At 74.8% G+C, this 227508-nt stretch carries 196 protein-coding genes, 2 pseudogenes and 1 riboswitch (1 of these 199 only partly in view); of the genes and pseudogenes, 98 read left to right on the forward strand and 100 right to left on the reverse strand.

The annotated features are described in order from the left end of the window. Positions 1-197, reverse strand: a pseudogene (locus tag ACWDRR_RS08810) (hypothetical protein); the annotation flags it as partial. Between ACWDRR_RS08810 and ACWDRR_RS08815 the strand changes: the two are divergent. From ACWDRR_RS08815 to ACWDRR_RS08830, 4 genes are all read left to right on the forward strand, one after another. Beyond that, a complete protein-coding gene (locus tag ACWDRR_RS08815) occupies positions 190-510 on the forward strand; it encodes a hypothetical protein (RefSeq protein WP_449771469.1) in 321 nt (106 codons plus the stop codon). The pseudogene ACWDRR_RS08810 and the gene ACWDRR_RS08815 overlap by 8 nt on opposite strands. Positions 511-599: 89 nt before the next feature. Further along, complete coding sequence (locus tag ACWDRR_RS08820; protein ID WP_449771470.1) at positions 600-1445, forward strand: hypothetical protein; 846 nt, start codon at positions 600-602, stop codon at positions 1443-1445. 140 nt (positions 1446-1585) lie between these two features. Next, positions 1586-1837 carry a hypothetical protein gene (locus tag ACWDRR_RS08825; protein ID WP_449771471.1) on the forward strand — a complete coding sequence of 84 codons (252 nt, stop codon included), beginning with the start codon at positions 1586-1588 and terminating at the stop codon, positions 1835-1837. A gap of 93 nt (positions 1838-1930) precedes the next feature. Next, positions 1931-3157: a PP2C family protein-serine/threonine phosphatase gene (locus ACWDRR_RS08830; protein WP_449771472.1), complete on the forward strand. Its 1227-nt coding sequence runs from the start codon at positions 1931-1933 to the stop codon at positions 3155-3157. A gap of 28 nt (positions 3158-3185) precedes the next feature. On the opposite strand, the gene ACWDRR_RS08835 is transcribed toward ACWDRR_RS08830, so the two are convergent. From ACWDRR_RS08835 to nirB, 3 genes are all read right to left on the reverse strand, one after another. Further along, entirely contained in the window at positions 3186-4565 is a 1380-nt protein-coding gene (locus ACWDRR_RS08835) for a nitrate/nitrite transporter (protein ID WP_449771473.1), read from the reverse strand. 94 nt (positions 4566-4659) lie between these two features. Further along, on the reverse strand, positions 4660-5037 hold the full coding sequence (nirD, locus tag ACWDRR_RS08840; protein WP_449771474.1) for a nitrite reductase small subunit NirD: 378 nt from the start codon (positions 5035-5037) through the stop codon (positions 4660-4662). Continuing rightward, positions 5034-7631 (reverse strand): nitrite reductase large subunit NirB, encoded by a 2598-nt coding sequence (gene nirB, locus ACWDRR_RS08845; RefSeq protein ID WP_449771475.1) that lies wholly within the window; start codon positions 7629-7631, stop codon positions 5034-5036. The genes nirD and nirB overlap by 4 nt, the downstream gene beginning before the upstream one ends. A gap of 561 nt (positions 7632-8192) precedes the next feature. Here nirB and ACWDRR_RS08850 point away from each other — a divergent pair. Continuing rightward, complete coding sequence (locus ACWDRR_RS08850) at positions 8193-9320, forward strand: uroporphyrinogen-III synthase (RefSeq protein ID WP_449771476.1); 1128 nt, start codon at positions 8193-8195, stop codon at positions 9318-9320. Continuing rightward, positions 9317-10102: a sirohydrochlorin chelatase gene (locus tag ACWDRR_RS08855; protein WP_449771477.1), complete on the forward strand. Its 786-nt coding sequence runs from the start codon at positions 9317-9319 to the stop codon at positions 10100-10102. Before ACWDRR_RS08850 ends, ACWDRR_RS08855 begins: the two co-directional genes overlap by 4 nt. A gap of 78 nt (positions 10103-10180) precedes the next feature. On the opposite strand, the gene ACWDRR_RS08860 is transcribed toward ACWDRR_RS08855, so the two are convergent. After that, positions 10181-11146 (reverse strand): AraC family transcriptional regulator, encoded by a 966-nt coding sequence (locus ACWDRR_RS08860; protein WP_449771478.1) that lies wholly within the window; start codon positions 11144-11146, stop codon positions 10181-10183. 96 nt (positions 11147-11242) lie between these two features. On the opposite strand from ACWDRR_RS08860, the gene ACWDRR_RS08865 reads away from it, so the two are divergent. Then, positions 11243-11965, forward strand: a complete 723-nt coding sequence (locus tag ACWDRR_RS08865) for an SDR family oxidoreductase (protein ID WP_449771479.1) — start codon at positions 11243-11245, stop codon at positions 11963-11965. Between the two features lie 396 nt (positions 11966-12361). On the opposite strand, the gene ACWDRR_RS08870 is transcribed toward ACWDRR_RS08865, so the two are convergent. The 3 genes from ACWDRR_RS08870 to gcl form a co-directional block, all read right to left on the reverse strand. Then, positions 12362-12850, reverse strand: a complete 489-nt coding sequence (locus ACWDRR_RS08870) for a glutathione peroxidase (protein WP_449771480.1) — start codon at positions 12848-12850, stop codon at positions 12362-12364. 69 nt (positions 12851-12919) lie between these two features. Next, positions 12920-13426 carry a pyridoxamine 5'-phosphate oxidase gene (locus ACWDRR_RS08875; RefSeq protein ID WP_449771481.1) on the reverse strand — a complete coding sequence of 169 codons (507 nt, stop codon included), beginning with the start codon at positions 13424-13426 and terminating at the stop codon, positions 12920-12922. 205 nt (positions 13427-13631) lie between these two features. Continuing rightward, on the reverse strand, positions 13632-15410 hold the full coding sequence (gene gcl / locus ACWDRR_RS08880; RefSeq protein WP_449771678.1) for a glyoxylate carboligase: 1779 nt from the start codon (positions 15408-15410) through the stop codon (positions 13632-13634). Between the two features lie 1032 nt (positions 15411-16442). Between gcl and ACWDRR_RS08885 the strand changes: the two genes are divergently transcribed. Both ACWDRR_RS08885 and ACWDRR_RS08890 read left to right on the forward strand, forming a co-directional pair. Continuing rightward, on the forward strand, positions 16443-18110 hold the full coding sequence (locus ACWDRR_RS08885; protein ID WP_449771482.1) for a SulP family inorganic anion transporter: 1668 nt from the start codon (positions 16443-16445) through the stop codon (positions 18108-18110). A 169-nt stretch (positions 18111-18279) separates the two neighbouring features. Further along, entirely contained in the window at positions 18280-18576 is a 297-nt protein-coding gene (locus ACWDRR_RS08890) for an MTH1187 family thiamine-binding protein (protein WP_449771483.1), read from the forward strand. 67 nt (positions 18577-18643) lie between these two features. Here the strand turns inward: ACWDRR_RS08890 and ACWDRR_RS08895 are convergent, their stop codons facing one another. Further along, positions 18644-19123 (reverse strand): DoxX family protein, encoded by a 480-nt coding sequence (locus ACWDRR_RS08895; RefSeq protein WP_449771484.1) that lies wholly within the window; start codon positions 19121-19123, stop codon positions 18644-18646. Positions 19124-19368: 245 nt separating this feature from the next. Between ACWDRR_RS08895 and ACWDRR_RS08900 the strand changes: the two genes are divergently transcribed. The 3 genes from ACWDRR_RS08900 to ACWDRR_RS08910 all read left to right on the forward strand — a co-directional run bounded on the left by ACWDRR_RS08900 (position 19369) and on the right by ACWDRR_RS08910 (position 22378). After that, on the forward strand, positions 19369-19959 hold the full coding sequence (locus ACWDRR_RS08900) for a TetR/AcrR family transcriptional regulator (protein ID WP_449771485.1): 591 nt from the start codon (positions 19369-19371) through the stop codon (positions 19957-19959). Positions 19960-20267: 308 nt separating this feature from the next. After that, positions 20268-21620, forward strand: a complete 1353-nt coding sequence (locus tag ACWDRR_RS08905) for an MFS transporter (RefSeq protein WP_449771486.1) — start codon at positions 20268-20270, stop codon at positions 21618-21620. Further along, the gene (locus tag ACWDRR_RS08910) at positions 21617-22378 is read left to right on the forward strand and encodes an SDR family NAD(P)-dependent oxidoreductase (RefSeq protein ID WP_449771487.1); all 762 of its coding nucleotides are present in this window, start codon (positions 21617-21619) and stop codon (positions 22376-22378) included. The genes ACWDRR_RS08905 and ACWDRR_RS08910 overlap by 4 nt, the downstream gene beginning before the upstream one ends. A gap of 165 nt (positions 22379-22543) precedes the next feature. Here the strand turns inward: ACWDRR_RS08910 and ACWDRR_RS08915 are convergent, their stop codons facing one another. The 3 genes from ACWDRR_RS08915 to ACWDRR_RS08925 form a co-directional block, all read right to left on the reverse strand. Then, on the reverse strand, positions 22544-22771 hold the full coding sequence (locus ACWDRR_RS08915; protein ID WP_449771488.1) for a hypothetical protein: 228 nt from the start codon (positions 22769-22771) through the stop codon (positions 22544-22546). Further along, positions 22768-23679: a hypothetical protein gene (locus tag ACWDRR_RS08920; protein WP_449771489.1), complete on the reverse strand. Its 912-nt coding sequence runs from the start codon at positions 23677-23679 to the stop codon at positions 22768-22770. Before ACWDRR_RS08920 ends, ACWDRR_RS08915 begins: the two co-directional genes overlap by 4 nt. Positions 23680-23874: 195 nt before the next feature. Next, complete coding sequence (locus ACWDRR_RS08925; protein WP_387893923.1) at positions 23875-24144, reverse strand: helix-turn-helix domain-containing protein; 270 nt, start codon at positions 24142-24144, stop codon at positions 23875-23877. A 78-nt stretch (positions 24145-24222) separates the two neighbouring features. On the opposite strand from ACWDRR_RS08925, the gene map reads away from it, so the two are divergent. Further along, on the forward strand, positions 24223-24990 hold the full coding sequence (gene map, locus ACWDRR_RS08930) for a type I methionyl aminopeptidase (protein WP_449771490.1): 768 nt from the start codon (positions 24223-24225) through the stop codon (positions 24988-24990). A gap of 30 nt (positions 24991-25020) precedes the next feature. Here map and ACWDRR_RS08935 read toward each other — a convergent pair whose 3' ends face one another. Next, positions 25021-26019: a hypothetical protein gene (locus tag ACWDRR_RS08935; protein WP_449771491.1), complete on the reverse strand. Its 999-nt coding sequence runs from the start codon at positions 26017-26019 to the stop codon at positions 25021-25023. Next, the gene (locus ACWDRR_RS08940; protein WP_449771492.1) at positions 26016-27023 is read right to left on the reverse strand and encodes an SPFH domain-containing protein; all 1008 of its coding nucleotides are present in this window, start codon (positions 27021-27023) and stop codon (positions 26016-26018) included. The genes ACWDRR_RS08935 and ACWDRR_RS08940 overlap by 4 nt, the downstream gene beginning before the upstream one ends. A 130-nt stretch (positions 27024-27153) precedes the next feature. Here ACWDRR_RS08940 and ACWDRR_RS08945 point away from each other — a divergent pair, with 130 nt between their 5' ends. Next, positions 27154-28251 carry a hypothetical protein gene (locus ACWDRR_RS08945; RefSeq protein WP_449771679.1) on the forward strand — a complete coding sequence of 366 codons (1098 nt, stop codon included), beginning with the start codon at positions 27154-27156 and terminating at the stop codon, positions 28249-28251. Positions 28252-28458: 207 nt separating this feature from the next. Beyond that, positions 28459-30840, forward strand: coding sequence for a transglycosylase domain-containing protein (locus tag ACWDRR_RS08950; RefSeq protein ID WP_449771493.1), 2382 nt, complete (start codon positions 28459-28461; stop codon positions 30838-30840). 73 nt (positions 30841-30913) lie between these two features. Here the strand turns inward: ACWDRR_RS08950 and ACWDRR_RS08955 are convergent, their stop codons facing one another. Beyond that, the gene (locus tag ACWDRR_RS08955) at positions 30914-32182 is read right to left on the reverse strand and encodes a glycerophosphodiester phosphodiesterase (RefSeq protein ID WP_449771494.1); all 1269 of its coding nucleotides are present in this window, start codon (positions 32180-32182) and stop codon (positions 30914-30916) included. 321 nt (positions 32183-32503) lie between these two features. Continuing rightward, entirely contained in the window at positions 32504-32773 is a 270-nt protein-coding gene (locus tag ACWDRR_RS08960; RefSeq protein ID WP_449771495.1) for a hypothetical protein, read from the reverse strand. Positions 32774-32943: 170 nt separating this feature from the next. Between ACWDRR_RS08960 and ACWDRR_RS08965 the strand changes: the two genes are divergently transcribed. Further along, entirely contained in the window at positions 32944-33240 is a 297-nt protein-coding gene (locus ACWDRR_RS08965) for a hypothetical protein (protein WP_449771496.1), read from the forward strand. 92 nt (positions 33241-33332) lie between these two features. Here the strand turns inward: ACWDRR_RS08965 and ACWDRR_RS08970 are convergent, their stop codons facing one another. Next, positions 33333-33686: a VOC family protein gene (locus ACWDRR_RS08970; protein WP_449771497.1), complete on the reverse strand. Its 354-nt coding sequence runs from the start codon at positions 33684-33686 to the stop codon at positions 33333-33335. 105 nt (positions 33687-33791) lie between these two features. Continuing rightward, positions 33792-34340: an RBBP9/YdeN family alpha/beta hydrolase gene (locus tag ACWDRR_RS08975; RefSeq protein WP_449771498.1), complete on the reverse strand. Its 549-nt coding sequence runs from the start codon at positions 34338-34340 to the stop codon at positions 33792-33794. A gap of 257 nt (positions 34341-34597) precedes the next feature. Here ACWDRR_RS08975 and ACWDRR_RS08980 point away from each other — a divergent pair, with 257 nt between their 5' ends. The 3 genes from ACWDRR_RS08980 to ACWDRR_RS08990 all read left to right on the forward strand — a co-directional run bounded on the left by ACWDRR_RS08980 (position 34598) and on the right by ACWDRR_RS08990 (position 37468). Further along, positions 34598-35164 carry a DJ-1/PfpI family protein gene (locus ACWDRR_RS08980; RefSeq protein ID WP_449771499.1) on the forward strand — a complete coding sequence of 189 codons (567 nt, stop codon included), beginning with the start codon at positions 34598-34600 and terminating at the stop codon, positions 35162-35164. A gap of 236 nt (positions 35165-35400) precedes the next feature. After that, positions 35401-36798, forward strand: coding sequence for a serine hydrolase domain-containing protein (locus ACWDRR_RS08985; RefSeq protein ID WP_449771500.1), 1398 nt, complete (start codon positions 35401-35403; stop codon positions 36796-36798). Positions 36799-36907: 109 nt separating this feature from the next. After that, complete coding sequence (locus ACWDRR_RS08990; RefSeq protein WP_449771501.1) at positions 36908-37468, forward strand: gamma carbonic anhydrase family protein; 561 nt, start codon at positions 36908-36910, stop codon at positions 37466-37468. A gap of 118 nt (positions 37469-37586) precedes the next feature. Here ACWDRR_RS08990 and ACWDRR_RS08995 read toward each other — a convergent pair whose 3' ends face one another. Further along, complete coding sequence (locus ACWDRR_RS08995) at positions 37587-37994, reverse strand: hypothetical protein (RefSeq protein WP_360643474.1); 408 nt, start codon at positions 37992-37994, stop codon at positions 37587-37589. A gap of 274 nt (positions 37995-38268) precedes the next feature. On the opposite strand from ACWDRR_RS08995, the gene ACWDRR_RS09000 reads away from it, so the two are divergent. Continuing rightward, positions 38269-39231, forward strand: a complete 963-nt coding sequence (locus ACWDRR_RS09000) for a hypothetical protein (protein WP_449771502.1) — start codon at positions 38269-38271, stop codon at positions 39229-39231. 50 nt (positions 39232-39281) lie between these two features. Here ACWDRR_RS09000 and ACWDRR_RS09005 read toward each other — a convergent pair whose 3' ends face one another. Further along, on the reverse strand, positions 39282-40553 hold the full coding sequence (locus ACWDRR_RS09005; protein WP_449771503.1) for an MFS transporter: 1272 nt from the start codon (positions 40551-40553) through the stop codon (positions 39282-39284). 296 nt (positions 40554-40849) lie between these two features. On the opposite strand from ACWDRR_RS09005, the gene ACWDRR_RS09010 reads away from it, so the two are divergent. From ACWDRR_RS09010 to ACWDRR_RS09025, 4 genes are all read left to right on the forward strand, one after another. Next, positions 40850-41086 (forward strand): DUF2277 domain-containing protein, encoded by a 237-nt coding sequence (locus tag ACWDRR_RS09010; RefSeq protein ID WP_449771504.1) that lies wholly within the window; start codon positions 40850-40852, stop codon positions 41084-41086. A gap of 103 nt (positions 41087-41189) precedes the next feature. Next, positions 41190-41426 carry a DUF6296 family protein gene (locus ACWDRR_RS09015; RefSeq protein ID WP_387894354.1) on the forward strand — a complete coding sequence of 79 codons (237 nt, stop codon included), beginning with the start codon at positions 41190-41192 and terminating at the stop codon, positions 41424-41426. A gap of 106 nt (positions 41427-41532) precedes the next feature. Further along, positions 41533-41817 (forward strand): DUF427 domain-containing protein, encoded by a 285-nt coding sequence (locus ACWDRR_RS09020; RefSeq protein WP_449771505.1) that lies wholly within the window; start codon positions 41533-41535, stop codon positions 41815-41817. Between the two features lie 36 nt (positions 41818-41853). Beyond that, positions 41854-42735, forward strand: a complete 882-nt coding sequence (locus ACWDRR_RS09025; RefSeq protein WP_449771506.1) for a hypothetical protein — start codon at positions 41854-41856, stop codon at positions 42733-42735. A gap of 167 nt (positions 42736-42902) precedes the next feature. Here the strand turns inward: ACWDRR_RS09025 and ACWDRR_RS09030 are convergent, their stop codons facing one another. The 6 genes from ACWDRR_RS09030 to ACWDRR_RS09055 form a co-directional block, all read right to left on the reverse strand. Next, positions 42903-43211: a hypothetical protein gene (locus tag ACWDRR_RS09030; RefSeq protein ID WP_449771680.1), complete on the reverse strand. Its 309-nt coding sequence runs from the start codon at positions 43209-43211 to the stop codon at positions 42903-42905. Between the two features lie 154 nt (positions 43212-43365). Beyond that, entirely contained in the window at positions 43366-43527 is a 162-nt protein-coding gene (locus ACWDRR_RS09035; protein WP_449771507.1) for a hypothetical protein, read from the reverse strand. Positions 43528-43791: 264 nt separating this feature from the next. Further along, positions 43792-45015 carry a cytochrome P450 gene (locus ACWDRR_RS09040; RefSeq protein ID WP_449771508.1) on the reverse strand — a complete coding sequence of 408 codons (1224 nt, stop codon included), beginning with the start codon at positions 45013-45015 and terminating at the stop codon, positions 43792-43794. A 96-nt stretch (positions 45016-45111) separates the two neighbouring features. After that, positions 45112-45351, reverse strand: a complete 240-nt coding sequence (locus tag ACWDRR_RS09045; RefSeq protein ID WP_449771509.1) for a ferredoxin — start codon at positions 45349-45351, stop codon at positions 45112-45114. 181 nt (positions 45352-45532) lie between these two features. Next, positions 45533-47092 (reverse strand): ATP-dependent DNA ligase, encoded by a 1560-nt coding sequence (locus ACWDRR_RS09050; RefSeq protein WP_449771510.1) that lies wholly within the window; start codon positions 47090-47092, stop codon positions 45533-45535. Between the two features lie 184 nt (positions 47093-47276). After that, complete coding sequence (locus ACWDRR_RS09055) at positions 47277-48500, reverse strand: GNAT family N-acetyltransferase (RefSeq protein WP_449771511.1); 1224 nt, start codon at positions 48498-48500, stop codon at positions 47277-47279. A 304-nt stretch (positions 48501-48804) separates the two neighbouring features. Between ACWDRR_RS09055 and ACWDRR_RS09060 the strand changes: the two genes are divergently transcribed. The 3 genes from ACWDRR_RS09060 to ACWDRR_RS09070 all read left to right on the forward strand — a co-directional run bounded on the left by ACWDRR_RS09060 (position 48805) and on the right by ACWDRR_RS09070 (position 52112). Beyond that, positions 48805-49290, forward strand: a complete 486-nt coding sequence (locus ACWDRR_RS09060) for an N-acetyltransferase family protein (protein WP_449771512.1) — start codon at positions 48805-48807, stop codon at positions 49288-49290. Between the two features lie 118 nt (positions 49291-49408). After that, positions 49409-50395, forward strand: a complete 987-nt coding sequence (locus tag ACWDRR_RS09065; protein ID WP_449771513.1) for a CAP domain-containing protein — start codon at positions 49409-49411, stop codon at positions 50393-50395. A 121-nt stretch (positions 50396-50516) separates the two neighbouring features. Beyond that, a complete protein-coding gene (locus tag ACWDRR_RS09070; protein WP_449771514.1) occupies positions 50517-52112 on the forward strand; it encodes a sigma-70 family RNA polymerase sigma factor in 1596 nt (531 codons plus the stop codon). 76 nt (positions 52113-52188) lie between these two features. Here ACWDRR_RS09070 and ACWDRR_RS09075 read toward each other — a convergent pair whose 3' ends face one another. Next, entirely contained in the window at positions 52189-52440 is a 252-nt protein-coding gene (locus ACWDRR_RS09075; RefSeq protein WP_449771515.1) for a hypothetical protein, read from the reverse strand. A gap of 388 nt (positions 52441-52828) precedes the next feature. Between ACWDRR_RS09075 and ACWDRR_RS09080 the strand changes: the two genes are divergently transcribed. Continuing rightward, complete coding sequence (locus ACWDRR_RS09080) at positions 52829-53929, forward strand: baeRF3 domain-containing protein (protein ID WP_449771516.1); 1101 nt, start codon at positions 52829-52831, stop codon at positions 53927-53929. Between the two features lie 136 nt (positions 53930-54065). Here the strand turns inward: ACWDRR_RS09080 and ACWDRR_RS09085 are convergent, their stop codons facing one another. From ACWDRR_RS09085 to ACWDRR_RS09105, 5 genes are all read right to left on the reverse strand, one after another. Next, positions 54066-54293: a hypothetical protein gene (locus ACWDRR_RS09085; protein WP_449771517.1), complete on the reverse strand. Its 228-nt coding sequence runs from the start codon at positions 54291-54293 to the stop codon at positions 54066-54068. Between the two features lie 39 nt (positions 54294-54332). Continuing rightward, a complete protein-coding gene (locus ACWDRR_RS09090) occupies positions 54333-55226 on the reverse strand; it encodes a hypothetical protein (protein WP_449771518.1) in 894 nt (297 codons plus the stop codon). Continuing rightward, entirely contained in the window at positions 55213-55734 is a 522-nt protein-coding gene (locus tag ACWDRR_RS09095) for a SigE family RNA polymerase sigma factor (RefSeq protein ID WP_449771519.1), read from the reverse strand. Before ACWDRR_RS09095 ends, ACWDRR_RS09090 begins: the two co-directional genes overlap by 14 nt. Before the next feature lie 527 nt (positions 55735-56261). Next, positions 56262-57782, reverse strand: coding sequence for a M1 family metallopeptidase (locus ACWDRR_RS09100; protein ID WP_449771681.1), 1521 nt, complete (start codon positions 57780-57782; stop codon positions 56262-56264). A 439-nt stretch (positions 57783-58221) separates the two neighbouring features. Next, entirely contained in the window at positions 58222-58761 is a 540-nt protein-coding gene (locus ACWDRR_RS09105) for a GNAT family N-acetyltransferase (protein WP_449771520.1), read from the reverse strand. 136 nt (positions 58762-58897) lie between these two features. On the opposite strand from ACWDRR_RS09105, the gene ACWDRR_RS09110 reads away from it, so the two are divergent. The 5 genes from ACWDRR_RS09110 (at position 58898) to ACWDRR_RS09130 (ending at position 62929) form a co-directional block, all read left to right on the forward strand. Further along, positions 58898-59614, forward strand: coding sequence for an ArsR/SmtB family transcription factor (locus ACWDRR_RS09110; RefSeq protein ID WP_449771521.1), 717 nt, complete (start codon positions 58898-58900; stop codon positions 59612-59614). Continuing rightward, positions 59611-60348: an SRPBCC family protein gene (locus ACWDRR_RS09115; RefSeq protein ID WP_449771522.1), complete on the forward strand. Its 738-nt coding sequence runs from the start codon at positions 59611-59613 to the stop codon at positions 60346-60348. The genes ACWDRR_RS09110 and ACWDRR_RS09115 overlap by 4 nt, the downstream gene beginning before the upstream one ends. Positions 60349-60428: 80 nt before the next feature. After that, on the forward strand, positions 60429-61001 hold the full coding sequence (locus ACWDRR_RS09120; protein ID WP_449771523.1) for a dihydrofolate reductase family protein: 573 nt from the start codon (positions 60429-60431) through the stop codon (positions 60999-61001). A 172-nt stretch (positions 61002-61173) separates the two neighbouring features. Then, the gene (locus ACWDRR_RS09125; protein WP_449771524.1) at positions 61174-62136 is read left to right on the forward strand and encodes a polysaccharide deacetylase family protein; all 963 of its coding nucleotides are present in this window, start codon (positions 61174-61176) and stop codon (positions 62134-62136) included. A gap of 193 nt (positions 62137-62329) precedes the next feature. Next, a complete protein-coding gene (locus tag ACWDRR_RS09130) occupies positions 62330-62929 on the forward strand; it encodes a GNAT family N-acetyltransferase (protein WP_449771525.1) in 600 nt (199 codons plus the stop codon). Positions 62930-63139: 210 nt separating this feature from the next. Here ACWDRR_RS09130 and ACWDRR_RS09135 read toward each other — a convergent pair whose 3' ends face one another. After that, positions 63140-63577 (reverse strand): YchJ family protein, encoded by a 438-nt coding sequence (locus ACWDRR_RS09135; RefSeq protein WP_449771682.1) that lies wholly within the window; start codon positions 63575-63577, stop codon positions 63140-63142. Positions 63578-64148: 571 nt separating this feature from the next. Between ACWDRR_RS09135 and ACWDRR_RS09140 the strand changes: the two genes are divergently transcribed. Both ACWDRR_RS09140 and ACWDRR_RS09145 read left to right on the forward strand, forming a co-directional pair. Beyond that, the gene (locus ACWDRR_RS09140; protein WP_449771526.1) at positions 64149-69071 is read left to right on the forward strand and encodes an amino acid adenylation domain-containing protein; all 4923 of its coding nucleotides are present in this window, start codon (positions 64149-64151) and stop codon (positions 69069-69071) included. Further along, positions 69068-74674, forward strand: a complete 5607-nt coding sequence (locus ACWDRR_RS09145) for a non-ribosomal peptide synthetase/MFS transporter (protein WP_449771527.1) — start codon at positions 69068-69070, stop codon at positions 74672-74674. Before ACWDRR_RS09140 ends, ACWDRR_RS09145 begins: the two co-directional genes overlap by 4 nt. A 79-nt stretch (positions 74675-74753) precedes the next feature. Here ACWDRR_RS09145 and ACWDRR_RS09150 read toward each other — a convergent pair whose 3' ends face one another. Then, positions 74754-75410: an NADPH-dependent F420 reductase gene (locus ACWDRR_RS09150; protein WP_449771528.1), complete on the reverse strand. Its 657-nt coding sequence runs from the start codon at positions 75408-75410 to the stop codon at positions 74754-74756. Between the two features lie 177 nt (positions 75411-75587). Between ACWDRR_RS09150 and ACWDRR_RS09155 the strand changes: the two genes are divergently transcribed. Beyond that, positions 75588-77177, forward strand: a complete 1590-nt coding sequence (locus ACWDRR_RS09155) for an outer membrane protein assembly factor BamB family protein (protein WP_449771529.1) — start codon at positions 75588-75590, stop codon at positions 77175-77177. A 3-nt stretch (positions 77178-77180) separates the two neighbouring features. On the opposite strand, the gene ACWDRR_RS09160 is transcribed toward ACWDRR_RS09155, so the two are convergent. The 9 genes from ACWDRR_RS09160 to ACWDRR_RS09200 form a co-directional block, all read right to left on the reverse strand. Continuing rightward, positions 77181-77513 carry a hypothetical protein gene (locus ACWDRR_RS09160; protein WP_449771530.1) on the reverse strand — a complete coding sequence of 111 codons (333 nt, stop codon included), beginning with the start codon at positions 77511-77513 and terminating at the stop codon, positions 77181-77183. A gap of 112 nt (positions 77514-77625) precedes the next feature. Further along, positions 77626-78945 carry an aldehyde dehydrogenase family protein gene (locus ACWDRR_RS09165; protein WP_449771531.1) on the reverse strand — a complete coding sequence of 440 codons (1320 nt, stop codon included), beginning with the start codon at positions 78943-78945 and terminating at the stop codon, positions 77626-77628. A gap of 25 nt (positions 78946-78970) precedes the next feature. Then, on the reverse strand, positions 78971-80707 hold the full coding sequence (locus ACWDRR_RS09170) for an asparagine synthetase B family protein (protein WP_449771532.1): 1737 nt from the start codon (positions 80705-80707) through the stop codon (positions 78971-78973). Between the two features lie 83 nt (positions 80708-80790). Beyond that, the gene (locus ACWDRR_RS09175) at positions 80791-81378 is read right to left on the reverse strand and encodes a hypothetical protein (protein WP_449771533.1); all 588 of its coding nucleotides are present in this window, start codon (positions 81376-81378) and stop codon (positions 80791-80793) included. Between the two features lie 55 nt (positions 81379-81433). Then, complete coding sequence (locus tag ACWDRR_RS09180; protein WP_449771534.1) at positions 81434-82318, reverse strand: hypothetical protein; 885 nt, start codon at positions 82316-82318, stop codon at positions 81434-81436. Continuing rightward, positions 82315-83460, reverse strand: coding sequence for a hypothetical protein (locus tag ACWDRR_RS09185; protein ID WP_449771535.1), 1146 nt, complete (start codon positions 83458-83460; stop codon positions 82315-82317). Before ACWDRR_RS09185 ends, ACWDRR_RS09180 begins: the two co-directional genes overlap by 4 nt. After that, on the reverse strand, positions 83457-84125 hold the full coding sequence (locus tag ACWDRR_RS09190; protein WP_449771536.1) for a cupin domain-containing protein: 669 nt from the start codon (positions 84123-84125) through the stop codon (positions 83457-83459). Before ACWDRR_RS09190 ends, ACWDRR_RS09185 begins: the two co-directional genes overlap by 4 nt. A 165-nt stretch (positions 84126-84290) precedes the next feature. After that, positions 84291-85376, reverse strand: coding sequence for a polyprenyl synthetase family protein (locus ACWDRR_RS09195; protein ID WP_449771537.1), 1086 nt, complete (start codon positions 85374-85376; stop codon positions 84291-84293). Further along, positions 85373-85792, reverse strand: coding sequence for a hypothetical protein (locus tag ACWDRR_RS09200; RefSeq protein WP_449771538.1), 420 nt, complete (start codon positions 85790-85792; stop codon positions 85373-85375). The genes ACWDRR_RS09195 and ACWDRR_RS09200 overlap by 4 nt, the downstream gene beginning before the upstream one ends. 435 nt (positions 85793-86227) lie before the next feature. Between ACWDRR_RS09200 and ACWDRR_RS09205 the strand changes: the two genes are divergently transcribed. After that, positions 86228-86632 carry a hypothetical protein gene (locus ACWDRR_RS09205; protein WP_449771539.1) on the forward strand — a complete coding sequence of 135 codons (405 nt, stop codon included), beginning with the start codon at positions 86228-86230 and terminating at the stop codon, positions 86630-86632. Between the two features lie 102 nt (positions 86633-86734). Here the strand turns inward: ACWDRR_RS09205 and qcrB are convergent, their stop codons facing one another. Further along, on the reverse strand, positions 86735-88387 hold the full coding sequence (gene qcrB / locus ACWDRR_RS09210; protein ID WP_449771540.1) for a cytochrome bc1 complex cytochrome b subunit: 1653 nt from the start codon (positions 88385-88387) through the stop codon (positions 86735-86737). A gap of 374 nt (positions 88388-88761) precedes the next feature. Here qcrB and ACWDRR_RS09215 point away from each other — a divergent pair, with 374 nt between their 5' ends. After that, positions 88762-89163, forward strand: a complete 402-nt coding sequence (locus ACWDRR_RS09215; RefSeq protein ID WP_449771541.1) for a hypothetical protein — start codon at positions 88762-88764, stop codon at positions 89161-89163. Between the two features lie 47 nt (positions 89164-89210). Here ACWDRR_RS09215 and ACWDRR_RS09220 read toward each other — a convergent pair whose 3' ends face one another. Then, entirely contained in the window at positions 89211-90122 is a 912-nt protein-coding gene (locus ACWDRR_RS09220; protein WP_449771542.1) for a LysR family transcriptional regulator, read from the reverse strand. Positions 90123-90193: 71 nt separating this feature from the next. On the opposite strand from ACWDRR_RS09220, the gene ACWDRR_RS09225 reads away from it, so the two are divergent. Then, entirely contained in the window at positions 90194-90976 is a 783-nt protein-coding gene (locus ACWDRR_RS09225) for an NAD(P)-dependent oxidoreductase (RefSeq protein WP_449771543.1), read from the forward strand. A gap of 82 nt (positions 90977-91058) precedes the next feature. On the opposite strand, the gene ACWDRR_RS09230 is transcribed toward ACWDRR_RS09225, so the two are convergent. Continuing rightward, entirely contained in the window at positions 91059-91439 is a 381-nt protein-coding gene (locus tag ACWDRR_RS09230; RefSeq protein WP_449771544.1) for an MBL fold metallo-hydrolase, read from the reverse strand. 23 nt (positions 91440-91462) lie between these two features. Here ACWDRR_RS09230 and ACWDRR_RS09235 point away from each other — a divergent pair. The 7 genes and pseudogenes from ACWDRR_RS09235 to ACWDRR_RS09265 form a co-directional block, all read left to right on the forward strand. Next, positions 91463-91831: pseudogene (locus ACWDRR_RS09235) on the forward strand (helix-turn-helix transcriptional regulator); the annotation flags it as partial. A 369-nt stretch (positions 91832-92200) separates the two neighbouring features. Next, positions 92201-93295, forward strand: coding sequence for a sugar ABC transporter substrate-binding protein (locus ACWDRR_RS09240; RefSeq protein ID WP_449771545.1), 1095 nt, complete (start codon positions 92201-92203; stop codon positions 93293-93295). 109 nt (positions 93296-93404) lie between these two features. Next, entirely contained in the window at positions 93405-94193 is a 789-nt protein-coding gene (locus ACWDRR_RS09245; RefSeq protein ID WP_449771546.1) for an ATP-binding cassette domain-containing protein, read from the forward strand. Next, positions 94190-95452 carry a sugar ABC transporter permease gene (locus ACWDRR_RS09250; RefSeq protein ID WP_449771547.1) on the forward strand — a complete coding sequence of 421 codons (1263 nt, stop codon included), beginning with the start codon at positions 94190-94192 and terminating at the stop codon, positions 95450-95452. The genes ACWDRR_RS09245 and ACWDRR_RS09250 overlap by 4 nt, the downstream gene beginning before the upstream one ends. Before the next feature lie 179 nt (positions 95453-95631). After that, entirely contained in the window at positions 95632-95868 is a 237-nt protein-coding gene (locus ACWDRR_RS09255; RefSeq protein ID WP_449771548.1) for a hypothetical protein, read from the forward strand. 178 nt (positions 95869-96046) lie between these two features. Next, positions 96047-97483, forward strand: a complete 1437-nt coding sequence (locus ACWDRR_RS09260; protein ID WP_449771549.1) for a pyridoxal-phosphate dependent enzyme — start codon at positions 96047-96049, stop codon at positions 97481-97483. A gap of 200 nt (positions 97484-97683) precedes the next feature. After that, entirely contained in the window at positions 97684-98196 is a 513-nt protein-coding gene (locus tag ACWDRR_RS09265; RefSeq protein ID WP_449771550.1) for an isochorismatase family protein, read from the forward strand. A gap of 40 nt (positions 98197-98236) precedes the next feature. Here the strand turns inward: ACWDRR_RS09265 and murQ are convergent, their stop codons facing one another. The 3 genes from murQ to ACWDRR_RS09280 all read right to left on the reverse strand — a co-directional run bounded on the left by murQ (position 98237) and on the right by ACWDRR_RS09280 (position 101771). Beyond that, positions 98237-99259, reverse strand: coding sequence for an N-acetylmuramic acid 6-phosphate etherase (gene murQ / locus ACWDRR_RS09270; RefSeq protein ID WP_449771551.1), 1023 nt, complete (start codon positions 99257-99259; stop codon positions 98237-98239). An 89-nt stretch (positions 99260-99348) separates the two neighbouring features. Further along, positions 99349-100029, reverse strand: coding sequence for a DUF6445 family protein (locus ACWDRR_RS09275; protein ID WP_449771552.1), 681 nt, complete (start codon positions 100027-100029; stop codon positions 99349-99351). Positions 100030-100157: 128 nt separating this feature from the next. After that, entirely contained in the window at positions 100158-101771 is a 1614-nt protein-coding gene (locus tag ACWDRR_RS09280; protein WP_449771553.1) for an extracellular catalytic domain type 1 short-chain-length polyhydroxyalkanoate depolymerase, read from the reverse strand. A 186-nt stretch (positions 101772-101957) separates the two neighbouring features. On the opposite strand from ACWDRR_RS09280, the gene ACWDRR_RS09285 reads away from it, so the two are divergent. Beyond that, on the forward strand, positions 101958-102500 hold the full coding sequence (locus ACWDRR_RS09285; RefSeq protein WP_449771554.1) for a PaaI family thioesterase: 543 nt from the start codon (positions 101958-101960) through the stop codon (positions 102498-102500). 63 nt (positions 102501-102563) lie between these two features. Here ACWDRR_RS09285 and ACWDRR_RS09290 read toward each other — a convergent pair whose 3' ends face one another. Both ACWDRR_RS09290 and ACWDRR_RS09295 read right to left on the reverse strand, forming a co-directional pair. After that, complete coding sequence (locus tag ACWDRR_RS09290; protein ID WP_449771555.1) at positions 102564-103565, reverse strand: YdcF family protein; 1002 nt, start codon at positions 103563-103565, stop codon at positions 102564-102566. A gap of 86 nt (positions 103566-103651) precedes the next feature. Next, positions 103652-104950, reverse strand: a complete 1299-nt coding sequence (locus ACWDRR_RS09295; protein ID WP_449771556.1) for an MFS transporter — start codon at positions 104948-104950, stop codon at positions 103652-103654. Between the two features lie 77 nt (positions 104951-105027). On the opposite strand from ACWDRR_RS09295, the gene ACWDRR_RS09300 reads away from it, so the two are divergent. Then, entirely contained in the window at positions 105028-105657 is a 630-nt protein-coding gene (locus ACWDRR_RS09300; RefSeq protein WP_449771557.1) for a MarR family winged helix-turn-helix transcriptional regulator, read from the forward strand. 174 nt (positions 105658-105831) lie between these two features. Beyond that, entirely contained in the window at positions 105832-106515 is a 684-nt protein-coding gene (locus ACWDRR_RS09305; protein WP_449771558.1) for a hypothetical protein, read from the forward strand. A 56-nt stretch (positions 106516-106571) separates the two neighbouring features. Here ACWDRR_RS09305 and pip read toward each other — a convergent pair whose 3' ends face one another. From pip to ACWDRR_RS09320, 3 genes are all read right to left on the reverse strand, one after another. Continuing rightward, positions 106572-107540: a prolyl aminopeptidase gene (gene pip / locus ACWDRR_RS09310; RefSeq protein WP_449771559.1), complete on the reverse strand. Its 969-nt coding sequence runs from the start codon at positions 107538-107540 to the stop codon at positions 106572-106574. Between the two features lie 221 nt (positions 107541-107761). Continuing rightward, entirely contained in the window at positions 107762-108583 is an 822-nt protein-coding gene (locus ACWDRR_RS09315; protein WP_449771560.1) for a lysophospholipid acyltransferase family protein, read from the reverse strand. Next, a complete protein-coding gene (locus tag ACWDRR_RS09320) occupies positions 108580-109563 on the reverse strand; it encodes a GNAT family N-acyltransferase (RefSeq protein WP_449771561.1) in 984 nt (327 codons plus the stop codon). The genes ACWDRR_RS09315 and ACWDRR_RS09320 overlap by 4 nt, the downstream gene beginning before the upstream one ends. Positions 109564-109790: 227 nt before the next feature. On the opposite strand from ACWDRR_RS09320, the gene ACWDRR_RS09325 reads away from it, so the two are divergent. Then, entirely contained in the window at positions 109791-110378 is a 588-nt protein-coding gene (locus ACWDRR_RS09325; protein ID WP_449771562.1) for a hypothetical protein, read from the forward strand. Positions 110379-110382: 4 nt separating this feature from the next. On the opposite strand, the gene ACWDRR_RS09330 is transcribed toward ACWDRR_RS09325, so the two are convergent. Next, entirely contained in the window at positions 110383-111762 is a 1380-nt protein-coding gene (locus tag ACWDRR_RS09330; RefSeq protein WP_449771563.1) for a serine hydrolase domain-containing protein, read from the reverse strand. Between the two features lie 389 nt (positions 111763-112151). Between ACWDRR_RS09330 and ACWDRR_RS09335 the strand changes: the two genes are divergently transcribed. Together ACWDRR_RS09335 and ACWDRR_RS09340 are read left to right on the forward strand one after the other, a co-directional pair. Continuing rightward, the gene (locus tag ACWDRR_RS09335; RefSeq protein WP_449771564.1) at positions 112152-113423 is read left to right on the forward strand and encodes a lipase family protein; all 1272 of its coding nucleotides are present in this window, start codon (positions 112152-112154) and stop codon (positions 113421-113423) included. A gap of 317 nt (positions 113424-113740) precedes the next feature. Then, positions 113741-115414 carry a carbohydrate binding domain-containing protein gene (locus ACWDRR_RS09340; protein ID WP_449771565.1) on the forward strand — a complete coding sequence of 558 codons (1674 nt, stop codon included), beginning with the start codon at positions 113741-113743 and terminating at the stop codon, positions 115412-115414. A gap of 138 nt (positions 115415-115552) precedes the next feature. Here the strand turns inward: ACWDRR_RS09340 and ACWDRR_RS09345 are convergent, their stop codons facing one another. The 7 genes from ACWDRR_RS09345 to ACWDRR_RS09375 all read right to left on the reverse strand — a co-directional run bounded on the left by ACWDRR_RS09345 (position 115553) and on the right by ACWDRR_RS09375 (position 126598). Beyond that, positions 115553-116260, reverse strand: a complete 708-nt coding sequence (locus ACWDRR_RS09345; protein ID WP_449771566.1) for an HNH endonuclease — start codon at positions 116258-116260, stop codon at positions 115553-115555. 73 nt (positions 116261-116333) lie between these two features. Beyond that, positions 116334-117665, reverse strand: coding sequence for a M1 family metallopeptidase (locus ACWDRR_RS09350; RefSeq protein WP_449771567.1), 1332 nt, complete (start codon positions 117663-117665; stop codon positions 116334-116336). A gap of 80 nt (positions 117666-117745) precedes the next feature. Next, a complete protein-coding gene (locus tag ACWDRR_RS09355) occupies positions 117746-121627 on the reverse strand; it encodes a Pls/PosA family non-ribosomal peptide synthetase (RefSeq protein WP_449771568.1) in 3882 nt (1293 codons plus the stop codon). A 544-nt stretch (positions 121628-122171) separates the two neighbouring features. Beyond that, a complete protein-coding gene (locus tag ACWDRR_RS09360) occupies positions 122172-122453 on the reverse strand; it encodes a hypothetical protein (protein WP_449771569.1) in 282 nt (93 codons plus the stop codon). Between the two features lie 334 nt (positions 122454-122787). After that, the gene (locus ACWDRR_RS09365) at positions 122788-124977 is read right to left on the reverse strand and encodes a lanthionine synthetase LanC family protein (RefSeq protein WP_449771570.1); all 2190 of its coding nucleotides are present in this window, start codon (positions 124975-124977) and stop codon (positions 122788-122790) included. After that, positions 124974-126095 carry a phosphotransferase gene (locus ACWDRR_RS09370; protein ID WP_449771571.1) on the reverse strand — a complete coding sequence of 374 codons (1122 nt, stop codon included), beginning with the start codon at positions 126093-126095 and terminating at the stop codon, positions 124974-124976. Before ACWDRR_RS09370 ends, ACWDRR_RS09365 begins: the two co-directional genes overlap by 4 nt. Positions 126096-126109: 14 nt before the next feature. Further along, positions 126110-126598 (reverse strand): hypothetical protein, encoded by a 489-nt coding sequence (locus ACWDRR_RS09375; RefSeq protein WP_449771572.1) that lies wholly within the window; start codon positions 126596-126598, stop codon positions 126110-126112. A gap of 388 nt (positions 126599-126986) precedes the next feature. Between ACWDRR_RS09375 and ACWDRR_RS09380 the strand changes: the two genes are divergently transcribed. From ACWDRR_RS09380 to ACWDRR_RS09430, 11 genes are all read left to right on the forward strand, one after another. Then, on the forward strand, positions 126987-128108 hold the full coding sequence (locus ACWDRR_RS09380) for a TIGR03364 family FAD-dependent oxidoreductase (RefSeq protein WP_449771573.1): 1122 nt from the start codon (positions 126987-126989) through the stop codon (positions 128106-128108). A gap of 50 nt (positions 128109-128158) precedes the next feature. Then, a complete protein-coding gene (locus tag ACWDRR_RS09385) occupies positions 128159-128812 on the forward strand; it encodes a phosphonatase-like hydrolase (protein ID WP_449771683.1) in 654 nt (217 codons plus the stop codon). Continuing rightward, positions 128809-129975, forward strand: a complete 1167-nt coding sequence (locus ACWDRR_RS09390) for an ABC transporter ATP-binding protein (protein ID WP_449771574.1) — start codon at positions 128809-128811, stop codon at positions 129973-129975. Before ACWDRR_RS09385 ends, ACWDRR_RS09390 begins: the two co-directional genes overlap by 4 nt. After that, positions 129968-130873, forward strand: a complete 906-nt coding sequence (locus ACWDRR_RS09395; RefSeq protein ID WP_449771575.1) for a 2-aminoethylphosphonate ABC transporter permease subunit — start codon at positions 129968-129970, stop codon at positions 130871-130873. Before ACWDRR_RS09390 ends, ACWDRR_RS09395 begins: the two co-directional genes overlap by 8 nt. Next, positions 130860-131657: an ABC transporter permease gene (locus ACWDRR_RS09400; RefSeq protein ID WP_449771576.1), complete on the forward strand. Its 798-nt coding sequence runs from the start codon at positions 130860-130862 to the stop codon at positions 131655-131657. The genes ACWDRR_RS09395 and ACWDRR_RS09400 overlap by 14 nt, the downstream gene beginning before the upstream one ends. 72 nt (positions 131658-131729) lie before the next feature. Beyond that, on the forward strand, positions 131730-132791 hold the full coding sequence (locus ACWDRR_RS09405; protein WP_449771577.1) for a 2-aminoethylphosphonate ABC transporter substrate-binding protein: 1062 nt from the start codon (positions 131730-131732) through the stop codon (positions 132789-132791). A gap of 220 nt (positions 132792-133011) precedes the next feature. Continuing rightward, complete coding sequence (locus ACWDRR_RS09410) at positions 133012-134706, forward strand: sodium:solute symporter family protein (protein WP_449771578.1); 1695 nt, start codon at positions 133012-133014, stop codon at positions 134704-134706. A gap of 13 nt (positions 134707-134719) precedes the next feature. Beyond that, a complete protein-coding gene (locus ACWDRR_RS09415; RefSeq protein ID WP_449771579.1) occupies positions 134720-135007 on the forward strand; it encodes a hypothetical protein in 288 nt (95 codons plus the stop codon). 265 nt (positions 135008-135272) lie between these two features. Further along, a complete protein-coding gene (locus tag ACWDRR_RS09420; protein WP_449771580.1) occupies positions 135273-135692 on the forward strand; it encodes an XRE family transcriptional regulator in 420 nt (139 codons plus the stop codon). An 81-nt stretch (positions 135693-135773) separates the two neighbouring features. Further along, positions 135774-136385, forward strand: coding sequence for a ParH-like protein (locus ACWDRR_RS09425; protein WP_449771581.1), 612 nt, complete (start codon positions 135774-135776; stop codon positions 136383-136385). A 4-nt stretch (positions 136386-136389) separates the two neighbouring features. Continuing rightward, positions 136390-137607 carry an MAB_1171c family putative transporter gene (locus tag ACWDRR_RS09430; RefSeq protein ID WP_449771582.1) on the forward strand — a complete coding sequence of 406 codons (1218 nt, stop codon included), beginning with the start codon at positions 136390-136392 and terminating at the stop codon, positions 137605-137607. An 89-nt stretch (positions 137608-137696) separates the two neighbouring features. On the opposite strand, the gene ACWDRR_RS09435 is transcribed toward ACWDRR_RS09430, so the two are convergent. The 3 genes from ACWDRR_RS09435 to ACWDRR_RS09445 all read right to left on the reverse strand — a co-directional run bounded on the left by ACWDRR_RS09435 (position 137697) and on the right by ACWDRR_RS09445 (position 142255). Further along, entirely contained in the window at positions 137697-139907 is a 2211-nt protein-coding gene (locus tag ACWDRR_RS09435) for a tetratricopeptide repeat protein (RefSeq protein WP_449771583.1), read from the reverse strand. A 51-nt stretch (positions 139908-139958) separates the two neighbouring features. Further along, on the reverse strand, positions 139959-141164 hold the full coding sequence (locus tag ACWDRR_RS09440) for a hypothetical protein (protein WP_449771584.1): 1206 nt from the start codon (positions 141162-141164) through the stop codon (positions 139959-139961). Between the two features lie 659 nt (positions 141165-141823). After that, entirely contained in the window at positions 141824-142255 is a 432-nt protein-coding gene (locus tag ACWDRR_RS09445) for a (2Fe-2S) ferredoxin domain-containing protein (RefSeq protein ID WP_449771585.1), read from the reverse strand. 32 nt (positions 142256-142287) lie between these two features. Then, positions 142288-142458, reverse strand: a riboswitch (cobalamin riboswitch). Between the two features lie 420 nt (positions 142459-142878). On the opposite strand from ACWDRR_RS09445, the gene ACWDRR_RS09450 reads away from it, so the two are divergent. Next, positions 142879-143154, forward strand: coding sequence for a hypothetical protein (locus tag ACWDRR_RS09450; RefSeq protein ID WP_449771586.1), 276 nt, complete (start codon positions 142879-142881; stop codon positions 143152-143154). Between the two features lie 195 nt (positions 143155-143349). Here ACWDRR_RS09450 and ACWDRR_RS09455 read toward each other — a convergent pair whose 3' ends face one another. Further along, complete coding sequence (locus tag ACWDRR_RS09455) at positions 143350-144060, reverse strand: ABC transporter ATP-binding protein (protein WP_449771587.1); 711 nt, start codon at positions 144058-144060, stop codon at positions 143350-143352. A 354-nt stretch (positions 144061-144414) separates the two neighbouring features. Between ACWDRR_RS09455 and ACWDRR_RS09460 the strand changes: the two genes are divergently transcribed. The 4 genes from ACWDRR_RS09460 (at position 144415) to ACWDRR_RS09475 (ending at position 152464) form a co-directional block, all read left to right on the forward strand. Further along, the gene (locus ACWDRR_RS09460; protein WP_449771588.1) at positions 144415-147723 is read left to right on the forward strand and encodes an FtsX-like permease family protein; all 3309 of its coding nucleotides are present in this window, start codon (positions 144415-144417) and stop codon (positions 147721-147723) included. After that, the gene (locus ACWDRR_RS09465) at positions 147720-150656 is read left to right on the forward strand and encodes a hypothetical protein (protein WP_449771589.1); all 2937 of its coding nucleotides are present in this window, start codon (positions 147720-147722) and stop codon (positions 150654-150656) included. The genes ACWDRR_RS09460 and ACWDRR_RS09465 overlap by 4 nt, the downstream gene beginning before the upstream one ends. Before the next feature lie 160 nt (positions 150657-150816). Continuing rightward, a complete protein-coding gene (locus ACWDRR_RS09470) occupies positions 150817-151806 on the forward strand; it encodes an ABC transporter ATP-binding protein (RefSeq protein WP_449771590.1) in 990 nt (329 codons plus the stop codon). A gap of 82 nt (positions 151807-151888) precedes the next feature. Then, the gene (locus ACWDRR_RS09475) at positions 151889-152464 is read left to right on the forward strand and encodes a helix-turn-helix domain-containing protein (RefSeq protein WP_449771591.1); all 576 of its coding nucleotides are present in this window, start codon (positions 151889-151891) and stop codon (positions 152462-152464) included. Between the two features lie 7 nt (positions 152465-152471). Here the strand turns inward: ACWDRR_RS09475 and ACWDRR_RS09480 are convergent, their stop codons facing one another. The 5 genes from ACWDRR_RS09480 to ACWDRR_RS09500 all read right to left on the reverse strand — a co-directional run bounded on the left by ACWDRR_RS09480 (position 152472) and on the right by ACWDRR_RS09500 (position 157560). Continuing rightward, positions 152472-153359, reverse strand: coding sequence for a dihydrodipicolinate synthase family protein (locus ACWDRR_RS09480; RefSeq protein ID WP_449771592.1), 888 nt, complete (start codon positions 153357-153359; stop codon positions 152472-152474). A 1-nt stretch (position 153360) separates the two neighbouring features. Further along, positions 153361-154179 (reverse strand): aldolase, encoded by an 819-nt coding sequence (locus ACWDRR_RS09485; protein ID WP_449771593.1) that lies wholly within the window; start codon positions 154177-154179, stop codon positions 153361-153363. Between the two features lie 251 nt (positions 154180-154430). Continuing rightward, a complete protein-coding gene (locus tag ACWDRR_RS09490; RefSeq protein ID WP_449771594.1) occupies positions 154431-155516 on the reverse strand; it encodes a TIGR04222 domain-containing membrane protein in 1086 nt (361 codons plus the stop codon). Between the two features lie 97 nt (positions 155517-155613). Beyond that, the gene (locus ACWDRR_RS09495) at positions 155614-155799 is read right to left on the reverse strand and encodes a hypothetical protein (protein WP_449771595.1); all 186 of its coding nucleotides are present in this window, start codon (positions 155797-155799) and stop codon (positions 155614-155616) included. 255 nt (positions 155800-156054) lie between these two features. Then, entirely contained in the window at positions 156055-157560 is a 1506-nt protein-coding gene (locus tag ACWDRR_RS09500; protein WP_449771596.1) for an AMP-binding protein, read from the reverse strand. A 280-nt stretch (positions 157561-157840) separates the two neighbouring features. Here ACWDRR_RS09500 and ACWDRR_RS09505 point away from each other — a divergent pair, with 280 nt between their 5' ends. Both ACWDRR_RS09505 and ACWDRR_RS09510 read left to right on the forward strand, forming a co-directional pair. Continuing rightward, positions 157841-158464, forward strand: a complete 624-nt coding sequence (locus tag ACWDRR_RS09505) for an AAA family ATPase (protein ID WP_449771597.1) — start codon at positions 157841-157843, stop codon at positions 158462-158464. A 157-nt stretch (positions 158465-158621) separates the two neighbouring features. Continuing rightward, entirely contained in the window at positions 158622-159374 is a 753-nt protein-coding gene (locus ACWDRR_RS09510) for a thioesterase II family protein (RefSeq protein WP_449771598.1), read from the forward strand. A gap of 46 nt (positions 159375-159420) precedes the next feature. Here the strand turns inward: ACWDRR_RS09510 and ACWDRR_RS09515 are convergent, their stop codons facing one another. After that, positions 159421-160248, reverse strand: coding sequence for a lipase family protein (locus ACWDRR_RS09515; RefSeq protein WP_449771599.1), 828 nt, complete (start codon positions 160246-160248; stop codon positions 159421-159423). Positions 160249-160598: 350 nt separating this feature from the next. Here ACWDRR_RS09515 and ACWDRR_RS09520 point away from each other — a divergent pair, with 350 nt between their 5' ends. Continuing rightward, the gene (locus ACWDRR_RS09520; protein WP_449771684.1) at positions 160599-162389 is read left to right on the forward strand and encodes a S8 family peptidase; all 1791 of its coding nucleotides are present in this window, start codon (positions 160599-160601) and stop codon (positions 162387-162389) included. 94 nt (positions 162390-162483) lie between these two features. On the opposite strand, the gene ACWDRR_RS09525 is transcribed toward ACWDRR_RS09520, so the two are convergent. After that, positions 162484-163053: a helix-turn-helix domain-containing protein gene (locus ACWDRR_RS09525; RefSeq protein WP_449771600.1), complete on the reverse strand. Its 570-nt coding sequence runs from the start codon at positions 163051-163053 to the stop codon at positions 162484-162486. 150 nt (positions 163054-163203) lie between these two features. Between ACWDRR_RS09525 and ACWDRR_RS09530 the strand changes: the two genes are divergently transcribed. The 4 genes from ACWDRR_RS09530 to ACWDRR_RS09545 all read left to right on the forward strand — a co-directional run bounded on the left by ACWDRR_RS09530 (position 163204) and on the right by ACWDRR_RS09545 (position 166937). Beyond that, positions 163204-163983: an ABC transporter permease gene (locus ACWDRR_RS09530; protein WP_449771601.1), complete on the forward strand. Its 780-nt coding sequence runs from the start codon at positions 163204-163206 to the stop codon at positions 163981-163983. After that, positions 163980-164708, forward strand: coding sequence for an ABC transporter ATP-binding protein (locus tag ACWDRR_RS09535; protein ID WP_449771602.1), 729 nt, complete (start codon positions 163980-163982; stop codon positions 164706-164708). Before ACWDRR_RS09530 ends, ACWDRR_RS09535 begins: the two co-directional genes overlap by 4 nt. Positions 164709-164740: 32 nt before the next feature. Then, the gene (locus tag ACWDRR_RS09540; RefSeq protein ID WP_449771603.1) at positions 164741-165733 is read left to right on the forward strand and encodes an ABC transporter substrate-binding protein; all 993 of its coding nucleotides are present in this window, start codon (positions 164741-164743) and stop codon (positions 165731-165733) included. 88 nt (positions 165734-165821) lie between these two features. Beyond that, complete coding sequence (locus ACWDRR_RS09545; RefSeq protein ID WP_449771604.1) at positions 165822-166937, forward strand: aryl-sulfate sulfotransferase; 1116 nt, start codon at positions 165822-165824, stop codon at positions 166935-166937. A gap of 91 nt (positions 166938-167028) precedes the next feature. On the opposite strand, the gene ACWDRR_RS09550 is transcribed toward ACWDRR_RS09545, so the two are convergent. Further along, complete coding sequence (locus tag ACWDRR_RS09550; protein ID WP_449771605.1) at positions 167029-167991, reverse strand: formylglycine-generating enzyme family protein; 963 nt, start codon at positions 167989-167991, stop codon at positions 167029-167031. Positions 167992-168623: 632 nt separating this feature from the next. Between ACWDRR_RS09550 and ACWDRR_RS09555 the strand changes: the two genes are divergently transcribed. Then, positions 168624-171323, forward strand: coding sequence for an ATP-binding protein (locus tag ACWDRR_RS09555; protein WP_449771606.1), 2700 nt, complete (start codon positions 168624-168626; stop codon positions 171321-171323). On the opposite strand, the gene ACWDRR_RS09560 is transcribed toward ACWDRR_RS09555, so the two are convergent. Continuing rightward, on the reverse strand, positions 171318-172331 hold the full coding sequence (locus ACWDRR_RS09560) for a GNAT family N-acetyltransferase (RefSeq protein WP_449771607.1): 1014 nt from the start codon (positions 172329-172331) through the stop codon (positions 171318-171320). The two genes, ACWDRR_RS09555 and ACWDRR_RS09560, sit on opposite strands and share 6 nt — an antisense overlap. Continuing rightward, complete coding sequence (locus tag ACWDRR_RS09565) at positions 172328-172903, reverse strand: dihydrofolate reductase family protein (RefSeq protein WP_449771608.1); 576 nt, start codon at positions 172901-172903, stop codon at positions 172328-172330. Before ACWDRR_RS09565 ends, ACWDRR_RS09560 begins: the two co-directional genes overlap by 4 nt. A gap of 837 nt (positions 172904-173740) precedes the next feature. Here ACWDRR_RS09565 and ACWDRR_RS09570 point away from each other — a divergent pair. From ACWDRR_RS09570 to ACWDRR_RS09580, 3 genes are all read left to right on the forward strand, one after another. Further along, positions 173741-175090 (forward strand): B12-binding domain-containing radical SAM protein, encoded by a 1350-nt coding sequence (locus tag ACWDRR_RS09570; protein ID WP_449771609.1) that lies wholly within the window; start codon positions 173741-173743, stop codon positions 175088-175090. Continuing rightward, positions 175087-176184 (forward strand): arginase family protein, encoded by a 1098-nt coding sequence (locus tag ACWDRR_RS09575; protein WP_449771610.1) that lies wholly within the window; start codon positions 175087-175089, stop codon positions 176182-176184. Before ACWDRR_RS09570 ends, ACWDRR_RS09575 begins: the two co-directional genes overlap by 4 nt. Before the next feature lie 93 nt (positions 176185-176277). Then, positions 176278-177189, forward strand: a complete 912-nt coding sequence (locus ACWDRR_RS09580; protein WP_449771611.1) for a phosphotransferase family protein — start codon at positions 176278-176280, stop codon at positions 177187-177189. Between the two features lie 118 nt (positions 177190-177307). Here the strand turns inward: ACWDRR_RS09580 and ACWDRR_RS09585 are convergent, their stop codons facing one another. From ACWDRR_RS09585 to ACWDRR_RS09605, 5 genes are all read right to left on the reverse strand, one after another. Beyond that, positions 177308-178540, reverse strand: coding sequence for an MDR family MFS transporter (locus ACWDRR_RS09585; protein ID WP_449771612.1), 1233 nt, complete (start codon positions 178538-178540; stop codon positions 177308-177310). Positions 178541-178872: 332 nt separating this feature from the next. Further along, on the reverse strand, positions 178873-179874 hold the full coding sequence (locus tag ACWDRR_RS09590; RefSeq protein ID WP_449771613.1) for a TolB family protein: 1002 nt from the start codon (positions 179872-179874) through the stop codon (positions 178873-178875). Further along, on the reverse strand, positions 179841-181148 hold the full coding sequence (locus ACWDRR_RS09595) for an MFS transporter (protein ID WP_449771685.1): 1308 nt from the start codon (positions 181146-181148) through the stop codon (positions 179841-179843). The genes ACWDRR_RS09590 and ACWDRR_RS09595 overlap by 34 nt, the downstream gene beginning before the upstream one ends. 2 nt (positions 181149-181150) lie before the next feature. Further along, positions 181151-182440 carry a discoidin domain-containing protein gene (locus ACWDRR_RS09600; protein ID WP_449771614.1) on the reverse strand — a complete coding sequence of 430 codons (1290 nt, stop codon included), beginning with the start codon at positions 182438-182440 and terminating at the stop codon, positions 181151-181153. Positions 182441-182811: 371 nt separating this feature from the next. Beyond that, complete coding sequence (locus ACWDRR_RS09605; protein WP_449771615.1) at positions 182812-183765, reverse strand: helix-turn-helix domain-containing protein; 954 nt, start codon at positions 183763-183765, stop codon at positions 182812-182814. 71 nt (positions 183766-183836) lie between these two features. On the opposite strand from ACWDRR_RS09605, the gene ACWDRR_RS09610 reads away from it, so the two are divergent. Continuing rightward, the gene (locus tag ACWDRR_RS09610) at positions 183837-184484 is read left to right on the forward strand and encodes a DJ-1/PfpI family protein (RefSeq protein WP_449771616.1); all 648 of its coding nucleotides are present in this window, start codon (positions 183837-183839) and stop codon (positions 184482-184484) included. A 54-nt stretch (positions 184485-184538) separates the two neighbouring features. Here ACWDRR_RS09610 and ACWDRR_RS09615 read toward each other — a convergent pair whose 3' ends face one another. Further along, on the reverse strand, positions 184539-185789 hold the full coding sequence (locus ACWDRR_RS09615; protein ID WP_449771617.1) for an alpha/beta hydrolase family protein: 1251 nt from the start codon (positions 185787-185789) through the stop codon (positions 184539-184541). A gap of 578 nt (positions 185790-186367) precedes the next feature. On the opposite strand from ACWDRR_RS09615, the gene ACWDRR_RS09620 reads away from it, so the two are divergent. Together ACWDRR_RS09620 and ACWDRR_RS09625 are read left to right on the forward strand one after the other, a co-directional pair. Further along, positions 186368-187036 carry a DUF4230 domain-containing protein gene (locus tag ACWDRR_RS09620; RefSeq protein ID WP_449771618.1) on the forward strand — a complete coding sequence of 223 codons (669 nt, stop codon included), beginning with the start codon at positions 186368-186370 and terminating at the stop codon, positions 187034-187036. A gap of 633 nt (positions 187037-187669) precedes the next feature. After that, positions 187670-188428, forward strand: a complete 759-nt coding sequence (locus tag ACWDRR_RS09625) for a hypothetical protein (protein ID WP_449771619.1) — start codon at positions 187670-187672, stop codon at positions 188426-188428. A gap of 126 nt (positions 188429-188554) precedes the next feature. On the opposite strand, the gene ACWDRR_RS09630 is transcribed toward ACWDRR_RS09625, so the two are convergent. After that, positions 188555-188773, reverse strand: a complete 219-nt coding sequence (locus ACWDRR_RS09630; RefSeq protein ID WP_449771620.1) for a DUF6480 family protein — start codon at positions 188771-188773, stop codon at positions 188555-188557. Between the two features lie 199 nt (positions 188774-188972). After that, entirely contained in the window at positions 188973-189890 is a 918-nt protein-coding gene (locus ACWDRR_RS09635; protein ID WP_449771621.1) for an oxygenase MpaB family protein, read from the reverse strand. A gap of 161 nt (positions 189891-190051) precedes the next feature. On the opposite strand from ACWDRR_RS09635, the gene ACWDRR_RS09640 reads away from it, so the two are divergent. Both ACWDRR_RS09640 and ACWDRR_RS09645 read left to right on the forward strand, forming a co-directional pair. Next, positions 190052-191074 (forward strand): YihY/virulence factor BrkB family protein, encoded by a 1023-nt coding sequence (locus ACWDRR_RS09640; protein WP_449771622.1) that lies wholly within the window; start codon positions 190052-190054, stop codon positions 191072-191074. 200 nt (positions 191075-191274) lie between these two features. Then, positions 191275-191808, forward strand: coding sequence for a hypothetical protein (locus ACWDRR_RS09645; protein WP_449771623.1), 534 nt, complete (start codon positions 191275-191277; stop codon positions 191806-191808). Between the two features lie 140 nt (positions 191809-191948). Here the strand turns inward: ACWDRR_RS09645 and ACWDRR_RS09650 are convergent, their stop codons facing one another. From ACWDRR_RS09650 to ACWDRR_RS09670, 5 genes are all read right to left on the reverse strand, one after another. Beyond that, positions 191949-194600 carry an ABC transporter permease gene (locus ACWDRR_RS09650; RefSeq protein ID WP_449771624.1) on the reverse strand — a complete coding sequence of 884 codons (2652 nt, stop codon included), beginning with the start codon at positions 194598-194600 and terminating at the stop codon, positions 191949-191951. A gap of 50 nt (positions 194601-194650) precedes the next feature. Beyond that, the gene (locus ACWDRR_RS09655; RefSeq protein WP_449771625.1) at positions 194651-195433 is read right to left on the reverse strand and encodes an ABC transporter ATP-binding protein; all 783 of its coding nucleotides are present in this window, start codon (positions 195431-195433) and stop codon (positions 194651-194653) included. 150 nt (positions 195434-195583) lie between these two features. Further along, positions 195584-196951, reverse strand: coding sequence for a HAMP domain-containing sensor histidine kinase (locus ACWDRR_RS09660; protein WP_449771626.1), 1368 nt, complete (start codon positions 196949-196951; stop codon positions 195584-195586). Positions 196952-196956: 5 nt separating this feature from the next. Continuing rightward, positions 196957-197694, reverse strand: coding sequence for a two-component system response regulator CseB (gene cseB, locus ACWDRR_RS09665; protein ID WP_449771627.1), 738 nt, complete (start codon positions 197692-197694; stop codon positions 196957-196959). A 377-nt stretch (positions 197695-198071) separates the two neighbouring features. Beyond that, complete coding sequence (locus ACWDRR_RS09670; RefSeq protein WP_449771628.1) at positions 198072-198710, reverse strand: TetR/AcrR family transcriptional regulator; 639 nt, start codon at positions 198708-198710, stop codon at positions 198072-198074. 147 nt (positions 198711-198857) lie between these two features. Between ACWDRR_RS09670 and ACWDRR_RS09675 the strand changes: the two genes are divergently transcribed. The 5 genes from ACWDRR_RS09675 (at position 198858) to ACWDRR_RS09695 (ending at position 203250) form a co-directional block, all read left to right on the forward strand. Next, positions 198858-200177: a YncE family protein gene (locus tag ACWDRR_RS09675; protein WP_449771629.1), complete on the forward strand. Its 1320-nt coding sequence runs from the start codon at positions 198858-198860 to the stop codon at positions 200175-200177. A 113-nt stretch (positions 200178-200290) separates the two neighbouring features. Beyond that, a complete protein-coding gene (locus tag ACWDRR_RS09680; protein WP_449771630.1) occupies positions 200291-201268 on the forward strand; it encodes a hypothetical protein in 978 nt (325 codons plus the stop codon). Positions 201269-201536: 268 nt separating this feature from the next. Next, positions 201537-202076, forward strand: coding sequence for a hypothetical protein (locus ACWDRR_RS09685; protein ID WP_449771631.1), 540 nt, complete (start codon positions 201537-201539; stop codon positions 202074-202076). After that, positions 202073-202543, forward strand: a complete 471-nt coding sequence (locus ACWDRR_RS09690) for a tail fiber domain-containing protein (protein WP_449771632.1) — start codon at positions 202073-202075, stop codon at positions 202541-202543. The genes ACWDRR_RS09685 and ACWDRR_RS09690 overlap by 4 nt, the downstream gene beginning before the upstream one ends. Further along, complete coding sequence (locus ACWDRR_RS09695; protein ID WP_449771633.1) at positions 202540-203250, forward strand: 2OG-Fe(II) oxygenase; 711 nt, start codon at positions 202540-202542, stop codon at positions 203248-203250. Before ACWDRR_RS09690 ends, ACWDRR_RS09695 begins: the two co-directional genes overlap by 4 nt. 27 nt (positions 203251-203277) lie before the next feature. Here ACWDRR_RS09695 and ACWDRR_RS09700 read toward each other — a convergent pair whose 3' ends face one another. After that, the gene (locus ACWDRR_RS09700; RefSeq protein ID WP_449771634.1) at positions 203278-203922 is read right to left on the reverse strand and encodes an SRPBCC family protein; all 645 of its coding nucleotides are present in this window, start codon (positions 203920-203922) and stop codon (positions 203278-203280) included. Between the two features lie 294 nt (positions 203923-204216). On the opposite strand from ACWDRR_RS09700, the gene ACWDRR_RS09705 reads away from it, so the two are divergent. Then, positions 204217-204726: a mycothiol transferase gene (locus tag ACWDRR_RS09705; RefSeq protein WP_449771635.1), complete on the forward strand. Its 510-nt coding sequence runs from the start codon at positions 204217-204219 to the stop codon at positions 204724-204726. Here ACWDRR_RS09705 and ACWDRR_RS09710 read toward each other — a convergent pair. Beyond that, positions 204723-207320: an NACHT domain-containing protein gene (locus tag ACWDRR_RS09710; RefSeq protein ID WP_449771636.1), complete on the reverse strand. Its 2598-nt coding sequence runs from the start codon at positions 207318-207320 to the stop codon at positions 204723-204725. The genes ACWDRR_RS09705 and ACWDRR_RS09710 overlap by 4 nt on opposite strands. Positions 207321-207605: 285 nt before the next feature. Between ACWDRR_RS09710 and ACWDRR_RS09715 the strand changes: the two genes are divergently transcribed. Continuing rightward, a complete protein-coding gene (locus ACWDRR_RS09715; protein WP_449771637.1) occupies positions 207606-210317 on the forward strand; it encodes a M4 family metallopeptidase in 2712 nt (903 codons plus the stop codon). Positions 210318-210411: 94 nt separating this feature from the next. On the opposite strand, the gene ACWDRR_RS09720 is transcribed toward ACWDRR_RS09715, so the two are convergent. The 3 genes from ACWDRR_RS09720 to ACWDRR_RS09730 form a co-directional block, all read right to left on the reverse strand. After that, positions 210412-212181 carry a glycoside hydrolase family 3 protein gene (locus tag ACWDRR_RS09720; RefSeq protein ID WP_449771638.1) on the reverse strand — a complete coding sequence of 590 codons (1770 nt, stop codon included), beginning with the start codon at positions 212179-212181 and terminating at the stop codon, positions 210412-210414. Then, a complete protein-coding gene (locus ACWDRR_RS09725; RefSeq protein ID WP_449771639.1) occupies positions 212175-212915 on the reverse strand; it encodes a tyrosine-protein phosphatase in 741 nt (246 codons plus the stop codon). The genes ACWDRR_RS09720 and ACWDRR_RS09725 overlap by 7 nt, the downstream gene beginning before the upstream one ends. A gap of 181 nt (positions 212916-213096) precedes the next feature. Continuing rightward, the gene (locus ACWDRR_RS09730) at positions 213097-213705 is read right to left on the reverse strand and encodes a TetR family transcriptional regulator (RefSeq protein WP_449771640.1); all 609 of its coding nucleotides are present in this window, start codon (positions 213703-213705) and stop codon (positions 213097-213099) included. Positions 213706-213954: 249 nt separating this feature from the next. On the opposite strand from ACWDRR_RS09730, the gene ACWDRR_RS09735 reads away from it, so the two are divergent. The 6 genes from ACWDRR_RS09735 to ACWDRR_RS09760 all read left to right on the forward strand — a co-directional run bounded on the left by ACWDRR_RS09735 (position 213955) and on the right by ACWDRR_RS09760 (position 220875). Beyond that, complete coding sequence (locus ACWDRR_RS09735) at positions 213955-215517, forward strand: ABC transporter substrate-binding protein (RefSeq protein ID WP_449771641.1); 1563 nt, start codon at positions 213955-213957, stop codon at positions 215515-215517. After that, complete coding sequence (locus tag ACWDRR_RS09740; RefSeq protein WP_449771642.1) at positions 215514-216524, forward strand: ABC transporter permease; 1011 nt, start codon at positions 215514-215516, stop codon at positions 216522-216524. Before ACWDRR_RS09735 ends, ACWDRR_RS09740 begins: the two co-directional genes overlap by 4 nt. Beyond that, entirely contained in the window at positions 216511-217395 is an 885-nt protein-coding gene (locus tag ACWDRR_RS09745; protein WP_449771643.1) for an ABC transporter permease, read from the forward strand. Before ACWDRR_RS09740 ends, ACWDRR_RS09745 begins: the two co-directional genes overlap by 14 nt. Next, a complete protein-coding gene (locus tag ACWDRR_RS09750; protein ID WP_449771644.1) occupies positions 217392-218387 on the forward strand; it encodes an ABC transporter ATP-binding protein in 996 nt (331 codons plus the stop codon). Before ACWDRR_RS09745 ends, ACWDRR_RS09750 begins: the two co-directional genes overlap by 4 nt. Further along, on the forward strand, positions 218384-219382 hold the full coding sequence (locus tag ACWDRR_RS09755; protein ID WP_449771645.1) for an ABC transporter ATP-binding protein: 999 nt from the start codon (positions 218384-218386) through the stop codon (positions 219380-219382). Before ACWDRR_RS09750 ends, ACWDRR_RS09755 begins: the two co-directional genes overlap by 4 nt. 245 nt (positions 219383-219627) lie before the next feature. Beyond that, positions 219628-220875, forward strand: a complete 1248-nt coding sequence (locus ACWDRR_RS09760; protein ID WP_449771646.1) for an alpha/beta hydrolase family protein — start codon at positions 219628-219630, stop codon at positions 220873-220875. 85 nt (positions 220876-220960) lie between these two features. On the opposite strand, the gene ACWDRR_RS09765 is transcribed toward ACWDRR_RS09760, so the two are convergent. The 4 genes from ACWDRR_RS09765 to ACWDRR_RS09780 form a co-directional block, all read right to left on the reverse strand. Then, a complete protein-coding gene (locus tag ACWDRR_RS09765) occupies positions 220961-221446 on the reverse strand; it encodes a MarR family transcriptional regulator (RefSeq protein WP_449771647.1) in 486 nt (161 codons plus the stop codon). Positions 221447-221577: 131 nt separating this feature from the next. Further along, positions 221578-222807, reverse strand: a complete 1230-nt coding sequence (locus ACWDRR_RS09770; protein WP_449771648.1) for an MFS transporter — start codon at positions 222805-222807, stop codon at positions 221578-221580. Between the two features lie 129 nt (positions 222808-222936). Then, positions 222937-223410: an SgcJ/EcaC family oxidoreductase gene (locus ACWDRR_RS09775; protein ID WP_449771649.1), complete on the reverse strand. Its 474-nt coding sequence runs from the start codon at positions 223408-223410 to the stop codon at positions 222937-222939. Between the two features lie 2 nt (positions 223411-223412). After that, positions 223413-224111, reverse strand: coding sequence for a hemerythrin domain-containing protein (locus ACWDRR_RS09780; protein ID WP_449771650.1), 699 nt, complete (start codon positions 224109-224111; stop codon positions 223413-223415). A gap of 358 nt (positions 224112-224469) precedes the next feature. Here ACWDRR_RS09780 and ACWDRR_RS09785 point away from each other — a divergent pair, with 358 nt between their 5' ends. Continuing rightward, positions 224470-225381 carry a LysR family transcriptional regulator gene (locus ACWDRR_RS09785; protein WP_449771651.1) on the forward strand — a complete coding sequence of 304 codons (912 nt, stop codon included), beginning with the start codon at positions 224470-224472 and terminating at the stop codon, positions 225379-225381. Between the two features lie 87 nt (positions 225382-225468). Here the strand turns inward: ACWDRR_RS09785 and ACWDRR_RS09790 are convergent, their stop codons facing one another. Then, entirely contained in the window at positions 225469-226857 is a 1389-nt protein-coding gene (locus ACWDRR_RS09790) for a hypothetical protein (RefSeq protein ID WP_449771652.1), read from the reverse strand. A gap of 2 nt (positions 226858-226859) precedes the next feature. Then, positions 226860-227508 carry the 3' portion of a ComEC/Rec2 family competence protein gene (locus ACWDRR_RS09795; RefSeq protein ID WP_449771653.1) on the reverse strand. Its footprint extends 440 nt past the window's final position, so 649 of the gene's 1089 nt are visible here — the last part of the coding sequence; its start codon lies beyond the right edge, outside the window; the stop codon is at positions 226860-226862.

The following is a 227508-nucleotide window of genomic DNA, read 5'->3' on the forward strand; positions in this document are numbered from 1 at the left end:
GTGCCGATCAGGTCGACGTCAGCGGTGAACAGCTCGCGGAGGATCCCCCCGGCGCGGACCGTCTGGTTGCCCGCGACCGTGGGGGCCGCGCCCCCGTCGGCCCCGCCCGCCTCCACCGCCCCCGCACCGACGGGGACGGCCACGTCGACCCCGACCCCGACGGCGACCGTCGCCCCGGCGACCATCGCCGTGACCACGGTGAACCTGGACTCGCTGACCTGCAGCGGCCGGTGGAGCCTGACCGCGACCGTCACCGTGGTCGCCCAGGGCACGGGCACCGGCACCCTGACGCTGAACTGGTTCCACACCTCGGGCAGAGCGGTGGTCACCGTCGCGACCGACACGGTGGTGATCCGTGACGGCCGCGCCACCGTCACCCGGCCGCACGACTTCGGCTCGGCCGACACCTTCCCGACCTGGGGCGTGAGCGTCGGTACGACGCCGGCGGCGGCGAAGCCGGGCAAGACGTCCGCCACGATGGCCGCCTACCTCTGCGACCCGCCCCGCTGACCCGTACCGGTCCCCGGTCCGCCACCTGCCCGGTCCGCCACTTGTCCGGTCCCCGACGACCCTTCCCTGCCGCGTTCTCTGGAGCAGCCATGTCCACGCCCCGCCCCGACTCCGCCCCGGCACCGGGCGCGGCCGCAGACCCGACCGTTCGACTCGCCGCCGGTCCGGAGGGCGCCGACCGGACGCTCCGGCTCGGGCCCGACGCCGAGGCCACCGTCCGGCTCGACGACACCGAGGCCACCGCCCGGCTCGGACCCGACACCGTGGCCACCGCCCGGCTCGGACCCGACACCGTGGCCACCGCCCGGCTCGACGAGACCGTCCGGCTCGACCGCACCGAGGCCGCGAGCGCGACGTTCCTGGACCCCGAGGTCTGGGGCGGCGCACCGGAGCCGGCGGAGACCACCACGCCCGTCGACCCGACGCCGCGCGAACAGCCGCTCGCCCCGGGTGAGTTGCGTCGGTTCGGCCCCGGTGTCCCGCCGCAGGCCGCCGCCGTCTGGCACGGCACCGCCGTGCCGCAGCCGCAGGAGGCGCCCCGCCGCCGCCGGGTGTGGCGGTGGCTGGTGCCGGTGGCCGTGCTGCTGGCCGTGCTGGCCTTCCTGTTCTGGCGCTTCACCACGCCCGCCCTGGCGGTCACCGGCATCGGTGTGACCACCGACCCGGCGGGCCCGGGCTGCGGCGGTACGGCGGTGATCACGGCCGCGGTCGGTACCAACGGCGGCGCCGGCACCATCCGCTACCGCTGGCTGCGCAGCGACGGCACCACCTCCGGCGAGATCACCCAGGAGGTCGGCTCCGGCGCCCACCGGACCGACCTGGTGCTGCGCTGGAGCTTCGAGGGCCAAGGCTCGCTCCAGGCCACCGCCACCCTGGAGATCCTCTCCCCGGCCCCCCGGACCGCGACGGCCTCGTTCCCGTACCACTGCCCCTGAGCTCTCGGGACCGCCGGAGCCGGCCGGGCGCCGAGGCGTCGGCGTCCACCGGTCGTCCGCCGGTCGTCCACCGGTCGCCGTCGGCCCGTCCGGCTCATACGGTCGTGTTCCGGGCGGGATCGTCGGCACAGGAGGCCAGGATGCGGCACTACCGGTGGGTACTGGAGACCCAGGACGACGACGGCCACTGGCTCCGGCGGGACGGCGCCCCGGCGCAGAATCCCGTGGCGTACGACGGGCCGCCCCAGCAGGCGGCCAACCACCTCCGCGACGTGTTCGTGCGCACGCTCTCCTCGCCCGCTCCCGGCCCCCGGGCGGTCAGGATCCGCCTCTGGGAGGGCACCGACGCGGTCGGCGAGCCCCAGGCCGAGACCGAGTGGTCACGCGAGTGAGGCACCCCGCCGGGGCCGGGGCCCGGGCGGCGTCCCCGTCCTGCTCCTATCGTTGAACCGGAAGACTGCGGCGCACGGTGAGGCAGGCGGAGCATGAAGGGCGCGGACATCGACTATGCGGCCGTTTTCCAGGCCTTTCCCGGCATGGTGGCGCTGCTGACCCCCGAACTGGTGTACGCGGAGGTGAACGAGGAGTACCTCCGCGTGTCGGGCCGCCCGCGGGCCGCGTTGATCGGCCGGTACCTCTTCGACGTCTTCCCCGACAACCCGAACGACGCCACGGCGAACGGTGTGCGGAACCTGCGCGCGTCGCTCCTGCGGGTGCTGGACACCGGCGAGCGCGACGCCATGGCGCTGCAGCGCTACGACGTCGAGTCCCCGGAGCGGCCGGGCACCTGGACGGAGCGGTACTGGAGTCCGGTGAACGCTCCGGTGCTCGGGTCCGACGGCCGGGTGGTCCTGCTCGTGCACCGGGTGGAGGAGGTGACCGAGCTCATCACGGCCCGCGGTCGCCCGGGCGGCGGCCGGGCCCGGGTGCTGGAGGCCGAGCTCTACTCGCGGGCCCGCGAGCTGCAGGACGTCAACGAGCGGCTGCGGCAGGCCCACGCCAGGGAGCGCGAGGTGGCTCTCGCCCTTCAGGAGGCGATGCTGCCCGCTCCGCGACCGGTGGGCCACCACCCGGCCGCCGTGCGCTACCGGCCCGCCGTGGGCGCGCTGAACGTGTGCGGCGACTGGTACGACCTGGTCGACCTGCCCGGTGACCGCATCGGGGTGGCCGTCGGCGACGTCGTCGGCCACGGCCTCCGGGCCGCCTGCGTCATGGGCCTGCTCCGCAGCGCGTTGAGCGCGGCCTCGCTGGTCGCCGACGGGCCGGCCCAGGCGCTGGAGGTGCTCGGCCTGTACGCGCGCTCGGTCGACGGCGCCGAGAGCACCACGGCGGTGGAGACCCACATCGACTGGGGCACGCACAGGATCAGCTACAGCAGCGCGGGCCACCCCCCGCCCGCCCTGCTGCACACCGACGGCACCGTCGAGTTCCTGGACCGGGCCACCGACCCCCCGCTCGGTGCCCGCCCCTACCCCGTCCCCCGCCCGGAGGCGACCGTGGCCTTCGGGGAGGGCGACACGCTCGTGCTCTACACCGACGGGCTGGTCGAACGCCGCCGCGAGGACATCGACACCGGCCTCGCCCGCCTCGCCCACTCCCTGGCCCGCCACCGCGGGAGCGCCCCCGAACCCCTCGCCGACGCCCTCCTGCACGACCTGCTGCCGATCGGCGGCGCCACCGACGACACGGCCCTGGTCGTCGTCCGGCTCTGACCGCCGGTCCGGTGGCGCCGGCCGCGGCTCAGATCCCGTGCAGCCGCCGGGCCGAGGGGCGCAGGTACACGGCCCAGGTCACGACGGAGCACACCGCGTACGCCGCGAGGAACGCCAGGTACGCCGCGTCACCGTTCTTGCTGGTCAGGAAGGACTGCCGGAAGGCGGCGTTGACCAGCACCCCGCCGAACGCGCCGATCGCGCCGGCCAGGCCGATCAGTGCGGACGCCCGGCGGCGGGACCCGGTCCAGGCGGTCTCCGGGTCCGCGCCGCCCGCGACCGAGGTGTGCGCCTTCGCCTGGAAGATCGCCGGGATCATCTTGTAGGTCGAGCCGTTGCCGATCCCGCTCAGGACGAACAGGGCCAGGAAGCCGGTCAGGAACAGCGGCAGCGAGTTGGCCCGTGAGGCGGCCAGCACGAGCCCCGCGCCCGCTGCCATCAGGACGAACGCGCCGAGGGTCACCTTCGCGCCGCCCCAGCGGTCCGCCATCCTGCCCCCCACCGGCCGCACCAGCGAGCCGAGCAGCGGGCCGAGGAAGGTCAGGTAGGCGGCCTTCACCGGGGTGTCGAACTGGTGGTGGAACTGGACCTGGAGCACCTGCCCGAAGGCGAAGCCGAAGCCGATGAAGGAACCGAAGGTGCCGATGTAGAGGAGCGACATCACCCAGGCGTGCGGCTCCCGGGCCACCTCGCGCAGCGCGCGTCTGTCGTTGCGCAGGGCCGGCAGGTTGTCCATCCTCAGCGCCGCGCCCAGGGCCGCCAGCACGATCAGCGGCAGGTAGACCAGCGGCACCAGGCGCGGGTGGGCCGCGCCCGCGGTGGCCAGCACCAGCAGGCCGACCAGCTGCACGACCGGGACCCCGAGGTTGCCGCCGCCGGCGTTGACGCCCAGCGCCCAGCCCTTGAGCCGCTGCGGGTAGAACGCGTTGATGTTCGCCATCGACGAGGCGAAGTTGCCGCCGCCGACGCCGGCGACGCAGGCCACCGCGAGCAGCGTCCCGTACGGGACGCCGGGGTGCAGCACGATCCCGGCCAGCACGGTCGGCACGAGCAGCAGCAGGGCGCTGAAGACCGTCCAGTTGCGGCCGCCGAACTTCGCCACGGCGAAGGTGTACGGCAGGCGCAGCACCGCGCCCAGCGCCGTGGGCAGCGCGGTCAGGGTGAACTTGCCGGCCGGGTCGATGTGGTACTCGGGGCCGAGGAAGAGGACCAGGACCGACCACAGGCTCCACACCGAGAAGCCGATGTGTTCGGAGAGGACCGAGAAGACCAGGTTGCGGCGGGCGGTCCGGGCACCGGTCCGGTCCCAGAACTCCCGGTCCTCCGGACGCCAGTCGGTGATGCCGCGCACCCGGCCCGGGTCCACCGCCTCGGCGGTCGTGTCTTCGCTTCCGACGACTGTGCTCATCAGGAGTCACCCGCTCGTTCAGGGGATGGGGAGTTGTGCGAGAGACACTACGAGCGGCGGGTTTCGCGGGACGCCTCCCCGCCGCTCGGGCGTGCTACGGCTCGCGCACGCCCGCCGGCTCGCGCCGTGAGCGGCGCACCGGCCAGACCCGCAGCACCGCGGGCGTGCCGTCGGGGGCGGTCTCCTCGTCCAGGCAGCGGCCGTCGCGCAGGTCGAAGACCTGCTTGTACATGGGCGAGGCCAGCGTGGGCGCACCGCCGCGACTGCCGAGGATGCCGCGGGAGAGCACCTGGGCGCCGCTGAACGGGTCGCGGTTGTCGACCGCGTAGAGCTCGCCGGCGCGGTCCCGGAAGACCGCCACCTGTTCGCCGCGCTCGCTCAGCACGGCGACGCCGCGCCCGGGGCACAGGTCCCGGTACGCGCAGACCCCGGTCCACCCGGTGCCGTCGAAGAGTTCCACCGTGTCGTTCATGCGGTACGTACCTCCAGTCGGGGGCCGGCGATCAGCGCCGGGGCGAGGATGCGCCCGTCCTCGTCGGGGCGGGCGGGGCGGATCTGGCCCCGCTCGGGCACGAAGGTCACGGCCGGGTCGGGCGTGCCGGGGGCGTTGACGAAGGAGGTGAACCGGCGCAGCCGTTCGGGGTCGGCCAGCACGGCGGCCCACTCGTCCTGGTAGGCGCCGACGTGACGGGCCATCCGCGCGTCGAGTTCGGCACAGAGGTCGAGCGAGTCGTCGACGACGACGGCGCGGACGTGGTCCAGGCCGCCCTCGATCCGGTCCAGCCAGACCGAGGTGCGCTCCAGGCGGTCGGCGGTGCGGATGTAGAACATCAGGAAGCGGTCGATGGTCCGGATCAGCGTCTCCCGGTCCAGGTCGGCCGCGAGCAGGTCCGCATGACGCGGGGTCATGCCGCCGTTGCCGCCGACGTAGAGGTTCCACCCGGCCGAGGTGGCGATGATGCCGAAGTCCTTTCCCCGGGCCTCCGCGCACTCGCGCGCGCAGCCGGAGACCGCCGACTTGAGCTTGTGCGGCGAACGCAGCCCCCGGTAGCGCAGCTCCAGCTCGATCGCGAGCCCGACCGAGTCCTGAACGCCGTAGCGGCACCAGGTCTCGCCGACGCAGGACTTCACGGTGCGCAGCGACTTGCCGTAGGCGTGCCCCGACTCGAAGCCCGCGTCCACCAGGCGGCGCCAGATCGGTGGCAGCTGGTCGACGCTGGCGCCGAAGAGGTCGATCCGCTGACCGCCGGTGATCTTCGTGTAGAGCCCGAAGTCCCGGGCGATCTCGCCGATGACGATCAGCCCCTCGGGAGTGATCTCGCCGCCGGGGACGCGCGGTACGACCGAGTAGGAGCCGTTGCGCTGCAGGTTGGCCAGGAAGTGGTCGTTGGTGTCCTGCAGCGAGCCCTGCTCGCCGTCCAGGATGTGGCCGGGATCGAGGCCGGCCAGGATCGAGGCGACGACCGGTTTGCAGACCTCGCAGCCCTCGCCGCTGCCGTGGCCGTCGATCAGCTCGCTGAAGCTGCCGATCCCGGTGACCCGGAGGATCTCGTAGAGCTCGGCCCGGGTGTGCGCGAAGTGCTCGCACAGGCCCTTGTCGACCGGGACGCCGCTCGCTGCCAGCTCCTCGGTGACGATCGTGCCGAGCAGCTTCACGCAACTGCCGCAGCCGGTACCCGCCTTGGTGCACTTCTTGACCTCGGGGACGGTCCCGCAGCCCTGCTCGTGGACGGCGGCGCGCAGCTCGCCCTTGCTGACGTTGTGGCAGGAGCAGACCACGGCCTCGTCGGGCAGCGCGATCGGCCCGGCGGCCGGACCGAGCCCGGCCGGGAGCACCAGCTGCTCGGGCGCCGTCCGCAGCGGCTCGCCGCCGATGGCGAGCGGCCGCAGCAGGCCGTAGGCCTCGGTGTCGCCGACCAGGACGCCGCCGAGCAGCCGCCCGTCACGGCCGACCACCAGCTTCTTGTAGACGCCGGAGCGGCTGTCGCTGTAGAGGACGTCGAGCGAACCCTCGGTGGCGCCGTGCGCGTCGCCGAAGCTGGCGACGTCGACGCCGAGCAGCTTGAGTTTGGTGGAGGTGTCCGCGCCGGTGAACTCCCCGCCCAGGCCCAGCAGCGAGCGGGCGGCCGTCTCGGCCATCGCGTAGCCGGGGGCGACCAGGCCGTAGACCCGGCCGTCGGCGGCCAGCGCGCACTCGCCGATGGCGTAGACGTGCGGGTCGCGGGTGCGGCACCGCTCGTCGACGACGACGCCGCCGCGCTCGCCGACCGGTAGGCCGCTCTCCCGGGCCAGTTGGTCGCGCGGCCGCACGCCGGCCGAGAAGACCACCAGGTCGGCGGGGAGCTCCCGGCCGTCGGAGAGGCCCATCGCCCGCACCCGGTCGTCCGCGCCGGTGAGGATCGCCTGCGTCCCGGCGCCGGTGTGGACGTTGACGCCCAGCTCCTCGATCCTGCGGCGCAGCAGCCGGCCGCCGCCCTCGTCGACCTGAAGGGCCATCAGGCGGGGCGCGAACTCCACGACGTGCGTCTCCAGGCCCAGCGCGGTCAGCGCGCCCGCCGCCTCCAGGCCGAGCAGCCCGCCCCCGACGACCACACCGATCCGGGCGGTCTCGGCGTCCGCGCGGATCGCCTCCAGGTCCTCGATGGTCCGGTAGACGTGGCAGCCCGCCGCGTCGTGGCCGGGGACGGGCGGGACGAACGGGTAGGAGCCGGTGGCCAGGACCAGCGCGTCGTAGGGGAGCACCCGGCCGGAGGCGGTGGTGACGGTCCGCGCGGCGCGGTCGATCGCGACGGCCGGGTCGGCGGGCCGCAGGTCGATCCCGTGCGCGGCCAGGAAGCCGGGCGGAGTGAGCGACAGCTCCTCGGCGGTGGTGCCGGAGAACCACGAGGTCAGGTGGACCCGGTCATAGGCCGGACGCGGCTCCTCGGCGAGCACGGTGACCCGCCACTCGGCCGCGCCCGGCTGCTCGGTCAGCGCCTCCAGGAAGCGCTGACCGACCATGCCGTGACCGACCAGGACCAGGTCCTTCGGTCGGCGGTCCGTCTGGGGGGACGTCATCAGCGTCATCGGCGGGCTCCGTGGGTTCCGTGAGGGGTGAGCGGGTGCATCGGGTGGTCGGGCATCGGGCCGTCGCCCTCCTGGGCGCGGGCCAGGTCGCCTACGCTGACCGGATCGCCGACGGTGGCCGGGTCGCCGGCGAGGATCGCGCCGACCGGGCGGCCCCCGCGCAGGACGGGCGGCGTCCGCGCCGTGCGCGGCGCAGCCCGCGGCCACCCGGTCCGGCGCCTCGTCCCGGCCCGCCGCGACCGTCGCGCACCGGCGGCGTGGCCGGTCGCGCCGCCCGCCCCGGCACCGCGGCGGAGCGGTACGGGCAGCGGATGTCCGTGGCGTCCGTCGGGTCCGTGGCGCCGGTGGCGGCGATGGCGGTGGTCGTCATGCCGACGACGATGACCGCAGGGCGTTACGCCGCCTTGTCACCCGTGTTGCGCGCGCGGTACGCGTCCCTCACACCGCGGCCGGGACGGGGTGGGTTCGCGGACATGTGCCGTAACACCCCACGGCGATTCGCTAACGCCCGCGTGACGGCCGGGCAATCCACCGGTAACCCCCCGGCCCGACTCTGCGTCCATGAGCACCACAGCACCCCCCGCCGTCGCACCGCTGACCGGCTTCACCATCGGCGTCACCGCCGCGCGCCGCCGCGACGAACTCGTCGCGCTGCTGACCCGGCGCGGGGCGCGGGTGGTCCAGGCACCCGCGCTGCGCATCCTCCCGCTGGAGGACGACATCGCGCTGCGCCGCGCCACCGAGCTGTGCCTGACCGCGCCGCTGGACTACGTGGTGGCGACGACCGGCGTCGGCTGGCGCGGCTGGATGAGCGCGGCCGACGGCTGGGGCCGGGGCGGGGAGCTCGCCACCGCCTGCCGCGACGCGGTCGTGCTCACGCGCGGTCCGAAGGCGACCGGCGCGGTCCGCGCCAGCGGCCTCGACGAGACGTGGTCCCCCGCCACCGAGGCCACCGACGAGTTGCTGACCTGGCTGCTGGCCCGGCCGCTCACGGGCCGCCGGATCGCCGTCCAGGAGCACGGCCTGCCACTGGACTCCTTCGCGGCCGCGCTGCGCGAACGCGGCGCGGAGGTGATCCCGGTCCCGGTCTACCGCTGGGCCCCGCCGGAGGACCCGGGCCTGGTCCGCCGCCTGGTCGAGCAGACGGTGCGCCGCGAGGTCCACGCGCTGACCTTCACCAGCGCCCCCGCGATCACCGCCTTCCTGGAGACGGCCGGCGCGGACGGCCTGCACGAGCAGGTGCTGGAGGCGATGCGCGGCGACGTGCTGCCCGTCTGCGTCGGCCCGGTCTGCGCCCGCCCGCTGGTCGACGCCGGCGTCCCGGTGGTCTGGCCGGAGCGCGGCCGCCTGGGCGCGCTGGTCCGCACGCTGACCGAGACGCTCCCCTCCCGCAGCCGCCGGGCCCTCCGGGTCGGTGGCCGGGACCTGGTGCTGCAGGGCAGCGCGCTGCTGGTCGACGGGGCGAGCTACTGGCTCTCGCCGAAGGGCGCGACGCTGCTGCGGGCACTGGCGGAGCGGCCGGGCCGGGTGCTCAGCCGCGCCGAGCTGCTCCGTCGTGCCTGGGCGGACTCGGACCCGGACGAGCACGCGGTCGAGGCCGCGATCGCCCGCCTGCGCGCCTCGCTGGGCCCGCACGGCGACCTGGTCCGCACCGTCCCCAAGCGCGGCTACCGGCTGGTGGAGGTATGACGGGCACCCGGTCGGTGACGCCCGGCCCGCGCACCGCCGCGCCGGGCCGCCCGCCGACTCCGCCGACCCTGCTGGCGGTGGCCCACGGCACGCGCGACCCCGAAGGCGTCGCCGCGACGGCGGCGCTGGTCGCCCGCGTCCGCGCGCTCCGTCCCGAGCTGCGGGTCGAACACTGCTTCCTCGACCTCGCCTCCCCCTCCCTGGCCGAGGCGCTCACCCGCCTGCGCGGCGAGGTGGTCCTCGTGCCGCTGCTCCTCGGAGCCGGCTACCACGTCCGCGTCGACCTGCCCGGGGCGCTCGCGGGCGCGCCCCACCTGCGCGCCCGCGTCGCCCGCGCGCTCGGGCCGGATCCGCTGCTGGCCGACGCGCTCACCGACCGCCTCGCCGAGGCCGGGTGGCGGGACGGCGACGACCCCGTCGTCCTGGCCGCCGCCGGGTCCACCGACCCCACCGCCAACGCGGACGCCGCCGCGATGGCCCGCCTGTTGCGCGAACGCCTGCCCGGGGGCGCCCCGGTCGTCCCCGCCTACCTCTGCGCCGTCGGCCCCACCCCCGCCGAGGCCGTCGCCGCCCTGCGCACCGCCGGTCACACCCGGGTCGCCGTCGCGGAGTACCTGCTGACCCCGGGCTTCTTCGCCCGCCGCGCCGCCCGCTCGGGCGCGTGCGTCACCTCCGCCCCGCTCGGGACCCACGACGCGCTGGCGCACCTGGTGACCGCCCGCTACGACGAGGCACGCCTGACCCCGGGGACACGGTCGGAGCGGCCGGCACCCGTGCGGTGAGCGCCGCGGCAACGCCGGTGTGCCGGGCCGCCGGCGCCCGCCCGAGGCTTCAAGAACCCGGGCGCCCGCCCAGGAGACTCAGACCGGCACCGACAGCGAAGCCGAAGCCGAAGCCGAGGCCGAAGCCGTCCGCCGCTCCCGCCGGTAGGCGCCGGGCGGGGCGCCGAAGTGCCGCTTGAAGGCCTTGGCGAACGCGAACTCCGAGGTGTAGCCGGCGTTCTCGGCCACGGTGCTCAGCGAGTCGACCGTCTCGCGCAGCATCCTCGCGGCGATGGCCATCCGCCACGTCGTCAGGTAGCTGAGCGGCGGCTCGCCGACCACCGCGGTGAACCGCCGGGCGAACGTGGCGCGCGACAGCCCGGCCCGGCTCCCCAGCGATTCGACGGTCCACGGATGCGCCGGATCGTCGTGGATCGCTTTCAGCGCGGGGGCGATCAACGGGTCGTTCAGTGCCGAGGCCCAGCCCTGCGTCTGCTCCCTGGGCAACTCGGCGTACCAGGACCGCAGGATGTAGAGGAGCAGCAGATCGACGAGTGCCGTGACCACCGAGTCCGAACCCGGCTGGGGCCGGTGCATCTCGGCGCAGAGCTGGTCGACCGCCGAGCGCAGCGCCGGATGGCGACCGGGGCCGGCCGGGAAGTGGATGACCTCCGGGAGGTCGCCGAGCAGCGGATGCGGCCGGTCGATGTCGAGGTGGTAGGCCCCGCACACCAGCACGGTGCGAGCGCCGTCGCCCTCGACGGTGAAACGCCCGATCGGCGAGGAGGTGTCGACGCGGTCGGGTTCGAAGGCGACCGGCTCGCTGGTGACGGTGTCGCAGATGGCGTGATCGGTGCCGCGCCGCAGGAACACGACGTCGCCGGGCCCCAGGGCCGTCGGTTCGCCGCCGACCGGCAGGAGGAAGCAGTGCCCTTCGACGACGACGTGGAATCCGGCTCCCGCGATGGGCTGGAAGCGCACACCCCACGGCGCCTGCGCCTCGGTACGGACGACGGACGGACGTCCGGTGCGCAGGGCCGCGAGCGTGTCGCTGAGGATGTCCATGAACTCACCATAGCGTGCTGCGATCGAGACGATCGGACAGTGAATCGAGACTTCAGGCCATTCAGTGTCTCGGTCGTGACGCATAGCGTCGTCGTCATGAACAACACAGAAGACACCCCGCGTGTCATCGTCATAGGTGGTACCTCCGGCGTCGGATTCGCCGTTGCGCGGGCCGCGGCGGCCCAGGGCTCGAACGTGGTCGTCGCCTCCAGCAGCCGGGGCCGGGTCGACCGGGCGGTGAGGAGGCTCGGCGGCCCGGCCGAAGGCATCGTGCTGGACGTCGCCGACGAGGCCGCGCTCGCCGCCTTCTTCGACCGGATCGGCGAGTTCGACCACCTCGTCTACACGGCTGGCGAGCCCCTGCTGCTGAAGCCGCTCGCCGACCTCACCGCCGAGGAGTCCCGGGCGTTCTTCGAGCGCCGCTTCTGGGGCGCCCTGCTCGCCGCGAAGTACGCGACGCCGAAGCTCCGCCCCGGCGGCTCGATCACCTTCACCTCCGGCGCCTTCGCCACCCGGCCCGTCCCCGGAGCCCTGCTCGGCGCGAGCATCACCGCGGCCGTCGAGGGTCTGACCCGAGCGCTGGCCCTGGAACTCGCCCCACTGCGGGTCAACGCGGTCCGCCTCGGCGCGATCCGCACCGAGCTCTGGGACAGCACCGTGCCCGAGCCGGAGGCCTTCCTCCGAGCGCAGGGCGACGGACTTCCCGTGCAGCGCGTCGGCAGCCCCGAGGAGGCTGCGGCGGCCTACCTCTACCTCCTGGGCAACGGCTACGCGACCGGCACGGTGCTCACCCTCGACGGCGGAGCCGCACTGGCCTGACGGCCCGGGCGGAGGAGGACGTGGCCGCGGTCGACGGAGCGGTGGCCGGCCCCGGAGTTCGGTGATCAGCTCCTCGCCGCGGATCAGCCCGGTCAGCGTCTGGTGCGGTCCCGGTGCGGCCCCGGTGCTGGCCGAGGCGGATGTCGGCGCGCGGGCCGGAGGTGTGGGACCGGAACCGTCGGGCCGTGACCCGTCCGTCGGGCGCCTCGACCGGGGGGCCGGGCAGCGGCTCGCGGTGAGCGCCGGGTCGATGGGTCGCGGTCGGCGGGCCCGGCTCGGCCGGGGCGGACCGCGACGGCGACCGGGGGAGGGTTCCGCCGGGACGCTCTCCCGGCGGGCACGGCTGCGCGCGGGCCCGGGCGTCAGCCCCGGGCCCGCGCGCAGTGGCGGGGTGGATCAGGCCGGCAGGACGGCCTCGATCGCGGCGATCACCTCGGCCGACTCGGGCTCGGTGCGGGGGCGGATCCGGGCGGCCACGGTGCCGTCGGGCGAGACGAGGAACTTCTCGAAGTTCCAGGACACGTCCCCGGCCTGGCCCTCGGCGTCGGCGGTCCGGGTCAGCTCGGCGTAGAGCGGGTGCTGGTCGTCGCCGTTGACGTCCGCCTTCTCGAACAGCGGGAAGGAGACGCCGTAGGTGGTGGAGCAGAAGGTCTGGATCTCCTCGGCGCTGCCCGGCTCCTGCCCGGCGAACTGGTTCGACGGGAAGCCCAGCACGGTGAAGCCGCGCGCGGCGTAGCGCTCCTGGAGCCGCTCCAGGCCGGCGTACTGGGGCGTCAGGCCGCACTTGGAGGCGACGTTGACGATCAGCAGCGCCTTGCCCTTGTAGTCGCCCAGCGAGGTGGCCTCGCCGGACAGGGTGCGCAGCGGGATGTCGTACAGGCTCACGGAAGTCCCCTTCGGATGGTCGGGTGTCGGGACAGGACTCGTCACGGAACGGTAGTCGCCCCGCCGGGGTCAACCACGGCCGGGCTCCGGGTGTTCCGTCCCCGTTCGGGTGGACCGGGCGCCGAGGCGGGCGGCGACGGCGGCGAAGTCGGCGCTGTGCCAGCGCTCGGGGCGCATCCGGACGGCGATGTCGGCGGTCAGCTGCTCGGTGGTGGCGGCGAGGTAGGCCCGGGCGGCGTCGGGCGGCAGGTAGTGGTGGGCCAGCGCGGCGCGCTCGGCGGGGTCGATCTCGTCCTCGATCGCCACCACCGGGCCCTCCACGCTCACGTACCGGCAGGGCGGTTCCTCCTGCTGGGCGCAGAGCGCGAACCGGCCGGCGGCGCGGATCAAGCGGGCCTTGGCCGAGTCGCGGCCGGTGAGGACGGTGAGGACGCCGCCGGGCCGGTAGGAGTACCAGATCGGGACGGCCAGCAGGCCCCCGGCGGACTGGGCGCCGTCGCCGCAGACGGCCAGGACGCCGACGTGCGGGCCGGCCAGAAAGGTCTCGCGCTCGGCGACGGTCATGGTGAGGGGCATGCGGTGGCCTCCCGGGGCACGGAGGCGCGCGGGCTGTGGTCGCGCGCCGGCGGTGCACTGTGCGTACCCGCACGGTTGTGCCGCCGAACGCGGTCGCCCTGGACGGACGCGGTCGCGCGTCCGCCGCGAGCCCGGAGGCGACTGCCTCCGGGCTCGCGGCGGACAGCGGTCCGGCGCCCGGTGCGGGGCGACGGGCCGCCGGGGCTCAGAGCGCCAGCGGCTTGATGGCCGTGGGGGCGTGCTCGGGCAGCGTGGCGAGCTCCTCGAACTCGGTCACGTCGCTCATGTCGACGGTCCGGCTCATCGAGATGTTGGTGATGCGCTCCAGGATGGCCTCGACCACGACCGGGACGCTGTGCTCGGTGGCGAGCTTCTTGGCCAGCTCGAAGGCGGCGCCCAGCTCGTTCGGGTCGGTGACCCGGATGGCCTTGACGCCCAGGCCCTCGGCGACCTTGACGTGGTCGACGCCGTAGACGCCGAGCTCCGGGGTGTTGATGTTCTCGAACTCCAGGTTGACCTGGAAGTTGATGTCCAGCCCGATCTGCGCCTGGCGGATCAGGCCGAGGTAGGCGTTGTTCACGAGGACGTGGATGTAGGGGACCTTGTGCTGGGCGGCGACCGCCAGCTCCTCGATCATGAACTGGAAGTCGTAGTCGCCCGAGAGCGCGACGATCGGGGTCTGCGGGTCGGCGACGGCGGCACCGATCGCGGCCGGGATGGTCCAGCCGAGCGGGCCGGCCTGGCCGCAGTTGATCCAGTGGCGCGGCTTGTAGACGTGCAGCATCTGCGCGCCGGCGATCTGGGAGAGGCCGATGGTGGTGACGTAGCGGGTCTCCGGGCCGAAGGCCTTGTTCATCTCCTCGTAGACGCGCTGCGGCTTCATCGGGATGTTGTCGAAGTGGGTGCGGCGCTGCAGGGTGGCCTTGCGCTCCTGGGCGGACGCGGCCCAGGTGGTGAAGTCGGGCAGCCGGCCCTCGGCCTTGAGCTCCTTGGCGACTTGGACGAAGAGCTCCAGCGCGGCCTTGGCGTCGGAGGCGATGCCGTAGTCCGGGGCGAAGATCTTGCCGATCTGGGTGGGCTCGATGTCGACGTGGACGAACGTGCGGCCCTTGGTGTACGCCTCCAGGTTGTAACCGGTGTGGCGGTTGGCCCAGCGGTTGCCGATGCCGAGGACGAAGTCCGACTCCAGGAAGGTCGCGTTCCCGTAGCGGTGCGAGGTCTGGACGCCCACCATGCCGGCGCTCAGTGCGTGGTCGTCGGGGATGGTGCCCCAGCCCATCAGGGTGGAGATGACCGGGACGCCGGTCAGCTCGGCGAACTCGACCAGCAGGTCGGAGGCGTCGGCGTTGATGATGCCGCCGCCGGCGACGATCAGCGGACGCTCGGACTCCAGCAGGAACCGGAGCGCCTTCTCGGCCTGGGCGCGGCTGGCCTGCGGCTTGTAGACCGGCAGCGGCTGGTAGGTCTCGGGGTCGAACTCGATCTCGGTCAGCTGGACGTCGATCGGCAGGTCGATGAGGACCGGGCCCGGGCGGCCGGAGCGCATCAGGTGGAAGGCCTCCTGGAAGACGCCCGGGACCTGCGCGGCCTCCAGCACGGTGGTGGCCTTCTTGGTGACCGGCTTGGCGATCGAGGAGATGTCGACGGCCTGGAAGTCCTCCTTGTGCAGCTTGGAGACCGGGGCCTGGCCGGTGATGCACAGGATCGGGATCGAGTCGGCGATCGCCGAGTAGAGGCCGGTGATCATGTCGGTGCCGGCCGGGCCGGAGGTGCCGATGCAGACACCGATGTTGCCGGCCTTGGCGCGCGTGTAGCCCTCCGCCATGTGGGAGGCGCCCTCGACGTGCCGGGCCAGCGTGTGCCGGATGCCGCCGCCCTCCTTGAGGGCCCGGTAGAAGGGGTTGATCGCTGCGCCCGGCACGCCGAACGCGACCTCAACGCCTTCGAGCTTGAGGATCTCCACTGCCGCGCGGGCGGCTGTCATACGAGGCATCGGGTTTCTCCTGCGTCGGCCCGCAGTGGGTCGGAGGGCTCATCTCCAGAATTCCACCATACGGAAGAACGGTTTCTGTATGCGGAAACAAAGTAAGGCGGGGCCCGTCGGGGCGTCAAGGGGGGTTTCAACAGAATGTGGAAGTGGGGCCTGCGACGGGGAGTGGCGGGAAACCGCAGGTGGCGGGCGCGGGGAGGGTGTCGGCCGGCTGTCGGGCCAGGCTGTCACGGCGGGTGCGGCCGATCCATCGCCCGTTCCTCCAGGCCGGCGGCGTCGGGCGGGCTCCGCGGTCGTCCCTTCCTGCAAAGCGGTCGCCCTCCGTACCGGCCTCGTTCGCATACCAGTGCGCCGGCCGAATGCGCGTACCCGGCCGGAGTCCGGATCCGGCCCGGAAAGCGGGCCCGGTGTGCGGCTCGGGTGAAGGGACGGTGTGCGAGGTTGGCCGCGTCCGGGGCGCTGGGTACCGTCGGTGGCACGCCGGACCCGGCATGGTTGCCATGTTCAACTCGGGCCGCGGCAGGGGGATTTGGGATCGACCGGGAGCGGGGGAGCTCCGGCCGTTGGGTCCCTTCCAGGACCGGTCCGACCGGTCCGCACGCAGTCGATCGAGGAACAGCCCCCCGACCGCACCCGCCCCGCTCCGACACCCGCCGCCGCCACCCGGCCCGCCCGGGCGGCCGCCGTACCGACGCCGTCCGCGCCGTGCGAGCCGCGGACGCCGTCGGGTGCCCCACCGAGGCGCCGCCCGGTCCGCCGGCGCGGCGAGTCACCCACCGCCGTGCCGGGCGGTCCGCCGGCGCGGCTGCCCGTCGCCTGCCAGCCCGCTCGTCGCCCGCCAGCCCGCCGCTACCCGGCCGCCCGGCCGCCCGAGCCCGGTCCGGTCCGGTCCGGCCGACCGGACCGGGCACGGACAACCCCAGCAGCGCGTCCGCCCCGTCGGCGGGTGCGCGGAAGGAACGCACCCATGCGCCGACCCGCCTGCTGTCCCCCCGTCCGCCCCGCCCTCGCCCCGGCGGTGGCCCGATGAGCGCCCTGCCCGGCCGGCGCAAGAGCCCGCCGGGCCGCCCCCGCAAGACCGCCCCGCCGGGCCGGGCCCGCCCGCGCCGCGTGCTGCGCCACCGCGGTCCGGTCGGCGCGCTGCGCGCCGTGCCCTGGCGCTTCGACCTGCCCGCCTCGCTGGTGGTCTTCCTGGTCGCCCTGCCGCTCTGCGTCGGCGTGGCCGTCGCCTCCGGCGTCCCCGCCGAGCTCGGGCTGGTCACCGGGATCGTCGGCGGCCTGGTGGTCGGCGCACTGCCCGGCAGCAGTCTCCAGGTCAGCGGGCCGGCCGCCGGGCTGACCGTCCTGGTCTACGAGGCCGTCCAGGAGTACGGCGCCGGCGCGCTGGGCGTCCTGGTGCTCGCCACCGGCCTGCTCCAGCTGGCCATGGGCGCCCTGCGCCTGGGCCGCTGGTTCCGCGCGATGTCCGCCTCCGTCGTGCACGGCATGCTGGCCGGGATCGGCCTGACCCTGCTCTTCGGCCAGCTCTACGCACTCGCCGACCGCAAGGCGCCCGGGACCGGGCCCGAGAAGATCGCCGGCCTGCCCGCACTGCTGCGCGACGCCGTCACCGGCGCGGCCGCCCCGAGCGCGGTCGCCCTCGGCGTCGCCACCCTGCTGGTGCTCGTCTTCTGGAAGCACCTGCCGGCCCGGGTGGCCCGGGCGGTGCCCGCACCGCTGGCCGCCGTCGGTCTCGCGGCCGCGGTGACCGCCGCCGCCGACCTGCCGGTCGCCCGGATCCGGGTCTCCGGCCTGCTCGACGTGGTCCGGCTGCCCGAGCACGACGCACTCGGTGCGCTGGCCGGCACGGCGGGCGTCGGCACGATCCTCGCCTTCACCCTGATCGCCTCCGCCGAGACGCTGTTCAGCGCCGCCGCCGTGGACCGGATGCACCACGGTCCGCGGACCGACTACGACCGTGAGCTGACCGCCCAGGGCATCGGCAACACGCTCTGCGGGCTGCTCGGGGCGCTCCCGATGACGGCGGTGATCGTCCGCAGCGCGGCCAACGTCCAGGCCGGCGCCCGGACGAAGGCCTCGCGCGTCCTGCACGGGCTCTGGCTGCTGCTGTTCACCGCGCTGCTGCCCGGCGTGCTCGGCCTGGTCCCGCTCACGGCGCTGGCCGCCGTGCTGGTGCACGCGGGTGCCAAGCTCGTCCCGGTCCGGCGGATCGTCGGGCTCTGCCGCGAGCACCGGGGCGAGGCGGCGGTGCTCGCGGTGACGGCGGTGGCGATCATCACCACCGATCTGTTCGAGGGCGTGCTGATCGGGATCGGCCTGGCGGTGGTCAAGTCGGCCTGGCAGACCTCGCACCTGCAGATCGCGGTGGAGGAGCTGTCCGACCCGGGCGGTACGACGTCGGGCCCGGTGATCGGCTCGGAGCCCGGCCCGGTGATCGGCCCGGAGCCCGGCCCGGTGGTCGGCGGGGCGCCGCTGCGGGTCCGGCTGAGCGGCAACGCGACCTTCCTGCGGCTGCCCCGGCTGCTGGACGCCCTGGAGCGGTTGCCGGCGGACCGCCCGGTCGAGCTGGACTGGTCGGGGCTGCGCCATCTGGACCACGCCTGCACGGTGGCCCTCAACACCTGGGCCGACCAGCACCGCGCCCGCAGCTCCGCGCCGCTGGCGGTCGAACCGCCGCTGCCGACGGTGGTCTGAGGGGGCGTCGGGCGCGCAGGGCCGTCCGGGGCGGCGGTGCGTCAGGAGTGACGGCCCGTCCGTCCCGGGCTCGTCCGGGTCGGACGGCTAGCCTGGTCGCGGCGCGGGGTGCTCGACGGACCCGGCGCCGCGACAGCACCGGGCGAGAGGCGAGAGGAGCGGCAGAGCCGTGATCGCAGCGTTTTCGGTCACCCCGCTGGGGGCCGGCGAGGAAGTGGGGGAGGCGGTCGCGGCCGCCGTCCGGGTGGTCCGCGCGAGCGGGCTGCCGAACCGCACGGACGCGATGTTCACCAGCATCGAGGGGGAGTGGGACGAGGTGATGCCGGTGATCCGGGAGGCGATCGAGGCGGTGAAGGCCTACAGCGGGCGGGTCAGCACCGTCATCAAGATCGACGACCGGGCCGGGGTCACGGACGGGCTCACCGCCAAGGTCGCCTCGGTGGAGCGCCACCTGGCCGAGGGCTGAGCGAGCCCGACGGCCCTGCCCGCCGACCCGTACGGGCCGGCGGGCAGGGCTTCGGTCGGTGCGTCGGTCAGCGGGCCGGGGTGGGCTGGGAGTTCTGCCCGGCGGGCTCGGCGCTGTAGGTCCGGCCGCCGTTCCACCGGGGGAGCAGCCGATCCACCGCGAACGGGCCGGAGCCGAGCGCCGCGATCGCGAGGAACGCCCAGCAGAACAGCACCGAGGCCTCGCCGCCGTTCTGCAGCGGCAGCAGGGCGTGCTCCTGGTGGACGGTGAAGTACGCGTAGGCCATCGAGCCGGAGCAGAGCAGCGCGGCGGTGCGGGTGCCGAGGCCGGCCAGCACCAGCACACCGCCGACGAGCTGGATCAGCGCGGCCCACCAGCCGGGCCACTGGCCGACCGGGACGGACCCGCCGCCCTTGGCGCCGCCGAGGACGCCGAAGAGCGAGGCGGCGCCGTGGCAGGCGAAGAGCAGGCCGACGACGACGCGAAAGACCGTCAGGACGAGGGGACGGGCGGCGTCGACCGCCTGTTGGGGAGTGCTAGCCGGCATGGGGACGTCTCCTTGCGGGGAGGGACGGGGGGACGGGCGGCGGTAAGGGTACCCTTATCTGCAATCGGCTGACAACACTCTGTCAAATCGACTGTGTTCGAATTTGTTCACCGTCCGTTGTTCGTATCTCAACGGCCCGTTGCCGCCCGGGCTTTCGCGCGGGCGTGCCCGGTATGCGGTGCTCGGTGCGTCGGGTCCCCGGATCTTTCTTGACCGATCGGTCTGGATATGACTAGGGTTCAGGCATGGCACGGACCAAGGAATTCGATCCCGACACGGCGCTCCAGGCGGCCCTGGAGCTGTTCTGGCGGCGCGGCTACGAGGCCACCTCGATGGCCGAGCTGGTCGAGGAGCTCGGGATCGCCCGTGCCAGCATCTATGCCACCTTCGGCAGCAAGCACGAGCTCTACCTGCGGGCGCTGGAGCGCTACGGCGAGCAGCACAATCCGGTGCTGCTGGCCGAGCTGTCGCAGCCCGGCCCGGTGCTGCCGGCCGTCCGCGGCCTGGTCCGGCGCTTCGCGAGGGAGGCCGGCGAGGACGGTGCGAACGGCCCCAGGCGGGGCTGCTTCGTCACCAACACCGCCGTCGAACTCGCTCCGCACGACCCGGACGCGGCCCGGCGGGTGGCGGCCAGCCTCGGTCACCTGGAGACGGTGCTGACGGCCGCGCTGGTCCGGGCCGAGGCGCAGGGGGAGCTGCCCGAGGGGCGCGACCCCCGGGCGCTGGCGCGGATGCTGCTGGTGCTGATGCAGGGCATGCGCGTGATCGGCAAGGCCGGTGACGGCGCGGTCCGGTTGCGCGACGCCTCCGAGCAGGCGCTCGCCCTGCTGGACTGAGGGCCGCCGGGCGCCGGGCCCGGGGGTGCCGGGCCAAGGGCTGCCGGGCCCGGGGGTGCTGGACCGACGGCTGCTGCTCGGTTGACTGCGTGGTTGCCGCGCTTTGCTGTCCAAATTCTGGATCGAACGGTCAATATAGCGAGGGGGATTCGATGGCACGGGGGGTTCCGACGTCCACACGGACGTCTTCGCGGGTGTCCGAACGGACGCCGTTACGAGTGCCTGCCCGGGCATCCACAGGGGCGTCGTCGTCGCGGACGGCTCCGCCGGCCTGGCCACCGCGGCCGGGGTTCGCCCTGCTCGGCGCCGTGCAGGCGACGCTGATCTTCACCATCATGATCCTCTCCGTCCCCCTGCCCCTGGTGGCCCGGGAGTTCGGCCTCGGCCCGTCCGGCATCCTGCTGCTCAGCGCCGCCTACGGGCTCTCCTTCAGCTCCCTGCTGCTGCTCGGCGGGAGGCTCGCCGACCGCCACGGCGGCCGTCGGATGCTGCGCGCGGGCCTCGTCGTGCTGGCCGTCACCTCGGTCGCCGGCGCCCTCGCCCCCACCTTCCCGATCCTGCTCGTGACGCGCTTCGCCCAGGGCGTCGGTGCCGCCCTCGCCGCCCCGGCGGCGGTCGCGGTGGTGCGGGCGCTCTTCCCCCGATCCGCCGACTACGGGCGGGCGATGGCCACCTGGGGCGGCCTCTCCGTACTCGGCGGCACCGTCGGCAGCCTGCTCTCCGGGGTGGTCACCGCCTGGGTGTCCTGGCGCTGGCTGTTCGCCGTGCCGGTCCTGGTGGCGCTCGCCGGGCTCGCCCTCTCCGGTCGCCGGCTGCCCCCCGCCGGGCCGACCGCCGCCGCGCCCGCCGCGCTCGACCTGCGCGGCGCCGTCCTCGCCACCGCCGGTGTCTGCGCGGTCGGTTACGGTCTGGTCGGGTCCGGGGAGCACGGCTGGAGCGAACCGGTGGTGCTCCTGCCACTCGTCCTCGGCACCGCCCTGCTGCTCGCCTTCGCGGCCGCCGAACGGCGCACCGCCGACCCCCTGCTGCCGCCCGGCTTCCTCGCCGACCGCCGCCGCGTCAGCGCCCTGGCCGCCGTCATGGCGACCGCCGCGGCCACCGCGCTGACCTTCCTGGTGCTCCCGCTCTACCTCCAACAGCTGCGCGGCTGGGGCGTGTTGGCCACCTCGGCGGCCTTCGTGCCGTACGCGGTGGTGCTGCTGGTCGCCGGTCGGCCGGCCGGACCGCTGATCGCCCGGTACGGCCCGGCCGCCGTGACCACCGGTGGGCTGGTCGTGGCCGCCGCGGGCCTGGCGCTGCTGGCCGGCGTCGGCCCCGACACCCCCTACGCCACCGGCCTGCTGCCCGGCCTGCTCCTGCTGCCCGCCGGGGCCGCCCCGGCCTTCGCCGGCTCGGCGGTCCTCGCCACCGGCGGCGTCCGGCCCGAGCGGACCGGTCTCGCGGCAGGCGTCCTGAACACCGCGATGGAGCTCGGCCCCACCGCCGGCGTCGCCGCCCTGATGGCGCTCGCCGCCACCCGCCCGACCGCCGTCGGCGGCTACGCCGCCGCCTTCGCGGCCGCTGCCGCGGGCCTCGCGCTGACCGCCGTGGCGGTCGCCTTCCTGGCCCGCCCCCGAACCGCACGAACCCCGTTCACCCCTACCGAGGAGTACTCCGCATGACCACGCGTTTCGCCGACAAGTCCGTCCTGGTCACCGGCGGCGGCACCGGAATCGGCCGCGCCACAGCCCTCGCGTTCGCCCGTGAGGGGGCCCGCGTCGCGGTGGCCGGCCGCACCGAGAGCTCGCTGGCCGAGACGGTTCGGCTGATCGAGGAGGAGGGCGGCAAGGCCGTCGCCCTCGTGGGCGACGTCGCCGACAGCGCCGACGCCGCCCGGCTGGTCCGGGAGACGGTCGCCCGGCTCGGCGCCCTGGACGTCGCCGTCAACAACGCCGGCATCCTGGGTGCGGTGGCGCCGATCGCGGACCTCACGGAGGAGGATTGGCAGCGGGTCGTCGACACCAACCTGACCGGCACCTGGCTCGCCATGAAGCACGAGATCGCCCACATGCGGACGCAGGGCGGCGGCGCCATCGTCAACATCGCGTCCAACCTGGGCGTCCACATGCGTCTCGCGGGCCTCGGTGCCTACGCCGTCAGCAAGGCGGCCGTCAGCGCCCTCACCCGCAGCGCGGCCCGCGATCACATCGGCGACGGCGTGCGGATCAACTCCGTCAGCCCCGGGCCGGTGGAGACCCCGATGTCCAGCCGCCCCGGCGAGGCGGCCGCCGACAAGGCCGACCGGATGAAGGCCGACGTCCCCGTCGGCCGGGCCGGCGCCGTCGAGGAGATCGCCGCCGCCGTCCTCCACCTCGCCTCCCCCGAGTCCGCCTACACCGTCGGCGCCGACCTCGTCCTCGACGGCGGCATCACGGCCTGAGGGCCCGGTGACGTCCGCAGCGCCGTCCCCGGCGCTGCGGACGGTTGCGTCACCGGGCCTCGTGTGCCGTGAGGTGGCCGGCCGGGGCCCTCGGGGGCCGGACCGCGCGGTGGGAAGTCCATGATGGTCCGGTGGGGCAAGGGAAGCCCGGTCGCCCGGCTGGGGTCACCTGCCGGCCTGCTCGGTGGTACCGATCGCCCTGTCGAGCCGCGGGGGAGCCGCCGAGCCGATCGACTCGGCGAGCACCCTGCCGATCTCCGTGCGCTGGCGCGCGGTGCAGTCGGCCGTCAGCCGCTCCAGGCTGCGCAGGACCAGGACGTCGCGCCAGAGACGGATGCCGGAGACGGTCAGCCCGGACAGGGCGATCCCGGCCAGTGCCAGGCCGGCGGTCATCGGACGTAGTCCTCGCGGGTCTGCGAGGCGAGCTCCCGTGAACTGATCCGGTGGGGCGGGACGGTGCAGGAGCGGCTGCGGCGCAGGACCAGGGTCCGCCCGCCCAGCAGGGCCGTTTCGGAGGAAGGGAAGTATTCCGCGGCGTCTTCCCGGGGCAGGCCGTCGACCACCTCGTGGGCGAGCAACGCCGCGAGGAGCGCTTCGAGGCTGTCGCCGCAGCACCAGGAGATGACCAGGTCGGCTGTTCCATGGGTGTAGCAGTTGGCGATTCCGTGTGGGGCCGCCACCCGGTTCACCAGCGCCGGTCGGCGCAGGACGCGGCTCAACAGCAGGTCACGAGTCGATCGATCGGTGGGAGAGGGCGAGGTGTCCCAGAAACGGGCCCGCTTCAGCTCCGTGTCCTGGAAGGTGAGTGGATACAGCCGCCACAGCGGTGTCTCCCCGTCGAGGTCGTGCGGGAAGCGAAGAGCGGAGCCGTCGGCGGTGGACAGGGTGATTGCCGCGGTGCTCAGCAGACTCGACAGGACGACCTGTCGGCCCCTCAGGGCTGGACGAAGCCCCGGAACGCCGCGCAGACCGTGGTAGTGGTCGTCCCAGCGCGGCAGCAGTTCGCCAAGGATCTCGGTGGCCATGTCGGGTTCGAGCCGGAGCAGCAGCTCGCCCCTGGCGCAGTCGGCCCGCGCCACGCCCAGCAGCGCGCCGTTCAACTGCCGGTCCTGGAAGGCGTTCGCCAGTGTGTGCGTCACCATGGCTTCGAGGCTCCGCTGGCTCGCGCCCGCCGCGTCCGGAACCGGTTCCTTGATGAAGACCCTGCAAGTCCGCGCCAGCCGCAACGACGTGGCCCAGGGCAATGAGGTCTGGCGACGAATCCGCTTGGCCAGACGGGTGTGGTTGTCGGACGAGGACACGCGACTTCCTCTCGTCGAACCGTCCGGCAACGGTTGGAGAGGCAGGTCGGAACGCCCTGCGACGGACACGCGGACAGCACCGCGGGAGACTCTCGGGAGCCCTCTGCCCACCCCGGGCTGCCGGAGGCCGGGTTGTGGGACGTGCAGCCGCATCAACGCCCCTACGGTACACCGTCGTCGAGCGCCTCCGTCCGCCTACGCCGAGAGCGCCTCGCCGTCCTCCGGGAGGGCGCAGGCGGCGGCGAGGGTGTCGAGCGAGAGGTCGAGGGCGTAGGCGAGTGCGGCGACCGTGAAGAAGGCCGGGGTGGGGGCGCGGCCGGTCTCGATCTTGCGGAGGGTCTCCGAGGAGATGCCCGCCACCGCCGCGATCTCGACCATGCTGCGCGTGCCGCGGGCCGCGCGGAGCAGCGCGCCGAAGCGCTCGCCGCGCTCGCGCTCCCAGGGGGTCAGCGGAGTCCTCACCATGTGCCGATCCTAGTCCCGCGCCGACCGTGATAGATATACCGGTATAAGAATTGGTTCGGGGATCGAGGGGATTCAGCCATGGTGGAGCTCAAGTCGGATGCGGCGTTGGCGGCGATGCGGGAGGCCGGGCGGGTGGTGGCCGAGGCGCTGGCCGCGGTGCGGCGGACGGCCGGTGTGGGGGTGAGCCTGCTGGAGCTGGACGAGGTGGCGCGCGGGGTGCTGCGTGCGGCGGGAGCCGTGTCGCCGTTCCTCGGGTACCGGCCGTCGTTCGCGCCGGTGCCGTTCCCGGCGGTGATCTGTGCCTCCGTCAACGACGCGGTGGTGCACGGCATTCCGGACGGCTACCGGCTGCGGGACGGCGACCTGGTGAGCATCGACTGCGGAGCCGTGCTGGACGGCTGGGCGGGCGACGCCGCCGTCAGCTTCACCGTCGGGTCGCCCCGTGCGGAGGACGACGCGCTGATCGACGCCACCCGGCGGGCGCTGGAGGCCGGGATCGCCGCGGCGGTGGTCGGCAACCGGACCGGTGACATCGCGCACGCGATCGCCGCCGTCGCCCGCGGAGCCGGTTGGGGGCTTCCGGAGGGGTTCGGCGGGCACGGCATCGGGCGCCGGATGCACGAGGACCCGCACGTGCCCAACGAGGGCCGCCCGGGCCGGGGTTACCCGCTCAAGCCGGGGCTGGTGCTCGCCATCGAACCGATGCTGACGGCCGGCGGCCGGGACGACTACCTCACCGACGAGGACGGCTGGACCCTGCGGACCACCGACGGCAGCCGTGCCGCGCACTTCGAGCACACCGTGGCGATCACCGAGGACGGGCCGCGCATCCTCACCCTGCTGTAGCGGTCGGCGCGGCGTCGCGGCCGGCACCGCTCAGCCGAGCAGCCGCAGCCGGGTCGCGGCCACGCCGAGCCGGATGCTCTGCCCCCAGGTCAGCTCCAGCGCGTCCGTCTCGATGCCGTCGCCGAAGGCGACCAGCCGGTCCGACTCGACGGTCAGCACCAGCTGTCGGCCGGCGTCGAGCACCCCGTGCACCTGGCTGGTACCGGTCGCGGGGGACGGCCAGGCCTCGCGGACGAACCAGGCGAGCGCGGGCGCGGCTGCCTCGGGCAGGGCCAACGGGCCGCCGCGCTCCAGCCACGCGGAGCGGCACCAGCCGGTGGCGCCGGTGCCCGTGCCGACCAGCACACCGGAGGACGCCTGCGGCTCGGCCGGGCCGGCCTGCGACCGGTCGGAGGCGCCACTCCGGCCGGCCGCACTCCGGCCGGATGCGTGTCCGCCGGCCGCGCTCCCCGCCGGGGCGCCGTCCGGCGCGGCGCCGGCCACCGCCAGCCGGTACCGCGCGGTCTGGTGCCCGGGCTGCCCGACGTACACCTCGTTGAGGGCCAGCAGCCGCTGGGTGTCGTCCGCGACCGCCTCGACCATGGTGCGCTCCTCCAGGTGCCGGGCGCCGCTGCGCGCGACGGCGGCCGGCAGCAGGGCGGCCAGCGCGTCGGCGCGGTGGCGGACCAGCACGCCGGGGTTGCGGCCGGGGTCGGCGTCCACGCCGATCACCGGCTGGCCGTCCAGGTACTTGGCGACGTTGGCGACCAGCCCGTCCTGGCCGACCACGACCACCACGTCCTCGGGTTCGAACAGGAAGCGCGGCAGGTCCGCCCGCTCGACCCGGGTGCGCCGCCACTCCAGCGGTACGGCGGCGGCCGCCCGGGCGAGCGCGTCGGCCTGCCGGCGGTGGCGCTCCTCGACCTCGGCCATCGACCGGCCGCGGGCGGACAGGAAGAACGCGGCCTGGCCGGGGGTGCCGTGGTGGGCCAGGAGTTCCTCGTACTCGGTGCGGCGGTGCACCAGGACGGCCCGGGGCGCGAGGGTCACGGCTCACCCGCGGTGGTGGAGAGCCTGCTGAGCAGCCCGGTGAGCAGGTCCGGGGTGACGGTGACGTTCTCGATCCGGGGCAGGTGCTCGGCCAGCCGCATCAGGGCGAGCGCCCGCAGTACGGCCGGGTCGGCCTGCTGGTGGGCGGTGAGCCAGGCGGCCTCGGCGCCGGCCCGGGCCTCGCCCAGGGCGCGGGCGGCGTCCGCCTCGGCGGTGGCGAGCCTGGTGCGGCGGTCGGCCTCGGCCTCGGCGCGGACCTTGTCGGCGACGGCCTCGTCCTCGGCCTGGAGGCGCCGGTTGGCGCCCTGCTGGGTGAGCAACTGCTTCTCGCGGCGCGCCAGTTCGATCCGGTTGGCGAGTTCGTTCTCGGCGATGCCGCGTTCGTGCTCGACGGCCACGGCGCGCCGCTCGAAGGTGGCCCGGTCGGCCTCCTGCTGGACGAGTTCGCGGGCGGGGGTGCGCAGCGCGCGCTCCACCTCGGGCTCGGGGCGCAGTGCGACCACCCGGACGGCGAGCACGGCGAGCCCGGTCTCGGTGATGCGCGGTTCGTCGGCGAGCCCGGCGGCCATCCGCTCGCGGACGGCGCTGACGCCGTCGGCCAGGGCGGCGGCGAGCGGGGTGCGGGCGAGCAGGCCGAGGGCGTGCTGCTGGGCGGTCTCGGTGAGCAGGGTGGCGAGCTGGTCGAGCGGGGCGGCGCGCCAGGCGCCGCTGTCGGGGTCGATGCCGAAGTCGACCCGGGCGGCGGCGACGGCGGGTTCGGTGATCCGGTAGGTCAGGGTGGCCTGGACGGTGACGTCCTGGAAGTCCGAGGTGCGGGCGTGGAACAGCATGGCCAGCTCGCGGTCGTCGACCGGGACCTCGGAGAGGGCGGCGGTGAGCGGCCGGAACCAGAAGGCCAGGCCGGTGCCGTCGTGGACGACCTCGCCCCGGTTCAGGTGGCGGATGTGGGCGGTCGGGACGGCGCGCAGGTGGCGCAGTCCGAAGCGCTTGGTGATGTCGGCCATGGGTGGTTCCTCTCCCCTTTTCGTCACTGCGACGATATTCCTCCGGCCTTGATCTCGTCAAGATGACGAAAAGGAGGTCCGGCGGCCGGACCGGCGCTCGCACCGGCTGTCGTGGGAGGATCGCCGGGTGCTGAGGATGCGAACGAAGACGCGGCGACGGCGCGGCCGTGGGGCGGCCCGCGCCTCGGCGGCGCTGCTCGCGGCCACCTGTGCGACCGCCGCCGCCCTCGGGACCGTCGCGGTCGGGGCCCCGGCCGCCCGCGCGGCCGACGGCGGCGCCGGGCAGGCGTTCACCATCTCCGACCCGCGCATCACCGAGTCCAGCGGCCTCGCCGCGAGCCCGGCCCACCCCGGCGTCTACTGGACGCACAACGACAGCGACGACGGCCCGTACGTCTACGCGGTCGACTCGCAGGGCCGCACCGTCGCCACCGTCACCCTGCGCGGCATCGAACCGCGCGACGTGGAGGCGATCTCGATCGGCCCGGACGGCCGGGTCTACGTCGGGGACATCGGCGACAACCTCGGCGGCAAGTGGCCCGAGGTCTGGATCTACGCCTTCGCCGAGCCCGCCGAACTGCGCGACCAGACCGTGGACGTGGTGCGCTACCGGGTGCGCTACGAGGACGGCCCGCGCGACGCCGAGGCGCTGATGGTCCACCCGGTCACCGGCCGGGCCTACATCGCCAGCAAGAAGCAGGGCGGCGGCGGCCTCTACCAGGGGCCGGAGAAGCTCTCCACGGCCGGCGTGAACACCTTCCGCCGGATCGGCGACGTGTCCTGGGTGACCGACGGCGCGTTCTCGCCGGACGGCACCCGGCTCGTCCTGCGCGGCTACTTCGGCGCCACCCTGTACCGCTGGCAGGACGGCGCGCCCACCGAGATCGGCCCGCTCTCCACGCCCTTCCAGGGCCAGGGCGAATCGGTCACCTTCACGGCGGACGGCCGGGCGCTGCTCTACGGCAGCGAGGGCAGGAACAGCCCGGTCTGGCGGTCGCCGCTCGACGGCCGCCAACTCCCGGACACCGTCAAGCCGCTGCCCTCCCAGGCACCGTCCTCAAGTGCCGCCGCGCCGCCGTCCGGGGCCGCGGCTCCGGGCGGGTCGGCCGGCTCGTCGTCCTCGCCGCCCTCGTCCGGGGGGCCGTCGGACCGCGCGCTGGGCGTGCTGTTCCTGCTCGCCGTCGTGGGCGCCGTGTTCGGCCTGCGGAAGAAGCGCCGCTCGGGCTGACGGGCGCGTCCGCCCCGGGGGAGGCCGGACGGGCCGGACGGGCCGAACGGGCCGAACGGGCGTGAACGAACGGCCCGTCGGCGGCCGGGCCCCCGCGGGGAGCGGGTGTCCGCCCGGGTCCGATGAGGTGAATCTGTCGCCGATTTGTGACAAAGCTTGGCCAACACCCGCCCCGTGCAGGGTTTTCGTGGACGTAGTGTTCCGCCTATGTCACGGAAGAGCCGCCGTATCTCCTCCCCCGACCCGGGCGACACCTGGGTCCCGCGTTCCCGGCGCCGCGAGGATCCGCTCGCCCTCGCGGGCCATGCGGTGAAGTTCCTCGGCTACAGCACGCTGGCCGGAGTCCTGCTGGCGGGCGTGGCCCTGCCGGCGGCCGGCGCGCTCGGGCTGACCGCCAAGAGCACGGCGGACAGTTTCGACAGCATCCCGGACGACTTCAAGACCCCGCCGCTCAGCCAGGCCTCGCAGATCTTCGACGCCAAGGGCGGGTTGATCGCCAAGGTCTACGAGCGCGACCGCACCGTCATAGCCGCCGACCAGATGTCGCCGCTGATACGCCAGGCCCAGGTGGACATCGAGGACGCGCGCTTCTACGAACACGGCGCCGTCGACCTCAAGGGTGTGCTCCGGGCCGCCACCAAGAACGCCGAGAGCGGCACCACGGTCCAGGGCGCCTCGACGCTGACCCAGCAGTACGTGAAGAACGTCAACGTCGAGAAGGCCGGCGACGACCAGGCCGCCGTCCTGGAGGCCCAGCGCAAGACGCTCGGCCGCAAGATCCAGGAACTCAAGTACGCCATCAAGCTGGAGGAGGACCTGACCAAGGACCAGATCCTCACCAACTACCTGAACATCACCTTCTACGGCCACCAGGCGTACGGCATCCAGGCCGCCTCCCAGCGCTACTTCAGCAAGGACGCCAAGGACCTGACGGTCCCCGAGGCCACGACGCTCGCGGGCCTGGTGCAGAACCCGTCCCAGTACGACCCCAAGCTGCACCCCGTCGCCGCCCAGAAGCGCCGCGACACCGTCATCGACAAGATGGTGGAGAACAAGCACCTCACCGCCGCGCAGGCGCGGGAGGCCAAGGCGACGCCGCTGGGCCTGAAGTACAAGGACCCGCAGAACGGTTGCATCACCGCCAACGCCGGGATGGGCTTCTTCTGCGACTACGTGCGGCACGTGGTCAAGCAGGACCCGGTGTTCGGCAAGAGCGCCGCCGAGCGCAAGAAGCTGTGGGACCAGGGCGGTCTGAACATCTACACCACGCTCGACCCGGACAAGCAGGCCGCCGCCCAGAACGCCGTCACCAAGAGGGTGTACGTGACCGACCCGGTCTCGGCGGCGATCACGATGGTCGAGCCGGGCAGCGGCAAGATCCTGGCGATGGCCCAGACCCGCCCCTACGGCCTGGACCCGAACAAGAACCAGACCGTCGTCAACTACAACGTCGACGCGGCGATGGGCGGCGGCAACGGCTTCCAGCCGGGCTCCAACTTCAAGCCGATCGTGGCCGCCGCGGCCCTGGAGGCGGGCCTGCCGGCCACCCAGATCTACCCGTCGCCGAACCGGATGGACTGGCCGACGATGAAGACCTGCGACGGCACCTGGAAGAACCTCGAGAAGGGCAAGAAGGGCGGCTCGATCCCCAACGAGTCGGAGAAGGAGGCCGGACCGTACGACCTGAAGCAGGCGATGGCGCTCTCGGTCAACACCTACTTCGTCCAGATGGAGCAGGAGATCGGCCTCTGCACGGTCAAGCAGATGGCCAACAAGCTGGGCGTCGCGACCAAGGCCAGCGGCGACCCGCTCCAGGAACTGCCGGCCCTGGGCCTCGGCACCCAGGAGGTGAGCCCGCTGGTGATGGCCAACGTCTACGCGACCTTCGCCGCCGAGGGCACCTACTGCGCGCCGCTCGCGATCAACCGGATCACCACGGTGGACGGCAAGGACGTCCCGGTCGTCCCCGCGAAGTGCGAGCGGGTGATGTCCGAGGACACCGCCGACGTCATCAACACCGTGCTGCTCGGGGTGACCGAGAAGGGCACCGCGCGCGAGCTCGGCCTGGACGGCGACCGGCAGATCGCGGGCAAGACCGGGACCACCGACGAGAAGAAGTCGGCCTGGTTCAGCGGCTACACGGCCGACCTGGCCGCCTCGGTCTGGCTCGGCGGCCCGGCCAAGGGCGTGCCGATGAAGAACATCAGGATCGGCGGCAAGTACTACCCGGAGATCTTCGGAGCCACCGGTCCGGGCCCGATCTGGCAGCTGGCGATGAACCAGGCGCTGAAGGGCGTGCCGGAGGACACCTTCAACACCGTCTACATCCCGGACCCGCCCAAGCGCGACCCGAACCCGAGCGGGAGCCCGAGCGGCTCCGGAACCGCCCCGACCGGCACGGCCCCGACCGTTCCCGCCGTACCCGGCGCAGGACCCGGTGCGGGGTCCGGCGGCCGGACGGCGGACCCAGGCCGGCCGCGCTCGACCCAGCCGACCCAGGCCGACCGGCCGAACCGGCCGGTCGAGCAGTCCCAGCCGGCCGAGCAGGGCGGCGGCGACCGCACGGACGGCCCGCAGGACGACGGCTGACCGGACCGGACGACGACCGTGCCCCGGACCGCCCTACGGTCCGGGGCACGGTCGGGTCACCGGCCGCGAGCGGTCAGTTGACGCCCTTGGCGGCCCAGAAGTCCTGCCGGGCCAGCACGCTGGTGTCGGTCTGGTCGGTGAAGAAGCCGTCCACGCCCAGCTCGTAGAGGTAGCGCGCCCACCCGATGGCGTCGCCGTAGGCGTTCGGGTCGGTGCCGCGGCGGTAGTCCACCGGCAGGAAGGCGTTCTCGTTGCGCACCGTGTACGGGTGCAGCAGCAGGTTGGCGGCGTGCGCGTCGCGCACCAGCGTGGTCGGCGGCTGGAGCTTGCCGCCGGCGTCCACCGGGGCGATCAGCTGGGTGGTCGGGCCGATGCCGTGGGCGAAGGAGGCGATCCAGCGCAGCCCCGCCGGGGTGACCAGGTCCGCCACCGTGCGCCGGTCCCCGGCCAGCACGAAGTCGTACGGCTGGGTGGTCGCGCCGCCGAGCAGCTGGATCCGCGGGTTGTCGACCAGCTTGGCCAGCCGCTGCAGGCTGCTCGGCTCGAAGGACTGCAGGATCGCCCGCCCGCGCCTGCCGGCCAGGCCGGTGCGGCGCAGCTCGTCGGCGAGCCGCTCCTCCAACGGCAGGCCGATCGAGCGGAAGTAGCTCGGGTGCTTGGTCTCCGGGTAGAGCCAGACCTCGCGGCCCAGCTCGCGGCCGCGCTTCTTCGCGAAGTCGGCCAGCTCGCGGAAGGTGAGCACCGGCCAGCGGCCGTCGTACAGGGTGTTGCGCTGGCGCTGCTGCGGCAGGCGCTCCTTGGCGCGCAGGGTGCGCAGCTCGGCGAGCGTGAAGTCCTCGGTGAACCAGCCGGTCTGGGCCACGCCGTCGATGGTCTTGGTGGTCTTCCGGCCCGCGAACTCGGGGTGGTCGGCGACGTCGGTGGTCTCCACGATGTTGTTCTCGTGCCGGATCACCAGGTGGCCGTCCTTGGTGGGGACGAGGTCCGGCTCGATGACGTCCGCGCCGAGCTCCAGGGCCAGCTCGTAGGAGCCGAGGGTCTCCTCGGGGCGGTAGCCGGGCGCGCCGCGGTGGCCGATGACCAGCGGGTGCGGCAGCCGGTCCAGGCCGGTCCCGGTGCGGACCGGGGAGCGGGTGCCGGCCGGGGCCGCGGCGGCCCCGCGCTCCTCGGCGGCGTCCGGCTGGTCGTCGGCCGGGGCCGCGAACGCCTCGCCGCCGGTGGCGGCGAACGCGGCCGCGCCCAGGCCGGCGGCACCGGTCGCGCGCAGGAACCGGCGGCGCGAGGAGGCCGTGCCCTCCGCGGGCTCTGCCGGGCTGCTGCCGTCGAGCGGACGGTTCGTCATGGGTGCTCCTAGCTCGCACTGGTGTCGGGGCGATGGTGGTCGTCGCCCGCAGACTAGGAGCAGTGGCGGCCGGCCGGGTGGCGTTCGGGCGAACTGCGGGAGAAGTTCCGCCGCGCCCGTGCGCCGGTACCCGCGTCCGTGCGCCCGTACCCGCGGCCGCCGTCGGTGCCGGGTGGTGCCGGGTGGTGCGCCCCCGCACCTCCCGGGGTCGGTCGTGGACGGCTGCCACGGCCGGTCCCGGGAGGCGGGCCTGCTGCGCCGAGCGCCCCGGGGGTGCGTTCTGGGCGGCTCGGGGTCCGGGCCCGCGGCCCGGCGGCCGGGTCAGCCCGCCGCCTGGCAGAGTGCGTAGCTCTTCTCCGCGTGCAGCATCGACTCCAGCTCCGGGTAGCCCTGCGTACGGTAGCTGTAGTAGGCCACGGTGTACTCGACGTCGCACCTCTTGGCGTTCAGCTGCTCGTAGGCGGGCTGGTCGACCACCAGCGGCCCGTGGGCCGAGAGGTCGACCGTGGTGGCCTGGGCGGCCCCGGCCCCGCCGGCCAGGGCGGCGGCGGCGAGGAACGCGACGGCGAGCGGTCGGGACAGACGCTTCATCAACTTCTCGTCCTTCCAAGGGATTTCGGTGTGCCCCGATTCTGCTCCGCCGAGTGATCACGGGCCTATCCCAGAACCATGGGGGGAGCCGGCCGCCGCGCGCCCGGGCGGGGGCGGACTGAGTACCGGTACTCATGCGTCCGCCGGGCCGCCCGGCGGAGGATGGGAGCATGCCGCACACCGCCCTCGGCGTCCCCGCCGTGCTCTGGCCCGCCGTTGGGTACCTCGCGCTCTACCTGCTGCTCGCCCTCGCTGCCGCCCGGGAACCGCGGGCCGGGGCCGGCCCGGCCGGCGCCCTCCGGCAGTGGACGGTGGCGCTCTGGACGATGCCGGGCTACTTCCTCGCGATCGCCCTCGGCCCGGTCCGCGACGCCACCGCGGTCCGCTTCCTCTCCGCCACGGCGCTCGGCGCGGCCGGGAACGCGGCCCTGCTCACCCTCGTCGCCCACGCCGTCGGGCTGGGCTGACGACACCGCCCGGGCCGGTCGCGAGCCCCCGGCGGCGTGAGAGGCCCGCCGAAGCGTCCCCGGTACGCCGGGCGCCTACCGCCGGGACGTGGTCAGGCGGGCTGCCACAGCTCGATCCGATGGCCCTCGGGGTCGGTGACCCAGCCGAATCGGCCGACACCCGCCATGTCCTGCGTCTCCTCGGCCACGTCCGCCCCCTTGGCGCGCAGCTGCGCGAGCATCGCCTCCAGATCGCGGACCCGGAAGTTGAGCATGGTCTGCTGGGCGCGGGACCCGAAGTAGTCGGTCCCGGACTCGAACGTCGCGAACACCGTCGGCCCGGCTCCCGGGTGCCAGAGGCCGTTGTCGTCGGCGTCCAGGCCCAGGCAGTCGCGGTACCAGGCGCTCAGGGCCGCCGGGTCGTCGGCCCGCATGAAGTACCCACCGATTCCAAGCACACGTTCCATGCCGCCATCCTGCCAGCCCGGCGATCGGGCGGGCGGGCACCACACCAGTGCCCGCTCCGCCCCGGTCCCGATCGCGGGGGAACGCGGCGCGGCCCCGCCGTCCGGTCAGAGCTCCGCGAGCAGCTCGCGCCCCTCGGGCCAGTCGCCGAGCCCGGAGTCGGCGTTGAGGTGCCCGTGGGCGCCCGGTTCCACGTACCGGGCACCCCACGCCTCGGCGAAGCCGCGGGCGCGCTCCGCGGTGATCCAGGGGTCGTCGGTGCTGGAGACCACCAGGGACGGGAAGGGGAGGCGTTCCCGGGCCACCGGGCGGAAGCCCACGAGCGCGGGGACGTCGGCGTTGTCGATGTCGGCGGGGGCGACCAGCAGCGCGCCCCGGACGGCGGCGGTCCGTCCGGCGGGGGCCGAGGCCGCCCAGCGGGCCACCGCGACGCAGCCGAGGCTGTGGGCCACCAGGACCACCGGCCCGTCGGCCGCCGCCGCGGCGATCGCGGCGTCGAGGACGGCCACCCAGGAGTCCGGGTCCGGGTACTCCCAGTCCTCCTGCCGGACCCGGACGAACGCCGCCGGGTCGGCCTCCTCCCACCGGGTCTGCCAGTGCGCGGGCCCCGAGCTCTGGTAGCCGGGCAGGACGAGGTAGGTGGTGCGGTCCGGCATCGTGCGGACTCCCTTCGGGGGCTGGCCTGGGCACCAGGGAGTCTAGGCGCCGGGTCGGAGGGGGCGCGTGGGCCCCGGAACCGGCGTGCACCGGCTCTGCCCGGCGCGTGCCGACGGTCACACGCCGGGTGTGCGACCGGTGCGCCCTGTTGCGTCGGCGCAGCGCGGTGCGGGAGGTTGTTCCCGGCCCGCGCCGGTCGCCACCGGCCAGGGCCCGCACCATGTCTGACGGTCGATCATGTGGAGGGATGTCGGCGATGACATCGAAGGTCCTGCTCGTCACCGGTGATGCCGCGGAGTCGCTGGAGGTGTTCTACCCCTACCAGCGGCTGCTGGAGGAGGGCTACGAGGTCGACATCGCGGCGCCGACGAAGAAGAAGCTCCAGTTCGTGGTCCACGACTTCGTCGACGGCTACGACACCTACACCGAGAAGCCCGGCTACACCTGGCCCGCCGACCTCGCCCTCGCGGACGTCGATCCGGCCCGGTACGTCGCGCTGGTCATCCCCGGCGGCCGCGCCCCCGAGTACCTGCGGAACAACGCCGACGTGAAGCGGATCGTCCAGCACTTCTTCGAGGCCGACAAGCCGGTGGCGCAGATCTGCCACGGACCGCTGATCACCGCCGCCGCCGGGGTGCTCACCGGCCGCCGCAGCGCCGCCTACCCGGCGCTGGAGCCCGATGTGGCCGCCGCGGGTGCCGAGTACGTCGACGGCGAGGCGGTCGTCGACGGAGTGGTCGTCTCGGCGCGGGCGTGGCCCGACCACCCGGCGTGGATCCGCGCGTTCATCGAGGTCCTGCGGGTCAAGGCGCCGCTGGCCTGAGCCCGCCGCCGCGGGGTGCGTCTCCGACTCCGGTCGGAGGCGCACCCCGGGAACCGTCGGGGTCCTGTTCGACCTCCAGGCGGAGCGACACGCCGGGGGGAGGTCGCACCAGGGGTGGAGCGGGTCCGGACCTGGGGGTGACGCCCGCCCCGGAACGTCCTGTCAGGGTGTCAGGTGACGGGACCGGGGCGGCCGTCGCGGCTGTCCGCCCGTTCGATCGCGGGAGGGGCGACGGCATGACGGGAACGACGAGGGACCAGGCGGGCCGGGCGGAGCGGACGGGCCCGGAGGGCCGGCGGGGGACGGGCCGGCGGGGGCGCGGCCTGGCCGTGAGGGCGGTGGCGGTCGCGCTGGCCGGCGCGGGACTGGTGGGTGCCCTGGCCCCGGTCGCGGGCGCCCGGGGCACGGAGCCCGCGACCACGCTGTCGGCGGCCGGCGACGCCACGGCCGCCGGGGGCACCACCGGGCGGGTCGACCGGTCGGCGCTGGACGCGGCCGTGCGCGGCCTGGTGACCAAGGGCGGCGCCTCGGCCACGCTGGGGCTGGTCGGCGAGCGCGGGCGCACCGTGTGGAAGGGCGCGGCCGGTACCGCCGACCTCGCCACCGGGGCCCCGGCCTCCGCCGACGGCCGGTTCCGGATCGGCAGCGTCACCAAGACCTTCGTCGCGACGGTGGTCCTCCAACTCGTCGCCGAGCACCGGATCGGCCTGGACGACCCGGTGGAGAGCCGCCTGCCGGGCGTGGTGCCGAACGGCGGACAGATCACCGTCCGCCAGCTGCTGAACCACACCAGCGGCCTGTTCAACTACACGGAGGACCCGTCGTTCTCCTTCGAGGAGAACTCCGACACCCTGCAGCGGTGGCTCGACACCGGCCGCTGGCACTCGTACGCACCGCAGGACCTCGTGGACATCGCCACCAAGTACCCGCCGTACTTCGCCCCCGGGCAGGGCTGGCACTACTCCAACACCAACTACGTCGTGGTCGGGATGCTGATCGAGCGGATCACCGGCCGCAGCTGGGCCGACGAGGTGCAGCGCCGGATCATCCGCCCGCTCGGCCTGACCGGTACCTCGATGCCGATCAACTCGCCCTTCGTCCCGGGCCCGCACGCCCACGCCTACTACAAGCTCGCCACCGGCCCGGCGGACGTCACCCTGCTCGACCCGAGCATGGCCGGGGCGGCGGGGGCCGGCATCTCCACCACGGCCGACCTCACCCGCTTCGTCTCCGCCCTGCTCGGCGGCCGGCTGCTCGCCCCGGCCCAACTGGCCGAGATGAAGCGGACCTCCCCGCAGAGCGGGTCCATGGAGTACGGCCTCGGCCTCCAGCGGACGCCGACGGCCTGCGGCGAGTACTGGGGCCACGGTGGCGGGATCCCGGGCTACAACACCCTGATGTACGGCAGGTCGGACGGGCAGCGCCAGTTCGCGGCCTCGCTGAACCCGTACGACCTGTCCGACCTGCCGGCGACCAACGCGGCCTACGAGAGCCTGGTCGCCGCCGGCCTCTGCGACACCCGCCCGCCGGCCGTCGCCGCGCCGCCGGCCGTCGCCGCGCCGCCGGCCGGTGCCGGACCGGCGGCGGTGCCCCCGGCGGCCGGTGCCTTCGCGGCCACCGGTCCGGTCCGCTAGGGCCGGTCGACCCTGACCCTTCTCGCCGGGGGGCACCCGGGGGCCGCGGCAGCGGGGGGTGCCATCATGACCGGCACATGATGGGTGAGTGTCGTCAGGAGGACGAGACATGGCAGAGCCGCTGATCGCCGCAGTCGGGGGCCGGGTGCCCGACGTCGACCCGACGGCCTTCGTCGCGCCCAACGCGGTCGTGGTGGGGGCGGTCACGGTCGGCGCCGGAGCGAGCGTCTGGTACGGCGCGGTGATCCGGGGCGATGCCGAGTCGATCACGGTCGGTGCGGGCAGCAACATCCAGGACAACTGCACCCTCCACGCGGACCCGGGCTTCCCGCTGGTGATCGGCGAGCGGGTCTCGGTCGGCCACAACGCCGTCCTGCACGGGTGCGTGATCGAGGACGACGTCCTGGTCGGGATGAACTCCACGGTGCTGAACGGGGCCCGGATCGGGACCGGTTCGCTGGTCGCGGCCGGCGCCGTCGTACCGCAGGGCATGCGGGTGCCGCCGGCCTCCCTGGTCGCCGGGGTCCCGGCCAAGGTCCGGCGCGAGCTGACCGAGGAGGAGCGGGCCGGGATCACCTTCAACGGCGAGGGCTACCGGCTGCTGGCCGACGGCCACCGGGAGATCGAGCCGGTGGGGCTCCCGACGGCGGGGAGCCCGTCCGACCGGTGATCGGCCCGTGGTCCGCGGCGCCCGGGGACGGGCAGGCCGGGACCGCCGGAGCGCCGAACGGGTGCGCCCCGCCCCTGGGTTCAGGCCCAGGGGCGGGGCGCACCGGATCAGCGGGCCGTCAGCACTCGGGGACGGTCGGGACGTGGAAGTTCCAGTTGCCGTCCGTGTAGGCCCCGTACACGTAGGCCGTCCCGTACCAGTAGCCGTAGCTGCCGGAGTACACGGCCTGCACCCGGTACCAGACGTTGCCCTGGTTGTTGATGTTCTCGCCCCGGATCCAGCACCGCATGTCGACCGCGTCCCCGGACCACGAGAACGAGTTCAGGTCGCCGGTGGTCTTGCTCGCCCACGAGTACGGCTGCGAGTAGACGCCGACCCCGTGGTTGGTCGGGTGGTTGTTGAGGTAGTACCACCCGACGGCGGACGCGCTGCCCGTCGACAGGCCGACCCCGCCCGCCGCCAGTGCCAGCACGGCTGCCGCCGCCGCCCCACGCCGCCCGAGCTTGCCGAGGATGCCCTTGCCCATCGCGATTCTCCTTGTCCGACCGGGTGTCCGATCGAGCTCCACGCCGCCCCGCCGTCCGGGGCGGTGAAGCCAGCTGACCCGACCGGCGGGGCTGTTCGACAGCGTCTGACGGAAACTGACAACAGCTGACACCGGCCCCCTTCCAGGGCGAACACCCGCCCCCGGCCCGGGATTCGTCCGATCACGTACCTCCCCGGTCACGCGCCGCTATGATCCGTACGCGACAAGCGACACCGGTCGCCGAAGGATCTGACATCTGACAACGGGGGGCACCGTGGCGGAGCAGAAGTCGAAACCCGAGGGAGTGTCGCAGGCGCCGACCGCGGCCGAGCACCTCGCCACGGACCTGCGCAGGCTGCGGCTGGAGGCGGGCCAGCCCTCGTTCCGCATCATGGCGAGGACGGCCGGGTCCATCTCCCACACCACGCTGTACGAGGCGGCCTCCGGCTCGCGCCTGCCGTCCTGGCCCACGACCAGGGCCTTCGTCCGGGCCTGCGGCGGTGACGAGGCCGAGTGGCACCGCCGGTGGAACGCCGCGGCCGGCACCGAGCCCCCGGCCCCCGTGCCGGTCCCGGCGCCTTCCCCCGTTCCGGCTCCCCGGCCGGTCGAGCCCCTGCCCGCGCCGGTCCGGGGCCGCAGCCGGCTCCGGACGTACGCGCTGACCCTGCTGGTCGGTGTGGCGCTCGGCATCGGCGCCACGCTCGGCCTGCTGACCGTCCACGCTCCGGCCGCCCACTCCGCCGAGGCGCTCGGCTGCCCGGCCGAGGACGACGCCGCCCGCCCGGCCCCGAGCGCACAGCCGGCGACGGGCCACGCCGGTGCCGACGCCCCGTCCTGGATCTCCCGGACCGCTTCCGACCAGCAGGCGGACGCCAGTACCGAGGCCGTCCTGCCCGTGCTCGCCCCGGTCGCCCAGGGCGACGCCCTGGTCGTCACGATCATGCTCACCAGTACCTGTCCGGGGGCGGTCACGGTCACCGACACCCGGGGCGACCGCTTCCAGATCATCGAGGACGTCACGGACTCGCTGCGGCACCGGGTGCTCATGCTGACCGCCCTCGGTGCCTCCGCGCTGACCACCGCCGACTCGATCCGGGTCACCTATCCGCGCGCCGGCACGCACCACGTCGCCGTGGACGAGTTCCGCGGCGTCTCCGCCGTCCGGTCCGCCGAGGGCGCCTCGGGGGAGGCCGGCGGGACCGCCTTCGTCACCGCTGCCGGGCCCGCTCCCCGCTGACCCGCCGGGGCGAACGCGGTCGGCGGCGGTGACGAGGGGGCACCGCCCGGTCAGCCGTGGGCGCAGACCTCGGTGCCCGGCGCCGGCGTGCCCCCGGCGGGCACGGGCCGGTCCCCGTCGGACCCGGACCCGGACCCGGACGCGGGTGCGGGCACCGAGCCGGGGCCGACCGGAGCCGGCCGTCGCCGGTCGGCGGCCCAGGCGATCACCGCGATCACCGCGCCCGAGGCGGCCAGCCCCGCGCCGACCAGCGTCGGCGACGTCCAGCCGAGCCCGGCGTCCAGGGCCAGGCCGCCGAAGTAGGCGCCCTGGGCGTTGGCCAGGTTGAACGCGCCCTGCACCGTCGCCGAGGCCAGGGTCGGGGCGTTGCGCGCCTTCTGCAGCACCAGGGTCTGCACGGCCGGGACGATCGCGAAGCCGAACAGCCCGATCAGCACCACCGTCACGGCGGCCGACCACTCGGTGCGGGCGGTCACCCCGAAGAGCGCCAGGGTGGCGGCGAGCAGCAGGAAGGCGGCGCAGACGGTCGGGCGCAGCGCGCGGTCGGCGGCGAAGCCGCCCAGCACGTTGCCGATCGTCATGCCGACGCCGAAGAGCGCCAGCACCAGCGTCACCGATCCGGTCGCGTAGCCGGCGACCTCGGTGAGCAGCGGGGTGATGTAGCTGTAGCAGGCGAAGAAGCCGCCGCAGCCGAACACCACCGTGGCCAGGGCCAGCCAGAGCTGCCCGCTGCGGAACGCGCTCACCTCGTGCCGGAGTCCGGACTGCGCGGGGGAGGGCAGCTGGGGCACCAGCCGGGCGATGGCGACGGTGCCCAGGGCGCCGATCGCGACCACCACCAGCATGGTGGCGCGCCAGCCGAGGTGCTGGCCGAGCAGGGTCGCGGCCGGCACCCCGACGATGTTGGCGACGGTCAGGCCGGAGAACATCACGGCGACCGCGCGGGCCCGCCGGTGCGGGGCCACCAGCTCGGCGGCCGCCACCGCTCCGGCGCCGAAGAACGCCCCGTGCGGCAGTCCGGTGATCACCCGGGCCGCGGCCAGCGACCAGAAGTCGGGCGCGATCGCGCAGAGCAGGTTGCCGGTCGCGAACAGGCCTGCCAGCGCGACCAGCACCGCCTTGCGGGGCCGTCCGGCCGCGAGGGCGGTGAGCAGCGGGGCGCCGATCACCACGCCGATGGCGTAGGCGGAGATCAGCCATCCCGCCTGCGGGATGGAGACGTCGAGGTTCTCGGCCACCTGGGGAAGCAGCCCCATGGCGGCGAATTCGGTGGTGCCGATGGCGAACGCGGTGACGGCCAGGGCGACCAGCGCGAGTGGCAAGGGGGGACTCCGGGGTGACGCCCGGGCGGGAGCCGGGCAGGAAGGGGGCCGGCACGGTCATCGGGCCGGTGAAGACGGGGAGGGCGGTGACACGGGGAAGACGGGGAGGGCGTGCGGGGGAGAGCGGGCGGAAACCGGTGGGAGGACCGGTGCGGGAGCGGGACGGGGCGAGGGCCGAGGGCAATTCGTTCGTGCGAAATCCTAATCCGATCGGATGACACCACCGGGTGCTGCCCATGGCGGGCCGGTAACACATGGGGGTCGCCAGCGGCGCTCCCGCGCGCGAGACTGGGGTCATGTGCCGCAGTATCAAGACGCTGAGACCGCCCGTGACGCCCGACGCCTCCGACGAGGACTTCCACGCGGCCGCCCTCCAGTACGTGCGGAAGGTGTCGGGGTTCCGCGCCCCGGCGGCGCACAACCGGGAGGCCTTCGACCGCGCCGTGGAGGCCGTCACCGAGGCCACCGCCCGATTGCTCGACGAGCTGGAGGTCCGCGGCGCGCCCGCCCGGGCGACCGAGCCCGCCGCCTGATCCGGTGACGGGCAGTCGCCGGCCGGTCCGGTCCGGCGCAGACCAGCAGGGACAGCATGGACAACAGGCACGGCTGGGACCAGGTGGGACGAGGAGATCGGCGATGAACCCCGCGAACCGCTACGCACTGACCTTCCCGGGAACCCCCGGCACCCAGGCCCCGCAGGACGTCGTCGTGGTCTCCCGCACCAGCGCGACCGGTCCCGGCGGCCACCCCGTCTACGAGGACGCCAGCGGCATCGTCCGGGCCGAGATCAGCGACTCGGGCGAGGTCCGGATGCTCGCCAGCGGGGGCCACCAGTCCCCGCACTTCCCGGTGCACGCCGAACCGCTGCCGTAGCACCCCGGGCCTCCGCCGCCCGCCCTCGGCCGCCGCCCGCCGCTCCGCCGACGGCGGCTCCCCGGCCGGGTGGTTGTCCCGGCAGCTCGTCGGGCAGGATCGGCGCATGACCACAGCGAGCTGGCAGGGCACGGTCGTCGCGCAGAGCGATGACACCACCGTCGTCGAGGGCAACCACTACTTCCCGGCCGAATCCGTCCGCGCGGAGTACCTCCTCCCGTCCGACACCACCACCGTCTGCGGCTGGAAGGGCACCGCCGAGTACTACACGCTGGACGTCGGCGGGCAGCGCAACCCCGACGCGGCCTGGTACTACCGCGACCCGAAGCCGGAGGCGGAGCACGTCCGCGGCCGGGTGGCCTTCTGGCGCGGGGTCGAGATCACCGAATAGCGCGTACCACCGCGGCCCACCGGGTACCCGCAGGGCATGGCAATCTTCAGGAAGCCGGGGCGCTCCGGACAGCCGGACCCCGCCCCCGAGCAGGTCGCCGAGGAACTGGCCGAACTCGTCGAGGAGCTGGAGCGGCCCGCCCCCGCCGTCGAGGGCGGGCCGGTCCGGCAGGTCGTCGAGTACCGGACGGAGCGCGGCCGGAGCCGGGCCACCGCCCTGCTCGGGTCCGTCTCCCGGCGGCTCGGCAGCGGGGGGAAGGCCGCCGCGAAGGGGGCCGCGTACGGGGGCCGGGCCCTCGCCGACCAGTTGATGCACGCGGCGCCGCGCATCCCGGTACGGGACCTGGCCACCCTGCGCGCCCAGCACCCCGACGCGGCCGACGCCGAGCGGCTGGCCGACCTGCTGGTCACCGGGGCCAGCCGGGCCTCCGGAGCGCTCGGCGCGGGGGTCGGCGCCGCGGCGATGCTGCCCGTGCCGCCGGCGATGGCGGTGGAGATCGCCGCCGAGACCCTCGCCGTGGCCGCCGTCGAGATCAAGCTGATCGCCGAACTGCACGAGGTGTACGGCCTCGCCGCGCAGGGCACGACCACCCAGCGGGCCTCCGCCTACGTCGCCGCGTGGGCCAACCGGCGGGGCATCGACGCGACGCTGCTGGTGAAGCCGGCCGGGTTCGCCGCGATGGCGCTCGGCGCCGAGGTCCGCCAGCAGGTCCGCAAGCGGCTCACCCGCAGTACGCTGCGCCGCCTGCCGTCGCTGATCCCGCTGCTGGTCGGTGCGGGCATCGGCGCCACCGTCAACCGGCGCGACACCCGCAAGCTCGCCCGTGAGGTCCGGGAGGACCTCCGGCGCCGTCGCGCGGCGGACGCCGCGTACTGGTCCGCCGCGGCCCCGCCCCTGCCGGGGGAGGCGGGCCGCTGAGCGGTCCCGGGGAGCGGTCCCGGGCACCCGGCGATCGCCGGGCGCGCCCGTACCCGGCCCTGACCGGCCGGGTGCGCGCCCGGCTCCCGGACGCACAAGGCCGACCGCCCGGTGGATCCGGGCGGTCGGCCCCGCGTGTCCGGGAGCGGAACCCCGAGGTGCAGGGCTCAGATGCCGGGCGCCTGCGGGGCGCCGGCCCCGCGTCCGGTCTTCACGGTGTTGACCATCGCCTGGTGGATCGCCCGCGCCGTGATCTCGTCCGCCGCCGGCACCGGGCTGCCAGCCACGGTGTACCAGTCCAGTGCCCCGGTGTACTGCACGGTCAGCCGGGCCTCGCCGTCCACCCAGGTGGTGTGCACGGTGAGATCGCCGGAGATCGGGCCGACCTCGGCGGTGGTGACTCCGCCCGGTCCGCTGATGATCGACTGGGTGGTCCAGGTGGCCCAGGACGCCCGGGGGTCCCCGGGTCTGTCCATCGCTCGTCCGCCCTGCGCCGCTGCTGCGCTCTGCTGCTCGCTCATGCGCCCATCCTTCCCCGCCGGGCCGCCGCCGACCGGGCAGCGACACCTGCGGTCGCGGAGGCCGCCCGGGCAGCGGGCGGCCTCGTGGGTATCCGTTCGTCGCGGACGGTCAGCTGTGCGCCCCGGGCTCCTCCAGAGGCTCACCCTCCGCCTGCGAGGTGTCCTGCGCGTGCTGGTTCTGCATGGAGGTGATGCCCTCCTCGGGGTCGGCCGCGCGGACGTCCTCCTCCCGATCGACGCTCACCTCGGACCGTGCGCTCATATCGGTCATCGCGGGCTCCGTCTCCTCGGCCGGCCCGGGGTCGTCCGAGGGCGCCACGGCGAGCCGTGGCGCGGGGCGGCCGTCGGACCGGGCTCCTGTCTCGCCCTTCCAGCCTGCCTCGGTGCCCGCCCCGGGGCCAACCGAACCCGAGGGGCCTTGCGCGCCGCGGCGGACCGGGCGGGTGGTGCCCGACGGTGCCTGCGTCACCACTCCTGCCCGGCCTTGCCGGTGCCATGCCTGCGCGGGGGCGTGGATCCGCTCCGGCGGCCGGTCTCACCAGGCGACCGGCAGCGCCTCCAGGCCGTAGATGAACGCGTCGGTGCGGAAGGCCGGCTCGCTGTCCGGCGCCGCGAGCCGCAGCCCGGGCAGCCGCCGGAAGAGCGTGGCCAGGGCGATCTGCAGTTCCGCCCGGGCCAGCGGCTGGCCCAGGCACTGGTGCACGCCGAAGCCGAACGCGAGGTGGCGCCGAGCGTCCCGGTCCAGGTCCAGCTCGTCGGCGGGGAGGTGGCCGGGCGCGGCGAACAGCTCCTCGTCCCGGTTGGCGGTGGAGAGCATCGCGATCACCCCGTCGCCGGCCCGGATCCGGACGCCGCCCAGCTCGACGTCCTCCACCGCCAGCCGCGGCAGACCCATGTGGACGATGGTGAGGTGGCGCAGCAGTTCCTCGACCGCGCCGGGGACGGCCGCCGGGTCGGCCAGCCGCGCGGCCTGCTCGGGGTGGCGCAGCAGCAGGAGGGTGGAGAGCGCGATCATGTTGGCGGTGGTCTCGTGGCCGGCGACCAGCAGCAGCATGCCGGTCGCGGCGATCTCCCGGAGGCTGAGGTCGTCGCGGGCGGCGAGCCGGCCGAGGATGTCGTCGGCGCCGGGGCGGCGCCGCTTCTGCGCGGCGAGGCCGCCGAGGTAGTCGAGCAGCTCGGTCTGGGCCCGTTGCACCTCGCTCTGCGACGACGTGGTGTTGATCAGGAGGCGGCTGAGCTCCTGGAACATCTGCCGGTCCTCGTACGGGACGCCGAGCAGCAGGCAGATCACCAGGGAGGGCACCGGCAGGGCGAAGCCGCTGACCAGGTCGGCGGGGCCGCCGGCCGCGGTCATCCGGTCGAGGGCCTCGTCGACGATCTGCTGGACCTCCGGGCGCATCGCCTCGACCCGCTTGACCAGGAAGTCCCCGGTGACCATGCGGCGCAGCCGGGAGTGCTCGGGGTCGTCGAGGCGCAGGAAGTTGGGGTTCGCGGCGGCGATCGCCCGTCGTCCGGGGGAGAAGGACGGGAACTCGGGGTGCCGGATGTCGGCGCTGAAGCGGCGGTCGGAGAGCACCGAGCGGACTTCGGGGTAGCCGGTCACCAGCCAGCAGGAGGAGCCGTCCAGCAGCTCGGCGCGGGTGACGGAGCCCTCGCGGGCGGCCTCGGTGTAGGCGGGCGGCGGGTTGAACGGGCAGCGGCCGTCGTGCGGGGCGGGCAGCAGCGGGGCGGGGGCGGGGGCGGTGGGCGTGCTGGTCAAGGTGGGGTCTCCTCGCGTGGCGGAGCGGCAGGCGGCTACGGGGGGTGGGCCGGCGGCGCGGGCCGGGTGGGCGCGAGCCCTGGGGCCGGACAGGCCCTAGACGGTCGTGGGGCCCGTCTGCTCCCCGGCTCTGTCCGAGGCGTCCTCGGCGACGGTGATCGCGCCGCCCGGGCAGAGTTCGGAGGCCAGCCGCACATCGGCGTACCGCACCGGCGGCAGGACGGCCACGCGGAGCCTCACCAGCCCGTCGTGGTCGTCCTGTTCGAAGACGTCCGGCGCCGTGCCGACGCACTGGCCGGAGCTGCAGCAACGGTCCTGGTCGATGCTCACCTGCATGTACGGACACCTCTCAGTGGTGTGGCACCGGATCGCCCGGGCCGGTCGCCCCCCGCCGTCCTTGTCAACCTAGCCCTCGCTCTGTCGCACACGAAGGGTGTGTCGCGACACTCGCACAGAATGGCCGATTCCACTCGGAACCCGAACAAAGCTATGGCAAAAGGAGTTTGACCGACCGTCATCACTCCTGAGGGGTCGTTCCGAGGCCCTCCGCCGCGGCGATCTCCCGGACGGCGGCCACGGTGTCCGCCTCGTCCGCGCTCTTGTCGGGCCGGTAGCGGACCACCCGGGCGAACCGGAGGGCCAGCCCGGCGGGATAGCGGGGGCTTCGCTGGACACCGTCGAAGGCGATCTCCACGACGAGTTCCGGCCGTACCCGCACGGTGTACGCGTCGCGTTCGACCTCGCGGGCGAGGAGTTCCGCGGTCTGCCGGGCGAGTGTCTCGTCGGTCAGGCCCTTGAAGGTCTTGCCCAGCATCACCCAGGGCCCGAGGCCGGGTTCGCCCGCCGCCCGGGCGCCGAGATGGAGGTTGCTGAGGAAGCCGCGCCGCCGGCCGCTGCCCCACTCGGCGGCCAGCACCACGAGGTCCAGGGTGTGCCGCGGCTTGACCTTGATCCACCCGGCCCCGCGCCGGCCGGCCGCGTAGCCGGCCGCGGGATCCTTGGCCAGCACGCCCTCGTGCCCCAGCGCCAGGGTGTCCCGGAAGAAGGCCAGCGCCTCCGCGCGGTCCTCCGTCCCGGTGCGCGCCACCCGCAGCGCGGCCGGCGCCGACTCGTCCAGGGCGGCCCAGCGCTCCCGGCCCGGCCGGTCCACCAGGTCCGTGCCGTCGCGGTGCAGCAGGTCGAAGAAGTAGGCGTTGAGCGGTACTTCGGCGCGCAGCCGGGTCGGGTCCTGCCGGGAGGCGGTCCGCGCGGCGGTCTCCTGGAACGGGCGGGGGCGGCCGTCGGGGCCGAGCGCGATCGCCTCGCCGTCCAGCACCGCCGACCGGACCGGCAGGGCCAGTGCCGCCTCGACCACCTCGGGCACCCGGGCGGTGATGTCGTCCAGGCTCCGGGTGAACACCGCCACGTCGCGGCCGTCCCGGTGCACCTGGATCCGGATGCCGTCCAGCTTCCACTCCAGCGCGGCCGGGCCGATCCGGTCGAGTGCCGAGGCGACGTCCGGCGCCGAGGCGGCCAGCATCGGCCGGACGGGGCGGCCGACCTCCAGGCGGAAGGCCGCCAGGGCGGGCACGCCGCCGGTCAGCGCGGCCTCGGCGACCGCGCGGGCCGAGCCCCGGAACATCAGCGCCCGCCGCACCGCCGCCGGCGGGACGGCGGCGGCCGCGGCGACCGCGTCGGCCACCACCGCGTCCAGCGCGCCCTGGCGCAGCTCGCCGACCAGCACCGCCCGCAGGAACGCCTGCTCGACGTCGGTGGCCCGCCCGAACAGCTCGGCCAGCAGCCGCTGCCGCTCGGCCCGGGCCCCCGGGCCGTGCACCTCGGCGATGGCCTCCAGGGCCCGCTCGGCGTCCCGCACGCCCCACGACGGTTCGGCGGCGGCGGGCGGCAGGTCGCGCAGGGCGGCCGGCCCGATGCCGGTCCGCAGCCGGTGGGACTCGCCGGAGAGCAGCGCCACCGCGGCCGGGGCCTCGGCCGGGCCGAGCTCGCGCAGACAGTCCGCCAGCAGCGTGGTCTTGGCCCGGCGGCCGGGCTCGCCCGCCACGGCGCGGGAGGTCAGGGCCAGGTGCCGGAGCAGCATGGGGGCTCCTCGGATGGGCTCGGACGAGCCCGGAAGGGCCGGCGGCCGAAGGCTCGGGGGAGGCTCCAGCATCGGCGACGCGGCCCGCCCGGGACCGCAGGACACGCCCCGGTGGACGGCCGGAGGGCCGGGGCCCGGGTCCGCGCGACGGCGGGCAGGGCGCCCTCGGCTGCTGTGCGCGCGGTCAGAACCAGTGCAGGCAGTGCGCGGGGCGCTCGGCGCGGAAGAGGGCGTCGGCGAGGGCGGCCGCGCCCGGGCGGTGGGCCCGGACGTGTCCGGCCCGGACCAGCGTGCTCGGAGCGGTGCCGCCGAGGTAGACCGAGCCCAGGTCGCTCACGTCCAGGGACAGGTCGGGCTCCCGGTCGGTCGGGACGCAGTCGGCCCGGCCGTCCCGGACGGTCAGCAGGTGGCGGCCGTGCTCGCCGAGGAACGGGTCGTCGACGTCGAGGACCAGCTCGCCGTCCGTGCACCAGCCGCGCGCGGCGAGCGCGCGCGGGACGTCCAGCAGCCGCAGCCAGAGCCAGTCGGTGTCATGGCTCACCTCGCCGGCGCGGAAGTCCGCGAGCTGCCAGCGCAGCGGGTGCTCGGGCGGGACGTGCTTGAACACCACCCGGCCGATCAGGTCGTGGCCGAGCACGAACCGGGCCAGCGCCGTGAAGACGGCGTCGTCGGCGGCGACGGTCTCGTCGACCGTCAGGACGTCGGGCTCGACGCGCGCGTAGCTGGCGTACCCGTCCGGGACGCCGTCCGCGTCACGGTGGACGGCGATGTGGCGCGGCGCCGGAGCGACCGGGGGCTGTCCCGCGCCCGAGGCCCACCAGCGGTGCGGCCGGGACAGCGCGCCGGGCTGTGTGCGGCGGTACCGGTCGTAGACCTCCTCCAGGAGCGCGCCGCACTCGGCACGCCGCAGCACCTCGACCGAGCCGGTCGCCGGGGCGTCGGCCGCGCCGCGCGCCCGGGGGAGGGCGAGCGCGGCCTGGTGACGCGGCACCGTGAGCCGGCGCGTGTACGTCGCCGGTCCGTAGCCGAACCTGCGGTAGATCAGGGCCTCGGAGGCGGTCAGGACGGAGAGGAACTCCCCCCGGGTCCGCAGGTCGGCGAGTTGACGCCGCATCATCGCGGTGAGCACGCCCCGGCGTCGGTGCGAGGGCAGGACGCCGACGCCGGTCACCCCGGCGGCCGGGGCCAGCACCCCACCGGGCAGGGTGAGTTCGAAGGAGTACGCGGCGGCGGTGCCGACGGGCCGCCCGTCCGCCGACACGGCGAGCAGGCCGCGGTCCATCTCCAGTGCCGACCACCAGACCCCTCCGCCGCCCTCGGCCAGGGTTTCCGGGAAGCGCCCGAACGCGGTGTGGAGCGTGTCGACGAAGACGTCGAGGTCCTGGTCGGTGGTGGGACGGATGTCCATCGCTGCCGCTGCCTCCCCTGGAGTGCCGGCGCCACGCCGCGCGGCGCCCGCCACAGTGCAGCGTCGCCACGGCCCGTGGTCAAACGAATTAGGCCCCGGGAACCGGGTGGGCGGACCGGCGGCAGGTGGCTGCGCGAGCGCGTCGGCACCCGGGCGCGGGACTGCGCCGCCGCGTAGTGGAGCGGCCGGCGTTCTTGGCCGGACCGTCCATCCGCCGGGGCCCGACGGGCCGTCATGCTGGCGCGACAGCCGGTGCGGTGCGCGCCGTGCCGGCCGCGCACCCCACCCGACCCCGGAGGCCGAGATGACACCCGAGACCGCCGCCACCGACGCCCGCTGGAGCGTCGGAGCGCCCGAGAGCACCGAGTTCGCCGCCTGGCGCGAGCTGTTCCGGGGGTACTGCGACTTCTACCGGGTGCCGATCCCGGACGCGAAGGCCGACCTGGTCTGGTCCTGGCTCACCGACCCGGCGCACGAGCTGGAGGGCCTGCTGGTCCGCGACGCCGACGGGACGCCGGTCGGCCTGGCGCACTACCGCCCGTTCGTCCGGCCGCTGCACGGCGCGGTCGCCGGCTTCCTGGACGACCTGTTCGTCAGCCCGGCCGTGCGCGGCGGCGGGGCGGTGGACGCGCTGCTGGCCCGGCTGAGGGTGATCGCCGCCGAGCGCGGCTGGAACGCCGTCCGGTGGATCACCGCCGACGACAATCACCGGGCCCGCAGCAAGTACGACCAGGTCGCCACCCGGACGATGTTCGTGACCTACGACATGGCTCCGGACGCCGCCGGCTGAGCGGCCCCCGGGAGGAGGATCGGAAATTCGTTCGTACTTTCTGTTATCGGCGCGCCGCCGGGAGGTCTCCCAGGTGTCGGCACCCGGACCGGCCGACCCGAACAGGAAGTGTGCCCAGGTGAACAGCGAAGACAGGACGACCATCCTCCCCGCCGCCGGGGGCTCCGGTACCTCCGGCGGCGGGCGCGCGGCGCGGCGTGCGGCCGACCGGCACCGGGGCCGCGGCCGTCGTGGCCGCCGCCGAGGGGGCATCGGCCCGGTGCTGGCCGTGGCCGCCGCGGTGGCGGGCACCGGGGTCCTCGCCGCGCTCGGCGGGGCCGGGTACGTCGTCTACGGCGACCGGGACGGGCAGCGGACGGTGGCCCTCGACCCGCAGATCGCGGCGGAGGCCGGGGACCACAACGGGATCCAGATCCCCGGTGCCGGCGGCGTCGACCCGGGGCCGGCGCCCGCGCCCGCCGACAGCCCCTCCGCCGGCGATCCGGCCCACGCCGGCTCCGCCGCCCCGGCGCCCACCGCCTCGGCCTCGGCGGGCCAGAGCCCCTCGACCGGCGCCTCCGCCGCGACCGCGTCCGGCCCGGCCCCGGCGAGCGCGACGACCGCCAAGCCGACCTCCGGTGCCACCGCGAGCGCCTCCCCGAAGGCCTCGACCGGCGCCGCCACCACCCCGGGCCGGACCACCGCGGCCCCGGCGAGCGGTACCGCCGCCGGCGGCACCGCGGCCCAGTACGCCCAGCAGGTCGTGGACCTGGTCAACGCCCAGCGCGCCCAGCACGGCTGCGGACCGCTCACCGCCGACACCCGGCTGGCCACCGCCGCCCAGGGCCACAGCGAGGACATGGCCGCCCGCAACTACTTCGACCACGCCAGCCCCGAGGGCCAGCACGCCGACCACCGGATCGAGGCCACCGGTTACCGCTGGAGCAGCTGGGGCGAGAACATCGCCCGCGGCCAGAAGGACCCGGCCGCCGTGATGGACGCCTGGATGAACAGCCCCGGCCACCGTGCCAACATCCTGAACTGCTCCTTCAAGGAGATCGGCGTCGGTGTGAAGACCGGCTCCGGCGGCCCCTGGTGGACCCAGGTCTTCGCCTCCCCGTCCTGATCGCCGGCCCCCGGTCGAACTCCCGTTTCCGAATCCGCGCAAATTGTTGTTATCTGAGCACTTCCCCGAGGTCTCCGAGGAGGCAACGGCGGACGGATGACGGCAAGACGGAGTGCGGACCATGAACGTTGACGTGCAGAGCAGGACCGGGACGACCCTGGTGCTGGCGGCTCAGGCGGGCGACCGGCAGGCCCAGGAGGCGCTGGTCGCCACCTGGCTGCCGCTGGTCTACAACGTCGCCGGCCGTGCGCTGAACGGCCATGCCGACGTCGACGACGTCGCCCAGGAGACCATGATCCGTGCGCTGGACGGCCTGGACGGGCTGCGCGACCCGGAGTCCTTCCGCTCCTGGCTGGTCGCGATCACCATGAACCAGGTCCGGCGGCGCTTCACCGGCCAGCAGCAGAGCGCCGTCGGCGGCCTCGACGAGGCCTGGGAGCTCGCCGACCCGCGGGCCGACTTCACCGACCTCACCATCCTGCGGCTCGGCCTGTCCGGCCAGCGCCGCGAGGTCGCCGAGGCCACCCGCTGGCTGGACCCGGACGACCGGGAGCTGCTCGCGCTCTGGTGGCTGGAGGCCTGCGGCGAGCTCACCCGGGCCGAACTCGCCGAGGCCCTCGACCTGACGCCGCAGCACACGGCGGTCCGGGTCCAGCGGATGAAGAAGCAGCTGGAGGCGGGCCGGGTGGTGGTCCGGGCGCTCACCGCCTACCCGCGCTGCCCGGAACTGGGCGAGCTGACCGCGGGCTGGGACGGCACCCCGGACTCGGTCTGGCGCAAGCGCATCGCCCGGCACATCCGGGGCTGCGCCGGCTGCGACGGGCTCGGCCGCGACCTCTTCCCCGCCGAGGGCCTGCTGGCCGGTCTGGCGCTGGTGCCGATCCCGCTGGACTCGCCCACCGGGCTGCAGCTCCAGGCCGCGGCCGCCGCGGCCACCCCCGGCACGGGCCCGGCCGGCGGGCCGGCGGGCGGCGCCGGCGGTGCCGGAAGCCCCGGGGCGCCCGGTGGTTCCGGGAGCCGGTTCGGCCCGATCCGGCGCCGGACCGCCGTCGCGGGCGGTACGGCGGCGGTGCTGGCCGTGGCGACCCTCGCCCTGGTCTGGCCGCACCACGCGCAGCCCGAGCAGGCCGCGCCCGAACCGACCACCCCGACCGCGGCGCCCGACACCCTGCCCGCGCCCGCGATACCCGTGCAGTCCGTACCGGAGACCCCCGCCGGCGAGACCCCGGCCGCCCCGCCGGTGACAGCCGCGCCGACGCCGACCCCGACCGAGTCGCCGGTGGCCGTGACCCCGCCGCCCGCACCGGCCACCGCACGCCCGGCCACGCCACCCAGCCTGGAGCGCCAGCTGGTGGACCTCGTCAACGGCGAACGCGCCAAGGTCGGCTGCGCCCCGCTGCGGATCGACCCCAAGCTGCACGCGGCTGCACAGAAGCACACCGACGACATGGTGGCCCGCGCCTTCTTCGACCACGTCAACCCGGACGGCGCCCGCGCGGACGCCCGGCTGTCGGCGGCCGGCTACCGCTGGTCACAGTGGGGCGAGAACCTCGACCGGGGGCCGAGCGCACCGGGCACCGTGGTCTCGCGCTGGATGGACGGCGGGATCCACCAGTCGAACATGCTGGACTGCGGCTTCAAGGACGTCGGCATCGGCGTGGCCACCGGTCCCGCGGGCCTCTACTGGACCCAGGACCTCGGGGCCCCGCTCGGCTGACCGCCGAAGGCCGCCAAGGCCGCCCCGGCCGCGCCGGCGGTTCCGGCCGCCGGGGCGCAGCTGTGGCCGACCGGTGTCAGGAGGGCAGCCCGATCAGGCCGTCCGCCTGGCCGGTCACATGGCCCGTCGCCTCCCCGACCACCCCGCCGGCGTCGCCGACCTGCCCCTGGACGGCATCCGGCGCCGCGTTCAGCGTGCCGCCCTGCTGGAGCGGGCCGGCCAGGTCCCCCTGCCCGCCGATCGTGCCGGCGTGCGCGCTGGGAGCGGTGAGGGAGGCCACGACACCCACGGCGAGCGAGGCGACGGCGAGCATGCTGCGCTTCTTCATGCCCCGCCCAACGACGCTGCGCCACCCGGGTTACGGGTGGGCCGGCGGCTTCACCCCTCCTCGTCCTGCGGGCCCCGGCCGACCCCCTCCCGCGCCTTTGTCGGGCCCCGGTGCACGGCGGTGCCCGACACCGGGGGAGAGCCCGCCGACGGCCGAACCGTCCGTCGCTCGAAGCGTCCTGATGACACCTCAGGTCTCGCGCGGGTCTCCCGATGGGCCCGGTGCACCCGATCCCACCTCGGATACGGACACCTTTTCGGTGGCGGTGGGCATAGGAGGGCGTTTGGATGGGGAGGGGTGGGGAGGCAAATCCGGCAAAGCTGGCAAACCATAAGAGAATCTGATTCTGCCGAGCATGTCGAGGCAACCGCGACAAGAAGGGCATCCGATGCACGCAGCCGAGCTCACGCCTGCCGTCCTCGCCGAACTGCGCCGCCCGCGGCGCTACCCGGCCGTCTCCGTCCTGCTGCCGACCCACCGCAGCGAGCCCGACAACACGCAGGACCCGGTGCGCCTGCGCAACCTGATCGCGGAGGCCAAGAACCGGCTGCACGCGGACGAGGCCGTCTCCCGGGCGGACCGGCTGGACGTGGTGGAGCAGCTGGACCGGGCCCTGCGGGAGGTCGACCTGGTGCACGCCGAGGACGCCCTGGTGATCTTCGCGGCGCCCGGCGAGCACCAGGTCTGGTCGCTGCCGCGTACGGTCGCCGCCCGGGTGGTGTTCTCCGAGACCTTCCTGACCCGCAACCTGGTCTCCTCCTACACCGCCGGGGCGCCGTACTGGGTGCTGACGGTCGCCGCCGACCGGGTCGCGCTGTTCGGCGGGACGGCGTCGCGGCTGGTGGAGCACACCGGGGGCGCCTTCCCGCTGGACCAGGTCGGCCCGGACTGGGACGTCGAGCGCAAGGAGCGGATCGGCGACGTCCCCAGCACCTTCCGCGACGAGGAGACCCGCCGCTTCCTGCGGGACGCGGACACCGCGCTGGCCGCCGTGCTGGAGGCCGACGCGCGCCCGCTGTACGTGCTCGGCGAGGCCGCCGCCCTCGCGCTGCTGGACGAGGTCGGCACCGCCGTGAAGCGGGCCAGCGCCCAGGTGGCGCGCGGCGGCCTCGGCCACGCCTCGGCCGCCGCCGTCGCCGAGGCCGTCCGCCCCACCGTCGCCCGGCAGGAGCAGCAGGCCGTCGCCGAACTGCACGCGCGGCTCGACTCGGCCCAGAGCGTCAAGTCGCTCGCCGCCGGCATCGACGAGGTCTGGCAGAGCGTGAGCGAGGGCCGGGCCGCCCTGGTGGCGGTCGAGGAGGACTACTGGGAGCCGGTGCGGGTGACCGACAGCCACCTGGTGCCCACCGACGCCGGCGGGCCGGACGTGCGCGACGACATGGTCGACGAGATCGTCGAGCGTGCCCTGGACACCGGCGCCAAGGTGCAGTTCGTCCCCGCCGGCGAGCTCGCCGGCCGGGGCCGGATCGCCGCCGTCCTGCGCTACTGACCACCGTCCGCCACGGGCCCGGCCGGCGGTCGCCGGCCGGGCCCGTTCCGTACCGGGCGCCGTCCGAGCGCCCCGGCCGGCGCCCGGTGCGGCGGCACCTCCGTGCGGAGCGCGACGGCCGTCCCCGGCCTCGGGATCACCGCGAGCAGCCCCGCTGCGGGGGCGGGGAGGCGATGTGGCAGGTCCGTCGGGCCCGGTCGCCCTTGCGCGGGCGGCGCCGGGCGCAGGCCGGCCGGGACGGCGGGCGGCACGCCCGGGGGCCCGCCACCGGGGCGGGGGAGGAGGAGAGCGGGCTCGGTGCGGCGGGCGTACGGCCCGCCAGGAGCAGCACCAGGCCGACGAGGAGGCGACGGAACAGGGCCATGGCAGGGACCACCTTCGGGGGAGGAGGGGGCGGGTGCGGTCAGCCGAGCTTGCTGCCGGCGGCGGCGACAGCGGCGACGCCGGTCGTGCGGACCGAGTCGACGACTCGCTGGACCAGCTCCACCGTCCGGGCGGCGGGGCGGTTCAGGCAGGCGGTCAGCTCGACGACCGCCGTCGTGCCGGCCACCGTGACGGTCCGGTGGCCGGTGAGCTGGCGGGTGCCTCCGCGCAGGCTGCAGTCCTTGTCGAGCGCGGTGTCCTCGGCCGCGGCCGTGATCCCGGCCAGCTTCTCGACGTGGGCCGGGTCGTCGATCAGGGTCACGGCGATCAGCACGCCGTCGGCGTTCAGCGCCTCCAGCGGCGCGCAGTCGCTCAGCCAGGGCGGACAGTAGGGGGCGACCGACATCGGCTGGCTGGCCGCGTACCCGGTGCCGTTCGGCAGGATCAGGGTGGACCAGCCGCGCGGCACGTCGAGGATCACCCTGCCGAGCTCCGGGAACAGCACGGCCTGCGCGCCGGCGAAGGAGCTCGGAACGGCGGTCGGTGAGACCGTCGGCGAACTGCTCGGCGAGCTGCCCGCGGTGGCCGGCGGCAGGTGCGGGGGCGGGGTCTCGGGGGAGGGCCCGACCGAGGCCGGCCCGCCGCTCGCGGGGCTCAGGACGGTGCGGGACGGTGCCGGCGCGGTGGCCGGAGCGGCGGCCAGGGCGGCGGCGACCAGGCCCCCGGTCAGCCCGGCCCCGAGGCCGGCCACCCGGCGCCGGCGGCGGGTGCGGTCGGCGCGCTCGCGGATCCGGTCCATCCGGTCGGCGGGTGCGGGGAGGTCCGGGGTGGCGCGCTGCAGCAGCACGCGCAGCTCGTCCTCCACCTCGGCATCGGCCATCCAGGGGCCGTCGCCGTCGCCGCGCCCGGGGCGCTCGAAGTCAGACCAGCTCACGGTGTCCCCCGTCCAGCAGCAGTTCCCGGGTGGGCAGCTTCCCGCGCAGGGACTGCAGCGCCCGGTGCGTCTGGCTCTTGACGGTGCCCGTCGTGCAGCCCAGTGCCTCCGCGGTCTCCTCGACGCTCAGGTCCTCGAAGTACCGCAGCACGACCACCGCGCGCTGGCGCGGCGGGAGGGCCCGGACGGCGGCGGCCACCACGTGGCCGACCACCAGCTCCTCGAACGGGTCCGAGCCCGTCGGGTGCTCCGGCAGTTCGCCGTGCGGCAGCTCCCCGTGCCAACGGCGCCGCCACCAGGAGACGTGCGAGTTCACCAGCACCCGCCGGACGTACGCCTCCGGCCGGTCGATGGAGATCTTCTCCCACCTGGGCCAGACCTTGGCGAGCGCCGTCTGCAGCAGGTCCTCGGCGAGGTGCGGATCGCCGGTCAGCAGCCATGCCATGCGCAGCAGGCGCGGGCTGCGGGTGGCGACGAACTCCTCGAAGTCCGGTGTCGCATCCCTCATCGTGCCGCCCCCGCCATGGTGCTCCCGCCGTTCCTGCCGTCGTCGCCGGCCGTGGCGGCCGTGTCGTGGTTGTCCTTCTCACGGCAGCTGAACGCGATGGGAGCCCGTCCGGGTTGCCTGCCGGGGGCAATCATTTTCCGGCAGCGCGTCGCGGGCGGGAGCGGCGGGGCCGGAGGCCGTCCGGGGCCGGTCGGCGGGGCCGGTCTCCGCGCGGACGTTGGACGGCCCGCGAGCCGGCCGGAACTCGGCCGGGCGGCGGGCGGGCCGTGGGACCACGATGCGCCTGCCGACCCCCGCCGTACAGGGGCGCGCAGCGGGCGCCCGAGCGCACCGGACCGGCGCGCCGGGCGTACGGCGGGGCCGCGGCGACCACACGGCCCCCGGGAGCGCCACCGTCACCACGGGTACCGCGGTCACCGGTGGCGGTGGGGGCCTCGGCGGGGTGCGGTCACCGGTGGCGGTGCGGTCGCCCGTGGTCACTGCGGCGGTGCGTCACCGCGGCGGCGCGTCACCGCGCGGGCGCCGGCTCAGAGCGTCCCGGTGCCGTGCGGTGCGGTGAGCAGGCCGTCCGCGCGGTCGGCCCCGGTGACCGGTGTGACGGTCCAGTCAGGGTGGCCCGGCATGGCCGGGGTCCGGTCGCCGTAGAGCCACTCGGTGAGGAAGCCGGAGAGGTCCTGGCCGGACACCTCCGAGGCGGTGCGGATGTAGTCCGCGGTGGTGGCCGTGCCGTCCCGGTGCTGTTGCAGGAACGTCCGCTCGATCCGGTCGAAGGCGGCCGCGCCGACCCGCTCGCGCAGGGCGAAGAGCACCAGCGCGCCGCCGGTGTACCGCTGGCTGTCGAAGAGGTCGGCGGCGGTCGGCGCGGCGACCGGACCGGAGTCGTGGCGCCACTGGTCGCCCTTGGCGTACACGTCGCGCATCCGGTCGGTGAAGGTGCTGAAACCGCCCGAGTCCGGCCAGCCGCGCTCGTACCGGTACATCAGGCCGTAGAAGTCGGCGTGGCCCTCGTTCAGCCAGAGGTCCGCCCAGGTGCGCGGCGAGACGCTGTCGCCGAACCACGAGTGCACCAGCTCGTGCATCATGTGCGAGCCGATCACGGGCTCGGGCTGGCGCAGGAAGTTCGGCTTGTAGAGCGTGAGGGTCTGCGTCTCCAGGCCGGTGAAGCCGAAGGCGTCGGGGTCGTCGGTGTCGGCGGGCAGCAGACCGTACGTCTCGAACGGGAACGGCCCGAGGTGCTGCTCGGCCCATTCCAGCTGGCCGGGGGTGAGGGCGAGGGCCGGCTCCAGATCGGCGGCGCGCGCGGTCGGGACGACGTCCCGCAGCGGCAGCCCGCCCGGGCCGGTGCGCTCGCGGACCGTGTAGTCGCCGACCGACACCTGCACCAGCTCCGTCGCCATCGGCTCGCGCGAGACGTACCGGCGGGTGGTCTGCCCGCCGTCGCGCCGCTCGGTGGCGGTGAGCCGCCCGTTGGCCACCCCGAGCAGACCGTCCGGCGCGGTGACGGCGATGGTGAAGCGGGCCTTGTCGCTCGGGTGGTCGTTGCACGGGAACACGGTGTGCGCGCTGTCGGGCTGACCGGCCACCGCGAAGCCGTCGGGGGTGGGCACCCAGCCGGTGTGCGGCAGCTTCGCCGCGGGGTCGGCCGAGTAGTCGACCGTCACCTGCACCGAGGCGCCGCGGCGCACCGCACGGGCCGGGACGACGCTCAGCTTCTCGTCGTGCGCCCGGAACGCGGCCGGCCGGCCGTCGACCCGGACGGCGTGCACGTCGAGGCCGAGCGCGTCCAGCTCCAGGGCGGGCAGCGCGGTGAGCGCGCGGGCGGTCAGGACGGCGGTGCCGTCCACGGTGCGGGTGTCGGGGCGGTAGCGGAGGTCGAGGTCGTAGCCGAGCACGTCGTAGCCCGCGTTCCCGAGCCGGGGGAACACCGGGTCGCCGACGCCGGCCGGCACCGGGCCGTCCGTCGGGGCGGCGCCGGCCGGCACGGTGGCGCCGAACACCGCCGTTGCGAGTGCCAGGGCGATGACGAGGCTGGAGCGCGGCCTGGCCAGGGTGATCACCGCTTTTCGTGTCGTGTCCCGGGTGCGGCGCCGGCGCGGGCCGGTGTCGCAGAGCGACCTTTCGAGCACGGATCGTAGCGGATCGGTCGGACGGCCCGGGGTGCCGCGCGACACGCGGCATCCCCCGGACGGCCCACCGTGGTAGCCGAGCGGCTGCGGGCTGTCATAGCGTTCGAAGTGCCCCGCCCCCTGACGGACGGGGCCACGGCCGTCGGAGTACCTGGCCAGGTCCGGCGGCCGTTCTTCATGCTCTCACCCCCGCCCGCGATGCGACTCCCGGGCGGGGGCGGGGGCAGGGACCGGTGCTCGCGGTCGCCGCCGCGGTCCGCCCCCACCGCCCTCACCGGGGCCGCCGCCACAGCCGCCGCCCGACGACCCGCGATCGGCCTCCCCGGCGCCCGCCCGCCTGGCAGGCGCGCCGAAGCCGGTGTCAACTGCCCTCGGTGGCCTGCCCGGTGAGGTCCTTTCCGTACCAGATCTGGGCGTACGGGCCGCTGCTGTACGCCGGTATCTCGCGGTAGCCGTGCCGGGTGTAGAGCGCGCGGGCCTCGACCAGGTCGAGCCGGGTGTCCAGCACGATCCGCTCGGCGCCGAGCGCGCGGGCGGCCTCGTCCACGGCGGCGAGCAGGCGCCCGCCGCCACCGGTCCCGCGCACGGCGGGCCGGACGAAGACCCTGGTCAGCTCGACCGTGCGGTCCTCGATCACCCGGAGGCCGGCGCAGGCCTGCGGTGCGCCGCCGTGGCGGCCGAGCAGGAAGAGGCCGGTCGGCCCGGCGAGGTCGTCGCTCGGGGAGTCGGCCAGGCCGGACTCGATCTCCTCGGGCGTGCCCTCCCGGCCCAGGTGCAGCCGGTAGTACCGGTTGGCGACGTCGATGTAGTAGTCGCGCAGGAGCGCCAGCGCCTCCTCGGAGCCCACGTCGGCCCGGGTGATGCTCCAGAGGTCGGCCGTCCGCGGCGTGCTGATCGTCATGGGCGCAGTATCGGCGCCGCGCCGTGTCCGCCGCGAACGGTTTTCCGAGGTGAGCGCCTCGTCGGGCCGGCCGGCCCGACTCACCGACAAATTCTCTTGTCTTGACAAGAATGTCTGTCGGGTGGACCCTGGAGGGGTGCTGGACGTCGCTGTGATCGAAGAACCCGCCGCGGCCGAGGCCGCCCTGGACCCGATGCGGTCCCGGGTCCTCGCCGCCCTGGCCGAGCCCGGCTCGGCCGCCATGCTGGCCGTCCGCCTGGAGCTGCCCCGGCAGAAGGTCAACTACCACCTGAAGGAGCTGGAGCGGCACGGGCTGGTCGAGCTCGTCGAGGAGCGGCGCAAGGGCAACGTCACCGAGCGGGTGTACCGCGCCACCGCCGCCTCCTACGTGATCTCCCCCAGTGCCCTGGCCGCCGTCAGCCCGGACCCTTCCCGGTCGCCCGACCAGCTCTCCGCCCGCTGGCTGCTGGCGCTGGGGGCCCGGCTGGTGCAGGAGGTCGGGGCGCTGCTGAGCGGCGCCGCCCGGGCCCGGCAGCGGGTCGCGACCTTCGGCATCGACGCCGAGGTGCGCTTCGCCTCCGCGGCCGACCGCGCGGCCTTCGCGGACGAGCTGGCCCGGGCGGTGGCGGCCCTCGTCGGCCGCTACCACGACGAAGCCGCCCCCGGGGGCCGGCGCAACCGCGTGGTCGTCGGGCTCCACCAGATCCCCGAGCCCCCGGCCGGCGCCCCGGCGAGCCCGACCGGCCCGCCGTCGGAGGCCGGGGAGGCGCGCCCGTACGCGCCCGCACCCGTACCCGCACCCGCACCCGTACCCGCACCCGCACCCGAAGCAGGACAGGACGACCGACCATGACGCACCCGTTCGAGATCGAACTGGAGACGACCCTGCCGGCGAGCCCGGAGCAGGTCTGGGAGGCGATCGCGACCGGACCGGGGATCGACTCCTGGTTCATGGGCCGCAACGAGGTGGAGCCGCGCGAGGGCGGCGTCGCCGCCATGACCACCGCGGGCCACCGCGAGGAGGCGGTGATCACCGCCTACGAGCCCGGCAAGCGCTTCGCGAGCCGCACGTCCCCCGGTGAGGACGGCCGGTTCATGGCCTTCGAGTACCTGATCGAGGGACGGGACCGCGGCAGCACCGTGCTCCGCGTCGTCCACAGCGGCCTGCTCGGCGACGACTGGCAGGACGAGTACGACGCCCTGCGCCGCGGCTGGCCCTTCCACCTCCACACGCTCCGCGAGTACCTGGCCCACTTCCCCGGGCGCGCCGGGGTTCCCCTCTTCGCCGTGGCGCTGCCGCGGGGGAGGGCTCCCCGGGAGGCGCGGGCGGCGGTCCTCGGCGCGCTGTCGCTGTCGGCCCCGGTCGCCGTGGGCGCCCGGGCCCACGCGGAGCCGGCCGGCCTGGCGCCGCTCGACGGCGAGGTGGTCTGGGCGGACGACGAGCGCGTCGGCATCCGCACCGCCGACGGGCTCTACACCTTCCACTACGGCTCCGGCGTGCTGCTCCTGTTCCACCACCTCTTCGGGCCGGACCCGGACGGGGCCGAGGCCGCCTGGCAGCAGTGGCTGAACGGCCTCCTGGCCTGACGGTCGCGGGCACGCCCCCGAACCGCTCCGCACCGACCGCAAGCAATCGAAGACCGACACGAGACGGCAAGGAACGACCCATGCGCACTCTGATCAGCACCGCCTTCATCTCGCTCGACGGGGTCGTGGAGGGCCCGGGCGGGGAGCCCGGCTACCGCAACTCCGGGTGGACCTTCAAGGACGTCGAGTTCCTCCCCGAGGCGTACGACATCAAGGGGCGGGAGCAGCAGGAGTCCACCGCGATCCTGCTGGGCCGGGCCAGCTACCAGGCGTTCAGCCCGGTGTGGCCGGACATGGCCGAGTTCGCGCACTACAAGTCCGTGCCGAAGTACGTCGTCTCCACCACCCTCACCGAGGACGAGCTCGTCCCGAACTGGGGCGAGACCACGATCCTGCGCTCCCTCGACGAGGTCGCCGCGCTCAAGGACACCGAGGGCGGCCCGATCATCGTCCACGGCAGCGCCTCCCTGAACCACGCCCTCTCGGACGCCGGTCTGATCGACCGCTACCACCTGCTCGTCTACCCGCTGCTGCTCGGCGCGGGCAAGCGGCTGTTCAGCACCACGGACAAGGACACCCAGAAGCTGAAGCTGGTCGAGCACGCGGTGTACGCCAACGGCCTGCAGTTGAACGTCTTCGACGTCGTCCGCTGACCGGCCCCGGCGGGCCGACCCGGCCGTGCCCGGCGAGGGCCCCGGTGGGCCGGGCGGGTGACGGGGGGATTGACCGACGGGCGTGTCTGGGGAGCAGTGCTCCATGGACACACCATCAGATCATCGTATTAATGGGGGGTTGAGGGGGAGTCACCGGGCCAGGACCGGCCTGGTGGCAGCGGTCTGCCTGTCGGCGGTGGTCGCCGGCTGCGCGGCACCGACCGGGCGGGAGACCCCGTCCTCGCGGGCCGGCAGGAGTGCCGCCCCCGCCCCCGTCGGTGCGGGCGCCACCGCCACCGCCACCGCCTCCGCCTCCGCCGACCGGGGCGTGCCCCGGCCCCCGGCCGTGCCGCTGGCCCTGCCGGGCCTGGCCCGGTCGGAGGAGGAGAGCAGCAGCGAGGCGGTGGCCCGCCGGGAGACGGCCGTCCGCGAGGCGCTGGAGACGGCGCACCGCTGGGGCGTGGAGCGACTGCCCCTGAAGGCGCCCCAGCGGCCGGTGTCCAAGCCGGAGCTGACGCCGGTGCAGGGGGTGAAGCTCCAGGCCGGGCGCCCGCCGGTGGTCTACCGCGTGCCGACCGACGAGAAGATCGTCTTCCTGACCGTCGACGACGGCGCCGAGAAGGACCCGGAGTTCTCCCGGATGGCGGCGGAGCTCGGCATCCCGCTCAGCACCTACGTCGCCGACTACCTCGCGCGCGAGGACTACGGCTACTTCCGCAACCTGGCCGCCCAGGGCGACGCCGTGAACAACCACACCATCAACCACCGCAACCTCAAGGTGCTCGGCTACGACCAGCAGCGGGACGAGATCTGCCGCCAGCAGGACCAGCTGGAGCAGCAGATCGGCACCCGCCCCCGGTTGTTCCGGCCCCCGTACGGCGAGTACAACGACGACACCCTGCGGGCCGCCGGCTCCTGCGGCATCGAGGCGGTGCCGCTCTGGAACGAGGAGGCGTTCCCCGACCACATGGAGTACCGCTACGACGACCAGCGGCTGCACGCGGGCGACATCATCCTCACCCACTTCCGGGGCACCGACCTGTGGCCCGGCACCATGCCCGACCTGCTCCGCAAGGTCGTCAACGACGTCACCGCGCAGGGCTTCGCCCTCGCCCGCCTGGACGACTACCTGTAGCCCGTCGGCCGCGGACGCCGGCCGGCCCCCGCGCCCGTGGGGAGGCCCCTCGCCCCGGCCCCGTGCCGGCGGCGGGCCGGCGCCGCAGGGAGGGTGCGCCCGGCCGTGGTCCGCATGGTGGTCGGCCGGGCGCGCCCGCCTCCCGGGGCCGGTAGCGTCTGCCCGACGCGCAACGATCACTCGGGGGTGGGGCATGGCCTTGGAAGCCACGGAGCTCGTCGGGACGCACGTCAGGCTGGAGCCGCTGGCGCACGGACACCACGACGGCCTGTGCGAGGCGATCCGCGACGGTGAGCTCTGGAACCTCCGGGTGACGCTGGTCCCGCACCCGCGCGATGTGCGGGCGTTCATCGATGACGCGCTCGCCGCTCACGGTGCGGGCGCCCAGCTCGCGTACGCGGTCGTCGACCGGGCCGACGGGCGGATCGCCGGATCGACCCGCTTCCTGGCGGTCAATCTGCCCAACCGCCGGCTGGAGATCGGTTTCACCTTCCTGGGGCGGTCCTGGCAGCGCACCGCCCTCAACACCGAGGCCAAGCTGCTGATGCTCACCCACGCGTTCGAGACCTGGGGCATGAACCGGGTCGAGTTCCTCACCGACGTCCGCAACAGCACCTCGCGGGCCGCGATCGCGCGCCTCGGCGCCGCCCATGAAGGGGTCCTGCGCCAGCACATGGTCATGCGCGACGGCTGGGTCCGTGACTCGGCGCTCTACAGCATCACCGGTTCCGACTGGCCGGCCGCCAAGGAGGCCCTCGCGGGCCGCCTCGCACACCGTCCGCCCGTCGGCTGAGGCCGGTCGGGAGGCCGTCCGACCCGGGCCCCGCCGATCGGCCCGTGACGCCGGGTGGGGCCCCTCGCGCTCGTCGACGTGAGGGGCCCCGGGTGCCAGCGTACGGCGCCGCGGCGGACGGGCCGGTGTCCTGTTCGATTCCTGTCGTTCCCGGGTGCCGCCCGTGCCCGTGTTCCGCACCGGTACCGGGCGCCGGCGGCCCCGGCCCGGTCAGTCCAGCGAGAGGGCGTCCAGGTAGACCCAGGCGCCCTCGTGGCGGACGAAGCGGCTGTGCTCGGTGAGGATCCCCTGCTCGCGGCCCTCGGTGTAGTGGGCGCGGAAGGCGACGGTGCCCTCGGCGTGGAAGCGGCCGCCGTCGGTGGTGGAGAGCACCTCCAGCCGGGTCCAGCGCAGGGTGGGGTCGAGGTCGACCGAGTCCGGCCGGGTGTCGGAGTGCCAGGAGCGGAGCAGGTACGCCTCGTCGTGGGCGGCGAAGGCGCTGTAGCGCGAGCGCATCAGGGCCTCGGCGGTCGGCGCGGCGGCCAGGCCCCGGTGGTAGCGGCCGCAGCAGTCGCCGTAGGCGGCGGGCAGCCCGCAGGGGCACGGCGAGGAGGGCAGCAGGCGGGGCGCGGGGGTGGCGGCGCGGGGCGCGGGGCGGCGTCGGGACATGGCGTCCATTCTCACTCCTTGCCGGGGCGCGGCCGCCCGCGCACCCCGCCGCAGTGGCGGGCCGCCCGAAACCTCCGGAAATCCGACGGTACCGGCGCCGGTGCCGAGCCGGGGCGACCGCGCGGTGGGGAGGCCGGTCCCGCCGGAGGCCGAGGGGTGTGCGAGCCGCGGGGGAGCGAGGCCGACCCGGGGGTTCGAGGGGGCGGGCGGGCCGCGCCGCGGCGGTGGCCGGCAGTGTCGCTGCCCAAGCAAATGACAAGGTCAGGTCAATGAGAGGGGTGTCGAAGCAGGCTCGCCCGCTTCGGAGCTGATGCCCCGTCGGCTGCTGCGACGACCGTATCGACAGCGCGCGCCGATGTCACGGGGCCTCGACAATCCCTAGGAAATCGTCGACGAACCGTCACCCTGTCGTACCGCTCTGTGGTGATGGACAGGTGATCTTTCCGGCATATCGAACGAGTGACGGAATTGTGCTGTTCATCCGCAGACCTTTACCCCACCATCTCCGAGGGCACACCGCCCATTTCCAGCCGACCACAAGTCGGCGCAGGGCCATCCCTCAGGAGAGTTGATGAGTTCGACGGGACTTCCTCCACTGGATCCGACGGCATCGCTGGCCGATCTGGTCGACGCACAGGCCGGGCGGACACCCGGGGCCACGGCGGTGATCGACGGCGACCGCCGGCTGACCTACCGTGAACTGTCCGCCGCCGTCGACGCGGTGGCCGGCCGGCTGGCCGCCGCCGGCGTGCGCGCCGACACCCTGGTGGCGGTCTGCCTCCCGCGCACGGCGGACCTCGTGATCGCGCTGCTGGCGGTCCTGCGCGCGGGCGGCGCCTACGTGCCGCTCGACCCGGCCTACCCGCAGGACCGGCTGGAGCTGGTGATCGGCGACGCGCAGGCGCCCGTCGTCCTCACCGACCGCGCGCACGAGCACCTGCTGGCCGGCGCCGGGGCGACCCTGCTGTACACCGACGCCGAGAGCCCCCGCGCGCCGCTCGCCCCGAGCGGCGGCGCCGACGCCCTCGCCTACGTCCTCTACACCTCCGGCTCCACCGGCCGGCCCAAGGGCGTCGCGGTCACGCAGCGCGGCGTCAACGCGATGCTCCGCTGGGCCGCGCGGACCTACCTCCCGGCCGACGTCGCCGGCGTGCTGTTCGGCACCTCGGTCTGCTTCGACATCTCGGTCTACGAGCTGTTCTTCCCGCTCGCCGTCGGCGGCACCGTCGTGGTCGCCGAGAACGTCCTCGCGCTGCCCGAGCTGCCGGCCCGCGACGAGGTGACCCTGGTCAACACCGTGCCGAGCGCCATGGCGGCGCTGCTGCGCGGTGGCGGCGCTCCCGGCGGCAGGGGCCTGCCGGGCGGCGTCCGCGTGGTCAACCTGGCGGGCGAGGCGCTGCCGCGCCGCCTGGCCGACCAGGTCCACGCGCAGCCGCAGGTCGAGCGGCTGTACAACCTCTACGGGCCGACCGAGGACACCGTCTACTCCACCTGGTCGTTGGTCGACCGGGACGGCGGCGGCGAGCCGCTGATCGGCCGCCCGCTGCCCGGCACCACCGGCCGGGTGCTCGACGAGCGGCGCACCGCCGTGCCGGACGGCGGCATCGGTGAGCTGTACCTCTCCGGCGAGGGCCTCGCCCGCGGCTACCACGGCCGCCCGGACCTCACCGAGGAGCGCTTCGTCACCGTCGACGGCGAGCGCTGCTACCGCACCGGGGACCTGGTGCGCCGCCTGCCGGACGGCGAGCTGGAGTACCACGGCCGCGTCGACCACCAGGTGAAGGTGCGCGGCTTCCGGGTCGAGCTGGGCGAGATCGAGGCGGTGCTCGCCACCCACCCGGCCGTCGAGGCCGCCGCCGCCGTCGTCCAGCACGACGAGGCCGGCGCCTATCTGGCCGCCTTCGTCCAGCCCGGGCCCGGCGTCGCCGAACCGGGCGTGGCCGAGCTGCGCGCCCACTGCGCCGCCGCGCTGCCCGGTTACATGGTGCCGCTGGCCGTCGGCGTGCTGGCCCGGCTGCCGCTGACGCCCAACGGCAAGACCGACCGCAAGGCGCTGCCCCCCGTCGCCCGGAGCCGGGGCGGCCAGGAGCTGTTCGTCGCGCCCCGCACCCCGGTCGAGACCGGGATCGCCGAGCTCTGGCAGCAACTGCTCGGTGTCCCGCAGGTCGGCGTGCACGACGTCTTCCTCGACCTCGGCGGGCACTCGCTGCTCGCCGCCGGGCTGCTCGCCCGGATCGAACGCGCCTACGGCACCCGCGTCCCGCTGGCCGAGTTCTTCGCCGCGCCGACCGTCGCCGCGCTCGCCGTCCGGGTCGCCAACGGGGGCGGCGGCCGCCCGTCGGTGGCCCCGCCCGTGCGGGAGGCCGCGCTCCCCGCCCGCCCCACCGGCTTCCAGCGCGAGCTCTGGCTGCACGAGTCCGTCCAGCCGGGCAGCCCGCTCTACAACGTGCCGCTGCGCATCCGCGCCGTCGGCGCCCTGGACCGCTCCGCCCTCGGCCGGGCCCTGACCGAGGTGGTCCGCCGGCACGAGGTGCTGCGCACCGCGCTCGCCGGCGACGACGGCGACGTGACCGCCGAGATCCGCCCCCCGTACCCCGTCGACGTCCCGCTGCTCGACCTCACCGGCGCCGGCGAGGAGGAGCTCGACGCCGCACTGCGCGCCGAGGCCGCCCGGCCGCTGGACCTCGCCGAGGGCCGGCTGCTGCGCGCCGTCGCCGTGCGCACCGGCGCCGACCGGCACGAGCTGTTGATCACCGTCCACCACGCCGCGATGGACGGCTGGGCCGCCGGGCTGCTGCTGGCCGAACTCGGCCGCGCCTACCAGGACGGCGAACTCGCCGAGCCCGCCCTGCAGTTCTCCGACATCGCGCGCTGGGAGGAGCGGGCCGACGCGGCCGCCCGGGACGGCGCGCTGCGCTGGGGCGAGGGGCTGCTGGGGCTCGACGCCGACCAGCACCTGCCCGGCGACCGCCCGCACCCCAACCCGCACGACATCGCCGGCCGCCGGATCGCCCGCCGGCTCGACGCCGAGCTGGTCCGCTCCGCCGAGCGCTGGGCCGCCCAGGAGGGCGCCAGCCTCTACATGGCCGTCCTGGCCGCGCTCGGCGGTGTCCTGCACCGCTACACCGGCCGCACCGACCTCGCGGTGCTCAGCCCGTTCGCGGTCCGCCCGGTGCCCGAGCTGGAGCAGGTGCTCGGCTCGCTGATCAACACCGTCGCGCTGCGCTTCGACGCGGCCGGCACCGACACCTTCCGCGAACTGGTCGCCCGGGTCCGCCCGGTGGTGCTGGACGCCGCCGAGCACAGCGGCTACCCGTTCCTGGAGCACGCCCGCCGGGTCGGCGGCTCGGCCGGGCTGACCGCCTCGCCGATCGCCCAGGTCCTGCTCGCGGTCCAGAACCACCCGGTGGCGGGCCTCGAACTCCCCGGCCTCAGCCTGCAGTTCGTCGCCGAGGTGTGCAACGGCACGGCCAAGACCGACCTCTCGCTGTTCCTGGAGTTCCCGGCCGAGGGCCCGCTGCTCTCCGCCGAGTACCGCACCTCGCGCTACGACGAGCGGTCCGTCCGGGCCGCACTCGACCACCTGGTGGCGCTGCTCGCCGCCGCCGTCGCCGAACCGGACCGTCCGCTCGGCGAGTTGGCGATGCTCTCGGCCGCCGAGCCGGGCGCCCGGGAGTGGACCGAGGGCGCCGGGGCGCCGGTGCCCGACCTGCGCCTGCACGAGCTGGTCGCCGCCCAGGCCGCCCGCACCCCGGAGGCGGTGGCCGTCTCCGCCGCCGACGGCGTCCTCGACTACGCCGGACTCGACGCCACGGCCGGCCGGTTGGCCCACCTGCTGGCCGAGCACGGGGCCGGCCCCGGCACCCTGGTGGCGGTCGCCGTCCGACGCGGCCGGCTGCTGCCCGCCGCCCTGCTCGGCGTGCTGCGCAGCGGCGCCGCCTACCTGCCGCTCGACGTCGACCAGCCGCTCGCCCGCAACCGGGCGGTGCTCGACGACGCCGGCGTCACCCTGCTGGTCGCCGAGCGGGCCACCGCCGGGGACGGACTGCTCGACGGACGGACCGTCGTCCTGGTCGACGGCCCGCAGGCGGCCGCCGCCCCCCAGGCGCCGGCCGTCGCCGTCGGCCCGGAGGACCGCGCCTACCTGCTGTACACCTCCGGCTCCACCGGCACGCCCAAGGGCGTCGCCGTCCCGCACCGCGCGATCGTCAACTTCCTCACCTCGATGGGCCGCGAACCCGGCCTGACCGCACAGGACGTGATGGCCGCCGTCACCACCGTCACCTTCGACATCGCCGGGCTGGAGCTCTGGCTGCCGCTGGTCACCGGTGCCCGGGTGGAGATCGCCGACCGCGCCACCGCCACCGACGGCCACGCGCTGGCCGACTGGCTGGAGCGGCGCGCGGTCACCCACCTCCAGGCCACCCCCGCCACCTGGCGGATGCTGCTGGAGGCCGACTGGCCGGGTGGACCCGGGCTGACCGCGCTCTGCGGCGGCGAGGCGCTCACCGCCGATCTCGCCGAGGCGCTGCTGAAGCGCACCGGCGCACTCTGGAACCTCTACGGCCCCACCGAGACCACCGTCTGGTCCACCATCCAGCGGGTCACCCCCGAACTCGCCGCCCACGGGGGCGTGGTGGCACTCGGCGAGCCCATCGCCAACACCCGGCTGCACCTGCTCGACAGCGGCGGACGGCCCGTCCCGGTCAACGGCATCGGCGAGCTCTGCATCGCCGGCGACGGCGTCGCGCTCGGCTACCACGGCCGCCCCGACCTCACCGCCGAGCGGTTCGTCGCCGAGCCCGGCGGCCCCGAGGGCGCGCCGATGTACCGCACCGGGGACCTCGCCTGCCGCCGCGCGGACGGCCGGCTGGAGTACCACGGCCGCACCGACGCCCAGGTCAAGCTGCGCGGCTTCCGGATCGAGCTCGGCGAGATCGAGGCCGCGCTGACCGCCGTCCCCGGCATCACCGCCGGCGCCGCCCGACTGGCCGACGGCCCGGCCGGCCCCGTCCTCGCCGGGTACGCCGTCACCGACGGCACCGTCGGGGAGGACGCCCTGCGCACGGCCCTGGCCGAGCGGCTGCCCGACTACATGGTGCCCGCCGCGCTCGTCCTGCTCGACCGGCTCCCGCTGACCCCCGGCGGCAAGGTCGACCGGGCCGCGCTGCCCGTCCCGCCCTCCGGCGGTGCCGGCGCCCCGCCGGAGGGCGACTGCGAGGAGCTGCTGACCGACCTCTGGCAGGAGGTCCTCGGCCTGGAACAGGTCTCCCGGCACGACGACTTCTTCTCGCTCGGCGGCCACTCGCTGCTCGCCACCCGGCTGTCCGCCCGGGTCCGCGACGCCTTCGAGATCGACCTGCCGCTGCGCACCGTCTTCGAGGCCCGCACCCTGGCCGCGATGGCACGCCGGATAGAGGACCGGCTGCTCGACGAGATCGACGACCTGACCGGTGGGGACACCACCGGCGCACTGACGGGGGAGACGGCATGACCGACCAGCACACCAGCGGCGACCGGCCGGGCCAGGAGGCCGGCCGCCAGGAACTGCTCCGCCGCCGGCTCGCCAAGGCCAAGGCCGCGAAGGCCGCCAAGGACGCCGGCGCCGAGCCGGCCCGCCGCGGCATCACGCCCCGCCCCGAAGGAACCCCGGCACCGCTCTCCTCGGCCCAGCGCCGGATGTGGTTCCTCGCCCAGTACGAGCCCGACAGCGCGGCCTACCACATCCCGCTCGCCCTCCACCTCGTCGGCGCCCCCGACGTGGACGCCCTCCGGGCCGCGCTCACCGACGTCCTCGACCGGCACGAGGTGCTGCGCACCGTCTACCCCACCGTCGACGGGGACGTCCGCCCGCGGCTGCTGGACGCCGCGCGGTTCACCCTCGCCACCGCCGACACCACGGCCGAGACCGCCGACACCACGGCCGAGACCGCCGGTGCCACCGCCGAGACCGCCGACGCCGACGCCGAGACCGCCGCCGACCGGCTGGACGCCTGGCTGGCGGAGGACGCCCGCCGCCCGTTCGACCTCGCCACCGAGCTGCCGGTCCGCGCCACCCTGCTGCGCACCGCCGAGGGCGCGTTACTGAGCCTGGTGCTGCACCACATCGCCGCCGACGGCTGGTCGATCGGCGTGTTCTTCACCGACCTCGCCACCGCCTACGCGGCCCGCCGCGAGGGCCGCGCCCCGGTCTTCGAGCCGCTGCCCCTCCAGTACGCCGACGTGGCGCACTGGCAGCAGACCGAACTGGCCGAGGAGCTGACCCGCCAGCAGACCTGGTGGCAGGAGCGCCTGCACGGTGCCACCGCCACCGTCACCGTGCCCACCGACCGGCCCCGGCCGGCCGTGGCCGGCACCCGGGGCGCGCGGTTCACCGCCGGCTTCGGTGCCGAGCGCACCCGCCGGGTCCGGGCACTCGCCGAGCAGACCGGCACCACCGTCTACATGGTCCTGCTCGCCGCCCTGCAGACCGTGCTGTCCCGCTACACCGGTGCGGAGGACGTCGTCGTCGGCACACCCGTCGCCGGGCGGACCCGCAGCGAGACGGAGCCCCTGGTCGGCTGCTTCGTCAACACCCTGGCGATGCGCACCGACCTCTCCGGCGACCCGAGCGTCCGGCAGCTGCTGGAGCGGGTCCGCGAGAGCACGCTCGGCGCCTTCGGCCACCAGGACCTGCCGTTCGAGCGGTTGATCGACGCCCTCGGCCTGGAGCGCGAACTCGCGCACACCCCGCTCTTCCAGGTCATGCTCAACGTCCACAACCAGGCCGAGGCCGCCCTCGACCTGCCCGGGCTGCGGGCCGACTGGCGCCCGGTCGGCACCGACACCGCGAAGTTCGACCTCTCCGTCGCTGTCGTCGACCAGGGCGGCGAGCTCGCCGCGGACCTGATCTGGCGCACCGAGCTCTACGACGAGCCGACCGTCCGGCGGGTCTTCGCCCACCTCACCACCGTGCTCGACGCGATGGCCGAGGCCCCCGACCGCCCGCTCGCCGAGCTGCCGCTGCTCACCCCCTCCGAGCAGCGCCGGCTCGCCGACTGGGACGCCGCCTCGCGCGGCTGGGACCTCGGTGCCACCCTGCACGGCCTGGTCGAGGAGCAGGCCCGGCGCACCCCCGACGCGCCGGCCGTCCGCGGCGCCGACGGCGTCCTGGACTACGCCGAACTCGACAACCGGGCCAACGCGTTGGCCCACCGCCTGCGCGCGCTCGGGGTCGGCCCGGACCGCCCGGTCGGGCTGCTGGTCGAGCGCTCGGCCGCCCTGGTCGTCGGCATGCTCGGCATCCTCAAGGCCGGCGGCGCCTACCTGCCGCTCGACCCGGTCTACCCGGACGAGCGGATCCGGGCGCTGCTGGCGGCCGCCGGGGCCGCCGCCGTGGTCACCACCGAGGACCTGGCCGCCCGGGTCGACGGCGCCCCGGTCGTCGTCCCGGAGCCGCTCACCACCCCGGTGGCGCCGTGCCCGGCCCCCGAGGTGGAGGTCGGTCCGGGCGACCTCTGCTACCTGATCTTCACCTCGGGATCCACCGGAACGCCCAAGGGCGTCGCCGTCGAGCACCGCAACTTCCGCAACTACCTGCACGGACTGCGCGAGCGGATCGGCGGCGACCAGCAGGGCTGGAACTGGGCGCTGGTCTCCACCTTCGCCGCCGACCTCGGCACCACCAACGTGTTCGGCGCGCTCACCGGCGGCGGCTGCCTGCACCTGCTCACCCGCGACCAGGCCACCGACCCGGACGCCTTCGCCGCCTACGCGGCCGCGCACCGGATCGACGCGATGAAGCTCGTCCCCAGCCACCTCGAGGGCCTCGCCGCCCACGGCGCCGGCCTCGGCGGGATCCTCCCCGGCCGGCTGCTGATCTGCGCCGGCGAGGCCCTGAGACCCGACCTGGTGGCCCGGATCCGCGCCGCCCGCCCCGACCTGCTGCTGCACAACCACTACGGCCCGACCGAGACCACGGTGTCGATGCTCGGCGCCGCCGTCCCGGCCGACCTCGGGGACGCCGCCACCGCGCCGCTCGGCCTGCCCTTCGGCAACGTCGGCGCCCACGTCCTGGACGCCCGGCAGCGCCCGGTCCCGGTCGGTGTCCCCGGCGAACTGTACGTCTCCGGCGCCGGCGTGGCCCGCGGCTACCTCGGCCGCGACGACCTCACCGCCGAGCGCTTCGGCCGGGTGAACGGCCGCCGCAGCTACCGCACCGGCGACCTCGTCCGCCGCCGGGAGGACGGCGCCGTCGAGTTCCTCGGCCGGATCGACCACCAGGTGAAGATCCGCGGCTTCCGGGTCGAGATCGGCGAGGTGGAGGCCGAACTCACCGGTCGCCCGCAGGTCCGCGAGGCCGTCGTGGTCGCCCGGGGCGAGGGCGCCGCCCGCACCCTGGTCGGCTACCTGGTGCCCGCCGACCCGGCCGCCGCCCCCGACCCGGCCGAGCTGCGGGCCGCGCTGCGCACCCGGCTGCCCGACTACATGGTGCCCGCCGCCCTGGTCGTGCTGGAGGCCCTGCCGCTGAACGCCAACGGCAAGGTCGACCGGGCCGCGCTGCCCGAGCCGGTCGCCGTCCAACCGGTCTCGGGCGGCGGCGAGTTGTCCACCGCGACGGAGCACGCGGTGGCCGCCGCCTACCGGGCGGTGCTGGTCGTCGACGAACTCGGCGCGGCGGACGACTTCTTCGCGCTCGGCGGCGACTCCTTCTCCGCCGTGCACGCCGTCCGGCTGATCGGCCGCGGCCTCTCGGTGATCGACCTGTTCCAGCACCCCACCGTCCGCGAACTCGCCGCACTGCTCGACGCCAGGGCCGCCGGCACCGGGGAGGAGGGGCCGCGCGTCCTGCTGCACAAGCTCACCCGCGGCGCCGCGCCCGCCGAGGTGAGCGTGGTCTGCGTCCCGTACGGCGGCGGCAGCCCGATCACCTTCCAGCCGCTCGCCGACGCGCTGCCGGCCGGCCACCGGCTGTACGCCGTCGAACTGCCCGGGCACGACCCGAGCCGGCCCGACGACGAGCTCGTCGAACTCGACCTCCTGGCCGACCGGTTGACCGAGCAGATCACCGGCCGGATCGAGGGCCCGGTGGTGCTCTACGGCCACTGCCTCGGCGGTGCGCTCGCCACCGCGCTCGGCTCCCGGCTGGAGGCGGCCGGCGTCGACCTGCGCGGCGTCGCCCTCGGCGGGACGTTTCCGGCGGCCCGGCTGCCCGGCCGGTTCGCCGAGTGGATGGCCAGGCGGCTGCCCGGCGACCGGATGCTCTCCAACCGCTCCTACCTCGACTACCTGCGCGCCATGGGCGGCTTCACCGACGTCTACGACCAGGACGAACAGGACTTCCTGGTACGGGCGCTGCGCCACGACGTCCGGCAGGCCGAGGAGTTCTACACCCGCGCGTACGGGGACGCCCGCCCGGCGCGGATCGCGGCGCCGATCCTCTGCGTGGTCGGCGAGAAGGACCGCGCCACCCAGCTGTACGAGGAGCGCTACGCCGAGTGGGAGCACTTCGGCGACGCCGTCGACCTGGCCGTGATCCCGCGCGCCGGGCACTACTTCCTCAAGCACCAGGCCGACGAACTCGCCCGGGTGATCGCCGAGTTCACCGCCACCGGCGCGGTCGCCGAGCAGGTCGAGGCCAAGCGGCCGGCGGCCCGGGCCGAGCTGGGCACCTTCGCCAAGGTGGCGATCGGCCAGTTCGTCTCGATGATCGGTACCAGCCTCTCCACCTTCGCCCTGGGCGTCTGGGTCTACCAGCAGACCGGCTCGGCCTTCGACTTCGCGATGATCTCGGTGGTCGCGGTCCTGCCCGCCGTCCTGCTGCTGCCGATCGCGGGTGCGCTGGCCGACCGGATCGACCGCCGCAAGATCATGATCGTCACGGACACGGTGGCCGCGGCCGCGATGCTCTCGCTCGGCGGCCTGCTCTGGGCCGACCTCCTGGAGGTCTGGCACATCTACCTGGTGGCCTGCGTCGGGGCGGTCTGCTCGGCCTTCCAACGCCCGGCCTACCTGGCCGCGATCACCCAGCTGGTGCCCAAACGCTACCTCGGGCAGGCCAACGGCCTGGCCCAACTCGGCACCGGAGCGGGCGACATGATGGCCGTGCTGGCCGGCGGTGTGCTGGTCTCGCTGATCGGCCTGCACGGCGTGGTGCTCTTCGACATGGCGACCTTCCTGACCGGGGTCACCTGCCTGTTGCTGGTCCGCTTCCCGGACACGCTGTTCGACAAGCAGGAGGAGCCGCTGCTGCGCGAGGTGGTGACCGGCTGGCGCTACATCGTGCGGCGGCACAGCCTGGTCGCGATGGTGGTCTTCTTCGTGGTCTTCAACTACCTGTTCGCCGTCGCGACGGTGCTGGTCACCCCGATGGTGCTGGCCGGCGGCTCGGCCGTGCAGCTCGGTGTGATCACCGCCGTCGGCGGCGTCGGCGCGATGACCGGCGCACTGGTGATGGCCCTGTGGGGCGGCACCCGGCGGCGCGCGGTCGGCATGATCGGCTTCACCTCGGTGGTCGGGGTGGCCGCGATCGTGACCGGGTGCCGGCCGCAGGCGGCGCTCACCGCCTGCGGGCTCTTCGGCCTCTGGGCGGCCCTGATGATCCTCAACTCGCACTGGATGGCACTGATCCAGACCAAGGTCGGGATGGAGCTGCAGGGCCGGGTGCTGGCGACCAACCAGATGCTCGCGATGTCGATGATGCCGCTCGGCTTCCTCACCGCGGGGCCGCTCTCCGACCAGGTCTTCGAGCCGCTGATGCGGCCGGGCGGCGCGCTCGCCGACTCCGTCGGCCTGGTGCTCGGCACCGGCCCGGGCCGCGGCGCGGGCCTGCTGCTCGTCCTGGTCGGCACCGTCCTGGCCCTCTGGGGCCTGCTCGGCCTCGCCTACCGGCCGCTGCGGCTGATCGAGGACCTGCTGCCGGACGCCCTGCCGGACGCCGAGATCGGTGACAAGGACGCCATCCAGGCCGAGGCGGACCGCCTGCTGGCGCTCACCGAGGCGGCCCGGGCGGCCGGCCCGGGAGCACGGGCGGCGCGGGTGGCCCGGGGCACCCCGGAGCCGGTCGAGGACGAGCCCGACCAGCGCGTCCCCGCCGGCGCCGGCCCCGGCTCCCGCTAGGGTCCCGGCGCCTCCGGCACGGCGATGCCCCGCCCCTCCGCTCACCGGGGGGCGGGGCATCGCCGTCGGCGGCGGCCGGCTACTCGGCGCGCTTGAAGGAGTAGTTGAACTCGGTCGTGCCGAAGGCCCCCATCAGCCGGAGCCAGAGCGGCATCATCATCTCCATCGCCCGGGCGCCCGTGATGTCCCCGAGGTCGATGACGGACTCCGCCGGCCAGCCGAACTCGCCCAGCAGCGCGACCGTCTCGGCCTTCGCGTCCGCGTCGTTCCCGGCGATGAAGAGGTTGTGCCCACCCGGCAGCCGGCCCGGGTCCACCATCAGCGGCGCGGTCAGCGTGTTGAGCGCCTTCACCACCCGGGCGTCCGGGAACTCCCGCTGGATCCGCTCGCCCACGCTGTCGGTGTTCACCGGGTCCAGCGTCACCTCGCCCCCGGGCGAGAAGACCAGCGGGTTGGAGACGTCCACCAGCAGCTTCCCGGCCAGCCGCTCGGCGCCCGCCGCCCGCAGCGCCTCCAGCGCGACCGTCCCGCCGGTGGCGTTCAGCACCACCGGGCCGAAGCCGGCCGCGTCGGCGAACGTCCCCTGGTGCCCGTTCGGGCCGGCCTGCCGCGCCCAGGCGACGGCCTTCTCGTTGTCCTTGCTCCGCGAACCCAGCGTCACCTCGTGGCCGAGCGCCACCAGCTTGTCCGCGAGGGTCTGCCCGACCTGACCCGTGCCGATGATTCCGAACCGCACCCGCGCCTCACCCTCTGCCGTCGCGCGCCCCGTGGCGCGTGCCGCGTCGACGATAGATCAGGGAGCCCCGTCCGTCCGGCGAATTACCGCTGACCGCGGCCGGTCGCCGTGCGCCGGGTCCGCCGACTGGACCAGGCCCGCTGGTGGCCGCGCGGCCGCCCCCGAAGCATGGGCGCCATGAACCGAACCAACAGACCGTACGCCCGGGCGGCGGCCCTGCTCGCCGGCATCGCCCTGCTCGCCCCGGCCGCGGTGGCCCGGGCGGACGTCACGACCGTCTCCGTCACCACCGAGCGCACCGCCTGGGACCAGGACGAACCGGGGCTCGCCCCCGAGGAGGTCGCCCGGTCCGACTTCGGCGTCCGCTTCGCCACCCCGCTGGACGGCCAGGTGTTCGCCCAGCCGCTGGTCATCGGCAGAACCGTGGTGGTGGCCACCGAGACCAACCACGTCTACGGTGTCGACGCCGCCACCGGGAAGATCACCTGGCACCGTGCGATGGGCCCGGCCTGGGCCTCCGCCGCGATCGGCTGCTCGGACCCGGGCCCCAACGTCGGCACCACCTCCACGCCCGTGTACGACCCGGCCACCGGCACCGTCTACCTCACCAGCAAGGTCGACGACGGCCCGGACGACAGGCACCCGCACTACTACGTGCACGCCGTGGACGCCCAGACCGGCGCCGAGCGCAGCGGCTGGCCGGTGACCGTCCAGGGCGACCCGGTGAACGCCCCGGGCAAGCCGTTCAACGCCTACCGCTCGCTCCAGCGGCCCGGGCTGCTGCTGCTCGACGGCCACGTCTACTTCGGCTTCGGCTCGCTCTGCGGCATCGGGGACTACATCGGCACCCTGGCGGGCCTGGACACCCGCACCCGCAAGCTCACCCTCTGGTCGACCGTCGCCGGCTCCGACACCCAGCGGGCCTCCATCTGGATGGCCGGCAGCGGGCTGGTCTCGGACGGCCCCGGCCGGATCATCCTCACCACCGCCAACGGCCAGGGCGCCGGCGCCTCACCCGCCCGGGGGCCCGGCTCCGAGCCGCCGGGGGGCCTGGGCGAATCGGTGATCCGCTTCGCCGTCGACGGCGACGGCTTCACCCCGAAGGACTTCTTCAGCCCCGCCGACAACGCGACCCTGGACAAGCGGGACACCGACCTCGGCTCCGGCGGCCCGGTCGCCCTGCCCGCCGACCGCTTCGGCACCGCCGCCCACCCCCGCCTGCTGGTCCAGGTCGGCAAGGACGGCCGGATCTTCCTGCTCGACCGCGACGACCTCGGCGGCATGGGCCAGGGCCCCGGCGGCACCGACAAGGCCGTCGGCATCACCGGTCCGTACGGCGGCGTCTGGGGCCACCCGGCGGTCTGGGGCGGCGACGGCGGCTACGTCTACACCGTCGAGAACTACGGCAAGCTGCGCGCCCTCAAGTACTCCGTCAGTTCCGCCGGCACTCCGCAGCTGACCAGTGCCGGCACCAGCGCCGAGGACTTCCTCAAGATGTCCGGCTCACCCGTCGTCACCTCCGACGGCGCCCGGTCCGGCTCGGCCCTGGTCTGGGTGGTCTGGTCCGGCACCGGCCAGTACGGCGAGGGCGGCGAGCTGCGCGCCTACGACGCCGTCCCGGTCGGCGGCACGCTGAAGCTGCGCCGCTCCTTCCCGCTCGGCACGGTCAGCAAGTTCTCGGTGCCGGCCACCGACAAGGGCCGGATCTACGTCGGGACGAAGGACCACCGCCTGGTCGCCCTCGGCCGGCCGTCGGCCTTCGCCTGACGCTCAGGTCCCCGGGTTGATGCTGAAGATCGCGGCCACCACGGACAGCAGCGCCGCCATCGGCGCCAGCGCCGCCCAGATCCGGGCCGGCCGCACCAGGTAGGCGACCGGCCACTGGATCACGATCAGCGCCACCGTGGCCAGCAGCAGCTGGTCGGACAGCGCCAGCCGGGCCTGGGTGGCCGGGCAGGAGCCGGGCCCGTAGCACGGATCGGTGGACATCTCCGCCAACGCCCGCAGCGGGAGGACGAGCAGCAGGCAGAACCCCGTCACCAGGGTGGAGGCCAGCGGAGCGCGACGCCAGTTCGCGCGGGGCCCGGAGGCGTTCTCGGTCATGGACCGATCCTGGCCGCCCGGGCCCGCCCCGGGCAGCGGACGGATACTCAGGTCGGGGTGCGCGAAGTACTCAGCCGGGCCGGCGCGCGGGGCCGGCCCGGACGGAGCCCGCTCAGAGCCGGACCGTCACCGTCTTGGGGCGCTGGTACTCCTGGAGGGCGAGGGCGGACAGGTCGGTGCCGTGGCCGGAGGCGCCGCGGCCGCTGTGGGGGAGTTCGGCGCTCTGGGCCAGGTGGCAGTTGACCCAGGTCTCTCCGGCGTGCAGGCGGGCGGTGAGGTCGAGCGCGGCGGTCAGGTCGGTGGTCCAGACGCTGGCGGCGAGGGCCTGCGGGACGCCGTTGGCGAGGGCCAGCGCGTCGTCGGGGGTGGCGGCGCGCTGGACGGTCAGCAGCGGACCGAAGGCCTCCTCCAGCACGGCGGGATCGTCGTCGGGCAGGTCGGCGAGCAGGGTGGCCGGCCGCCACAGGCCGTCGGTCCGGCCGGGAGCGGTGACCGCGCGCTTGGCGGCCGAGGCGTCGAGGACGCGGTCGTAGCGGGCGGCCTGGTCGGGGTTGTTGAGCGGGCCGAAGTCCCGCCCGGCCCGGCGCTCGGCCAGGGCGGCGGCGAGCGCGGTGACGACCTGCTCGTGGTTCTCCTCCAGGGTGATCACCCGGGCGGGTGCGGCGCAGCTCTGGCCCGCGTTGTAGGTGCAGGCCTCGGCGAGGGCGGCCCAGGTGTGCTCCGGCGCGTCGGGCAGGACCAGGACGGGGCTGTTGCCGCCGAGCTCCAGGCTGACCCGGCGGTGGCCGGCCCGGGCGGCGATGTCGGCGCCGGCCGCCGCGCTGCCGGTGAAGGCGATCATGTCGACGTCGCTCGCGACCAGCAGCCGCCCGGTCTCCCGGTCGCCGGGCAGGGCGGTGAGCACGCCCTCGCCGAGCGCCTGCGCCGCGTGCTCGGCGAGCAGCGCGACCGAGTCGGGCGTGGTCTCCGCGGGCTTGACGACCACCGTGTTGCCGGCGGCCAGCGCCGGGGCGCAGCGCCAGGCGGCCATCAGCAGCGGATAGTTCCACGGGACGACCGCCCCCACCACGCCGACCGGCTCCCAGCGCACCCAGCTCTCGTGGCCGGGCAGGTAGCGCCCGGCGGCGGGCGCCGTCCCGGCGCGGGCGGCGCCGGCGTAGAACCGGAACAGGTCGGCGACGTTGCGCAGTTCGCCGGTCGCCTCGTCGGCGGGCTTGCCGGTGCCGGCCTGCTCCAGCGCGGTGTACTCGGCGAGGTGCCGCTCGATCAGGTCCGCGAGGGCGTCCAGCCGGCGCTCGCGCTCGCGCGGGGTGAGCGCGCGCCAGGGCGCGGTGGCGAGCCGGGCGGCGGCGACGGCCTCGGCGACGCGCTCGGCGCGGGCCGGCTCCAGGGCGCCGCGGACGGCGCCGGTGCGGGGGTCGATCAGGTCCATGTGCGGGGCCTCTCACGGAACGGGTTCACAGGTCGTAGGCGCGCAGCCAGAGTTCGAGGGTGAGGACGAGCCAGAGCTTGCCGCCCTGGCGCGGCAGCAGGGTCCCCTCGCGGCGCATCCAGGTACGGACGGTCTCGGGCCGGACGAGGCCGCGCCCGCGGGCGGTGCGGCCGAGCAGCAGCTCACCGGAGAGGTCGCGCAGCGGGCCGCGCAGCCACTGCTGGACGGGCACCCGCATGCCGCTCTTGGGGCGGTCGGTGACCGTCGCCGGCAGGAGGTCCCGGACGGCCTCCTTGAGCACCCACTTCTCCACGGTGCCGTTCAGCTTGAGCCTCGGCGGGGTGGCGAAGGCGTGGTCGATCACCTGCCGGTCGAAGAGCGGGGAGCGGCCCTGGACGCCCTGCGAGGCGGTGAGCCGCTCGACCTTGGTGAGGATGTGGTGGGCGCCCTTGGTCCGCAGGTTGCAGTGGAGCAGCTGGTTGAGCAGCGAGTGCATCGGGCCGGGGCGGAGGTAGGGCGCCACGAACCGGCGGGGCGGCGGCTCGGTCTCCAGCGCCCGCAGCGCGGCGGGCGTGAGCAGCCGGGGCAGGTCCTCGTAGCACTTGCGGTAGGACCGCAGGTAGGCCTCCGCCCGGACGTCGGGTGCCGGGTCGTCGCGGTGCATCTCGTGGACGAGCATCGGCAGGTTCTTGGGGCCGCCGAAGACCGGGTCGCCGCCCTCGCCGTTGAGCGAGACGGTGAGGCCGTCGCCCGCGACGGCCTCGGCGAGCATCAGGTTGGGCACGGTCAGCGGGTCGCCGACCGGGCTGTCCAGCAGGGCGACGGTGTCGGCCAGCCGGGCGGCGACCTCGGCGCCGGAGACGGTGAGCACCCGGTGGCGGGTGCCGCAGTGCCCGGCGACCAGGCCGGAGTAGCCGAGCTCGTTGGGGAGTTCGTCGCCGAAGCTGATCGAGTAGGTGTGCACCGGGTGGTCGTGCAGCCGGGCGGCCAGCGCGGTGACGAGTGAGCTGTCGACGCCGCCGGAGAGCAGGACGCCGACGGCCTCGCCGGCCGGCAGCCGGCGGGCGGTGGCCTGTTCCAGGAGGAGGCGCAGCTGCCGGGCGTACTCCGCGGGCGGTGGGGTGTCGGCCTCGGCGGGGAGCAGTTCGGCGGGCTCCCAGTACTGCTCCTGGTGCACCGTGCCGTCCGCCGACAGGCGCAGGATCCGGCCGGGCAGCGCCTCGTGGACGCCGCGCAGCAGGGTCTCCTCGCCGGGCAGGTAGGCGAAGGTGAGGAAGGAGCGGACGGCCGACAGGTTGACGCCGGTGCCGAGCGCCGGCCAGTGCCGCAGCGCGCGCAGCGAGGTGGCGGCGGCCCAGCAGCCGTCGGCGCGGGCGTAGAAGACGGTGCGGGCACCGGCGTGGTCGCGGATCAGGACGAGGTCGGTGCCGTCCACCGCGACCAGGACGAACAGGCCGTCGGCCAGCCGGACGCCGTCCGCGCCGAGGCGGCGCCAGAGCCGGAGCAGCAGCTCGCCGTCGGGGCAGTCGCCGGGCGCCGGGGTGCCGGCGGTGGCGAGCGCGGCGAGCAGCTCGGCGCGGTTGTGCAGGGTCACCTCGCCGACGGCGGTGACGCCGTCGGCCGTGAACGGGCCGGTGGCGAAGCCGGGCTCACCCCTGATCAGGGCGGCCTGGGCGGGCCCCGGGGCGGCGCCGGCCAGGGCGGCGAGGTGGGTGCGGGCCCGATCGGGGTCGGGGCCGGCGCAGGCGCAGCAGCGAGCCATGCGGGAGGGGTGCCTTTCGGTGGGTGGTGCCGTGGTCCGGTTCGCGGGCGCGGGCGCGCGAGGACGTGCGGTCCTGCGGGGTGTCAGCCGAAGTCGTCGCCGTCCCAGCCGTCGTCGGAGCCGTCCCAGTCGCCGTAGACGGCGTCGGTGCCGTCGTCGTCCAGGTCGCCGCCGTCGTCGGTGTCACCGGAGGACCCGTCGCCGGACGACCCGCCGTCGCCGCCGCCGCCGTCGCCGCCGGAGGAGGAACCGGCGGCCTGGGCACGGGCCTGTTCGCGCAGCTGCTCCTCCTCGGCCTCGCTCAGCTCCAGCGGCGGGTACTGGGAGACCGCGACGGCGGCGGCCCCGGCCACCCCGAGCGCGCCGAGCACCACGCCGAGCCGGCCGCTGAAGGCGGTGCGGTTGACGGTGACCAGTTCGCCGCGGGCCCAGACCGTCCGGCCGTAGCCGACGTCCCGGCCGTAGCGGACGGTGCCGTCGGAGTGGCGGCGCTTGACGAGGTCCTTGCCGAGGGGTTCGTCGGTACCGGCCAGGCCTTCGCTGTCGTGCCAGTGCACGAGGCGGTCGGCGCCGCGCCGGCGCCACTCGCTGCGGCCGTCCTCGTAGCGCCGGTGCACGGTGCCGTCCGCCAGCAGTTCGTCGCTGTAGCCGAGGTGGCGTGGCTGCGTCATGGTCGGGAGTCCTCACGGTGTCCGGGGGCCCTCCGGGGGAGGGGCAGGCGGAGGGTCACGCGGTGGGCCAGGTCAGGAAGCCGGCGGAGCGCGCGGTGCGGACCCGGTGGTGGATCGGGGCCCGCCGGGGGCCGGTGGCGCCGCCCCGGACCTGGCGGATCACGGTGTGCAGCAGCCGGGCGGGGCCGACGGCGGCCAGTTCGATGGTCCGGCCGCTGCCGAGCCAGGCGCGCTCCTCGGGCCGCAGCCCGGCGGGCAGGGGGCCCCGGTACGGCTGCGGGCCGCGTCCGGCGGTCAGGTGCAGGGTGGTGGCGTGCCGGGGGACCAGCCCCATCGACCGGACCCGTACGGCGTGGCCGGGCCCGCCCGCTCCGCGCACCTCGTCGCGGACCCGCTCGAAGCAGGCGAGCCCGGCCGGGCTGGCGTCGTGCAGCACGTGCACCACCGCACCCCCGGCCCGCTCCAGGGCGGCGACCAGCCGCGGATCGAGCGGCAGGTCGGCGGCGGCGACGACCGGGCAGGCGGCCTCCAGGTGCAGATCGTTGGCGATCAGCATCCCGGTGATCTCCCGGCTCTGGCAGACCAGCAGCCGGGGCAGCCCGTAGTCGTACAGGTCGCTCTCGGCGCCGGCCCGCGGCTCCCGCGGCGCCTCCCGCACCGGTGCCGGGGGCGGCAGCAGGCCCGGCAGTTCGGCGCGGCGCACCGCCACCGCCTCGGCGAAGCGGGCGTACCGCACCGGCGGCGCCAGCGTGTACGGGATCCGGCGCGGCCCGGAGTGCAGCGGCTGGAGGACGCGGCACAGCTCGTAGTACAGCTGGCGCTCGGTGTACCGCAGGCCGCCGGGCGCTCCGGCCCGGTCGGCGGCGACGGTCAGGGCGCCGTCCAGCAGCAGGCGCAGCGGCCGGCGGCGCGCGGGCCGGGGCGGTGGCGGGACGGTCATGCGGTGCCCTCTCGGTGCTGTCCGGGGTGCTGCCCGGGGTTCGGTTCGGGCCAGGTCAGGAAGCCGACGGCGAGCGCCCGGCGGCGGGTCTCGGCGGGCTCCTCCGGCCGCGCCGGAGCCACCCGGGCCGCCTGCGCCACCAGGGACTTCTGCAACGGGACGCGCGCGGGCGGTTCCAGGACGCGTTCGGCGGCCCGGACGGCGAGCGCCATCAGCCGCTTGGGCGCCACCGCGGCCACCGGGCTCCACCAGCCGTCGGCGTACCAGGCCAGCTCGGTCGAGTTCAGCCAGGTGGCGTCCCGCTGCAGCCGGATCTGCAGCTCGGGGGCGCGGAACGGGTCGCGCAGCACCACGGACCTCGGCTCGGCGTCCAGCACCGCGCGGGCCGGCAGCCCGGCGTCCAGCACCCGGCGGCCGGGCTGCACGGCCCGTGCGTCGGCGACGAGCAGGCAGCCCTGCGGCGAGGCGTCGTGCAGGACGACCACGGGCAGGCCCCGGGGGACGGCGCGCAGGTCGGCGACGAGCAGCGCGCGGTGGCGCTGCGGGTAGCGGTTGGCGTGCAGGAAGGCGGTGACGGTGCGGTCCGGGCAGAGCAGGACGAACGCCGGGTCGGCCACCGGCGGTTCGGACCGGACCAGGGCGTCCTCGACCAGTCCGGCGGGCAGGGCGGAGTAGACCTTCTTCCAGCGCGGCACCACGGTGTCGTGGAAGGTGCCGGCGGTCCAGCGCGTGGTGTGCTCGCGGGGCGGCGCCGGCTGGTCGGAGAGCACCACCTGGCGTACGGCGAGCCCCAGCAGCGCGGCCCCGGCCAGCGCGAGCAGCGCGATCGGGGTGCCCTTCAGGGCCATGGCGCCGATCAGCGCGCCGACCCCGAGCACGCCCAGGCAGCCCGCGCTTCCCCGGCTCCCCCGGAAGGCCTGGGCGGGCCGCCCGCGGTGCTCGGTCGCGTAGCGCAACTGGTCGACCGTGCAGACCAGTCGGCCGGCATCGGTCAGCTTGGTGGTGAGCCGGCGGATCCGGACGTCGTGCAGTCCGGCCCCCTCCACCTTCGGGTCCAGGGCGAAGTGCTTGCGGCAGTACCCGCACTTGTGCCCGGAGCGGCTTCGCTGCAGCAGGTTCTTGTCGCAGTGCGGGCAGATCATCGCGGTGTCTCCAGCGTTGCGGCGAAGCGGCGCAGCCGGGCGGCCAGCCGCTCTCTGGGACTGACCGTACCCGCGCGCTGGTTCCGCTCCACCTCCCGGAGTGCGGCGGCCAGTTGGTCGTCCGCGCGGCGCTCGGCCTCGGCCGCGGTGATCGCGTAGTCCTCGTGGTCGATGCCGAACCCGGTGTTGGCGGCGAGGATGTTGAGCGGCCCGGAGCCCCGGTTGGCGAAGGAGTGCGGCATCAGCTCGGGGATGCGGATCAGCAGCCCGGGCGTCAGCGGGACGTCGACCACCCGGCGGCGCTCGGCGTCGTACAGCCCGCAGGCGGCGTGGCCGAGGCTCAGCACGAGGTGCTCGCCGCCGTGGGCGTGCGGGGTGAAGGCGCTGTGCGGGGCGACGATGCCGAGCTTGTAGGTGGCGTTGGAGGGCCGCTCGGGCGAGGTCTTGGCGTCACCGACCAGGTAGTGGGCGAACTGCCCCTCGTCGATGAAGCGCAGCAGTTCCTCGCCGGCCGCCCCGTGCGCGCGGTCCGGGCCCAGCTCCCGGGCGCCGTCCCGGTCGGCGATCAGGACGCGGCCGTCCGGTCGCAGCTGGTACAGGTCCACTCCGGCCGGCAGCGACCGGGCGAGCCGCTCCAGCCCGAGCAGCCCGGATCGTACGGACATCCGCCACCCCACCCCCACGTCGGCGCCGCCCGAGCGCGGCGTCAACCGCGGTGACGCCGATCGTCGTACGGCCGGTTCCCCGGCCGGGGCCGGCGTCGTGGACCTTACGCAGGCGAAGTGAACGCCGGGGCAACGGTCGTGGCCGCCGCGGGGTCGGGAGGCCGGTCAGCGCCCGCGGGCCACCACGAAGTCGGGCAGGGCCAGCAGGAACTCCCGCGCCTCGACGGCCTCCTCGGAGGGATCGACGAGGTCCGGAGCCGCCGCCAGCACCTCGGTGATCTCCCGCTCGGCGGCGGCCACCAGCCCGGCCGCCGCCTGCTGGGCGCTCTCCACGCAGTCGTACGCCGCCATCCGGTCCAGCAGCCAGCCGACGTCCTGCGCCGTGCCGGGGCCGCGCTGCGCCCGGGTGCGGCTCAGATAGCGCACGACGCGGGCGCGTTCGGCCGGAGTGCTGCGCTCCAGCAGGTGGATCAGCAGCAGGGTGCGCTTGCCCTCCCAGAGGTCCCCGGCGATCTCCTTGCCGTAGTCCGCCTCGGTGCCGATCAGGTTGAGCACGTCGTCCTGGATCTGGAAGGCCGCCCCCAGGTACCAGCCGAACCGGTCCAGCCGGGCGGCGTCGGTGCTCGCGCCCTCGGCCACCAGCAGGCCGCTGCGGCACGGGTAGAGGAAGGTGTACCAGGACGTCTTCTTGAGGCACATCCGGTAGTAGTCGGCGGGGACGAGGTCGCAGGCGTTGTCGCGGATCCAGGCGATCTCCAGGGCCTGCCCCTCCAGCGACTGGCGGCACATCAGCTCGGTCTCCTCGAACAGCCGCCAGGCCAGGTCGCCGCCCAGTTCGCGCCGGTTGGCCATCAGCCGCCGGAGGCCGAGCAGGTTGGTCGCGTTCCCCACGTTCAGCGCGACCTCGACGCCGTGCTCGGCGGAGATCGTCGGCGCGCCCCGGCGCAGCTCGCTGCCGTCCTGGATGTCGTCGTGGATCAGGAAGCCGTTGTGGAAGAGCTCGACCGTGACGGCGGGGTTCAGCGCCCGCCCGGAGTCGCCGCCGAACGCGGCGCAGGTGGCCAGGCAGAGTGCGGCCCGCAGCCCCTTGCACGGCCGGGCCGGATAGTCGGCCGCCAGTTCGTACAGGTAGGGCGGGCTCTGCTCGGGGATGTGGCGCAGCAGCTCCGTCACCGTGCGCTCGCGGTGCCGGGTCAGCACCCGCTCGACCAGGGTGGCGGCCTCGGCGAGCGGCCGGGCGGCGGCCGTCACCCGTGCTGGCCTTCGGCCCCGCCGGGGCGCTCGGCGGGGCTCTGCCGGGGCCCGAAGGTGCTGTCCATCGAGCGGTTGGCGAACGCGGGCGCCAGCGAGCTGAGGTTGAGCAGCAGGTCGAGGACGTCGTGCGCGTTGGTGGCGAGCCGCTGGGTCTGCTCGGCCGCGTCGCCGCTGGTGTTGCCGAGCAGCCGGGTGCTGACGGCGTCGATCAGCTGGTGGGTGCTCTCCGACACCCGGCGCACCAGCTGGTCGAACTCCTCCTGGTCGACGCGGTGTTCGCCGGTCAGCCGGTCGCCGGCGGCCTTGGCGTCGGCCAGGCCGGCGGACAGCTCGCGCTCCAGTACCGCGGCCGCCTCCATGACGGCCTGCGAGCCCTGCTCGCCCAACTCGCTGAACCGATTGGCATCGGGCATGGCTGACCTCCTGGTTCGCACCCCGGGCGGGTCGGGGCAGGCCGGGCCGGCGGCCGGGCAGAGCGCCGCCGTGATCGCTGATGGTACACGCTCATGTGCGGAGCGTGTCCACTGCATTCGGGGCGCGTGCGGCCGCGTCCGCGGTGCGCCCGGGTCGGTCGGTACGCGTCCCGGGGCCGGGTCGCGCGCCGCGCCGGGGGGCGCCGCGGTGGTCGGCCCGGCGCGGGCCGGCGGCCGGGCGCCCCGCCGTCCGGTCGGGACCGGCGAGTCGTCCCGCGGGCCGCAGTCGGTCACTGATAGTAGTTGCGTGGTTGCGGTGCGATCGACCGCCGGGTCTCTTCCCCGGTGGCGCGTTCGGCCGGCCGAATCGACAGGTGCGCGCCGCTGCCGCAGTGCTGCTCGCCGCGGTGCCCGGGTGCTGGACAAGGAGCGGTCATGGGTGGCAGACAGCGCCCGACGAGAGCGCGGAGCCCTCGGCCGGGCAAGGGTGCCGGGCCGCAGCGGCCCCGGGTGGACGCGCGGGTGGAGATCGCCCGCCTGGAGGGCTATCTGGCCTGGGAGGCCGAGGTGGCGGCGGCCGAGCGGGACGCGCAGGCCTTCGCGGGCCGGTTCCCCTGGCTGTCGCCCGGCGAGCGGGAGGACCTCGAACGGGCCTACGCGGCCGACCGGTTGCGCTACGCCGAGGACGTCGTCGACCGGGCGGTGGAGCGGTGCCGCCAGCTGGCCGCCCGCTACCGCAGCGAGTGCCGGCGGATCTGCGCGCGCTGGGCGGCGCTGTGCCTCTCGGTGGCGCTCGCCGCCGCCCTGCTCGCGGCCGTCCCGGCCGCACTGCGGGCCTGACCGGGGCGGCCGCGCTCCGGAGCCGGCCGGGGTGACTGCACGGCGAAGGGCCCGCCACGCGCTGGACGGCGTGGCGGGCCCGGTCGTACGGGGCGGCGGAGGTCAGTGGTGGCCGTGGCCGCTGGTGATCTCCTCGTGCTCCTCGACGGTCGGCTTGGCGATCTGGCTGCCCTGGCCGAAGAAGCCGCGCGAGAACTTCGCCCGGGTGCGGGCGAGCAGGCCGGCCCGGCGGGCGACCCCGTTCTCGTCCACCTCGGCCGGCAGCACCACCGGCTGCGGCTGCTCGTGCGAGGTGAGCGTGTACAGCCGGCCCTGCGGGAGCGGGGCGTGCACCTCGACGAACTCGCCGTGCTGCAGCCGCTTGATGACGCCGGTCTCCCGGCCGTGCAGCACCTTCTCCTTGTCGCGCCGCTGGAGGCCCAGGCACCACCGCTTGGTGATCACGAAGACCACCACCGGGACGACGAAGAAGCCGATCCGGACCGCGTTGGTGATGGCGTTGATCGACAGGTGCAGGTGGGTGGCGATCAGGTCGTTGCCGCCACCGATCAGCAGGATCACGTAGAGGCTGATCCAGGCGGCGCCGAAGCCCGTCCGCACGGGCGCGTTGCGCGGGCGGTCCGCGATGTGGTGCTCGCGCCGGTCGCCGGTGACCCAGGCCTCCAGGAACGGGTAGGCCCAGATGGCGACCAGGACCAGCGGGAAGACCATCAGCGGGACGAAGACGCCCAGGTTGAGGGTGTGGCCCCAGAGGCCGATCTCCCAGCCGGGCATGATCCGGATCAGGCCCTCGGAGAAGCCCATGTACCAGTCCGGCTGGGCGTCCGTGGAGACCTGGTCCGGCCGGTACGGGCCGTAGGCCCAGATCGGGTTGACGGTGGCGATCGCCGCCATCGCGCTGATGATGCCGAACACCAGGAAGAAGAAGCCGCCCGCCTTGGCCATGTAGACCGGCATCAGCGGCATGCCGACGACGTTCTCCTCCTTGCGGCCGGGCCCGGAGAACTGGGTGTGCTTGTGGTAGAAGACCAGGATCAGGTGGGCCACCAGCAGGCCCAGCATGATCCCGGGGATCAGCAGGATGTGCACGGTGAACAGCCGGGGCACGATCACGAAGCCCGGGAACTGGCCGCCGAAGATGAAGAACTGCAGGTACGTCCCGACCAGCGGGACGGCCAGCACCGCGCCCTCCATGAACCGGATGCCGGTGCCGGAGAGCAGGTCGTCGGGCAGCGAGTAGCCCATGAAGCCGTCGAACATGCCGAGGAACAGCAGCAGCGCGCCGAAGATCCAGTTGATCTCGCGCGGCTTGCGGAACGCGCCGGTGAAGAAGACGCGCATCATGTGCACCAGCATCGCGGCGACGAACACGATCGCCGCCCAGTGGTGGATCTGCCGGATCAGCAGCCCGCCGCGGATGTCGAAGCTGATGTCGACCGTCGACGCGTACGCCTGGGACATCAGGATGCCCCGGAGCGGGACGTACGAGCCCTCGTACGTCACCTCGGCCATCGACGGCTGGAAGAAGAAGGTCAGCCAGACGCCGGTGATGATGATGATGACGAAGGTGTACAGGCAGATCTCGCCCAGCATGAAGGACCAGTGGTCCGGGAAGATCTTGCGCAGGTTGGACTTGGACAGGGCGTAGATGCCCAGCCGGCCGTCGGCCCAGTCGGCGAGGGCCTCGGCCTTGTTCGCGGGTGCCGAGCGCGTGCTGGTGACCGGTCCCGGGCTCGACTGCTGATCGGCTCTCACGACGGGCTCCCCGGCGTCCGCTGCGTACCGACCGGGGAGCCCGCCTGCGGAGCTGCCGGCCGGCGGAGTGATGTGATCATGGGACCTCTCGATACGGGGCCGCCGGGGTCGCCGGCGCGCGGATCCGCCGACCCGCTGGCCCCGTTGCTCAAAGTGATGGAGCGCTTACTCTGTCATGCTGTCGGCAGGGGGCCGACTGTGCACGTCCATCGGCCCGGACGGCCGCTCGTGTCGGCCCGTCCGGGGGTGGGCGGGCTGTTGACGGGCCGCCCGTGGACCCGCAATGGTGCGCTCGGGTGCGTTGTCGGGGCGGTGAACCGTTTCGGCGCGCGCCGTACGTGGGGAGGGCGCGGTCCCCGGCCTACGCTGCGCCAATGGTGGATCACCGGGAACTCTTCGAGGACGTGACAGCGGCCCTGGCCCGTGCCGGGTTCGACACCGAGCGGGGCCCCTCGGGCCTGCGGATCGGCCACCGGCCCCAGGGCGTGGTGGTCGGCTGGTCGCCGGGCGCGGACCAGGACGGCGCGCAGGACGGCGAGCAGGACGCGGACGCGGGGGCGGGGCGCGCGGACGACGACGCCCCGCCGCCGGCCGAGGGCATCCGTACGGCGATGACCGGCGCGGTCGCCGTGGTGCTGCGGGAGTCCGGCTACCGGGTGGCCGAGGCCGGGCCGGGCGAGCTGCTGGTGACGGCGGGCCCCGGGGCGCGGGAGGAGGCGGCGCGCCCGGAGGGTCGGCAGGAGGCGGCCGCCGTTCCGGAGCAGTGGTGGGGCTGAGGGGGCGACGCCGCGGGTGAGCGCGGCGGGCCGGCCCCCCGGCGGTCCTACCGCGGGCCGTCGGCGCCCCCGCCGGTGGCGGTCGCCGCGGTGCGCAGCCGCTCCAGGAACGCGGCGGCGGCCGGGGGGACGCGGTGGCCCCGGCGGGTCGCGGTCTGCACCAGGCGGACGGGGGTGTCCGCCGGGTGCAGCGCGACCAGGGCGACGTCGGGCCGGGCGGCGCGGGCGGCCAGCGCGGGGATCAGGGTCGGTCCGAGCCCGGCGGCGACCAGGCCGAGCTTGGCCGTCCAGCCCGAGACGACGTATTCGACCCGGGGGTGCAGGCCGCTGCGCAGGCAGGCGGCCAGCAGGGTGTCCTCGGCCCGCCGGCTGCCGGCGATCCAGGTCTCCTCGGCCAGTTCGGCCAGCCGCAGACGGCTCCGGCCGGCCAGCGGGTGGTCCCGGGGGAGGGCGACCAGGACGGGGTCCTCGGTGAGCGGTCGGAGGTCGAACGCCTCGGTGTCGTAGGGGTGTCCGGGGTAGCCGGCGACCACGGCGAGGTCGATCCCGCCGTCCTGGAGCCGGCCGAGCAGGGCGGCGGACAGCCCCTCGGTGAGCGAGATCGCGACCTGCGGGTGGGCCGCCCGGAAGGCCGCCAGCGCGCCGGGCACCAGCGCCGCGTTGGCACTGTCGAACGCGCCGACCCGCAGCCGCCCGACGCTCAGCTCGGTCAGTGCGCTCAGCTCCCGGCGGGTGCCGTCGAGCCGGTCGAGCAGCGCCTCGGCGTGCGGCAGCAGCGTCCGCCCGTGCTCGGTGAGCCGGACGCCGCGCGCCAGGCGGTCGAACAGCGGAGCACCGAACTCCGCCTCCAGGGTGGAGATCTGACGGGAGATCGCGGACTGGGTGAACCCCAGCCGCTCGCCGGCCGCGGTGAACGATCCCACGTGCGCCGCGGTGCGGAAGACTTCGAGCCAAGCCATGTCCATACCGCATGGCTACCATGCGAGACATTCGCTTGTCGCCTGTCCCGGCGCTCCCTAGAGTGGAGGCCATGGAGAAGATCGCATTCCTCGGACTCGGCCGGATGGGTCTGCCGATGGCCCGTCGACTCGCCGCCGCCGGACACCCGCTGACGGTGTGGAACCGCACGCCCGCCAGGACCGAAGGGCTCGACGCCGCGGCCACCCCGGCCGAGGCGGTGCGGGGGGCGGGCGTCGTGGTCACGATGCTCGCGGACCCGGCCGCGGTGGAGTCGGTGGCCGGCCGGTTCGCGGCGGAGCTGGCCCCCGGCACGCTCTGGATCGACATGTCCTCCGTCGGACCGGCCGCCACGGCGGCGCTGCGCGCCCGCCTGCCCGCCGGCGCCGCCCTGGTGGACGCGCCGGTGCTGGGCAGCGTGGGTCCGGCCGCCGCCGGCACGCTGACCGTGCTGACCGGCGGCCGGCCGGAGGACCTGGACCGGGCGCAGCCCCTGCTGGAGACCTTCGGCACGGTGGTCCGCTGCGGTGGTCCCGGCTCGGGCGCCGCCCTCAAGGTCGTCCTGATCGGCGCGATGGTCGGGGGAGTCGCGCTGGTCGCCGAGGCGCTCGCGCTGGCCGACTCGCTCGGCCTGCCGGACGGCCTCGCCCTCGGCGCCCTGGCCGGCGGGCCGCTCGCCGGCGTGGTGGCCCGCGCCCGCAGCCAGGACGCGGACTTCCCCGTCCGGCTGGCCGCCAAGGACCTCGGGCTGGTGGACGGCGGCCCGGTGCTGACCGCCGTCCGCGACCTGCTGCTCGCCCACCCGGAGCTGGCGGAGGAGGACCTCGCCCGGCTGGTGGAGGCCGTCCGGCGGTAGGCGGCCGGCCGGGGGTGGGGACCCGCCGGGGGGGCTGGGGGGCTGGGGCCCGCCGGGGTACCGGGTTCCTGCCCGGCGGCCGTCAGGAGGCCCAGCGGGCGACGGCGAACCCCGAACCGGCGCGCCGCACCTCGACGGCGCCCGCCCCGCCGAAGTGCGCCGGAATCACCAGTTCGTGTGAGGCCGCCGCCCGTTCGAGCACGCGCAGCCGGCTGGTGGCGGCCTGCGCCGGGTCCTCGCGGAAGCAGCTGTTGCACGTGGGGTGGAGGAGCCGGACCGGACCGTGCAGCAGGCCGCCGACGAAGACGGCCCGCTCGCCGCGCGAGTCGAGCCGCAGCACCGGGGAACCGGGGGTGTGGCCCGGCGCCGCCTCCAGGGTGAGGCCCTCGTCGATCCGGTGGCCGCGCTCCCAGAGCACGGCCTGCCCGCTGCGCAGCACGGGGGTGATGCTGTCGGCGAACATCAGCCGCCGCTCCTCCTGCCGGAGGCGCTCGGCGGGCGGCCCTGGGCGACCCGGTGGTCGCCGCGGCCCTGCGCGCCGTGCACGAGGATCCGGCCCGGGCCCGGAGCACCGAGGGCCTCGCCGCCCACGCCGGTGTCTCCCGCGCGACCCTCACCCGGCGCTTCACCGCCCTGGCCGGCCGGCCGCCGATGGGCTACCTCGCCCGGTGGCGGCTGACCCGCGCGGCGACGCTGCTCCGGGACACCGACGACACCGACGACCCGCTGGACGTGATCGCCCGGCAGGTCGGCTACAGCACCCCGTACGCGCTCTCGCACGCGTTCAACCGCCTCTTCGGTACCACGCCCGGGCGCTACCGGGCCCGTGTGCTGCTCCCGGCCGTCGCCGACTGAGCGTCAGATCCGCAGGCTTCCGCTCCTGTTGATCTAAGTCTTGAACGCACAGGGCACTTTGCTCTGTTCTTGTCAAGAGTGCGGCGGTGAGGGGGTGGAGGAGTGGCCCTGCGCGTTCCCTCCCCCTTTTTAGGTTCATACCAGGTGACAGTCGCCGAGCCGCGACTATTTGTCCGTTCTGTCATGTCCTGCCAGGTTGATACTCGGAGGTTCCTCCAAGTTTCAATGGGGAGGTGGCGTTCACGAAGATAACGAAAAGATCTGATTCGTGAGGGCTTGGATTTACTTATTGACGTCATATGCCGAAGCCGGATTAACTCCTCCCACCCCGCCGCAGCGCTGCGGCACCGTCACGGAGGCACTCCCCACATGAACGCAACGATGCGTCGCGTCGTCATTGGCACCGCAGCGGTCTCGATGGCCCTTTCCATGGCCGCCTGCGGCAAGGCCGGCAGTGACAAGAAGGACTCCGCGAGCTCCGGGGACAGCAAGTCCATCGGCCTGCTGCTCCCGGAGAACGCCTCCTCCACCCGCTACGAGTCCTTCGACCGGCCGTTCATCCAGGCGAAGGTCACCGCGCTCTGCCCGGACTGCAAGGTGCAGTACAGCAACGCCGAGGGCAGCGCCGCCAAGCAGAAGCAGCAGTTCGACACCCTGATCGCCCAGGGCGTCAAGGTGATCATCCTGGACGCCTACGACGCCAAGTCCACCCAGTCCTGGGTGAAGGAGGCGGCGGACAAGGGCGTCAAGGTCATCGCCTACGACCGGCTCGCCACCGGCCCGGTCGCGGCCTACGTCTCCTTCGACAACGAGAAGGTCGGCGAGCTCCAGGGCCAGGCGCTGGTCGACGCGCTGGGCGCCAAGGCCGCCGACGCCAACATCGTCATGATCAACGGTGACGAGGCCGACCCCAACGCCGCCCAGTTCAAGTCCGGGGCGCACAAGGTGCTGGACGGCAAGGTCAAGAAGGTGGTCTACGAGCAGTCCGGCGAGTGGAAGCCCACCGTCGCCGGCCAGAAGACCGGTGCCGCCATCACCCAGCTGGGCAAGGACGGCTTCCAGGGCGTCTACTCCGCCAACGACGGCATGGCGGGCGCCATCATCACCCAGCTGAAGGCCGCGGGCATCACCGTGCCGGTCGGCGGTCAGGACGCCGGTCTCGACGCCGTCCAGCGGATCGTCGCCGGCGACCAGGCCTACACCATCTACAAGGCCTACAAGCCGCTCGCCGACAGCGCCGCCGAGCTCGCCGTGAACCTCCTGCAGGGCAAGGACCTCAAGGCCGCGGCGCCGTCCACCGTGGACAGCGACACCGACAAGGGCATCCCGGCCAAGCTGCTGGAGCCCAAGGTCGTCACCAAGGCCAACATCAACGACACCGTCATCGCCGACGGCCTCTACAAGGCCGCGGACATCTGCACCGCGGACTTCGCCGCCGCCTGCACCACCGCCGGCGTCAAGTAGCGCGCCCGCCGGGCACGAAGGCCACGGCGCCCCCCGTCCCGTCCGGGGGGCGCCGCCCCTCCGACCCGCGCAGGAACCCCACCCCACCCCACGCACTACCCCGCAGGAGATGGTTCACGTGACAGGCGCACCCGTACTGGCGCTGCGCGCGGTCTCCAAGCGCTTCGGCGCTGTCCAGGCACTGACCGACGTCGACCTCGACGTCCATGCCGGTGAAGTCGTCGCGCTGGTCGGCGACAACGGCGCCGGCAAGTCCACCCTGGTGAAGACGATCGCAGGAGTTCACCCGATCGACGAGGGTGAAATCACTTGGGAGGGGCGCGCGGTGCGCGTCACCCGCCCCCAGGACGCCCAGGCACTCGGCATCGCCACCGTCTACCAGGACCTCGCGCTCTGCGACAACCTCGACGTCGTCGCCAACCTCTTCCTGGGCCGCGAGCTGCGCCGCTTCGGCACGCTGGACGAGGTCGCCATGGAACGGCGCGCCAAGGAGCTGCTGGACACCCTCTCGATCCGCATCCCCAGCGTGCGGATCCCGATCGCCGCACTCTCCGGCGGCCAGCGCCAGGTCGTGGCGATCGCCCGCGCCCTGGTCGGCGACCCCAAGATCGTCATCCTCGACGAGCCGACCGCCGCCCTCGGCGTCGAGCAGACCGCCCAGGTCCTCGACCTGGTCGAGCGGCTGCGCCAGCGCGGCCTCGGCGTCATCCTGATCAGCCACAACATGGCGGACGTCAAGGCGGTCGCCGACACCGTCGCCGTCCTGCGCCTGGGCCGCAACAACGGGGTCTTCCCGGTGGCCGGCACCTCGCACGAGGAGATCATCTCCGCCATCACCGGCGCCACCGACAACGCCGTCACCCGGCGCCAGGCACGTATCGCGGAGGAAGCGAAGTGAGCACCAGCCAGACCACCCCCACCAACGCCCCGGCACCGGCGGCCGACCCGCGCCTGCTGGTCCGCCAGGGCGGCGTCGCCGGCTACCTGGAGGAGTTCCGCCGCAAGATCAAGAGCGGCGACCTCGGCTCGCTGCCCGTCGTCATCGGCCTGGTCCTGATCGCCGTCATCTTCCAGAGCGTCACCGGCCACTTCCTCCAGGCCGACAACCTGACCAACATCACCAAGTGGATCGCCGGTCCGGGTCTGATCGCGGTCGGCGTCGTCTTCGTCCTGCTGCTCGGGGAGATCGACCTCTCGCTGGGCTCCATAGCGGGCGTCTGCTCGGCCATCACCTCCGTCCTCGCGGTGCGCCAGGGGCTCAACGAGGGGCTGGCGATCCTGCTCGCCCTCGCCGCCGCGGTGGCCATGGGTGCCCTGCACGGCTTCTTCTTCGCCCGGATCGGCGTACCCGCCTTCGTCGTCACGCTGGCCGGCATGCTCGCCTGGAGCGGCCTGCAGGACTACGTCCTCGGCAAGCTCGGCACCGTCAACAACATCAACGACGGGGTCGTCGCCAACCTGGACACCTACTTCCTGGGCGACGGCGACATCGCCTTCGCCTGGCTGGCCGCCGTCCTCGCGATCGGCCTGTTCCTCGGCGGCCAGCTCCTGGACGCCCGCCGCCGCACCGCCGCCGGCCTGCCCGCCCGCACCACCGGCGAGATCGCGCTGCGCACCGGCGCCCTCGCGGTGCTCGCCCTGGCCGGCGCCTACACCCTCAACCAGGACAGCGGCCTGCCGCTGCCGCTGGTCATCCTGCTGGGCGTCGTCGTGCTGACCGACTTCGTGCTGCGCCGCACCTCCTACGGCCGGCAGATCTTCGCGGTCGGTGGCGGCATCGAGGCCGCCCGCCGCGCGGGCATCAACGTCGCGTGGGTCCGGATCTCGGTCTTCATGATCTCGGCCGGCCTGGCCGGCCTCGGCGGCCTGTTCATCGCCTCCCAGCAGGGCTCGGCGGACAAGACGCTGGGCAGCGGCAACGTCCTGATGAGCGCCATCGCGGCCGCCGTCATCGGCGGCACCAGCCTCTTCGGCGGACGCGGCAAGACCTGGTCGGCCCTGCTCGGCATCCTGGTCATCCAGTCCATCACCACGGGCCTGGACATGGTGCACGCCGCCCAGGCGATCCAGTACATGATCACCGGTGCCGTGCTGCTGGCCGCCGTCGTCCTGGACTCGGTCTCCCGCCGCACCCAGAAGTCCTCGGGCCGCGGCTGACCGCCACCCCCCGATCGGCCCGGTACCCACCCCCACGGGTACCGGGCCTCCGGCGTTCCCCGGCCCGTGCGCGGGACGTTCGTCCCTCCCGTCCGGGGCAGGCCGCTGCGCACCCTGGAGGGGAAGCGCCGGCCCGTGGAGGCCGGCGTCACGCATCGAGCGAGGGAAACGCGGCTTCCATGTCCGACGAGCTGATCGTGCACCGGATGGTGGACGCCTTCTTCACCCACTGCCACCGCTGCGACGAGCCGCGCGACCCGAACTGCCACCCCCGCGCGCACTGGCGGCTCTACCTCGACCTCGACCCGGAGACCGTCCGGCGGATCCGGCACTGGGCGCTGGATCCCGCGAACCCCACGGGCACCGCCACCGAACGCACCGTGCTGCTGCACTGGCTCGACTCCCAGGAGGCGTGACCCGCCCGCCGGGGCGGGCGCCCGGCCGCGGGTCCTCTTGCGCCGGGCGATCGTCCGGTGGAACCCTTTCGTCCCGGCGGCCGCAGTGTTCGCGGCGGTCACGGCACTCGCGGCGGCCGCGGCGTTCGAGACGCCCGGCGGCAGCCGCGCGCAGCGGGGTACCGGGACGAGGAGTCGCATGACGGTCCATGAATCGGTGGTCGACGCGATCGGCGGGACACCGCTGTTCCGGCTGGCCCGGCTCGGCGCCGGCCTCGCCGCTCCGGTGTACGCCAAGGCGGAGTTCCTCAACATCGGCGGCAGCGTGAAGGACCGCGCCGCGCTGTCGATGGTGCTGGCGGCCGAGCGGGACGGCCTGCTGCGGCCCGGCGGGACGATCATCGAGGCGACCTCCGGCAACACCGGGATCGGCCTCACCATCGTCGGCCGCCGGCGCGGCTACCGGGTGATCGCCGCGGTGGCCGACCGGGCCGCCGTCGAGAAGTCGGACATCCTGCGGGCCTACGGCGCGGAGGTGGTGCTCGCCCCGACCACGGTGCCCGCCGAGCACCCGGACCACCTGTTCAACGTGGTGCGGCGGCTCGCCGAGGAGATCCCCGGCGCCTGGCTGGCCAACCAGTACGACAATCCCGCCAACCCCGACGCGCACGTGCGGACCACCGGCCCCGAGGTCTGGGAGCAGACCGCGGGCCGGGTGACCCACTTCGTGGCCGGAGTCGGCACCGGCGGCACCATCAGCGGCACCGGGGCCTTCCTCAAGAAGGTCTCCGGCGGCAGCGTCACGGTGGTCGGCGCGGACCCGGAGTCCTCCTGCTACGGCGGTGGCGACGGCAGCCCCTACTTCGTCGACAGCATCGGCCACTTCCTCCACCCCGGCACCGCCGAGGACCGCTGGCCGGACTCCTACCACCGCGAGGTCGTCGACGGCTTCGAACGGATCCCCGACCGGGAGTCGCTGCTGACCGCCCGGCGACTGGCCCGCGAGGAGGGACTGCTGGCCGGCCCCTCCTCGGGCACGGCGGTGGCGGCCGCGCTCCGGGTGGCGCGCCGGCTCGGTCCGGAGGACCTCGTCGTGGTGCTGCTGCCGGACTCCGGCCGCTCCTACCTCTCCAAGCTGTACAGCGACGACTGGCTGCGCCGGTGGGGATTCCTGGAGGAGCCGCGAAGCGCCGACGACACCGAGCCGACCGTCCGGGCGGTGCTGGACGCGGCGGCCGGTGGGCCGGCCCGGCCCGGCGGGTGGTCGGAGCTGTCCGGCCGGCCGGCCGCGGTCGCTTCGGACGCCTCGCTCGCCGAGGCCCTGGCCGTGCTGCGCGGGGTGCCCGGCGGCGTCGCCCCCGTGGTGCTGGCCCGCCCGGAGCGCCCGTACGGGATCAGCGCGACGGAGGTGCTCGGCTCGCTCTCCTCGGCCGCCGTCGAGCGGGCGGTCGCCGAGGGCCGGGCGGCGCCGGACGGCCCGGTCGCCGGGCTGCTCGGCCCGGCCCTGCCGACGGTCGGCGTCGGCCAGCCGCTCTCCGAGGCCCGGGAGGCGCTCGGGCCCGGTCAGGACGCCGCGCTCGTCCTGGTCGACGGCCGGGCCGTGGCCCTGGTGCACCGGAGCGAACTCGGGGCCTGACCGCGGGTGGCGGCGCGGAGCGGCCCTCCCGGAAGAGGGTTCTGCGAGAGCTGCCGCTGCCGCGGGGCCGCCGACGTGCTGCGGACGACCGACCACGCCGCCGGCTTCGAGTGCGGCCTGCGGGTGCCGATCGAGGGGCGCCGGAGCGCGCTCGCCCGGGAGAAGGCTTCCGGCCCGGTGATCCGCTAGCGTGATCCGCCATGCGAACCCTTGACTCCGGCCGGACCGCGCTCGTCCTGGTCGACCTGATGGACCGGATCGTCGCCCTTCCGCTGGCCCCGCGCCCGGGGGCCGACGTCCTCGCGGTGTCGCTGGAACTGGCGGCGGACTTCCAGGCCGCCGGCGCCCCCGTCGTCGCCCTGCGCGTCGAGCGCCCGAACGTCGCCGAGCAGCCGCCCGGCAGCGCGCTGGTCCCGGAGGTGGCGGCACTGGCCGACGCGGTGCTGGTGAAGCGGACCATCGGGGGTTTCCACGGCACCGGGCTGCACGAGCTGCTTCAAGCGCGCGGGGTGGACACGCTCGTGTTCGCCGGCATCGCGACCAACCTGGGGGTGGAGTCGACCGCCCGGGCGGCCGCCGACCACGGCTACGAGCTGGTGTTCGTCGAGGAGGCCCTGGCGGCCCTGACGGAGGCGGAGCACCGGTCGGCGGTCGATCTCGACCTGCCCCGGTTCGGCGAGGTGGTCGAGCGGGGAGCCGTCCGCTTCGGGTGACCGGGCCGCACCACGACACCGCCGGCCCGGAGGCCTCGGGTCAGCCCTGGGCCCGGGCCGACTCCAGGGCCTCGCGCAGCCGTCCGCCCGAGGCGGCGAGCAGCCGGCCGGCGGTCGGCGCGTCCACTCCGGCGAGCACGACCAGGACGGCGTCCTTGGCCTCGCCGCGGGTGGCGGCCAGCGCGCTCCGGACCGTCTCCTCGTCCGCGCCGGTGGCGGTCGCGACGATCCGCTGCGCCCGGTCACGGAGCTTCGCGTTGCCCGCCCGCACGTCGACCATCAGGTTTCCGTAGGTCTTGCCGAGGCGGACCATGACGGCGGTCGAGAGCAGGTTCAGCACGAGTTTCTGCGCGGTGCCCGCCTTGAGCCGGGTCGAGCCGGCCAGCACCTCCGGGCCGGTCTCCACCTCGATGCCCAGCTCGGCCGCCGCCACCAGGGCGGAACCCCGGTTGCAGGCCAGGCCCACGGTCAGCGCTCCCGTCGCGCGGGCCCGTCGGAGCGCCGCCACCGTGTACGGGGTCCGGCCCGAGGCGGAGACGCCCACGACGCTGTCGGCCGCCGTCAGTGCCAGCGCGTCCAGGTCGGCGCGGGCGAGGTCCGGGCGGTCCTCCGCGCCCTCGACGGCACCGACCAGGGCCGCCGGCCCGCCCGCGATCAGGCCCACGACCTGGCCGGGGGCGGTGTTGAAGGTGGGCGGGCACTCGCTCGCGTCCAGGACGCCGAGCCGCCCCGCCGTGCCCGCCCCCGCGTACACCAGCCGCCCGCCGCGGGCCATCCGGGCGGCGATCGCCTCGGCCGCGGCGGCGATCGGTTCCAGCTGCCCGGCCACGGCCTCGGCGACGGTGCGGTCCTCGGCGTTCATCAGCCGGACGAGGTCGAGGGTGGTCATCCGGTCGATGCCGGACCACTCGGGGCGCACGGCCTCGGTCGTCGGTCCGCCGGTCGGTCCGCCGGTCGTGCCGCCGGTCGGTCTGCCGGTCGTGTCGCCGGTCGTGCCTCCGGCTGTACCGGCCGGGCCGGTCGTGGTGCCGGGCGCCGCGTCCGGTGGGAGGTCGCTCTCCATGAACGCTGTCTCCCCCGGCGCGCGTGCCGCCAACCCGGACGGGCGGGTCGGCGGGTCGGCCGGGGTCGGGCCTTCCGTCGTCCGGCGGGTCAGGCCATCCAGAAGAAGACGGCCGTCATCCGCCGTTCCTCCAGCGGGATGCCGTAGTAGCCGGTGGCGCTGTGGATCAGGTTGGCGCGGTACAGGAGGAGCCGGTTGTAGCGGTTGGGGACGCGGACGTCCTCGGTGAAGGCGTCGCCCGGGACGCGCCGGGTGCCGAGCGCGTCGACGAGGTTGTTGTGCGGCGCGTCGACGAGGTTGCCGCCGAGGCGTCCGCCCGGGAACTGCTGGCGGTAGAAGCTGGTGCCGGCCTCCTTGGGGGCGCCGGGGCTGAGGTAGAGGACGGCGGCGTAGCGGCAGAGCGCCCGCGAGTCGGTGTGGGGCCGGGACTCCGACTCGCCGGCGCCGACCAGCTGGACGCAGTTGTGGTTGAGCGTGCCGCCGCCGGGCGTGCTCTGGACCCAGAGCCCGGAGGCGCCGGTCGCCTTGCGGACCAGCGCCTCCACCCGGGCGAGCTCGGCCGGCTCCAGACCCGGCATGGTGCGCAGGCCGGGCCAGGTCTCGGGCCGGTAGGGGTAGCCCTCGGTCCAGTCGCCCCGGGCCAGGCAGCGTTCGCGGACCGCGTCCGGATCGGGCAGCACGTCGTCCAGCACCCAGTAGTCCCGGCCGGGGGTGGGCTTGCGGTAGGGCAGGACGGGCAGGGCGGTCCGCCCGATGGGCTGTGGGGGCATGCGCCGACCATAGGGTCGGGGCCCGCCAACGTTCTGCCGTGAACAGGTCAACCTTTCGTCAAGTGCCGGGACCAGCGCTTTTCCGCCCCCGGGCCCCGGTCCGGCAGCGCCTCACGGCCGGAGGCGGTTCAGCACCGGCCGTCGGCCAGGACGAAGTAGCCGGGCCCGGTCTGCTGCAGCGTGTGGGTCGTGAAGGTGTTCCAGAGGCCCATGGCCTGTCCGGACCCCAGGGCGAAGGTCAGGCCGCCGGACTGCGTCGCACGGCCCGCCTTCACCTGGTCGTAGTTGCTGTCCGTGAAGCACTGCGGCGCGCCGCCGGCGGTGGTGACCGTCAGTCCGGCGGAACGGGCGCCCACGACACCCGCCGGGTCGACGGCGGCCACCGTGTAGGTGTACGAGGTCCCGGGGCTCAGCCCGAGGTCGGTGTGCGAGGTCCCGGTCGGGGCGGCCACCCGTACGCCGTCCCGGTACAGCAGGTACGAGGCGGCGCCGGTGGTGGCCTGCCAGCCGAGCGCGACCGAATCCGGGCCGGTGGCGGTCGCGGTCAGGTCGGTGGGGGCGGGCAGCGAGGGCGTGGTCGGGCCCGCGCCGTCCAGGCCCCAGAACTGCGCCGTGTAGTAGCTGGAGCAGATGGTGTCGAGGAAGTAGGCGCCGGTCGCCCCGCACTGGTCGGCACCCGGGCCCGGGCTGACGGCGAGTCCGTGGCCCATGCCCGCGACGGAGTACAGCGCCACGGCGGGCCGGCCGCTCGCGTCGTCGTAGACGGACTGCGTGGTGCCGCCCGGCAGGCTCCGGGTGGTGGAGGCGTTCTGGCCGATGCCCCACACATCCGTCCACTGGTCCCGCAGCTCGGTGCCGTTCACCGGTTTGACGGTGGTGTCCGCGGTGCCCTGCCAGATCGCCACCCGGGGCCACGGCCCGGTGTGGCCCGGATAGGCCCGGCGGACCTTGTCACCCCACTGGGCCGGGGTGAGGCGCTGGTCGTTGTTCTGGCACCCCGAGGCGGCGCTCTGGGTGGTGGCACAGTGCGCGGGCAGGCCGGAGTCGATCGCCCCGCCCGCGAACACGTCCGGGTAGTCGGCCAGCAGGTCGGCCGCCATCGCGCCGCCGGCGGAGAGGCCCGTGACGAACACCCGGTGGCCGTCCGAGCCGTAGAGCGCCCCGGCCTTGGCGACCATCTCGACCACCGATCGGGCCTCGCCCGCGCCCCGGCCGTCCTTGGCGGCGTCGAACCAGTTGAAGCAGGAGAGGCTGTTGTTGGCGGTGCCGGTCTGCGGGAACACCACGGCGAAGCCGTACCGGTCGGCGAACGTCGTCCAACCGGAGTTGCGGTAGTAGTCGCCGGCGGTCTGCACGCAGCCGTGCAGCGCCACCACCAGGGGCGCACCGGCCGGCAGGCCCGCGGGGGTGTAGGTGTACATCGCCAGATTCCCCGGGTTGCTGCCGAACCCGGTGACCTGCTGGTAGGTCCCGCCCGCCACGTCGGCGGCCTCGGAGCTCGCGGCGCCCGAGCGGTCCTCGGTGGTGGCGGCAGAGGCCGGCGTGGCGGCGGCGAGTGCCGCCACGGCCAGCAGGGCAGCCCCGGTGCGGCGCGCGAGTCGCCCACCGCGGCGGGGCGGTCCGGTGGGGCGGGGCGGGGCGGTGAACGGCGGGGCGGGCGCGGCAGAAGCGGGATCGGAGGCGGGACCGGAGCCGGCGGACCTGGTGGGCGAGGTGGACCCGGGTACTGGCAACAGCGCCATGGGGGGACTCCTGGGTGGGGGAGGAGTTCGGTGGGATGCCGTGCAGCGTGGCGCGTCCGGCCGCCGGGAGGTATGTGACGGTCACCCGCCCCCGCCCGGCCCGTCATGTCCGGCGGCGCCATTGGCGTCGCCGCCGCGGTGCGAATCGCAGTTGAGCGGGACGGGCGGAGCAGGCAGGTTGGTCCCATGAGCACGCACGAATTCCACGAAGAGAAGCCCGTGCCGGACGAGGCGCTGCGCAGCCGTACCCACCACTGGCAGGCCGGCCCGCCGGTCTCCCGGTTCTCGCACCTGACGGGGGAGGAGATCCTGCACGAGATCCTCGCGGGCCGGATCCAGCCGCCGTCGATGTCGAGCACGCTGGGCTTCGGCCTGGTCGACGCCGGGCCGGGCCGGGCGGTCTTCGAGGGCGAGGTCGGCGACCACCTCTTCAACCCGATGAACACCATTCACGGCGGCTACCTCGCCACCCTGCTCGACTCGGCACTCGGCTGCGCCGTGATGAGCCTGCTGCCCGCCGGCACCGGGTACACCACCACCCAGTTGAACGTGCACATGGTCCGCCCGGTGTTCGCCGGTTCGGGGAGGCTGCGGTGCGAGGGCATCGCCCTGCACGTCGGCCGGACCCTCGCGACGGCCGAGGCGCGGGTGGTCGGGGTGGAGGACGGCAAGCTGTACGCGCACGGGAGCACCACCTGTGCGGTCCTGGCCCCGCGTCCGTCGGCATGACGCAGCGGCCCCGGTCCGCTTCGGCGGCCGGGGCACGGGAGGAAGGGGCGCGGTGCGGGTGTCTCAGAGCGCGGCGGCGAGCACTCCGCACAGGGCGAGGAAGCCGCAGATGCCGAAGTTGACCAGCTTGTGGGAGAGGAAGACGGCGGCGAACTCGCGGATCGTCGCGCTCGGCCAGTAGTACGCCGCGGTGGGGGAGCCGAACACCTGCCCGGTCACACCGGTCTTCCGGGCCGTCAGAGCGGCCCGGAAGGCGTGGAAGTTGTTGGTGACGATCACACAGCGGTAGCCGGGCTTGGCCTGCTCCATGATCACCTTGGAGAGGAGCAGGTTCTCCTCCGTCGTGCGCGAGCGGTCCTCGCGGACGAGGTGCGCCTCGGGGAAGCCGCGCCGGACGAGGTAGTCGGCCATCGCGTGGGACTCCGGCAGCTTCTCGTCCGGCCCCTGCCCGCCCGAGGTGATCAGCACCGGTGGGTTGCCGCGCGCGGCCTGCTTCTCGTACACCTCGCGACCCCGGTCGAGCCGGCTGGCCAGCAGGGGCGGCACCCGGTCGCCGCCGATCAGGCCGGAGCCGAGCACCACGACGAAGTCCACGTCCCGGCGCGGCCGGTGACGGCCGTACAGGAAGGCGTAGCCCACGAAGCAGACGAACAGGAAGGAGATGTAGCCGACCACCAGCACGGCCGTGCCGGCGAGGACGCCCAGCCGGTACGAGCGGGTGAGCACCGCCGCGACGAGCAGGGTGATCACCGAGAGAATGCCGAGCCCGGCGAGCAGGGAGAGCAGGTTGGCGGGGCGCCTGCCCTCCTTGCGGACCATGGTCAGGCCGTTGGCGATCAGGAAGCCGACGAGTGCCAGCGTCCCGATCGCCGGCAGCAGGACGATGGCGACCGCCGCCAGCTCGACGACCAGCGTCGGGGCCTTGCGCAGCTCGGCGAGCAGCGCCAGCGCGAGGAAGGAGACGGCTATGCCGAGCAGGACGGCATTGCTGAACCGGCGTCGGTCGCGCAGGACCCCGATCCCGCACAGGACGAAGAAGAGGGCCGCTGGGGCGTAGGCGATCATGCTCGTATCGTAGGGGGCCGATCGGGTGGCCAGGAGTGCACCGCGGGGCCGCGCTTCCCGCCTCCCGCACGGGAGGTCCGGCGGGCTCACCCGGCCGTTCGGCCGGCCCCGGAACCGCCGGCCGGCCCGGTCGGTTCGACCGGCGCGGGGGCGGCACCCGCCGGCTCGGTCGTCGCCGTCGCCGTCGCCGTCGGCGTGCTGCGCCCGACCCGGCGCACGCCCGGTACCGCCGCGGTGCCCACGCACGCCAGCGCCACCAGCGCGGCCGCCACCAGCAGGGGGACGGTGCTGCCCCAGGCGTCCGCCGCGAGCGGGGCGAGGGTGTACCCGAGCGGGGCGGCGGCCAGCGAGAGCAGCCAGTCGTAGGAGGTGACGCGGGCCAGGACCTGGGCGGGGAACTCCTGCTGAACCGCCGTCTGCCAGACCGGGTTGAGGAAGCCGAGACCGGTCATCGCGAGCGCGTAGCAGACGACCGTCACCGGCGCCGGGGCGGCCACCGCGAGGGCCGCCAGGGGGAGCGCGTACAGGGCGAGGCCGAGGTTGGCGATCAGCACCGGTCGGCTCGGCCGGACCTTCCCGGCGAGCAGCGATCCGGCCAGCAGACCGAGTGCGCCGGCCTGCGTCATGGCGATCCAGACCCCGTCGCCGCCCAGGTCCCGGGTGGCGATCAGCGGGCCGAGGGTGAGCAGCACCGCGGCGGCGCCGTTCCAGGTGCCGTGCGCGATCAGGCTGGTCCAGTACCAGCTCCGCGAGCGCAACTCGCCCCAGCCCTCGGCCAGCTCGGTGAAGAGCGGGCGGCGCTCCGCGGGGGTGTGCCGGACGGTGATCCTGGTCAGGAGCGCGGCGCTGACGACGAAGGAGGCGCCGTCCAGGACGAAGGCCCAGCCGGCGCCGGCCGTGTACACCAGGACTCCGGCCAGGGCGGGGCCGCCCAGTCGTGCCGCGTTGCTGACGGAGGCGAGCAGCGCGTTGGCCCGCATCCGCAGGGCCTTCTCGACGGTGCCCGCGACCAGTGGGGAGGCGGTCGGGAGGGCGAACGCGGAGGCGATGCCGCCGAGCGCCTCGGCGGCGGCGATGTGGGCCAGGCTGGGCTCCCCGCCGATCAGCTCGACCCCGACGAACAGCTGGGCGGCGGCCCGCACCAGATCGGTCGTCAGGGCCACCGCCCGGGGGTTGAAGCGGTCCCCGACCACGCCGCCCAGCGGGAGCAGCAGCAGTCGCGGCACCATGGCGCAGCCCAGGACCAGGGCCAGCGCGCCGGAGGAGCCGGTGGCCCTGGTGATCGCGATGGCGAGGGCGGCGGGGACGATCGCGTCGCCGAGGGTGGAGATGGTCCGGCCGAGGAAGAGCAGCCGGAAGTCGGGGAGTCTCAGTGGATGGGTCACGGCGGGAACTATATTTCGGTACCGAAGTTTCGGCAACGAAATATCTTCCTCATTTCGCCGGACCCTAGACTCGACCCATGGAACACCCCGAGCGACCAGCCGACGAGAGACGTGACGAGCCGGGGGGCGAGTCCCACGGTGAGGAGCGTGACCGGCCGCGGGGCGGGGAGGGCGACCGGCCGCGCGACTCGACCGACGGCCATGTCGAGCGCTGGCTCCCGGTCCTGCCGCGGCTCGACCCGGACATCGAGGGCGCCGTCACCCGGATGACCAAGCTCCTGCGGCACCTGGGCCGGGTGCGCGAGCAGAGTCTGGCCGACTACGGCCTGCAGAAGCACGAGTTCGACACGCTCCACGTCCTGGCCGGGAGGGGCGGTCGGGCCGTGCCGTCCGATCTGCGCGACGACCTCGGTCTGGCGCCCGCCTCGGTGACCGGCCGCCTGGAGGCCCTGGAGCGGCGCGGGTTCATCGTCCGCACCCCCTCCGTCGAGGACCGGCGCCGGGTCGACATCGAGCTCACCGGGGCCGGTCGGGCCGCCTGGAGCGAGGCGCTGGACGTCGTCGGTCGCGAGGAGCGCCGCCTGGTGGGCGTCCTGGCGCCCGACGAACGCCGCCAACTCTCCGACCTGCTGCGCCGGGTCCTCCTGGCGGCGGAGACGCCCGGGCCGGGTGGGATGCGGGCGGGTCGCTCGTCCCTCCACTCGTGAGCGGCCGCGGCCCGCTCCTGCTCGAAGCGACGGAGCCCGAACGGGCGCCTCTGCCGACGCCACCCGCTCCGGCTGGACGGCTCGGTGGGCCGGCCCCCTCTCCTCCATCATCGGCGTGCCGCGCGGCAAGAACAAGACTGCACATTTCAGGCGGCGACCGGGACCATGGTGGGCATGGCCTCCCCTTCCTCGGACGCTGACACGCGTGGAGAACCCGCCGATCCGCTGACGCACGTGCGCTGGATCGCCGGCGGCACGGCTGCCGGCAAGAGCACGCTGGCCCGGATCCTGGCCGACCGGCACGACATCGCCGTGTACGACGGCGACCGCGCGGAACACGACTGGTTGGCGCGGTGCACGCCGCAGCGCCACCCGCGCCTGGCCGCCCTGCGCGGAGCGCCCCCGGGTGGTATGTGGCGGGGCCGCACCGCCCGGCAGGTGTTCCGGGCGATGGCCGGCCTGCACGGAGAGACCGTCGGCCTCCTGGTCGAGGACCTCCTCGCCCTGCCCTCCGACCGCGTCGTCGTGGTCGACTACTTCGGGATCCTGCCCGGTCACCTCGCGCCGCTGCTGCGCCGGCCCGACCAGGCCGTCTTCCTCCTGCCCACACCCCGGTTCCGGCGGGACGCCCTCGCCGCGCGCTACGCGGACCCGGCCCGTGCGCGCGCCACCTGGGGCGGCGACGACCCCGAGGCCGCCCTCGCCGCACGCCTCGGACGCGACGCCCTCTGGGACGAAGAGGTCCGCAGGCAGGCGGACGGCCACGGGTTCGACACCGTCACGATCGACGGCGGTGTTCCCGTCGCCGACCTGGCCGCTCGGGTGGCCGCTCGGTTCGGGCTGGATCCCGGGGCATGAGCTCACCCGGCCGGCGCGCGTCCCGGCCGAGGGGTCGGGGTGGAGGGTCGTCGTGGTCAGTGCCGGGCGGGCCCGGCGAACCGCTCGATGGCCGCGAACACCGCCGCGCCCATGGCCGGGCTCCCGGTGTGGCCGGATTCCTGAATGACCGTCAGTTCGGCGTCCGGCCAGGCCTTCGCCAGCTCCCAGGCGGTCCTCAGCGGTGATCCGAGGTCCAGCCGGCCGTGGATCAGTACACCCGGGATGCCGGCCAGTCGTCCGGCGTCGCGCAGGAGTTGGCCGTCCTCCAGGAAGGCGTCCTGCGCGAAGTAGTGCGCGGTGATCCGGGTGAAGGCCATCAGCGCGTCGCTCGGGCGGTCGGAGTAGGCGTTCGGCTTCCCGAGCGACTCGTGCGCGATCACCGCGTCCTCCCAGGTCGCCCAGGACCGCGCGGCCTTGCGTCGGACGGCCTCGTCGGGGCTGTTCAGCAGCCGGCTGTACGCGGCCACCAGGTCGCCGGTCCGCTCGGCGGGCGGCAGCGCGTCGCGGAACGCCTCCCAGGGGCCGGGGAACAGGCGGCCGACGCCGCGGTACAGCCAGTCGGTCTCCTCGGGGCGGGTCATGGTGACCCCGCAGATCACGATCTCCGAGACCCGCTCGGGGTGGGCCTGCGCGTAGGCGAGGATCAGGGTCGATCCCCAGGAGCCGCCGTAGAGCAACCAGCGATCGATGCCCAGGTGTTCGCGCAGCCGTTCCATGTCGGCGATCAGATGGGCGGTGGTGTTGTGCTCCAGGCCGGTCGCCGGGTCGGAGGCGTGCGGCAGGCTCTGCCCGCAGCCGCGCTGGTCGAACAGCACCAGGTGGTAGCGCTCGGGGTCGAAGTACCGCCGGCTGCCCGGGTTGTGCCCGGATCCGGGCCCGCCGTGCACCACGACGGCCGGCTTGCCGGCCGGATTGCCCGAGGCCTCCCAGTGGATCCGCTGGCCGTCGCCGACCTCCAGCAGTCCCTGCGCGTACGGCTCGCCGATCGGGTACGTCTCGGGCACGACCGAAATCCTCCTGGGCGATCGCCGGCCGACGGCGAACCGCGGCGAGCGGCGGTGAACGGACGGGATGCCGCGAGGCTACCCGCCCGGCCCACCGTCCGTCGATCACCCGTTCTTTCCGGCCCCGGCCCCGGCCCCGGCCCCGGCCCCGGTCCCCGCCCCGGGCGGTGGGCAGGCGCGACGGGTGCCCGCCGTGGGCACCCGGTCGCGTCGGTCGGCGGTCATCGCCCGGTCGCCTCCACGGCCGCCTGGGCGGCGCGCGCCAGCTCCCGGCGCGGCTGCCACCGGTCCGCCGGCCGGCCGGTCCGGGGCACGGGGGCCGGTATCGGGGGCAGGAAGGTCACCTCGGCCACCAGGCCACGGACCGACACCACCCGGGCGAGCGAGGCGAGCAGGCCGTCCTCGCCGACGAAGGCGGGCGCGCTGGTCGCCCGCCCGTCCGCGAGCCGGTAGCGGACCGTCACCGGCTGCACGGGGGCGCCGGCCTGGACGGCGGCCTCGAAGAGGGCCGGGCGGAACCGGCCGCTCTCCCGCCCGCACCAGGTCGACCCCTCGGGGAAGACGACCACGGGGCGGCCCGCGCGCAGCAGTTCGGCGACCGCGGCGACCGTGCCCGGGAGGGCGCGCAGCCGGTCGCGGTCGAGGAAGACGGTGCCGCCCCAGGCCACCATCGGGCCGAGCACCGGCCAGTGCCGGACTTCGGTCTTGGCCAGCGAGCGGCCGGGTCGGCCGGCCGCGATCAGCGGGATGTCCAGCCACGAGACGTGGTTGGCCACCACCAGGACCCCGCCGCCGGCCGGGGGCCGGGCGAGCCGGACGGAGACCCCCAGCGCGCCCAGCAGGGTGCGGGCCCAGAGCCGGACCAGCCCGTCGCGGAGCCCGCCGGGCAGGGCCCGCACCGACGGGGTGAGCGCCAGGCCCGTCACCAGCACGACCAGGAAGGCGGCAAGGCGGAGGACGCGCCGGGGGAGCGCCACCACCGGGCCGGGCTCGGTGAGACAGGTCTCCGGCGTGCAGGGGGCGGTCGGCAGCCAGACGCTCATGAGACCGGTCCCGGCGCCGGTTCCGTACCGCGGGGCGCGGCGGGCCCGGCGGCCGGGGCCGGCGCGGCGAGCCCGGAGAGGAAGTGCCGCAGGTAGCGCGGGTCGGTGCGCTCCAGCGACAGCAGCACGTACAGGTCGGCGGTGGCGAAGTCCGGGTCGTGGGCGGGCGCGCCGCAGACCCAGGCGCCCAGCCGCAGGTACCCGCGGAGCAGTGCCGGCAGCGCGGCCCGCTCGGCCCGCGGCAGGCCGGTGGGGTCCCACGGCCGGTGCGGGCTGACCCGGTACTCCTCGGGGGCGAGGTGCTTGGCGCTGACGGTGTCCCAGACCCGGGCGGCGGTGGCGCCCCCGTCGTCCAGCGGGATCGAGCAGCAGCCGCCGACCCAGGTGTTGCCGGTGTCGGCGAGGTAGCGGGCGATGCCGCCCCACATCAGGTTGATGACGGCGCCGTTGCCCCGGTGGTCCGGGTGGATGCAGGAGCGGCCGAGCTCCACCAGGCCGTCGCGGAGCGGGGCCAGGTTGCGCAGGTCGAACTCGCCGTCGGAGTAGAGCCGCCCGGCCCGCCGCGCGGCCTCGGGGCGCAGCAGCCGGTACGTCCCCACCACCGGACCGTCCCGGCCCTCGCGCACCAGCAGGTGGTCGCAGAACTCGTCGAACGGGTCGACGTCCAGCCCCGCCACCGGGCTGTGCAGCAGGGCGCCGAGCTCGGCGGCGAAGACCTGGTGGCGCAGCAGCTGGGCGGCCCGCACGTCGTCCTCGTCACGGGCGAGCGCGACGGTGTACGCGGGCGCGGGCGCCGTGCCGAGGAGGGCCGGCGCGGGGACGGTCGGCGCGGGGACGGTCGACGTGGGGGTGGCCGACGCGGGGGTGGCCGGGGCGGTCAGCGGGCGGCCGGCGGTGGGCCGGTCCGGGAGCGGGGCGGGGAGTACCGAGGTGTGGCCGGGGGTGACTGCGGGCGGAGCGTACGTGGGGACGGTGGTCATGGCGGACCCTCCAGGGCGGCACGGACGACGGCAGCCACGGAACGCCGTGGCACCGGCCCGCACTGCTCGGTCGTGGGGCGTGCGAACCGGTATCCGTATGTTTCTCCGCATCGGCTGGCGTCCACGTTGCGGTTCGGCGGAGCGCAGATGTGCACCTGCTGAATGGGGCCACTCACCGTCTGCCGGACACCTGTTCGGTGCGCGGGCGCCACCGTATGCTCCGCTCCATGGGGTGGAAACCGGGCGCGGCGCGGCGGCGGAGCATCGCCGCGGAGCTGCGGGACGTCCTCCGGGTGCAGGTCCAGCTGGCGGTCGCGCTGCTCCTGCTCCACCTGCTGGCGAGGCTCGTCGGACTGCCCACCTCCCCCTGGTGGATGCTGGTGGCGGCGATGGCCGGCGCGCTGCAGGTCACGTCCGACCGGTGCTGGGAGGAGGACCGGAGGCGGAGCACCCTCGCCTTCGCGATGCTGGTCGCCCCCGTGGTGGGGATCGTGCCGTTCCTGGCGGCCGGTGCCGCCCTCGGCTGGGACGAGGAGGCGACGGACGCGGCCCTGCCCCCGAGCACGGTCGTCGGCCTGCTGTTGGCGTCGCACGTGCTGCGCCTCGCCCACCTGTCCCGCCTCGCCCGCCTGTCGGGCCCCGGGCCGAGGGGCTCGCAACCCGCGGGCCGGAGCACGGCGGCCCCGGTCGGGGAGGCCGGGGAGACCGGGGCGTCGGCCGGTGACGAGGGGGCGGGCCCCGGCGCCGAGGGGCGGGCCCCCGGCGCCGGAGCACCGGGGGCCCGTCGCGGCGCACCGGACGCCGGGAAGCGCTGACGCCTCAGAAGGCCTGCCAGCCGGACGGGTCCACCCCGCCGGGGACGGCCTCGGCGGGACCGTAGGGCTCGCGGGTGAGGACGAAGGAGCCGATGTCCAGGTGGCTGACCGAGCCGTCGGCGGACCGGACGATCCGCAGCGTCTCGCCCGCGTAGTAGTTGTCCAGCCCCGTCCAGGTGCCGTCCGGCTCGGCGCGGAACCGGGAGCTGCGGGTGCCGCCGGTGAGCGGTGCCAGTTCGAGGCCGCGGTCGGCCTTCAGCCGCAGGGTGAGCCCGGCGGCGCCCCAGTACCAGGGCCCGGTGAGCGCGAGCAGCTCCTCGTCGACGGAGGACAGCGGACGCCAGGGCTCGGGCAGCCGGGGTTCGTGCTCGGCGGTGAGGGCGATCAGCTCCGCCGCGACCCGCGGGGTGCTGCCGCCGCTGGTCGCGTTGGCGAGCGCGATCGCCGCCAGGCCGTCCGCCTCGCTGACCCAGAGCCCGGCGGTGAAGCCCGGCATCGAACCGGTGTGGCCGTACAGCACCCGGCCCTCGTGGCGCAGCAGCTGCAGCCCGAGCCCGTACCCGCCGGACCAGTTCTCGCCTTCCGGGCCGGTGGCGGGCCGGCGCATCTCGGCGATGGTCCCGGCGGCCAGCACCTTCGGGTCGCCGCCGGCCAGGAAGGCGGCCCACCGGGCCAGGTCGGCGACGGTCGACCAGAGCTGCCCGGCCGGTGCCATCAGCCCGGTGTCGGTCAGCGGCTCGGGCAGCATGACGTCGGCCCAGGGGTGGACGGCGAAGCCGCCGGCGTGCGGGTGTTCGGGCAGCAGGGTGGTGCGGTCCATCCCGAGCGGCTCCAGGACCTCGCGGCGCAGCACCTCGCCCCACGGCTCGCCGCGCAGGCGCTCGACCAGCGCGCCGAGCAGGGCGTAGCCCGGGTTGGAGTAGTGGTGGAGCCGCCCGGCCGGGTGCTTGCGCGGGTGTTCGCGCTCCAGGACGTCGGCGAGGTCCGGGCGCAGCGAGCCGTCCGTCCGCTCCCACCAGGGCGCCGGGGTCTCGGAGGCCAGGCCTGCCGAGTGGGCGAGCAGCTGGGCGACGGTGGCCCCGTCGGCCGGGGTGCCGGGCAGGTGCCGATCCAGCGGGTCGGCCAGGTCGAGCAGGCCCTCGTCGCGGAGGCGGAGCACCAGGACGGCGACGAAGGTCTTGGTGAGCGACCCGATCCGGTACTGCACGTCGGCGTCGGGCGCATGACCGTCGACCATGCTGCGGGCACCGCTCCAGACCAGCCGGCCGTCCCGCACGACCGCGGCGACCAGGGAGGGCGTGCGGCCCTCGGCCTGCGCGACCGCGATCCGGTGAAGCAGCGCGCGGCGGGTCGTGGGGAGGAGCTCGTCGTACTGGTCGGTCATCTGATCCTCTGATTCGTCTGATTCGTCTGATGGAGCGGCTGATCAGGTGTGCCGGGCGCCGGGTGGTCGACCGTCACCGGGTGTCGCCGGACAGGCCGGTCGGCGCCTTCAACCTACGTCGGCCGCCTGCCGCTTTTCACCTCCTTTCCCGGGGCGACCCGGACCGTCCCGCCTGCCGTCCCGCCTGCCGCGTCGATCCCGGACCGAATCCCGCAACACGCGGCGCCGGTGACGATCAGTCGATTGCCGGTCGGCGCAGAGTAGCCTCGGCTCGACCATGACAAGCCGGCTCACGCGGCCGCCCCTCCGAGGCCGGCCCGGGGCAGCCGGCTCCAGCGATGGGAATCCTGATGAGAGCCTGGCTACGGGCAGTCACTGCGGCTGCCCTCGTGACCTTTCTGTCCCTGCCCGCACTGAGCACCGACGCGGCCGCGGCCGACGACGGACGCGGCCCGGACCACTCCGGCCGGTGCGCCCCCGGTGTCCCGGTCGGCCCCGGCGGCGACGCCTTCTACGAGCCCCCGTCCCCGCTGCCCAAGGGCCACCACGGTGACCTGATCTGGGCCCGGAGCATCGAGGCGCCCGACCACGCCCGGGCCTGCAAGATCCTCTACCGCTCGACGCTGCACGACGGCACCCCGGTCGCCGTCTCCGGCCTGGTGGCCTGGCCGACCGGCGCGGTCCCGCGCGGCGGGCGGAACGTCGTGGCGTGGGCCCACGGGACGGTCGGCGGGCCGCGCCAGTGCGCGCCGTCCGCCGCCCCGAACCCGGCCCGGGACCTCGTCGACTACTTCAGCTACCAGAGCCCCTTCTCGATCGACGTCGGCGTGCCCGCGCTGACCCAGTTCCTCGGCGGCGGCGACGTCGTGGTGGCGACCGACTACCAGGGCCTGGGGACGCCGGGCGTCCACCAGTACGTGGTCGGCGCGACCGAGACGCACAACGTCCTGGACTCCGTCACCGCGGCGCAGCAGATCCGGTCGGCCCACGCGGGCAACCGCACGGCCGTCCTGGGCTGGTCGCAGGGCGGCGGCGCGGGGCTGTTCGTCGGCCAGGACGCTCCCGGCTACAGCCCGGACCTCGATCTGGTCGGCGTGGCGGCCCTGGCTCCGGCGGCCGACCTGGGCCCGCAGTTCGCCGGCCTCGTCCCGCCCGGTCCGCGCAACGAGTCCTCGGAGGCGCACAACGCGGCGCTGCGGATCAACGTCTACCGGGGCTTCCTGGCGGCCTACCCCGAGCTGCGCGCGACCGACGTGCTCCAGCCGGCCGGTCTCCAGGCGCTGGAGGGCGACGGGGTGGCGTGCATCGAGCACTTCGCCGACGTGATCCAGAACAACGTGGCCGACAACCACCAGCTGGACACGCTGTTCAAGCCGCTGCGCGACGTGCCGGAGGTCTGGAGCCGGCGCTTCTACGAGAACACCCCGGGCTACGCGACCACGGTGGCGCCGGTGCTGGTGATGCAGGGGACGGCGGACACCGTCATCAACCCCCACTCCACCGACCAGTACATCAAGCGGGCCTGCGGCTTCGGCCAGCCGGTCGAGTACTCGAAGTACCAGGGCGCGACGCACAACACGATCCCCTTCGAGGCGCAGCAGGAGTACCTGGCCTGGATCGCCGACCGTTTCGCCGGGAGCGCGGCGCCGTCCAACTGCTGACGCGTCGACGTCCGCCGCGCCCGGCCGCCCCGGCGGCCGGAACGTGCCGTGACCGGAACGTGCCGTGACCGGGGCGAAGGCCGAGGTCGGGGCGAAGGCCGCACAGGCTCACGGGTTCCCTAGGGACCCGGGGTCGTGCGGCCTTCGGCGTTCTCCGCCCGGGGCCCGTTCACCACCCTGCCCACCGGCCGCTCGTCGTCCGGTCGCCGGCTGCTCACCGTCCGCTCGCCGGACGGTACTTGACAGCATGAATTGGTCCAGTCCATTTTGGGCTCCTCCCCGCACCTCCACCCCCACACCCCCACTGGAGGTCACCGGTGCTCAAGCGCACCCGACTGCCCGCCGTCGGCGCGGCCGCCCTGCTCGCGGCCGCCGCCGCGTTCACCGCGCCCACCGCCGCCCACGCGGCGAACCAACTCGCCAACCCCGGCTTCGAGACCGGCTCCCTGTCCGGCTGGTCCTGCACCGGCGGACTCGGCTCGGTGGTCTCCACCCCCGTGCACGGCGGCGGCAAGGCGCTGGCCGGCGCCGCCACCGCGAGCGACAACGCCAAGTGCACGCAGACGGTCGCCGTCCAGCCCAACACCACGTACTCGCTGTCCGGTTGGGTCCGCGGCAGCTATGTGTACCTCGGTGTCACCGGCGGCGGCTCCGCCTGGACCTCCGCCGCCGACTACACCAGGCTGAGCGTCTCCTTCACCACCGGCGCCACCCAGACCAGCGCGGAGGTCTACCTCAACGGCTGGTACGGCCAGGGCACCTACTACGCCGACGACCTGAGCCTGGACGGCCCCGGCGGCGGCACCCCCGCCGACACCCAGGCGCCCACCGCCCCCGGCAACCTGCGCAGCACCGGCAAGTCCGCCGGCAGCGTCACCCTCGCGTGGGACGCCGCCACCGACAACGTCGGCGTGAGCGGCTACGACGTGTACCAGGGGGCCACCAAGGTCGCCACGGCCACCGGCACCGGAGCCACCGTCAACGGGCTGAGCCCCGCCACCGCGTACAGCTTCACCGTCCGGGCCCGCGACGCGGCCGGCAACACCTCCGGCTCCTCCGCCGCCCTCGCCGTCACCACCGACCCGGGCGGTGGCGGCACCCCGACCGGGTTCAAGCAGGCCGCGCCCTACCTCTACAACGGCTGGGGCAACCCGCCCGCCGCGGCGACCGTCATGAACGCCACCGGCATCAAGTGGTTCACCCTCGCCTTCGTCCTCGCCCAGAACGGCTGCAACCCCAGCTGGGACAGCCAGCGGCCGCTGCTGAACGGGGTCGACCAGGCCACCGTCAACGCCGTCCGCGCGGCCGGCGGCGACGTCGTCCCGTCCATCGGCGGGTGGAGCGGCAACAAGCTCGGCCCCAACTGCGCCACCACCGCCGACCTCGCCGGCGCCTACCAGAAGGTGATCGACGCCTACGGCCTCAAGGCGATCGACGTCGACATCGAGAACACCGACGAGTTCGAGAACACCGCCGTCCAGGACCGCATCCTCGGCGCGCTCAAGATCGTCAAGCAGAACAACCCCGGTCTGCGCACCATCCTGACCTTCGGCACCGACACCACCGGTCCGACCTACTACGGCAACCGGCTGATCGAGCAGTCCAAGGCGCTGGGCGCGGACATCGACGTCTTCACGATCATGCCGTTCGACTTCGGCAACGCCTCCACCGACATGTACGCCGCCACCGTGAGCGCGGCCGAGGGTCTGAAGGCCAAGCTCAAGTCCACCTTCGGCTGGGACGACGCCACCGCCTACGCGCACATCGGCATCTCCGGCATGAACGGCCTCAGCGACACCAACGAGGTCACCACCGTCCAGAACTGGACCGCGATCCGGGACTGGGCCAACGGCCACCACATCGCCCGGCTCGCCTTCTGGTCCGTCAACCGCGACCGCGGCTGCGCCGGCGGCGGCCTCCAGGAGACCTGCTCCGGCATCGCCCAGAACGACTGGCAGTTCACCTCCGTCACGGCCGGCTTCACCGGCTGACACCCGCCCCGGACAGCCCGGCCCGGGCCTCCTCCAGGTGAGGGGCCCGGGCTGGGTGCGTCGGTACCACGATGCGGATCCGCGGTGAGAAGCCCCGGTGTCGAAGGGGGCCACCGCACTACCCGCGGATGTGCGGCCTCAGGAACTCGGGGAGGCGCCGCGTTGCGCTACAAGGTACTGGCGCACCAGCTTTCCCAAGAGGTCGCCCTGGTGCAGCCCCTCCCGGTAGGCCAGCCGCTCGAACTCCGTACGGTCGGCGTGATTCAGGAAGAGATCGCTGGAGCCGCCGTCCGCGTGACGGTTGCCGCAGCAGATCCGCCGGGTGCAGACGTCCTGGCCGTACTCCGGCAGCGCGGGCGTCTGCCACGGGAGATGCGGATAGGACCGCAGCTCGTCCGTGCACGCGTCGACCCGCCGCAGCAGGTCGTGCTTGTTCCGAGGCCTGGCCTCGGCGCCGTAGTGGTGGCGGAACCACTCGCGGCGGTCGAAGTCTCGGATCTCCCGCTGTGTCCGCTCGACCCGACCGAGGATTCCGCGGTGCACGACGGGCTGCATCGCCCGCCCCGGAAAGGCCTTCGGCTGCCGGTCGTGCATGTCCATGTCGACGACCCAGTCCCTGGCGCTGCGACCGCTCTTCCACAGATTGCACGGTTTGCAGGCGGGCATGAAGTTCCACCAGATGTCGGGCCCGTCCCCTGCGACGGGTTGCTCGTGATCAAGCGAGTGGGCGCGAGATCTTCCGCAGTAGACACAGAGCCCCCGGTGGGCGGTCATGACCATCAGTTGAATCCAGAGCTCGTGGTCACGACGTTGACGTTTGGCGGTGCCGGCTTGCTGCAGGCCCATGGGTAGCCTCCTACCACCATCGACGCTGGGTGATGGGAAGGTAGCAGCGGGTACCGACAGTCGGGCCGGCCGCTCAGCCCCGGGGCAGGGGCGGGAGGTCCGGGCGGTCGAGCCAGGCCGTCAACAGGGCGTCCAGGGAGTGATCGCGGTAGCGGGCCGCATGGGTGCGGAAGTCCGCGGTGGTGACGACGCCGTGGCGGTTGATGGTCGCCCAGTCCTTGAGCATCTGGAAGAAGGGGACGTCACCCAGGGCGACCCGGAGGGCGTGGACGGTGAGGCCGCCGCGCTGGTAGAGCCGGTCGTCGAACATCAGCTTCCGGCCCGGGTCGTCCAGCCGGAGGTCCTGGGAGAGACCGGACAGCAGGCCGTGCGCGGCCGCGGCGTGCACGGCGGCGGCCGGGCCGCCGGCCCGCTCCGACCAGAGCCACTCCGCGTATTTGGCGAAGCCCTCGTTCAGCCAGATGTGGCTCCAGTCGGCGATCGACACGCTGTTGCCGAACCACTGGTGGGCCAGCTCGTGGGCGATCAGCCGCTCGCGCTCCCAGCCCCCGCCGAGGTGGTTGGTGCCGAAGGTGGCGACGCCCTGCGCCTCCACCGGGACGTCCAGCTCCTCGTCGGCGACGACCACCGCGTACTCGCCGAACGGGTACGGGCCGAAGACCTCCTCGAAGAACGCCGTCATCTCCGGCTGCCGCCCGAAGTCCACGGCGAAGTCCGGGGCCAGCCGCGCGGGCACGTAGCCGGTCTGCCGGACGGCCGGGCGCTCGGCGAGCACCACCGGCCGGTACTGGCCGATCGAGACGGTCACCAGGTACGTCGAGGTGGGCGCGCTCTGCTCGTACACCCAGGTCGTGCTGGACGCCCGCGTCGTGCGGGCGAGCAGCCGGCCGCCGACCACCACGGTGTACGCGGACGGCGTGGTGACCGCTATCTGGTAGGTCGCCTTGTCGGCGGGCCGGTCGTTGCACGGGAACCAGGACGGGGCGCCGACGGGCTGGCTGGCGACCAGCGCGCCGTCGGTCAGCTCCTCCCAGCCGAGGCCGCCCCACGGGCTGCGCACCGGGCGGGGATTCCCGGTGTAGTGCACCTCGACGGTGAACGCGGCGCCGGCCGGGAGCGCCCTGACCGGACGGATCCGCAGCTTGCCGGCCCGGTGGGTGTAGCGGGCGGCCTTGCCGTCCACCAGGACCCGGCCGATCCGGAACTCGGCGAGGTCGAGCGCGAACTCGGGCAGCGCGGTCTCGGCGACGGCGCTGAGCCGGGCCGTACCGCCCAGCCGGTTGGGCCCGGGCCGGTAGTCCAGGGCGAGCTCGTAGCGGTGGACCCTGTAGCGGTGGTCCCCGCTGTTCGGGAAGTACGGGTCCGGGGCGGCGGTGGGGGTCGCCGAGGCGTGCTGGTGGTTCACCGGGCGGGATTTCACCGGGTCGTGCGCTCCCTGCGAGCTGGGGGACGTGGGGGTGGCGGGCGTGACGGGGACGGCTGCGGTCACGAGGTGGCCTGCCACACCTCGATCGGGTTGCCCAGCCACCGCGTGTCGGCGGGGACGGACTCGGCGCGCATCACCAGCGAGGCCGGGCCCAGCGTGCTGCGCGCGCCCACCGTGCTGCCGGGCAGCACGATGCCGCCCGGGCCCAGGGTGGCGCCCTCGCGGAGGATGACAGTATCCATCCGCATGATCCGGTCGTGGAAGAGGTGGGTCTGCACCACGCAGCCCCGGTTGATGGTGACCCCGTCCCCGAGGGTGACCAGGTCCGCCTCCGGCAGCCAGTAGCTCTCGCACCAGACGCCCCGCCCGACGCCCGCGCCGAGCGCCCGCAGCCACAGGTTCAGCACCGGGGTGCCCGGCACCGCGCCCACCAGCCACGGTACCGCCAGCACCTCGACGAAGGTGTCCGCGAGCTCGTTGCGCCAGACGAAGCCGCTCCAGAGCGGGTGCTCCACCGCCCGGAACCGCCCGACCAGCAGCCACTTCGCCGCCACCGCGACCACGCAGGCGGCTCCGCCGGCCGCCAGCAGCACCAGACCGGAGAGCAGCGCCGCCGCCACCGGCGACCAGCTCGCCGCCAGCCAGGAGAGCGCCGCGAGGGTCAGCGCGCCGAGCGCGCCGGACGCCAGTACCGGCAGCAGCCGGGCCACCTCCACCAGGCCGCGGGCCCAGAGCAGCCGGGCCGGCGGCTCGTAGGTGAGGCTCTGGTCGCCCTGGTCGGCCGAGCGCGGCAGCCGCATCGGCGGCATGCCCAGGTAGGAGCTGCCCTTCTTGGCCTTCTTCGGCGTCGCCGACAGCACGCCCACCAGCCCGCGGGCCGGGACGGCCCGCCCGGGAGCGGTCATCCCCGAGTTGCCGAGGAACGCCCGCTCACCGACCTTCGCCTCACCGAGCCGCAGCCAGCCGCCGCCCAGCTCGTACGGGGCGATCAGGGTGTCGTCCGCCAGGAACGCGCCGTCCCCGACGGTGGTCAGGCTCGGCAGCGCCAGCACGGTGGACACCTCGGCGCCCCGGCCGACCTTCATCCCCAGGGCCCGCAGCCACAGCGGCGTGACCAGACCCGCGTACAGCGGGAACAGGATCTCGCGGGCCTGGTCCATCAGCTGGGTGACCGTCCAGGCCTGCCAGCCGACCCGGCCGTGCAGCGGGTGCACGCCCGGCGCCAGCCCGATGCTCAGCAGCCGCACGGCCGCCACCAGCTGCGCCGCGTACACGGCGCCGTACGCCAGGGTGGCCGGGAGGAGGCCGAGCAGGGCGCCGCCGAGCGCGGCGCCGAGGCCCTCGCCGGGGCGGACGAAGCGGGAGAGCACGGCGAGCCCGGCGAGTGCGGGGAGCACCGGCAGCAGGCTGAGCGCGGTGCCGCTGGCGCCGAACAGCGCCGCCCAGCGGGCCTGCCGGGCCGGGCGGTCCTTGGGCCAGGTCCGCTCGGCGCGGCCCAGCTTGACGGCGGGCGCGCCGCCCCAGAGCTGGCCGGTCGGCACGTGCCCGGTGACGCTGGAGCCGGCCACCACGTGCGCCCGCTTGCCGACCCGGGCCCCGGGCAGCAGTGTCGAGCGGGTGCCGACCACGGCCCCCGAGCCGACCTTGACCGCGCCGACCTCCAGCCGGTCGCCGTCCAGCCAGTAGCCGCAGAGGTCGACCTCGGCCTCCACGGCGCAGCCCCGGCCCAGCTTGAGCATGCCGGTGACCGGCGGCAGCGAGTGCAGGTCCACCTCCGGGCCGACCTTGGCGCCGAGCGCCCGGGCGTAGCGGGTCAACCAGGCCCCGGACAGGGAGGTGGCGCCGCTGACCTCGGCCAGCCGCTCGGCGGTCCAGAGCCGCAGATGGGTGCCGCCGCCGCGCGGGTAGCGGCCGGGCCGCAGGCCGCGCAGCAGCAGCCGGGCGCCGCCGGCCGCGACGGCCAGCCGGCCCGGCGGGGAGAACAGCACCAGCGCGCCCGCGCCGACCGCCCACCAGGAGGCGGTCGGTGCCCAGGGGTAGTCGCCGAACCAGGCGAGCACGTTGCCGAGCGCGAGCAGGGCGACCGTCCAGCGCAGCCCGACCACGGTGAAGAGCGGGACCAGCAGGAGCAGCTGGAGCAGCTTGGCCCTGGTCGGCACCAGGGCGACCGTGCGGGTCTCACCGCTGTCCGCCGCCGACCGCTCCAGGTGACGGGCGAGCTTGCGCAGGGTCGGCTGCTGGTAGATGTCCAGCACGGCGGCGCTCGGGTAGCGGGTGCGCAGCAGGGTGGTGAGCCGGGCGGCGGCCAGGCTGCCGCCGCCGATGGCGAAGAAGTCCTCGCGCGGCCCGCTGATCGGCACCCCGAGGATCTCGGTCCACTGCTCGGCCAGCCAGGCCTCGGTGCCGTAGAGCTGCTCGGTGGGCCCGGTGGCCTCCAGGTCGGGCAGCGGCCAGGGCAGGGCGTTCCGGTCGACCTTGCCGGAGGTACGGGTGGGCAGGGAGTCCACCGGGGCGAGCAGCGGCACCAGGGCGGCGGGCAGCTCGGCGCGCAGCCGCTCGACGGCCAGCTCGCGGTCCCAGCCGTCCTTGGTGACCAGGTAGCCGACCAGCAGCTGGTTGCCGCCGCGCGCGGTGCGGACGGCGGCGGCCGCGCCGGCGACGCCCGGCAGGGCCTGCAGCGCGGCGTCGACCTCGCCGAGTTCGATCCGGCGGCCGCCGAGCTTGATCTGCTCGTCGCCGCGGCCGAGGAAGAGCAGGCCCGCGGGGTCGGCCTGGACGAGGTCGCCGCTGCGGTAGGCGCGGTCCCAGCCGAGCGAGGGCAGGGGCGCGTACTTCTCGGCGTCCTTGACCGGGTCCAGGTAGCGGGCCAGGCCGACGCCGCCGATGACCAGCTGGCCGGTGCCGCCCGCGGCGACCGGCTCGCCGGCCTCGTCGACCACGGCGAGGTCCCAGCCGTCCAGCGGCAGGCCGATCCGGACCGGGCCGTCGCCGGTGAGCAGTGCGGCGCAGGCCACCACGGTCGCCTCGGTCGGGCCGTAGGTGTTCCAGACCTCGCGGCCCTCGGTGACCAGGCGCTGCACCAGCTCGGGCGGGCAGGCCTCGCCGCCGAAGATCAGCAGCCGGACTTCGTTCAGCGCCTCGGCGGGCCAGAGCGCGGCCAGCGTCGGCACGGTGGAGACGACGGTGATCTCCTGCTCGGCGAGCCAGGGGCCGAGGTCGGCGCCGCTGCGCACCTGCGAGCGGGGGACGGGCACCAGGCAGGCGCCGTAGCGCCAGGCCAGCCACATCTCCTCGCAGGAGGCGTCGAAGGCGACGGAGAGGCCGGCCATCACGCGGTCGCCGGGGCCGATCGGCTCGTCCTGGAGGAACAGGGCGGCCTCGGCGTCGACGAACGCGGCGGCGTTGCGGTGGGTGACGGCGACGCCCTTCGGCCGGCCGGTCGAGCCGGAGGTGAAGATGATCCAGGCGTCGTCGTCGGGGGTCGGGCGGGTGTCCGCGGGCACGGCGGGCCGCGGGCCGCCGGTGAGGGTCAGGGCGCGGCCGGCCCCGAGCACGCCGGCGACGGCGGCCTCCTCGAAGACGAGCTGCGCGCGCTCGTCCGGGTCCTCGGCGTCCACGGGTACGTAGGCGGCGCCGGCGGCCAGGACGGCGAGGATGGCGATGTAGAGGTCGTTGGTGCCGGAGGGGACGCGGACGCCGACCCGGTCGCCCCGGCCGATCCCCGCGCCGGCCAGCCGGCGGCGCAGCTGCTCGACCTCGGCGGCGAGCGCGCGGTAGCCGAGGACGGTCTGTCCGTCGTCGAGGGCGGGCTCGTTCGGGTGGGCGCGGACGGCGGCGTCCAGGACGTCGACCAGGGTGCGCGGGGCCGGGGCCGGGCGTCCGGGGAAGAGGGCCTGCGGGGCCCGCACGTCCTGCTCTGTCTGGCTCGGTTCAGCTGTCATGGCAGCCGTGCGCTCCTCGTCCTCGCCCCTGGTTCCGACCGTGTCCGGCCCTTGGGGCGGTGGGAGCACCCACCTGATCGGGTGACCCACTCCGGGGCCGAAGCGGACAACCTGACCGATGGTAGCCCCGTGTGATGAACGGCGTACTGTCCGACACATCAATCAACTTGCCCTGAAATGGCCGAATCTGACAGATCATCAGTCATTAACTGAGTTCCTCCGGGGTGGATGTGACGACATGTCAGTCGAATTGACGTATCGTCAGATGAATTTGGCGGAAGTGAGCCACGCCACACCGGATTGTGCTCCCTTCGGGTGACGGGGGCGGTTCCGGTGTGTCCGGACGGCTCCGGCGCTGTTCCCGGGCGCGTCCTGGCGCCCCTTCGCGTGCAGCCGGTCACCGGGTGCCGCCGGCCGCTCCGGGCCCCCAGGGCCTGTCACGGAGCCGAGGGGCCGGAGGCCTGTGGCCGCCCCTGTCCGGCAGGCCGCTTCGGGGCGGCCTCCTCCAGCGAGTGTACGGCGACGGGCCGGGTCGGGGTCGAGCTCACACCGGGGTGGGGCGTGGCGGCGCCCGGTCGGCGTGTCGCAGGGCCGTCCGGATCGTCGTCGAGCCGGCCGGTGTCGCGCGGTCGGCGGGCCGGGCCCGTTCCGCCGGGGGCGGCGAGGGCAACGGGGCAGGGGGTGGGCGGGTTCGGAAGGTGCTCCCTTCGGCCTCGTCGGCCGCCCCGGCGGGCGCCGGCGCCGCGGCGGTGGTCGCGTCGACCCCGGTGGCGTAGCCCGCCGGCAGCATGCGCAGCGTGCGGTGGAACCACTGCTCCGAATCCACCCCCGGCGCCGTCCTGACCGCGTGCGCAGAGTGATGTCTGCCATCCGGTGACCGGTGATATCGGGGCGAGGAGTGCGAGTGAGGAGGTCGGGCGCGGCGCGGACGGTGGCCTTGGGGTCGGTCAGCGGGATCCAGCGGGTCGGGTTCCGCCGCGAGGAACCGTACCGGTGTCCCACAGGCCGAGAAGGACGGACGGTACGGTCGCCGGGTCGGCGATGCGCAGGAGGAGGTGCCCGATCCCGGCGGACCCGATCATGAGCGACGGGCTGTCGGCGCCGCCCGGCGCGCCGGCGCGCAGCTCGTCGACGGAACGCCCGGCCAGCCCGAGCGCGGCTTACCGCGCTGCGGCGAGGAGGCCCGGCCGGCCGAGGCGGTGGCCGGCGGTCCACAGGACGTCGATCAGCCCCGCGAGGCCGTGGCAGAGGGCGGTGTCCGCGTCGACGAGCGCGATCCGCCGCTGCAGGGTGCTCAGGGTGGTGGTCAGCGCGGCCTCGGCGGAGTGGCGGTAGACGGCACTCCGATCGGGATCCAGTTCCTCGGCGCGCAAGCGGGTCAGGGCGATTCCGGGGGCGCCGTTGCACCACGCCACCATGAACGCGGGGCTGCCGGAGGTGTCGTAGGGGCGTTCCCGGTGGTCGGGCCAGTTCCCGGCCGTCGTGTCGAACTGACCGTCCTCGGCGACGAACCCGTCCCGGGCGGCTCGGAGGAGAGCGCGGTCCCCGGTGCTCCGCGCGAGGGCCAGGAGCGCCAGCGAGACACCGGCCGCTCCGTGGGAGAGGCCCGTCCACGGAGGTGTGTCCGGCGTCCGGTTCCGTCCTGCCGGTCCGCAGGCGGTGACGTGCGCGAGGAGCGCCGACCCGAGCGATTCCGCCCGGGCGAGGGCCGGGCCCGGCTGCCGCCAGGAGGGGTCCCCGGCGAGTTGCAGGAGACCGAGGACGGCGCCGGCCCGCCCGGTCATCAGGTCGTCCCCGGAGTTGCCGTTCGGGTCGTCGACGACGCGGTCGAGCAGCGGCTCGACGGGACCCGTGCCAGGGGCGTCCCCGATCAGCCGTCGGATCCGAACGGCGGCCAGGAGAACGCCCGGCAGGCCGGTGTACAGCCCGGGTGCGGCGGGAGCGGAACGTTCCGAAGCGGCGAGGGCCGCGGCCAGCGCGCCGTGTGCGGTGCGGGCGAACTCCTCCTCCTCGCCGGTGACGACGGCGAGTTCGGCCAGGAAGAGGGCGGTGCCGGCGGTTCCGGAGTAGAGGTCGGGGCCCGGCGTGCCCGAGCGCGGTGTGAAGGCGTTCGGTCCGACGCGACCGGTGAGGGTCCGCGCGATCCATGTGCAGCGGGTCCGGGTGGACTCCCAGCGGGCGTCCTCGCAGATCGACCGACCGATGCGGCGGGCGGTGGCGAGCAGGGCGTCCGGGTCGGCGGTCAGCGGTCGAGGCCTTGCCCCGCGAGGCGGTCCGCGCCGGTGGCCCCGGCCGGGCCACGCGTAGCCGGTGCACGAGTGCTCGGCCAGGTGGGGAGCCAGCGGGTCGAGTCCGCTGCGCCGGAACTCCCCCGCCACGGCCGCGGTGGCCCGCTCCGGGCGGCTGAGGCCCTGCGGGCCGTCCTCGTCGTACAGCCGCCAGAGTGCTTCCGCCACCAGCCGGCAGCGGTGCCGGCCGAAGCTGGTGCCCGGGCCGGGGTCCTCGGCGAGTCCCAGGCCGTGGTCGAGGCGGAGGGTGAGCATGGGCGGGTCGGCCCGCAGGTCCGGCAGCAGGCGCCGGTGGACGCTCCGCAGGACCGGGAGCGCCTCGGCGTAGCGGGTCCGGGGGAGGTAGAGCACGCCCGCGTCCGCCCGGGCGTACCGCGAGGGGTCGCGCAGGACCTTGAGCGTGAAGGGGATCGCCGAGGAGTCGAGGTCGGTCCGGAGGGCGTCGAGCAGGACGGGGGCGCCACGGTCCCGCAGGTGCCAGTAGAGGCGGACCAGTCCGGCGGTCCGGTCCCCGGCCGTTCCGGGGTCGGAGCCGGTCACCGTGTGGAAGCCGGTCAGGAGGTTGCGTCGAACGCGGGGAGCGAGGACCAGGCAGGCGTCACCGGCAGCCGGCAGCGCGGGTCCGCCGGGCGCTGCGGCGTCGGCCGGCCGCTCGCGCTCCGAGGACGGTACGGCTCGGACCCGCGCGGGCGCCGTCCAGTACACGACGCCGCTGCGCCGGACCCGCACCCGGCCGTCCGGGCTCCCGCCGACCAGCTGCCAACCCCGCTCCCACACCCAGTCGTCCGGGACGGCGGCGCTCAGGGCGGTGGCGAACCGCCCGGCGAGGCCGGCGTCGACGATCCCGGGCTCCAGTCTGCCGCTCGGCCGGATGTAGCAGCGCGCGTAGAGGGCGGCGGCCAGGTCCTCCACCCGGTCGCTCGCCGCGGTGTCGGCCGGTGCCCGCTGCCCGGCGGCGACCGGCGTGCCCCGGACGTGGGCCGGGCCCGCCTCCCGGATGCTGACCGCCAGCGTGAGCGCCGTCAGGTCCGGATGGAGCGCCACCGTCGTGCCGGTGGTCATGTGAGGGCCAGGAACTCGCTCGCCGACCGGTCCGGGTCGGCGAAGATGTTGGCCGCGATCTCGAGCATCGCGCAGCCGCCGACGGACACGGCCTCGCTGTGACCGGCCTCCTCGACCTGGGACTGGACCAGCCGGGCCGCGGTGAACGCCGCGGTCCGAGCGGCCAGGTCCCGTTGCGCCGTCACCGTCGACGGGCGGACCGAGAGGTACGCCTGCCACACGGCGCGGCAGGTGGCCTGCAGGACGAGGAGCGCCGCGGCGACACCGGGCCCGGTCGTGGGCGGGCCCGTGCCGGTCGGGTGGGACGGGTCTGCGGCGAGGACGGGATCGAGGGCGGCCCGGACCACCGACTCGACCAGTCCCGCCAGGTCCTGGGCCGGGTCGCCCAGGTGCCACAACTCCCAGTCCACCAGCCGGATGTCCCGGTCACGGGCCGCGCCCGTGCGGACCAGGACGTTGGCGGTCCGAACGTCACCGTGGACGACGGTCGAGGGCCGCCAGCGGCCGACCAGCTCGGTGAGCCCTGCCGTGAGTTCGGAGGAACTCTGGACCATCTCCACCACCATGAGCGTGCCGCGGCCGGCGGTGCACAGCAGCCACGGGTCCGGTCGGCCGTAGTCGGTCACCGGAGCCACCGCGGGTGGTGCCGCCGGTGCCTCGGTCCAGTCCGGGCCGGCGGCGTGGAGCTCGCCGAGCAGGCGGCCGACCTCCTGGTAGAGCGAGACGGGGAACTCCCCGGCACGGCGCTGCCGGACGAGGTCGCCCAGTCCGCGGTGCTCCGGGCGGAGTTCCAGGACCAGGAGGGGCTGTTGCCGGTCGGCGTGCACCAGCCGCACGAGCAGGGCGTCGAAGGGGCGGCCCCGCCCGGAGGCGGCGCGGTAGAAGTCGATCTCGGAGCGCAGCGTGGACCGGCTCAGGGGCGACTGCTCGTTGGGCACCTTGACGAAGTATCCGCTGCCGTCGGGCCGCGTGATCACCACATTGCGGTTGCGCCGGGCGCCGACCTCAAGGGCCAAGCCGGTGTCCACGACCTCGTCCGCGCTCAACACCCGTGCTGCCACCAGCTCGTCGACCATGCCGAGCGCGGTGGGGGCGACCTGGGAGGGCATCTGCGCCATGCGGCCGGTCCCGCTCAGCAACAGTCGGGGCACTGGGGCCAGACGTCCGAGCCCGAGCACGGCCAGGTGCCGGTGGTCGCCTCGGTGATCGCGACCTCGCTGGCACATGTCCAGAAGGGGTCGGACTCCGGCTCCATCTGGACCGCCCTGGAGACCAGTCGGGGGCCGAACCGGCTGCGCAGGCTCCCCCGGAGGAAGGCCGCCGGACCGGTCACCTGGTTGACCCGCACCAGACGCACCTGGGCGGAGTCCCTGATCCAGAGCCGCCGGGGGCTCGACGCGTTGTCCGGGTCGACCGACGCGGTGCGGACCACGTCGTCGGCGGCGAACTCGTAGTAGCTCGACAGGGACAGATCGGCGTAGAGCCGGATGAGGTCGTCCGTCGGCCCGGTGCCGACGTAGCCCACCAGCACGGTCAAGCTGTCGCCCGAGGGTTCGGTGCCCGGGGTCGGGGTGAACGAGTGCGGGGAGAGGTCCCGCTCCTCCTGGCGGCCGGCATTCATCGGAGTGCCCCTTCCACCGGCACACCGCCGCACGCCGACCGCACGACGTCACTGGCGCGAGCCGGAGACGGCGTCGGCCCGCGTGCATGCCGGTCCTCTCCCAGAATAGGCCTCGCCGGCCGCCGACGCCGCGCCAACTCCGGTGCGGGAACGTCGGATCGGAGGTGGCCGGCGGGCGAACACAGGGAGTGCGGTCACCTGGTGTCATCGCTGCTGATCAGGTCGGCTTCGCGTCGATGAAGGCCACGCTCCGTGGTCGCGCCCGGCGCGGAAGGCGTCTTCGGGTCATCGAGGAGATAACGAAATGACAACCGGTCTAGTCCGAAGTTAACCGCCTCGTCACACTTCGCGTGCCTGCCATACATCTTCCGGACCAAGTCTCTTCCCCGTGAGAATCATCATTGTTGGAGCAGGCGTCCTGGGCACCATGCATGCCTGGCACGCAGTCGGACGCGGCCACGAGGTCGTCCACATCGAGCGCGAGGCGGAGGCCCGCGGCGCCTCGGTACGCAACTTCGGCCTGGTGTGGGTCGGCGGCCGGGCGAGCGGGGAGGAGCTGGCGACCGCACTGCGGGCCCGCGAACTGTGGGAGGAGATCGGCGCCCGGGTCCCCGGGCTCGGCTTCCGCGGCAACGGGTCACTGACCGTCGTCCGCACCGACGCCGAACTGGCCGTTGCCGAACAGGCCTTGAAGCTGCCCGACGCCGGGCGCCGGGGGCTGCGGCTGCTGGACGCCGAGGAGACCCGCGCCGCCGACCCCGCCCTGCGCGGTCGGCTGCTCGGCGCCCTGTGGTGCGGCCGTGACGGCGCGGTCGAGCCCAGGGTCGCGCAGCCCGCCCTGCGGGCCGAGCTGGAACGATCCGGCCGCTACACCTTCCTGCCCGGCCGGGAGGTGCGCGAGGTGGTCGGTCCCGCGGCCGTCCGCGACGACCGCGGCGAGACCCACACCGGCGACGCGGTGGTCCTCTGCACCGGCGCGTGGCTCGGCGGCCTGGTCCGCGAGCTGGCCCCCGAACTGCCGGTGCGCCGGGTGCGCCTGCAGATGATGCAGACCGACCCCCTCGGCGAGCGGCTGACCACCTCCGTCGCCGACGGTGACAGCTTCCGCTACTACCCCGCCTACGCCGGCAGCGCCCTGGACACCCTCGCCACCGTCCAGCCCCAGGAGCCCACCGCCACCGAGCACAGGATGCAGCTGCTGATGGTGCAGCGCGCCGACGGCGGCCTGACCATCGGCGACACCCACGAGTACGCGCAGCCCTTCGGCTTCGACGTCGTGGAGGAGCCCTACGAGCACCTCGCCACCGTCGCCGAGGAACTGCTCGGCCGCCCGCTGCCCCGCGTCCGCCACCGCTGGGCGGGCGTCTACGCCCAGTGCACCGACACCACCCGGGTCGTCCACCGCCAGCAGGTCGGCGACGGGACCTGGCTGGTCACCGGCCCCGGCGGACGCGGCATGACCTGCTCCCCGGCCATCGCCGAGACCACGGCCGACGTCCTCGGCCTCTGAACCACCACAGGAGCTCAACCGTGACCAACATACAACTCGCCGTCCTCGACATGGCCGGCACCACCGTCGCCGACGGCGGCCTGGTGGAGCAGGCCTTCGGACAGGCCGCCACCAGCCAGGGGGTGGCACCGGGCAGTGCCGAGTACGAGCGGATGCTCGCCCACGTCCGCGCCACCATGGGCGAGAGCAAGATCACCGTGTTCCGCCACCTCTTCGGCGACGAGGACCGCGCCCGGGCCGCCAACCGGGCCTTCGAGGCCGCGTACCACGACCTGGTCGACCAAGGCCGCTGCACCGCGCTGCCCGGCGCCGCCGAGGCCGTCCACAGGCTCCGCGACGCCGGGGTCAAGGTCGCCCTGACCACGGGCTTCTCCCGGGACACCCAGGACCGCATCCTCGCCGCACTCGGCTGGCAGGACCTCGCCGACCTCACCCTCTGCCCCGCCGACGCCGGCCGCGGCCGCCCCTACCCCGACATGGTGCTCACCGCCCTGCTGCGCACCGGCACCGACGCGGTCCAGCAGGTCGCGGTCGTCGGCGACACCGGGTACGACATGCTCACCGGCCGGCACGCCGGGGCCGGCGTCGTCGTCGGCGTCCTCAGCGGTGCCCACCGCGAGCACCGGCTGCGCGCCGGCGGCGCCACCCACCTGCTGCACTCGGTGGCCGACTTGCCCGCCCTGCTGCTGGAGGAGGAGCGATGACCGCCACCGGCGCCCGTCCGTCCCCCACCGCGGCGCCCCCGGCCGTGCCCGCCGCCGAGGGCCTCCCCGGCACCGCCGGGAACGCCCGGTCCGGCCTGCGCTTCCAGGACGTCACCGTCGCCTACCACGGCACCACCGTCCTCGACGGCTTCACCCTGGAGGTGGCCCCGGGCGAGGTGGTGGCACTGCTCGGCCCCAGCGGATCCGGTAAGACCACCGCCCTGCGCACCGCCGCGGGCTTCACCGCACCGGTGCGCGGCCGGGTGCACATCGGCGGCCGCGACGTCACCGACCTGCCGCCGTACCGCCGCGGCATCGGCATGGTGGTGCAGCAGTACGCCCTCTTCCCCCACCTGCGGGTCGAGCAGAACGTGGCCTTCGGCCTCAAGGCCCACAAGACGCCCCGGGCCGAGATCGCCGGCCGGGTGGCCCGCGCCCTGGAGATGACCGGGATGGGCGGCTACGCCCGCCGCTACCCGCGCGAACTCTCCGGCGGCCAGCAGCAGCGGGTCGCCATCGCCCGGGCGCTCGCCATCCGCCCCGACGTCCTGCTGCTCGACGAGCCGCTCTCCGCGCTCGACGCCCAGCTGCGCTCCGGGATGCTCGCCGAACTGGCCCGGCTGCACCGGGAGCTGCCCCACGTCTCCATCCTCTACGTGACCCACGACCAACTGGAGGCACTCACCCTGGCCGACCGGATCGCGGTGATGAAGGATGCCCGACTGGTGGACTGCGGCACCCCGCGACGCCTCTACCGGCGGCCCACCGACACCTTCACCGCCGCCTTCGTGGGCCAGGCCAATCTGCTGCCGGTGACCGCCGAACGGCCCGACGGCAGCGTCTCGCTGGCCGGCACCCCGTTGCGCGGCACCCCGTCCGCGGGCCTGGCGACCGGGCACGACGCCGTGCTCTGCATCCGCCCGCACCTGGTACGGCCGGGCGCCGGGAGCGACCTCAACGCGCTCGCCGGCACCGTCACCGACCTGCAGTGGCGCGGCGCCGGTCACCGGCTGCTGGTCGACCTGGACGCCGGCCCCCGCCTCACCGCCGACCTCGGTGAACTGCGCGTCCCGCCCGCCCCCGGCGAGCGGGTGACGCTCTGCTTCGATCCCGAGGACGCCGTGGTGCTCCCCGCCGGCGGAGAGGACCGCGCTGATGGCTAGCGCCCTGCACGAGGCCCCCGCGCCGCCCGTCCTCCGGCCGGGCCGCCGCCCGCGGGCCGTCCCCGGTTGGCTGTGGGCCCTGCCGCCGCTGGCCGGACTCGGCCTGGTCTTCCTCTACCCCCTGGTCCTGGTCGGCTGGCAGTCCGTCTCGCCCGACAGCGGCGGGCACTCGCTGGCGGCCTGGTCGGACGTGCTGGGCTCGACCGCCTTCCACCGGGCGCTGCGGACCACCGTGTGGGTGGCGGCCGGTTCCACCGTCGGCTGCCTGCTGCTGGGCTTCTACCTGGCGTGGGTGATCGCCTTCGTACCGTTCCCCGGCGCTCGGCTGGTGGGGCGGTTCATCGACCTCTTCGTCGCCCTGCCGTCCTTCCTGATCACGCTGTCGCTCGCCTTCATCTACGGCACCGCGGGCATCGCCAACGGTGCCTGGAGCGGCCTGACCGGCCGTCACCAGACCCTCTTCGCCTTTCTCACCACCCCCTGGGGCGTGTTGCTGGCCGAGATCACCTACTTCACCCCGTTCGTCATGCGGCCGCTGCTCGCCGCCTTCTCCCAGGTCGACACCGCGCAGATCGAGGCGGCCGCCTCGCTGGGCGCCCGGCCCGGGCGGATCGTCCGCCGGGTGATCCTGCCGGAGACGCTGCCCGCGCTGGCGGCCGGCGGCAGCCTGGTGCTGGTGATGTCCCTCAACCAGTTCGGCATCGTGCTCTTCACCGGCGCCAAGGACGTCACCACCCTCACCCTGCTGGTCTACAGCCGGGCGGTCCTGGAGTCCGACTACCCGGCCGCCTGCGTGATCGCGGTCGTCAACATCGCCCTCTCGGTCGCGCTCTACTCGCTCTACCGGCTCTGCCTGCCCCGGGCCGGGAAGGAAGGAGGCCCCCGTGCTGGTGCATAGCCGAGCCGCCCGGCTCGTCCACTGGACCCTCTTCCTGCTGCTGGTGGTGCCGCTCTTCGCGCTGCCGCTGCTGATGGTGGTCGGTGCCTCGTTCGCCGACCGGTGGGACGGCGCCCTGCCCTCCGCCTTCACCGCCGCGCACTACCTCGACGTCGGTCGCGGCCAGTCGCTGGACGCCCTGACCACCAGCCTCACCACCGCGGCGGTCGCCGGCCTGGCCGCGCTGATCGTCGGTGGCTGGGCCGCGCTCGCCGCCCGCGGCACCGGCCGGCGCCTCCAACGGCTGCTGGACGGGCTGTTCGTGCTGCCGCTGGCGGTGCCCCCGGTGGTCGTCGGCCTGGCCCTGCTGGTCGCCTTCTCCCGACCGCCCCTGCTGCTCAACGGCACCACCACCATCGTCGTCCTCGCGCACACCGTGCTGGTCACCTCCTTCGCGTACCAGTCGGTGCGGGCCGCCGTCGGCCGGCTCGACCCGGCCCTGGAGCAGAGCGCCGCCGGGCTCGGGGCCCCGCCCTCCCAGGTGCTCCGGCGCGTCACCCTGCCACTGCTGCTGCCTTCGCTCACCGCCGCCTTCGGCCTCTGCTTCGCCCTGTCCATGGGGGAGCTGAGCGCCACCATGATGCTCTACCCGCCGGACTGGCTGCCGCTGCCGGTCCGCATCTTCGCCGCCACCGACCGCGGCGCGCTGTTCACCGGTGCGGCGCTGGCCGTGGCGCTGATCGCCAGCACCCTCGTGGTCCTCGCCGCCACCGCCCGGCTGCGCACCCGGGCCTCCTACCGCTGAGGACCGGCCCCCTCCGGATCCCCGCTCCCGTTCGGCGTCCGGTCGCCGAACGTCCCCAGAAAGGACCTCGCCATGCAGGCACGCCTCAGAACGCTCACCGCCGTCGCCGCCGTCCTCACCCTCGGCGGTTCGCTCGCCGCCTGCTCCGGGCCTTCCGGGCAGTCCGGCGACGCCAAGGAGGTCACCGTCTACAGTGCCGACGGCCTCAAGTCCGAGGACGGCAAAGGCTTCTACGACACGGCCTTCAAGGAGTTCACCGCCGCGACCGGTATCAAGGTGAACTACGTGGAGGGCGGCTCGGGCGAGATGGTCCAGCGGCTGCTCCGGGAGAAGTCGAACACCAAGGCGGACCTGGTCGTCACCCTGCCGCCGTTCATCCAGTCCGCGGCGAGCCAGGGCCTGCTGGAGAGCTACCGCCCGGCCGGCTCGGAGAACGTCGCCGAGGGGGACAGGGACCCGTCCGGCGCCTGGACCTCCGTGGTGAAGAACTACCTGTGCTTCGTCTACAACAGCAAGGAGGTCGACACACCGCCCAAGACCTGGGACGACCTGCTCGACGGCAAGTACCGGAACAAGCTGCAGTACTCCACCCCGGGCGTGGCCGGCGACGGCACCGCCGTGCTGATCAAGGCCATGCACGACTTCGGCGGCATCCAGGGCGCCACCGACTTCCTGGGGAGGCTGCAGAAGAACAACGTCGGTCCGTCCTCCTCCACCGGCCAGCTCGCCCCCAAGGTCAACAAGGGGGAACTGCTGGTCGCCAACGGCGATGTGCAGATGAACTTCGCCAACCGGTCGTCCATGCCCAACCAGGCCATCTGGTTCCCCGCCGCCAAGGACGGCAGGCCCAGCACCTTCTCCCTGCCCTACGCCGCGGGCGTGGTGAAGAAGTCGCCGCACCCGGAGAACGCCAGGAAGCTGCTGGACCACCTGCTCACCCGGGAGGTCCAGCAGAAGGTCACCTCGCTCGCCGGCGGCTTCCCGGCCCGCACCGACGTCACGCCCGCCGGTGACAACGCCGCCGAGCTGAACCGGCTGCTGGACGGCGTGGAACTCTTCACCCCGGACTGGAACGACATCGACGCCAACCTCAAGTCCTACGTCGGTGCCTGGAAGCAGGCGACCGGCAGCTGACCCCGGCACGGCCGACCGGGTCGTGCCGGGCGCCCGGACGGACCTCGGGGACGCCCCGGGCGAGCAGCCGCACGCCCTGCTCCGCGGCGGCGGTCGGGCGCCCGGGTGACCCGGTCGGCCGATCGGCCCGCTCACGGACGGGTGACGCGCAGCCGGCGGAGGCCCGCGCTGCTGCTAGAAGTCTGGCAGCAGGAACGTCACGCAACGGATCGGGACCACAGTGAAGGCCCTCGCCGAGGCCAGTCTCCGGCTGGACGCCGGGCCGGTCGACTACGCCCTGCTCGCCGTCTACTTCGCCCTGGTGCTGGGGATCGGTTCCCTCGCCCGCAGGTCGGTCTCCTCCAGCCTGGACTTCTTCCTGGCCGGGCGGTCGCTTCCGGCCTGGGTGACCGGGCTGGCGTTCGTCTCCGCCAACCTCGGAGCGGTCGAGATCTTCGGGATGACCGCCAACGGCGCGCAGTTCGGCATCCCGACCGTGCACTACTACTGGATCGGCGCGATCCCGGCCATGGTGTTCCTCGGCCTGGTCATGATGCCGTTCTACTACGGGTCCAAGGTCCGGAGCGTCCCGGAGTTCCTGCGGCTGCGGTTCGGCCGGTTCGCCCACCTGGTGAACGCGCTCAGCTTCGCGCTGGCCCAGGTGCTGATCGCCGGGGTCAACCTCTACGCGCTCAGTACGGTGGTCAACGCGCTGCTCGGCTGGCCGCTGTGGTCCTCCGTCCTGGTCGCGGCGCTGATCGTGCTGGCCTACACGACGCTGGGCGGGCTGTCCGCCGCGGTGTACAACGAGGTGATGCAGTTCTTCCTGATCGTCGCCATGCTGGTGCCGATCACCCTGGTCGGGCTGCACAAGGTGGGCGGCTGGAACGGACTGGGCGACCGGGTGCGGGCGCTGAACGCCGATGCGGCGGAGCAGCTGAACGCCTGGCCGGCGAGCAACCTCACCGGCATCTCCAACGCCACCCTCTCCGTGCTGGGCATCGTGTTCGGCCTCGGCTTCGTCCTCTCCTTCGGCTACTGGACGACGAACTTCGCGGAGGTGCAGCGCGCCCTCGCCGCGCGGAACATGTCGGCGGCCCGGCGCACGCCGCTGATCGGCGCCTACCCGAAGGCGCTGATCGCGCTGGTCATCGTGATCCCCGGGATGCTGGCCGCCGTCCTCTCGCCGGAGCTGGCGGCGTACAAGGCCGCCGGCGGCACCTCGACCGAAGGCGTGACCTACAACAACGCCATCGAACTGCTCATCCGGGACCTGCTGCCCAACGGCATGCTGGGCGTCGCCATCACCGGACTGCTGGCGGCCTTCATGGCGGGCATGGCGGCCAACGTCAGCTCGTTCAACACGGTCTTCACCTACGACCTCTGGCAGGCGTACGTGGTCAGGGGCCGGCCCGACGCGTACTACCTGCGGGTGGGCCGGACGGTCACCGTGCTCGGTTGTGCGATCGCGGTCGGCACCGCGTTCATCGCCAGCGGCTACAACAACATCATGGACTACCTGCAGACGCTGTTCTCCTTCTTCAACGCCCCGCTGTTCGCCACCTTCATCCTGGGGATGTTCTGGAAGCGGACGACGCCGTTGGCGGGCGGGATCGGGCTGATCGTCGGGACCGCCGCCGCCGTGACGGTGGACCAGCTCGTCCGCCACCACGTCCTGCACCTGGCGGGCCAGGGGCCCAGCTTCGTCGCCGCGAGTGCCGCCTTCGTCCTGGACATCGTGGTCAGTGTCGCGGTCTCGCTGGTCACCAGCCCCAAGGCGGACAGCGAACTGGTCGGCCTGGTCTGGTCGTTGACGCCCAGGGACCGGCTCAAGGACGACGACACCGCCGAGGACGCGGGCTGGTACCGCAGTCCCGCGCTCCTCGGGGCCGGGGCCCTGCTGCTCGCCGCCGTACTCAATGTGATCTTCTGGTGAGAGGGGCGGGCCCGTGACGGACCTGAAGGCCGGGGGCGAGCCGGCGGCCGCGAAAGCGGGGTTCTTCGACCTCCGCTGGATCCTCGCCCTGCTGTTCGGCGTCTACGGCACCGTGCTGACGGTGCTGGGGGCGACCGTCACCTCGCAGGCCGACCTCGACCGGGCGGACGGCGTGAACGTCAACCTCTGGGTGGGCCTCGGCATGCTGCTCGGGGCGGCCGCCTTCGCCGGCTGGGCGAGGCTGCGGCCGATCCGGCTGCCCCCGGCGCCGGCGGGCCCGACGGCGCCGCACCGGCCCTGAGGGGCGGGCGGGCCGCCGGGGTGTGCGGTCCGCCGGAGGACTTCGTCCGGTGACCGCCGTCGCCGTGGGGCGGCCGATCCACGCGGGACCTCCTGGCCGGGGGCCGGCCGGTACGGCCCGGAAGCGGAGGGCTTCGCGGGTCGGCCGGATCCACCGGCCCGCGACCGACCGCCCTCCCGGTGGAGCAACTAGAATGCGTCACCGTCGCGAGTGATCCATCTGCGCACGCACGAAGTGTGCGCACGGGTGAGGGGAGAGGTGTGCCGTGCCCGAAGCGGAATCCGGGGCGTCCACGCTCGCAGCGAAGCTGGACCGGCTGTTCGACGTGGTCCGCCGTCCCGACCGTGAGCAGTACAGCCACGAGGAGGTCGCCCGGGCCTGTCGCGAGGCGACCGGCGAGAGCTTCTCGGCCACCTATCTCTGGCAGCTCCGGACCGGCCGCCGGGACAACCCGACGAAGCGCCACCTCGAGGCGCTGGCCCGGTTCTTCCAGGTGCCGCCCGTGTACTTCTTCGACGACCGGCAGAGTGCCGGGATCGCCGAGGAGCTGGCACTGCTCGGAGCGCTGCGCAATGCGGGGGTGCGGGACGTGGCCCTGCGTGCGGTGACCCTCTCGCCCGAAGGACTCGGCACGATCAGCGACATGATCGAGGCCATCGCCCGCCGCGAGGCCGGCGGCAGGTAGCGGCCTTCCCGGCGAAGCGGATTCCCTCGGCGTTGCCGCGTCCGTAGTATCACCTCCCGGTCGAACGCCAGGGGGCGAATCGTGGGGTATCCGGGTGGGGTTGAGCAGGGGCTCTGGCAGCGATGTCGGGGGGTCGCGGAGTCGATACCGCTGCCGGAGCCGTTCGGCATACCGGCGCTGACCGAGGCGCTCGCCCTGCGGCGCGGCCGCCCCATCGAACTGATGCCGCTCTCCGGCCCGGACCACTCGCCGTGCGGCGTGCTGATCAGTACCGACCGGGCGGACTACATCGGCTATCCGGCCGACACCACGGCGCTGCACCAGCAGCACATCGTGCTGCACGAGATCGGGCACCTCCTCTGCGGGCACACCGGGGGTTCCGGGTACACCGGGTACACCGGGGGCTCCGGGCACGACGGGCTGCCCGAGCTGGCCGGGGGCTCCGGGTTGAGCACCACCGTGTCGCACGTCCTGACGACTCAGCTGTCGGAGGAGCTGGTGCGCCGGGTGCTGGGCCGGTCCGGCTACACGGAGCGGCAGGAGCAGGAGGCCGAACTCGTCGCCTCGCTCGCCCTGCACCGCGCCCTGCACCGCCCGATGTCCCTGGCGGTCGGCCAACTCGCCGACCAGGTCGGGCGGTTACGGTACGTGTTCGGGAGGCCGTTGCGCCGCAGAGCGGCGCGCCGTGGGTGACCAGGTGGCCAGCGTCGCCGGCTACTTCGCCGGTGCGGTCGCGCTGCTGGGCACCCTCTGGAAGGTCCTGATGGACCGCGGGCGCCGGTGCGACCCGGCGCTCCACTACGGCTACGCCTGCGGGGCGCTGATCGGGGCGGGCATGGCGGTGAGCGCCCCGGCCACGGCTCCGGCGCTGGCCGCCGTGGTGCCCGATCCGAGCCACCTCACCCTGGTGGCCGACCAGTTGAAGGTCGCCGCGTCCGGAGCACTGGCCATGATGGCCTACTCCACCTGGCCGGCCGCCACGGCACGACGCGCCGTGCGGTGGCAGACCGTGCTCACGGCCGCCACCGTCGTGTCGAGCATCGCCGCCTTCGTCGCCGCCGCGCCCGTCCGGGAGGGCTCCGCGATCGGTGTCAGCGGCGCGGGCAGACCGATCCTGGCGGCGTACGTCGCGCTCTTCGCCGTCCACACCGCCTGGTGCCTGGCGGTCTTCGGGTTCCTGATCGGACGCTGTGCGCGGTGCCTGCCGCCCGGGGTCCTCCGGCTGGGCCTGCGCCTGATGGCGCTCAGTGCGCTGGCGGGCCTGCTGTGGACGGCGGACAACCTGCACGACCTGGCGAACATCCTCGCGGCGGGCCGGGAGAACGGTGCGGAGAGCAGGGTGTCCGCGGTGGCGGGCGCCGTCTGCGTCACGCTGGGCTTCGCCGGGGCGACCGCGTCCGCCTGGGCCGACTGGGCCGGGCGCGTGCGGGCCTGGCACGACCACCGTCGGCTCGGTCCGCTCTGGTCGGCGATGCGGGCGGCGCTGCCGGAGATCGAACTCGTCACCTCGGAGCGGTTGTTCGGGGGCGGGCGGGGGCGGGGGCGAGCCGACGTCCGGTTCGCGCTCTACCGGCGGATCATCGAGATCCGGGACGGCCAGCTCACCCTCCGCCCCCATCTGCATCCGGCGGTACCGCTCTGGGTGGGGGAGTTCAGCGGCCCCGCCGGGGCGGAGGAGCTCGCGGCGGTGGTGGAGGCGGCGGCCATCGCCGCCGCACTGGAGGCGGCCCGGGCCGGGTACCGCTTCCCCGTCGGCCCCGGCGGGGGATGCGTACCGCACCCGGTGGCGGCGGACGTCCACGAGGAGGCGGCATGGCTGGTCAAGGTGGCCGCCGCGTACACGGGTTCGCCCGCCGTGGCCCACGTCCGCGGCCGGGTGCGCCGCGAGCTGGGCCGCGCCGCGGCACGGCGCTGACCCCGTGGGACCGCCCCGCCGCCCCGGCGTCTGCGGCGGGGCGGCGGGGCGGTGTCCGGGGTGCGGCGGTGGCTGCGGTGGTGGGGCGATCAGGCGTGGGCGAGGTCCGGCATCAGCTCGTACACTTGCTCGGCGGAGTCCGGATCGGCCTTCAGGCAGGCGAGCAGGTCCTTCTTGGCGGTGTCCGCCCGGTCGAGCCCGATCAGGCAACGGGCCCGCTGCAACCGGGCGTCCACGTCCTCGGTCGCGCCGAGCACCTCGTCGAGCAGCCGGAGGGCCTCGCCGAAGTGCCCGGCGTCGTGCTGGACCACGGCCAGGTTGAACCGCATGCCGGGGTCGTCCGAGAGCTCGACCGCGCGGGCCAGATCGGCGCCCGCGCCGTCCAGGTCGCCCTCCTGGTAGCGGAGTTCACCGCGCAGGGCCCACGCCTGGGCATACTCGGGGTCGACCGCGAGGGCGGCCTCCCAGGTCTCGGACGCCGCGGCCGCGTCGCCCTCGGCCGCCAGCAACTGACCCTTCAGGCAGAGGAGTTGCGGGCTGTCCGGGGTGGCCGCGAGGCCGGCCCGGATCTCGCTCCGGGCGAGTTGGTGCTCGCCCGACTCCAGGAGCAGGGCCGCCCGGTTGAGCCGGGCGTCGGCGAACGCCGGGTCGAGCTGGAGGACGTAGCCGAAGTCCGCCACCGCCGCCTCGGTGTCGCCGAGCTCGGCCTGGACGTCGGCGCGGTTGAAGTACGCCTCGGGGAAGGGCGGCGAGAGCCGGATGGCCCGGTCGTAGTCGGCCAGCGCCTGCTCCGGACGGCCCAGGTCGCGCCAGAGCATGCCCCGGTCGAAGTAGTACTCGGCGTAGTTGGGGTCGCACTCGATCACCGCAGTGTAGTCGGCCACCGCCTCGGCGTGGCGGCCGAGGCCCGCGTACACCTGCGCACGGTTGTAGCGCAGCACGGAGCGGTGCAGAGCGTGCTCGTGGTCCTCCAGCGTCTCGTCGAGCCGGGCGATGCAGGCGTCCAGCAGGGACAACGCCTCGTCCAGGCGGCCCTGGTGGACCTCGATCAGCGCGAGCCCGTTGCGGTTGAACACCACGCGCGCCTCCCGCTCCTTCGGCTCGGGGTGCCACTTGGCGAAGGCGATCGCCTGGTTGACCCAGCTCCGGGCCACCTGGTGGTCGCGCCGGTCGGCGTCGAAGTGCCGGGTGTGGAGCATGGCCGTGGCGTACGCGGCCTGCATGTGGACCTCGGGCGAGCTGCTGAGCGCCCGGGCCTCGTCGTACAGCGGGAGCGCCGAGTCGGCGAGGCCCAGAGCCGCGTAGGAGGTGGTCATCTTGGTGGTGAAGGCCCACCAGTGGGTCGGGTTGCTCTCGTGGGTGACCAACCGCCGGCCGCGCTCGCCGAGGTCGAGGACGGCGTGGTAGTAGCCGAGGTCCATGCAGTGGTCGAGCGCGTGGCGCAGGGTGTCGGCCCCGGCGCCGGACGGGTCGCTGCCGTGTTCCGCGTGCCAGGCGATGGCGCCCAGCCGCAGGGAGGACTCGCCGGCGGTCTCCAGCTCCGCCCGCCGCAGGTCGTGCAGCCGGGCCCGTTCGGTGGGCGGCAGGCCCAGGTAGGCGGCGAGCGCGTCCGGGTCGTCGCCGACGCCGTCGCCGTCGATGTAGCCGCGGCCGAGCGCGGCGTCGGCCGCGGTCCGGGAGGCGCCCTCGTCCAGCCGGCCACCCCGGTCCGCCGGTTCGAGCACCGCGCACCGGGTGGCGAGGGCGGTCGGCAGGTCCTCGCTGCCGATGCCGGCCGGGCGCTGCGGCGGCTCGCTGCCGGTGGTGACGACCACGGTGAGCAGCGCGGGATCGATGCGGCGCAGCAGGACGGCGAGGAACTCGGCGTCGGTGGGGTCGGCCCGGTGGGCGTCGTCGACGATCAGTGCGCGCGGACCGGCCCCGAGCGCGCCCAGGTACGCCTCCAGGAACTCGACCAGGCCGTGGGCGATCCGCAGGGTGCGCAGCGCGGAGTAGAAGCGGGTGCGCTCCTTGGGCACCGCCAGGGAGGTCAGCGTCTCGCGGGTGGCGGGCACCAGGTCGCGCAGTTCCGGCGTGGTGGAGAGGATTTCGATGTCGTGCCCGGTGACGGCGTCGGGGCAGCGCGCGAGCGCGTCCGGGACGATCGCCCGCAGGATCGAGCCGACGGCGGTGTAGGGCCCGCGCAACCGGCGGTCGGCGTTCACCGCGGCGAGCACGGGCGGCAGGTCGAGCCGCTCGCGGGCGTCGACGCGGGCGGGCCGCCCGGCGGCGCGGACCCAGTGGTGGCGGTGCTCGGCCATGACACAGCTGCCTTTCGTGCGGTGGCGCGGGGCGGAGGGGAGGTGCGGGAGTCAGGCCGAGCGGGCGGCGCGCCGCTCGCGGGCGGCGAGCACGACGACGGCGGCGGTCTGCGCGAGGCTGAGCAGCATGAGGGCGAGCGAGTCGAGGCGGCCGGCCAGGGAGGCCTGGCCGGTCAGGCGCAGCCACATGTCGTGCAGCATGCGGTACGCCGTCGGTACGACGACCCCGGCGAACATGGTGAGGGTGAACACGTAGCCCACCAGCATCAGCCAGGCGTACCAGCGCGCGACCCTGCGGTCGACCGGGTGGTGGGCGGAGAGGTCCAGCGGCGGCCTGCCGGCGACCCGCCGGACGGCGTTGCGCAGCACGTCGGTCGCGGCGGCATGGAGGTTCACACAGCCCAGGACGGTACTGAGCAGGACGTAGATGTCGGTCCGCAGGTAGAAGAACCCCTGCCAGGCGAGGCGCAGTGCCGTGGCGTAGGCCATCGCGAGGCAGAGCGAGGCGACCACCGCGTTGCTGTCGCGGGTCGCGTCGGCGACCAGGGTGAGGACGGCGATCGCGAGGGTGTCGGCCAGCATGCCGGCCATGATGGGCAGATAGCGCTTCCGGCGGGGCACGCTGACCAGGCCGTCGAGGGAGGTCTCCAGGACCAGGTAGACCAGGCGGCGGCCGATGGAGAGCCGCGAGCGCAGACCGAGCCGGCGGCCGGCCAGGGCGTGGAAGGCCTCGTGCAGGGCGAGTAGCGGCACCTGGCCGACGAACAGCATCAGCACGACCAGGGTGTAGGACGAGCTGAAGAACAGGTTGTCGACGCGCGGGACCAGCTCGGGCACCCGGACCATCTCGGCCACGGCGAGGGCCGTCACGAGCGCGTAGCCCACGAGGGCCGGCGGGCTGAACACCAGGCGGCCCAGCCGCTGCCAGCGCACCGGCGCGGCCGGCCGGGCAGCCGCGTCGTCCCCGACGGGGCGGACGAGGTCGAGGTCCACGAGCGCCTCGACCAGGTCGGCGATGTCGACGCTCTCACCGTGCGCGGCCTGGTAGTTCCCGGCGGCCTCGCGGGGCGTGAGGCCCTCGGCCAGCATCCGGACCAACTCGGCGCCGTCGGCGGGGAAGACGGCGTAGGTGTCGGTCTCCGGGCTGCCGATGGTGACCTCGTCGGCCTCCGGCAGGTACACGAGCTGACGGAGCGGCACCGGCCGGTCCAGGTCGAGGCCCGGGGCGGTGGAGCTGCTGTCCGTGGAGGAGTGCACGGGATCCTCCTGCGGGAGGTAGGGGGAGGGGCGGGGCGGAGCGGTGCCGGCCGGACGCAGTGGCCGGCCGGCACCGTGTTCCCCCGTAGCCCGGGGGGACCGGGTCAGTTCTGCACGGCGCAGGACCACGGCAGGTACAGCGCACGGGCCGCGCTGGTCAGGCGAACCGGGCCGGCCTTGCGGACGACGATCTTCTTCATCGCACACACCTCCTTCGGTGATTGCTCATCAACTGTGCCATTAGCTGAGATGAATGAAGTGCTGGGAGTTATCCATGTCAGCTCGGCGATGGGCCAAGAGTGATGAAGATGTGGTGATCGTGTCAATAGAGCAGGGTTCCCTTGCCTGAGCCGTCCTCGGAGCCCGGCGGGAACCCCCAGGTCGAGGGCGGTGCGGGGATCTCGGTGGCCCGTGCCAACTAATAAACTGAAATGACGGGCCAGCCGCCGGTGCTCCACATGAGCTGATCCTGCGGACCGCGAGGACACCCGCGCGGCCGTCCTCCGGCGGGGTTGTCCACCGGTGCGGCGCGCCCGACCGTCACCCGGTCGCGGTGTCGGCCTCGGCGGTTCGGGCCTGCTCGGCAGTTCGGGCCTGCTCGGCAGTTCGGGTCTGCTCGGTGGTTCGGGCCTGCTCGGTGGTTCATGCCCTCGTGGTGTTCAGGCCTTCGACGGGTCGGCTGTTCGTGCCGCGTCCCGCACCCGCGCCGGCCCCGGTGCGGGGATGCGCAGCGAGTCCAGCAGCGGGGAGAGCGGGCGCTCCGGCGGCGCCTGCCCGGCGGTGCGACTGATCTCCCCTATCCAGGTGCAGAGTTCGGCCGTTTCCGTGGCGTCGGTCACGTTCCCGAACCAGAGCGGCCCGGCCCGCCGGCCGTCCTCGGTCCGCCCGTGGGGGCGGACCACCACGACGTTGGCCTGCTCGCAGGGGCCCAGGCAGTCCGTGACCACCAGGCGCGCGGCCGGCAGGGCGGCCACCGCCTCGGCGAGCACGGCCAGTTGGCCCTCGTGATCGATGCCGGGCCGCTTCCTGGCGGTGCCGCAGCAGCAACCTCGGCAGACCACGACATCGACGGCAGCCGTTACCGGTGACATCGCCCAACCTCCTCGTGGGGTTCCGCGCCCCGACCGTCGGAGAAACCACGGGTCAGTGTCCTGACTCCCGGATCGACGCTCGCCCCGACCTTCCGGCCGCGGGGCCGTGGTCGTCGTGTGGAAGGGGTCGCTCCCCGGTCACAGTGGCGGGACCGTCCCGGAATCACACCGGGTTCCTGCGCACCGTGGTCTCGGATGCTTACATCTCGCCCGCGACCCTGCCGCACCGCGTACGAACACGTCAACCGGGGCCCCTGGGTGCGAGGCGTCCGGAGGGCCGGGCTCGGCCATTCCCGGTCGGTGAAGCCGGATTCCTCGGTTTGCCGCCCCGGCGCGCTGCGATATCCGATCTCGTGGTCGAGCGGGCATTCGCTCCAGGGGGCTCCGAGTATTCGTAACGCGTCGAGGAACGCGTGCGAGTCGCGGACGGGACCCGTGATTGCCATGACGGCGGACCGCCGGAGTCCTGCCGCCCTTCATGGCCGGCCCCGGATGGTTGATCACACCCCGCAGTCGGACGGAAACCTCGATCTCGCGGTGGCTGGCGGAACCACGCCCGGCGGGCGGCTCCCCGCCCCGGCGGTCGGGATGCGGCCGGTGCGGGCCGGGGGCAGGGTCGAGACATGAGCGGAGTGATCGTGCTGGTCGAGCTGGAGCCGTCCACGGAGGTGCTGGACGCGGGGGAGGTCGATGTGGGCGCCCGGATTCGCTGGGTGCACGCGGCGCCGCCCGACCCGGACGTGCCGGAGGATCCGGGGCCGGTCACGTTCTGCGGGATCGACACCGGGGACCTGGAACGGGAGGGCTATCAACCGTCGGGGCCGGGTGAGCCCTGGTACCCGCCGTCCCAGCGGACGCGGCGGTGCCGGGAGTGCGAGGCCGCGCTCAGGGCGCTCTGAGCGCGGCGCGCGGCCGGCCGGCTGTCGGGCCGAGGCCCGGCCGCCCGGGCCCGGCCGCCCGGTCGGGGTCGGGCCGGAAGGTCACGGCCCGGTGCCCCGCAGGGCCGCGGCGGGTGCCCCGAAGGGCGGCTGCCCGGTGTCCGGGCGGGCAGACCGGGCGGCCACCGGGTTCGCGGGGAACGGGCCGCGGCGGCTTCAGGGCGTGGGCTCGACGATGTGGCCGTCGCGGAGTTCGATGACGCGGTCGGCGAGCTCCATGAGGGTGGGGTCGTGGGTGGCGACGAGGGCGGTGACGCCTTCGCTGCGGACCACGGCGCGCAGCAGTTCCATGATGGAGCGGCCGGTTTCGGAGTCGAGCTGGCCGGTGGGTTCGTCGGCGATGATCAGGTCGGGCCGGTTGGCGAGGGCGCGGGCGATGGCGACGCGCTGCTGTTGGCCACCGGAGAGCTCGGCGGGGCGCTGGTTGGCGTGATCGGTGAGGCCGACCAGGGCGAGCAGGGTGCGGGCGCGTTCCTCGCGTTCGGCGGCGGGGGTGTTGCGCAGGCGCATGGGGATGCCGACGTTCTCGGTGGCGGTGAGGACGGGGATGAGGCCGAAGGACTGGAAGACGAAGCCGATGCGGTCGCGGCGCAGTGCGAGTCGGCCGTTCTCGTCGAGGTCGCCGAGGGCGGTGCCGTCCAGGGTGATGGAGCCGCCGGTGGGGGTGTCGAGGCCGCCGACGAGGTTGAGGAGGGTGGTCTTGCCGGAGCCGGAGCGGCCCTTGAGGGCGGTGAGTTCGCCGCGGCGGGCGGTGAAGGAGACGCCGCGCAGTGCGTGTACGGTGCGGTCGCCGGTGCCGAAGCTGTGCGTGAGGTCGGCGACGGTGACCATGTCGGTGGTGACGGTGGCGGCCGATTGCTGCGTCATAAGGCGTCCCCCTGGGTGTTCCTCGGCTGAAGTGAAGTACTCATGACGGGCGATGAGAATGATGTGTGCATGGCATATTGATCGGTCATTGAACCGTGCGGCGCCGGCGAAGCGTTGATGACGCAGCGCCGGTGCGGATCCGATGAGCTGCCAACGCGGAGAATTTGCTCACTAGTTACATGATTCGCGCAAGTCCCTTCCGTTTGAAGAGCGGATCTGACAGCATCGTCCGCTATCCGGTGATCAAGCGCCGGTGGTCACCGTAGCGGTGCGTGACAGGCGTCCATCCCGTGGCAGGAGAGTGCCCGGACGGAGGAGCCGGACGCGACCGGAATGTACCGGGGGAGGAAAAGGATGCTCGGCTTTGTCGTGCGCCGTCTGCGCGGGCGACTGCCGTTGGCCACCGCCGTCCTGCTCACGGTGTTGATCACCACGGCGGTGCTCACCGCACTGGTGGCGTTCAACCGCACCGTGGGGGAGGCGGGGCTGCGGCAGTCGCTGCAAGGGCCGGCGAAGGCCCGGACCGCCGTCCTGGTCAAGGCCGAGCACGGCCTGGACAAGCGGGCGGCGGACGACGCGGCCGTCGCCGGCTACGCCGACCGGCTCTTCGCCGGCCTGCCCGTGCACAGCGAGAGTCTGGCCCGGAGCCGCTCCTACGGCCTCCCCGCCGGTACCGCCTCCGGCGCCCCCGCTGCCGGTGCCACCGCTGCCCCCGCTGCCGGCGCCGCTCAGGCGGCCGGGAAGCAGACCGACCTCACCGTGCTCGCGGCGCTCGACCACGACCGGGTCACCCTGCTGGCCGGATCGTGGCCCGCTGCCGCCGCGCCCGGGGCCCCGGCCGGGGCGGGGCCCGTCCAGGTCGCCGTCCCGCAGGCCGCGCTGGTCCGGCTGGGGCTGAGCGCCGAGGCGCTGCCCGCCGAGGTGCGGTTGGACGACCGGCTGAGCGGTGCGCCGCTCACCGTCCGGGTCACGGGCGTCTACCGCGCCGCCGACCTCGCCGACCCGTACTGGCGGCTGGACCCGGTGGGCGGTCACGAGATCCTGGTCGGTGGCTTCACCACCTACGGTCCGCTGCTGGTCGACGACAGCGCCTTCGCCACCGCCGGCATCGCGCAGAACGGCCGGAGCTGGCTGCTCCGGGCCGACTTCGCCGCCGTCCGCGCCGGCGAGGCCACCGCGCTGCGGGACCGGGCCGCCGGCCTGGCCGCGGAGCTGGGCAGGACCGCGGGCCTCCAGGTCTCGACCGAGCTGCCGGTGCTCCTCCAGGAGCTGGAGTCCAGCGCCCTGGTCGCCCGGTCCACCCTGCTGATCGGCGCTCTGCAGTTGGTGGTGCTCGCCGCCGCCGTGCTGCTGCTGGTGGTGCACCTGATGGCGGCCCGGCAGGTGGGCGAGAACGCCCTGCTGGCCGCGCGGGGCGCGTCCGGGGTGCGTCTGGGGGCGTTCACGGCCACCGAGTCCCTGCTGCTGGCCCTGCCGGCGGCGTTGCTGGCGCCGTTGCTGGCGCCGCTGCTGCTGCGGGCGCTCGCGGGGTTCGGGCCGCTGTCCCGGGTGCCGCTGGACACCGGTCCGAGCTGGACGCTGTGGCCGGTCGCGGCGGCCTGCGCGCTCGCCTGCGTTCTGCTCACCACGGTGCCCGCCCTGCTGCGGGGTGCCGGTGGTGCGGTGCTCCGTCGGGCGGGGCGGCGTCAGGCGCTCGTGGCGGGCGCGGTGCGTTCGGGCGCGGACCTCGCCGTGGTGGCGCTGGCGGTGCTCGCCTACTACCAACTCTCGCAGTACAGCGGTGGGTTGTCGGCGGACTCGGCCGGGCGGCTGGGTCTGGACCCGGTGTTGATCGCCGCTCCCACCCTGGCGCTGTGCGCGGGGACGCTGCTGGTGCTGCGGCTGCTGCCGTTCGCCGCTCGGCTGGGCGGCAGGCTGGCCGCGCGGGGTCGGGGTCTGGTGCCGGCCCTGGCGGGCTGGCAGTTGGCCCGCCGCCCGGGGCGGGCGACCGGGCCGGTGCTGTTGCTGGTGCTGGCGGTCTCGACGGGGGTGCTGGCACTGGGTCAGCACTCCAGCTGGGCGGGTTCGCAGCGCGACCAGGCGGACTTCGTGACGGCGGGCGGTCTGCGGATCGTCGGCTCGACGACGGCTTCGATGGGGCAGGGCGGCCGGTACGGCGCGCTGCCGGGCGGGGACCGGCTGATACCGGTGGCCCGGCAGGAGAGCTCGCTGCCCAACGGCGCGGCCGGGCAGTTGCTGGCGCTGGACGCCGCGGGGTTCGCCGACCGGGTGCCGGTGCGTGCGGATCTGCTCGACGGGCAGAGCCCTCGGGGGCTGTTCGCGCCGCTGGCCGAGCCCGCTCCCACCGGCGTCCAGGCCGGACTGCCGCTGCCCGGCCGTCCGCAGCGCATCGACGTCGACCTCACCAACCGGCCGGCCGCGGAGGCCGACACCCGCCCGGAGGTGTGGCTGCTGCTGCGCGACCGGTTCGGCAGCACCTTCCGTGCCCCGCTGGCCGGTGTCCCCAAGCAGGGCGACGCCGTGGTCACCGCCGATCTCGCGGCGCTGACCGGTGCGCCGGTCGGCTCGGCCGCCGCGCCGTTCACCCTGGCCGGCATGGTCGTCCTGTTCGGTTCGGACCGCACCCCCGCACTCGTCGGCGAGCTGACCCTCCGGCGGATCAGCGTCTCCGACACCGCGACCGGGCCGGCGACGCCCGTCACCGTCCCGGACGGACTCGGCTGGACCACCGTCGCCCCTGCGGGCGAGGAGAAGTCGGCGTCCAGCGTCCTGCCCGCCGGGGCGGGCGAGCAGCAGCTGCTCAAGATCCACTACGAGAAGGGCCGCGGCGGCGTCGACAGCGTCCAGGCCAACGTCGTTCCCACCGGCGCCCCGGTCCCGAGCGGCGTCCCCGGGGTTGCCACCCACGCCTATCTGACCGCCGTCGGAGCGGTGGTCGGTGACCTCGTCAAGGTGCCGTTCGCCGGTGCCACCCTGCAGGTCAGGATCACCGGCGCGGTCGAGTCCCTGCCCGTGGCCGGGGAGACTTCGATCGTCGTCGACCTCGCCACCACCGGGCGGCTGCTCGCCGTCGCGGGCCGCCAACTGCCGGGTGCCACCGAGTGGTGGCTGCCCGCCACCGGGCCGGGGGACCGGGTGCCCGCCGAGGCCGCCGCCAAGCTGCGCGCCGAACCGGGCGGCCAGCAGTTGCTGCTGCGCGACGAGGTGGTGGCCGATCTGCTCGCCGACCCGCTCAGTGCCGCCCCGCAGAGCGCGCTCGCCGCGATCGCCCTGGTCAGCACCGTCCTGGCCGCGATCGGCTTCGCCGCCGCCTCGGCGGCCTCCGCCCGCGAACGGGCCGGGGAGTTCACCGTGCTGCTCGCGCTGGGCACGCCACGGCGGTGGCTGCGCTGGACGGTCGCTGCCGAGCAGGGCGTCCTGGTCGGTCTCGGCAGTCTCGTCGGGCTGGCCCTGGGCGGCCTGATCGTCCAGCTGATCGTGCCGCTCGTGGTGCTCACCCCGGCCGCCCGCCGGCCGGTGCCCGAGCTCCTGGTCGACCTGCCGCTCGGCCGGGCCGTCCTGCTCGCGGCCGCGATCACCGCCGTTGCCCTGCTGTCGGCCTCCCTCAGCGGACGCCGCCATCGAGACGTGGCCGCCCGGCTGCGGCACGTGGAGGAGATGTGACCACCCCGGCCGGCTCCGGCACGCCCGGCACCACCCGCACCCCCGGCCCCGGCGGCGCCGACCGGGGCGCCGGGCACCGGCCCGCGCCCTGGGTGCGGACCAGGCTGCGCTCGGCTCCGCTGGCCGCCGCGCTCATGGCGGCACTCGCCTTCGGCACCGTCTTCCTGGCCGCCGCCTTCCCGCGCGCCGTCGACCGGGGGACGGACGACGCGCTGCGCGAGTTCCTGCGCGATCGCGGCCCGTCCTGGACCAGCATGCTGGCCACCTCGAACCACCGCGCCGGCGAGGCCGACCTCGACAAGGTGGCGCAGAAGCTCACCTCGTACCCGAGGGAGACGTTCCGGATCGCGGAGAGCGGCCCGGTGTACGGAACGCGCGGCAACAAGCCGCGCACGATGTGGAACCCCGGGTTCGCCACCCTCGGCGAGGCGAAGCCCGTGCTCGACCTGCTCCACCTGCACGGCATCACCGACCACGCCACCGTGGTGGAAGGCCGATGGCCCACTTCGCCGGAGCCGGGCAAGGGTGCCGCCAAGCCGGTCGAGGTCGCGCTCAGCAAGGACGGCGCCGACACCATCCGCATCCACGTGGGCGACGTCATCGACGGTGGGCCCGCCCCCTCCGGCGGCCGGTTCCAGGCCGAGGTGGTCGGCCTCTACACGGCCAACGACCCCGGCGACCGTTACTGGTACAGCCTGCCGTGCCCCGAGCGGGCCTGTGTGGAGGGCTTCAAGGAGCTGTTCTGGCACACCGCCGGCGTGGTCTCGCCCGGGGCGTCGGACCTGATCGCCCCGTGGGGAAGCGGCGCGACCGACTTCTGGCGGCTGCCGATCGACACCGCTGCCCTGCGCGCCGATCAGCTGGACCGGACCGGCGAGGAGATCTCCGCCTACGTCGCCGGTCCCACCGCCACGCGCCTGTCCGTCGTCACCGGCCGCGAGGACCTGCGGATCGGCTCGGAGCTGCCGCAGCTGTTCCAGCAGGCCATCGCCCGGCACGACGCGGCCGCGCCGTTGGCGGCGATCGGTCCGGCCGGGCTGGCCGGTGTCGCCGCAGTGGTGCTCTGCCTGGCGGCGGGGCTGACCGGGGACCGCCGTGCCGGTGAACTCCGGCTGCTCCAGGCCCGCGGCGGGTCGCGGGGCGGAGTGCTGCGGCGGCTGCTCGGCGAGGGTGCGGTGACGGTGCTGCCGGCCGGGGTGCTGGCGACGGCGCTGGCGCTCTGGCTGTTGCCGACGCCGCGCTGGTCGGGCTCGGTCCTGGCGGCCCTGGCCGTCCTGCTGCTCGCGCTGCTGGGCTTTCCCACCCGGGCGGCGTCGCTGTGGGCCGCTCCGCGTCCCCCCGGTTCGGGTGGGCGGCGCCGGCTGGTCGGCGAACTGGTGGTCCTGGCCGTCACGGTCGCGGCGGTGCTGGAGGTCCGGCGCCGGGGCGTCGTCCCGCCGGGGGAGGGGCTGGACCCGATGCTGGTCGCGGCTCCGCTGCTGCTCGCCCTGACGGGCGGCCTGGTGCTGGCGAGGCTCCAGCCGGTGCTGGTGGGTGCGCTGGCCCGGGTGGCCGGCCGGGGGACGGGGGTGGTCGGGTTCCTCGGTCTGGCCCGGGCCGCTCGCGGGACCGGTGGCCGGCCGCGCCCGTCCGTGCTGCCGCTGCTCGCGCTGATGCTCGCGGTGACCACGGCGGGCTTCGGAGCCACCGTGCTGGACGCCGTCGACCGCGACCGCGCGCACGCCGCCCGGAGCGCGGTCGGTGGTGACGCGGTGGTCGGGACACCGGCCGGTGTCGTCCTTCCGCCCGGCTTCCTCGCGGCCGCCGCAGCCCTGCCCGGGGTGAGGACGGCGACCGGCGTCTGGTGGGAGAACGAGGCGTTCCTCCTCGGCGCCGACAGCGGGCTCACCCAGATCAGCGTGCTGGTCGTCGACCCGGTGGCGTACGCCGAACTGTCCCGGACCGTCGGGCGCGGCGCGTTCGACCCGGCCGTCCTCACGGGCGACGACGGCGGGACCGACACCCCCGTACCGGCCCTGTTCAGCACCGAACTCGCGAAGAAGATCACCGGCGGGAACTACCGCCTGCGGATGCCCAACGGGTGGGAACTCCTCGCGAAGTCGGCGGGCACCGTCGACGGCACGCCCGCGCTGGAGGAGACGACCCGACGGTTCGTCGTGCTCCCGTCCGGCCCCGCGACCGCGCGCTTCCCCGAACTCGGGAAGGCCAACCTCTGGTTCGCCACCGGTGACATCGACGAGCGGCAGCTGAAGGTGCTGGTGCGCGAGCTGGACCCCATGAAGATCGGCGGTGTGGACCCGGTGGCGGCGAACGGCGCCGCGCCGTCGGCGGCCGGAACGCCGGCCGCCGCCACGGCCACGCCGGCCGCCCCTGCCCCCGCCCCTGCCGGGTCCGCTCCGGCGGCCCGGGCCGCCGGGGACACCGACCCCGAAGCGGTACCGTTCGGGTATGCGGTCCGCACCAGCGCCGCCCGGGCCGCCGAGCTCGCCACCGACCCGCTCCAGCACTCGGCCGGCCGGCTGTTCTGGGCCGCCGTGATCGGTGCGGCCGGGTTCGCCCTGCTCGCCGTCCTGCTGACCCTGCTGCGGGCCGCGCCCGAACGGGTGGCCGTGCTGGCGCGGTTGCGCACCATGGGGCTGCGGCCCCGGCAGGGCCTGGCGCTGATCGTCGCCGAGACCCTGCCGCAGACGCTCGCCGCGGCGGTCGGCGGGGGAGTGGTCGCGCTGGCCGCGGTCGCCCTGCTCGGTCCGGCGATCGACCTGTCCGCGCTGGTCGGCGCCCCGGTTCCGGCCGGCCTGAAACCCGCCGTGCTGCCGGTCCTGCTCCAGGTCCTCGGCCTGGCGGCGCTGGTCACGGCCGGTGTGCTCGTCGAGGCGCTGATCTCCGGCCGACGCCAGATCAGCACCGAACTGCGGGCGGGGGAACAGCGGTGAGCACGGTCCGACCGATCCGGCCGGTCCGGCCTTCCGGCACCGGGGCAGCCGGTCCGGCGGGCGGCGACGGAGCACCGGACCGGGCGGTCGGCAAGGGAATCAACTCGCGGCAACCGCGACCAGGAGCGCACCCAGGCGCAGCGGCGACAGGAGATCAGTGGTGAACAGTGGCCTCGGGGGCCGGGCGGTTGCCCAGGCTCCGACTCTTCAGGAGTTGCAGGACCGGGCGTTGGCGGCCGCGGCGCCGAGGGCGCACGCGGCGGACGCGGCGATCGTGTGCGAGCGGTTGGTGCGGATCTTCAGCGCCGAAGGCGTGGAGGTGCAGGCGCTCCAGGGCCTGGAGCTGACGATCCGTCAGGGCGACCTGGTGGCGCTGGTGGGTGCCTCGGGCAGTGGCAAGTCGACGCTGTTGACGATTCTGGCGGGGCTGGACGTGCCGACGGCCGGGACGGCGACGGTGGCGGGCTGCGACCTGCTGGAGATGTCCGCCCGGGAGCGGCTGCGCTACCGCCGCGAGGTGGTCGGGTTCATCTGGCAGCAGACCGCCCGCAATCTGCTGCCCTTCCTCACGGCCGCCGAGAACATCGCCCTGCCGATGCAGCTGCGCGGCCGCTCCGGCGGCGCCGCCCGGTCCAAGCAGCAGGCGGCCCGGGTCGCCGAGCTCCTGGAGGCGATGGACCTGGGCGACCTCGCCCACCGCCGCCCCGCCGAACTCTCCGGCGGCCAGCAGCAGCGCGTCGCCATCGCCGTCGGCATGGCGAACAACCCGCCCGTCCTGCTCGCCGACGAACCCACCGGCGAGCTCGACTCCGAAACCGCGGCCGGCATCTTCGAGGCCTTCCGCACCGTCAACCGCGAGCTCGGCGCCACCGTCGTCATCGTCACCCACGACCCCATGGTCGCCGCCGAGGTCCGCCGCACCGTCGCCATCCGCGACGGCCGCACCAGCAGCGAGGTGCTGCGCAGGACGGTGACGGACGAGCACGGCGAGGAGTCGGTGAACGAGCGTGAGTACGTGATGCTCGACCGCACCGGCCGGGTCCAGCTGCCGGTCAAGTTCCTGGAGGCGCTGGGCATGGAACACCGGGTCGCCGTGGACCTCGGCGCGGACCACATCGCGGTGCGCCCGGACGACATCGCCGGCCACTGACGGACCGGGCGCCCGGCCCCCCGGCACCGGGGCCGGGCGCGGTGGGATACTGAACCGAACGTTCCGGGGCGAGAGGTGCCGCATGAGCAGCCGAGTGAGAGTGCTGAGGCAGCAGAACCGGCTGAGCCTGGAGGCGCTGGCGGCGCAGGTCGGAGTGACCAAGAGCTACCTCTCCAAGGTGGAGCGGGGGCTCAGCGACCCCTCCATCTCGACCGCCCTCAAGCTGGCGCACGCGCTGAAGGTCGACGTCGGCCGGCTGTTCTCGGAGGACGTGGAGCCGGAGCTGATCACGGTGGTGCGGGCCGGCGAGCGGACGCCGATGGCCGAGGGCGCCGGCCCCGGCGCCCCGCACTACGAGGGCATCGCGACCGGCCTCAGCGGCAAGCAGATGGTGCCGTTCATGATGTACCCGCCGGTCGAGCTGGGTGACTCGCCCTTCAAGTCCCATGCGGGCGAGGAGTTCTTCTTCGTCCACGCCGGGACGGTCGAGCTGGAGTTCCCCGAGCGGACGGTCGAGCTCGGCCCGGGGGACAGCGTCTACTTCAACTCGGCGCTGCCGCACCGCTGCCGCAGTACCGGCCCGGCGCCGGCCGCGATCCTCGTGGTGATCCACGACGACCCGGCCGGCCCGGCGGACCGGGTGCCCAGCCTGCCCTGACGGTGGGTCAGTCCACCGTCGCGAGGAGCTCGGCGAGGCGTCGCGTGCGCTCGTCGTCCAACGGCAGCAGCGGGTGGCGCGGCTCCCCGACGTCCAGGCCGCGCAGGGCCAGGCCGGCCTTGACGGTGGTGGGGAGGCCGCCGCGCAGGATGAACTGCAGGACGGGCAACTGGCGGTAGAAGGCCTGGCGGGCGGCGTCCAGGTCGCCGACCTGCACCGCCCGGTGGAGTTCCAGGACCGCCCCGGGTATCAGGCACGGCGCGGCCGTGCACCAGCCGGCCGCGCCGGCGGCGAAGGCCTCCAGGGCCAGCGGGTTGCTGCCGTTGAAGAACGGCAGCTCACCACCGGTGAGTTGGGTGAGCCGGTGCATCCGCTGCACGTCACCGCTGCTCTCCTTCACCATGGTGATGTTCTCGACCCGTTCGACCAGCGAGACCATCAGCTCGGGGGAGAGGTCGACGCCGCTGGTGGCGGGGTTGTTGTAGATCATCACGGGGACGGAGACGGCGCCCGCGACCTCGGTGAAGTGGCGGGTGATCTCGCGCTCGTCCAGCTTCCAGTACGACAGCGGGAGGACCATCACCGCGTCCGCGCCGACCTGTTCGGCGAACCGGGCGCGGCGGACGGCCTTGCGGGTGGTGAGGTCGGCGATGCCCACCACGGTGGGGACCCGCCCGGCCACCGCGGCCACCGAGGCCTCGGCGGCGGTGAACCACTCCTGGTCGTCGAGGTAGGCGCTCTCCCCGGTCGAGCCGAGCGGTGCGACGGCGTGGCAGCCGGCGTCGACCAGCCGGTCGATCAGGGTGGTGAGGCGCGCGGTGTCGAGGGCGCCGTCGGCGGGGGAGAACGGGGTCACCGGGTAGGCGATGATCCCCTCCAGGGTCGGACCGGCCATCTCAGACACCGCCTTCCGGGCAGTTCGGGGTGAGGGCGTCGAGCGCGTCGCCGTGGCCGGCCCGCAGGGCGCGGCGGGCGTAGTAGGCGAAGGAGGCCTGGCCGCGCTTGGGGGTGGAGATCCAGTCGTGCGCCTCGCGGGCCAGCAGGTCGGGGATCTCCTGGATCCGGCCGGCGGCCGAGGCCAGCAGCTGGAGTTCGGCGGCCCGCTCGAACAGCACGGCGAGGACGCAGGACTCCTCGACGCTGCCGGTGGCGACCAGTTGCCCGTGGTGGGCGAGGAGCAGGGCGCGCTTGTCGCCGAGCGCGGCCGTGATGATCTCGCCCTCCTCGTTGCCGACCGGGATGCCGGGCCACGTCTCCAGGAACGCGCAGTCGTCGTAGAGCGGGCAGAGGTCCATGTGCGAGACGACCAGGGGCGTCTCCAGCATCGACAGCGCGGAGATGTGCAGCGGGTGGGTGTGGATGATGCAGTCGACGTCCGGGCGGGCCCGGTAGACCCAACTGTGGAAGCGGTTGGCGGGGTTGGCCATGCCCTCGCCGGCCAGGACGTTGAGGTCCTCGTCCACCAGCAGCAGGTTGGACTCGGTGATCTCGTCGAAGCCGAGCCCCAGTCGCTGGGTGTAGTAGGTGCCGGGCCGTTCGGCGCGGGCGGTGATCTGGCCGGCCAGGCCGGAGTCGTGGCCGGCCTCGAACAGGATCCGGCAGGTGAGCGCGAGCTTCTGCCGGGTGGTCCAGTCGTTGTCGGGGATGGCGGTCCGCATTCTGCGGTGGGCGAGGTCCACCAGCTCCGCCTTGGCGGCGGTGAGGGTCTCTGCCATGGCCGTGCTTTCTCCTTCGTTCGGGAACGCCCGGGCGTGGCACGGCCGTTGGGCAGGCCGCGCCGCCGTGCCGCCCGCCGGGCGAGGCGGGCGTGGACACGTCGTTCACTTTAGGACACCTCGTGTCCTGGCGTCGATACCGTGCCCGCGGGCGGGCGCTCCGCCGCCCTCGCCGGCCCGCCCGTCACCGCTGCCCCGTCATCGCGGCCCGGTCGCCGCCGTCCGGTCGCCGCAGCCCCGTTCTCCCGGGGTCAGAGGCCGCCTCCGCACCCGCCGCAGCCCCCGCACCCGCCTCCGCAGCCCGACCCGCCCCCGCAACCGGAGGACCCGCCGCACCCCGAGCCGCCGCAGGCGGACGCCCCGCACCCGTGGCCCGAACCCGCGTCGCCGCCGGTCGCACCGCACCACCCGCCGACCCCGGCGCCGCCGTCGCCGGACTGCCACCCGGTGCCGGACGCGACCTGGGCCTTCACGGCCTCCTCCTGGGCCGCGGCGGTCGCCAGCGCCGTCTGCAGTGCCGGATCCTCCACCGACAGCAGGCCGTTGACCGCCACCGCGCCGAGGACGGTGAGGCCCGTCGCCAGCAGTACCTGCGGGGCGAGGTGGGCCCGTTGGCTCTCCGTCGAGCGGCTCGTCGAGGCGCCGATCCGGCGGAGCTCGCGGCGCACCCAGCGCGGCACCCGGTCGCGCCCGGGCCCGACCAGCCGGACGATCAGCGTCATGAGCGCAGCGGCCGCGACCACGATCAGCAGCGCCCACCAGTGCGGCCGGGGCGCGGAGTCGTCGGCCAGGGCGATCGCGCCGGCGACGGCCGCCACCAGGACGGGGGCCAGCGGTGCGGCCAGCAGGACCTGCCGGCTCCGGGCGTAGCGGCGTCGCAGCGAGCGGCTGATCAGCAGGCGGTCCTCCTCCAGCCGGTCGCCGATGCCCTGGACGGCGGCGCTCCGGGCGACCTCCGCCCGCAGCGCGGCCAACTCGGCACGCCGCAGCGGACCGGTGGCGTCGATCAGCGCCTGCTCGACCGGGGCGGCCGCCGAGGTGTCGCCGTCGGTGTCGCCGTCGGTCGCGGCCTTGGTGGCGGTCTTGGTGGCGGTGATGGTGACCTGGCCCGTCCGGGAGATCACCAGCCGCCCCTCGTGCTCCATCCCGACCAGGACGGTGTCCACCACCCGGCCCGGGCCGCCGGCCAGGAAGGCCACGTCCAGCAGCGACAGCTCCCGGCGCAGCATGCCCCCCCGTTCGACGGCGTGGTCCCTCGCGATCGCGCCCACGAGGCCGGTGAGCCAGGCCGCCAGCGTCAGCCCGGCCGCGATCCAGAAGTACGTGTCAAGCCACATCCGCCGGCCCCCCTGCCGCGGCGCCCCGCGCGCCCGTCACGTGAGGGTCCCGCCACCGGCCTTTCCCCGCAAGGGCTTTGGGATTTCTGAGCCGTGCTCAGCGATCGCCGCCCATGCGTCGGATCAGCCCACTGCGCTCGGCCTCGTCGCGCAGGTCCCGCGGCGGTTCGTCGCGGTTGCCGCGGTCGCCCCGGGCGGCGGCGGTGCAGAGGGCGAAGACGAGCAGGGCGCTGGCGGCCACGGCGAGGATGCCGAATGCGGTCAGGACGCGGAGCCAGGTCACGGCAGGAGCCTCCGGAGGGCGTGCGACGGGAGTGGTGCCGGGAGTATCGGCAGGATGCCCCGTACGGTCGAGCGTCCACGGGCGGTTCTGTCGTGCGCCCGCCGCTGGGGTGGGAGCACGCGCGGGCGGTCGAGGCATCCGTAGCGCGCGCCATTTCTGGACGTGCGCCCCCGGCGCTCCCGCGCGCTGCCCCGGCGGGGGCCCTCGGTCGGGCGTCGGCCCGCCCCGCCCGCCCCCGTCGGCCGGGTCGGCCGCCTACGACCCCTCCGTCCTCGCCTGCGGCAGCAGCGCCCGCAGGGCGGCGAGGTCCGGCTTCCCGGTCTCGCTCAGCGGGAGGTCCGGCAGTACCAGGATCGTCGACGGATCGCAGAGCGGGCCGCTGCGCTCGCGCACCCAGCGGTGCAGCTGCTGGGCCGTCACCCCGCTGCCGGGCCGCGCGGCGACCGCGGCGTGCACCCGCTCCAGCCGGTCCGGTCCGGCGGTCGCGAACATCACCGCCTCCCGTACCGCGGGGTGCGCCAGCAGCGGCCGCTCGACATCGCGCGGGAAGACGTTGTGCGCGTCCACGATGGCCATCGGCCCGCGCCGGCCGGTCACCGTGAGGTACCCGGCCGCGTCCAGGCTGCCCAGGTCCCCGGTGTGCAGCCAGCCGTCCCGCAGCACCCGGGCCGTCAGCTCCGGGTCGCGCCAGTAGCCGGACATCGCCGTCGGTGTCCGCACGCAGATCTCCCCGGTCCGGCCGGGCGGCAGGGGTGCGCCGTCCTCGTCCAGGATCCGCACCTCGGTGTCGGGGAACGGCCGGCCGGCCGTGGTGAGCAGCTTCGGATCGAGGTGCTCGTCCGGTGTCAGCCGGGTGACCGGCCCGCACTCCGTCAGGCTGTACGTCTGGTGCAGGACCCGTCCGAGCCGGCGCGTCGCCTCCGCCAGCCGCTCCGGGGACGCGGGGCAGCCGGTGTACGTGACCCGGCGCAGGCTGCCGGTGTCGGTCCGGGCCAGCGCGGGGTGGTCGAGCACCCGGTAGAGCAGGTGCGGCGGCAGGTACGCCCGGGACACCCGGTACCGCTCCACGGCCGCCAGCACCGCCCCGGCCTCGAAGCCGTCCTGGAGCACCACGGTGCCGCCGGCCGCGAGCGCCAGGTCGGCCGTGGTGCCGCCGCCGTGGCAGAGCGCCGTGCAGAGCAGGAAGGTGGACGCGGCCACCAGGTCCGGCCGCGGCGGCCGGGCGAAGCGGCGCAGCACCCCCTTCGGCCGACCGGTCGAGCCGCCGGTGAACCGGATGGCCATCACGTCCTCCGGCTGCCAGCGGGGTGCCAGCGGGGTGGACGGGAACGAAGCGGCCAGCGCGGTGAGGTCCGCCCCGAGCGGGGTCGGGCCGAGGGCCAGCACCACTGCGGCGGGCAGTGCCCCGGCGATCTCGCGGGCCGCCGCGCCGAACCGGTCCGGGTCGAAGACGAACGCGGCGGTCTGCGCCTCGTCGGCCATCGCGATCTGGTCCGCCACCGGCCGGTCGGTGTACAGCATCGCCACCCGGCAGCCGATCAGGTTCGCGGCCAGGCGCACCAGCACCGTCTCCGGGCGGCTCCCGGCCAGGACGGTGACGCCGTCGCCGCGCCCGAGGCCGGCGGCGGCCAGGGCGCGTGCGAACCGGTACACGCCCTCCAGGCACTCCCGCGCCGTCAGCGACGCCTCCCCGTGCCGCAGGGCCACCCGCTCCGGATCGCGGGCCAGCCCGTCCAGCACCAGCCCGGTGTGCGTCGCCACCGGGAGGTCGGCTCCCGGCCCCGCCGCCCGCGTCCCCGCTGTCCGCGTCCCCGTCATGCTCGTCCCTGCCGATGCGGTCGTCGAATCTGACAGGCCATCACATCACGCCGCGGTTCGACGGCCGGGCCCGGGGAGGGGCGGGGGCGGCACCGCGGGGTTCGGGAGGCGGTCGGTGTTGTTATCGTTCCAGGTCGAGTACCGACGGGGATGAGTGAGCACCATGGACCAGCCGACCACGCCGGGCGGGCCGACCGCAGTACGGCAGGGGGCACGGACAGCGATGGAACCGCGAGGCCTGGTCGACCTCCGGGGCGCGGCCGGGGAGGCCTTCACCGTCCGCTACCCGCCGGGCGCCGTCGTGGTGGTCTCCGGACTCCCCGGCAGCGGCAAGAGCACCCTGCTGCGCCGCTGGTCGGACCGGCCCCGGGCGGCCGCCACCGTCGACCCCCGGGCCGTCCACGAGGCCTGCGCGGCCGTGATGCCGGCCGCCCTGCCGTACGCGGTCTACCGGCCGTGGGCCCGGCTGGAGCACTTCCGCCTGCTGCGCGCCTCCGTCCGCCGGGGCGGTCCGCTGCTGGTGCACGACTGCGGCAGCCGGGCCTGGATGCGCCGCTGGCTGTCCGGCGAGGCCGCCCGCCAGGGGCGCGAACTGCACCTCGTCCTGCTGGACGTCGGCGCCGCCACCGCCCTCGCCGGTCAGCGGGAGCGCGGCCGCTGGGCCCCGCGCCGGGCCTTCGCGCGCCACCGCCGCGGCCTGGACCGCCTGCTCGCGGGGTTCACCCGGCATGCCCGCGGCGCGGCCCCGACGCCCACGCCGGAGGCCGCCTCGGTGCTGCTGCTCGACCGGGTGTCCCGGGAGCGCGCCGCCGCCGTCCGCTTCGGCCCGGCCGGGCCCGGCCGGTAGGGGAGCGCCCGGGGCGGCTCCCGGGAGCCGTGGTGCCCCGGCGGGCCGTCGCGCCCGGCGGGCCGTGGTGCCAGGTGGTCGTGGTGCCCGGTGGGGCGGCAGGGGAGACTGGGGAGGCAGAGCAGCAGCTGATCCGTTTTCAGGGAGGTCGTCCCGCATGTCCCGCAGTACCGCCACCGAGAGCCCGTGGTTCCGGCGCTTCCACCCCGTCGACACGGCGCCCGCCCGGGTCGTCTGCTTTCCGCACGCGGGCGGGGCGGCGAGCTTCTTCATCGACTACGCCGCCGCCCTGGCGCCGTACGCCGATGTGCTCGCCGTCCAGTACCCCGGCCGGCAGAACCGCTTCGGCGAGACCGGGATCGACTCGGTCGACGCCCTCGCCGACCGGGTGTACGAGGCGCTGCTGCCCTGGGCCGACCGGCCGCTGACCTTCTTCGGCCACAGCATGGGCGCGTCCGTCGCCTTCGAGGTGGCCCGCCGCTTCGACCGCGACGGCCAGGCCGGGCCGGAGCACCTGTTCCTCTCGGGCGGCCGCGCGCCCTCGCTGCCCCGGGATTCGGCCTTCCACCGGCTCTCCGACGACGAACTGCTCGCCGAGGTGTCCGGGCTCGGCGGCACCGACGACCGGGTCCTGGCCGACCCGGAGCTGCGCGCGGTCATCCTGCCGGCCCTGCGCAGCGACTACACCGCGATCGAGACGTACCGGTGCGCGCCGGGTGCCGTGGTGCCGCAGCCGATCACCGCGCTGACCGGGGACGCGGATCCGCGCGCCACCCTGGAGGAGGTCGGCGGCTGGGCCCGCCACACCACCGGCGCCTTCGAGCTGAAGGTCTTCCCCGGCGGCCACTTCTACCTGACCGAGCAGCGGGACGCGGTGCTCGGGGTGGTGTCCGCGCGGCTTCGGGGGTGATCGGGCGGGCGGGCGGCGTCCCGCCCGCCCCCGGGCCGCGCGGTGGTCAGACCGCCTTGGCGAGGTTCTTCTCGAACGCGGCGAGGTAGTTCGGCAGGTGGTGGTCCTTGATGCCGTCCGTCTCGGGGGCGAACAGGTCGGCGCGCACGCCCTTGGCCCGGTCCTTCAGGCCGGCGAGGAGCGGCATCGCCTCGTGGAGCCTGCCGTCCGCGTCGAAGTGGCGGAGGGCCTCGACGTGGGTGAAGGCCGGCTCGGGCGGGAGCTGCGGGACGATGTCGTTGTTGTTGACGAAGCGGTAGCAGCGGTTCCCGAAGGCCGCGTTGTGGGCGCCGGCGAGCAGCCGTTCGCAGGTGCGGGGCTGGCCGAAGGTGTAGACGCCGTCGGGCAGCAGGCGCGGCTCCTCGAAGTACCAGCGGGCGCCGGCCAGCATCGCGAGGGCGCCGCCGAGGCTGTGGCCGGTGAACCAGACGCTCTGGCCGTCGGTGCGCAGCTCCTGGACGGTGTCGCGGATGCCGGGGTAGACGGACTGCAGGGCCTGGTGGAAGCCGTAGTGGACGAAGCCCTTGTTCGCCGGCCCGGGGACGGGCGGGGTGGTGACGTCGGTGAGCCAGTCGTAGATCTTCAGGACCTCGGTGCCCCGGAAGCCGGTGACGATCATGCGGTCGCTCGCCATGACGTAGGCCTGGGTGTCCTCGATCGGGAACGGCATCCGGTGCGTCGACTCGAAGTGCCGGACTTCGTCGAAGCCCCAGGCGCGGGCCTGCGCCTCGACGGCGTCCGGGTCGCGCGTGGCCAGTCCGGCGGCCTGTGCCATCCAGTAGGCGTGCGGGAGGGAGTAGCGGGTCGTCGAGTGGTCCAGGGCGGGGATCGCCACGGGTGTCCTCCGGGGTACGGGCCAGCGGGTCGCCCAGCACCGTAGTCCCGTGCACGAACGACCGGGGGCCGGCGGCGCCGACGGTCACCCGGACGGGCGAGGGTGCGGCGGCCCCGGGGGCGGGCGGCCGACGGGCCGGGCGCCGGCGCCGGCGGTGCGACATCAAAAGTTGACACGGTTGTGACAAGCCGTCATGCGTAAAGCCTTCCCCAAGTGCTCACTGATCTGGCATGTTGCGTTCAAACTCCGTGCGAACCCCTCACGCACGGGCCGATCGGAGGACCTACGTGTCACCCCTGATATCCCGGCGGCTCGGTCGCCCGGCCGCCGCGTTCGCCGTTCTCTCGGCCATGGCGCTGGCCGTCCCGGCCGTGACGGCCACCGCCGCCCCCCTCGCGGCCGGCGCCCCCACGGCCGCCGAGGCGCCCACCGCCGCCGGCGTGCCGGTCGCCGCCGCGGCACCTGCCGCCGCCACCGCCCCGCAGGCCGCCGCCGGTTGGGCGGCCGGGACGCGCTCCTACATGGTGATCAGCGCGCCCGCCGACACCGCCGCCGCCAAGAGCGCCGTCGCCGCCAACGGCGGCACGGTCTTCGCGAGCTACGACGCGATCGGCGTGATCGTCGCCCACTCCACCTCGGCCGGCTTCGCGGCCGCCCTGCGCGGGGTCGCCGGGATCCAGCAGGTCGGGGCGACCCGCACCTCCGACGTGCCGGCCGACGCGTACAACCCGGCGCTGCCCGCCAGCCCCACCCAGGCGGCCACCACCCTCACCGAGTCGAACCGCTGGGACATGACCCAGATCAAGGCCGACCAGGCCTGGGCCGTCACCACCGGCTCGCCGACCGTCAAGGTCGGCGTCCTCGACACCGGCGTGGACGACCAGCACCAGGACCTCGCCCCGAACTTCGACGCGGCCGACTCGGCCTCCTGCGCCTACGGGAAGGCCGACACCCGCACCGGCGCCTGGCGGGACGTCGACACCCACGGCACCCACGTGGCGGGCACCATAGCGGCGGCCAAGAACGGCAAGGGCGTCATCGGCGTGGCCCCGGGCGTGAAGATCGCCTCGGTCCGGATAGCCGAGCCGACCAGCACCCTCTTCTACGCCGAGAACACCGTCTGCGGCTTCGTCTGGGCCGGCGACCACGGCTTCAAGGTGACCAACAACAGCTACTACACCGACCCGTGGCAGTTCAACTGCCCGGACAACGCCGACCAGGCGGCCATCATCGAGGGCGTCAAGCGCGCCCAGGAGTACGCCGAGGGCAAGGGCTCGCTGCAGGTCGCCGCGGCCGGCAACTCCAACTACGACCTGGCGAACAAGACGACCGACTCGGAGAGCCCGAACGACTCGACGCCGGTCACCCGGACCATCAGCAACGCCTGCCTGGACATCCCGACCGAGCTGCCCGGCGTGGTGACGGTCGCCGCCATGGGCAGCGGCAGCGTCAAGGCCTCCTACTCCAACTTCGGCAAGGGCGTCATCGACGTCGCGGCGCCCGGCGGCGACGGCGCCAACGGCGTCTACTCGACCCTGCCCGGCGGCAAGTACGGCACCAAGAGCGGTACGTCGATGGCCTCCCCGCACGTCACCGGCGTGGCCGCGCTGCTCGTGAGCGCCGACCCGACGCTCACCCCGGCCGGCCTCCGGGCCCGCCTGGCCGCCCAGGCGGGCGACGTGGCCTGCCCCGGCTCGGACAGCCGCTGCACCGGCACCACCGCGAACAACGCCTTCTTCGGCGAGGGCCAGGTCGACGCGCTGAAGGCGGTCGGCGGCACCACCACGCCGCCGACCGGCAAGTACTTCGAGAACCTGACCGACGCGGCGATCGCCGACAACGCCACCGTGGAGAGCCCGATCGCCGTCACCGGCGTCACCGGCAACGCCCCCGCCACCCTGAAGGTCGGCGTGGACATCAAGCACACCTACCGCGGTGACCTGGTGATCTCCCTGGTCGCCCCCAACGGCACGGTCTACCTGCTGGAGGACTTCGCGGACGGCGACAGCGCCGACAACGTCGCCAAGACCTACACCGTGAACGCCGCCGCGAGCGCGGCCAACGGCACCTGGAAGCTCCGCGTCAAGGACGGCGCCTCCGGTGACACCGGCACGATCGACGCCTGGAACCTCACCTTCTGATCCCGGCGGCGCCGCACCGACGGCCCGTGCTCCGCCGCCCACCGGGCAGCGGAGCACGGGCCGTCGGCGTGGGGGGCGGGCGGGCGCGCCCCTCTCAGGGCGTGGCGATGACGAGGAGGGTGCGGGCGGGGGTGTCGCCGGTCAGGCGGCAGCGGTGGGGCACGTCGCCGCGGTGGTGGGCGCTCTGGCCGGCGCGCAGCGTGAGCGGTTCCTCGCCCTCGATCTCCAGCACGACCTCGCCCTCCAGCACGTAGAGGAAGTCCTCGCCGGGGTGCTCGAACATGCCGCGCTCTCCCCGGCCGGGCTCGAAGTGGTGCTCGTAGGCCTCCATCAGACTGCTGCGCCCGCCGGGGATGAGCACCCGGGCGATCTGGCCCGCGCCCTCGCTGACCCGGATCACCTGCGGGTCGCTCTCGTGGCTGACGGTGCCCGGGCGGGCCGGCGGGCGCAGGAAGGCGCCGGGCGGGACGTCCAGGGCCTCGGCGATCCGGTAGATCGAGCTGAGGCTGGGGGCGGTCAGCCCGCGTTCCAGCTGGCTGAGGAAGGGCTGGGAGAGGCCGGAGCGCGCGGCGAGCTCGGCCATCGGCACACCGCGCTCCTTGCGGCGGCTGCGAACGAGCCGGCCGACGGCGAGCGCCTCGGGGGAGGGTTCGAGTCGGGACACGCTGGTGAACGTACCCCATCGGCCCGGGGCCGACCGTGACGGCAGAAACGTTTCGCACGGCTGCAACACGCCGTCTATAAGTGTGGTCAATTATTGATGTCACTTATATCGGCCCGGGCGGACGCCCGGCGGCCCCGAGGAGACGACCGCGTGCACCCCACCGAATCCCCGCCCCCGCGGGCCCTGGCCCGGCTCCTCCCGCCGCTCGCCGCCGCCGCGGCCGTGGCCGCCGGCTGGACCGCTCTCGCGGCCTCCGGCGCGGTGGCACCCGGCCTGCTGCCCACCCCCGCCGCCACCTGGCGCGCCCTGGAGGAGAGCGCCCGCACCGGGGCCCTCGTCGATGATCTCGCCGCCAGCCTCGGCCGGGCCGGGCAGGGCTTCGCCCTCGGGGCGGCGCTGGGCTGCGCGCTCGGTTTCGCCACCGGCTACCTGCCGCGGCTGTCCGCCGCCGTCACCCCGCTGGTCTCCTTCCTCCGCCCGATCCCCGCGATCGCCCTGGTGCCGCTGGCCACGGCGTGGTTCGGCATCGGCGAGACCGCCAAGCGCCTGCTGATCGCCTACGCTGTCCTGCTCGCGGTCTGGCTCTACGTCCACGACGGGGTGTCCCGGGTGCCCGCGACCCACCTGCGGGCCGCCCGCTCCCTCGGGGCGCCGCTGCACCGCCGGTTCGCCGAGGTGCTGCTCCCGGCCGCGGCGCCTGCACTGCTGGCCGCGCTGCGCTACGGGGCCTCGGTGGCCCTGCTCGCCCTGGTCGCCGCCGAACTCGGCGGTGCGCAGAGCGGGTTGGCGTACCGGCTGCAGGTGGACGGGCAGTTCCTGCGGACCGACCGGATGTTCGCCGGGCTGCTGGTGCTGGGGCTGCTCGGCGTGACGGTCGACCTCGCCCTGGCCGCGCTCGGCCGTCGCGTCGTCCACTGGAGCGCGTCATGAGCCAGGACATCCGGCTGGACGGCCTCGCCGTCGGCTACGGCCCGCGCCGCCGCAGCGTCCCCGTCCTCGCCCCCACCGACCTCGACTTCACCGCAGGCTCGTTCACCGCGCTGCTCGGCCCGAGCGGCTGCGGCAAGTCGACCGTCCTCAACACCGTCGCGGGGTTCGTCCGCCCCACCGCCGGCCGGGTGCTCGTCGGTGCCCGGCCGGTCACCGGCCCCGGTCCCGACCGGGGCGTGGTCTTCCAGCACTACGCGCTCTTCCCGTGGCTCACCGCCCGGGGGAACGTCGAGTTCGCCCTCAAGCGGCTCGGCCTGCCGCGTGCGGAACGCCGCCGGCGCGCGCTGGCCGCACTGGCCGAGGTCGACCTCGCGGACGGCGCGGAGAAGTACCCGGCCCAGCTCTCCGGCGGCATGCAGCAGCGCGTCGCGCTGGCCCGCGCGCTCGCCGCCGAACCCGAAGTCCTGCTCATGGACGAGCCGTTCGGCGCCCTGGACGCCCTCACCAGGGCCCGCATGCAGGCCCTGCTCACCCGGCTCTGGCAGCGCACCGGAACCACCGTCCTCTTCGTCACCCACGACCTGGACGAGGCGCTCGCCCTCGCCGAACGCGTCGTCGTGCTCGGCGGCAGACCCGGCCGGGTGCTCGCCGACCACCCCCTCCCGGCCGGCCGGCCCGACCCCGCCCTGCGTGCCCTGCTCGCCGGCCGGCTCGGCCACGGCTGACCCGCCCCTCCCACACCACGAGGAACCCACCCATGCCCAGACTCCGCGCGGTCGCGGCCCTGCTCCTGGCCGTCCTGCTCACCGCCGCCACCGCCTGCTCCCGCACCGACTCCCCGGCCGAGGCCGAGGGCCCGTCCGTCACCATCGCCGGCAGCGACTACCTCGGCGGCGCGCCCGTCTACCTGGCCCAGGAGCGCGGGCTCTGGTCCGCCGAACACGTCCGGGCCGACCTGCAGTCCTTCGGCACCGGCCGGGACGCGCTCAACGCCGTCCTCGGCGGCCAGGCACAGCTCGGCGTCGTCGGCGACCTGCCCGCCGTCACCGCCGCCCTCACCGGCCGCGACCTGCGCATCGTCGCCGACCTGTCCCGGTTCGCCGACTGGCGGCTGCTCACCCGCACCGACCGCGCCCTCACCGGCTTCGACCGGCTGAGGGGCCGCCGGATCGGGCTGCCCCAGGGCACCAACGTCGAGTACGCCGTCGCCCGGATGCTCGCCTCGGCCGGGCTCACCGCCGCCGACGTCCAGGTCGTCAACCTCGCTCCCAACCAGATCCCCGCCGCCCTCGCCCGCGGCGACATCGACGCCGGCGCGACCTTCCCCAGCTTCTACGACGCCACCCGGACCGCCCTCGGCGAGCGCTACGCCGAACTGCGCTTCACCGGGTACACCGCCCGCACCCTGCTGGTCGCCGGCCCCACCGCGACCGACCCCGCCACCACCGCCGTCCTGCGCGCCCTGGTGCGCGCCCAGGGCGAGCTGACCGCGGACCCGGCCGCCGCCCGGCGCGCCGTGCTCGCCCGGTCCAACGGCACCCTGCAGAGCGGGTACGTCGACGCCTTCCAGCCCGCCTACGAGTACCGGCCGACGCTCTCGGCCGAGCTGCTCCAGCAGCTCCAGGACGAGGCGGCCTGGGCGAAGGCGGCCCAGGGCCTCCCCGGCCCCGCCGACCGGGCCGCCCTGCTGGCCCGGCTGCACACCGGCCCGCTCGCCGCCGCCGACCCGGCCGCCACGGCGGCCTTCTGAACCCCGTCGGACCCTCCCGGCCCGCACGAACCCACCCGCACGAACCCGCCCGCACGAACCCGCACGACACAGGAGTTCCACGATCACCGTGACCGTCGACCAGAACACCCTCCGCCGGCGCGGCCTCGGCCTGCGCGCCCACGACCCCGCGCGCAGCTGGGGCGGCTACACCCTCTACACCCCGATCGCCGGCCCCGGCGACGTCCACCTCGTCGACATCGAGGGCAACCCCGTCCACACCTGGCGGCTGCCGCACCCGCCCGGCCGGCACGCGCGGCTGCTCCCGGGCGGCAACCTCTTCTACCAGGGGAAGGACACCACCGGTCCGAGCCTCTTCCCGATCTGGGACGTCTACCACGGTGGCATCCTCCAGGAGGTCGCCCCCGACGGCACGGTGCTGCGCGAGCTCCGCCACCCCTTCCACCACCACGACGCCTCCGTGCTGCGCAACGGGAACCTGCTGGTGCTCGGCGTCGAACCGCTCACCGCCGCCGACGCGGCCCGGATCCGCGGCGGCATCCCCGGCTCCGAGGCGCCCGGCGGCGTCATCCACGGCGACGTCGTGTACGAGGTGACCTGGGACGGCGAGGTGGTGTGGCGCTGGGCCGCGATCGACCACCTCGACCCCGAACGGACCCCGCTCAACCCGCACTTCGCCCGTGAGCACTGGCCGATGGCCAACACCGTCAACGAACTGCGTGACGGCGGCGTCGTGGTGGGCTTCCGCAGTGCCTCCACCGCCGTGGCGGTCGACCGGACGGACGGCTCGGTGCGCTGGCGGATCGGCCCCGACGTGCTCGCCCAGCAGCACTACCCGCACGAACTCGCCGACGGGAACATCCTGGTCTTCGACAACGGCACCTACCGGGACACCACCTCGGTGCCCTACTCGCGGGTCGTCGAGATCGACCCGTCGGACGGTCGGACGGTCTGGAGCTACGAGGACAATCCGCCGCAGAACTTCTACAGCCCCTACATGTCCAGCGCCCAGCGGCTGCCCAACGGCAACACCTTCATCGCCGAGGGCTCGTTCGGGCGGCTGTTCGAGGTCACCCCCGACGGCGACGTGGTGTGGGAGTTCGTGGTCCCCGAGTTCGGGGCCTTCGGCCGGGGCGTCGGCCTGGAGTCCTCCCGCGGCGCACAGAACGCCGTCTTCCGGGCCTACCGGTACGCCGCCGACGAGATTCCCTGGCTTCGCGGCTGAGCGGGACGACCCACCGGGCAGCGCCGGTGAGGTCGCCGGGTCCGGCCCCGGCGACCTCACCGGGGGTGTCGCGTCCCGCCGGCGCCGCCGGTCAGCGGGGCCGGACCGGTGGCGCGTCGCGCGCGCAGCGGAAGCCCGCGTGGCCGCTGGAGCTGTCGGGGGTGTTGGAGCTGCGCGCGGCCACGCGGTAGCGGTTGCAGTAGGACTTGTGGCACATGTGCGAGCCGCCGCGGATGACCTTGGCGCTGCCGGTGGCGGGGCCCGCGGGGTTGGCCGACGGGCGGCCGGGGTCGTGGTCGGTGGTCCACCAGTCGGCGCACCACTCCCAGACGTTGCCGGACATGTTGTGCAGGCCGAAGCCGTTCGGCGGGAAGGCGTCGACGGGCGCGGTGCCCCGGTACCCGTCGGCGGCGGTGTTCCGGCTGGGGAAGGTGCCGCGCCAGATGTTGCAGCGGTACTCGCCGTCGGGATCGAGGTCGTCGCCCCAGGGGTAGCGGGCCTGTTCGAGGCCGCCGCGCGCGGCGTACTCCCACTCCGCCTCGGTCGGCAGGCGCTTGCCCGCCCAGGTGGCGTAGGCATCGGCATCGTGCCAGGAGACGTGGACGGCCGGGTGGTCGCCGCGGCCGGCCGTGTCGCTGCCGTCGCCCTCGGGCCGGTTCCAGGCGGCTCCGGGCACCCCGCACCACCACGGCGTCTGCTGCGGCCGGGTGGTCCCGCTGCGCAGCCGGGCCGGCAGGAAGCCGGCGAAGACGTAGGACCAGCCGAAGCGTTCGGCGTCGGTGCGGTAGCCGGTGTCCGCGACGAACGCGGCGAACCGGTCGTTGGTCACCGCGCAGGCGTCGATCAGGAACGGGTCCAGGCGGACCGGGCGAATCGGGCCCTCGCCGTCGCCGGGCCGGGCCTCGGCGTCATCGGTCCCCATGAGGAAGTCCCCGCCGGGGAGCAGGACCATGCCGTCCGGCGGGCCGGCGGGCCGTACGGACGGCAGGTCGAGGAGCCGGGTCGGGCCGGCGCCGCGCGACGGTGTGCAGCAGGGCGGCGGGGGTGTGGTCATGCGTGCTCTCCGGGGAGGGGCGGGCGGGGTTCGGGCCGGGGCGTGGCGGCGCCCGCCGGCCGTGCGGAGCGGCGGGTGCGCCGCGGGTGACGGTGTGACAGGGCTGTCACCGGTGCCCCGTGGCGGAGCGGACCTGGCTCTTGGCGCGGCGGGTCCGTCGGTGACCCGGTGCGGCGGGGACAGCACCGTCGGCGCGCCCGTCGGCGCGGCGCCGTCGACCGGCGCGCTCGGGCCGGGGAACCGCCCCTCCGTCCCGGCCCACGCCCCGTTCCACGGCCGGCCGGCAAGGTCGCAGGACGAACGCGAACCGCACCGATCCTCCTCTGTGCGACGTCACCTCTGTGCATCGTTTTGTATGCGACGCGCCGAAAGGCCGTCAATGCCGCCGGGGGATGGTTGGCGAGCCGTTCACAGGGGATTCACGGTGCGCAACACGCCCGCCGGCCTGAGGGGACCGAAGCGCTCGGCCGTGCCGGACGGGAGCGCGTCCGCCGCCGCGGCGCAGCTCCGACCTGCGATGACGACCGGAACATGCCTGGTGGGAAGATCATGACGGCGGCCGCCGGCCGCCGTCGCTCCGCCTCGGCGGGCGCGGGCAGGGCGATCGGACGACGGGGACAGGGGCGCACATCGTGCGGGGGCGGAACGCGGAGCGGGACCGGATCGAGCAGCTGCTCGCGGGTGCCCGGCAGGGGACGAGCGGCGTCCTGCTGCTGCACGGCGAGGCCGGGATCGGCAAGACGGCGCTGCTCGACCACGCCGCCGAGCGGGCGGAGGGCGCGCGCGTGCTGCGCGTCGAGGGCATCGAGTCGGAGATGGAGCTGGCCTTCGGCGGCCTCCACCAGCTGTTCCTGCCCGTCCTGGACCTCGTCGACGGCCTGCCGGAACCGCAGGCCGTGGCCATGCGGGCGGTCTTCGGGCTGAGCGGCGACGGTGTGCGCGACCGCTTCACCGTCGGCCTCGCGGTGCTCACGATGCTGTCGGAGGCCGCGGCCGGCGGCCCGCTGCTCTGCCTGGTCGACGACGCGCAGTGGCTCGACCAGCCGTCGGTGGACATGCTGACCTTCGCCGCGCGCCGGCTGCGGGCGGAGGGCGTCGTGATGCTCTTCGCGGTGCGCGACGGCGCCCCCGGCGCGGCCGTGAGGGGGCTGCCCGGGCTGCTCGTCGAGGGGCTCGACCGCGAGGCCGCCGCCGAGCTGCTGCCGGGTTTGCCGCCGTACGTCGCGGACCGGGTCATCGAGGAGGCGCGCGGCAACCCGCTGGCCCTGATCGAACTGTCGGCCGTGCTCACCCCGGCCCAGCGCGCCGGGCGGATGGGCCCGTTGGCCCTGCCCGAGAGCGCCGCGGGGTTGCCGAGCCGGATCCGGGACGGCTTCCTGGCGCAGATCCGGCGGCTGCCCGAGGCTACCCAGGCGGTGCTGCTGGTGGCCGCCGCCGACGACACCGGGGACCTCACCGCGGTGCTGCGGGCGGCGCAGTCGCTCGGCGCCACGGTCGAGGACCTGGAACCGGCGGAGCGCGCCGGGTTCGTCCTGCTGTCCGGCGTGCTGGTGCGGTTCCGGCACCCGCTGGTGCGCTACGCCGCCTACCAGGGCGCCCCACTGGCCCGGCGCATCGCCGCGCACCGGGCGCTGGCGCAGGCCCTCGGCGCCGCCGGCCAGGCACACCGGCGGGCCTGGCACCTGGCCGCCGCCTCGACGGGCCCGGACGAGACGGTCGCCGAGGAGCTGGAGCGGGTCGCCGAGTGGGCCGGGAACCGGCAGGCGATGGCGTCGGCGTCCGCCGCCTACGAGCGTGCCGCCCAGCTCACCGCCGACCCGCTCCTGCGGGCGCGCCGCCTGGTCCGGGCCGCGCAGCGGGCCGCCGACGGCGGGCAGGACGAGCGGTGCGCCGCGCTGGCCGACCAGGTGCCGCAGCCGCTGGCGGACCCGGGGGTGGCGGCGAGCCTCGCGCGCGCCCGGGCCGTGGTCGAGCTGGGCTATCGCAGCCCGGAGACGGCGGCCCGGCTGCTGCTCGACGGCGCGGACCTCACCGGCGCCGGCTCCCCGGACACGGTGGCGTCGCTGCTGGCCGACGCCGTCCACGCCGCGTACTGCGCGGGGAACGCCGAGCTGATCGAGGAGGTCGCCGCCCGCGCCCCGGACCTGCCGCTCCTGGCCGTGCCGGCCCGGCTGTTCGGCGGCGACGTCCCGGGCGCGCTCGACGCGCTCGGCGGGCTGCGCGCAGGCGTCGACGGTGAGGGCGAGGGCGACCCGGCGACCGGGGTGATGGACCGGCTGATGACCGGGATCTACCACCAGCTGACCGGCGACCACGCGGCCGCCCGGGAGGCGGCCGCGGGAGCGGTCGCACACTGCCGCGACCAGGGCGTCGGCGGCTGGCTGCCCACCACGCTCCACCTGCTCGCCCGGACGGAGCTGGCGCTCGGCCGCCATGACGAGGCGTCCGCCCACGCCGCCGAGGGCCTCCGGCTGGCCGAGGACCACGACCTGGACCACCGGGCGGCCCACCTGCGCGCCGCCCTGGCGATGCCGGCCGCGGTGCGGGGTCAGGAGGAACAGGGCCGGGCCCTGGCCGGCGAGGCCCTGGAGTACACGCTCCCGCGCGGAGTGGGCCGGGCCACCGGGGACGCCCGGTGGGCGCTGGGGCTGCTCGAACTCGGTCTCGGCCGGGCGGAGTCGGCGCTGGAGGCGCTGGAGTCGGCGCGGCACGCGGCGGCCCACCCGCTGCTCTGCCTGCCGCTGCTGCCGGACCTCGTCGAGGCGGCGGGGCGCGCCGGCCGTCCGGAGCGGGCGGTGGAGCCGGCCCGGCTGCTCGGGGAGTGGGCCGCCGCCCTGAGGCGGCCCGCCCTCTCGGCCCTGGCCCACCGCTGCCGGGCACTGACCGGCCCCGACAGTGCGGCCGAGGAGCACTTCGTCGCGGCGCTGGCCCTGCACGAGGGCGGCAGCGCGTACGACCGGGCCCGCACCGCGCTCCTCTACGGGGAGTGGCTGCGCCGCCTGCGGCGCCGGATCGACGCCCGGGACCACCTGCGCGCAGCGCTGGAGGTGTTCGAGCGGCTCGGCGCCGAGCCCTGGGCCGGGCGCGCCCGGGCGGAGCTGGGTGCGGCGGGCGGGGAGACCGGGCTGACCGTTCTCCACGACGGCCCGATCAGTCTGCTGAGCCCGCAGGAACGCGAGGTCGTGCGGCTGGCGGCGTCCGGTGCGAGCAACCGGGAGATCGCCACGCAGCTCTTCCTGAGCCCCCGTACGGTCGGGCACCACCTCTACCGCGCGTTCCCCAAACTGGGCGTCAGCTCCCGCAGCGAACTCGCCACCCTGCTGGCTTCATGAGTCCTGCGCCTGCGCCTGTGCCGGGCCCGGGGCCTCGGGCGCCCGCGCCGCGTCGGCGGCCTCCGGCACCGAGTAGATCATCCGGGTCTGGGCGGTCCGGTAGCCGGCCCGGGCGAAGGCGGCGGCCATCGGGGCGTTGTCGGTGTCCGTGGTGGCCGTGATCAGCTCGGCGCCCGCCTCCACCTGGACCCGGGTGATCTCGGCCAGGATCTCGTCGACGAACCCCTGGCCGCGCAGCTCGGGGACGACACCGAGGTAGCCGACGTTGCGGTTGTACGGCGTCGCGGACGGCAGGGCCAGCCCGGCGACCCGCCCGTCCGGCGTGCGGGCCAGGCGCCACCACGAGCGCTCGCCCGGGCAGCCGAGGTAGAAGTCCACCTCCTCGCGGGCGGCCTCCTCGACGCCCATGGCCGCCACGTTCCGGCGGGTCTCGCCGTCCAGGCTGCCCACCGCGATCCGGCGGAAGACGTCGAGGAACTCCTCGTCGGTGCCCTCGGTGAAGGTGAGGCGCCCGCCGGCGGCCGGCAGCCCGGCGTCGGGGGTCCACTCCAGGCGCAGCCGCTCCACCTGGTCGGTGAGCCCGGCCGCCAGCGCGGCGTCCTGCCGCCAGGTCAGCGCGTCGACGACGGCCGGGTCCTCGCGCCAGCCGTTGGGCAGCGTCACGTTGTACAGCGGGAGCTTGGTCGCGCCCCGCTCGGCGAAGGCCCGCAGGCCCGCGGTGAGCAGCTCGGCGGCGACCGCCGCGCGGTCGGCGACCGACGGGTCGACGTGCAGGCAGTCCAGCGCGACCGGGTGTTCGCTGGACGCCTGGCCCCACCAGAGGGCGCGGGCCACGATCCGGCCGCCGTCCTCGGCGATCCAGGTCCACTCGGGCCGGTACATGCCCTCCTGCAGTTCTTCGAGGTAGCGGTCGGCGGGGATCCAGCCGACGGGTTCGTCGACCGTCACGGCGATGACGCGGTCGAGGTCGGACTCGGTGGTGGAACGGAACATCATGCGGGTGCTCACTTCTGGTGGGTTGCGTAGGTGGTGATGGTCGCGCCGGTGTTGAAGACGCGGGAGTCGGTCAGCGTGAACCCCGTCGGGAGGAACGGCGCGTCGAAGAGCGGGATGCCGGCGCCGGTGACGACCGGGTAGCGCTTGATGATCAGTTCGTCGATCTCCGTCAGCAGCCGGCCGGCGAGGTTCGCGCCGCCGCAGAGCCAGATGCCGGCCCCGTCCTGCCGCTTGAGCTCGCGGACGAAGGCCACCGGGTCCGAGGAGACGATCTCCACCTCGGGGTCGAGCCGGGCCAGGCTGCGGGAGAACACGTACTGGCGCAGGTGCGGGTAGGGGCTGGTGACGCCGATCGCGAGGCCGGGCTCGTAGGTGGCGCGGCCCATCAGGACGGTGTCGAACCGCTGGTTGGCGACCCCGTCGAGGCCCAGCGGCCCGCGACCGTGGGCCGGGACGGTCTCGGGGTACTCGGCCACCAGCGCCGCGGCGAGGTCCCCCTCGAAGGGGAAGAAGTCGAACTGCCCCTCCGGGCCGGCGATGAAGCCGTCCAGCGTGGTGCCGACGTAGTAGGTGAGCTGACGCACGCGACCTGCTCTCGTTCGGTGGGGCGGGTGATGTCCTTGACACTAGGGGGGCCGCCCCGTGACCGGCATCAGTCATCGCGACGTAATGTGACCGGTCATCGGCCTGCCGGGCCCCGGTCGGCGTGACGGTCGGGGTGACGGGCGGCGGGGCGCACGGGGGCCGTGCGTACGCGGTGCGAGGTGCCGATGCCCCGGGTGTGCGGCCGGGCGGCGGCGCGCGGGCGCGAGGACGGAGTCCGCTGCCGGTGCCCCTGGCGCACGCTGGAGGTGTGCATGCCGCCCCTGCGCGCAACGGACCCGGTGTGCGCGCCAGTGAGCTTCCTTCACGCCGATGGTGAAAGGCTTCGCCTGGGCAGGACTCCCTCCGGGCGTGCACGCACGGCGCCCCACTGCGTTCCGGCGGCGTCAGCGCGCCGCCGACAGCGGCCCGGAGGTGACAGGGTGGCGGGGACCGAGGACGTACCGGGCACCGACCCGATCGACGCGCGTGGCGGCCCCACCCCCGTCGACCCGCACCCGGCCGCCCTCCCCGCCCACGGAGCCCCGGCCGCCCGTCGCCCCGGGCCGAAGCCGGCCGGGTCGGCGGGAACGCGGCCGTCCGCCCCGGCAGCCGGGCGTCCGCCCGGGCCGGCGGCCCTCCCCGCACCACGGGTGAGGTCCGCGGTGCGGGGCGGGCCGCCGTACTGGACCTCGTGGTCCTGTCCCGCGGCGGGACCGATCAGACCGCCGCTCCGATCGTCCTGACCGACGGCCCGCTGCCGGTTTCGGCAAGCCCGACCCCGGTCCGCCAGGAACCTCCCCCGCCGCTCATCAGCGGACCCCACGTGCGGAGTAATCGTGACCACCAGGTGCTGCATCGTCCAACTGCCCTTCCCGTCCACCCGTGAACCGGACGACCGGCTGTCCGCCTACTACCAGGACTACGACCGACGCTTCCGCACCTTCCTCCCCGAGTACTTCATCCCGTCCGACGGGCTCTGGGAGATCCCCCTGTGGGTGGCGCACCTGACCGCGCTGCTGGACAGCGCGGCCATCGAGTCCTCCTTCCACGACCTGTCCCGCACCCCGGCCGACGTCGAGGCCTGCCGTGCCCCGATCACGGCGGCGACGGCGCCCGGCGACCTCGTCCTCTTCTCGCCGCTGGCCCAGAACTTCCGGCTCGCCCTGGAGCTCGCGGGCGAGTTGGAGCGCGCGGGGCGCCGCGTCGTGCTGGGCGGCAACATGGCCCCGCTGGCGCCGGAGGGCTCCGTGCACCTGGTGCACCGCGGCCAGCTCGACGCCGGCTTCGCGGCCGTCCTGGTCGAGCTGGCCGCGGGGCGGGGCGGCCGCACGGAGAAGCCCGCCGCGCTCGGGCTGGTGGCCGAGCCCATCACCTGGGCGCCGGACTACCGCCACCTGGACGGCTACAGCGGCAAGGTGCCGATGCTGCGGCTCAACGCCAGCCACGGCTGCCTCTACCAGTGCACCTTCTGCGGCGACGCCTGGAGCAAACAGCTCACCCTCGTGGGGCGCGGCGCCCTCGGCGCCGAAGTGGACCAGCTCACCGGCCGGTTCCCGGGCACCCGCCTGATCTACATCGGCGACAAGACCTTCGGGCAGTCGCGCGAGGCGGTCCGCAACCTGCTGGAGGTGTTCGGCGGCCGACCCGGCTACAAGTTCATCGTGCAGACCCATGTCATGCAGGTGAAGGAGTGGGTCATCGAGGCGATGCTCGAACTCGGGGTCGTGGCGGTCGAACTCGGCTTCGAGTCGGCCGACTCCCAGATGCTGAAGCGGCTCGGCAAGCTGTCCCGCGGGCTCGACGACTACACCGCGAAGATCCACGCCCTGAGCGGGGCCGGCCTGAAGGTCGTCCTCAACATGATGGGCGGGCTGGACGAGGAGACCGAGCGCTCCCACCACCAGACCCTCGAATGGCTGGAGGCCAACAGCGAGGCGCTGTGGCTGTTCAACCTCTACAATTTCGTGCCCTACCCGCTCACCCCCGACTTCGCGCGCCTGCGCGACCGCATCTTCACCTGGGACTTCGCGCAGTGGCGCGAGGACGCCCCGGTGGTCTACCGGCCCCGCCACCTGAGCCCGGAACGCAGCTGGGAGCTCTTCCAGGAGAAGATCGCCACCGCGCACCGCATCGTGCGCACGCCCGGACCGGCTCTCCTCGACCGCACCGCACGGGAGACGACATGACCCGACCCCCCGTCACGCCCGAGCTCCCCGACTTCGAGGCGCTCCACCGCAGCGTCAAACCCGAGGAGTTCGAGGCGGACCCGCTGCCCGGCTGGGCCGGCCTCGCCACCCTCTTCGGCGCTCCCGTCACGGGCGCGGCGCACATCGACGTCGGGGAGGACGGCTGGGTGGCCGCCGGGGTGCCCTTCGACGCGACCGCCAGCTCCCGCCCGGGCGCGGCCGAGGGCCCCCGGGCGATCCGGCAGGCGAGCCTGGTCTTCTCCAGCTACCTCACCAGCCTGGGCCAGTGGCGGATGCTGGACACCCGCACCGGCGGGACGTTCCGCTACCGGGCCCCGCGCGTGGCCGACGCGGGGGACCTGCACATCTATCCGACCGACACGATCCGCACCTTCCAGGCGGTCGCCGCCGAGACCCGCCGGCTGAGCCGGGCGGCTCCGCGCCTGATCCTCCTCAACGGCGACCACTCGACCGCCTTCCCCACCTTCGCGGGCTTCCGCGCCGGCCGGCTCGACCGGGGCGCGCGGCGCGTGGGATTCGTGAACATCGACCACCACTTCGACTTCGGCAACTGGAGCACCCTGCACGGGCCGCTCTACCACGGATCGAACTCCCGCCGGATCAGCGAACTCCCCGGTATGCACCCCGAGGACATCGCCTTCGTCGGCGTCGGCGACGTGACCAAGTACGACCAGTTCCGCACCCTGCTCGACCGGGGCTTCCACGTGGTGCCGGGCGCCCAGATCCGGCGGGCGGGCGCCGCCGCCGCGCTGCGCCCGGTCATCGAGCGCCTCGGCGAGCGCTGCGACGCCGTCTACGTCTCACTCGACATCGACGTGCTCGACAGCGCGGTGGCCACCGGGACCGGCCACGTGACGATGGGCGGCATCGACAGCGGCGACCTGCTCGACGTCTACGAGGAGCTGCGCGCCCTGCCGGTGGAGGCCGTGGACATCGCGGAGGTGGCCCCGCGCTACGACCCCTCCGGCAGCACGGCGCAGATCGCCGCCCGGCTGCTGTTCGAGTTCCTCTTCCGCAGCGAGAGCGCCGCACCGGACCTGGCGCCCTGGACGGAGCTGAGCCGGGAGGAGTGAGGTTCGCCCTCCTCCGGCTCGGGAACGAACGGACCGCGGGCGTCGGGAGGACGCCCGCGGGCCCGGCCGACGACCGAAGGATCGCCCCCTCAGATGACCGAACACCTGGCAGCCCTCCACGACCTGGCCGAACGGTGGCGGCTCGACCACCTGACGCCGGTCGGCAGCGGCCTCGAATTCACCGTCTACCGTGCGCTGGACCGCGACGGCCGGCCGGTCGCGCTGCGCCTCGCCCACCGACGTTTCGACGCCAACGCCAACGACCCGCACGTGGACACGCGCACGTTGCTGAGCCAGGAGTACGCCCTCGGTCGGCACCTGGCCGCCCACGGCTTTCCGGTCGCCGAGCCGCTGGAACTCCTCCTCTCCCCGGCGCCGGACGCCCCGGACGTCCTGCTCTCGCGCTACGTCCCCGACGACGGTTCGGAGCTCGACTGCTTCGCCCTCGGCGGGCTCCTCGGCCGCCTGCACCGGCTGCCCCCGCCACCGGGCCTCGTCCCCGTGGCGTCCGAGGGGCTGACCACCCGTCAGGTGATCGTCGCCAGGATCCGCCGGCGCTGGACCGAGGTCGGCCGGCTCGTCGCGGACTGGCCCGATCCACCGGACCTCGCGGTCGCCGCCCGGCACCTCGACACCGTCACCACGGCGGGTCTGGTGCACCTCGACGTGCGCAGCGCCAACATCCGGCGGCGCGACGGTGCGACCGCCGCGCTGCTGGACTGGTCGAACGCCCTGCTCGCCGACGCGACCCTGGAGTTCGGCAGGCTGACCGAGTACGCCCGCTACCCGGAGAACCAGCTCGACCTCGCGGCCCTGCGGGCCGGGTACGGCCGGGAGCAGGAGCCGCCGCCGGACGGCGGGGCCGGGCCCGGGCTGGTCTGCCGCCTCGACGCGGCACTCATGCTGGCCCTGGTCTTCCTCTCCGAGTCCCCGGACCCGAGCCGGGGTCCGGCGGCGGCGGACCACGCGCGCGAGCTGGCCGGGGCGCTCGGCCGAGCGGGGTGACGCCCCGACGACGCCCGGCCGGCCGTGCGCGGGTGCCCACGCCCCGTGCCCCGGCGGGTGTGGGCGGCACCGACGGGCGTGGCGCGGGGCCGCCGGCCCGCGGGCGGGGCCCGGCCGGTCACGAGATCGAGTAGCGCGAGGTGTCCACCCGCCGGCTCAGCGCCAGGTACCCCGCCGCGGCCGCCGTGCCGAGCAGCGCGCAGCAGCCCCAGACGGTGCTGCGGCCCGCGTGGTCCAGCAGCAGCCCGCCGGCGACGGGCCCGAGGAAGGAGGCCGCCGACCAGGCGAGCGAGCTGACGCCCTGGTAGCGCCCGCGGGTGTGCGTCGACGAGAGTTCGGCGGTCAGGCTCATGCTGGTGGGTGCCTGGACCATCTCGCCCAGCGTCCACACCCCCACGGTGGCGGCGTAGTAGAGCGCGGAGGAGCCGGCGAACGCGGTGAGCCCGAAGCCCCACCCGGTGAGCAGCGCGCCGGCCAGCAGCAGTATCCCGCGGTGCCGGCCCTTGGTCAGGCGGGTCACCGGGATCTGCAGCAGGACGATCAGCAGACCGTTGATGCCGATCACCAGCCCGTACTGCGCGCTGGTGAGCCCGGCCCTGCCCATGTCCACGGCGAGCGTGGTGTTGCCCTGCTGGAGCATCAGCCCGAAGGCGAAGGTCAGCCCGACCAGCACCATGAAGCGCCGGTCCCGGAAGACCGTGCCCAGGCCGACGCCCGGCGCGGACCGGTCCCGCTCCGGTGCCGCGGGCCGGGTCTCCGGGACCTTGCTGAAGACCAGTACCGCGCAGAGCAGCGTGGAGAGGGCGTCCACGAGGAAGAGCGCCCGGTAGCTGTGGGCGGCGACCAGTCCGGCCAGCGCCGCCGAGACACCGAACCCGATGTTGATCGCCCAGTAGTTCAGCGCGAAGGCCCGGGCCCGGTCGGCGGCCGGCACCAGGTCGGCGATGATCGCGGAGGTCGCGGGCCGCGAGGCGTAGCTGCTCAGGCCGACCAGGAAGGCCGTCGAAGCGATCGTCAGCTGCCCGTCGGCGAAGCCCAGGGCCAGGGTGGTGAGCGCGGTGAGCAGTTGGGCGGCCAGCAGCGTGGGCCGCCGGCCGATCCGGTCCGCCAGCACGCCGCCGACCACCGCGGCGATCACCGAGCCGAGGCCGACGAGCGAGACGACCATTCCCGCGTAGGAGGCCGAGTGGCCGCGGTCGGCGGTCAGGTAGAGCGCCAGGAAGGAGGCGACGCCGCCGAGCCGGTTGACCAGGGTCGAGGCCCAGAGCCACCAGAAGGCACCGGGGAGCCCGCCGAGCGACTCGGTGGTGGAACGGCGCAACCGGACGGCCACGCTGGCTGGGGCGGACATGGGCGGCTCCCGGGCGGCAGGCGTCCATCGGGCGGCGGCGGCACCCGGTGGGGCGGGCAAGGCGGCAAGTACCGTTGGCGGCGCGCGTATGACCGGGGCACCCCGGCAGGCCGCCCACGCCTCATCCCGGACCGGGGAAGGCGGTGGCGACTCGGCCGCGGCGGGGCGACGACCACGCCGGGCCGGCGATGGTGTGACGCGTCCTCGGATCAGCTGGGCCGGCCCCCATCCTGCCCTGACGGGGCTGCCCCGCGCACGTCTCGGCGAGTTGATCGAATCCGGTGTCGCGCGAGAAGCCGCCGGTCAGGCCGTCGGTTCGTGACCGCCCCCGGTCAGCTAGGGGCCGCCGGTACGGCCACCGGTGACGAGCCGCCGGGCACCAGCAGGTGCGGCGCCCCGCTGCCGTCCGCCGGGACGGTCCAGATGTCGGTGCCCTTCCCGTCCCGGCCCGGCAGCGCGTAGCCGAGCGTCTCCCCGTCGAGCCAGGCCGCCTGGTCGTCCACGCTGCGGGACTCGGCCAGCGGGTGCTCGGCCATCCCGGCGAGGTCCAGGACGTGGAGCCGCCAGGGCGCGGCCGGGTCCGCCGAGACCTTCTTCTTGAAGGCGATCCGGGTGCCGTCCGGCGAGAGCGAGGGGCACTCGACGTTCTCCCGCAGGGTCCGGGCCGACCAGGCCCGCAGGTCGCCCTCGACCAGGTGGGTCCGGCCGCCGGTCGAGACGGTGGCGTAGAAGTGGTTGTCGTCGGCGGCGAAGTTGACGCCCCAGTAGTTGACGTCGGCGGCGTGGTAGCGGGTGCCGTCGACGGTCAGCGGGATGGACTCGATCGACTTGACCAGGAAGCCGGTGCGCAGGTCCAGGATCGACGTCCGGGTGGAGAAGCCACTGGCCGCGTACGAGTCCCCCACGGCGAAGGCGGTCCAGGAGAGCAGTTGCCCGGAGGCCGACACCCGGGCCCGGTTCGGGATGCCGGGCACCGTCACCGTCTGGAGCTCGGTGAACCGCCGGTCGTACACCACCGCCTGGGTCCGGGCCGGGACGCCGGGCAGCGCCCGCAGGCACAGCGCGTGGTCCCCGGCGGCGTAGAACCGGGCGCAGGACGGCCCGTCCGGCGCCCCCTGGGTCCGGGCGACCCGTCCGGTGGCGGTGTCCCGGTAGTAGAGTCCCGGCTCGTTCAGGGTGAACGAGCCCTCCGCCGCGACGAGTTGCTGCCCGCCATCGCGCTGTCGGGCGTGCAGCACGTATCCGAGCGAGCCGCCCAGCAGCACCAGGACGGCGATGACCAGGACCGTCGAACGCGCCTTCACGCGACCTCCTCCGTCGGCAGGATCCGCCATGCGGCGGCGAGTGCGGCGGCCAGCGCGACCGCGGCCGCCGCCAGGGCCGGGCGCGGCCCCCACCACGTCCAGGCCGCGCCGAACCCGGCCGCTCCGACCAGCCGGGCCAGCGCCTGGCCGGTCTGCAGCACCGCGAGCCCGCCCGCCCGGCCCTCCGGCGGCAGCACCGGCCCGGCGAGCGCCATCAGCACGCCGTCCGTGGCGGCGTAGAACACGCCCAGGAGCACCAGGGTGAGCACGGCGGCCGGCCACACCGGCGGAGCCGTCAGGGTGAGGTAGGCCGCGAGCAGCGCACCGTGCCCGCAGAGGAACGGCGCGCGCCGCCCGGTCCGGTCCGCGATCCGGCCCACGGGTACGGCCAGCAGCAGGTAGCACGCCGCCGCACCGAGCGGCAGCAGGGGGAAGAGCAGGGGCGGCAGGTCCAGGCCGCGCTGGAGCAGCAGGTAGAGGAAGGAGTCGCCGATCGTCGCCGCCCCCAGCAGCGCGGCGGCCGTGACCACCCGCCGGAAGACCGGATCGCGCAGTGCCCCGGGCTTCCTCCGCGTCGGCTCCGGGGCGACGGCCGGCTCCGGCGCGACGGCCGGCGCCGCGGCCCCGGCCGGCATCCCCGTCCCGGCCGGCATCCCCGTCCCGGCCGGCTTCCCCGTCCCGGCCGGGACGTACAGCACCAGCACCAGTACGCCGAGCAGTCCGACGGCGAAGCTCACCACGAACACCGCGTCGTACGCGTCGGCCGTCGCCCACAGCACCGCGAACGCGACCAGCGGTCCGAGCAGCGCCCCCGTGGTGTCCATCGCCCGGTGCACGCCGAACGCCCGGCCGAGCGCCTCCGGCGGTGCGCTGAGCGAGATCAGCGCATCCCGCGGCGCGGTCCGCACGCCCTTGCCGAGCCGGTCGGCGGCCAGCGCGGCGGCGATCCCGCCGGCCGCCCCGCCGGCCAGCAGCAGCCCGAGCCGGGAGAGCGCCGAGAGCAGGTAGCCGACCCCGGCGACCGTCCGGTGCCGGCCGCCGCCCCGGTCGGCGAGCCTGCCGCCCAGCAGCCGGACCAGTGCCGTGGCGCCGTTGAACAGCCCGTCGAGGAAACCGAATTGGAGGGGTGAGAGGCCGAGCCCCAGCACCAGGTAGAGCGGCAGCACGGCGGTGACCATCTCCGAGGAGACGTCGGTGACCAGGCTGACCGCGCCGAGCGCGATGACCGTGCCGGGGACGCGCCGCCCCACCCCCGGGGGGCGGGGCGGCGCGTCCGGACGGCGGCCGGTGGTGGCCAGGTACATCATCAGTGGCAGCTGTACTTCGGGCTGGTGTCCTTGACCTGGCCGTCCGTTCCGACGTAGCTCCAGCCGTACCCGGAGTCGGTGAAGTCCAGCTTCAGCACGCCGTAGTCACCGCTGATCCGCTTCTGGCTGTTCGGCTGGACCTGCTCGATCGGGTAGGGCTCGGCGCCGCCCATCCCGCCGACGATCTCGACGATCCCGTCCGCGGTGGCCTTGCCGTCCGGGTCCTGCGGGGCGAACCGCTCGTAGTGGTGGTCGTGCCCGTTCAGCACCAGGTCGGCCTTGGCGCCGTAGAGGATCTTCCACACCGGCCGGGAGACCGGGTCGTTGCCGTGGCCGCCCGAGGAGTACAGCGGGTGGTGCCAGTAGGCGGCGACGCACTTCTTCGCGTTGGCCGCCAGGTCGGCCTTCAGCCAGTCGATCTGGGCGCTCTGGTCGAAGGCGTTGGAGTCCAGCGCGACGAAGTGCCAGTTGCCCTCGTCGAAGCTGTACCAGCTCTTCCCCTGGGGGTAGGCGATGCTGCCGAAGTACGACTTGTACCCGACGAGCGACCCGGCGGGGTCGTAGGTCTCGTGATTGCCCGGCACCGGGTGGGTCTTCGCCTTGAACGCGCCCCAGCTCTTGTCGTAGTAGTCCCGGAAGTCCGACAGCCGGGCGTCGTCGTACTGGTTGTCACCCATCGTCAGGTAGAATCTCGGGTCGATCTGCTGGGCCAGTGCGGCGGTCTTCGGGTGCGCGCAGGCGCTGTCCGAGGCGGTGCACTGCGCGGCGATGTCGCCCGCCGCCACCACGGTGAAGGCGGTCCCGCCGGGCGGCGTCCCGCCGTCCAGCACCCCGTAGACCTCCATCTCCAGCAGCGAGTACCCGTACGCCGTCCCGCGCGCCGTTCCGTACATCCGGACGTAGCGGCCCTTGCCGGCCAGCCCCGTCCAGTCGTCCGTCCCGCCGTTCCCGGCCTTCTCCGCCGCCACCGTCGTCCAGGTCACCCCGTCCGCCGACACCTCCAGCCGGTACGCCTTCGCGTACGCCGCCTCCCAACTGAGCTTCACCCGCGAGACGCCGGCGTTCGCGCCGAGGTCCACCCGCAGCCACTGCGGGTCCTTCCCCTCCGCGCTCGCCCACCGCGTGGAGGTGCTGCCGTCGAAGGCCTTCCCCGCCGCGTACGACGACCCCTCCGTGGACGAGGCCGTCGCGGCCTTCCCCCGCGAGAGCAGCGGATCGGCCGCCGCCCCCGCCCGCTCGGACCAGCCGAGCAACAGTCCGCCGAGCAACGCGAGCACGGCGGCGAACACTCCGATGTGAACAGGCCTTACCGAGACACCCAGACGCATCCCTGGACCCCTGACCTAGAGAACGGTGAGAGCTGGACACCGGCGCGCACCGCACACGAACCCGCCGGCCGAGCGGTGACCGCACCACCGCGGCGGCCGGGTCAGAGCTCTCGCTGAGCGCGTCACGCCCCGTCCGGTGCGGGCGCCGCGCCAAGCCGCCAGCCGACAGCGTAGTAGAAAGTAAAGTTTCCTATCAATGGTCGGGCGGGACTGAACTTCCTTCCGGCTCCGGATCGTTCGGCCGCGGCGGCCGGATCGTCGGGATCGACGGGATGGAGATCATTCGGGGCTGATCGGCCGGTCTGTCCGGCTCGGGGCGGGCTCGGTGACGGTCAGCGCCGGTACTGGCGGCGGTAGGTCGAGGGGCTGACGCCCATCACCTCCCGGAAGTGGTGGCGGAACCCCGCGACGGTCAGGCCCACCCGGCCGGCCACCGCGTCGATCGGGTGCTCGGCGGACTCCAGCAGTGCGGCGCCGGCCCGCACCCGCTGCCGCGTGATCCACCGCCCCGGCGGCAGACCGGCCGCGTCGACGAAGCGGCGCTCGAACTGTCGCACCGACAGGTGGGCGACGCCGGCCAGTTCGTCGACGGGCAGGCGCCGGTGCAGGTTCTCCAGCGCGTACCGCACGGCGGCGTCGATCGGGTCGTCGAGCGGCGCCCTGCCCACCGGATGCTCCGCGAACTGGGCCTGGCCGCCCTCGCGGTGCGAGGCCACGACCATCCGGCGGGCCACCCGGGCGGCGACCTCGGCGCCGTGGTCCTTGCGGACGAGGTGCAGGCAGGCGTCGATCCCGGCGGCGGTGCCGGCGGCGGTGACGACCGATCCGCCGTCGACGTAGAGCACCGACGCGTTGACCGTCACCCGCGGATGGCGTTCCTGGAGCAGGCGGGCGTGCCGCCAGTGCGTGGTCGCCTCCCTGCCGTCCAGCAGGCCCGCGGCGGCCAGCGCGAACGCGCCGCTGCAGATGGACACCACGCGCGCGCCTCGCGCGTATGCCTCCCGCAGCGCGTCCAGGACCGCCCCGGAGACCTCGCGGCGCACGTCCGCGACGCCCGGGACGATGACGGTGTCGGCGTACCGGAGCCGGTCCAGACCGTGGTGCACCACGATGTCGAAGCCGCCCACGACCCGGTGCGGCCCGGGTGTCTCGGCGCACAGCTCGAACCGGTACCACCAGTCCACGTCCAGCTCCGGCCGGGAGACCGCGAACACCTCGGCGACCGTGGCGAGCTCGAACGGGGCCATGCCGTCGAAGGCGAGGCAGGCGATCCGGTGCTGGCGCATGACGGGATCCTAGCGGCCGGTGCCGTTTCCGACACTGTCGGGCGACCCCGGTCAGGCCCGAGCCTGGTGGCATGAAGCCAGACACCACTGCACCGCTGACGTTCGGGATGCTCGTCTTCGACGAGGTCGAGGTCCTCGACCTGGGAGGCCCCTTCGAGGTCTTCAGCACCGCCGGCCGGCTGGCCCGCACCGACGACGACGAACCCCTGCTGCGCGTCCTGACGGTCGCGGCGACCGACCGGCCGGTCCGCGCCCGGGGCGGGCTGAAGGTCGTGGCGGACCACACCCTCGACGAGGATCCGCCCTTCGACGTGCTGGTGATCCCCGGCGGCGTCACCACGGCGGTCGAGGCGGACGCGGACGTCATCGAGTGGCTGGCCCGGCGCCGGCAGACCTCCGCGCTGACCTTCAGCATCTGCACCGGGGCCTTCTTGCTGGCCGCCACCGGAGCTCTGGACGGCCGCCCGGCCACGACCCACTGGGAGGACCAGGAGGAGCTGGCCGGCCGGTGGCCGGACATCCGGGTGCGCACCGACGTCCGGTGGGTCGACGACGGCGACATCGTCACCTCGGCGGGGATCAGCGCGGGCATCGACGCCAGCCTGCACATCGTGGGCCGGCTCTTCGGCGAACAGCTCGCCCGGCGCACCGCGCGCCAGATGGAGTACGAGTGGACGGCCGAACGCGCCGTCGGGGCCGGCCGGTCCGCGCAGGGGTGACCGGGACCGGGCTCCCCCGGCGGGTGCGGTCGTGCGCGGACCTGCCGGGGAGCGTCAGCCGCGGGTGAGGAGGTCGTGGACCCAGTCGACGAGGGCCGGGGCGTCGTGGTCGATGGTGGCGAAGTGCACGCCCAGCGTCTTCTGCGGCTCCGTCTCCGGCACCTTCACGACGTTCCTGCCGTACCGCTCGTACGCGACCTCGATCCCGTGCGCCTTGTTGGTGTCGTTCAGCTCGTCCACGAGGACGTCGGTGCCCTTGAGGGGGAACGGCAGCGCGGCCCGCACGCGCATGTCGTCGGCGGCCTGGGCGATGCGCACCGGCACCCTGATCTCCACGTCCGGGTTCATGCCGCCGACCTGGCGGTCGAACGCGGTCTGGTGCGGGTTGGGCTGCTCCGGGTAGCCGCCCCGGAACTGGTCCTCGCCCTTGATGCCGCCCCAGGACTCCTGGTCGCTCAGCTCGGCCCTGGAACGGTCCAGGACGTGCGGCCACAGCAGCAGTGCCTCGTCGGAGAGGACCTGGGCGGGCTCGATCGACGGGTCGCCGCCGATGGCACCGGCCAGGAACAGCGGGGTGAAGGCGAAGCCCTCCCCGACCTGGGTGTCCTTGGCGCCGAGCCGTACCAGGCCGAGGGGGTGGTTGGAGGGGGCGATCGCGACCACGCCGACCAGCTGGCCCTCGACGCGCTCGGGGGCGTGGTGGGCGGCGAACAGCGCGGCCTGGCCGCCCTGCGAGTGCCCGACGATGGCGTACTTCTCCCCGATCGCGCCCCGGAACAGCCGGCGGGCGGCCAGGACGATGTCCAGCACCCCGTTCGCCTCCGACGCCCCGAGGAGGTAGGGGTGGAGGCGCTCCGCCGTGCCCGTGCCGAGGGCCTCGTAGTCCGTCATCGCCACCGCGCAGCCGAGGCGCAGGAACGCGTTCAGCAGGGCGTGCGGAGAGGCGTTCATCGGTGAGGCTCCGGTGTCACCCCGGTCCCGCGACGGCGCGACGACGTTGGCGACGCCCACTGTGCCGTGGGCCCAGCTGACGAGCGGGTAGCCGTCGTCGGGGACCGGGTGCTCGGCGCGGTCCGGCAGCACGATGATCCCGGAGGTCGCCACCGGCTCGCCGCGCACGTCCTGCGAGCGGTACAGGACCAGCCAGTTCTCGCCCGCCGCCAGCTCCGCCGCGGGGTTGTCCAGGCGCCGCTGGTGGATCGGGTCCCCGGGGGCGCCGTCGGGCAGCGGGAGCGCCGGGGTGTAGAACGCGTCCCCCGCGGGGCCGTTCTCCTCCGGGTCGATGACCGGCGAGGTCTCGTTCACGGACGTCCTTCCTTTGGTGTCGGCTGTGTGGTCCGGTGCCCTGCCGCACGGCGGTGCGGTGCACCGGCGTACCCCGCCGCCCCGTGTGCGGGCGGTCGGGCGCCGCCGGTCGGGCGCCGTGCCGCCGGGCCCGGGCCCGCGACAGTCCCCGGGAGCTACCCGCCGCCGTCCGAACCCACCCCGCCCACCGGCACCATCCACCCGAACGAGTGACCTCGCTGCCCCCGCGGCATCGCGACGGGCCACCCCACGAGCGCCCCTGCCGTCCCGGGGCGATGCGTCAACTCGGAGGGGGAACGGCGCGGTTGACCGGTGCGCCGCCGATCCGGGCGCGCGTGGGCGGGCCGCCCCGGGGTACCCGCCGAACACCGGCGGCGGGGCCGCCGGTCCGTTCCCGGCGGCGGCCCCGCCGGCGCACCCGATGCCCGGCCCTCCCCACGAGAGAAAGCACGGTGCAGCAGATGGCACTCCTCGGACGCGGCCGGAAGGCCGCCCTCGGTACCACCGGAACTCCGGGTCAGGACCCGGACGCCGCCCGGGAACCCGCCGCCCGGGAACCTGTCGCGGGGGAACCCGCCGTGCGGGAACCCGTCGTCGAGCGCCCCGCCCGCCGGCGCACCCCCTGGTACATCGGCCTGCCGGTGACCCTGGCCGCGATCCTCGCGGTGTTCCTCGCCGGGGCGCACCTGGGCCTGTTCCCCTCGATCCCGAACCCCCTGGAACGCCGCACCGTGGACCGCAGCCAGCCCGTCCTGCTGCGCTCCATCCAGGACATGAAGCGGTTCACCGGCGCCCAGGGCAACTTCCAGATCGTCGTCGACCTCGACCACGAGGCCGCCTTCCTGCCGTCCGCGCTGCTCGGCAACCGCACCCTGTACGTGGCGGCCGGCACCGTGGACGCGTCCGTCGACCTCGGCGCCCTGGACAAGGGCGCGGTCACCGTCTCGAACGACCGCACCACCGCCACCGTGGTCGTCCCGCACGCCCAACTCGCCCCCGCCGCACTGGACGTCCGGCGCTCGTACGTCTACCTCCAGCAACGCGGGTTCTTCGACCGCATCGGCGACTTCTTCAGCGGCAACCCGGGCAACCAGCAGAAGGTCGAGGTCCTCGCCACCCAGAAGATCGAGCAGGCCGCCAAGGACACCGAGCTCACCCAGCGCGCCGAGCAGAGCACCCGCTCGATGCTGGAAGGGCTGCTGCGCTCCGCCGGGTTCACCACCGTGACCGTCACGATGGCTTCCTGACCTGCCGGGAGGGGGCCCGGGGGGTCCGTGGGCGGTGTGCCCCCACCGTGGGCGGCGCACCGCCCGCCACCCCGGGCGGGCGGGCGCGGAGCACGCGTCCGCCGGGTGCCGGTTCCACCGCGCCGGCCGAACTTTTGGTTATCGCGGCGGCCGTCGCCGGTCTCCTCTCCGGCGGGGCCGTGTTCTCGCCGGCCCGGACCGGGCCGGGCGCGGCGACGCGCCGACGACCGAAGAAGAGGAGGGGCCGACTGTGGGACGTCATGCCGTCGATGTCACGCCGACCGCGGCGATCGTGACGGGTGCCGGGGGAGGCCCGCCGGGCTCGCGCGCCGGACGGACCGCCCGGGCGGCGGCCGCGGCCGACCCGGCCGCGGCCGCGACCGCCGGCCCGCGCGCCCTTCCCGGCGCGCCCGGTACGGGAAGGACCCGCTGATGTCCGCTGCTCGCCGTTCGTTCTCCCACGGTTGGGCGCTGGCGTCCTGCGTGCCCGTTCTGGTGTTCCTCGGGCTGGTCGCGTGCGGTGAGTCGGCGGGCTCCGGGCCTGCGGGCATGCCGGGGACGGACCACCACGCGATGACGGCGACACCCGGTGCGCCGGCCCCGGCCGTGCCGGGGATGTCAGGGATGCCCGGGATGCCTGGTATGTCAGGGGCGTTGGGGCTGCCGGACGTGCCCGCGAACGCCCGGGGTCTCTCCGCCGAGCGGGACGGCTACCGGCTGGACCCGAAGGACACCGACCTGCCCGCCGGCCGGGCGGTGGGGTACCCGTTCACCGTCACCGGCCCGGACGGCGCACCGGTCACCGACTTCGCCGTGCACCAGACGAAGAAGCTGCACTTCTACGCGATCCGCTCCGACCTCACCGGCTTCCAGCACCTGCACCCGGCGATGGCCGCGGACGGTACCTGGACGGCCGACCTGGCCGCCCTCACCCCGGGCGACTGGCGGCTGTACACGTCGTTCGTCCCGGACACCGGCCCCCGCAAGGGCAGCGAGCTGGTGCTCAGCCGCACCGTGACCGTGCCCGGCGCGGCCGCCGCGCTGCCGTTGCCCGCCCCGGTGGGCAGCACCACGGTCGACGGCTACACCGTCACCCTCCGCAGCGAGCCGATGGCCGGCGCCCACCGACTCACCGCCACCGTCACCAGGGACGGCGGGCCGGTCACCGACCTCCAGCCGTACCTGGACAGCTACGCCCACCTCAGCGCCTTCCACGAGGGCGACCAGGCGTTGGCCCATCTCCACCCGACGGACACGGTCGACGGTGACCACGGCGGCCCGACGCTGACCTTCCAGGCCCTGCTCGGCGAGGCCGGGAACTGGCGGCTCTTCCTGCAGTTCCAGACCGCCGGGCAGCTGCACACCGCGGAGCTCACGCTGAACGTCACCTGACGACGCCGCGCCGGTCGGGGATCCGCGGCGCGCCGGGCGGTACGGCTCCGGGCCGCCCGGACGCCCACCCGGGCGGTCCCGACCCCGACGGCCGGGTGATCGGGCGGGTACCGGGCACTCCGACGCTCACCACCCCCCGATCCTGCCGATCGCGAAGCCGAGGCAACTGATCACCAGAACGGCGATGACCAGCAGGGGGATCCAGCCGGGCCAGGCGGTGTGGAGCTCGGCCGATTCGGGGGTGGAGATGCCCGCGCAGGTCGACGCCTCGCACTCGGGCGTCTCGGTGGGGGCGACCGCAGCGGTCGGCCGGTGCTGCGCGGTGGCCGGGAGTGTGAGGGACATCGTGGTCCTCCCGCTCGGTGGGGTGCGGAAACGGCCGGGACCGTCGCCGCCGAACGGCCGACGGCGGTCGACGACGCCGCCGACCGCCGTCGGGCGCGCGGCCGCCGGTGGGACGGAGCACGCCGTCGCCTGCTCTCCTCAGGATGGTCCCGCCGGGATGTCTCCGGCAATTCGCCGCACGTCGGTCCGGCGGCCGACGTCAGTCGGGGGCGGCTCCGCCCGGACCGCGACCCGGACCGCCCACCCCGGGCGGGCGGGCCATCGCCCAGCGGATCACCCTGGTGACGGCCCCCGCACCCAGCCGCGCCGCGGGCCCCTCGACGACCGGAAGGGACGGCAGACGGAGCTCCCGCCGTGCCCAGTCGGGCAGCAGGGCGACGGCGCCGGCGGCCAGCAGGCCGTACGGCGGGCGGACGACCCACGGCAGGGGCGGCCGGAGCAGGATGAACCGGGCCGCGTCGAGCGCGGGTGCGGTGCCGCGCAGCTCGGGGCGGTACCGCTCGATGACCGCCGCGAGCTGCCGCTGGTCGCGCGGCGGGTCGACGACACCCAGCGCGGCGGCCACCGTGGCCGCGTCGGCCACGTATCCGTCGTAGGCCTCGTCGTCCAACGGCCTTTCACCGTAGGACCGGTGGGCGCGGAGAAAGCTGTCGACCTCGGCGGCGTGCACCCAGCCGAGCAGGTGCGGATCCGCTGCCCGGTACGCCTCCCCGGACGCGGTGGTGCCGCGGACGCCCTCGTGCACCGCCCGGACCCGGTCGACCGCCCGCTGCGCGTCGGCGGCGGTCCCGAAGGTCGTCACGGCCAGGAAGGTGCTGGTGCGCTGGAGCCGGCCCCACGGGTCGCCCCGGAAGCCGGAATGCGCCTCGACCGCGGCCATCGCCAGCGGATGCAGCGACTGCAGCAGGAGCGCCCGCAGACCGCCGATGAACATCGAGGCGTCGCCGTGGACGACGCGGATGGGCCGCTCCGGGCCGAACCACCGGGGGCCGGGCGTGTCATGGATACGGCTGCGGGCCGCCGGGCCCTGCGGGCCGGCCACGCGGGCGAACAGCTGCGCCCCGAGGCGCCGCCGAAGCGTGGCGAGACCGGGGATGCCAGAGCTGCCATCGGTCACACCTGCCACTGTAGATCCGCTGCGTGCCGCCCCGTCGCCGGTGGTGCCGGCCACGGACGGCACGGACGAACCGCCCGCCGCGTGGGAGCCGGCCGGCCCCGGCCACGACCCGGGCCGCTCACCGGACGATTCACGGCGGGCGTTGTGGACAGACGCGAGACATGGCAGCACTGTTCAGCCGTAGGCACAGGACCGGAGGCCGACGCGGCGGCGGGAACGCCGGCCCGAGCCGGCGGATCGAGAACGCCGCCCCGGACGAGCTCGGCGACCTGTCCCGGCGCTCCTGGCGGGCGGTGCTGCGCCGCACCGGCAAGGAGTTCCTGGCGGACGAGCTGCCCGACCGGGCCGCGGCCCTCACCTACTACGGCGTCCTGGCGATCTTCCCCGCCCTGCTCGTCCTGGTCTCCGTCCTCGGCGTCATCGGCAGGTCCGCCACCGGCGCCGTCCTGGACAGCCTGCAGCACCTCGCACCCGGCGCCGCCCGGGAGATCCTGCGAGACGCCGTCGACCAGTTGCAGGACGGCGGTGGCACCGGCGTGTTCCTGATGATCGCGGGACTGGCCGGCGCCCTGTGGTCGGCCTCCGGCTACGTGGCGGCGTTCATGCGCTCCTCCAACGCCGTCTACGACATCCGTGAGGGCCGCCCCCTGTGGAAGACCACTCCGCTGCGCCTGGGGCTGACGCTCCTGCTGATGGTGCTGCTGGCGGCGAGCGCGGTGATCGTCGTGTTCACCGGCCCCCTCGCGGACCGCGTCGGCCGGGCCCTGGGCGTGGGCGGCACCGCGCTGACGGTGTGGTCGGTCGCCAAGTGGCCGGTCCTGGTGCTGCTCGTCGTCCTGATGATCGCGCTGCTGTACTGGGCCGCGCCCAACGTGCGCGACCGCGGGTTCCGCTGGATCTCCCCCGGCAGCGTGCTCGCGGTCGTGCTCTGGACGGCGGCTTCCGCCGGGTTCGCCCTCTACGTGGCGAACTTCTCCTCCTACAACCGGACCTACGGCACGCTGGCCGGCGTCATCGTCTTCCTGGTCTGGCTCTGGATCTCGAACCTCGCCGTCCTCCTCGGGCTGGAGTTCGACGCGGAGCTCTCCCGCGAGCGCGCCATCGAGGGTGGCCTGCCGAAGGGCGAGGAACCGTACGTCCGGCCGCGCGACACCCGGGCCTGGCCGGACGGGGAACGGCCGTGAGGGTGCCCGGCCGCTGCGCAGGGGCATCCGCTCCGGTGGACCGGAGGGCCACCGCACGGATGAGCACCCGTCGACGGTACGGGGCACGATGGAGGGACAGCCCGTTCCACAGCCCGGCACCGTCCTTCCCTCCCGGCACCGTCCTGTCCCTCCCGGTCCCGGCCGACGCCGATGACCGGCTCACCCCCTGCGAGGCCGCGATGTCCCCCCGAACGTCGACGCCGCCCCTGGGCATCTACCTGAACGACCACCTGACGGGAGCCTTCGGCGGCGCCGCGCTCGCCCGCCGGATGGCCGACACCCACGGCGACAGCCGCCGCGCCGCCGAGCTGCGCGCCCTGGCCCGGGACGTGGAGCAGGACCGGGACGATCTCGTGCGCATCATGCACCGCCTCGGCGTGCCCGTCCGCCACTACCGGACCTGGCTCGGCCTCGCGGGCGAGCGGATCGCCCGGCTCAAGCCCAACGGGACGCTGGTGCGCCGCACCCCGTTGAGTGACCTGGTCGAGCTGGAGGCCATGCGCGCCGGCGTGGAGGGCAAGGCCGCGCTGTGGCGGGCCCTGCGCGCCATCGCCGACGACGAGCCGCGCCTGAACCCCACCGAGCTGGACCAGCTGGCCGGCCGCGCCGCGGACCAGGCCCGCATCCTGACCGGCTGGCACCGGGCGGTCAGCGCCGAGGTCCTCGGCCGTCACGGGGCACGGGGCGGCAACGTCCCGCCCAACGCCTTGTGAGCCCGTCCGAGCCGGTCGCCCGGCCCGGCGAGCCCGGCGGCCCGGTCCTCCGCCGGACCGAACCGGCGGTGCGCCGTGCTCGAAGGGCCCCGGGGGTGCCGGGGCCCTCGTGAGGTCCTGCTGGGCCGGAGGCGCTCGCGTCAGGCCTGCGCGACGGCTTCCAGCGGGCTCAGGGCGGCCGCCCGGCGGGCCGGGACGACGGCGGCGATCACGCCGATCGCCAGGGAGACCAGGAGGACGAGCAGCAGCGTCCCCCAGGGCAGCGCCAGGGAGTACTGCGCCACCGCCCCGTTGGCCAGCGAGCCGACCGCCCAGGCGCCGAACAGGCCGCCGGCCATGCCCAGCAGGGTGCCGAACGCGGCGACGGTCAGCGCCTCCTGACGGATCATCCGGCGGACGCCGGCGCGGTCCATGCCGAGGGCGCGCAGTGCGCCGATCTCGCGGGTGCGTTCGGCGACCGAGACGGCCAGGGTGTTCACGATGCCGAGCGCGCCGATCACGGCGCCGAGGGCGAGCATTCCGTACATCACCGTCAGCAGGTCGCCCATGGTGCCGGCGGCCTCACGGACGAGGGCGGGGCGGTCCTGCACCTTCAGCAGCGGGCTGTTGCCGACGGCGGTGCGCAGCGCGGCCTCGGTGGCCCGGGAGACCGCGTCGGGCCGGGCGCGGACCAGGATCCGCTGGACGGAGTGCGGCAGCAAGGCGTGCTGCTCCACTTCGGTGCGGGCGGCCAGGGCGTCGTGGGCGGTGGGGTTGTCCCGGTAGACGCCCACGACGGTGTACCCGGTGACGTCCTGGCCGCGGCCGATGCGGGCGTCGACCCGGCTGCCGGTGGTCAGGCCGCTCTCCCGGGCGGTGGTGCTGGAGAGGGCGATCCGGCCGGGCCCGAGGTCCCGGACGGAGCCGCTGACGAAGTCGAGTTCCATGACGTCGTCGACGCTGTCGGGGTCGACGCCGGAGACGTCCCGGACGCCGCCGCCGAGGAACAGGACGGAGTCCGTGACGGCGCTCGCGGTCCGTACCCCGGGGGTGCCCGCCACGCGTTGGACGGCGGCCGGGTCGATACCGGTCGTGGGGGTGCGGGAGCCGATCACGTAGTCGGCGCCGAGCCCGGCGGCGGCCTGGCGGTCGAGGGCCCGCTCGGTGGAGTTGCCGATGACGGCGAGGCCGGTGACCAGCGCGGCGCTGATCAGCAGCGTGGTCGCGGTGGCCGCGGTGCGCCGCGGGTCGCGCAGCGCGTTCTCCCGGGCGAGGCGGCCGGTGATCCCGAACCGGCCGGTGGTCCCGAGGCGGCCGGTGGTCCCGAACCGGCCGGTGGTCCCGAGGCGGCCGGTGGTCCCGAACCGGCCAGCGGTCCCGAGGCGGCCGGTCAGGCGGCCGGAGAGGCGGATCACCGGGACGGCCAGCAGCGGCGCCAGCACGATCAGCGCGACGACGAAGACGGCGCAGCCGAGCATCGCGCTCCGCAGATTCGCCTCCGAGGCGTCCTCGGCCCCCGAGAGCGCCACCAGCAGTCCGGCGCCGAGGACGAGGAGCGCGAGGCCCACCGCGCCGCGGATCCGGGACCGGCCGGCGGACGGCGGCCGCTCGGCCGTGCGCATCGCCTCGACCGGCGCGACCCTCGCCGCCCTGCGGGACGGCAGCCACGCGGCGAGCACGGTGACGCCCACGCCCACGACGAGGGCCGCCAGGACGGGGCGCGGGCCGATCACCAGCGGGCCGTGCGGCAGGGTCCTCCCGCCGGTGCCCAGCAGGTCGGGCAGCACCGAGGCGATGCCGAGGCCGAGCAGGAAACCGGCCGCCGAGGCGACGAGGCCGACCAGGAAGGCCTCCGCGAGCACGGACCGGGCCACCTGGCGGCGCGAGGCGCCGATCGCCCGCAGCAGGGCGATCTCACGGGTGCGTCGGGTCACGAGCATGCCGAAGGTGTTGACGACGAGGAACGAGCCGATGAAGAGCGAGACCGCGGCGAAGACCGTCGGCAGCTTCCGGTAGCCCCGGGTCAGGGTGTCGACGAGGACGGCCTGCCGGTCGGCCTGGGCGGCGCCGGTGGTGGCCTCGGCCCGGTCGGCCGGCAGCACGGCGGTGACGCGGCGGGAGAGCTCGAACTGGTCGGTGCCGGGTGCGGCGGACAGGTCGATTCCGGTGTACCGACCCGGGGCCGCGAACAGCTTCTGGGCGGTCGCCGTGTCGAACAGGGCCAGGGTGCCTCCGGCGGTCACCCGGGTGTCCGTGGTGGTGACGATGCCGACGAGCCGCTTGGTCATGGCCGGGCCGTCGGTGGCCAGGGTGACCCGGTCGCCGATGCGGAAACGGCCGGCGGCGGCGGTGCCGCGGTCCACGGCGAGTTCGTCGCCGTTCGCCGGGGCGCGGCCCTCGACCAGGGGGTAGCGGCCGTCCTTGCCGTCCTTGCCCGGGACGTAGGCGGCGGCCGGGTTGGCCCCGGGCCTGACCCGCAGCGCCGTGCCGTCCGCCGCGTTCAGCGCGGCCGTTCCGTCGACCGACGGCCGGACGGCCGCCACGCCGGGCACGCCGGCCAGCCGGTGCGCGAGCGCGTCGTCGAGCACGCTGCTCCGCTGGTCCGCGGCGGCCCCCGGCAGGGGCTCCTGGGCGGTGACGGTGACCGCGATGCCGGCGAAGTCCTTCGAGGCGGCGGCGCGGTGGGCCGCGGCGGTCGAGTCCGCGAAGACCAGGGTGCCGCAGACGAACGCGACCCCCAGGCAGACCGCGAGGACGGTCATGGCCAGACGGGCCTTGTGCGCCAGGGCGTTGCGCAGGGCTGTTTTCAGCATGGGGGCTTTCCGGGCGTGGGAGCGGATGGGACGGGCGGGAGCGGCGCGGGTCAGCTGGTGCGCGAGCGGGCGTCGAACGCCTTCATGACGTCGAGGACCCGGTCCGCGGACGGCTGGGCCATCTCGTCGACCGGGCGGCCGTCGGCGAGGAAGACCACGCGGTCGGCGTACCCGGCGGCGACGGGGTCGTGGGTGACCATGACCACCGTCCGGCCCAGCTCGCGCACCGAGTCGCGCAGGAAGCCGAGGACCTCCGCCCCGGCGCGGGAGTCGAGGTTCCCGGTGGGTTCGTCGGCGAAGACGATCGCGGGCTGGGAGGCCAGGGCGCGGGCGACCGCGACGCGCTGCTGCTGCCCGCCGGACAGCTGTCCCGGCCGGTGGTCGAGCCGCTGGGCGAGGCCGAGCATGGACACCACGCGGTCCAGCCACCGGCGGTCGGGCCGGCGTCCGGCGATGGACAGCGGCAGGGTGATGTTCTCCAGCGCGGTCAGCGTCGGCAGCAGGTTGAACGCCTGGAAGACGAAGCCGATCCGGTCCCGGCGCAGCCGGGTCAGCTGCCGGTCGTCGAGCCCGCTCAGTTCGGTGGTGCCGATCCGCACGGAGCCGGAGGTGGGGGAGTCCAGCCCGGCGACGCAGTGCAGCAGGGTGGATTTGCCGCAGCCGGAGGGGCCCATGATCGCGGTGAACCCGCCCTCCCGGAACTCGATGCCGACCCGGTCCAGGGCCACCACCCGGGTGTCGCCGCTGCCGTAGACCTTCGTCAGGTCGGTGGCGGCGGCCGCGACCCCGGGTGTCGTCTGCGGGGTGAGCGGGGCGAGGGGGCTGGCGGTCACGGAGGACTCCTCTTCGGGTGCGGAAGGTGCACTTCGAAGGGTGTCCGGGGAACGTATCGGGGCCTCGGCCACCGTGTATCGGCGTCCGCTCCGCTTCGTAGCGGTTCTGTAGGAGGAGCGCCCGGGGCGGTGACCGGGCGGCGACCGGGGTCAGGCCGGCAGGCGCAGCGTGGCGACGGCGCCGCCGTCCGGGGCGTTGTCCAGCCGCAGGTCGGCGCCGAGCAGCCGGGCCTGTCCCAGGGCGATGGTCAGGCCGAGACCGTGGCCCGCGCCGCGCTCCGCGGCACCCGTGTGGAAGCGGCGCGGGCCGTGCAGCAGCAGATCCGCCGGGAAGCCGGGGCCGTGGTCGCGCACGACGACCGTGCGGCCCTCGACGGTGACCCGTACCGGGCGGCCGCCGTGCCGGTGGGCGTTGACGACGAGGTTGCCGACGATCCGCTCCAGGCGGCGCGGGTCGGTCTCCACGGTCCCCGGGCTCCGGGCGGGCCCGGCGTCCTGAGCTTCGGTGCCCCGCGCCGGTGTGTCCTGAGCCGGCGTGTCCTGTGCCGGCGCGTTCTGAGCCGGTGCGTCCTGGGCCGGTGCGTCCGGAGCCCCGGCGACGGTGACCTCGGTGTCGGTGCCGAAGCCGGTGCGCGCCACGGCCTCGGTGACGACGGCGCCGAGCGGCACCCGGGCGCGGACCGGCCGTTCGGCGCCGGCGTCGAGGCGGGAGATCTCCAGGAGGTCCTCGACCAGGGCGCGCAGATCGCGGACCCGGGCCCGGAGCAGGTCCTCCGTCTCGCCGGGCGGCAGCAGGTCGGCGGCGGCCAGCAGCCCGCCGACGGGGGTGCGCAGCTCGTGGGCCACGTCGGCGGTGAACTGGCGTTCGGTGCGCAGCCGTCGGCCGAGGCTGTCGGCCATCAGGTCGACGGTGGCGGCGATGTCGGCGACCTCGTCGTGTCCCTTGGTGGGCCCGGTCCGTGCGTCGAGGTCACCGGCGGCGATCCGGCTCGCGGTCTCGGAGACCCGGCGCAGCCTCCGGGCGAGCAGTCCGGCTCCGTAGACCGCCAGCGGGGCGGATGCCGCGAGGGCGAGCAGCGAGGCGACGGTGATGGTCACGTCGAGCCGGCGCAGCCCGTGGAGCTCGGGGCTCATGTTGACCCGGACGGCCAGCACCGGGCTGCCCGGGCCGCCGGTCCGCTGGGCGGCCCAGACGCTCGGCCCCAGGTTCCCCTCGACGTGCCCGTCGTAGGCCGTGTGCCGGTCGCCGTCGGCCGGGTGGCGCAGTGCGGCGGGCAGCTCGGCCGGATCCAGCTCGGCACCGTCCGCCAGCGTGCCGGTGCGCCGGTAGACGTCCATGGCCGAGTACACGGTGTTGAACGCCTGTGCCCCGGCCCGGTCGCGGATGTCCCGCGCGGTCAGCAGGTGCACCAGCACGCCCACCGCCGCCGCGACCAGACAGGCGGTGACCGCGGCCAGCGCGGCGATCTTCCAGCGCAAGGACACGCCGGCCGGCCGCAGCCGGTGGATCGGAGGCACCGGCCTCAGCGCCTGAGCTTGTAGCCGAAGCCGCGGACCGTCTCGATCCGCTCCCGGCCCAGCTTCCTGCGCAGCCGCTGCACGCACAGGTCCACGACCCGGCTGTCGCCGTCCCAGCCGTAGTCCCAGACGTTGCGCAGCAGGGTGTGCCGCTCCAGCACCACGCCCGGGCGGGCGGCGAATTCGAGGAGCAGCTTGAGTTCGGTCGGGGTCAGCGCCACCGGGGTTCCGGCGACGGACACCTCCATGCCGGCGGTGTCGACGGTGAGGTCCCCGAAGACCAGGACCTCGCCCTCGGTCGGCGGCCCCTCGCCCGCGGCGCGCCCGGGGTCCGGGGCGGCCGCGTAGGTCGCCCGCCGCAGCAGCGAGCGGATGCGCGCCACGAGCACATAGGTGTCCACGGGCTTGACGACGTAGTCGTCCGCCCCGGCCTCCAGACCGGCGACGACGTCGAGCCCGTCGCCGCGTGCGGACATCATCAGCACGGGCACCAGGCTGGTCTCCCGGACCTTGCGGCACAGGCCGATCCCGTCCAGACCGGGCAGCATCACATCCAGGATCAGCAGGTCGAAGTCCGCGTCCCGGAAGCGTTCGAGCCCCGTGAGCCCGTCGGCCGCGGCCGTCAACGCGTAGCCGTACCGCTCCAGCGCGACGGTGAAGGACCGGCGCATCAGGTCGTCGTCCTCCACCAGCAACACACGGACGGGGCGCGGGGAGGCCCCGGCCGGGGCGGGCGAGGACACGGGCGGACGACTCCTGGGCGGACGGTTCGGGCGGGGTGCCGGCCCCGGCCGCACACGTGGCCGGTGACCAGAAGGGAACGATACGGCAGACACCGGACACGGCGGCCGCCCCGCACCCGGGGACACGCGCAGCCTCCCCGCAGGCCCTTCCGTGGGCGAATCCCCAGGCCGGAGCGGTCGCCACCGGTCCGGACGGCCGGCAGGAGCACGGCATCCCGGCGGCCCGCGAGCCCCCGGCGCACGGATTCGATGCAGGACCAAGCGCCCACCGATACCGGGCGGATACAAACCCCGCCCGGGCGGGGGGCGACTCCCGGATCTCCGCCCGACTCGTCCCGCACCCGGCGGGAGGCCCGGCACGCCCTGTACGGGCGGGCTCAGTCCCGGTCCGTCGGGCGGACGGCCCCGCGCAGGAGGGCCGCCAGCTCGTCGACGACCTGGTCGAGCGAGGCCTGGAACTGGCCGGCCGTCCAGTCGTGCAGCAGGCCGTTGACCGCGCCGATGAAGGCGGTGGCGGCGATCCGGTAGTCGCGCGGCGCGACCTCCCCGCGCGCGGCGGCGGCCTCAGCCTCGGCGAGGATCAGCTCCACCCAGCGGGACCGGCGGACCAGCCGCTGGCGCTCCAACTCCTCGCTCACGCCGATGATTTCGACGAAGGCGATGCGCAGCCGGCGCGGGTCGGCGGTGGCGGCGGTGACGTAGGCGCGCAGCACGGCGGCCATCCGCCGGTCGAAGGCGAGGCCGGCGGCGCCGCTGAGCGCCTCCAGGACGGCCTGCTCCGTCCAGTCGTTGACCAGCAGGTGCAGCTGGGCGAGGACCTCCTCCAGGTTGCGGAACTCCTCGTAGAACTGGCGGGTGGAGAGCCCGGCCGCCTCGCACAGGGCCGTCACCGAGGCGGAGCGGTAGCCGGGCCGGTCGCCGAACTGGTCCAGCGCCGCGCGGAGGAAGCGCTCGCGCCGTTCGGCCCGCCGTTCCTGTGCGGACCTGCCGCCGTAGGTGCCCGTGGGTCCAGCCACCGCCGCCATCCCCCCTCGAACGTGAACCGACGTCCGGTCGATTGTTGCCGACCGACGTCTTGTCAGGGCGGCGGGGCGGTCCTTACCGTCGAGTAACGCAATCTGACAATCAACCTTTTCAGAATCTGCGCTCGCGAAGGAGCGGCGATGTCCCGTCCCGGTTCCCCGTGCCCCCACCGTCCCCACCGTCCCCGACGTGCCCGACGTCCCCGCGCCACGACGGCACTCGGCGCACTCGCCGCCGCGCTCGGCCTGGCGGTCGCCGCGGCCGCGCCGGCCGCCCCGGTCTCCGCGACCGTGGCCGATGCGCCCGGACAGGCCCTGCGGGAGGTGATGTTCGTGGGCAACAACTGGGACGGCACCGCGGACGTCATCCGCTCCACCGGCGACCTCGCCCGAATCGGGCGGATCAACGTCGTCCCGGACAAGGAGCAGCGGCTCACCGAGATCTACCTCAACCCCGTCAAACTCGGCTACTTCCTGGGCATCCGGCTCGGCCCGGGCGAGGGGCACGACCAGTTCGTCGACGACATGTACTCCACCCCGGACGGCTCCGCGGTCGTCGTCTCCCGCCCGAGCTTCGCCGACGTGGTCTCCCTGGACGTCGCCACCGGCCGGATCAACTGGCGTTTCCCGGTGTCGGGTTACCGGTCCGACCACATGGCGCTCTCGCCGGACGGCACCCGGGTGGCGGTCTCCGCCTCGACCTCCAACACGGTCCACGTCCTGGACGTGCGCACCGGCCGGCAGCTCGGCTCCTTCCGGACCGGCGACAAGCCCCACGAGAACATCTTCACCGACGGTGGCGGCCGGATCTGGAACATGTCCATCGGCGAGGTCAACACCGCCCTGGACGAGCCGTGGCTGGACTGGACGAAGGGCGACCGGCGGATCACCGTGGTCGACGCCGACACCTTCGCGCCGGTGAAGGTCATCGACATGCGGGAGCGGCTGGACGCCTTCGGCCGCTCCGACCTGTCCGACGCGGTCCGGCCGGCGGCCTTCAGCCCCGACGAGTCGACGCTGTACTTCCAGGTCTCCTTCTTCAACGGCCTGGTCGAGTACGACGTCGCCGGTGACCGGGTCTCCCGCGTCAAGACCCTGCCGAAGAACCCGGCGACCAGCGAGGACCGCACCACCTGGGTCAACGACTCGCGCCACCACGGCCTGGCGATGAGCCCCGCCGGCGACCGGCTGTGCGTCGCGGGCACCATGGACGACTACGCCACGGTCCTGGACCGGTCCACGCTCCAGGAGGGGCCGCTGGTACCCGCCTCGAAGCCGTACTGGGCGACGGTGAGCGGCGACGGCAAGTCCTGCGTGATCTCCGAGAGCGGCGCCGACCAGGTCACCGCGATCGACTTCGCGACCGGCCGCAAGACCGTCTCCGTCCCGGTCGGCGACCACCCCCAGCGCGTCCGGCTCGGCCACGTACCGGTCGACTGGACCGGCCCCGCCGGCAGCTGACGGCCGTTCCGCCCGCCGCACGCGCGGCGGGCGGGCGCCGCCCCTCCGGGATCCGCCGGTGCCGGTCCCGGACGGCGGGGAACCCCCGGCGGCGGCGCGTCGTCCTGAGGGTCATGATCGACATACCTGACACCCGCACCGAGCAGCTGATCGCGGCCTGGGGGAGCGTCTCGGCGTCCTCGGAGCGGGCCGAGGCGGACCCGCTCGTCCTGGACTGCGCCCGCCGCCTGCTCGCCGACCCCGCCGGCGAGCAGGCGCACCTGTGGCTGTTCGGCCTGGTGGAGATGGCCGGGTACCTGGCCTGGCGACCGGGCGAGGAGGCGGAACGCAGCGCCCTGGACGCGCTGCTCGCCGTCGACCGGGCGGTGGCGGACGCCTCCTGCGCCCACGGCTCGCACCCCTACGAGGAGGCGATGGCGCGGCTGGAGGAGGACGAGGTCTGGCTGGCCGGGCCCGACCTGAAGGGCCTGACCGCCGGCGGCCGGGAGGACGACCCGTGGCTGTGCCCGGCCAACGTCGCCGGCTTCGCGCGGATCACCGCCGACGTCATCGCCCCGTTCACGGTGGGCGGCATCCCCGAGGTGATCCCCGAGGCCCATGAGCGCGGCCTGAGCGACCTGTCGTCCGTCCTCGACGACTACCCGTACGGCGACCCCGGCGATGAACTGTCCTTCCAGGCCGGTAATCTGCCGGCCCGTCCGACGAAGGGCTACCTCGCCGGCTACGTCGTCGCCCAGCACGCGAGCCAGTGGTACGCGATCTCGGAGCGGATCACCGAGCGGTCCGTGCTCGACGACATGATCGCGGGCCTCGCCCGGGCGCGGCCCCACCTGGGCGAGGACTCCTGCGCGCACACCGCCGACGAGCACCCCGAACTCGACGGCGACCCGAGCGGCAACGCCACCACCGGGTACCACCTGCGCAGCCCCGGCGGCCGGGCCGAGTTGAGGTCGTGGGACGAGGACGAGCCGCTGGAACGCTGGCTCTGCCCGGCCTTCCTGCGCGGTCTCGTCGACGAGGCGCTGCTCAACCTGGGCCACGAGCGCGACGTGCTCTCCCGCCTCGGGGAGGACGGCGCCGCCGAGGCGTGAGGCGTGAGGCGGCCGGCGGGACCGGGGTGGAGCAGGTCGCCCCCGCTCAGTGGTTGGGATGCGTCGCTCGCGTTCGTCACCGTCGCGCCGGGCGTTCATCAGATCGCGCGAACTCATGCTTGTCGGCTGGTTGGGCCGTTCGGGCGTGATTACGCTCGGTCGCGTCGTCCCGATGGGGCGGCACCCGTTGCGTGCCGCACGCGCCCGGGCCGTCCCGGCCGCCGTGCGCCGGTACGGATCACGCGCGGGCGGTCCCCAGGGGAGTGACATGAGTTCGGTAGGCCGTAAGACCGTCGCGGTGATGGCCGCGGCATTGGCGTCGCTGGGTGTCGGGAGCGGTGTCACCGCGTCGGCGACCACCCCGGCGGCCGCCTCGTGCACGGGGGCGGACTGCTCCGACCTGAGGCCGACCAGGCTCACGGTGAGCCAGGCCAGCCTGAACGTCACCCAGATGCAGTTGGAGAACATCCAGGCGATGGCGGCCGACGCGGTGACCGGGCAGCCGATCCGCGGCGCCCGGATCGTGTTCGCCACCATCGGCGGCCGGACGCTGGGGGCCGCGTACACCGACTACGACGGCATCGCCGCGATCACCGCCCCGGAGAACCTGGGCCCCGGCACCCTCCAGGAACTGCTGGGCGGCTACGAGGCCGCGATGATCGGCGACGGCGTCCACGCCCCGGCGGGCGCCCACGGAGCCATCACCATCGGCATCGACCAGGGCCCCGGCGTCCCGAACGGCCCGTGCTCCGTCTGCAGTGACCGCGGGCTCAAGCAGGACGTGGTCCCGGTCGACTGGAGCCGGTGACGGTGCGGCTCTTCCGCCGGCGGCCCGGGGCGGCCGGGCACGGTGCCACGGCCCGCCGTCCGGCCGGGGCGGAAGGGACCGGGGCGGAAGGGGCCGGGGCGGGGGAGGCCGGAGCGCCGCCGGAGACCGGGGCGGGGGAGACCGGCGGTGTCGCCCCGGCCGGGCCGGTCAACGGCCACGACGTCCTGGAGACCGTGGCCGCACTGCCCATCAGTACCTGGCGCTACCTCTGGGAGCCCGACGAGGTGCGCCACCTCGGCCCGATGGCCCAGGACTGGCACGCCGCCTTCGGGTTCAACCGGGACGACACCACCATCCCGGTCGTCGACGGCCTGGGCGTCGCCCTGGTGTGCATCCAGGCCCTGCACCGCCGGGTGGACGAACTCACCGCCGAGGTGGGGCGCCTGCGGGAGGCCGTGGGCGTACCCGGGGCCCCAGGAAGCGATCCGGAAGGCAGGACAGCATGACCACGCAGGACACCCCGGCGGCACGGGAGGCCGCCGAGGACCGGCAGTCGCCGGTTTCCACGGAGGCGATCTGGCGGCTTCCGGTGACGGTCTGCCGGATCACCGGGTTCCTGGGCGGGCGGACGGCCGGCACCCTGCTGGAGCGCGCGATCGCCTCCACCGGCGACGGGCTGAAGCCCTCGATGATCGGCGACCGCGAGGTGGCCCCCGAGGTCCGCCGGTCCCGGTCGTACCAGGACTTCGCCGCACCCGAGTTGATCGCGGCCGTCGAGGAGGTGCGGGGGGCCGTCGAGCACACGCTGGGGGTCGACTGCCGGCACACCCGGCCCAGCTACGGCCTCAACGTGCACAACGACGGCGACTTCTACCGGCCGCACCAGGACAGCAGCGCCGAGTTCTCCCCCCGTCGGCTGCTCACGTTCGTCTACTACCTGCACCGCACGCCCCGGCCCTTCGACGGGGGCGAGCTACGGGTGTTCGACGCCGCACTGCCGCTGCACACGGCGACCACCGGGGACTGGGAGCGGCGCACCTGGCGCGACTGGGAGCCCGAGCACGACAGCATCGTCTTCTTCCGGCCCACCGCCTGGCACGAGGTGCGCCCGGTCGGGTGCCCGAGCGGGCGGCACGAGGACAGCCGCTTCGCCGTCAACGGCTGGCTGTGCGGCCCGGACCCGGCCGAGTGCCGGGGCGACGAGCACCCGTAGGCCGCGGCCCCCGGGACGGGTCGCGGGTCAGTGGTGCGGGCCGTGGGCGCGGGCTTCGGCGGTGGACTTCAGGTCGCGCAGCCAGGATTCGAGGCCCGCGCGGAGGATCCCGGTCGCGGCGGGCACGTTCGCGTCGACCTGGGCCCCGGTGTGGGTCTCCTCGGTGCTCACCCGGACACCGCCCTTGACCTTGGTGAAGTTCCACACGTGGACGCCGTCGATGCGCAGTCCTTCGCCGATCCCGGGGCCGGTCCAGCGGATGCACGCGTCGTGCTCGATCTGCCGGACGGTCGAGGTGACCTCCAGGCTGGTGGCGGGAGTCGAGGGGTTGGGGGGAATCGGGGTCGTCCACCGGAAGACCGAACCCTTGCGGAAGGGGCCGTGGTCGAGGCGGTCCACCGTCTCGACGGGTGCCTGCCAGGACGGCCAGTCCTCGACGTCGGTCTGCAGCTTCCAGATGGTCTGCAAGGGGGCGTCGATCACGATCTCGGTCCGGTGGCGGACCAGGGCGTCGGGGTCGACGCCCGCCCCGCGGCAGGTGAGCGAGGTGCCGGGGCGGGCGCCGGGGGAGCCGGCGGCCGTGGCCGGCGCGGCGGCGGTGCCGAGGAGGCCGAGGACGAGCGGGGCGGTGAACAGGGCGGCGCGGGCGCCGGTGCTGCGGAAGCCGGACATGGAGGTCTCCTCCGTCGTCGGGGTACGGGCACTGCGAGATAGATGTCATCGCGTCTGTGAGAAGTTATAACGCCATGCGGAGCGGCCGGTCAATGGGTTGAGTGAGAGCTTCTAACAAACCCTTGAGGATGTAGCCGAGCGGATCGGGGCGGCGGCCGGCCACGGCGGTCCCCGCCCCGCTCGCCGTGACCGGCGCGGGCCTGTCGGTCCGGGCGGGGTGGACCCGGGTGGTCCACAATGCTGGCAGTCAGTCACCCGACACCGATGGGCGGCGCGCCCGGACGGGGAGTCCCCATGAAGAGTGCCGATCTGCTCGCCGACGCCTTCGGTCGGATCCACGAGGCCGTCCACGACGTGGTGGACGGCCTCACCGCCGAGGAGCTGTCCGAGCGCGTCGATCCGAAGGCGAACTCGATCGTCTGGCTGATCTGGCACCTGACCCGCATTCAGGACGACCACATCGCCGATGCCGCCGGCACCGAGCAGATCTGGACCGCCGACGGGTGGTTCGACCGCTTCGCGCTCGGCTTCCCCGCCGCCTCCACCGGCTACGGTCACCGCGCCCGCGACGTCGCCGCCGTCCGCGTCGACTCGCCGGAGCTGCTCACCGGCTACCACGACGCGGTGCACGAGCGCACGCTCTCCTTCGTCCGCGGCCTGACCGGCCCCGCGTTGGACCGGGTCGTGGACGAGACCTGGAGCCCGCCGGTGACCCTGGGCGTGCGCCTGATCAGCATCATCTCGGACGACCTCCAGCACATCGGCCAGGCGGCCTTCGTCCGGGGCGTGCTCGGCCGGCGCTAGCCGGGGCCCGCTCCGGGCTCCGGCGCTTCCGTCGGTCGCCCCCGGTCAGGGGCGGAGCCGGTGTCCGGGCGGGCCGACGGCGGGACGGCGGACCAGAGGTCGCCGGCGAAACGGGACAGGGCGACCTCCAGCTCCAGCGGCACCAGCTCGGTGGGGCCCAAGTCCCAGACGCGGACCCAGCCCCGCGGATCCGTACGGGACTTCGGCCCGCCCCGGCCGGGCTTCGGCTTCAGCACCAGGTGGTACTGGGCGGGCAGGACGGTGCCCGTGCCCCTGGGCGGCGCGGCCCGGCGGACCCGGACCTCTGCCACGTCCTCCCAGCGCAGCCGCAGCGTGCGGCCCCTGTTGAGCTCCACCAGCTCGGAGTCGATGCGCAGCTCGGTCGCCACCGCGCGCAGGCTCAGCGCGCCGAGCAGGAGCAGGGCCACCAGCGCCGCGAGGAGGAGCCGTTGGCGCGCCAGCAGCTCCCAGGTCTGGTGCCAGTCGCCCCGGAAGCCGGTGCCCGAGGAGAGCGGCGAGATGATCACGAGATACGCGAGGACCGGCATCACCAGGTCGAATCCCAGCAGCCGCAGGGCGCGCAGGCTGGTGACGCTGCTCCGCATCCGGACCTCGGGGGGCACCCCGGCGGCACCCGTGGGCCTGTCGGGCCCCGGTCCGGCGAGCCGCTGCCGCAGCCCGGCGTGGCGGAACTGGTAGACCCCGCCGACCTGCCGCAGCACGCCCAGCCGGTGGGCGTCCTCCAGGAAGCCGATCACGTCCGGTGGCAGCTGCCGTCGGCCCGCCAGCACCAGGCGGGTGGCGGTCCAGCGCCCCCACCTGCTCAGGGCGGCCAGCGCCAGGGCCGAGCACGACCAGGCGATGACGAGCGCCGCGACCGTCGACAGCGGACGCCCGTCGAACCACCGGAAGGGCGCCACCGAGAGCCCCGCGACGGCGGGTGCGAGGACCGCTCCCTGGGCCAGCGCGATCCTGCGTTCGTCGTCGAGCAGCAGCCGCGGCTTGATGGCCGTGGCGGAATCGGCGGGCCTCGTCAGCAGCACGTCCGAGAGCACGGGCAGCAGGAAGGCGGTCAGGATCGCCGGTGCGCCGCCCGGGGCGGTCAGTCCGGCGCCGGCCAGGGCCACGGCCACGGCCGGCAGGGCCGGGAGGAGGCGGCCCGTGACCCGGACCGGCCTGCGGGGGCGCTCGGCCGTGCCGGGGAAGAGGTGTTTGGCGGTGATCGCCCCGACCACGGTCGCCACCGTGGCGAGCCCGGCCGCGGCGCCGAGTGCCTCGGCGGGCCCGAAGGCGTGGTGGGCCGGGGACCGGCCGGTGAGCGCGAGGAGGGCGGCGGCCGCGTGGCTCGCCGCCGTTCCGCAGAGCGCCACGGCGACCAGGACGACGGCGCCCCAGAGGACCGGCCGGGTCAGCGCGGTCCGGATCTGCCACCAGGCGATGTCCTGGGTCCGGCCGTGGTCCGGTCGGCGGGCCAGGAACCGGAGGTAGCGGAGGGCGCGGTCCTTTCCCCAGGCCCGCACCGCACCGGGGACGTAGCTGGGGGCCGGGCCCTGGGAGAAGACGGCCGGCACCAGTCCGTCGAGGAGGTGGCCCTCGATGTCCGCCCGGGTGGGCAGCCGCGCGGAGTCGAGCAGGTCGTCCGGGCGGGAGCCGTCGCGTGCGTAGACCGTCGACGCGAGCCAGAGCATGAGGGGCGAGGAGAGGGCCGTGGCGACGGGACCACCGGGGTTCCCGAGCATCTCGTCGAAGACCGGTCGCCACGACGCGAGTCGTGCGGGACCGCATTCCCGGGCGAGGTAGTCCCGTCCGGCCTTCGGCGGCACCGGGCAGGCCCGGAGGACGGGCATGGTGCGCAGGAACGGTTCCGTGGCCGCGGCGTCCTGGTAGGCCTCCGGCCTGGACAGCAGGACCAGCGGCGCGTCGATGCTCGCACGGGAGCGCTTCAGCGCGGTCACCGCCTCGGCGCGGGGGAGCGGCATGAGTTCGTCGAGGCCGTCCAGCAGCGGGACGACCTTCCGGGCCTGCACCAGCGCCTTCACCAGGCCCGGTTCGGGGTCGGTCGTGAGCTCCCCGTAGTCCTCGCGGATGCGTTTGACCACCCAGTCGTCGAGGCTGTACCTCCCCGGGTCCCAGTCCGGCAGGGACAGGATGACCGGGACGGCGTCCCCGGGGTTCCGGTGCTCCAGCATGGTGAGGGCCAGGAGCACCGCCATGGACGACTTCCCGGCCCCGCCGTCCCCGGTGATCACCAGTCTGATGGAGCCGGGCGCCGGCATCCCGGCGATCAGGTCGCCGAGAGCGAGGCGTTCGGGCCCGGCGCCGTGGTCGTCCGGGGCCGGGTCCGAGGCTTGGTCCGAGGCCGGGTCCGAGGTCGGGTCCGAGGTCGGGTCCGGGGGCCGCCGGGCCTCCCAGGGCACGGCCATCCGGCCGGGGCCGGTCAGGCCGCGGACGTTGGCCTCGTCCTCCCACTGGGCGCGTACGGCGCGGGCCAGCTCGTCCGCCGCCTCGCGCAGCGGGTCGCGGGGGTGGAGGTCGATCGCGATGTCCCTCGCCTGCACCACCGTCCGTGCTTGGCCGTTGAACTGATTGTGCACCGAGCCCGTCATATTGACAGGGTGTCAGGCCATGGGCGGGCCCCGACCGGCGGGGGCGCTCGGCCCGGGCCGACCGAACGTGCAGTCTATCGACATATCCTGTCCGGCGACCTATGGTTCTCGTAGTGATCGTCAGCGGCGCGCGTCGCCGGCACCCCTGCGTACTTCGGCGTGCCGTCGACCCCCCGGGCGCTGCCCGGCGCAGAGCTGACGGCACGTCATATGCCCGCCTGCGCACGGACACGTGCCGCGGGCATCCGTTCCGTGTTCCCTGGGAGGACCGCAGTGCACCACCGCTTTCGCACGCCCACGGCGTTCGGCGCCGGGCTGGCCGCCGTTCTGAGTCTGGGCCTGGCCGCGCCGGTCGCCCTGGCCGCGCCGGCCGTCGAACCCGACCCCGTTCCCGGTCTGGTGGCCGGTCAGGAGACCACCGCGCCGCAGCTGGTCACGGGTCTGGACGAGCCGGCGCCCGGCAGCCCGGCCGAGGCCGCCCGGGCCCACCTCGCGGCGCACCCGGACCGGTACCGGGTCGACCCCGGGCAGCTCACCGAGGTCGGCGCCGAGCGTGACGCCGACGGCCGGAGCACCGTGAGGTTCCAGCAGTACCACGGCGGTGTGCCGGTGCTGGGTGCGCAGTACCTCGTCCACCTCACCGGCGAGGGCGCCGGGCAGCGGGTCCAGTCCGTCGGCGGCAAGTACTTCACCGGGCTGACCGCGCCGACCACCGCCGTCGTGCCGGCCGCGACGCTGCGCGAACTGGCGCTCGGCGAGATCCAGGACCCGGGGGTCCGGGCCGGGGCGACGGCGGAGGACCGCGGCGCGGTGGTCCTGCCCGGTGGCACCGGCCGGCTGGCCCGGCACTTCACCGTGCGGGCGACCGAACCGGGCGGCGGGCCGCAGACCCGCGAGGTCTACGTGGACGCCCTCCTCGGGACGGTCGCCCTCTCCTACGAGGGCCGCGCCCCGGCCCCGGCCCCGGCCGCCGGCGCCCCCGCTCCTGCCGCGGCCGCGGCCGCGATCGAGCCCGCCACCGGGACCGCGCCGGACCTCTCCGGCCGCCCGGTCAGGGTGAACATCGGCCGTCTGCCGGACGGCGGTTACCAGCTCAGTGACCTCACCCGGCGGGCCACGATCACCACCTACGACGCGGCCGGCCGGGCCTCCGGCGAGCTCGGGAAGGGGATACCCGCCGACCTCGCCCCGGCGCACTCGGCGAGCCCGGACTTCCCGGCCTCCGCCGGCACCTCGGGCGCCACCGACGCCCACGTCAACGCGGGCATCGTGTACGACTTCTACCGCGACCGGCTCGGCCGGGAGGGCCTGGACGGCAAGGCCGGACCGATCGTCTCGGTGACCAATGTGAGCGACTGGGGCGAGCCGTACGCGAACGCGTCCTGGGACGGCACCAAGATGGTCTACGGCAACGGCAACGCCAAGTACCTCCCCTTCTCGGTCGCGCTGGACGTGGCCGGGCACGAGATGACCCACGGCGTCGTGGAACACACCGCCGGGCTGGTCCTGGCCGGCCAGTCCGGCGCGATGGACGAGGCGCTGGCCGACTACTTCGGCAACGCCATCGAGGTCACCGCCCGCGGCATGTCGATGAGCGACCCGAAGGCCGCCCTGCTCGGCGAGAGCCTCTGTCGCACCGGCACCCCCGAGCAGTGCGCGGGTCGCCGGCTGGACGACCGCCGCACCACCGTGGACGACTACCTCGGCGTGGGGGCAGGCGTCGACAGCGGCGGGGTGCACCGCAACTCCACCATCTTCGGCGGCGCGCTCTGGGACATCCGGCGCACCCTCGACCCGCTCGTCGCCGACCGGGTGATCTACCGCGCGCTCGCCGCCTACCTCACACCGCTGGACGACTTCGTCGCCGGGCGCGACGCCGTCCTCGCGGCCGGCCGGGACCTCAAGCTCAACCGCTCCCAACTCCGTTCGGTGGCAGCCGCGTTCGACGCCCACGGGATCAGGGCCGGCTGGCAGAACCGGATCGGCGTGGACAGCCGGGTGCTGCTGCGCGACGTCTCCGGCCCGACGATCCCCGCCGTCGCCGACGGCCGCTGGGTGATGGCCAACGCGACCCGCGACGCCGGCTCCCCCCTGTACACGGGCTCCCTCACCGGGGGCGGCGCCCCGGTCCGGCTCAGCCCGGAGGACAACCGCGCGCACAGCTGGCCCGCCACCGACGGCGTCTCCGCCGCGTGGGTGTCGCTCGGTTCCGACGCCCGGGGCAGCTGGTCGATGGAGGTGATGACCCGTTCGCTGGCCGGCGGCCCCGTCACCACCCTGTTCTCCTCCCCGTCGAGCATGCCCGGTGACGTCCGGGTGTCCGGCGGCGACATCGCCTTCACCGCGTTCGACCCGGCCGCCGGGCGGACGCGGGCGTACCTCTCCCGCAACGGCGGCCCCGCGGTGGTGATCCCGGCGCCCGCCGGCCACGACGTGTCGGGCGTGACCCTCAAGGACGGCAACCTCGGCTGGTCCGAGCACTGGACGGGCGACCAGGGCGAGGTCTACGCGCCGACGGTCTACTCGATCGCGCTCGGCGAGGTCACCGCCCAGTACGCGGTGAGCACCCCGAAGGCGCGGACCGCCTCCACCCAGCTCGCGGGCGGGCGGCTGATCTGGATCGAGACCGCCGGCGACGGCAGCGGGCGCCGGTCGGTGCGCTCCGGCGCCCAGGACGGCTCCGGGGTCGTCGACATCGTGACCGGCGACTCGCCGAAGGCGCCGTCGAACACCACCCTCACCGCCTCCGACCGGGCCGTCACCTACCAGGTCGGCGACGAGGAAGGGACCGGTGGCTGGAACAACGCCGCGCTGCCCAAGCTCTGGCAGGTCCCGCTCGCCGGCGGCACGCCCGAGCGGCTCTCCTGCAACCGCGGTAGTCAGAACGCGCCCGCCGCCGAGCGGGGCACCCGGGTGGTCTGGGTGGACGGCACCGCCGGCCGCACCGACCTGGTGGTCCGCGACCGGGCGGCCGGCACCTGCTGACACCGCGCGCTCCACGGCCGGCGGCGGGCCCGCACGACTCCTCGTGCGGGCCCGCCGCGCGGTTCGTTCGGCGGCGGTCCGGTCGGCGGCCGGGTCAGCGGCCGGCCGGGTGGCCGCAGCGGAACAGCGGGTCCTCCGTGTCGAAGGGGACGTCCTCGCGGGCGGCCTCGACGGCGGCGTCCGAGCGCGGCAGGTCGAAGGGCAGGACGCCGCTCATCGGGGTGCGGCCGAGCACGGCGTCCAGGACGAGGTCGTCGGTGGCGCCGAACTCGCCGACGAGCAGCGCGGCGTGGGGCGCGAGCGGGGTGAGCACGGCGGGCCGGTCGAGGTGGACCGCGAAGGCCGTGGGGGCGGCGGCCGCCAGGGCGTTCAGCCGGGCCACCTCCTCGGGCGCGTACTCCAGCGAGCCGCTGTGGAAGAACGGCTCCAGGAAGCCCTCGCGCGTCTCGTAGGGTGCGGCGATCCGGACGACCGCGAGGTCGGCGTCCTCGGGCCGCTCGACGACGGTGCCGTAGCGGGCGGCGACGGCCGGGTCGACGCCCTCGACGTAGAGCCGGGTCCCGGCCGCCGGTGCTCCGGCGAGGTGCACCAGCGAGCGGGACTGCACCCGTCGGCCGAGTTCGCGTCCGGCCGCGGCGCCGACCAGGTCGGCGGCGGCGTCCGGGTCGACGTAGGGGTCGTCGAAGAGGCCGAGGCGGAACTTGTCGCGCAGGATCCGGCGGACGGACTCGTCGATCCGGGCCTCGCCCACCGCGCCGGAGCGCACGGCGGCCAGGATCAGTTCGGGGTCGGTCTCGCCGCCGAGCTGGTCGGCGCCGGCGTCCAGGGTGAGCACGACCTGCTCGGTCACCGACAGCTCCTCCACGCCCCAGTGGCGCGGCGGGAGGGTGACCAGGCCGGGGACGTCCATCCCGGTGATGGCGTTGAAGTCGGTGCAGACGACGCCGTCGAAGCCGTACCTGCCGCGCAGCAGACCGGTGATGACGTCGTGGTTGAAGTTGGCGCCGACCTCGGCCAGCCCGGCGCCGGAGGGGATCGCGTAGGCGGGCATGATCTGCGCGGTGCCGACCGCGAACGCGGCCTCGAAGGGGCGCAGGTGCTGCTCGAAGGCGCCACCGGGGTAGACCAGCCGGCGCCCGGCCGCGAAGTGCGAGTCCTCGCCGCGGAACTGCGGTCCGCCGCCGGGGAAGTGCTTGGTCATGCAGGCGACGCTGTCCGGGCCGATCCGCTCGCCCTGGAGGCCGCGGATGTAGGCGGCGATCGTGCGGGAGGCGCGGTCGGCGTCCTCGCCGAAGGTGCCGCTGATCCGGGCCCAGCGCGGCTCGGTGGCGAGGTCGGCCATCGGGTGGATGGCGAGCCGGATGCCGACGGCCCGCAGCTCGCGGCCGATCAGGGCGGCGTACTCCTCGACGAGGGCGGGGTCGTCGGTGGCGGCGAGGCCGATCGGCTCGGGGCCGAGGCTGAAGCCGCCGCCGCTGGCGGCGGTGAGCGGGTTGGCGGAGGTGCCGTGCCGGGGGTCCGAGGCGAGGGTGACCGGGATGCCGAGGCGTTCGGCGGCGGCGAGGTCCTGGACGTGGTTGTTCCAGAGCGCCATCGTGCGGGCGTCCGGGACGGCCATCATGGCGAAGGCGGTGAGGCCGTGTTCGGTGATGAGCCGCTCGCCGGAGGGGAACGGGCCCCGGTCGCCGGGGAGCATCCGGCCGTGCAGCATCAGGGCGGCCTTCTCGGCGAGGGTCATCCGGCCGAGCAGGTCCTCGACGCGCTCCTCGACGGGCAGCCGCCGGTCCTCGTAGGGCTCCATGGTGCCGTTGTGGTTGAGGTCGCGGAACGGCGTGCCGTCGGTGTGGTGCAGCAGGGTCAGCATGCGACGGCCTCCGGGGCGGCCTTGGCGCGGAAGGCGTCCAGCGTGTCGGCGGTGACGCCGCAGGCGGCCAGGAAGGCGGCCGAGCCGCCGTGGCGGGTGCGGACCAGGTCGAGGAAGGCGGCCATCGCCTCGGCGGGGGCGGCCAGCAGCGGGGCCGGGACGGCGTCGCGGGCGGCGGTGTCGTTGAGGGAGATGCGGTGGCGGACGGCGAGGCCGGCCCAGATCTGCGGGAGCGCCTCGGTGGTGCGGGCGTAGTCGGCGACGATCTCCTCGGTGGGGATGCCGAGGACGTCGAGCAGCAGGGCGGTGAGCAGGCCGGTGCGGTCCTTGCCGGCGGCGCAGTGCAGCAGGACCCCGCCGGGGCGGGCGGCGGCCTCCACGGCGGCCGCGACGGCGGCGGGCGCGGCCTCGGCCATCAGCAGGTAGAAGGCGCCGAGGTCGGCGGCGGTCGTCATGGCGCGCATGGCCGTGGTGACGGTGTCGGTGGTGGGGTCCATCCGGGCGGCGACGACGGTGACCCCGCCGGCCTCGACGGCGGCCCAGTCGGCCGGGTCGCACTCGGCGGCGCCGCGCAGGTCCACGATCGTGCGGACGCCGGCGGTGCGCAGCTGCTCGACGACGGCCTCGTCGGCGCTGGGGAAGGGCTGGGCGGAGCGGTAGAGCAGGCCGGTGCGGATCCGCCGGCCGTCGGGGTCGGTGAGCCGGGCGGGGTCGCGGAAGTTGACCAGGGACATGCGGGGGGCCTTTCGGATGAGCGGACGTGCGAAGAACTGAGCCGGTACGGAGGGGGATCGGGCTCGCCGGTCGCGGGCACGGCGGCTCGGCCGGGCACCCGGTGGGGCACGGCGGTCGGCGGGTCGGCGGGCGGCCGGGGTCGGCGGGTGGCGGGTCGGCGGTCGGGGTCGGCGGTCGGGGTCAGCGGGTGGGGCGCAGCACGTCCTGGTAGGCGTCGGCCCAGTCGGACAGCCCGCCGCCGTGCTCGGAGCCGATCAGCACATGGCGCCGGATCATGCCGGCGAGCATCGCGCCGAAGGCGAGTGGGCGCAGGTCGGTGTGCGGATCGACGCCGAGTCGCTCGGCGGCGACCTCCGCGGCCCGCCGGCCGAGGGTGTCGACCAGGATGAGCGCGTAGTCGTGGACCGACTTGATCTCCAGGAACTCGCGGCGCAGCGTCCGGCGGCGGGTGGTGTGCTCGGCGGCCTCCTCCATCCGCCCGTCGGTCGCGGCCAGGGCGTGCTCGAACGCCTCCCACAGGCTGAGGCCGGCCGGGGCGGCGGCCAGGGCGTCGAGGACGGTCCGGCCGAAGTCCAGGCCGAAGAGCAGGGCCTCCTTGGTGGCGTAGTAGCGGAAGAACGTGCGGTGGGCGACGTCGGCGCGGCGGCAGATCTGATCGACCGTGGTGCGTTCGAAGCCCTGTTCCTCGAAGAGGTCCAGCGCGGCGGTGCGGATGGTCTCGCGGGTGCGCGCCTTCTTGCGGTCTCGCATGCCCAGCTCTGCCACGGTGTCCGTCTCCTGCGCCCGCATCGGTATGCCGCTCCTCGTCCGCCCGTCGCCGGGTGTCGCCGGTGACGGTGCCTCGCGCACCGCCACGACCAGTACCGAATCACGCCCGACGCGACCCGCTCAAGGCGCGTGCCAACTCTTCGGAAGCTGGCCACTCGCTGTTTGCACAACTGCCTTTTGGCAGTACTGCCATCTCCGAAATGGTGTCGTCGGCGGCAGTCCCCGGTGCTGGCGCCCCCACCCCCCGTGACCTGAGAAACCCGAGGAACCATGAAGCGGCACAAGCACGTTGTGGCATCGGCGGCCTGCGTACTGGCCATCACCCTCACCGCCGGCGCCTGTTCGGCGTCGGACGACGCGGTGTCCGGCGACACCTCCGCCAAGGCGGCGGCGAACGACGGCGCGGCGGTCGACGGCGGCACCCTGAAGATCGGCCTGGACCGCCCGTTCGCCAAGCTCGACCCGGCCGACGGCGTCCTCACCTCGATGCCGATGATGATCCTGGCCAACGCGCTGTTCGACCCGCTGATGGTCAACGGCGACAACGGCACCGTCCAGCCCTACCTGGCGAAGTCCTTCACCCCCGACGCCGACGCCACCACCTGGACCCTCGACCTGCGCGAGGGCGTGGCCTTCACCGACGGCAAGCCGCTCGACGGGCAGGCCGTCGTCGACCACGTGAACCGCCTCGCCAAGCCGGAGAGCAAGTGCTCCTGCGCGGCCGACGCCGCCACCATCGGCGCCATGGCGGTCAACTCCCCGACCTCCGTCACCTTCACCCTCAAGGCGCCCAACGCCGCCTTCCCCAACCTGTTCACCCGCTCGCTCGGCTACGTCTCGGAGACGCCCGCCGCGGACGCCCCGGCCGTCGGCTCCGGCCCGTACACCGTCGAGAGCGTGCAGCCCGGGGTCTCCGTCACCCTCGTCCGCAACCCCGCCTACTGGGGCGCCAAGGGCCACGCCGACAAGCTCGTCTACCGCGTGCTGCCGGACTCCGACAGCCGCTACCAGTCGCTGCGCTCCGGCGACGCCGACCTGATCTGGACGGAGACCCCCGCCCAGTACAAGCAGGCCGCCGGCGACGGGCTGCGCGCCGCCACCGGCCCCGGCTCCACCTCCACCGCCCTGTTCAACACCAAGGCCGCCCCCTTCGACGACCCGAAGGTCCGCCGGGCCCTCCAGTACGCGGTCGACCGCGAGTCCGTCGAGAAGGTCGTCCACCTCGGCCAGGGCAAGGTCTCGGACGGCCCGATCGGCTCCACCTCCCCCTACCGGGGCACCGGCGCCGCGGCGTACCCCGCCCGCGACGTGGCCAGGGCCCGTGCGCTGCTCGCCGAGGCCGGCCACCCGGACCTCTCCTTCGAGTACCTGGTCGACAACCGGCCCGAGGGCCAGCAGCGCGCCACCGTCCTCCAGCAGATGCTGGCCGAGGCGGGCGTGAGGATGACCGTCAAGCCGATGGACTCGGCGAGCCTGGGCACCGCGATGTTCCAGCGCAAGTTCCAGGTGATGGACTTCGTCACCAGCATGTTCGGCGACACCGACACCGCGCTGGCCAGCCTCTACCTGCCCGACTCCCCGTTCAACTTCACCGGCTGGAACAGCCCCGAGGCGGCCCGGGCGATCGGCGCCGGGCGGGCCTCGCTCGACCAGGCCCAGCGGGCCCGCTCCTACCAGGAGGCCGCGCAGGCCGTCGTCGCGGACGCACCGATGCTCTTCCTCACCGAGAACCCGGTCGGCTTCCTCGCGACCACCCGGGTCGCCGGCCTGCCCGACGTGTCCAGGCGGACCGTCGTCAACGTCTCCCCGGCGGCCCTGTGGGTGAAGAAGTGACCTCCGCCGCCTCCGCCGCCTCCGCCGCCAAGCCGTCGGGCACCGGCGCCTCCCCCCGCCTGCGGGGCGCCGCCGGACCGGTCGGGCGGGCCGGCGCCGCCCTCCTCCTGGTCACCCTCGCCGCGCTCTCGCTGCCGCACCTGATGCCCGGCTCCCCGGCGGTCGCCGCCCTCGGCCCCACCGCCACCCCCGAGCAGGTCGCCGCCTACGAGGCCGGCCTCGGACTGAACGACAACGTGTTCACCGCCACCTGGCGCTGGCTCGGCCACGCCCTGCACGGCGACCTCGGCCACTCGCTCACCAGCGGCGCCGCCGTCACCTCCGAACTCGCCGACCGCATCCCCGTCACCCTCGAACTCTTCCTCGCCGGCCAGCTGGTGGCGCTGTGCATCGCCCTGCCCGTCGCCCTGCTCTCCGCCTGGAAGCCGGGCGGCCCGCTGGACCGGATCGCCACCGCCGGCGCCTTCGTCTGGCTCGCCGTGCCCGGCTTCGTGCTCGGCCTGCTGCTCATCTGGCTCGCCGCCGTCCAACTGCGGATCCTGCCCGCCACCGGGTGGACACCGTTCGCCGAGGACCCGGTCGAGAACCTGCGCCACCTCGCCCTGCCCGCGCTCACCCTCGGCCTCACCGAGGCCGCCGTCTTCACCCGGACCCTGCGCGGGCAACTGCTGGACACCCTCGACCAGACGTACATCGCCGCCGCCCGCAGCCGCGGCATGGGCACCGGCCGGCTCCTGCTGCGCCGCGCGCTGCGCCCCTCCTCGCTCCCGCTGGTCACCCTGATCGGCATCGGGATCGGCACCTCCCTCGGCGGCTCGGTCCTGGTCGAGACGCTGTTCGCCGTCCCCGGCCTCGGCAGCTTCGCCGCCGGGGCCATCAACGCCCGCGACTTCCCCGTCATCCAGGCCGTCGTCGTCGTCAGCGCCACCGCCGTCGTCGCGGCCACGCTCGCGGTCGACCTGCTCTACCGCACGCTCGACCCGAGGATCGCCCATGACCACCGCTGAGACCGTCGAACCGGCCACGGCCGCAGCAGAACCGGCCGAGGCCGCCCCCGCCGCCGTCAGGCCCGCCCGCCGGCGGCCCCCGGCCGGGGTGATCGCCGCCACCGCCTGGCTGGCCGTCGTCGCGCTCGGCGCCCTGCTGCTGCCGCTGCTGCCCGGCTTCGACCCGCTGCACGGCGACTTCGCCCACCCCTCCGCCCCGCCCGGCCCCGGCCACTGGCTCGGCACCGACGCCTCCGGCCGCGACCTCCTCCAGCGCACCGTCGCCGGCGCCCGCGCCTCCTTCGCCGTCGCCGCGCTGACCGTCGCCGTCGGCCTGCTCGGCGGGGGCGCGCTCGGCCTGGCCGCCGGCTGGTTCCGCGGCCCGGTCGACAAGGTGATCGGCTTCGCCACCGACCTGCTGATGTCCGTCCCCACGCTGATCCTGGTGATGATCGTGGTCTCGCTGCGCGGGCCCGGCCTGCCCGTGATCGGCGCGCTGATCGGCCTGTTCACCGTCCCCTCGTTCACCCGCGTGGTCCGGGCGGTCGTGCTGTCGCTCAGCGAGCGCGGCTTCGTCCAGGCCGCCCGGATGATCGGCACCGCGCCGCTGCGGATCCTGCGCCGCGAGGTCGTCCCGCACGTCGCCCCGATCGCGCTGACCTTCGCCTTCACCGCGACGACGGTGGCCATCGTCGCCGAGGGCTCGCTCAGCTTCCTCGGCTTCGGGCTGCGGCCGCCGGAGCCCTCCTGGGGCGGCATCATCGCCGAGGGCCGCACCACGCTCGGCAGTGCGCCGTGGATCTCGCTCGCGCCGGCCGCGGTGCTCTGCCTGACCGTCCTCGCCCTCAACTACCTCGGCGAGCGGCTCCGTTCGAAGGGAACCACCGCATGACCACCCCCGTCCTGGACGTCCGCTCGCTCGACACCACGATCCACACCCCCGACGGCCGGGCGCTGCACATCCTGCACGACGTCAGCCTCACCATCGCGGCGGGGGAGTGCCTCGGCGTGGTCGGCGAGTCCGGCTCCGGCAAGTCCGTCCTCGCCCGCACCGTCCTCGGCGTGCACGCCCGCACCACCCGGGTCGAGTCCACCGGCACGGTGCTGCTGAACGGCGAGGACCTGCTCACCGCCACCCCCGCCCGCCGCGGCGAACTGCTCGGCACCGGCGTCGCCATGGTCCACCAGGACCCGATGACCTCGCTCAACCCGGTGGTCCGGATCGCCGACCAGGTCACCGAGTCGCTCACCAACCGGCGCCGGATCGGCCGCCGGGCCCGCCGCGAGCTGGCCACCGAACTGCTCGCCGCCGTCGACGTCCCCGACCCGGCCCGGCGCGCCCGCGCCTACCCGCACGAACTCTCCGGCGGCCTGCGCCAGCGCGTCGGCATCGCCGCCGCCCTCGCCGGACAACCCGCCCTGCTGCTCGCCGACGAACCCACCACCGCCCTCGACGTCACCGTCCAGCGCACCGTCCTCGACCTGCTCGACCGCCACCGCGAGACCCGCGGCCTCGCCACCCTCCTGATCACCCACGACATCGGCCTGCTCTACGGGCGGGCCCGGCGGATCGCCGTCATGTACGGCGGCCGGATCGTCGAGACCGGCCCCACCGAGGAGGTCACCGAACGGCCCGCCCACCCGTACACCGCCGCGCTGCTGCGCTCGGTGCCGCGCGTCACCGGACCGCTGCGCCGCACCCTGCCGGCCGTCCCCGGCTCGCCGCCGGACCTCTCCCGCCCCGCCGCGGGCTGCCCGTTCGCCCCGCGCTGCGAGCTCGCCCGCCCGCTCTGCACCACGGACGCGCCGCCCGTCCACCGGGCCGGCCCCGGGCAGACGGTGGCCTGCCACTTCCCCCTCAGCACGATGGAGGACGCCGCATGAGCGCCGCCCCGACCGCCCCCGCCGGGTCGGCCACCCCGGTTCTCCCGACCGCCCCCGTCCTGCGGGCCGAGGGCCTCTCGGTGGTCCACCGCACCCGGTCCGGGCCGCTGCACGCCGTCAGCGACGTCGCCCTGGAGCTGCGGGAGCGCCGCACCCTCGCCCTGGTCGGCGAGTCCGGCTCCGGCAAGAGCAGCATCGCCAAGGCCCTGCTGCGGCTGCCGCCGCCCACCGCCGGCACCGTCACCCTGGACGGCACCGACCTCGCCGCGCTCTCCCCGCGCGCGCTGCGGGCACTGCGGCCCCGGATGCAGATGGTCTTCCAGGACCCGCTCTCCTCGCTCAACCCCCGCCGGACGGTCCGCGACCTCGTCGCCGAACCGCTCGACGCGCATCCCGACCCGGCGCGCGACCGGGCTGCCGTCGTCGAGCAGCAGCTGGCCGCGGTGGGTCTGCCGCCCGCGCTGTTCGGCGACCGCCGGCCGGCCCAGCTCTCCGGCGGCCAGGCCCAGCGCGTCGCCATCGCCCGCGCGCTCGCCGCCGAACCACGCGTCCTCATCGCCGACGAGGCCGTCTCCGCGCTCGACGTCTCCGCCCAGGCCACCGTCCTCAACCTGCTGCGTCGGCTGACCGAGGAACGCGGCCTGGCGAGCCTGTTCATCTCGCACGACCTGGGCGTGGTGCGGGCGGTCAGCGACGACGTCGCCGTGCTCCAGCTCGGCCGGCTCTGCGAACAGGGCCCCACCGAGGAGGTCCTGGCCGCCCCCGCCCACCCCTACACCGCCGCCCTGCTCGCCGCCGTCCCCGAGCCCGGCCGCCCGCTCGGCGACACCGGCCTGCTCCCGGCCGATCCGCCCTCCCCGCTCGCCCCGCCGTCCGGCTGTCGCTTCCGCACCCGCTGCCCGCTGGCCGACGCCCGCTGCGCGGAGGAGGTACCCGCCCTGCGCGAGGTGGCGCCCGGCCGTGCCGTCGCCTGCCACCGGCCGCTGCTCCCCTGAGCGGCGGGGCGGCGGGGCGGGCGGCCAGGCGGGCGGCGGCTCCATCCGCGGATGTAAACCCCTGGGCGGAGGAGAACTGACGGATCATCCGGTGGTCGGATGTGACCCGAACGCGTCGCGTGACAGCGTGGCACCCAGTGCAGCACGGACCGGCCGGCCGGGCAGGCGGAGAGCACTCCGCGCCCGGTCGACGGTCCGATCGGGCCCGCCGGCCCGGTGCTGCCCGGACGATTCGGGGAGGGCCCATGACCATCATGCCGTTCGCAAGCCGCAAGGACCTGACGCGCCGTCGCCTGCTGGGTGCCGCGCTGGCGGCCGGGGCCGCCGTGCCGCTCGGCGCCGCCGCCCCCGCGTGGGCGTCGCCCGCCGCCCCCGGCCCCGTCGCTCCGGGCCCGGCCGCCCCCGGCCCCGGCCCCGGCCCCAGCCCCGTGCAGCTCACCCTGCCCGTGCCCACCGGACCGTACCCGGTGGGCACGGTGGAGCTGCACCTGGTCGACGCGTCGCGCCCGGACCCGGTGGCCGGTCCGGGGCACCACCGCGAGTTGATGGTCGGCGTCTGGTACCCCGCCCGGGACGTCGAGCGGTATCCGCGGGCACCGTGGATGCGCGCCGACGTGCTGCGGCCGTTCATGGCGGCCGCCGGACTCCCGGTCGACGCCGCGCTGGCGCCGCTCACCGCCGGCCACCAGGGCGCCCCGGTGCGGCGCACGGGCGGCCGGCTGCCCGTCGTCGTCTTCTCGCACGGCGCGCACAGCCACCGCGGCGACCACACCGTCATGGTCCAGGAACTCGCCAGCCACGGGTTCGTGGTGGTCGCGGTGGACCACACCTACGACGCCTTCACCGCGTTCCCCGACGGCCGGGTGCTCTCCCCGGACCGGGACCTCCCGATGACACCGGTGGACTTCGCCGCGGACCTCCGGTCCGTCCTCGACCGGGTCGAGGAGCTCGCCGCCGGGTGCAACCCCGACGCCGGGCACCGGGCGCTGCCGGCCGGCCTGCTCGGCGCCCTCGACCCGCACCGCATCGGCGCGTTCGGCTGGTCGAAGGGCGGCACGGCGGTCGCCCACCTCATGACCGGCGACCGGCGGGTCCGGGCCGGGCTGAGCCTCGACGGCCCGATGCAGCCGAGGCTCACCGCCGACCTGGACCGGCCGTTCCTGCTGATGACCGCGGAGTTCACCCGGGCGCAGCAGCCCGCCGTCGCCGAGTTCTGGTCCCGCCTGCGGGGGTGGCGCCTCGCCGTGCAGGCCGTGGGCGCGGTGCACAGCTCGTACGGCGACAACCAGGTGCTCTTCCCGCAGTTGGCGAAGGTGATCGGGATGAGCGACGAGGACCTCCGGGGCTGGATCGGCACGCTCGACCCGGCCCGGGCGGTGCGGATCCAGCAGGCGTACCCGCTCGCGTTCTTCGACCGGTTCCTGCGGCAGGGGCGGGGCCGGCTGCTCGACGGCCCGTCCGCGGACTTCCCCGAGGTGACGTACCTGCCGTGACGTCCCGGCCGTGACGCACCCGCTGTGACGCGGCGGACCGCGGCGCCACCCGGCACCGCGGCCCGCCCGTCCCGACCCGGTCCCCTCAGACCAGGTCGCTGCCGACGTTGCGCATCATCCGCCGCAGGACCCGCAGGGTGGTCGCGTAGTCGGCGTCGGAGACGCCCTCGTGGATCAGGTCGCGCCAGGCGGGCGCGTGGGTCTTGAGGCCGGCGCGGGCCGCGTCGCCGCTCTCGGTGATCCACAGCCGCCCGGCGCCGTCCTGGGTGACCCAGCCAAGCTCCAGCAGCGCCTGGGCCTCGTCGGCCGGATCGTCCTCCGGGCGCAGGTAGGACGTCATGGCATCGGTCAGCTCGGCCACGGTCATGCCGTGCCCGTCCGGCGAGATGTCGTGCTTCGACAGGTGCCGGAGCATCCAGTACTGGGGCTGGGTGAAGCCGAGTTCGGCCTGCCGGCGCCGGATGAACCCGATGATCTCCTCGTAGGCGACGCCGGTCCAGTACGCGACGGGCTGGGCCGCCAGCTCCTCCTGCGAGTACTCCTCGATCTCCACGGTGGTGCGCTCCTTCACTGGGGGTGGGAGTGTCCGGTCGAACGGCCGGAACGTCTCCGGTGCGACGGTCCGTCGTCGCAGGGCTTGTGCCGGCGAGGGCTTCGTGCCCATCGGCGGCGGATCCTGACGATCCATCAGGGAGTAGACGGTCATGCGAGCGTCCGGCGGACGTGCCAGACCGTCAGGGCGGTCAGCAGGGCGATCCCGGCGCCGGTCCAGAGCGCCGCCTCCAGGGTGGCCGCGTTGACGACGAGGCCGCCGAACAGGGCGCCGAGCGCGATCGCCAGGTTGAACACGGAGGTGTTGAGGGCCGTCGCGGCCTCGGTCTCGCCGGGGGCGGACCGCAGGATCCAGGTCTGGACGCTGACCGGGACGCCGCCGAAGGCCAGCCCCCAGCCGATCAGCAGCACCGTCCCGCCGACGGGCCCGGTGCCGATGAGCGGGAAGAGCGCCAGCACGGTCATGAGCAGCAGGGCGATGCCGATGACGACCGTGCGGATGTCACGCCCGGCGCTCGCTCCCGCAAGGAAGTTGCCGACGATGCCGGCGACCCCGAAGGCGAGCAGCAGCGGTCCGACCATGCCCGCGTCGATGCCGGCGACGTCCTGCAGGACGGGGCTGACGAAGGTGAAGGCCGCGAAGTGGCCGCCCACGAGCAGGAAGGTGGTCAGGACGCCGGCCCGGACGGCCCGGTTGCGGAACTGCGCGGCGAGCGTGCCCAGTCGGACGGGTTCGGCGGCTGGCAGGGCCGGCAGCAGGGCGAACAGGGCCACCACGACCAGCAGGCCCAGCCCGCCGACGGCGGCGAAAGCCGTCCGCCAGCTGCTGAACTCGCCGATCAGCGTCCCCGCCGGCACCCCCAGGACGTTGGCGGCGGTCGCGCCGCCGAAGGTGATGGCGGTGGCGCGGCCGACCTGGGCATCGGGCACCAGGCGTACCGCGATCCCGGCGGCGAGCGCCCAGAACCCGCCGATGCCGATCCCGACGAGAAAGCGCGCGGCGAGCAGCACGGCGAAGTTCGGTGCCAGGACGGCCAGCAGGTTGGCCGCGGCCATCAGGGCCAGCAGGCCGATCAGGACGGTACGGCGGTCGCGGCGCCCGATCGCCACGGGCAGCAGCGGCGCCGCGGCGGACGCGACCAGGCCCGGCACGGTCACCATCAGACCGGCCGTCCCCTCGGAGACGTCGAACGCGCCACCGATGGGGGTGAGCAGCCCCATCGGCAGCTGCTCGGCGGTCACCATGGAGAACGTGCCGACGGCGACGGCCACCAGGGCCAGCCATCGGCGCAGCGGTACGGAGTCTGAGTCGGGGCCGGGGTCGGGCGGTGGTGGTGGTGGGGCGAAGGTGGTCGGCCGGACGGGCTCGACGGTCGTCATGGGTGGCAGTCCTCGGGTGGTGGCGGGCAGGCGGACTCGGCCGGCCGGCCGCCGGTGGAAGGTGGAGGGTCGAAGGTGGGGGCGGACGAGGTGCGGCACGGTGCGACCGCGGGCTCGGGCCCGGTGGGTTCAGGCCAGCACCGGGGTGGTCTGCGCGCTGCTGATCAGCCAGGTCTGCCCGGCCGCCGCGTCGCCCGCCCCGGCTCGGGCGCCGTCCTCGTCGGCCTCCGACCGCCTGACGACGACGTAGGTCAGCCGCCCGGTCCGGGCGGGCAGTCGGCTGTCGGAACCGTCGCGCAGGTCCGCGTCCCGGTGGTCGAAGACGTGCTTCACGCAGGCCACGATCGCGACGTCGGCACCGAGGAAGCGGATGCCCTGGATCTCGGTCCTGGTGGCCACGCTCGCGAGGGGCGAGGCCAGCGCCTCCGCCATCACCCGGGCCAGCGTCGCCCGGTCGCCGACGTACCGGCCGCCGAAGTTCACGACGCTCGCGTCGGGGGTGTGGAGCGGGATGAAGCGCTCCGGGTCGCTCTGGTGTTCCTCGGCCTGCTCGACGAGCCGCCGGATGGCCGCGAGGTCGCTCTCTCGCCGGAGATCGTTCAACGTCAAGGTCCTGTTCTCTGGTCAATGTGCTGGGAATGGTGATGAGTCGGCGTCGGATCGGGCTCGTGCTCCCGGGTGCCCCACCGGTCGAGCGCGGCGTACGCGGGCCGCCACTGCTCCCGGTACGCCCGCCGGACCGGCTCGGGCAGCGGCGCCAGCAGCGCGGCGGCCGTCCGCTCGTCGGCGCCGTCCAGGAGCCACGGCAGCAGCCGGTCCGCCTCCGCCGCGATCCGCCGGGTGTGGACCTGCTGGAACCGCTCCCACTGCTGCGCCGTCACCACGGCCTGGACCAGCGGGAAGGTGCGCTCCTCCTCGTGGCGCAGGTGCCCGCCGATCCCCGTGACCAGCGCGTCGACGAGGTCGCCGAGCAGGACCGGCCCGGTGCTCGGTTCGGCGAGGGCCTCGTCCACGGCGCCGATCAGCGAACCGATCGCGGTGTGCTCGGCCTCCATCGCCTCCAGCAGGGCCAGGTCGTAGGGCCGGCCGGTAAGGGTGCGGCGCAGGACGGGCCAGAGCGCTTCGTCCTCGGCGCCGTGGTGCACGCGCAGGGCCGCCCGGAGGAGCTCCCAGCCGGCGCCGCCGCGCAGCACGCCCCGGAGGGTGTCGTCGCTGCGGGTGGTGACCGCGCCGAGCTGCCGCAGCTCCCGGCGCAGCGCGTCGTGCACCAGGTACATCGTTTCCATCGGGAGTCGGTCGCTCAAGGCCGTCGATCTCCTTGTGCCGGGCGCCGGTCAGGCGCCGGGCCGGGTCGGGACGCCGCGCGGCGGCGCGGTCGTTCCCGGGGCGGGGTGGTGCATCGGTGTCTGCATGATCGATTCCTTCGAAGAGTCGGCGGGCGCCGACGGTCTCGGCCGCCCGGCTCCGGCCGGCGGCCCCCGTCGCCCGCCGGCCGCCGTCGAAGCTCAACCGGGCGTCCGGGCAAGAGGGTTGGGGGGTGACCGTGAGGTCCGCCGGGGTGTCCTCCGGATGCTCCTACCTTCCACCCGCGCCGCTTCGCGATCAACGTAGACTTTGCGGGCTGATCAATAACCAGGGGGTTATTGCACGGGAGGGGTGGCCATGGAACTACGGGACATTGAGATCTTCCTGGCCCTCGCCGAGGAACTGCACTTCGGCCGGACCGCCGAGCGCCTGCACATCTCGCAGGCGCGGGTCAGCCAGGCGATCAAGAAGCAGGAACGGCGGATCGGCGCCGCCCTGTTCGACCGCACCAGCCGCAGCGTGGCCCTCACCCCGGTGGGCGAGGTCCTGCGGGTGGAGCTCCAGCAGGCCTACGACCTGATCAACGGCGGTCTGGCCCGGGCGACCGAGGCCGCGCTGGGCGTGCGGGGCACGCTCCGGCTGGGCGTCATGGGCGTGCTGGGCAGCGAGATGCGGCCCATGATCGACGTGTTCCGGGCCCGCTACCCCGACTGCGACGTCGACGTCGTCGAGTTCCACTTCAGCGACCCCTTCGCCCTGCTGCGCAGCGGCGGGACGGATCTGCAACTGCTCTGGCGGCCCGTGCACGAACCGGACCTCAGCGTCGGCCCGACCGTGCTGACCGAGGGCCGCGTCCTCGCGGTGGCGGCCGGGTCCGAGCTGGCCGGCCGGGAGTCCGTCTCGATGGAGGACCTCGGCGACCGGACCGTCCTCGACCCGGGCCCGCTGGTCCCGGACTACTGGTTCGAGGCCATGGTCCCCAAGTTCACCGGGGCCGGACGCCCCGTCACGCGCGGGCAGGCCGCGCGGACCTTCCACGAACTCCTCGCCCTCCTGGCCACCGGCCAGCTCGTCTGCCCGCTCAACGCCCATGTCCGCCGGTACTACACACCGCCCGGCATCACGTTCCTGCCGATCCACGACGCGCCCGTCACCGAGTGGGCGCTGGTCTGGCCCACCGCGGTCGACAACGCCCGGCTCCGCGCCTTCGTCCAGACCGCCACCGACGTCGGCTCCCGCCCGATCAGCGACCGCGTCGGCATCGGCTGAGGCGCCGGCCGGGGCGCCGGGTGGGGCGTCGGCTGGGGCGTCGGGCTCCCCGCCCCGGGGCGGACCCGGCGGCACCGTCGTCCCGCGTCAGGCCCCGTCGCGGCGCCCGACGAGGTCGGCGAAGTACCGGCGGTCCCGCAGCTCCGGGGGCAGCGGGTGGCCGAGCAGGACGTGCAGATTGCACGCGGTGAGGGTGTAGGCGTGGAACAGCAGGTCCGTGGTCGTGTCGGCGCCCAGCTTGCGCAGCACGGTCCTGGTGCCGCTGCTGCGGCGCGCCCGCTCCTGCCAGTCGGCCCGGTGCTGCGGGTCGTCGCCGAGCACGTCGAGGACCTCCTTCGCACGGGCGGCGCGGTCCGGCCACCGCTCCCCGGCCCCGGCGTACGCGTCGGCCACCCGGTAGGGGGACTGCGCGATGTGGACCAGCGCGCTCACCGGGGTGCCGACCGGTGCGGGGCGTTCCGACCACCGCACCAGGGTGTTGCGCCGGTGGCTGGTGGTCACGTCGTACATCACGCTCTTGATGCGCAGCAGCGCGGCCACCTCGCCGGCCGGCGGGAACCACGACGGGGGCAGCGGGCGCCAGGTCATCCCGGCCGAGGCGTTGACCACGACGATCTCGTCGACCTCGTACTGCGCGGGCGGCCGGTCGGCGCGTCTGGCCCGGTCCGCCAGCGCGGTGAGCCACTGGTCGGCCATGTTGTCGTAGACCCCGCCGTCCGTGAGCACCAGCTCGGTGGCGGTGGACGCGGGATCGGTGCCGGCCGGGGCGGCGGCGGCCCCCCGCCCGGTGGGCAGGCGTCGGACGGCGAAGGCGCCCGGCAGGCAGGCCGAGACCTGCACCGCGGTGGACAGCGGAAGGTCTCCCGGCTCGGCGGTGCCGAACCGGTACCCGTAGGTGAAGGCGGGCGAGAGGTAGAAGTGGTCGCCGCTCTGCAGCTCGGTGGCGCAGAAGACGTGGTCGACCGGGCGCCGCACGTCGCGCAGCGGCGTGGCGACGCCGCCCCGGTTGAACAGCTCACGGGCCAGGGCCTTGTCCACCACGATGCTGCGCCGTTCGAAGACCACCAGCGCACCGGCCCACAGCGGCAGGGCCGCCACCAGCAGGACACCGGAGAGGACGCGGATCCCGTCGACCGCGGTGGCGGCCGCCCCCGCGAGCGTGACCGCGACGGCCAGGCCGGTGAGCGCGAACAGCGAGCGCACGTACGCGTTGGTGGACGGGCCCCAGAAGAACAGGCCGGTGTGGGCGCAGTGGCGGATCAGCGGGCGGACGCGGGCGGCGAACTCCGGCCCGGGGCTGTCGCGGTAGTCGGTCTCCTGGGCGACCACGCCGTTCGCGACCGAGCCGCCGGAGACCGAGGAGATCGCCACCACCTCCCGGTTCCGGCCGGTGTCGGCCAGGTAGATCAGGGCGCCGATGCCCCACATGGTGGCGCGGTAGCCACCGCCGGAGAGTGCCACACCGATCTTCGCCATGGTCAGACCTCCACGGTCGTGCCCGCGTCGGGGCGGGCCGGGTAGACGGTGGTGTAGCCGAGCGTCCGCTGCTGCTCGGGGCCGGCCCAGGGCTCCGTCGTGTCGCTGAGGTAGTTGAACACCAGCTCGGGCGGCCCGGTCGTGCGGTCCGCCGCGCCGATCATGCGCAGCACGGCAGCCTTGTCCGGGTGCTTGAACTTGTCGCCGTTCGTGGAGATCAGGAAGCGGCGGGTGGTGAGCAGGGCCAGCAGCTCGTCCGTGGTGTTGGCGGCGCTGCCGTGGTGGGGCACCTTGAGGGCGTCCACCGCCAGCCGGTCCGCACCGCGCTCGGTCAGGAGCCGGGCCAGGCCGCGCGCGAGGACGTCGCCGTGGCCGTCACCGGTGAGCAGGACGCGGTGCTCGCCGAGCTCCAGCAGGAACGCGATGCTCGATCCGTTCGGCACCGAGCCGTCCACCCGCTCGCCGCCGAGGAGGTCGTCGGCGAGGCCGCGCAGGTCCTTGCGCCGGGCCAGCCGTTCCAGGGCCTCCTGGGGGCGCCCGGGGGTCACCCCGAGGCCCTTGAGCACCTTGGCCCATTCCTTGCGCAGGGCGGCCAGTTCCCCGCCGCCGGGGGAGACCACGGTGGCCCGGGCGCCGCCCGGCAGTTCGGTC

This window comes from Kitasatospora sp. NPDC003701 (assembly GCF_053587085.1).

Bases quoted from the DNA above. Each gene is read 5' to 3' on its own strand.
- ACWDRR_RS09695 (WP_449771633.1), top strand. From the start codon at position 202,540: ATGACCACGCAGGACACCCCGGCGGCACGGGAGGCCGCCGAGGACCGG.
- ACWDRR_RS09650 (WP_449771624.1), bottom strand. From the start codon at position 194,600: ATGCTGAAAACAGCCCTGCGCAACGCCCTGGCGCACAAGGCCCGTCTG.
- ACWDRR_RS08850 (WP_449771476.1), top strand. From the start codon at position 8,193: ATGAGCACCACAGCACCCCCCGCCGTCGCACCGCTGACCGGCTTCACC.
- ACWDRR_RS09075 (WP_449771515.1), bottom strand. From the start codon at position 52,440: ATGAAGAAGCGCAGCATGCTCGCCGTCGCCTCGCTCGCCGTGGGTGTC.
- ACWDRR_RS08990 (WP_449771501.1), top strand. From the start codon at position 36,908: ATGGCAGAGCCGCTGATCGCCGCAGTCGGGGGCCGGGTGCCCGACGTC.
- ACWDRR_RS09155 (WP_449771529.1), top strand. From the start codon at position 75,588: ATGAACCGAACCAACAGACCGTACGCCCGGGCGGCGGCCCTGCTCGCC.
- gcl (WP_449771678.1), bottom strand. From the start codon at position 15,410: ATGACAGCCGCCCGCGCGGCAGTGGAGATCCTCAAGCTCGAAGGCGTT.
- ACWDRR_RS09485 (WP_449771593.1), bottom strand. From the start codon at position 154,179: ATGGCAGAGACCCTCACCGCCGCCAAGGCGGAGCTGGTGGACCTCGCC.
- ACWDRR_RS08975 (WP_449771498.1), bottom strand. From the start codon at position 34,340: ATGCCGGACCGCACCACCTACCTCGTCCTGCCCGGCTACCAGAGCTCG.
- ACWDRR_RS09550 (WP_449771605.1), bottom strand. From the start codon at position 167,991: ATGACCACACCCCCGCCGCCCTGCTGCACACCGTCGCGCGGCGCCGGC.
- ACWDRR_RS08825 (WP_449771471.1), top strand. From the start codon at position 1,586: ATGCGGCACTACCGGTGGGTACTGGAGACCCAGGACGACGACGGCCAC.
- ACWDRR_RS09230 (WP_449771544.1), bottom strand. From the start codon at position 91,439: ATGTTCGCCGACAGCATCACCCCCGTGCTGCGCAGCGGGCAGGCCGTG.
- ACWDRR_RS09285 (WP_449771554.1), top strand. From the start codon at position 101,958: ATGAGCACGCACGAATTCCACGAAGAGAAGCCCGTGCCGGACGAGGCG.
- ACWDRR_RS09305 (WP_449771558.1), top strand. From the start codon at position 105,832: ATGGCCTCCCCTTCCTCGGACGCTGACACGCGTGGAGAACCCGCCGAT.
- ACWDRR_RS09505 (WP_449771597.1), top strand. From the start codon at position 157,841: ATGGAACCGCGAGGCCTGGTCGACCTCCGGGGCGCGGCCGGGGAGGCC.
- ACWDRR_RS08925 (WP_387893923.1), bottom strand. From the start codon at position 24,144: ATGGTGAGGACTCCGCTGACCCCCTGGGAGCGCGAGCGCGGCGAGCGC.
- ACWDRR_RS09170 (WP_449771532.1), bottom strand. From the start codon at position 80,707: ATGGCTCGCTGCTGCGCCTGCGCCGGCCCCGACCCCGATCGGGCCCGC.
- nirD (WP_449771474.1), bottom strand. From the start codon at position 5,037: ATGAACGACACGGTGGAACTCTTCGACGGCACCGGGTGGACCGGGGTC.
- ACWDRR_RS08915 (WP_449771488.1), bottom strand. From the start codon at position 22,771: ATGACCGCCGGCCTGGCACTGGCCGGGATCGCCCTGTCCGGGCTGACC.
- ACWDRR_RS08895 (WP_449771484.1), bottom strand. From the start codon at position 19,123: ATGCCGGCTAGCACTCCCCAACAGGCGGTCGACGCCGCCCGTCCCCTC.
- ACWDRR_RS08860 (WP_449771478.1), bottom strand. From the start codon at position 11,146: ATGGACATCCTCAGCGACACGCTCGCGGCCCTGCGCACCGGACGTCCG.
- ACWDRR_RS08830 (WP_449771472.1), top strand. From the start codon at position 1,931: ATGAAGGGCGCGGACATCGACTATGCGGCCGTTTTCCAGGCCTTTCCC.
- ACWDRR_RS09300 (WP_449771557.1), top strand. From the start codon at position 105,028: ATGGAACACCCCGAGCGACCAGCCGACGAGAGACGTGACGAGCCGGGG.
- ACWDRR_RS09175 (WP_449771533.1), bottom strand. From the start codon at position 81,378: ATGACGCAGCCACGCCACCTCGGCTACAGCGACGAACTGCTGGCGGAC.
- ACWDRR_RS09035 (WP_449771507.1), bottom strand. From the start codon at position 43,527: ATGACCGATATGAGCGCACGGTCCGAGGTGAGCGTCGATCGGGAGGAG.
- ACWDRR_RS09290 (WP_449771555.1), bottom strand. From the start codon at position 103,565: ATGATCGCCTACGCCCCAGCGGCCCTCTTCTTCGTCCTGTGCGGGATC.
- ACWDRR_RS09375 (WP_449771572.1), bottom strand. From the start codon at position 126,598: ATGAATGCCGGCCGCCAGGAGGAGCGGGACCTCTCCCCGCACTCGTTC.
- ACWDRR_RS09385 (WP_449771683.1), top strand. From the start codon at position 128,159: ATGGCCGGCACCACCGTCGCCGACGGCGGCCTGGTGGAGCAGGCCTTC.
- ACWDRR_RS09115 (WP_449771522.1), top strand. From the start codon at position 59,611: ATGACGCACCCGTTCGAGATCGAACTGGAGACGACCCTGCCGGCGAGC.
- ACWDRR_RS09700 (WP_449771634.1), bottom strand. From the start codon at position 203,922: ATGTCCGGCTTCCGCAGCACCGGCGCCCGCGCCGCCCTGTTCACCGCC.
- ACWDRR_RS09450 (WP_449771586.1), top strand. From the start codon at position 142,879: ATGAGCGGAGTGATCGTGCTGGTCGAGCTGGAGCCGTCCACGGAGGTG.
- ACWDRR_RS09645 (WP_449771623.1), top strand. From the start codon at position 191,275: ATGTCCCCCCGAACGTCGACGCCGCCCCTGGGCATCTACCTGAACGAC.
- ACWDRR_RS09370 (WP_449771571.1), bottom strand. From the start codon at position 126,095: ATGGCGCAGATGCCCTCCCAGGTCGCCCCCACCGCGCTCGGCATGGTC.
- ACWDRR_RS09520 (WP_449771684.1), top strand. From the start codon at position 160,599: ATGGCGCTGGCCGTCCCGGCCGTGACGGCCACCGCCGCCCCCCTCGCG.
- ACWDRR_RS09475 (WP_449771591.1), top strand. From the start codon at position 151,889: ATGAGCAGCCGAGTGAGAGTGCTGAGGCAGCAGAACCGGCTGAGCCTG.
- murQ (WP_449771551.1), bottom strand. From the start codon at position 99,259: ATGGAGAGCGACCTCCCACCGGACGCGGCGCCCGGCACCACGACCGGC.
- ACWDRR_RS09770 (WP_449771648.1), bottom strand. From the start codon at position 222,807: ATGACGACCGTCGAGCCCGTCCGGCCGACCACCTTCGCCCCACCACCA.
- ACWDRR_RS09720 (WP_449771638.1), bottom strand. From the start codon at position 212,181: ATGCTGACCCTGCTGCACCACACCGACGGCACGCCGTTCCGCGACCTC.
- ACWDRR_RS09130 (WP_449771525.1), top strand. From the start codon at position 62,330: ATGGCCTTGGAAGCCACGGAGCTCGTCGGGACGCACGTCAGGCTGGAG.
- ACWDRR_RS08985 (WP_449771500.1), top strand. From the start codon at position 35,401: ATGACGGGAACGACGAGGGACCAGGCGGGCCGGGCGGAGCGGACGGGC.
- ACWDRR_RS08950 (WP_449771493.1), top strand. From the start codon at position 28,459: ATGTCACGGAAGAGCCGCCGTATCTCCTCCCCCGACCCGGGCGACACC.
- ACWDRR_RS09145 (WP_449771527.1), top strand. From the start codon at position 69,068: ATGACCGACCAGCACACCAGCGGCGACCGGCCGGGCCAGGAGGCCGGC.
- ACWDRR_RS09685 (WP_449771631.1), top strand. From the start codon at position 201,537: ATGAGTTCGGTAGGCCGTAAGACCGTCGCGGTGATGGCCGCGGCATTG.
- ACWDRR_RS09680 (WP_449771630.1), top strand. From the start codon at position 200,291: ATGATCGACATACCTGACACCCGCACCGAGCAGCTGATCGCGGCCTGG.
- ACWDRR_RS09585 (WP_449771612.1), bottom strand. From the start codon at position 178,540: ATGTCCGCCCCAGCCAGCGTGGCCGTCCGGTTGCGCCGTTCCACCACC.
- ACWDRR_RS09020 (WP_449771505.1), top strand. From the start codon at position 41,533: ATGACCACAGCGAGCTGGCAGGGCACGGTCGTCGCGCAGAGCGATGAC.
- ACWDRR_RS09265 (WP_449771550.1), top strand. From the start codon at position 97,684: ATGCGAACCCTTGACTCCGGCCGGACCGCGCTCGTCCTGGTCGACCTG.
- ACWDRR_RS09455 (WP_449771587.1), bottom strand. From the start codon at position 144,060: ATGACGCAGCAATCGGCCGCCACCGTCACCACCGACATGGTCACCGTC.
- ACWDRR_RS09275 (WP_449771552.1), bottom strand. From the start codon at position 100,029: ATGCCCCCACAGCCCATCGGGCGGACCGCCCTGCCCGTCCTGCCCTAC.
- ACWDRR_RS09575 (WP_449771610.1), top strand. From the start codon at position 175,087: ATGACCCGACCCCCCGTCACGCCCGAGCTCCCCGACTTCGAGGCGCTC.
- ACWDRR_RS09790 (WP_449771652.1), bottom strand. From the start codon at position 226,857: ATGGCGAAGATCGGTGTGGCACTCTCCGGCGGTGGCTACCGCGCCACC.
- ACWDRR_RS08910 (WP_449771487.1), top strand. From the start codon at position 21,617: ATGACCACGCGTTTCGCCGACAAGTCCGTCCTGGTCACCGGCGGCGGC.
- ACWDRR_RS09215 (WP_449771541.1), top strand. From the start codon at position 88,762: ATGGTGGATCACCGGGAACTCTTCGAGGACGTGACAGCGGCCCTGGCC.
- ACWDRR_RS08965 (WP_449771496.1), top strand. From the start codon at position 32,944: ATGCCGCACACCGCCCTCGGCGTCCCCGCCGTGCTCTGGCCCGCCGTT.
- ACWDRR_RS09045 (WP_449771509.1), bottom strand. From the start codon at position 45,351: ATGCAGGTGAGCATCGACCAGGACCGTTGCTGCAGCTCCGGCCAGTGC.
- ACWDRR_RS09325 (WP_449771562.1), top strand. From the start codon at position 109,791: ATGGGGTGGAAACCGGGCGCGGCGCGGCGGCGGAGCATCGCCGCGGAG.
- ACWDRR_RS09105 (WP_449771520.1), bottom strand. From the start codon at position 58,761: ATGACGATCAGCACGCCGCGGACGGCCGACCTCTGGAGCATCACCCGG.
- ACWDRR_RS09365 (WP_449771570.1), bottom strand. From the start codon at position 124,977: ATGACCACCGGCACGACGGTGGCGCTCCATCCGGACCTGACGGCGCTC.
- ACWDRR_RS09510 (WP_449771598.1), top strand. From the start codon at position 158,622: ATGTCCCGCAGTACCGCCACCGAGAGCCCGTGGTTCCGGCGCTTCCAC.
- ACWDRR_RS09540 (WP_449771603.1), top strand. From the start codon at position 164,741: ATGCCCAGACTCCGCGCGGTCGCGGCCCTGCTCCTGGCCGTCCTGCTC.
- ACWDRR_RS09405 (WP_449771577.1), top strand. From the start codon at position 131,730: ATGCAGGCACGCCTCAGAACGCTCACCGCCGTCGCCGCCGTCCTCACC.
- ACWDRR_RS08995 (WP_360643474.1), bottom strand. From the start codon at position 37,994: ATGGGCAAGGGCATCCTCGGCAAGCTCGGGCGGCGTGGGGCGGCGGCG.
- ACWDRR_RS09745 (WP_449771643.1), top strand. From the start codon at position 216,511: ATGACCACCGCTGAGACCGTCGAACCGGCCACGGCCGCAGCAGAACCG.
- ACWDRR_RS09060 (WP_449771512.1), top strand. From the start codon at position 48,805: ATGACACCCGAGACCGCCGCCACCGACGCCCGCTGGAGCGTCGGAGCG.
- ACWDRR_RS09490 (WP_449771594.1), bottom strand. From the start codon at position 155,516: ATGTGGCTTGACACGTACTTCTGGATCGCGGCCGGGCTGACGCTGGCG.
- ACWDRR_RS09590 (WP_449771613.1), bottom strand. From the start codon at position 179,874: ATGGCGGATCCTGCCGACGGAGGAGGTCGCGTGAAGGCGCGTTCGACG.
- ACWDRR_RS09260 (WP_449771549.1), top strand. From the start codon at position 96,047: ATGACGGTCCATGAATCGGTGGTCGACGCGATCGGCGGGACACCGCTG.
- ACWDRR_RS09605 (WP_449771615.1), bottom strand. From the start codon at position 183,765: ATGCGCCAGCACCGGATCGCCTGCCTCGCCTTCGACGGCATGGCCCCG.
- ACWDRR_RS09345 (WP_449771566.1), bottom strand. From the start codon at position 116,260: ATGGGCCTGCAGCAAGCCGGCACCGCCAAACGTCAACGTCGTGACCAC.
- ACWDRR_RS08955 (WP_449771494.1), bottom strand. From the start codon at position 32,182: ATGACGAACCGTCCGCTCGACGGCAGCAGCCCGGCAGAGCCCGCGGAG.
- ACWDRR_RS08820 (WP_449771470.1), top strand. From the start codon at position 600: ATGTCCACGCCCCGCCCCGACTCCGCCCCGGCACCGGGCGCGGCCGCA.
- ACWDRR_RS09160 (WP_449771530.1), bottom strand. From the start codon at position 77,513: ATGACCGAGAACGCCTCCGGGCCCCGCGCGAACTGGCGTCGCGCTCCG.
- ACWDRR_RS09460 (WP_449771588.1), top strand. From the start codon at position 144,415: ATGCTCGGCTTTGTCGTGCGCCGTCTGCGCGGGCGACTGCCGTTGGCC.
- ACWDRR_RS09760 (WP_449771646.1), top strand. From the start codon at position 219,628: ATGACCATCATGCCGTTCGCAAGCCGCAAGGACCTGACGCGCCGTCGC.
- ACWDRR_RS08940 (WP_449771492.1), bottom strand. From the start codon at position 27,023: ATGGCCGACATCACCAAGCGCTTCGGACTGCGCCACCTGCGCGCCGTC.
- ACWDRR_RS09705 (WP_449771635.1), top strand. From the start codon at position 204,217: ATGAAGAGTGCCGATCTGCTCGCCGACGCCTTCGGTCGGATCCACGAG.
- ACWDRR_RS08875 (WP_449771481.1), bottom strand. From the start codon at position 13,426: ATGCCCCTCACCATGACCGTCGCCGAGCGCGAGACCTTTCTGGCCGGC.
- ACWDRR_RS08865 (WP_449771479.1), top strand. From the start codon at position 11,243: ATGAACAACACAGAAGACACCCCGCGTGTCATCGTCATAGGTGGTACC.
- ACWDRR_RS09445 (WP_449771585.1), bottom strand. From the start codon at position 142,255: ATGTCACCGGTAACGGCTGCCGTCGATGTCGTGGTCTGCCGAGGTTGC.
- ACWDRR_RS09225 (WP_449771543.1), top strand. From the start codon at position 90,194: ATGGAGAAGATCGCATTCCTCGGACTCGGCCGGATGGGTCTGCCGATG.
- ACWDRR_RS09320 (WP_449771561.1), bottom strand. From the start codon at position 109,563: ATGACCACCGTCCCCACGTACGCTCCGCCCGCAGTCACCCCCGGCCAC.
- ACWDRR_RS09610 (WP_449771616.1), top strand. From the start codon at position 183,837: ATGAAGCCAGACACCACTGCACCGCTGACGTTCGGGATGCTCGTCTTC.
- ACWDRR_RS09315 (WP_449771560.1), bottom strand. From the start codon at position 108,583: ATGAGCGTCTGGCTGCCGACCGCCCCCTGCACGCCGGAGACCTGTCTC.
- ACWDRR_RS09120 (WP_449771523.1), top strand. From the start codon at position 60,429: ATGCGCACTCTGATCAGCACCGCCTTCATCTCGCTCGACGGGGTCGTG.
- ACWDRR_RS09255 (WP_449771548.1), top strand. From the start codon at position 95,632: ATGTCCGACGAGCTGATCGTGCACCGGATGGTGGACGCCTTCTTCACC.
- ACWDRR_RS08855 (WP_449771477.1), top strand. From the start codon at position 9,317: ATGACGGGCACCCGGTCGGTGACGCCCGGCCCGCGCACCGCCGCGCCG.
- ACWDRR_RS09185 (WP_449771535.1), bottom strand. From the start codon at position 83,460: ATGATCTGCCCGCACTGCGACAAGAACCTGCTGCAGCGAAGCCGCTCC.
- ACWDRR_RS08885 (WP_449771482.1), top strand. From the start codon at position 16,443: ATGAGCGCCCTGCCCGGCCGGCGCAAGAGCCCGCCGGGCCGCCCCCGC.
- ACWDRR_RS09030 (WP_449771680.1), bottom strand. From the start codon at position 43,211: ATGGACAGACCCGGGGACCCCCGGGCGTCCTGGGCCACCTGGACCACC.
- map (WP_449771490.1), top strand. From the start codon at position 24,223: ATGGTGGAGCTCAAGTCGGATGCGGCGTTGGCGGCGATGCGGGAGGCC.
- ACWDRR_RS09330 (WP_449771563.1), bottom strand. From the start codon at position 111,762: ATGACCGACCAGTACGACGAGCTCCTCCCCACGACCCGCCGCGCGCTG.
- ACWDRR_RS08960 (WP_449771495.1), bottom strand. From the start codon at position 32,773: ATGAAGCGTCTGTCCCGACCGCTCGCCGTCGCGTTCCTCGCCGCCGCC.
- ACWDRR_RS08980 (WP_449771499.1), top strand. From the start codon at position 34,598: ATGACATCGAAGGTCCTGCTCGTCACCGGTGATGCCGCGGAGTCGCTG.
- ACWDRR_RS09640 (WP_449771622.1), top strand. From the start codon at position 190,052: ATGGCAGCACTGTTCAGCCGTAGGCACAGGACCGGAGGCCGACGCGGC.
- ACWDRR_RS09135 (WP_449771682.1), bottom strand. From the start codon at position 63,577: ATGTCCCGACGCCGCCCCGCGCCCCGCGCCGCCACCCCCGCGCCCCGC.
- ACWDRR_RS08970 (WP_449771497.1), bottom strand. From the start codon at position 33,686: ATGGAACGTGTGCTTGGAATCGGTGGGTACTTCATGCGGGCCGACGAC.
- ACWDRR_RS09240 (WP_449771545.1), top strand. From the start codon at position 92,201: ATGAACGCAACGATGCGTCGCGTCGTCATTGGCACCGCAGCGGTCTCG.
- ACWDRR_RS09205 (WP_449771539.1), top strand. From the start codon at position 86,228: ATGGGTGGCAGACAGCGCCCGACGAGAGCGCGGAGCCCTCGGCCGGGC.
- ACWDRR_RS09630 (WP_449771620.1), bottom strand. From the start codon at position 188,773: ATGTCCCTCACACTCCCGGCCACCGCGCAGCACCGGCCGACCGCTGCG.
- ACWDRR_RS09725 (WP_449771639.1), bottom strand. From the start codon at position 212,915: ATGTCCCTGGTCAACTTCCGCGACCCCGCCCGGCTCACCGACCCCGAC.
- ACWDRR_RS09735 (WP_449771641.1), top strand. From the start codon at position 213,955: ATGAAGCGGCACAAGCACGTTGTGGCATCGGCGGCCTGCGTACTGGCC.
- nirB (WP_449771475.1), bottom strand. From the start codon at position 7,631: ATGACGCTGATGACGTCCCCCCAGACGGACCGCCGACCGAAGGACCTG.
- ACWDRR_RS09015 (WP_387894354.1), top strand. From the start codon at position 41,190: ATGAACCCCGCGAACCGCTACGCACTGACCTTCCCGGGAACCCCCGGC.
- ACWDRR_RS08835 (WP_449771473.1), bottom strand. From the start codon at position 4,565: ATGAGCACAGTCGTCGGAAGCGAAGACACGACCGCCGAGGCGGTGGAC.
- ACWDRR_RS09070 (WP_449771514.1), top strand. From the start codon at position 50,517: ATGAACGTTGACGTGCAGAGCAGGACCGGGACGACCCTGGTGCTGGCG.
- ACWDRR_RS09730 (WP_449771640.1), bottom strand. From the start codon at position 213,705: ATGCGGGCGCAGGAGACGGACACCGTGGCAGAGCTGGGCATGCGAGAC.
- ACWDRR_RS09395 (WP_449771575.1), top strand. From the start codon at position 129,968: ATGGCTAGCGCCCTGCACGAGGCCCCCGCGCCGCCCGTCCTCCGGCCG.
- ACWDRR_RS09355 (WP_449771568.1), bottom strand. From the start codon at position 121,627: ATGACAGCTGAACCGAGCCAGACAGAGCAGGACGTGCGGGCCCCGCAG.
- ACWDRR_RS09390 (WP_449771574.1), top strand. From the start codon at position 128,809: ATGACCGCCACCGGCGCCCGTCCGTCCCCCACCGCGGCGCCCCCGGCC.
- ACWDRR_RS09010 (WP_449771504.1), top strand. From the start codon at position 40,850: ATGTGCCGCAGTATCAAGACGCTGAGACCGCCCGTGACGCCCGACGCC.
- ACWDRR_RS09165 (WP_449771531.1), bottom strand. From the start codon at position 78,945: ATGGACCTGATCGACCCCCGCACCGGCGCCGTCCGCGGCGCCCTGGAG.
- ACWDRR_RS09025 (WP_449771506.1), top strand. From the start codon at position 41,854: ATGGCAATCTTCAGGAAGCCGGGGCGCTCCGGACAGCCGGACCCCGCC.
- ACWDRR_RS09750 (WP_449771644.1), top strand. From the start codon at position 217,392: ATGACCACCCCCGTCCTGGACGTCCGCTCGCTCGACACCACGATCCAC.
- ACWDRR_RS09580 (WP_449771611.1), top strand. From the start codon at position 176,278: ATGACCGAACACCTGGCAGCCCTCCACGACCTGGCCGAACGGTGGCGG.
- ACWDRR_RS09050 (WP_449771510.1), bottom strand. From the start codon at position 47,092: ATGCTGCTCCGGCACCTGGCCCTGACCTCCCGCGCCGTGGCGGGCGAG.
- ACWDRR_RS09180 (WP_449771534.1), bottom strand. From the start codon at position 82,318: ATGACCGTCCCGCCACCGCCCCGGCCCGCGCGCCGCCGGCCGCTGCGC.
- ACWDRR_RS09140 (WP_449771526.1), top strand. From the start codon at position 64,149: ATGAGTTCGACGGGACTTCCTCCACTGGATCCGACGGCATCGCTGGCC.
- ACWDRR_RS09280 (WP_449771553.1), bottom strand. From the start codon at position 101,771: ATGGCGCTGTTGCCAGTACCCGGGTCCACCTCGCCCACCAGGTCCGCC.
- ACWDRR_RS09675 (WP_449771629.1), top strand. From the start codon at position 198,858: ATGTCCCGTCCCGGTTCCCCGTGCCCCCACCGTCCCCACCGTCCCCGA.
- ACWDRR_RS09220 (WP_449771542.1), bottom strand. From the start codon at position 90,122: ATGGCTTGGCTCGAAGTCTTCCGCACCGCGGCGCACGTGGGATCGTTC.
- ACWDRR_RS09095 (WP_449771519.1), bottom strand. From the start codon at position 55,734: ATGAGGGATGCGACACCGGACTTCGAGGAGTTCGTCGCCACCCGCAGC.
- ACWDRR_RS09055 (WP_449771511.1), bottom strand. From the start codon at position 48,500: ATGGACATCCGTCCCACCACCGACCAGGACCTCGACGTCTTCGTCGAC.
- ACWDRR_RS08900 (WP_449771485.1), top strand. From the start codon at position 19,369: ATGGCACGGACCAAGGAATTCGATCCCGACACGGCGCTCCAGGCGGCC.
- ACWDRR_RS09200 (WP_449771538.1), bottom strand. From the start codon at position 85,792: ATGCCCGATGCCAATCGGTTCAGCGAGTTGGGCGAGCAGGGCTCGCAG.
- ACWDRR_RS09245 (WP_449771546.1), top strand. From the start codon at position 93,405: ATGGTTCACGTGACAGGCGCACCCGTACTGGCGCTGCGCGCGGTCTCC.
- ACWDRR_RS09480 (WP_449771592.1), bottom strand. From the start codon at position 153,359: ATGGCCGGTCCGACCCTGGAGGGGATCATCGCCTACCCGGTGACCCCG.
- ACWDRR_RS09190 (WP_449771536.1), bottom strand. From the start codon at position 84,125: ATGTCCGTACGATCCGGGCTGCTCGGGCTGGAGCGGCTCGCCCGGTCG.
- ACWDRR_RS09085 (WP_449771517.1), bottom strand. From the start codon at position 54,293: ATGGCCCTGTTCCGTCGCCTCCTCGTCGGCCTGGTGCTGCTCCTGGCG.
- ACWDRR_RS09535 (WP_449771602.1), top strand. From the start codon at position 163,980: ATGAGCCAGGACATCCGGCTGGACGGCCTCGCCGTCGGCTACGGCCCG.
- ACWDRR_RS09625 (WP_449771619.1), top strand. From the start codon at position 187,670: ATGCCTGGTATGTCAGGGGCGTTGGGGCTGCCGGACGTGCCCGCGAAC.
- ACWDRR_RS09785 (WP_449771651.1), top strand. From the start codon at position 224,470: ATGGAACTACGGGACATTGAGATCTTCCTGGCCCTCGCCGAGGAACTG.
- ACWDRR_RS09435 (WP_449771583.1), bottom strand. From the start codon at position 139,907: ATGGCCGAGCACCGCCACCACTGGGTCCGCGCCGCCGGGCGGCCCGCC.
- ACWDRR_RS09595 (WP_449771685.1), bottom strand. From the start codon at position 181,148: ATGTACCTGGCCACCACCGGCCGCCGTCCGGACGCGCCGCCCCGCCCC.
- ACWDRR_RS09080 (WP_449771516.1), top strand. From the start codon at position 52,829: ATGCACGCAGCCGAGCTCACGCCTGCCGTCCTCGCCGAACTGCGCCGC.
- ACWDRR_RS09755 (WP_449771645.1), top strand. From the start codon at position 218,384: ATGAGCGCCGCCCCGACCGCCCCCGCCGGGTCGGCCACCCCGGTTCTC.